Annotated in this window: 152 protein-coding genes and 3 pseudogenes; 61 read left to right on the plus strand and 94 right to left on the minus strand. The window is 65.3% G+C overall.

Translation table 11 applies throughout. The features are described from left to right. Positions 1-13: 13 nt before the first annotated feature. The 3 genes from QZ634_RS12300 to QZ634_RS12310 all read left to right on the plus strand — a co-directional run bounded on the left by QZ634_RS12300 (position 14) and on the right by QZ634_RS12310 (position 3,978). On the plus strand, positions 14-1,489 hold the full coding sequence (locus tag QZ634_RS12300; protein WP_291988751.1) for a SulP family inorganic anion transporter: 1,476 nt from the start codon (positions 14-16) through the stop codon (positions 1,487-1,489). Between the two features lie 13 nt (positions 1,490-1,502). Further along, a complete protein-coding gene (locus QZ634_RS12305; RefSeq protein ID WP_291988753.1) occupies positions 1,503-2,396 on the plus strand; it encodes a universal stress protein in 894 nt (297 codons plus the stop codon). A gap of 232 nt (positions 2,397-2,628) precedes the next feature. Next, positions 2,629-3,978, plus strand: coding sequence for a phospholipase D-like domain-containing protein (locus QZ634_RS12310; RefSeq protein WP_291988755.1), 1,350 nt, complete (start codon positions 2,629-2,631; stop codon positions 3,976-3,978). 137 nt (positions 3,979-4,115) lie between these two features. Here QZ634_RS12310 and QZ634_RS12315 read toward each other — a convergent pair whose 3' ends face one another. Further along, positions 4,116-4,841: an SDR family oxidoreductase gene (locus QZ634_RS12315; protein ID WP_291988757.1), complete on the minus strand. Its 726-nt coding sequence runs from the start codon at positions 4,839-4,841 to the stop codon at positions 4,116-4,118. Positions 4,842-5,010: 169 nt separating this feature from the next. Here QZ634_RS12315 and QZ634_RS12320 point away from each other — a divergent pair, with 169 nt between their 5' ends. Then, a complete protein-coding gene (locus tag QZ634_RS12320) occupies positions 5,011-5,490 on the plus strand; it encodes an OsmC family protein (protein ID WP_043570761.1) in 480 nt (159 codons plus the stop codon). 30 nt (positions 5,491-5,520) lie between these two features. On the opposite strand, the gene QZ634_RS12325 is transcribed toward QZ634_RS12320, so the two are convergent. The 3 genes from QZ634_RS12325 to ccsA form a co-directional block, all read right to left on the minus strand. Next, positions 5,521-6,186, minus strand: a complete 666-nt coding sequence (locus tag QZ634_RS12325; protein WP_291989000.1) for an SGNH/GDSL hydrolase family protein — start codon at positions 6,184-6,186, stop codon at positions 5,521-5,523. 142 nt (positions 6,187-6,328) lie between these two features. Further along, the gene (locus tag QZ634_RS12330; RefSeq protein ID WP_043570673.1) at positions 6,329-6,712 is read right to left on the minus strand and encodes a VOC family protein; all 384 of its coding nucleotides are present in this window, start codon (positions 6,710-6,712) and stop codon (positions 6,329-6,331) included. A gap of 82 nt (positions 6,713-6,794) precedes the next feature. Further along, a complete protein-coding gene (gene ccsA, locus QZ634_RS12335) occupies positions 6,795-7,634 on the minus strand; it encodes a cytochrome c biogenesis protein CcsA (RefSeq protein WP_291988759.1) in 840 nt (279 codons plus the stop codon). Positions 7,635-7,664: 30 nt separating this feature from the next. Here ccsA and ffh point away from each other — a divergent pair, with 30 nt between their 5' ends. Further along, positions 7,665-9,020 (plus strand): signal recognition particle protein, encoded by a 1,356-nt coding sequence (ffh, locus tag QZ634_RS12340; protein ID WP_291988761.1) that lies wholly within the window; start codon positions 7,665-7,667, stop codon positions 9,018-9,020. Positions 9,021-9,056: 36 nt separating this feature from the next. Here ffh and QZ634_RS12345 read toward each other — a convergent pair whose 3' ends face one another. Both QZ634_RS12345 and QZ634_RS12350 read right to left on the minus strand, forming a co-directional pair. Next, a complete protein-coding gene (locus QZ634_RS12345; RefSeq protein ID WP_291989002.1) occupies positions 9,057-9,659 on the minus strand; it encodes a lytic transglycosylase domain-containing protein in 603 nt (200 codons plus the stop codon). A 5-nt stretch (positions 9,660-9,664) separates the two neighbouring features. Next, positions 9,665-11,392, minus strand: coding sequence for a proline--tRNA ligase (locus QZ634_RS12350; protein ID WP_291988763.1), 1,728 nt, complete (start codon positions 11,390-11,392; stop codon positions 9,665-9,667). 330 nt (positions 11,393-11,722) lie between these two features. Here QZ634_RS12350 and QZ634_RS12355 point away from each other — a divergent pair, with 330 nt between their 5' ends. Genes QZ634_RS12355 through coq7 form a run of 3 tightly spaced genes read left to right on the plus strand, consistent with a single transcriptional unit; the run spans position 11,723 to position 13,527 of the window. Next, positions 11,723-12,268, plus strand: coding sequence for an RNA pyrophosphohydrolase (locus tag QZ634_RS12355; protein ID WP_043570685.1), 546 nt, complete (start codon positions 11,723-11,725; stop codon positions 12,266-12,268). After that, complete coding sequence (locus QZ634_RS12360) at positions 12,265-12,849, plus strand: CNP1-like family protein (RefSeq protein ID WP_291988765.1); 585 nt, start codon at positions 12,265-12,267, stop codon at positions 12,847-12,849. Before QZ634_RS12355 ends, QZ634_RS12360 begins: the two co-directional genes overlap by 4 nt. A 57-nt stretch (positions 12,850-12,906) precedes the next feature. Continuing rightward, the gene (gene coq7, locus QZ634_RS12365) at positions 12,907-13,527 is read left to right on the plus strand and encodes a 2-polyprenyl-3-methyl-6-methoxy-1,4-benzoquinone monooxygenase (protein ID WP_291989004.1); all 621 of its coding nucleotides are present in this window, start codon (positions 12,907-12,909) and stop codon (positions 13,525-13,527) included. An 81-nt stretch (positions 13,528-13,608) separates the two neighbouring features. On the opposite strand, the gene QZ634_RS12370 is transcribed toward coq7, so the two are convergent. After that, positions 13,609-14,028: an OsmC family protein gene (locus QZ634_RS12370; RefSeq protein WP_291988767.1), complete on the minus strand. Its 420-nt coding sequence runs from the start codon at positions 14,026-14,028 to the stop codon at positions 13,609-13,611. Between the two features lie 635 nt (positions 14,029-14,663). Here QZ634_RS12370 and rplM point away from each other — a divergent pair. From rplM to erpA, 6 genes are all read left to right on the plus strand, one after another. Then, positions 14,664-15,092, plus strand: coding sequence for a 50S ribosomal protein L13 (rplM, locus tag QZ634_RS12375; RefSeq protein ID WP_042331563.1), 429 nt, complete (start codon positions 14,664-14,666; stop codon positions 15,090-15,092). Between the two features lie 10 nt (positions 15,093-15,102). Further along, complete coding sequence (rpsI, locus tag QZ634_RS12380) at positions 15,103-15,495, plus strand: 30S ribosomal protein S9 (RefSeq protein WP_291988769.1); 393 nt, start codon at positions 15,103-15,105, stop codon at positions 15,493-15,495. 114 nt (positions 15,496-15,609) lie between these two features. Further along, entirely contained in the window at positions 15,610-16,638 is a 1,029-nt protein-coding gene (gene argC, locus QZ634_RS12385; RefSeq protein WP_291988771.1) for an N-acetyl-gamma-glutamyl-phosphate reductase, read from the plus strand. Continuing rightward, positions 16,614-17,378 carry a DUF6776 family protein gene (locus tag QZ634_RS12390; protein WP_291988773.1) on the plus strand — a complete coding sequence of 255 codons (765 nt, stop codon included), beginning with the start codon at positions 16,614-16,616 and terminating at the stop codon, positions 17,376-17,378. Before argC ends, QZ634_RS12390 begins: the two co-directional genes overlap by 25 nt. 11 nt (positions 17,379-17,389) lie before the next feature. Beyond that, entirely contained in the window at positions 17,390-17,791 is a 402-nt protein-coding gene (locus QZ634_RS12395) for a polymer-forming cytoskeletal protein (RefSeq protein WP_291988774.1), read from the plus strand. Positions 17,792-17,836: 45 nt separating this feature from the next. Further along, positions 17,837-18,187, plus strand: a complete 351-nt coding sequence (gene erpA / locus QZ634_RS12400) for an iron-sulfur cluster insertion protein ErpA (protein ID WP_043570698.1) — start codon at positions 17,837-17,839, stop codon at positions 18,185-18,187. 163 nt (positions 18,188-18,350) lie between these two features. On the opposite strand, the gene QZ634_RS12405 is transcribed toward erpA, so the two are convergent. The 4 genes from QZ634_RS12405 to QZ634_RS12420 form a co-directional block, all read right to left on the minus strand. After that, complete coding sequence (locus QZ634_RS12405) at positions 18,351-20,069, minus strand: potassium channel protein (protein ID WP_291988776.1); 1,719 nt, start codon at positions 20,067-20,069, stop codon at positions 18,351-18,353. Positions 20,070-20,082: 13 nt separating this feature from the next. Beyond that, positions 20,083-20,466, minus strand: coding sequence for a DUF6394 family protein (locus tag QZ634_RS12410; RefSeq protein WP_043570771.1), 384 nt, complete (start codon positions 20,464-20,466; stop codon positions 20,083-20,085). 130 nt (positions 20,467-20,596) lie between these two features. Then, positions 20,597-23,683, minus strand: coding sequence for an efflux RND transporter permease subunit (locus QZ634_RS12415; RefSeq protein WP_291988778.1), 3,087 nt, complete (start codon positions 23,681-23,683; stop codon positions 20,597-20,599). Next, on the minus strand, positions 23,680-24,861 hold the full coding sequence (locus tag QZ634_RS12420) for an efflux RND transporter periplasmic adaptor subunit (protein WP_291988780.1): 1,182 nt from the start codon (positions 24,859-24,861) through the stop codon (positions 23,680-23,682). Before QZ634_RS12420 ends, QZ634_RS12415 begins: the two co-directional genes overlap by 4 nt. 290 nt (positions 24,862-25,151) lie before the next feature. Here QZ634_RS12420 and QZ634_RS12425 point away from each other — a divergent pair, with 290 nt between their 5' ends. Then, entirely contained in the window at positions 25,152-25,511 is a 360-nt protein-coding gene (locus tag QZ634_RS12425) for a hypothetical protein (protein WP_291988782.1), read from the plus strand. A gap of 122 nt (positions 25,512-25,633) precedes the next feature. Here the strand turns inward: QZ634_RS12425 and purM are convergent, their stop codons facing one another. Continuing rightward, positions 25,634-26,671, minus strand: a complete 1,038-nt coding sequence (purM, locus tag QZ634_RS12430) for a phosphoribosylformylglycinamidine cyclo-ligase (protein ID WP_291988784.1) — start codon at positions 26,669-26,671, stop codon at positions 25,634-25,636. 48 nt (positions 26,672-26,719) lie between these two features. On the opposite strand from purM, the gene hda reads away from it, so the two are divergent. The 4 genes from hda (at position 26,720) to folK (ending at position 30,225) form a co-directional block, all read left to right on the plus strand. Next, a complete protein-coding gene (hda, locus tag QZ634_RS12435) occupies positions 26,720-27,472 on the plus strand; it encodes a DnaA regulatory inactivator Hda (RefSeq protein ID WP_291988786.1) in 753 nt (250 codons plus the stop codon). 20 nt (positions 27,473-27,492) lie between these two features. Then, on the plus strand, positions 27,493-28,158 hold the full coding sequence (locus QZ634_RS12440) for an HAD family hydrolase (protein ID WP_291988788.1): 666 nt from the start codon (positions 27,493-27,495) through the stop codon (positions 28,156-28,158). A 91-nt stretch (positions 28,159-28,249) separates the two neighbouring features. Further along, positions 28,250-29,617, plus strand: coding sequence for a polynucleotide adenylyltransferase PcnB (gene pcnB / locus QZ634_RS12445; RefSeq protein ID WP_291988790.1), 1,368 nt, complete (start codon positions 28,250-28,252; stop codon positions 29,615-29,617). Continuing rightward, entirely contained in the window at positions 29,614-30,225 is a 612-nt protein-coding gene (folK, locus tag QZ634_RS12450) for a 2-amino-4-hydroxy-6-hydroxymethyldihydropteridine diphosphokinase (RefSeq protein ID WP_291988792.1), read from the plus strand. The genes pcnB and folK overlap by 4 nt, the downstream gene beginning before the upstream one ends. A gap of 63 nt (positions 30,226-30,288) precedes the next feature. On the opposite strand, the gene QZ634_RS12455 is transcribed toward folK, so the two are convergent. The 4 genes from QZ634_RS12455 to QZ634_RS12470 all read right to left on the minus strand — a co-directional run bounded on the left by QZ634_RS12455 (position 30,289) and on the right by QZ634_RS12470 (position 36,374). Next, on the minus strand, positions 30,289-33,639 hold the full coding sequence (locus QZ634_RS12455) for an EAL domain-containing protein (protein ID WP_291988794.1): 3,351 nt from the start codon (positions 33,637-33,639) through the stop codon (positions 30,289-30,291). A gap of 8 nt (positions 33,640-33,647) precedes the next feature. After that, entirely contained in the window at positions 33,648-34,076 is a 429-nt protein-coding gene (locus QZ634_RS12460) for a response regulator (RefSeq protein WP_291988796.1), read from the minus strand. 58 nt (positions 34,077-34,134) lie between these two features. After that, the gene (locus QZ634_RS12465) at positions 34,135-34,713 is read right to left on the minus strand and encodes a peroxidase-related enzyme (protein WP_291989005.1); all 579 of its coding nucleotides are present in this window, start codon (positions 34,711-34,713) and stop codon (positions 34,135-34,137) included. Positions 34,714-34,922: 209 nt separating this feature from the next. Further along, positions 34,923-36,374: an NAD-dependent succinate-semialdehyde dehydrogenase gene (locus QZ634_RS12470; RefSeq protein WP_291988798.1), complete on the minus strand. Its 1,452-nt coding sequence runs from the start codon at positions 36,372-36,374 to the stop codon at positions 34,923-34,925. A 44-nt stretch (positions 36,375-36,418) separates the two neighbouring features. Between QZ634_RS12470 and QZ634_RS12475 the strand changes: the two genes are divergently transcribed. After that, positions 36,419-36,904: a C40 family peptidase gene (locus QZ634_RS12475; protein ID WP_291988800.1), complete on the plus strand. Its 486-nt coding sequence runs from the start codon at positions 36,419-36,421 to the stop codon at positions 36,902-36,904. 44 nt (positions 36,905-36,948) lie between these two features. Here QZ634_RS12475 and QZ634_RS12480 read toward each other — a convergent pair whose 3' ends face one another. Further along, positions 36,949-37,407 (minus strand): hypothetical protein, encoded by a 459-nt coding sequence (locus QZ634_RS12480; RefSeq protein ID WP_291988801.1) that lies wholly within the window; start codon positions 37,405-37,407, stop codon positions 36,949-36,951. A 179-nt stretch (positions 37,408-37,586) separates the two neighbouring features. On the opposite strand from QZ634_RS12480, the gene QZ634_RS12485 reads away from it, so the two are divergent. The 3 genes from QZ634_RS12485 (at position 37,587) to QZ634_RS12495 (ending at position 41,171) form a co-directional block, all read left to right on the plus strand. After that, positions 37,587-39,335 carry a cation:proton antiporter gene (locus QZ634_RS12485; RefSeq protein WP_291988804.1) on the plus strand — a complete coding sequence of 583 codons (1,749 nt, stop codon included), beginning with the start codon at positions 37,587-37,589 and terminating at the stop codon, positions 39,333-39,335. A gap of 99 nt (positions 39,336-39,434) precedes the next feature. Next, positions 39,435-40,334, plus strand: coding sequence for a radical SAM protein (locus QZ634_RS12490; protein WP_291988805.1), 900 nt, complete (start codon positions 39,435-39,437; stop codon positions 40,332-40,334). Next, positions 40,335-41,171, plus strand: a complete 837-nt coding sequence (locus QZ634_RS12495; RefSeq protein ID WP_291988807.1) for a Sir2 family NAD-dependent protein deacetylase — start codon at positions 40,335-40,337, stop codon at positions 41,169-41,171. A gap of 69 nt (positions 41,172-41,240) precedes the next feature. Here the strand turns inward: QZ634_RS12495 and QZ634_RS12500 are convergent, their stop codons facing one another. After that, positions 41,241-42,389, minus strand: coding sequence for a GNAT family N-acetyltransferase (locus tag QZ634_RS12500; protein ID WP_291988809.1), 1,149 nt, complete (start codon positions 42,387-42,389; stop codon positions 41,241-41,243). Positions 42,390-42,900: 511 nt separating this feature from the next. On the opposite strand from QZ634_RS12500, the gene QZ634_RS12505 reads away from it, so the two are divergent. Further along, positions 42,901-44,550: an ATP-binding protein gene (locus QZ634_RS12505; RefSeq protein WP_291988811.1), complete on the plus strand. Its 1,650-nt coding sequence runs from the start codon at positions 42,901-42,903 to the stop codon at positions 44,548-44,550. A 49-nt stretch (positions 44,551-44,599) separates the two neighbouring features. On the opposite strand, the gene acnA is transcribed toward QZ634_RS12505, so the two are convergent. Then, the gene (gene acnA, locus QZ634_RS12510; RefSeq protein WP_291988813.1) at positions 44,600-47,317 is read right to left on the minus strand and encodes an aconitate hydratase AcnA; all 2,718 of its coding nucleotides are present in this window, start codon (positions 47,315-47,317) and stop codon (positions 44,600-44,602) included. A 321-nt stretch (positions 47,318-47,638) separates the two neighbouring features. Here acnA and QZ634_RS12515 point away from each other — a divergent pair, with 321 nt between their 5' ends. Next, entirely contained in the window at positions 47,639-48,220 is a 582-nt protein-coding gene (locus QZ634_RS12515) for a DJ-1/PfpI family protein (RefSeq protein ID WP_043570742.1), read from the plus strand. A gap of 30 nt (positions 48,221-48,250) precedes the next feature. Here QZ634_RS12515 and QZ634_RS12520 read toward each other — a convergent pair whose 3' ends face one another. From QZ634_RS12520 to QZ634_RS12535, 4 genes are all read right to left on the minus strand, one after another. Next, the gene (locus tag QZ634_RS12520; protein ID WP_291988816.1) at positions 48,251-50,221 is read right to left on the minus strand and encodes a TRAFs-binding domain-containing protein; all 1,971 of its coding nucleotides are present in this window, start codon (positions 50,219-50,221) and stop codon (positions 48,251-48,253) included. Between the two features lie 103 nt (positions 50,222-50,324). Continuing rightward, the gene (locus QZ634_RS12525; protein WP_291988818.1) at positions 50,325-50,825 is read right to left on the minus strand and encodes a glycine zipper 2TM domain-containing protein; all 501 of its coding nucleotides are present in this window, start codon (positions 50,823-50,825) and stop codon (positions 50,325-50,327) included. Between the two features lie 2 nt (positions 50,826-50,827). After that, positions 50,828-56,860, minus strand: a complete 6,033-nt coding sequence (locus tag QZ634_RS12530; RefSeq protein WP_291988820.1) for a CHAT domain-containing protein — start codon at positions 56,858-56,860, stop codon at positions 50,828-50,830. A 125-nt stretch (positions 56,861-56,985) separates the two neighbouring features. After that, on the minus strand, positions 56,986-57,828 hold the full coding sequence (locus QZ634_RS12535) for a caspase family protein (protein WP_291988822.1): 843 nt from the start codon (positions 57,826-57,828) through the stop codon (positions 56,986-56,988). A gap of 306 nt (positions 57,829-58,134) precedes the next feature. Here QZ634_RS12535 and QZ634_RS12540 point away from each other — a divergent pair, with 306 nt between their 5' ends. From QZ634_RS12540 to QZ634_RS12560, 5 genes are all read left to right on the plus strand, one after another. Continuing rightward, on the plus strand, positions 58,135-58,686 hold the full coding sequence (locus QZ634_RS12540) for a molybdopterin-dependent oxidoreductase (protein WP_291989007.1): 552 nt from the start codon (positions 58,135-58,137) through the stop codon (positions 58,684-58,686). 229 nt (positions 58,687-58,915) lie between these two features. Further along, complete coding sequence (locus QZ634_RS12545) at positions 58,916-60,031, plus strand: patatin-like phospholipase family protein (RefSeq protein ID WP_291988824.1); 1,116 nt, start codon at positions 58,916-58,918, stop codon at positions 60,029-60,031. Positions 60,032-60,041: 10 nt separating this feature from the next. Then, complete coding sequence (locus QZ634_RS12550; RefSeq protein ID WP_291988826.1) at positions 60,042-63,080, plus strand: hypothetical protein; 3,039 nt, start codon at positions 60,042-60,044, stop codon at positions 63,078-63,080. A 10-nt stretch (positions 63,081-63,090) separates the two neighbouring features. Beyond that, positions 63,091-64,200, plus strand: coding sequence for a hypothetical protein (locus QZ634_RS12555; RefSeq protein WP_291988829.1), 1,110 nt, complete (start codon positions 63,091-63,093; stop codon positions 64,198-64,200). Between the two features lie 982 nt (positions 64,201-65,182). Next, positions 65,183-67,765, plus strand: coding sequence for a CheR family methyltransferase (locus QZ634_RS12560; RefSeq protein ID WP_291988831.1), 2,583 nt, complete (start codon positions 65,183-65,185; stop codon positions 67,763-67,765). Positions 67,766-67,819: 54 nt separating this feature from the next. On the opposite strand, the gene QZ634_RS12565 is transcribed toward QZ634_RS12560, so the two are convergent. From QZ634_RS12565 to QZ634_RS12595, 7 genes are all read right to left on the minus strand, one after another. After that, positions 67,820-69,097, minus strand: coding sequence for an ATP-binding protein (locus QZ634_RS12565; protein WP_291988833.1), 1,278 nt, complete (start codon positions 69,095-69,097; stop codon positions 67,820-67,822). Positions 69,098-69,106: 9 nt separating this feature from the next. Then, the gene (locus QZ634_RS12570; RefSeq protein ID WP_291988835.1) at positions 69,107-70,177 is read right to left on the minus strand and encodes a cobalamin B12-binding domain-containing protein; all 1,071 of its coding nucleotides are present in this window, start codon (positions 70,175-70,177) and stop codon (positions 69,107-69,109) included. A gap of 39 nt (positions 70,178-70,216) precedes the next feature. Further along, entirely contained in the window at positions 70,217-70,516 is a 300-nt protein-coding gene (locus QZ634_RS12575; protein ID WP_291988837.1) for an antibiotic biosynthesis monooxygenase, read from the minus strand. Between the two features lie 136 nt (positions 70,517-70,652). Next, a complete protein-coding gene (locus QZ634_RS12580) occupies positions 70,653-73,127 on the minus strand; it encodes an EAL domain-containing protein (protein ID WP_291988838.1) in 2,475 nt (824 codons plus the stop codon). Then, positions 73,124-74,647 (minus strand): ATP-binding protein, encoded by a 1,524-nt coding sequence (locus QZ634_RS12585; protein WP_291988840.1) that lies wholly within the window; start codon positions 74,645-74,647, stop codon positions 73,124-73,126. Before QZ634_RS12585 ends, QZ634_RS12580 begins: the two co-directional genes overlap by 4 nt. 45 nt (positions 74,648-74,692) lie before the next feature. Next, entirely contained in the window at positions 74,693-78,247 is a 3,555-nt protein-coding gene (locus QZ634_RS12590) for a PAS domain S-box protein (protein ID WP_291988842.1), read from the minus strand. 360 nt (positions 78,248-78,607) lie between these two features. Beyond that, positions 78,608-79,966, minus strand: coding sequence for an IS1182 family transposase (locus QZ634_RS12595; protein ID WP_291986318.1), 1,359 nt, complete (start codon positions 79,964-79,966; stop codon positions 78,608-78,610). A 100-nt stretch (positions 79,967-80,066) separates the two neighbouring features. Between QZ634_RS12595 and QZ634_RS12600 the strand changes: the two genes are divergently transcribed. Next, the gene (locus QZ634_RS12600) at positions 80,067-82,592 is read left to right on the plus strand and encodes a PAS domain S-box protein (protein WP_291988844.1); all 2,526 of its coding nucleotides are present in this window, start codon (positions 80,067-80,069) and stop codon (positions 82,590-82,592) included. A gap of 320 nt (positions 82,593-82,912) precedes the next feature. Here the strand turns inward: QZ634_RS12600 and QZ634_RS12605 are convergent, their stop codons facing one another. Continuing rightward, entirely contained in the window at positions 82,913-84,706 is a 1,794-nt protein-coding gene (locus QZ634_RS12605) for a GspE/PulE family protein (protein WP_291988846.1), read from the minus strand. Between the two features lie 182 nt (positions 84,707-84,888). On the opposite strand from QZ634_RS12605, the gene QZ634_RS12610 reads away from it, so the two are divergent. Beyond that, on the plus strand, positions 84,889-85,437 hold the full coding sequence (locus tag QZ634_RS12610; protein WP_291988848.1) for a hypothetical protein: 549 nt from the start codon (positions 84,889-84,891) through the stop codon (positions 85,435-85,437). 171 nt (positions 85,438-85,608) lie between these two features. Here QZ634_RS12610 and QZ634_RS12615 read toward each other — a convergent pair whose 3' ends face one another. The 4 genes from QZ634_RS12615 to QZ634_RS12630 form a co-directional block, all read right to left on the minus strand. Then, a complete protein-coding gene (locus QZ634_RS12615) occupies positions 85,609-86,079 on the minus strand; it encodes a DNA-deoxyinosine glycosylase (RefSeq protein ID WP_291989009.1) in 471 nt (156 codons plus the stop codon). A 29-nt stretch (positions 86,080-86,108) separates the two neighbouring features. Next, positions 86,109-88,031 (minus strand): molecular chaperone HtpG, encoded by a 1,923-nt coding sequence (gene htpG / locus QZ634_RS12620; RefSeq protein ID WP_291988850.1) that lies wholly within the window; start codon positions 88,029-88,031, stop codon positions 86,109-86,111. A gap of 129 nt (positions 88,032-88,160) precedes the next feature. Next, complete coding sequence (greB, locus tag QZ634_RS12625) at positions 88,161-88,724, minus strand: transcription elongation factor GreB (protein WP_291988852.1); 564 nt, start codon at positions 88,722-88,724, stop codon at positions 88,161-88,163. Positions 88,725-88,835: 111 nt separating this feature from the next. After that, positions 88,836-89,156, minus strand: coding sequence for a hypothetical protein (locus QZ634_RS12630; protein WP_043565851.1), 321 nt, complete (start codon positions 89,154-89,156; stop codon positions 88,836-88,838). Between the two features lie 67 nt (positions 89,157-89,223). Between QZ634_RS12630 and QZ634_RS12635 the strand changes: the two genes are divergently transcribed. The 4 genes from QZ634_RS12635 to QZ634_RS12650 all read left to right on the plus strand — a co-directional run bounded on the left by QZ634_RS12635 (position 89,224) and on the right by QZ634_RS12650 (position 91,475). Beyond that, complete coding sequence (locus tag QZ634_RS12635; RefSeq protein WP_291988854.1) at positions 89,224-89,925, plus strand: AzlC family ABC transporter permease; 702 nt, start codon at positions 89,224-89,226, stop codon at positions 89,923-89,925. Continuing rightward, positions 89,922-90,269 carry an AzlD domain-containing protein gene (locus QZ634_RS12640; protein ID WP_291988856.1) on the plus strand — a complete coding sequence of 116 codons (348 nt, stop codon included), beginning with the start codon at positions 89,922-89,924 and terminating at the stop codon, positions 90,267-90,269. The genes QZ634_RS12635 and QZ634_RS12640 overlap by 4 nt, the downstream gene beginning before the upstream one ends. A gap of 41 nt (positions 90,270-90,310) precedes the next feature. Then, on the plus strand, positions 90,311-90,520 hold the full coding sequence (locus tag QZ634_RS12645) for a DUF465 domain-containing protein (RefSeq protein WP_043565857.1): 210 nt from the start codon (positions 90,311-90,313) through the stop codon (positions 90,518-90,520). An 88-nt stretch (positions 90,521-90,608) separates the two neighbouring features. Continuing rightward, positions 90,609-91,475 (plus strand): alpha/beta hydrolase, encoded by an 867-nt coding sequence (locus tag QZ634_RS12650; protein ID WP_291988858.1) that lies wholly within the window; start codon positions 90,609-90,611, stop codon positions 91,473-91,475. 76 nt (positions 91,476-91,551) lie between these two features. On the opposite strand, the gene QZ634_RS12655 is transcribed toward QZ634_RS12650, so the two are convergent. The 7 genes from QZ634_RS12655 to QZ634_RS12685 form a co-directional block, all read right to left on the minus strand. Then, entirely contained in the window at positions 91,552-92,442 is an 891-nt protein-coding gene (locus QZ634_RS12655; RefSeq protein WP_291988860.1) for a DMT family transporter, read from the minus strand. A gap of 531 nt (positions 92,443-92,973) precedes the next feature. Continuing rightward, positions 92,974-94,215, minus strand: a complete 1,242-nt coding sequence (locus QZ634_RS12660; RefSeq protein ID WP_291988862.1) for a Wadjet anti-phage system protein JetD domain-containing protein — start codon at positions 94,213-94,215, stop codon at positions 92,974-92,976. Further along, entirely contained in the window at positions 94,212-97,598 is a 3,387-nt protein-coding gene (locus QZ634_RS12665) for an ATP-binding protein (protein ID WP_291988864.1), read from the minus strand. Before QZ634_RS12665 ends, QZ634_RS12660 begins: the two co-directional genes overlap by 4 nt. Continuing rightward, the gene (locus tag QZ634_RS12670; protein ID WP_291989012.1) at positions 97,591-98,274 is read right to left on the minus strand and encodes a DUF4194 domain-containing protein; all 684 of its coding nucleotides are present in this window, start codon (positions 98,272-98,274) and stop codon (positions 97,591-97,593) included. The genes QZ634_RS12665 and QZ634_RS12670 overlap by 8 nt, the downstream gene beginning before the upstream one ends. 20 nt (positions 98,275-98,294) lie before the next feature. After that, on the minus strand, positions 98,295-99,752 hold the full coding sequence (locus tag QZ634_RS12675) for a DUF3375 domain-containing protein (protein ID WP_291988866.1): 1,458 nt from the start codon (positions 99,750-99,752) through the stop codon (positions 98,295-98,297). 79 nt (positions 99,753-99,831) lie between these two features. Continuing rightward, on the minus strand, positions 99,832-100,812 hold the full coding sequence (locus QZ634_RS12680) for a class I SAM-dependent methyltransferase (RefSeq protein WP_291988867.1): 981 nt from the start codon (positions 100,810-100,812) through the stop codon (positions 99,832-99,834). 236 nt (positions 100,813-101,048) lie between these two features. Beyond that, positions 101,049-101,711, minus strand: coding sequence for a lipocalin family protein (locus QZ634_RS12685; protein WP_291988869.1), 663 nt, complete (start codon positions 101,709-101,711; stop codon positions 101,049-101,051). An 85-nt stretch (positions 101,712-101,796) separates the two neighbouring features. Between QZ634_RS12685 and QZ634_RS12690 the strand changes: the two genes are divergently transcribed. The 4 genes from QZ634_RS12690 to QZ634_RS12705 all read left to right on the plus strand — a co-directional run bounded on the left by QZ634_RS12690 (position 101,797) and on the right by QZ634_RS12705 (position 104,565). Further along, a complete protein-coding gene (locus QZ634_RS12690; protein WP_291988871.1) occupies positions 101,797-102,297 on the plus strand; it encodes a CIA30 family protein in 501 nt (166 codons plus the stop codon). Between the two features lie 40 nt (positions 102,298-102,337). Continuing rightward, on the plus strand, positions 102,338-103,285 hold the full coding sequence (locus tag QZ634_RS12695) for a hypothetical protein (RefSeq protein ID WP_291988873.1): 948 nt from the start codon (positions 102,338-102,340) through the stop codon (positions 103,283-103,285). A 180-nt stretch (positions 103,286-103,465) separates the two neighbouring features. Then, positions 103,466-103,879 carry an MbcA/ParS/Xre antitoxin family protein gene (locus QZ634_RS12700; protein WP_291988876.1) on the plus strand — a complete coding sequence of 138 codons (414 nt, stop codon included), beginning with the start codon at positions 103,466-103,468 and terminating at the stop codon, positions 103,877-103,879. Beyond that, the gene (locus QZ634_RS12705; RefSeq protein ID WP_291989014.1) at positions 103,870-104,565 is read left to right on the plus strand and encodes an RES family NAD+ phosphorylase; all 696 of its coding nucleotides are present in this window, start codon (positions 103,870-103,872) and stop codon (positions 104,563-104,565) included. The genes QZ634_RS12700 and QZ634_RS12705 overlap by 10 nt, the downstream gene beginning before the upstream one ends. Before the next feature lie 218 nt (positions 104,566-104,783). Here the strand turns inward: QZ634_RS12705 and QZ634_RS12710 are convergent, their stop codons facing one another. The 12 genes from QZ634_RS12710 to QZ634_RS12765 form a co-directional block, all read right to left on the minus strand. After that, on the minus strand, positions 104,784-105,362 hold the full coding sequence (locus tag QZ634_RS12710; RefSeq protein ID WP_291988878.1) for an NnrU family protein: 579 nt from the start codon (positions 105,360-105,362) through the stop codon (positions 104,784-104,786). A gap of 136 nt (positions 105,363-105,498) precedes the next feature. Further along, positions 105,499-106,977, minus strand: a complete 1,479-nt coding sequence (locus QZ634_RS12715; protein ID WP_291988880.1) for a nickel-dependent hydrogenase large subunit — start codon at positions 106,975-106,977, stop codon at positions 105,499-105,501. Then, a complete protein-coding gene (locus QZ634_RS12720; RefSeq protein ID WP_291988882.1) occupies positions 106,974-107,972 on the minus strand; it encodes a HupU protein in 999 nt (332 codons plus the stop codon). Before QZ634_RS12720 ends, QZ634_RS12715 begins: the two co-directional genes overlap by 4 nt. Next, a complete protein-coding gene (locus QZ634_RS12725) occupies positions 107,969-109,429 on the minus strand; it encodes a sigma-54 dependent transcriptional regulator (RefSeq protein WP_291988884.1) in 1,461 nt (486 codons plus the stop codon). The genes QZ634_RS12720 and QZ634_RS12725 overlap by 4 nt, the downstream gene beginning before the upstream one ends. Beyond that, a complete protein-coding gene (locus QZ634_RS12730; protein WP_291988886.1) occupies positions 109,426-111,171 on the minus strand; it encodes a hydrogenase maturation protein in 1,746 nt (581 codons plus the stop codon). The genes QZ634_RS12725 and QZ634_RS12730 overlap by 4 nt, the downstream gene beginning before the upstream one ends. A gap of 11 nt (positions 111,172-111,182) precedes the next feature. Then, positions 111,183-112,232 (minus strand): hydrogenase expression/formation protein HypE, encoded by a 1,050-nt coding sequence (gene hypE, locus QZ634_RS12735; protein ID WP_291988888.1) that lies wholly within the window; start codon positions 112,230-112,232, stop codon positions 111,183-111,185. Continuing rightward, positions 112,229-113,467: a hydrogenase formation protein HypD gene (hypD, locus tag QZ634_RS12740; protein WP_291988890.1), complete on the minus strand. Its 1,239-nt coding sequence runs from the start codon at positions 113,465-113,467 to the stop codon at positions 112,229-112,231. Before hypD ends, hypE begins: the two co-directional genes overlap by 4 nt. An 81-nt stretch (positions 113,468-113,548) precedes the next feature. After that, complete coding sequence (locus QZ634_RS12745; protein WP_291988892.1) at positions 113,549-113,797, minus strand: HypC/HybG/HupF family hydrogenase formation chaperone; 249 nt, start codon at positions 113,795-113,797, stop codon at positions 113,549-113,551. A 12-nt stretch (positions 113,798-113,809) separates the two neighbouring features. Further along, the gene (gene hypF / locus QZ634_RS12750) at positions 113,810-116,113 is read right to left on the minus strand and encodes a carbamoyltransferase HypF (RefSeq protein WP_291988894.1); all 2,304 of its coding nucleotides are present in this window, start codon (positions 116,111-116,113) and stop codon (positions 113,810-113,812) included. 1 nt (position 116,114) lies between these two features. Beyond that, complete coding sequence (gene hypB / locus QZ634_RS12755; protein ID WP_291988897.1) at positions 116,115-117,095, minus strand: hydrogenase nickel incorporation protein HypB; 981 nt, start codon at positions 117,093-117,095, stop codon at positions 116,115-116,117. Between the two features lie 21 nt (positions 117,096-117,116). Next, positions 117,117-117,458: a hydrogenase maturation nickel metallochaperone HypA gene (gene hypA / locus QZ634_RS12760; protein ID WP_291988899.1), complete on the minus strand. Its 342-nt coding sequence runs from the start codon at positions 117,456-117,458 to the stop codon at positions 117,117-117,119. Next, on the minus strand, positions 117,451-118,443 hold the full coding sequence (locus QZ634_RS12765; protein ID WP_291988901.1) for a nickel-dependent hydrogenase large subunit: 993 nt from the start codon (positions 118,441-118,443) through the stop codon (positions 117,451-117,453). The genes hypA and QZ634_RS12765 overlap by 8 nt, the downstream gene beginning before the upstream one ends. Positions 118,444-118,583: 140 nt before the next feature. Between QZ634_RS12765 and ccmA the strand changes: the two genes are divergently transcribed. The 11 genes from ccmA to QZ634_RS12820 all read left to right on the plus strand — a co-directional run bounded on the left by ccmA (position 118,584) and on the right by QZ634_RS12820 (position 127,425). Continuing rightward, entirely contained in the window at positions 118,584-119,231 is a 648-nt protein-coding gene (ccmA, locus tag QZ634_RS12770) for a cytochrome c biogenesis heme-transporting ATPase CcmA (protein ID WP_291988903.1), read from the plus strand. Between the two features lie 4 nt (positions 119,232-119,235). Beyond that, positions 119,236-119,904, plus strand: a complete 669-nt coding sequence (ccmB, locus tag QZ634_RS12775) for a heme exporter protein CcmB (protein WP_043568268.1) — start codon at positions 119,236-119,238, stop codon at positions 119,902-119,904. Beyond that, positions 119,905-120,654, plus strand: a complete 750-nt coding sequence (gene ccmC / locus QZ634_RS12780) for a heme ABC transporter permease CcmC (RefSeq protein WP_291988905.1) — start codon at positions 119,905-119,907, stop codon at positions 120,652-120,654. Positions 120,655-120,658: 4 nt separating this feature from the next. Beyond that, positions 120,659-120,889 carry a heme exporter protein CcmD gene (ccmD, locus tag QZ634_RS12785; RefSeq protein WP_291988907.1) on the plus strand — a complete coding sequence of 77 codons (231 nt, stop codon included), beginning with the start codon at positions 120,659-120,661 and terminating at the stop codon, positions 120,887-120,889. Positions 120,890-120,892: 3 nt separating this feature from the next. After that, positions 120,893-121,372 carry a cytochrome c maturation protein CcmE gene (gene ccmE / locus QZ634_RS12790; RefSeq protein WP_291988909.1) on the plus strand — a complete coding sequence of 160 codons (480 nt, stop codon included), beginning with the start codon at positions 120,893-120,895 and terminating at the stop codon, positions 121,370-121,372. 33 nt (positions 121,373-121,405) lie between these two features. After that, complete coding sequence (locus QZ634_RS12795) at positions 121,406-123,409, plus strand: heme lyase CcmF/NrfE family subunit (protein WP_291988911.1); 2,004 nt, start codon at positions 121,406-121,408, stop codon at positions 123,407-123,409. Between the two features lie 9 nt (positions 123,410-123,418). Further along, positions 123,419-124,003, plus strand: coding sequence for a DsbE family thiol:disulfide interchange protein (locus tag QZ634_RS12800; RefSeq protein WP_043568281.1), 585 nt, complete (start codon positions 123,419-123,421; stop codon positions 124,001-124,003). An 8-nt stretch (positions 124,004-124,011) separates the two neighbouring features. Next, positions 124,012-124,488 carry a cytochrome c-type biogenesis protein gene (locus QZ634_RS12805; protein WP_291988913.1) on the plus strand — a complete coding sequence of 159 codons (477 nt, stop codon included), beginning with the start codon at positions 124,012-124,014 and terminating at the stop codon, positions 124,486-124,488. Then, entirely contained in the window at positions 124,485-125,699 is a 1,215-nt protein-coding gene (gene ccmI / locus QZ634_RS12810) for a c-type cytochrome biogenesis protein CcmI (RefSeq protein WP_291988915.1), read from the plus strand. Before QZ634_RS12805 ends, ccmI begins: the two co-directional genes overlap by 4 nt. Before the next feature lie 168 nt (positions 125,700-125,867). Next, positions 125,868-126,473, plus strand: a complete 606-nt coding sequence (locus QZ634_RS12815) for a NapC/NirT family cytochrome c (protein WP_291988917.1) — start codon at positions 125,868-125,870, stop codon at positions 126,471-126,473. A gap of 112 nt (positions 126,474-126,585) precedes the next feature. After that, on the plus strand, positions 126,586-127,425 hold the full coding sequence (locus QZ634_RS12820) for an ethylbenzene dehydrogenase-related protein (RefSeq protein WP_291988919.1): 840 nt from the start codon (positions 126,586-126,588) through the stop codon (positions 127,423-127,425). A 78-nt stretch (positions 127,426-127,503) separates the two neighbouring features. Here the strand turns inward: QZ634_RS12820 and pssA are convergent, their stop codons facing one another. Beyond that, positions 127,504-128,934, minus strand: a complete 1,431-nt coding sequence (gene pssA, locus QZ634_RS12825; RefSeq protein WP_366145396.1) for a CDP-diacylglycerol--serine O-phosphatidyltransferase — start codon at positions 128,932-128,934, stop codon at positions 127,504-127,506. A 189-nt stretch (positions 128,935-129,123) separates the two neighbouring features. On the opposite strand from pssA, the gene QZ634_RS12830 reads away from it, so the two are divergent. Beyond that, entirely contained in the window at positions 129,124-129,966 is an 843-nt protein-coding gene (locus QZ634_RS12830) for an HDOD domain-containing protein (RefSeq protein ID WP_291988921.1), read from the plus strand. 143 nt (positions 129,967-130,109) lie between these two features. On the opposite strand, the gene QZ634_RS12835 is transcribed toward QZ634_RS12830, so the two are convergent. From QZ634_RS12835 to QZ634_RS12905, 15 genes are all read right to left on the minus strand, one after another. Then, complete coding sequence (locus QZ634_RS12835) at positions 130,110-130,436, minus strand: GGDEF domain-containing protein (protein WP_291988923.1); 327 nt, start codon at positions 130,434-130,436, stop codon at positions 130,110-130,112. A gap of 8 nt (positions 130,437-130,444) precedes the next feature. After that, complete coding sequence (locus QZ634_RS12840; RefSeq protein WP_291988925.1) at positions 130,445-131,983, minus strand: hypothetical protein; 1,539 nt, start codon at positions 131,981-131,983, stop codon at positions 130,445-130,447. A gap of 264 nt (positions 131,984-132,247) precedes the next feature. Further along, positions 132,248-133,210: an efflux RND transporter periplasmic adaptor subunit gene (locus QZ634_RS12845; RefSeq protein WP_291988927.1), complete on the minus strand. Its 963-nt coding sequence runs from the start codon at positions 133,208-133,210 to the stop codon at positions 132,248-132,250. A gap of 31 nt (positions 133,211-133,241) precedes the next feature. Further along, complete coding sequence (locus tag QZ634_RS12850; RefSeq protein WP_291988929.1) at positions 133,242-135,014, minus strand: HlyD family efflux transporter periplasmic adaptor subunit; 1,773 nt, start codon at positions 135,012-135,014, stop codon at positions 133,242-133,244. Between the two features lie 230 nt (positions 135,015-135,244). Beyond that, positions 135,245-137,122 carry an EAL domain-containing protein gene (locus QZ634_RS12855; RefSeq protein WP_291988931.1) on the minus strand — a complete coding sequence of 626 codons (1,878 nt, stop codon included), beginning with the start codon at positions 137,120-137,122 and terminating at the stop codon, positions 135,245-135,247. Positions 137,123-137,303: 181 nt separating this feature from the next. Next, positions 137,304-139,877 carry an ATP-binding protein gene (locus QZ634_RS12860; protein WP_291988933.1) on the minus strand — a complete coding sequence of 858 codons (2,574 nt, stop codon included), beginning with the start codon at positions 139,875-139,877 and terminating at the stop codon, positions 137,304-137,306. Position 139,878: 1 nt separating this feature from the next. Then, on the minus strand, positions 139,879-149,991 hold the full coding sequence (locus QZ634_RS12865; RefSeq protein WP_291988935.1) for an Ig-like domain-containing protein: 10,113 nt from the start codon (positions 149,989-149,991) through the stop codon (positions 139,879-139,881). Between the two features lie 26 nt (positions 149,992-150,017). Beyond that, positions 150,018-150,965 (minus strand): efflux RND transporter periplasmic adaptor subunit, encoded by a 948-nt coding sequence (locus QZ634_RS12870; protein ID WP_291988936.1) that lies wholly within the window; start codon positions 150,963-150,965, stop codon positions 150,018-150,020. A 23-nt stretch (positions 150,966-150,988) separates the two neighbouring features. After that, complete coding sequence (locus QZ634_RS12875) at positions 150,989-152,974, minus strand: hypothetical protein (protein WP_291988938.1); 1,986 nt, start codon at positions 152,972-152,974, stop codon at positions 150,989-150,991. Positions 152,975-152,999: 25 nt separating this feature from the next. Beyond that, the gene (locus tag QZ634_RS12880) at positions 153,000-155,144 is read right to left on the minus strand and encodes a biotin/lipoyl-binding protein (RefSeq protein WP_291988940.1); all 2,145 of its coding nucleotides are present in this window, start codon (positions 155,142-155,144) and stop codon (positions 153,000-153,002) included. A gap of 1 nt (position 155,145) precedes the next feature. Continuing rightward, complete coding sequence (locus QZ634_RS12885) at positions 155,146-156,519, minus strand: HlyD family efflux transporter periplasmic adaptor subunit (RefSeq protein WP_291988942.1); 1,374 nt, start codon at positions 156,517-156,519, stop codon at positions 155,146-155,148. Between the two features lie 245 nt (positions 156,520-156,764). After that, positions 156,765-156,959, minus strand: a complete 195-nt coding sequence (locus QZ634_RS12890) for a DUF5668 domain-containing protein (RefSeq protein ID WP_291988945.1) — start codon at positions 156,957-156,959, stop codon at positions 156,765-156,767. A gap of 46 nt (positions 156,960-157,005) precedes the next feature. Next, a complete protein-coding gene (locus QZ634_RS12895; protein WP_291988947.1) occupies positions 157,006-158,448 on the minus strand; it encodes a bifunctional 2-methylcitrate dehydratase/aconitate hydratase in 1,443 nt (480 codons plus the stop codon). A 466-nt stretch (positions 158,449-158,914) separates the two neighbouring features. Next, positions 158,915-160,087: a 2-methylcitrate synthase gene (gene prpC / locus QZ634_RS12900; RefSeq protein ID WP_291988950.1), complete on the minus strand. Its 1,173-nt coding sequence runs from the start codon at positions 160,085-160,087 to the stop codon at positions 158,915-158,917. Positions 160,088-160,223: 136 nt separating this feature from the next. Further along, positions 160,224-160,763, minus strand: a complete 540-nt coding sequence (locus QZ634_RS12905; protein WP_291988952.1) for a septal ring lytic transglycosylase RlpA family protein — start codon at positions 160,761-160,763, stop codon at positions 160,224-160,226. 309 nt (positions 160,764-161,072) lie between these two features. Here QZ634_RS12905 and QZ634_RS12910 point away from each other — a divergent pair, with 309 nt between their 5' ends. Continuing rightward, entirely contained in the window at positions 161,073-161,591 is a 519-nt protein-coding gene (locus QZ634_RS12910) for a hypothetical protein (protein ID WP_291903961.1), read from the plus strand. A 62-nt stretch (positions 161,592-161,653) separates the two neighbouring features. On the opposite strand, the gene lipA is transcribed toward QZ634_RS12910, so the two are convergent. From lipA to QZ634_RS12935, 5 genes are read right to left on the minus strand one after another with little or no spacing between them, the layout of a single operon-like run. Continuing rightward, the gene (gene lipA / locus QZ634_RS12915) at positions 161,654-162,637 is read right to left on the minus strand and encodes a lipoyl synthase (RefSeq protein WP_291988954.1); all 984 of its coding nucleotides are present in this window, start codon (positions 162,635-162,637) and stop codon (positions 161,654-161,656) included. Then, on the minus strand, positions 162,634-163,305 hold the full coding sequence (lipB, locus tag QZ634_RS12920) for a lipoyl(octanoyl) transferase LipB (protein ID WP_291989018.1): 672 nt from the start codon (positions 163,303-163,305) through the stop codon (positions 162,634-162,636). Before lipB ends, lipA begins: the two co-directional genes overlap by 4 nt. 41 nt (positions 163,306-163,346) lie before the next feature. Then, on the minus strand, positions 163,347-163,616 hold the full coding sequence (locus QZ634_RS12925) for a DUF493 domain-containing protein (protein WP_043565769.1): 270 nt from the start codon (positions 163,614-163,616) through the stop codon (positions 163,347-163,349). Next, entirely contained in the window at positions 163,609-164,475 is an 867-nt protein-coding gene (locus tag QZ634_RS12930; protein ID WP_291988956.1) for a D-amino acid aminotransferase, read from the minus strand. Before QZ634_RS12930 ends, QZ634_RS12925 begins: the two co-directional genes overlap by 8 nt. 31 nt (positions 164,476-164,506) lie before the next feature. Next, complete coding sequence (locus tag QZ634_RS12935) at positions 164,507-165,640, minus strand: D-alanyl-D-alanine carboxypeptidase family protein (RefSeq protein ID WP_291988958.1); 1,134 nt, start codon at positions 165,638-165,640, stop codon at positions 164,507-164,509. Positions 165,641-165,833: 193 nt separating this feature from the next. Here QZ634_RS12935 and QZ634_RS12940 point away from each other — a divergent pair, with 193 nt between their 5' ends. Beyond that, on the plus strand, positions 165,834-166,760 hold the full coding sequence (locus QZ634_RS12940) for a GAF domain-containing protein (RefSeq protein ID WP_291988960.1): 927 nt from the start codon (positions 165,834-165,836) through the stop codon (positions 166,758-166,760). Here QZ634_RS12940 and QZ634_RS12945 read toward each other — a convergent pair whose 3' ends face one another. The 6 genes from QZ634_RS12945 to QZ634_RS12970 form a co-directional block, all read right to left on the minus strand. Beyond that, positions 166,761-167,855 carry a septal ring lytic transglycosylase RlpA family protein gene (locus tag QZ634_RS12945; RefSeq protein WP_291988962.1) on the minus strand — a complete coding sequence of 365 codons (1,095 nt, stop codon included), beginning with the start codon at positions 167,853-167,855 and terminating at the stop codon, positions 166,761-166,763. After that, positions 167,852-168,955: a rod shape-determining protein RodA gene (rodA, locus tag QZ634_RS12950; protein WP_291988965.1), complete on the minus strand. Its 1,104-nt coding sequence runs from the start codon at positions 168,953-168,955 to the stop codon at positions 167,852-167,854. The genes QZ634_RS12945 and rodA overlap by 4 nt, the downstream gene beginning before the upstream one ends. A 3-nt stretch (positions 168,956-168,958) precedes the next feature. Further along, positions 168,959-170,854: a penicillin-binding protein 2 gene (mrdA, locus tag QZ634_RS12955; protein ID WP_291988967.1), complete on the minus strand. Its 1,896-nt coding sequence runs from the start codon at positions 170,852-170,854 to the stop codon at positions 168,959-168,961. A 95-nt stretch (positions 170,855-170,949) separates the two neighbouring features. Then, entirely contained in the window at positions 170,950-171,471 is a 522-nt protein-coding gene (gene mreD, locus QZ634_RS12960; RefSeq protein ID WP_291988969.1) for a rod shape-determining protein MreD, read from the minus strand. 5 nt (positions 171,472-171,476) lie between these two features. Next, complete coding sequence (gene mreC, locus QZ634_RS12965) at positions 171,477-172,409, minus strand: rod shape-determining protein MreC (RefSeq protein WP_291988971.1); 933 nt, start codon at positions 172,407-172,409, stop codon at positions 171,477-171,479. Between the two features lie 48 nt (positions 172,410-172,457). Continuing rightward, a complete protein-coding gene (locus QZ634_RS12970) occupies positions 172,458-173,501 on the minus strand; it encodes a rod shape-determining protein (protein ID WP_043565700.1) in 1,044 nt (347 codons plus the stop codon). Positions 173,502-173,602: 101 nt separating this feature from the next. On the opposite strand from QZ634_RS12970, the gene gatC reads away from it, so the two are divergent. The 3 genes from gatC to gatB all read left to right on the plus strand — a co-directional run bounded on the left by gatC (position 173,603) and on the right by gatB (position 176,907). After that, on the plus strand, positions 173,603-173,899 hold the full coding sequence (gene gatC, locus QZ634_RS12975; protein ID WP_291988973.1) for an Asp-tRNA(Asn)/Glu-tRNA(Gln) amidotransferase subunit GatC: 297 nt from the start codon (positions 173,603-173,605) through the stop codon (positions 173,897-173,899). Continuing rightward, positions 173,896-175,365, plus strand: coding sequence for an Asp-tRNA(Asn)/Glu-tRNA(Gln) amidotransferase subunit GatA (gatA, locus tag QZ634_RS12980; RefSeq protein ID WP_291988975.1), 1,470 nt, complete (start codon positions 173,896-173,898; stop codon positions 175,363-175,365). The genes gatC and gatA overlap by 4 nt, the downstream gene beginning before the upstream one ends. A gap of 90 nt (positions 175,366-175,455) precedes the next feature. Next, positions 175,456-176,907: an Asp-tRNA(Asn)/Glu-tRNA(Gln) amidotransferase subunit GatB gene (gene gatB, locus QZ634_RS12985; RefSeq protein ID WP_291988977.1), complete on the plus strand. Its 1,452-nt coding sequence runs from the start codon at positions 175,456-175,458 to the stop codon at positions 176,905-176,907. Positions 176,908-176,963: 56 nt separating this feature from the next. Here the strand turns inward: gatB and QZ634_RS12990 are convergent, their stop codons facing one another. Next, the gene (locus QZ634_RS12990; RefSeq protein WP_291988979.1) at positions 176,964-177,593 is read right to left on the minus strand and encodes a hypothetical protein; all 630 of its coding nucleotides are present in this window, start codon (positions 177,591-177,593) and stop codon (positions 176,964-176,966) included. Beyond that, entirely contained in the window at positions 177,577-178,224 is a 648-nt protein-coding gene (pyrE, locus tag QZ634_RS12995; protein ID WP_291988980.1) for an orotate phosphoribosyltransferase, read from the minus strand. The genes QZ634_RS12990 and pyrE overlap by 17 nt, the downstream gene beginning before the upstream one ends. 43 nt (positions 178,225-178,267) lie before the next feature. On the opposite strand from pyrE, the gene QZ634_RS13000 reads away from it, so the two are divergent. The 4 genes from QZ634_RS13000 (at position 178,268) to QZ634_RS13015 (ending at position 180,360) form a co-directional block, all read left to right on the plus strand. After that, positions 178,268-179,056: an exodeoxyribonuclease III gene (locus QZ634_RS13000; protein WP_291988982.1), complete on the plus strand. Its 789-nt coding sequence runs from the start codon at positions 178,268-178,270 to the stop codon at positions 179,054-179,056. A gap of 238 nt (positions 179,057-179,294) precedes the next feature. Beyond that, a complete protein-coding gene (locus QZ634_RS13005; RefSeq protein WP_291988984.1) occupies positions 179,295-179,618 on the plus strand; it encodes a DUF883 family protein in 324 nt (107 codons plus the stop codon). Between the two features lie 15 nt (positions 179,619-179,633). Continuing rightward, complete coding sequence (locus QZ634_RS13010; protein ID WP_291988986.1) at positions 179,634-180,053, plus strand: phage holin family protein; 420 nt, start codon at positions 179,634-179,636, stop codon at positions 180,051-180,053. Then, positions 180,034-180,360 carry a YqjK-like family protein gene (locus QZ634_RS13015; RefSeq protein WP_291988989.1) on the plus strand — a complete coding sequence of 109 codons (327 nt, stop codon included), beginning with the start codon at positions 180,034-180,036 and terminating at the stop codon, positions 180,358-180,360. Before QZ634_RS13010 ends, QZ634_RS13015 begins: the two co-directional genes overlap by 20 nt. Positions 180,361-180,442: 82 nt before the next feature. Here the strand turns inward: QZ634_RS13015 and QZ634_RS13020 are convergent, their stop codons facing one another. The 11 genes and pseudogenes from QZ634_RS13020 to QZ634_RS13070 form a co-directional block, all read right to left on the minus strand. After that, the gene (locus QZ634_RS13020; protein ID WP_291988991.1) at positions 180,443-181,174 is read right to left on the minus strand and encodes a uracil-DNA glycosylase family protein; all 732 of its coding nucleotides are present in this window, start codon (positions 181,172-181,174) and stop codon (positions 180,443-180,445) included. Beyond that, positions 181,141-182,364, minus strand: a complete 1,224-nt coding sequence (locus QZ634_RS13025; RefSeq protein ID WP_291989020.1) for an AmpG family muropeptide MFS transporter — start codon at positions 182,362-182,364, stop codon at positions 181,141-181,143. Before QZ634_RS13025 ends, QZ634_RS13020 begins: the two co-directional genes overlap by 34 nt. Before the next feature lie 35 nt (positions 182,365-182,399). Then, complete coding sequence (metW, locus tag QZ634_RS13030; RefSeq protein ID WP_291988993.1) at positions 182,400-183,023, minus strand: methionine biosynthesis protein MetW; 624 nt, start codon at positions 183,021-183,023, stop codon at positions 182,400-182,402. Next, positions 183,020-184,147 carry a homoserine O-acetyltransferase gene (locus QZ634_RS13035; protein WP_291988995.1) on the minus strand — a complete coding sequence of 376 codons (1,128 nt, stop codon included), beginning with the start codon at positions 184,145-184,147 and terminating at the stop codon, positions 183,020-183,022. The genes metW and QZ634_RS13035 overlap by 4 nt, the downstream gene beginning before the upstream one ends. 165 nt (positions 184,148-184,312) lie before the next feature. Further along, positions 184,313-185,320, minus strand: coding sequence for a phosphoenolpyruvate--protein phosphotransferase (ptsP, locus tag QZ634_RS13040; protein ID WP_366145398.1), 1,008 nt, complete (start codon positions 185,318-185,320; stop codon positions 184,313-184,315). A 98-nt stretch (positions 185,321-185,418) separates the two neighbouring features. Next, positions 185,419-186,066 (minus strand): annotated as a pseudogene (locus tag QZ634_RS13045) (phosphoenolpyruvate-utilizing N-terminal domain-containing protein); the annotation flags it as partial. Then, a pseudogene (locus QZ634_RS13050) lies at positions 186,063-186,331 on the minus strand (HPr family phosphocarrier protein). The pseudogenes QZ634_RS13050 and QZ634_RS13045, both read right to left, overlap by 4 nt. A gap of 25 nt (positions 186,332-186,356) precedes the next feature. Next, complete coding sequence (locus QZ634_RS13055) at positions 186,357-186,746, minus strand: PTS fructose transporter subunit IIA (protein WP_291989024.1); 390 nt, start codon at positions 186,744-186,746, stop codon at positions 186,357-186,359. A 30-nt stretch (positions 186,747-186,776) separates the two neighbouring features. Beyond that, positions 186,777-187,868: an FAD:protein FMN transferase gene (locus tag QZ634_RS21555; protein ID WP_366145397.1), complete on the minus strand. Its 1,092-nt coding sequence runs from the start codon at positions 187,866-187,868 to the stop codon at positions 186,777-186,779. Further along, positions 187,846-188,275 (minus strand): annotated as a pseudogene (locus QZ634_RS13065) (glutathione synthase); the annotation flags it as partial. The gene QZ634_RS21555 and the pseudogene QZ634_RS13065, both read right to left, overlap by 23 nt. 5,728 nt (positions 188,276-194,003) lie before the next feature. Then, on the minus strand, positions 194,004-194,519 hold the full coding sequence (locus QZ634_RS13070; RefSeq protein WP_291988997.1) for a hypothetical protein: 516 nt from the start codon (positions 194,517-194,519) through the stop codon (positions 194,004-194,006). Positions 194,520-197,735: the final 3,216 nt, after the last annotated feature.

Below are 197,735 nucleotides of genomic sequence, written 5' to 3' on the forward strand. Positions count from 1 at the left end.
CGACAGGAAAACCATGAAATCCTTACACCAGGACTGGCTTGCCAACGTCCGCAACGATCTGCTCGCCGGCCTGGTGGTCGCGCTGGCGCTGATTCCCGAAGCGATTGCCTTCTCGATCATCGCCGGCGTAGACCCGAGGGTCGGGCTGTACGCGTCGTTCCGCATCGCCACGGTGATGGCCTTCGCCGGCGGTCGCCCGGGAATGATTTCTGCCGCCACCGGCGCCATGGCGCTGCTGATGGTCACGCTGGTCAAGGACTACGGCCTGCAATACCTGCTCGCCGCGACGATACTCACCGGCGTGCTGCAGATCGTCGCCGGCTGGCTCAGGCTCGGTGCGCTGATGCGTTTCGTGTCGCGCTCGGTGATCACCGGTTTTGTGAACGCGCTGGCGATCCTGATCTTCATGGCCCAGTTTCCCGAACTGGTCGGCGTCAGCTGGGTGGTCTATGCGATGGTCGCGGCAGGCCTGGCGATCATCTACCTGTTCCCCTACCTGAGCCGGGCGGTGCCATCGCCGCTGGTGGCGATTGTCGCCCTGACCGCGCTTGCGCTGGGCCTGGGCCTCGACATCCGCACGGTTGGCGACATGGGCGAGTTGCCCGACAGCCTGCCGATCTTCCTCCTGCCGGACGTGCCGCTGAATCTTGAAACCCTGCGCATCATCTTCCCGGTATCGGCGACGCTGGCGGTGGTCGGCCTGCTCGAATCGATGATGACGGCGTCGATTGTAGACGAACTCACCGACACCGGCAGCGACAAGAATCGCGAATGCGTCGGCCAGGGCGTGGCCAACATCACCTGCGGCTTCCTCGGCGGCATGGCCGGCTGCGCGATGATCGGCCAGTCGGTGATCAACGTGAAATCCGGCGGGCGCGGCCGCCTTTCCACCCTGGCGGCGGGCGTCTTCCTGCTGCTGATGGTGGTCTTCGCCGGTGACTGGGTGGCGCGCATTCCGATGGCCGCGCTGGTCGCGGTCATGATCATGGTTTCGATCGGCACCTTCAACTGGGCGTCGGTGCGCGACCTGCGCGCGCACCCGAAAAGCTCCAGCGTGGTCATGCTGGCGACGGTGATCGTGGTCGTCGCCACGCACGACCTGGCCAAGGGGGTGCTGGTGGGCGTGCTGCTCTCCGGCTTCTTCTTCGCGCACAAGGTCGGCAAGATCCTGCACATCGGATCGATGTCCGAGGACGAGGGGCGCGTGCGCACGTACAAGGTGACCGGGCAGGTGTTCTTCGCCTCGGCCGAGCGCTTCGTCAACGCCTTCGACTTCCGGGAAGTGATCGAGAAGGTGCGCATCGACGTCAGCCGCGCCCACTTCTGGGACATCACCGCGATCAGCGCGCTCGACAAGGTGGTCGTCAAATTTCGCCGCGAGGCGACGGAAGTCGAAGTCATCGGCCTCAACGAAGCGAGCAGCACGATGGTCGACCGCTTCGCGGTGCACGACAAACCGGATGCCGTCGAGCAGCTGATGGGCCATTGAGAGGGAATCCGAAATGAACAGCAACCGGCAAGACAAGGTGATGGCCTGCGTCGATCAATCGCACTTTTCCGACCATGTGGCCGACTACGCGGCCTGGGCCGCGCGCCGGCTGGCGGCACCGCTCGAGTTCCTGCACGTCATCGACCATCATCCGGAGATCGGTTCTGGCGACGACCACAGCGGGGCAATCGGCGTCGATGCGCAGGAGAAACTGCTCAGCCGCCTCTCGAGCGAGGACGAACTGCGCACCAAGGCCGCTCGCGAGCAGGGCCGCATCTTCCTCAATCGCCTGCGTGAACGCGCCATCGCCGCCGGTGGCCACTCGGTCGACGTCCGCCAGCGGCATGGCGAACTGGCGGAGACGCTGGCCGAACAGGAAAGCGGCGTGTCCATGATCGTCCTCGGTCGGCGCGGGGAAGCGGCCGAGCACGGCCAGCGCGACAGTGGCCGCGCTATCGGCCGCGCTATCGGCCGCAACGTCGAGCGCGTCGTGCGCGCGCTGCACAAACCGATCCTCACCGTCACCGCCGACTTCCAGGAACCGCGGCGGGTGATGATCGCCTTCGACGGCGGCATCGTCACCCGCCGCGGCGTCGAGATGGTCGCCGCCAGCCCGCTTTTTCGTGATCTTCCGGTGCACCTGCTGATGTCCGGCAAGGAAAGCCGGGAGGCGTGCAAGCAACTCGAATGGGCCGCCACCACCCTGTCCGCGGCCGGCTTTTCCGTGCCGACCAGCTTGATTCCCGGCGACGCGGAAAGCGTCATTGCCAGAACGGTTCGCGAGCAGTCGATCGATCTGCTGATCATGGGCGCCTATTCGCATTCGCCGCTGCGCAGCCTGCTCTTCGGCAGCAAGACCTCTGACCTGCTGCGCTCGGCCACCATCCCGACCCTGTTGCTGCGCTGACCTCCCGCGGCGTTCGACCGAGGCGGCGGCAACGGGGACCTCTGTCGCGGCGTCAAACCTGGCCGCTCGCGATCCCGTCAGGTGACTGCATTGGGGCGCCTGTGCCGAGAGCCGGCGGGCGGGCGACACTAATAGGATTAGAATCAGCCTGACACGGCAAGCCCAGCGACGCTGCACCCCGTCACACTTCATTTCCGGCCACGGCATCACCACTGGCGAAGGCCCGCGCTCCATGCTGCCTGCCGAACTGGCTCGCTGGCGGCGCGGGCCGGCAAGGCTCGCCGTGGCTGCGCCAAGCCAGCCCGCTGGCCCGACCGGCGTCGACGACCACAGGATCCTCGCGATGCACCAGAAGATTTCGCTCATCGTGCAACCCGGTGACAGTTTCTTCCCGATCGTTCGGGCGATCGACCATGCCGATCACACGATCAACCTGACCGTCTTCCGCATGGACGACCCGATCATCCAGCGCGCACTCATCGAGGCCCGCCAGCGGGATGTCCGCATTCGCGTGCTGATCTCCAGCAGCGCCCGCGGCTGGCGAGAGCAGAACCACAAGCTGGTCAAGGAAGCCACCGAGGCGGGTATCGCCACCCGAGAACCCGCTGGCGACAGCAAGCGCGCACGCTACCACTACAAGATGATGACGGTGGACGACAAGGAGGCCTTCGTATTCACCTTCAACCCGACACGCGAAAACCTGCACTACGCGCGCGACTTTGGCATCGAGGTCTTCAGCCCGGCCATCGCCGGCGAGATCAACCGTTTGTTCGACGCCGACTGGCACGACCGGCCTTTCGCCGCCGACCATGAATCGCCCCTGCTGGTCAGTCCGTTCAACAGCCGGCAGAAGATGACCGACCTGCTCGCCGCTGCGACGAGCTCGATTCAGATCACCGACGCCAAGCTGCAGGATCCGGCCATTGTCGCCCTGCTCGTGAAGAAAGCGCGCAGCGGTATCCCGGTTCGCGTCCTCGGCGACGAACGGCACACCAGCAGGCTGCCGGCAGAGATCGCCTTTCGCGCCGTTGCACGCTACCGGCTGCACGCCAAGTGCACGATCATCGACGGCGCCACGGCGGTCATCGGCAGCATGAACCTGCGCACGGAGAGTCTTGATCGCCGCCGCGAACTGTCGATCACGGTTGACGATGGCGAGGTCCTGCAGCGCCTGAACGCGGTCTTCGAAAGCGACTGGGAACGCCGGGCGGCGCCCCGCTCCGACAACGTGACAACGCAGGTACTGCGGGCGTTTCCGCCAGCGCGCCCGGAGCCTGCCCAACCGCCCGCGCCGGGCCTGGTGCTGATCTCGCGCAGCAACACGCTGCTGCGCCACGTCATCAACGACGGGACGACGAGCATCGGACGGGCGGAGGAGAACGATCTGGTGATCAGGGACCCCTCGGTCAGCCGATATCACGCCCGCATGGAGCTGGATGCGGGCATCTGCACGCTGACCGACCTCGACAGCGGCAACGGCACCTTCGTCAACGGTGAGCGGATCGCGGGCGAGAAGTGGCTGCGTCCTGGCGATGTCCTCAGCTTTGCCCGGAGCGAAGAGTTTCGCCTGCTCGAAGTCTAGCTGCGGCGGGCACGCTCGGCGGCCACCGCTTCAAGGCCTGCGTCAGAATGGGCGTGCCCGTCCAGCCATTGGCCAGGGCGTTGACCTCGCTCGCCGCCCCCTGCTCTTCGCATGGCCGACATCCGCTGCGCGCGAAGCTAATCGCGAAGGTCGGTCACCGGCTCGGCGCCAAAGCCGTCGTCCAGCAGATACGCCACCAGACGCCCGGCGCACTCGCCGGCGTCGGCAAGCTGGCCGTTGCGCTGCAGGGCCTCGAACTTGCCGCGCACGGGAAAGCGGGCCAGCGGCGTGGCGCGGATTTCGGCCTGCATCTCGGTATCGATGACCCCGGGCGCGACGCTGGCGATGCGCACGCCCGGCACCCGGTCGAGGGCCACCGAACGCGCGTGCTGGTCGAGAGCCGCCTTGCTCGCACAGTAGACGCTCCAGCCGGGGTAGGGGCTGCGCGCAGCGCCGCTGGAAACGTGCAGGATGCGCTTTTCGGGGACTTCCGCTGCGACCGCGATGACGGCATTGGCCAGGATCAGCGGGGTGGCGACGTTGATGTTCAGGGCACTGGCGATCGCCGCGTTATCCGCGCTGCCGACCGCGCCGACGGGTTGCACCGTGCCGGCGTTGTTGATCAGCAGGATCGACGTGCAGCCGGCAAGAAATAGTCGCAAGTCGTCACCGCCAAGCCAGGATTGCAGCGCTGCGACGTCGCTCAGGTCGATGGCCCGCTCGTGGAACAACTGTGGGCAGGCCGCCGCCAGCCCGGCGTTGCCGTGCCGAGCCAGGCCGAGCACGGCAATGCCGCGTGCCAGCAGGGTTTCCGCAATCGCCGCGCCGAGGCCGCGACTGTGTCCGGTAACGATGGCTTTCATGTCGGTTTCCTCTGCGAATGGTGATTGCACGCCGGCAATTATGGCGGCAGGCACGCTGTGCGAAAAGAGCGGCGGCGCCACCCGCCGCGCCACTCGCGGCTTCCACGCCACGCAGCAGCTGTGCTATTACTTGCCGTTCCCGATCAACCCCGCTCCGGGGAGACTGACCATGGCCGAGTACTGCGCACAGCTTCTCTGGCTTCGTGGCGAGCAGGATTTCCTCGCCAACCGCTACAGCCGCCGCCACCTGCTGCGCTTCGATGGCGGCCTCGAAATTCCTGCTTCGTCGTCGCCGCACGTCGTTCCGGTACCCATGTCCGATCCGGCAGCCGTGGATCCGGAAGAGGCTTTTGTCGCTTCGCTGGCCAGTTGCCACATGCTGTGGTTCCTTTCCATCGCCGCCCGGCGTGGTTTCTGCGTCGACCGCTACGCCGACAGCCCGGTCGGCGTGATGGCGAAAAACAGCGACGGCAAGCTGGCAATCACCGTCGTCACGCTCAAACCGGAGGTGGCGTTCGCGGGCAATCGCGCGCCTGGGCGCGAAGACGTGATGCAGATGCACCAGCAGGCGCACGCGGAGTGCTTCATCGCCAACTCGGTGAAATCCGAAGTGCGTTGCGAACCGGTTTTTGCCACATCACCCGACTGAGCTGCCGGCAGCCCGGCCGTTTCAGGAGCGCTACCCCGGCCGGACGCCGATCAGCGCTTCGGGCAACAGCCCCTCCACCACTTTCGCCAGCGCGGCCCCCAGGCGGGCGTGCTGGTCGGCGTCGAGATGCACGCCGTCGAGTTGACTGACTGCTGCCACCGTGCCGGCGTCGAAGTAGGGACAGCCAAGCGTGTCGGCGACCTCGCGGCAGGCGGCGGCGAGTCCGATGCACTTGCGCTCGCCGCCGACGAACTTCGGCGCGATCGTTCCGCGCGGTTCCTCCTGCGGCGGCGGCGCGACGAGCAGGATCGGCGGCACCGGCATAGCGGGCTCGATCGGCGCCTGACGGATGGCGTTGACCAGGGCAGCGAGGCCCTGCGCCGAGTGCCAGGCGTTGTGCGGGTGAATCAACTGGAAATCGTTGCTGCCCAGCATCAGGATCACCAGCGCCAGCGGCGAGTGGATCTCGATGCGCTGAGCGAGGCCGTCGATGCCCTTGCGACCGGGCTTGAAGGGATCGTCCCAGACGGTCCGACGACCGTTGAGGCAGTCCTCGATGACGCGCACGCGGCGGCCATCCGCGTTGAGCAGGTTTTCCATCACCCCCGGCCAGCGCTCGTCGAAACTCAGCCGACGACGCGTTTCGGGAATGATCCCCCAGGAGAGGGAATCGCCATAGAGAAGAATCTGCAGCATCGCAGGCACCTCGAGGTCTTCATCGAAGGGGAGGAGCTTGCCATCTTCAGCGACGGTCGACAAGCTCTCTGCACGACGACAGCGCTCCGGCAAAACGACCGCTCTGCAGCATCCGGCCGGCGGGAGCGCCAGGGAACCGTGCCTACTGCATCGAGTGCAGGCCGATGATGTTGCCTTCGCTATCCTGGACCAGCGCGATATGGCCGTATTCACCGATCGCCATCTTCGGCTGGATGACCCGGCCCCCCGCCTCGACCGCTCGCTCGGCCTCGTTGGCAGCGTCGTCGCAGTTGAAATAGACCATCGTGCCGCCCTTTCCCGGAGCGTTCATCGGGTGCCGCACCAGCGCACCGGCAGCGCCACCCCCGCCCTCGACCCACGAGAATGCGTACATTTCGCCGCCTTCACCGATTTCGGGCAGGGCGATCAGCTCACGCCCGAATACCGCCGTGTAGAAGTCGCGCGCGCGGGTCATGTCTGAAACGTAGATCTCGAACCATCCAACCGGATTTGCGGGCTTTTCCATGCGGATACTCCTCGGTTTGTCATTCGAAAGGGATGGCGATGCTCTGCCGGTGGAAAACAGGTACGCGAGAATGAGTACGGGCTCAGAAGCGATGGAGCAGGACTTCGGCGACGAAGCGGCTGCCCATGTAGGCCAGCAGCAGAACGAGAAATCCGGCCAGCGTCCAACGCAGCGCGATGCGCCCGCGCCAGCCGTAGATACGCCGGCCGACGAGCAGGGCGGCGAAAATGGCCCACGAAGCGAAGGCGAACAAGGTCTTGTGGTCGAGGACCATGGCCTTGCCAAAAATGGCTTCGGAGAACATGACACCGCTGACCAGCGCCACGGTCAGCAACAGGAAGGCGACAGTGATCATGCGAAAGAGCAGCGCTTCCATGGTCAGGATCGGCGGCAGGCTGGACAAGCTCTTGGTAATCGCCCGCTGATGCAGCTTGCGCTCGGCGAAACCCATGAAGATGGCGTGCAGTGCGGAGAGGGTAAACAGGCTGTAGGCCAGCATCGCGGTCAGGAAATGGAGCTGGAAACCCCAGGCACCGGCATGCGCGATGACGCGCAATTGCGGAAACACGGCCGGCGACAGCGCGCCGAGTGCGGCGAGCGGCAGGACCATCGGCTGCAGACCGTCCATGCGCGAACGGAAGCTCTCCAGCCAGTAGATGAGGACGGCCAGCCAGAGCATCAGCGACATCGCGAAGCTGAACGAGAAGCGCATGCCACCGGCGCTGAACAGCCCCTGGTAAAGCCCGAACCCCTGAATCACGAGGGCGCCGAAGAGGACCCCGCGCTCCCATCCCTGCATCGGCAGGGTGACCAGTGGGCGGTCGCTTTCACGCCAGCGCGTATGCCAGAAATGCGCGCCCATCGCCGCGTAAATCAGCGATGAAACGATGTGCGGGAGAAGCTGCAGTAGAATGTCTGGCATTTTTTGAGTTTACACCAAGCCGGAATCCAAATGCTCGACAACCTGACCCAACGCCTTGCCCGCGTCATGAAGACGCTGCGCGGTGAAGCGCGCCTGACCGAAGCCAATATTGGTGACGCGCTGCGCGAAGTTCGCCTCGCCCTGCTCGAAGCCGACGTCGCCTTGCCGGCCATCAAGGAACTCATCGCCGCGGTCCGCGAGAAAGCGATCGGCGAGGAAGTGATCGGCTCGCTGAGCCCGGGGCAGGCACTGATCGGCGTCGTCCATCGTGAGCTGACCAAGCTGATGGGTGACGCGCACAGCGGCCTGAACATGGCCACCCAACCACCGGCGGTCATGCTCATGGCCGGCCTGCAGGGTGCCGGCAAGACGACCACCGTCGGCAAGCTGGCCAAGATGTTGCGCGAGACGCAGAAGAAGAAGGTGCTGGTGGTTTCCTGCGACGTTTATCGTCCGGCGGCCATCGAGCAGTTGAAGACCGTCGCTGCACAGGCAGGGGTCGACTTTCTGCCCTCGACTCCGAGCGAAAAGCCGGTGGACATCGCCCGCAACGCGCTCGATTGGGCGAAACGGCACTTTCACGACGTGCTGCTCGTCGACACCGCCGGCCGCCTGGCCATCGACGAGGCGATGATGAAGGAGATCGCCGAGCTGCACGCGGCGGTCAAGCCGATCGAAACGCTGTTCGTCGTCGATGCCATGCTCGGTCAGGACGCGATCAATACGGCCAAGGCATTCAGCGAGGCGCTGCCGCTCACCGGCATCATCCTGACCAAGCTCGACGGTGACGCGCGGGGTGGCGCGGCACTGTCGGTGCGCCACGTCACTGGCCGGCCGATCAAGTACGCCGGCGTCGGCGAGAAACTGACCGGCCTGGAAGCGTTCCACCCGGAGCGCATGGCGTCGCGAATCCTCGGCATGGGCGACGTGCTGTCGCTGATCGAAGACGCGAAGAAGGGCATCGACGAGCAGCAGGCGGTGGACTTCGCCAAGAAGCTCAAGTCAGGCCGGGGCTTCGACCTCAACGACTTCAAGGGCCAGATCAGCCAGATGCGCAAGATGGGCGGCCTGTCGTCGATGATGGAGAAACTGCCGGCACAGTTTTCGCAGGCGGCGGGCCAATTGCCGGCAGGCGGCGAGGAAAAGGCGGTGGCCAGAATCGAGGGCATCATCAACTCGATGACCCCGGCCGAGCGGGTCAATCCGGAGCTGCTAAAGGCCGCGCGCAAGCGCCGCATCGCGCTCGGTGCCGGCGTTCAGGTGCAGGAAGTCAATCGCCTGCTGAAGCAGTTCGAACAGACGCAGAAGATGATGAAGCAGTTCTCGAAAGGCGGCATCGGCCAGCTCATGCGTGGCCTGAAAGGGATGATGCCGGGGATGCGCTGAGGACGGTGCAGGCGCCAGGACAATCCGAACGCCGGATCAGCGCAGGGCCAGTGCGCTCGGGGTGAACTTCCACTGGTTTTGCCAGGCTGCGCGCACCATGTTCGGGTAGGCGGCCTGGCCAAGACTGCCGTTGTAACGGCCGAGCGCGCGGTAGAGATCGCCGCGCTCGATGTCCAGGTAGTGGCGAAGGATGGTGCATCCGTAGCGCAGATTGGTGCGCAGATGGAAGAGGTTGTCGTCGCTGCGTCCGACCAGTTTGACCCAGAAGGGCATCACCTGCATGAAGCCGCGCGCGCCGGCGCTGGACACGGCGTATTTCTTGAAGCCACTTTCCACCTGGATCAGACCAAGGACCAGCTGCGGGTCGAGACCCGCCCGCGTCGCTTCGTAATGCACCGAACGCAGGAATTCCTGGCGGGCCACCCGGTCGGGAATGCGTTTGACAAGGCGTCCCGACATCTCGCTGAGCCAGTCGGTGGCGACCGCCGAATCCTCGAACGAGCTGTGCTGCGGCGCGCGATCGGAGACCGATCGCGACAGCGCGCCATGCACGCTGGCCGAAAGCGGTTCGTACTTCTGCGCCCCGGCGAGTGCCGCGGACGGTGCCAGCAGCGGCAGCGCGAGCAGCAGCAGCGGAATGAGCGTCAGGACGCGGCGCACAGCCGGGCTTTCAGGAAGGAGCCGATCTCGGCGAGCGGCAACATCTGCGACTCGGCGTCGCCACGTCCCTTGTACTCGAGCTTGCCTTCGGCGAGACCCCGGTCGCCGACGACGACCCTGTGCGGAATGCCGATCAGTTCCATTTCGGCAAACATCACGCCCGGACGCTCGTTGCGATCGTCGAGCAGAACGTCGATGCCGGCATTGCTCAATTCGGCGTACAAGGTATCGGCCGCGGCCTTGACGGTTGCGCTCTTCGCGTAACCCATGGGGACGATGCACACCTCGAACGGAGCGATCGCCGCGGGGAAACAAATTCCCCGTTGGTCGTGCCCCTGCTCGATGGCCGCCCCGACGATACGCGTAACGCCGATCCCGTAGCAGCCCATTTCCATGATCTTGCTCTGCCCGCCCTCGTCGAGAAAGCTGCACTTGAGTGCCTCGGCATACTTGGTCCGGAGCTGGAAGATATGGCCCACCTCGACGCCACGGCAAAGTTCCAGGTGGCCTTTGCCGTCAGGCGACGGGTCGCCGGCGACGACGTTCCTGAAATCGGCGACCAGCGTCGGCTCGGCGACGTCACGGCCAAAGTTCACGCCGGTGAGGTGGTACCCGGCCTCGTTGGCTCCGCAAACGAAGTCGCCCATCACCGCGACGCTGCGATCAACGTAGATCGGCAGCTCGCCAACGGCAACCGGGCCGAGATAGCCGGGCTGACAGCCCAGCGCGCCGATGATCTCGTCTTCCCGCGCAAAGCGAAACTCGCCAAGCTGCTTGGCCGCCTTCACTTCGTTCAGATTATGGTCGCCACGGAGCAGGATCATGGCCAACGAGCCAGGCTTTTCGGCTGCCGGGTCGACAACAACGGCAATCACCTTGACCGTTCGGATCAGCGGCAGGCCGAGAAACTCGGCGACGTCGGCACAGGTGATGCGGCCCGGCGTGGCAACTTTCTGCATGGACTCGGCAGCAGGCGGGCGCGCGGCTGCCGGGGCAAGGGCTTCGGCGAGCTCGACGTTGGCGGCAAAATCCGAATCCGGACAATAGGCCAGTGCGTCCTCGCCAGAGTCTGCCAGGACGTGGAACTCGTGCGATCCCGTACCGCCGATCGAACCGGTATCCGCCGCGACGGCACGGAACTTCAGTCCCAGGCGGGTGAAGATGCGCGTATAGGTTTCGAACATGTTGCGGTATTCGCGCTGCAGGTCGGCGAAACTGCTGTGGAACGAATAGCCATCCTTCATCAGGAATTCGCGGCCGCGCATGATTCCGAAGCGCGGCCGGATCTCGTCGCGGAACTTTACCTGCACCTGGTAGAAGTGCAGCGGCAGCTGACGGTAGCTCTTCACGTCCTTGCGCACGACGTCGGTTATCACTTCTTCGTGCGTCGGACCGATGACGAAATCGCGCTGGTGACGGTCCTTGCAGCGTAGCAATTCGGGACCGTACTTCTCCCAGCGTCCGGATTCCTGCCACAGCTCGGCCGGCTGCACCGCCGGCATCGACAATTCAATCGCCCCGGCGCGGTCCATCTCCTCGCGCACGATCCGCTCCACCTTGCGCAGCACGCGCAGGCCAAGCGGCATCCACGTGTAGATCCCGCCGGCCAGGCGTTTGATCATTCCGGCGCGCACCATCAGCTGGTGACTGATCACCTCAGCGTCGGAAGGCGCCTCTTTGAGTGTCGCCAGGAAGAAACGGGAAGTGCGCATGAGAATCCGCTGCAAAAGGAAGGAAACGGCGATTTTACTCGACAGAGAGCCGATCGGCGACGCCTATTGCGCGCACAAGCGCACGCCGTTCAGGTCACTGGCAGGGCGGCCAGCGCCCCGCCGGCGCGGAATTCTGCTGGCCAGCGCCTGGCTGACGGGCATGACTTTGATCTAATTGCGCCAACCTCCACCCGAGCGGCTGGTCGCCGGCGGCAGAGGGTCTCTACTTCGCGCTTCGGTGAGCGTGCGCTGCCGAGCGTATGCGCTCCTTTGCAAGGGCATGGAAGTGTGAAAAAATGCGCTCAATCAATAGAATTGCAGGTTCCATAAATGCTTGATCGTGAAGGCTATCGCCCGAACGTCGGCATCATTCTTTGTAATACCAAGAACGAGGTGTTCTGGGGCAAGCGTATCAGAGAGCATTCATGGCAGTTTCCGCAAGGCGGCATCAAGCGGGGCGAAACGCCGGAACAGGCGATGTACCGTGAATTGCACGAAGAGGTAGGCCTGTTGCCGGAACATGTGTTCATCCTTGGTCGCACCAAAGACTGGTTGCGCTACGACGTTCCGACGCACTGGGTAAGACGCGAATGGCGTGGCAGTTACCGAGGCCAGAAGCAAATTTGGTTTCTGCTGCGGCTGATCGGGCGCGACAGCGACGTTTCCTTGCGCGCCTGCGACCATCCCGAGTTCGATGCCTGGCGCTGGAATCATTACTGGGTGTCACTCGACGCGGTAATCGAGTTCAAGCGCAGGGTCTACGAAGAGGCATTGAACGAACTCGCCCGCTTCCTGAACGCCGACCACCGGCGGGCACGCCGTTCCACGACGCCTGAGGCGATGGGTTTGGCGATCGAGGCGACAGGAAAGAAATGAAATCCACCGTCCCTGAACTGCAGCAACGCACGCGCCCCAGCCGTGCCGTATCCCTCTCGTGCCTGGCCTGCTGCTTCTTGCCGCTGGCCGCTCTATTGTCGCCGCCGGCCTCTTCGGCCAGCGACGATAGCGATGGTGGCGGCTCTGCAAAGCAAGGCACAGAAGCGATCGAAGTGCAGTTCCCAGCGTTTCCGCAGGCCGAGAACCTGATCCCGTTCACGGTCAGCGCGACCGCGGAGAGCAAATTCATGATCGACAGCGAGTCGCTATCGGTCAGCCCAGAGCGCGTCGTTTACTACACGCTGGTCATCGTGAGCTCCGCCGGCGCGCGCAACGTCAGCTATGAAGCGATACGCTGTGCCACCGGCGAGCGCCGCGTCTATGGCTTTGGTCGCTCCGACGACACCTGGTCCAAAGCACGCAGCGAGCAGTGGCTACGGATCCAGGAAAGCACGGTCAACCGGCAGCACGCAGCATTGTTTGGCGAGTATTTCTGCACCGTCGGCACCAGCCTGCGCGATGCCGACGACGCGCGCCGCATTCTCCGCTCCGGCGGCCATCGAGCCAACCTTCGCCCGTAGGGTCGCTGGTCTCTTGAGCTCGCCGCACAACCACCGGAACAGCAAGGGCCGCGCATGATCACCGATCGCATCGTCATCGAGTTCGACAAGGCCCTGCGGACGCTTTTTGCGCCCGCGCCGACCACTCGCCAGGTTCCCGGCAGCGAGCAGCCGGAAGCGGAGTTGTCGGACAAGGAGCGGGCGCACGCCGCGGCCCTGATGCGAATCAACCATGTCGGCGAGGTCTGCGCGCAGGCACTCTACCAGGGGCAGGCGTTGAGTTGCAGCGATCCGCAAGTCAGGCAGGCGCTGCAGCAAGCCGCGCATGAAGAAACAGAACACCTGGCCTGGACCGAGCGCCGCCTCGCTGAACTGCGTGGGCGGACCAGCCTGTTGAACCCACTCTGGTACCTCGGCGCCCTGTCCATCGGACTTGGAGCGGGCAAACTGGGCGATACGTGGAGCCTGGGTTTTCTTGCCGAGACCGAGAGACAGGTCGAGGCACACCTCGACCAACATCTCGGCGATCTACCATGGCAGGACCTCAAGTCACGCGCGATTGTCGAGCAAATGCGCCTGGACGAGATTTCACACGCCGCGACCGCCGTGCGCCTGGGCGCTCGCGAATTGCCGGCCGGCGCCAGGCTGGCGATGCGCCTGGTATCGCGCACGATGACGGGCACCGCCTACTACGTCTAGGCTGGACGCCGCGGCGCACGCCAATCGAGGCGCGCAGGCCGGCAGCCACTGCTGATTTCCGGACGCAGCCTCCACCCCACTTCACTCGTCGACGATTTCGAAATCGTGCGTGATCTCCGCGGTCTTGCTGAGCATGCTGGTCGCCGAGCAGTACTTGTCCTTCGACAACTCGATGGCACGCGCCACCGCCTCCGGCTTGAGCTGCTTCCCGGTGACGCGAAAGTGGAAATGAATGCGTGTAAATACCCGCGGCTCGACGACTGCGCGCTCTGCCTGCAAGCTGACCTCGACGCCTTTAACCGCATGCCGCCCTTTCTTGAGAATCAGGACGACATCGAAGGCCGCGCAACCACCGGCGCCAGCAAGCATCAGCTCCATCGGACGTGGCGCCAGGTTGCGGCCCCCAGCCTCGATCGCCCCGTCCATGACGACCGTGTGATTGGTCCCCGTTTCTGCGATGAACGACATCCCGTCGCCGGTCCACTTCACCTTACAGTCCATGCCCTTCCCTCCCCTCTTTTCCCCGGCGGGCATGACAAGGTGTCAGACCCCGACCGCAAAGACCTGCGCCCGCCCCCTATTGTAGCCGCAAGGCCCGTAGAGCCGGCAGCCCGCACCAATGCTGCGTCGCAGCATTCCCGCCAAAAACCATCGTTAAAAAAAGGTTTAATTGAATTGCACATTGTGTAACGCATGCACCCAAAACATCCTAGCACATTGTATTAATGTCTATTGTAGTAGCCTACTCGCCTTTCGTTCTAGATTTGCGGAAAAACATGGCGCAGCGCACAAATAATACTTGACCTTTACACTCGGGCGAGCCATAATGCTTTCAACGTAAGCAGTAAGCACCTTGCTGATCGGCCTTTTTTGTTTTTTCGGTTGTCTCCTCCACCCTCCTCCTTTGGTGTGGATTTAGCGCGGCTCCAACGAGCCGCGCTTTTTTTTGTCTGCGATTGACCGTCAATGATGGCAACGAGCAGTGGCCGGGCTCACTGCCCGCACAACGCGTGCGCAGCCGCCCGCGGCAAACGCATTTATTGTCTGCTGCGACCAAAGATCGATTGACACCCACTGTACAGTTACCCTAAGATGCTGGGCTTTCCGTGATCAGGCAAATAAGGACGGCGTTTTTGATGAAGACTTTCTCCGCCAAGTCGCATGAAGTGACACGCGAGTGGCTTGTGGTTGATGCCACGGACAAGGTGTTGGGTCGCCTTGCAACCGAAATTGCTCGTCGCCTGCGCGGCAAGCACAAGCCCGAGTTCACCCCGCACGTCGACACCGGCGACTACATCGTCGTCACCAATGTCGAGAAGCTGCGCGTGACCGGCAACAAGGCCGAAGACAAGAAGTACTATCGCCACTCGGGCTACCCTGGCGGTCTCTACGAGACGAACTTCAGCAAGATGCAGCAGCGCTTCCCGGGCCGCGTCCTTGAACAGGCTGTCAAGGGCATGCTCCCCAAGGGGCCGCTCGGCTACGCCATGCTCAAGAAAATGAAGTGCTACGCCGGCACAACCCATCCGCACGCTGCCCAGCAGCCCAAGGTTCTGGAACTCTAAGGGGTCACAAATGGCTGATAACTATTTCTATGGCACCGGTCGCCGAAAAAGCGCCGTAGCGCGCGTATTCATGAAGCGCGGCAGCGGGAGCTTCGTTGTCAACGGCAAGCCGGTCGATGAGTTCTTCACGCGCGTTACTGGCCGAATGATTGTTCGCCAGCCGCTGCAGCTCATCGAGCAACTGCCGGACTTCGACATTCTGGTCAACGTCGGCGGCGGTGGCGAATCCGGACAGGCTGGGGCGGTGCGGCACGGAATCACCCGCGCCCTGATCGCCTACGACAGCGAGCTCAAGCCGGCACTTTCCAAGGCTGGCTTCGTCACTCGCGATGCACGTGAAGTCGAGCGCAAGAAAGTCGGCTTCCACAAGGCCCGTCGGCGCAAGCAGTTCTCGAAACGATAAGGCGCCAGGTCACGAATCGGCTGCGAACTATTGCCCAGCCAAAAGCCGCCTCAGGGCGGCTTTTGTGTTTTGGGGAGCTCGGGACTATGATGGCAGGCTATCCGGGAGTCTTTAATGATCAAGGTTGGAATCGTCGGCGGCACTGGCTACACCGGTGTCGAACTGCTGCGCTTGCTGGCGCAACACCCACAGGTGCAGCTTGTCGCCATCACCTCGCGTGGCGAGGCCGGCACGGCCGTCTCGGACATGTTTCCCAGCTTGCGGCGACGGCTGGATCTCAAGTTCGAGGATCCGGCCAGCGCTGATCTGCGCAGCTGCGATCTCGTTTTCTTCGCCACTCCCAACGGCGTCGCCATGGCCCAGGCGCCGGCACTGCTCGACGCCGGTGTACGGGTAATCGACCTGGCTGCCGATTTCCGCATCAAGGACGTCGCCGAGTGGGAACGCTGGTATGGAATGTCGCATGCCAGCCCCGACTGGGTGGAAAAAGCAGTCTACGGACTCCCCGAGCACGACCGTTCCGGGATCAGCAAGGCTCGCCTGGTGGCCAACCCGGGGTGCTATCCGACAGCCGTCCAACTCGGCTTCATGCCCTTGGTTGAAGCGGGGGTGGTGGACCTTGACCAATTGATTGCCGACACCAAGTCGGGCGTCTCGGGAGCCGGTCGCAAGGCCGAGATTCCCACACTGTTCGCGGAGGCCTCGGACAATTTCAAGGCCTACGCCGTCCCCGGGCATCGCCATCTGCCCGAAATCCAGCAAGGCTTGACGACCATGGCCGCACAGCCGGTTGGCCTGACCTTCGTCCCGCATTTGACGCCGATGATCCGTGGTATCCATGCGACTCTCTACGCGCGTATCAAGAACGACGCCGACTTTCAGCAGCTTTTCGAAGAACGCTACCGTGGCGAAGCGTTCGTCGACGTCCTGCCCCCCGGATCGCACCCCGACACACGGTCGGTCCGCGCCGCCAATGTCTGCCGCATCGCCCTGCATCGGCCGCAGCAAGGCAAGGTCCTGGTCGTGCTTTCGGTCATCGACAACCTCGTCAAGGGCGCTGCGGGACAAGCGGTGCAGAACATGAACATCATGTTCGGCCGACCGGAAACTGAAGGCCTATGGCAACTGGCGGTGCTTCCCTAAAGCTCAAACGCCTGCGCCAGCGCTTCGGCATCAACGCACCGAAGCTGGCCGTCCGCACGCACTTTCCCTGGTATCTGCGCGCCTTGGCGGTCGTCTCCATGCTGGCCATCATGCTCGCCCTGGCGGCGTGGATTTTCGAAGCCGGTCGGCGCACCGCAAGCTTTCAGGGCAGCGAACTTGTCAGCGAGAATCAGGAGCTGCAAGAACGTATTGCCGAACTCACCTCCGAACTGCACGCGCTACGTGACCACAAGTGGTCCGGCGAGAGCAGCCTGCAGATCGAACGTGCCACGCAACAGCAACTTAGCGCGCAGATCAAGGCTCTCGAAGAAAAGAATACCGCCTTGATGCAGGAACTGGCGTTCTTCGAAGGTTTGATCTCCTCTTCACAGTCACCTGACAAGGCGGGCCTGCGCATCGAGCGCCTGCGCGTCGACCCGCAGGCCTCCCCCGGTCAGTACATGTTTAGCATCCTGCTCGTCAACAGCGCCGGGCAAACGTCAACGGAAGCCAGGGGAACACTTGAGCTGCTGCTCACCGTCCGCCAGGAAGGCAAAAATGTTATCATCCGCCTGCCGTCGAAGGCGGCCCAGGAATCATCGGAGTATCGTCTTGAAATCAAGCACTATCAGCGCATTGAAGGGTTTTTTTCAGTGCCCGTTGGCGCCACGCTGAAAACCGTCGAAGCTCGCGTCTTGCAGGACGGCCAGCTTCGCGCCCGGCAGATGCTGACGCTCTAGAAGGGGCTCGCATGTTTGGTCAAAGCAAGAGCGGCGCGCCGCAGAATCGCATCGACAGTCTGATCGGCGCTGGTACGCGCCTCGACGGTAATCTGACTTTCAGCGGCGGCTTGCGGGTCGACGGCGAAGTGTGCGGCAGCATCAGCAGTGACCAAGCGCAGGCTGGCACTCTCGTGGTCAGCGAACAAGCGAGAGTCGAGGGCAGGATCTCGGTATCGCATGCGGTAATCAATGGCACCGTCGTTGGTCCGATTGTGGCCAGCGACTCACTGGAACTCCTCCCCAACGCACGTGTCACAGGTGACGTTGAATACCGTCAAATCGAAATTCAGCTCGGAGCCATTGTCGAGGGCCGTCTGGTGCATCAGGCAGATACCGGGACACAGGCCCTCAAACTGGCTTCAAGTGGCTGACTTTCTCGTCAGCAGTCTCAGATAACAGCTTCAGGAGGATCACCAATGAACGCAGCAACTGAAATCCCCATGCCTTTCGTCTTTACCGACAACGCGGCCGGAAAAGTGAAGGAATTGATCGAGGACGAAGGCAATCCCGATTTGAAACTTCGCGTTTTCGTCACCGGCGGAGGATGCTCCGGCTTCCAGTACGGTTTCACCTTTGACGAAGTCGCCAACGACGACGACACGGCACTGCAGAAAAACGGCGTAACGCTGCTCGTCGACCCGATGAGCTATCAGTACCTGGTGGGCGCCGAAATCGACTACACGGAAGGCCTCGAAGGCTCGCAATTCGTCATCAAGAACCCGAACGCGTCGACAACCTGCGGTTGCGGTTCCTCGTTCTCGGTCTAGCTGAAGGCAAGCAGGAAAGCCTCTCGTTGGCATCGCTGTCCTGTCTCACTCCGCAGGACAGCCGCACCCCACCCCACTCTCGCCGCTTGCCTCGCCGGGCCAGGTCAGCCAACCCGGTCATAGACTCCCGGCCGGCGCAAACCCGAGCGCGTGTGGAGCGCCGCTAGCCACTGCCAGGATCGCCGGCGCGCTTCGTTGGGTTGAACCAGCGCCACAGCAAGCCCTGTGCATCATGCCCGGTGAGCACGTATTCGAGGGCATTGCGATTGTCGAGCGCGAGGTTCTGCGCTGCCTTGGCGCCCCGCGTGCCGGCAAACAGCAGCTCGTCACCCGGCTTGAGGACCGTTTCATCGTCGGGCAGCTCCTGGTCGCGTCCGTCGCGCACCAGCAACAGCGGCAGCAAGGGCAGGAAGTCCTGGCGTGCGGCCGGGTCGCGCCGCAATATCCCCATACGGATGGTCGCCTGCTCCATCATGAGAAGCTTGTGCGCTGCCGGCGCGTCTGCCGCATTCAGTCGCACGCTCCAGACCAGGGGTACGCGGTGGACACAGAGCTCCTCAAGTTGCCTGGCTACGCTTGCCGCGCGCGTGTCGGGCCAGGCGCGGACATGGCGCAGGAAACGGGTCAGCAGTGGCGAGGTAATCAGCGCCATGCACTCGCGCGCGACGATCCGTGACGGAACCATGGTGAAGTCGGCATCATAGGCGTCGAAGAGGACTTCGTTGGCCACCCGGTTCTGGCGCACCACGACGAATAGCGCCGGGTTGATCTCCTTGGCAGTCATCGCGATCGACAGGTTGTTGGTGTCATTGTCGCCACCGGCGACGATGCCCACCGCGGTTTCTATTCCTGCCAGCCGCAGGGGCTCCGCTTCCATCCCGTGGCCGACGATGTGGCGAACCGTGGCGGGCAGGTTCTGTTCCGGCGCGATGACCGTCAGGCTGACGCCCTGCCGCTCCAGATTACGTACCACCGCCTGCCCGAACAGACCATAGCCACAAACGACCCAGTCGCCAACCGGCGGATCGTGCCGCTCGGGTACTTGCTGTCCGGGCAGCCCGGTGAGCAGGTCTACCAGACGGAACCAACTCGGTGAATGAATCGCCTGCGCCAGATAGTCGGCAAACTTCTCGAAGTGATTGACCACGTAGTGCGTCCCGAAGGACATCATGTTGCGCTCCACCGACGGGCTGGCGACGCGCGCCACGACCATCAGGCGCGGATTGACCAGCCGGCTGGCAATGGCCACCGCAAGATTGGCCGAATCGTCGTCGGTGATCGCCAGCACGCCGCGACAACTACGGTGCTTCAAGCCGGCGAGAATCAGGTTTTGCGGTTGCGCCGCATCGGCACACAGGACGAGAATGTCCGCCGCGAAATCCTCGAGCTCCACTTCCTGGATGCGCTGGTCATTACGCTCGAGCGCCACCACCCGGATGCCGCTGCGATCGAGCGCGCGCGCAATCAGCATCCCTGTTTCGCCACAGCCGCAGACGATGTAGAAAGGCTCGCCGAGATGCCGTACCCGGCGCGCAAACTGGCCGCTCTGCAGGACCTGCTGAAAACCCTTGTCCTGGACCAGCGCGAGCAGGCTGATGATCGAGTATGACCAGCCGATCACCGAGAGGAAAATGCACACCGTGACCCACATCCGCTGGGCGTCGGAAAAGGGCACCGGAATCTCGCCAAAGCCGATCGTACTGGCCGTGTAGCTGACGAAATAGAAGGCGTGAAAGAAACTCATCGGCGGCGCTGGTCGGCCTTGCGCATCGATGCCGGGAACCAGCGTCAGGCCGAGGGCGGACACCGCATACAGGACAATCAGCACGATCAGCGGCACGCGCATCCGCCGCAGGGCGAGAAAGAAGATGCTGGTGTTCATTCCGGCGTCGCCATCAGCGCCGCAACATCACCGTCTCGGCAATCAACAACACCAGCGAAACGAAGTTGGCCAGCAAGGCCCCGCCACTGAGCGAAACGACACTGGTGGTGACGTCGGCCGACATGCCCTCGCCGGTGACATGCACCGCGATGGCCCACACGCAGGCCGCCGCAACCAGTTGCAGGTCGGCCACCAGGCTGGTCGACAGGTGCACCGCGCCGATCTGCGTGCGGTCGCCGAACTTCAGGACAGTGGCAATCAGGTTGACGACGATCGCGGCAAACAGCTCGTAGATGTGGTGGTGCGTCGGATTGTCGATATCGCCGATGAAGAAGCCGAAGTTCAGCGTTGCCGCAAGAACGATGAAGAAACCGAAAATCACCTTCTCGAGATTCATGAGCACCCTCTCCACGGCAGACAAAGCCAGCGCACGATCGCCCAGCACTTAGCTCGACAGCATACTCGCCTGAGCTAGGAAAGAAAACCGGCCAGCAGCCTCGCCGGTGAGCGGTGATGCAGAAGGCCGCTCAAGGCACCGCGATGCTCACCGCGGCTGCGGCAGCGTCACCGCCAGCGGCGCTCTTGCGCCGTGCCAGCAGGCTGTAGACGGTAGGCACAACGAAGAGTGTGAAGAAGGTGCCGAGGAGCAGGCCGCCAACGATCACCCAGCCGATCTGCTGGCGACTCTCGGCGCCGGCGCCACTGGCCAGGGCCAGTGGAATCGTCCCCAGCACCATCGCACCAGTGGTCATCAGAATCGGCCGCAGGCGCATTTCCGCGGCGTCGATCACCGCCTCAACGACCGCCTGCCCCTGCTCCAGCAACTGGTTGGCGAACTCGACAATCAGGATGCCATGCTTGGTGATCAGGCCAACCAGGGTCACCAGCCCGATCTGGCTATAGACGTTGAGCGTACCGCCGCTGAGCAGCAGCGCCAGCAGCGCACCGGTCATCGACAGCGGCACCGTAAGCATGATGATGAAGGGATCACGAAAACTCTCGAACTGGGCAGCAAGCACCAGATAGATGAAAGCCAGCGCGAGAACGAAAGTCAGCGCCAGCGACGACGACGAAAGCTTGAACTCACGCGACTGGCCAGCGTAATCCACCGCATAGCCGGCCGGCAGAACGCGCCCGGCCGCCTCGTCGAGAAAGTGCAGGGCATCCCCCATGCTGTAGCCCGGCGCGAGATTGGCGGTGATGGTCACCGCCCGACGCTGACCGAAATGGTTCAGCTCACGGGGACTGACGGTTTCGCTGACGGTAAGCAGATTGGCCAGAGGAATCATGCTGCCGTCCTTGGCGCGGACAAAGATGTCTCGGATGTCGGAAGGCGTCGCACGATCGCTGTCCGCCACCTGCACAATCACGTCGTACTGCTCGCCCGCGCGCTTGAAGCGCGTCACCTGGCGACCGCCAAGCATCGTTTCCAGCGTGCGCCCGACGGTCTCGATGTGCACGCCGGTATCCGAGGACTTGTCACGATTGACCAGCACCGAGAGCTCGGGTTTGTTGAGTTTGAGATCGGTATCGACGTTGGTGAAGCCCGGATTCGTGGCCACCTCGGCGAGAATCTTGCCGGTCATCTGCTCCAGCTCGGCGTACGACGCCGAGGTCAGGATGACGAAGTTGACCGGCCGCTCGCGCGGATTCTGACCCAGCGAAGGCGGCTGCACCGGAAACGCCAGCACGCCGGGAATGCCCATGAACTTCGGAAACAGCTCCTTGACCACCGCACCCGAATTGCGCGGACGCTCGTCCCAGTCGCTCAGGCCGACGAAGGAAATGCCCTGACTGACCGTGGGGTTGCCAGCGACGACGAAGTAGCGCTCGACGTCCTTGGTATTGGCGTAGATGTCTTCGAGTTGGCGCGCGTACCTGTCGGTATAGTCCAGCGTCGCGCCTTCCGGCGCCAGAAAGACGCCGAGAATGATGCCCCGGTCTTCAACCGGCGCCAGCTCGGACTTCAGCGCCTTGAGCAGGAAGACATTCGACCCGGCGACGACGGCGAAAACCAGCATCACCAGCCAGCGCCGCTGCAGGGCCATGGTCAGCGCCCGGCGATAGCCTCGCGTCAGCCCGTTGAGGACGTTCTCGACCCAGACGTAGGCCTTCCCGTGGCGCGTCTCGTGTTTCAACAGCAGCGAACACATCATCGGCGACAGGGTCAAGGCAACGAAACCCGAAACCAGCACCGCGCCGGCCAGGGTCAGCGCAAACTCGACGAACAGCTTGCCGGTGCGACCGGTCATGAAGGCCACCGGCGCATACACGGCAGCCAGGGTAATGGTCATCGCCACGACCGCGAAACCGATCTCCTGCGCTCCCTGCCGGGCTGCCTGCTGCCTCGGCATGCCCGCTTCGATGTGCCGGTAGATGTTCTCGAGGACAACGATCGCGTCATCGACGACCAGGCCAATGGCCAGCACCAGCGCCAGCAGGGTCAGCGTGTTGATGCTGAAGCCGAGCATCAGCATGAGCGCAAAAGCGCCGATCAGCGACACCGGAATGGTCACCAGTGGAATCAGCGTCGCGCGGAAGTTGCGCAGGAACAGGAAGATGATCAGCAGGACCAGCAACATCGCTTCGCCAATGGTCTCGAAAACCGCGTCGATCGAGCGCGCGATGAACACCGACGAGTCGTAGGCGATATTCACCGTCATTCCCTCTGGCAGCTCGTCGATCACTTTGGGAAGTTCGCCGCGCAGCGCCTTTGACAGCTCGAGGGGGTTGGCGGTCGCCTGCTTGATTACCCCGAGAGCGACGGCCGAGCGACCCTTGAAACGAACGCTGCTGCGCTCGGATGCGGCGCCGACTTCGACCCGCCCGAGGTCAGCGATACGCACCGGGTAGCTGCCTTTGCCGTCGCTGGCCTGCTTGACGATGATCGCGGCGAACTGTTCCGGCTCGGTCAGATCGGTCCTGGCGACCACCGAGAACTCACGGCTCCGGCTTTCGATGCGCCCGGCCGGCACTTCCACGTTCTGCCGGCGCAGCGCATCCTCGACATCCTGCGGCGTGAGATTGAAGGCCGCCAGGCGATCGCGGTCGAGCCAGATGCGCATGGCGTACCGGCGTTCGCCGAAGACGCGCACGTCGGCGGCTCCCGGCAGCGTCTGCAGGCGCGGCTTGACAATGCGGTTGGCGACGTCAGTGACTTCCAGCGCCGAATGGTGGTCGGACGAGAACGCCAACCAGATGATCGGATTGGCATCGGCTTCGACCTTGGCGATCACCGGCTCGTCGATGGCCGTCGGCAATTTGTTGCGCACCCGTGAGACACGGTCGCGGACGTCCGCCGCCGCCGAATCGGGATTGCGCTCCAGCTTGAAGCGCACTGAAATCTGGCTGTTTTCCTGGCGCGAAATCGAGGTGATCACGTCCACCCCCTCGATACCGGCCAGCGAGTCCTCGAGCGGTTTGCTGATCTGCGATTCGACGATCTCGGCAGAGGCGCCACGATAGGTGGTATCGACGGTGACCACCGGTTCGTCGATCTTGGGATACTCGCGCACCGGCAGGCGGGTATACGAGACCAGCCCGACGAGCATGATGGCCAGCGAGAGCACCGTCGCGAACACCGGCCGACGGATGCACAGATCGGAGATTTTCATTTTCCGCTACCCGCCGCACTGGCCGCCTTGCCGTCGCTCGCCGGCGCTCCACCCGGCGCGCCCACGCCCAGCGAGCGTACCGCAGCACCCTCCCGCAACTTCAGCTGGCCGGCGGTGACGATCTCGTCGCCGGCGCTCAAGCCCTCGACAACCTCGACCTGGGCATTGCGGCGCAGGCCGGTCTTGATCGGCGCGCGTTGCGCCTGGCCATCGACGACGCGATAGACGTAAGGCGCTGTGCGGTCGGGAACCAGCGCCTGCTCGGGAATCAAGAGCACCTTGTCGCGCCGTTCGAAGATCAGGCGGACGCGGACGAACATCCCCGGGCGCAACTTCCGCTCGCTGTTGGACAGCTGCGCGCGCAGAGAAATGGCACGACCGCTGGCCTCGACCAGCGGATTGATCGCCTCGAGCACCGCGGCGAAGACCTGCCCCGGCAGCGCGTCGCTGGAAACCTCCAGTTGCTGCCCAGGACTGAGTTGCGCCAGATACGATTCGGGCAGGCGGAAGTCGACTTTCAGCGTCCCGATGTCCTCGATATTGATCAGTTCCTGGCCTTCCTTGACATAGTCGCCGACGCTGACATTGCGAATGCCGAGCACACCGGAGAACGGCGCCCGGATACGCGTCTTGTCGAGCCTGGCCTGCGCCAGGGCCAGCGCCGCTTCCTGCACCTTCAGCGCCGCCTGGGTATTGTCCAGCGCCTGCCCGCTGACGAATTTCCTGGCGAACAGGTCCTGCGTGCGCTGCTGGTTGGCCTGGGCCAGCGCCAGAGCCGCCTTCGCCTGATTGAGTTCGGCTGCCTGCGTCGCGTCATCGAGCGCCACCAGCAGCGCGCCCTTGCTGACCGCGACGCCATCCTTGAAGTTGATCGATGCGATACGGCCGGCAATCTCGGGGCGCAGGACGACCGACTCGTTCGAGCGCAAGGAGCCGACTGCAGTGGCATCGACCGCGAGTTCGGACGCTTGCACGCGTGCTGTCTCGACCGCCATCGGGAAAGCACCCGGCGGCGCGGCGCGGGCGCTGACGGCTTCCTTGCCGGCGCCAGCGGCTGGCGCCGGCGGCAGCGTCGGCGCACTGGGCAGACGAAAACCCGTATAGGCAAAGTAGCCAACGGCGACAAGTCCGACCATTGCGACAGCCAGAAACAGGGATCGATTATTTCCGCGCGACATGGCTATCCAAATCCGCCGCCGCAGCGGCCAAGTAAAGGGTCTGCAAATCTGCCACCAGCACGCTGGCCGGCAGCGGGCGAAGTGTACCCAAGCCCGCTCGAATCGCCAACCCGGCCGCAGCCGGGGTGCGCAAGCTGCGGCGCCCGCCGGCCGCCAGTGCTAAAGTTCGACCTGAGACCTGCCGTTAACCATTTGTCTGCCGAGTGTCCGAAGGCCACTCGGATGTCTTGTGCAGCGGTCCTGCAAATCGAGAGACCGCCGCTGGCGAGGAATGAGGAGAGAGCCGGACAATGAGAATTCCCGCTGAAGTTGTACCGCCCGCCACCAGCGTCGGCAGAGAACCCGACGATGTCAGCAAGCCGGAACCCGTCACCGGCGCAAAAGGAATCGACAGCGGCCTCTCGACAGCGCTGCCCAACCACCCCTGGCCTGCCCGTGAGCGGCGGCCGCGAGAGCAGGCGCGGCGCGCGCAGCAAGAAGCCCCCGAACCCACGCCGGCAGAGGCGACCGAGGCCGCAACTCCGCCCGGAGCGGTCGAGCGCCGGCAGAAGGAACGCCGCTCCAGCACGCAGGCGGTGATTCTCGACACCCGTTCAGAACGCGGGCGCCGAAAAGCCGGCGGCGACGTCAAGATCAACATCAAGGTCTGACCGCCAGGCGCTCGCCGCGGCTCGCCCTCGACACGGCGGCGAACAGCGAATGCCGGCAAAGGCGCAGTGCCACCGTCCTGGCCTTGCCGCAAAGAATCCTCTGCCGCCATGGCGCACGCCCTTCACACCAGCGTGGTCTGTGCCTCGCCCTCGTTGCGCGCCTTGATGCTGCCGATGACCAGTGCCGGCTCGCCAGCGTCGTTCAGAATCCTGACCGCCTGTGACGCGTTCTCGCGAGCGACGACGACGACCATGCCGATCCCGCAGTTGAAGACGCGGTGCATCTCGTCATCGCTGACGCCGCCTTCGTGCTGTAGCCAGTCGAACAATTTCGGTCGCTGCCACGCCGCCTGGGCGATCTCGGCACGAACATTGTCGGGCAGGATGCGCGGAACGTTGCCGGTCAGCCCACCGCCGGTAATGTGCGCCATCCCCTTGACCGGCAGAGCCTGCATCAGCGCCAGGAGCGGCTTGACGTAGATCCGTGTTGGCGCCATCGCCGCGTCGGCCAGGGTCTGCTCGCCGTCGAATGGCGCGGCCAGGTCAGCACCGGAACGGGCAACGATCTTGCGCAGCAGCGAATAGCCGTTGGAATGTGCACCCGACGACGGCAGCCCGAGCAGCACATCGCCCGGGACGATCGTTGCGCCATCGATGACTGCCGACTTTTCGACGACGCCGACCGCGAAACCGGCCAGATCGTATTCGCCTTCGGGATACATTCCCGGCATTTCGGCGGTCTCGCCGCCGATCAGGGCGCATCCGGCCAACTCACAGCCCTCGGCAATGCCCTTGATGACGCGCGCAGCGGTCCCGACATCGAGCTTGCCGCAGGCCAGGTAATCGAGGAAGAAGAGCGGTTCGGCACCTTGCACGAGAATGTCGTTCACGCTCATCGCCACCAGGTCGATACCGATCGTGTCATGCCGCCGGAGCTGAAATGCGAGCTTCAATTTGGTGCCGACGCCATCGGTACCGGAGACCAGAACCGGCTCACGATAGCGCTTCGGGACCTCGAACAGGGCGCCAAAGCCGCCGATGCCGCCGAGAACGCCTTCGCGCAGCGTCTTCCTGGCAAAGGGCTTGATACGTTCGACGAGTTCATCGCCGGCGTCAATGTCGACACCGGCATCGCGATAGGAGAGAGATTCCAGAGTCATCTTGTAGCGCGTCCCGAGCAAGGCAGGCAGATGCCGCGTAGTGGTAGAATGGACCACTCTGCTCTGCCCGATCCCGAATCTTATCCGAAATGGCCCTCCCGCGTGCTGATCGCACCGCAAACCGACAAGCCTGAACCCCCCCAGATGCGCCAGTTGATTCTCGACCTGCTGCCCGAAGAGCGGCCCAGCTTCGAGAATTTTGTCGCCGGCGGCAACGCTGAAGCGCTGACCGGACTGGCCGCCTGGCTGGCGCCGGTCAACCGCGAGCCGCTGTTCTTTCTCTGGGGCGAGGCGGGTGCCGGGAAATCGCACCTGCTGCAAGCCAGCGAAGCCGCGTACAGCGACGCGCGCATGGACCCCGATCTCTCGGAAATCGCGCCGGATGGCTGCACGCACGCCGTCGATAACGTCGAAGCGCTCAGCGCCCGTGGGCAAATCAGCCTGTTCAACCTGATCAATCGCCTCTGCACCAGCGGCGGGCGATTACTCGCCGCGGCCAGTGTGCCGCCGCGACAACTTCGCTTGCGCGAGGACCTGCGTACGCGCCTGGGCAGCAGCCTGGTGTACCGGCTGCAGCCCCTGAGCGACGGCGAAAAACTGGCCGCGCTCGGCGAGCAGGCGCGGGCGCGCGGTTTGCTCCTGCCGGCGGAGGCTTTCACCTATCTTTTCCTGCGCGCGCCACGCGACATGCGCAGCCTGACGGCCTTGTTGATGGCCATCGACCGTTACTCGCTCGAGCACCAGCGCCCGGTCACCCTGAGCTTGCTGCGCGAAGTTCTGCAGGCGCCACTGGAGCGCTGAGCTGCGCGAAAGGCATAGCCATGGATCTTGTTCTTTTTGACATCGACAATACCCTCATCGCCGGCGACAGCGACTTTGAATGGGCGCAGTTCCTGATCGCCAAAGGCGTTCTCGACCGCGCCTTGTACGAAGCCCGAAACCTCGAGTTCTACGAACAATACAAGGCCGGAACGCTCGATATCGAGATCTTTCTCGACTTTCAGCTGCAGCCCCTGGCGCGCTACCCGCGCGCGCAACTCGACACCTGGCTCGGCGAATTCATGCGTCGACACATCCTGCCGATTGTCGGCCGCAAGGCACGCGCGCTGGTTCACCGGCATCTCGACAGCGGCGCCCTGTGCGCCATCGTCACCGCCACCAACAGCTTCGTCACCGCGCCGCTGGCCCGCAATCTCGGCATCGCGCATCTGATCGCCACCATTCCGGCGCACGAGAACGGGCAATTCACCGGCCAGCCGCGCGGCACGCCCTCGTTCCGCGAAGGCAAGATCATCCGCGTCGAGGACTGGCTCGAAGCGATGGGCCTGTGGTGGGGCAGTTTCGAACGCAGCTGGTTCTACAGCGACTCGCAGAACGACCTGCCGTTGTTGTCGAAGGTCAGCAATCCGGTCGCGGTCGACCCGGACCCGACGCTGCGCGCGCACGCCGAAACCGCCGGCTGGCCGGTCATCAGCCTCCTCGGCTGAAGCGAACAGCTGATCGAGCGCTGATCGCGCGGGCAATATCGGCTATCATGCCGCGCCTATAGGGCCACAACACAGGAACAAGAAGCAAGCGATGATCCGCAAGTTCATATCCCGCGTTCTCGGAAGAAAAAACGCTGGCAACCGTAACCAGCCGGCGATCATCGCGGCCGGCCAGCACGGTCTGCAGCGTGACCAGATCAGCCGTGGCTGCCGGCAGACCGTCGAGGCCTTGCAGGAGAATGGCTACCAGGCCTACATCGTCGGCGGTGCGGTTCGCGACCTGCTCGCCGGACTGACGCCGAAGGACTTCGACGTGGCCACCAACGCCACGCCAGAACAGGTCCGGCGCTGTTTCCGCCGCTCGCGGATCATCGGCCGCCGCTTCCAGATCGTGCACGTGAATATGGGTGCGGAGACCATCGAAGTCACCACCTTCCGCGGCCATCACGGCGAGCAAGGAGAGCACGGCGGCAACAAGGCGCAAACCGACGCGCAGGGCCGCCTGCTGCGCGACAACGTCTTCGGCAGCCAGTCGGACGACGCCGCGCGCCGGGATTTCACGGTCAACGCGCTGTACTACGACCCGAGCTCGGAAACGATCATCGATTACCACCACGGTGTCGCCGACCTGCAGCAGAAGACCCTGCGCATGATCGGGGACCCGAAGACACGCTACCGCGAAGACCCGGTGCGCATGCTGCGCGCCGTGCGTCTGGCGGCCAAGATCGGCCTGTCCATCGACCCCGAGGCGCGGCGGCCGATCCGCGAAATGGCCGATCTGCTCGACAACGTGCCGCCGTCGCGACTCTTCGACGAGATGCTCAAGCTGCTCACCTCCGGGCATGCCCTGCGTTGCGTCACGCGCCTGCGTGAAGAGGGACTGCACGACGGCGTCCTGCCGCTGCTCGACGTGATTCTCGAGCAGCCGCTTGGCGAGCGCTTCGTCGTCCTCGCGCTCGAAGCCACCGACCGGCGCGTCCAAGAAGGCAAGCCGATCTCGCCGGGCTTCCTTTTCGCCACCCTGCTCTGGCATCAGGTCCTGGCCACCTGGGAGCCGCTCAAAAGCCGCGGCGAACCGCCGATCCCGTCGCTTTTCGTGGCCATGGACGAGGTCCTGCACGTGCAGGCGGAAAAGCTCGCCATCACCCGGCGCATTGCCGGCGACATCAAGGATATCTGGGGTCTGCAGCCGCGCTTCGAACAACGCTCCGGAAAGCGACCCTACGGCGTCCTGCAGCAACCACGTTTCAAGGCCGGCTACGACTTCCTGCTGCTGCGCGCCGAGTCCGGCGAAATCGATCCGGCGATCGGCGACTGGTGGAGCGAATTTCTGCATGCCAGCGACGAGGCGCGTGCGGCGATGCTGCTGCCGGCGGCGCCGGGCAGCGTCAAGAAACGCCGTCGTCGTCGCCGTCGCCCAGCCGAGGGCAGCGAGCAGAATCCCGACGCTGCAGAATGAGTGACGGCGACAAGACATCGACGCACCCCGAGCAACCCGAGCAACCCGAGCAACCCGAGCAACCCGAGCAACCCGAGCAACCCGAGCACTCCCACTCCGCTCCCGCCACCCCCACCGAGCACCTGGCCTACGTCGCGCTGGGCGCCAACCTGGCCGACCCACAGGCGCAGGTCCGCGCCGCCGCGCGCGCGCTGGCCGGCGTCGCCGAATGCCGACTGCAGCGCCTCTCGTCGCTGTATCGGACGGCACCGGTGGGAGGCCGCATTATCCGCAGCCAAGCCGATTTCATCAACGCCGTTGCTGCACTGCACACGCGCCTGACACCGGCGCAGTTACTCGACGCCCTGCTGGCCATCGAACGGGTGTTCGGACGCCGCCGCGAGTATCATCACGCCCCGCGCACACTCGACCTCGACCTCCTGCTCTACGACGACCTGGTCGTCGATAGCCAGCGCCTGAGCCTACCGCACCCGCGCATGCACCTGCGCGCCTTTGTCATCGCACCGCTGCTCGAAATCGCACCGCAGGCGCTGATCCCCGGCCGCGGCCGCGCTGCCGCGTGGTTGCCGGCAGTCAGCAGGCAAGCCGTCGAGAGGCTTGCCGACTAGCCGCGCCAGGGCTGCGCGGCGGGCCCGCGCGGGAACTGCGGACGACGCCAGACTCCCGGCGCCTCAGTCGAGCAAGCCGTCGCGGCGGCTGCGCGGTTTGACGATCGCCTCGTAGTAGGCGAATGCATCGCGCAGATGCTCGCGCAGTTGCTCCTCTTCCCAGGGCTTGGTCAGGAACTTGTAGATCGACCCCTGATTGACGGCGTCGATCACCGAGTCGAGCTGGGTGTAGCCCGAAATAACCAGGCGCACGGTGTCCGGGTGCAGCAGCTTGACCCGGGCCAGGAACTCGGTACCGCTCATCTGCGGCATGCGCTGGTCGGATAGAATTACCTGCACCTCGTCGCGGGCCAGGATTTCCAGCCCCTCGAGGGCACTGTTCGCGGTCAGCACGCGGTAGCCCTGGCCCCGCAGGACGCGGCGAATCGACGAAAGGATGCTCGGCTCGTCGTCGACGACCAGCAGGCTGTGCCGCTCGCTCGGCGTCCCGCCGACCGGCAGCGACCGGCCCGTGCTGAGCAGGGTGGCGAAGTCGTCCGCCGGCACCGGCTTGCTGAACAGATAGCCCTGCATCTGGTCACAGCCGTTCTTTTTCAGGTAGCCGAGTTGAGCCTCGGTTTCGACCCCTTCGGCGACCACCTTGAGGTGCATGCGGTGCGCCAGGGCGATCACCGAAGTGGCGATATTGGCGTCCTTGGGATCGCTAACGATATTGGTGACGAATGAGCGGTCGATCTTCAGCTCGTCGACCGGGAAGCGACTCAGGTAGGCGAGGCTCGAATAGCCGGTACCGAAATCGTCCAGCGAAAGGCCGACCCCGATCTCGCGCAGCCGTTCGAGTCGCTTGATGGCCTGGTCCGGCGCGGCCATGAGCATGCTTTCGGTCAACTCCAGCGCCAGCATCTTCGGGGCGACGGAATGGCGGCTCAAGGCCGCGGCGAGCACCGACTCCAGCTCCGGGCTGGCAAACTGGCGCGCCGAAACATTGACCGCCACCTTGACCACCGGCAGGCCGGCGTCGCTCCAGGCGCGGATCTGCCGGCAGGCCTCGTCGATGACCCAGGCGCCGATGGGCACGATCAAGCCGGTTTTCTCGGCCAGGGGAATGAAACTGTCAGGAGGTATCAGGCCGACACCGGGTCGCTGCCAGCGCAGCAACGCCTCGCCGCCGACGATCACGCCACTGGCCAGATCAAGCTTCGGCTGGTAGTGAAGGAGCAGTTCGCCATTGCTCAGCACCCGCCGCAGCGCGCTCTCCATTTCCAGGCGCTCGAGTGCACCCTGGCCAAGTTCATCGGTGTACAAGGCGTACTGATTGCCGCCGCGCTCCTTGGCCCTCGACATGGCTGCGGTGGCCGTGCGCAACAGCTCGTTCGCCGTCGTGCCGTCTTGCGGAAAGACGCTGATCCCGACACTGGCGCGGGCGTAGGCTTCATGTCCATCGGCCAGCATGAACGGCGTGGCGAGTGCTGCCAGAAGATCACGTACGGTGCTCTCCGCGTGCTCGGCGTCCTGCCGACCCTCGATCACCGCGGCGAATTCGTCGGCCGCCAGGCGCCCGAGCGTGTCTTCCTTGCGCAGGCGGGCCTTCAGGCGAGCGGCCACGGCCAGAAGCAGTTCATCGCCGAGTGTGTGCCCGAGGCTTTCATTGACGTTCTTGAACTGATCCAGGTTGATGATCAGCACCGCCGACTTGCCGCCTTGACGCTGTGCGCGGTCGAGACCGTGCTGCAGGAGCGAGCGCAACAACAAACGGTTCGGCAGGTCGGTCAGCGGATCGTAATGGGCCAGACGCTCGACCTGTTCCTCGCTGCGTTTGAGCTTGGTCAGATCGGTGAACACGCCGACGTAATGCGACGCCTGACCCTGCTCGTCATTGACCACGCTCAAGGTTGCCCACTGCGGATAAATCTCGCCATCCGCCCGGCGATTCCAGATCTCGCCCTGCCAATGGCCGGTCTGCGTCAGGCTGGCCCACATCGCCTGATAAAAGGCCCGGTCATGGCGTCCGGACTGCAGGAAGCGCGGATTCCTGCCGACCACGTCAGCCGCCGCGTAGCCGGTAATCTCGCAAAAGGCCGGGTTGACGGTGATGATCTCGCCGCCCAGGGCAATCATCATCACCCCGTCGCGAGTGCTTTCCAGAGCCGTTGCATAGAGGCGCTGGCGTTCCTTGAACTCGTGCTCGGCGCTGAGATCATTCCAGCTGCCGATGACTTCGAGCGCTTGCCCCCTGGCGTCGCGAATCAGGCGCATGTCGTCACGCAGCCAGCGGACGCCGCCCCTGGCATCGAGAAAGCGATATTCGTGCGTCAGTTCGCCGTCGTCGAGCAGGCGCGTTTGCGCGCTGCCAAGAACACGATCGCGATCGTCGGCGTGCAGGTGCGCCGACCACCAGTCCGGCGCCATGCAGTCAGCGGGCGCATAACCCATCACCCGCGTGATGTTCTCGCTGACCCACACCGGCAGAAAGCGTTCCCTGCGTTCGCCGCGTTCGCCGTCCACGCGTAGCGCGTAGAGAATCGTCGGACTCGCCGCAAGCAAGTGTGCCAGACGGCTGCTCGTCTGGCGCAGACTCGACTGCTCACGCCGCAGTTGCGCGTGGCGCAGCGCGTTTTCCAGAATCGTCGGCAATCCGGAAAGATAGCCGCTCTTCTTGATCACGTAGTCTTCGAGGCCGAGCCGCAAGGCGGCGGCGACCACATCCTCGTTGCCCTGGCCGGTGACCAGCACGATCGGCAGGTCGAGGCTGCGCTGATCGCGCACCGTCTTGGCGACGTCGAGCGCGTTCAGCGCCGGCAGTTGATAGTCGAGCAACAACAAGTCGTAGCCGAGAGCTTCGTCGGCGTGCTCGGGCAGATGCGCCAGGGCCTCCTCGCCACTGTCCACGACGTCGAAGCGGAAAAGCGGCGCGTGCTCGGCAAAATGGCGCTGGGTGAGGTCGATATCGAAACGGTTGTGCTCGGCGTAGAGGATGCGCATGAGCCGCCCCTGGCGCGCGGAGCGGGTGCGAAAACGATCGAGCGCCGCCGACAGAACGCGCGTCAGTCGCTCGCCATAGTTGCCGTGCTTGCTCAGGTAATCGTCTGCCCCGGCCTTCAGCGCAGTCAGCGCCGAGGCCTCGTCACCGGATCCGGTGAGCACGACAAAGGCCAGCGGCAGCCCTTGCCCGCGCACACGCGCGAGCAGATCGAGGCCGCTGCCGTCGGGAAGGTTGAGGTCGGCAAGAACCATGTCGAAGTCGGCGGCGCCGACTTGCAGACGTTCGCACGCCGCCGCAACGCTGCTGACGACTTCGACCGCCGTGTCGGGTGCGTTGCGGGCGAGCGCACGCAGGCCGAGGTCGGCGTCGCTCGCGTTGTCTTCGAGATAGAGAACGCGGCGCGGAGCGCCATGCTGCGTGGGCGCCTTCATTCGACGGCCTAGCGCGGCGGCGTGTTGAGCAAGCACCAGTACATCTCGACCTGCGCCGCAACGTCCATGAACTTGACGAAATCGACCGGCTTGAGGATGTACGAATTGGCGCCCATGCTGTACGCAGCCTCGATGTCCTTGTCCTCTTCCGAGGTGGTCAGCACGACCACCGGCAGCATGCGGCTGACCGCATGCGCCTTCAACCGGGAGAGCACCTCGAGGCCGTCGATGCGCGGCAGCTTGAGATCGAGCAGGATCAGCAGCGGCGGCGTCTCGCCAGCTTCCCAGCGAGGAATCCAGGCCAGCGCCTCCTCGCCGTCGCGGGCGACGTGCACCGGGTTGACCAGGTGCCGCTTGGCAAAGGCGCGCAAGGTCAGATCGACGTCGGCAGGATTGTCTTCGACGAGCAGGATCGGCCGATTCAAGCGCTCCATCATCACGCGGTCATCTCCAGAAAAAATCGCGGCGCGAGTCTCGCCAGTGGCGGCAAGGCGATCAGGCCTTCCCCAGCCGGCCCATCAGGAAGAACTCGTCGTTCGGCCGCATGGACGTCATGTTCGCCAGGCGATTGGACATCGCGAAGAAGGCCGCCACGGCGCCAATGTCCCAGATGTCCGGTTCGGAGAAGCCGTGCTCGCGCAAGGCAGCAAAATCAGCCTCGCCGACTTCCGCGGCGTGCAACGAAACCTTGAGCGCGAAGGCGAGCATCGCGCCCTGCCGTGGCGTGATATCCGCCTTGCGGTAATTGACCGCCACCTGATCGGCGAGTTGCGGGTTCCTGGCGCGCACGCGCAGGATCGCGCCGTGCGCGACGACGCAGTACTGGCAGTCGTTGGCGCCACTGGTGGCGACGACGATCATCTCGCGCTCGGCCTTGCTCAGACCGCTCTCCTTTTCCATCAGCGCGTCGTGATAGGCGAAGAAAGCGCGGAACTCGTCGGGTCGATGGGCAAGGGTGAGAAAGACGTTGGGGACGAAACCGGCTTTCTCCTGCACCGCAAGGATGCGACTGCGCACGTCCTCGGGCATTTCGTCGAGCGACGGCACCGGAAAGCGGCTTATCGGCTTGTCCATGGCTCGGTCCTCCCCGGCAATGCCGACTGGCAGATCTTCGCGCTTGTGGGTGGGAAGCGAATTCATCTCTCTCTCCGTGGTCACCAATCATTTATCCCCTGCATGATACACAAATCTGCAAAAACCCCGCTCCAAGAAGGGCGGTTCGACGCTCGCCAGAGCCGCCCGGACGCCAGGCCGCCGAGGCAGTCGGCATTTGCCGGCGTGCATCAAACAGTGCTGAAGCAGAGATACTTGATCTCGAGGTACTCGTCGAGCCCGTGCTTCGAGCCCTCGCGGCCCAGCCCGGACTGCTTGACGCCGCCGAAAGGCGCCACCTCGTTGGAAATCAGGCCGGTATTGATGCCGATCATGCCGTATTCGAGCGCTTCGCCGACGCGCAGGCAACGCGCGACGTCACGCGAATAGAAGTAGGCGGCGAGACCGAACTCGGTGTCGTTGGCCATGCGTAGCGCTTCCTCTTCGTCGGCAAATCTGAACACCGGCGCCAGCGGGCCGAAGGTTTCTTCGCGCGCGACGCGCATCTCGCTGGTCACGTCGGCGAGCACCGTCGGCTCGAAGAAAGTGCCGCCACGCTGATGCCGGCTGCCGCCGGTGACCACCCGCGCGCCCTTGCGCAGCGCGTCTTCGATGTGCGCCTCGACCTTCTTCAACGCCGCTTCGTCGATCAACGGCCCCTGCGTGACGCCTTCGTCATTGCCCGGACCAACGCGCAGCGACTGCACGCGCCTGGCCAGCCGGGCCACAAAAGCGTCATAAACGCCGTCCTGAACCAGCAGCCGGTTGGCGCAGACGCAGGTCTGGCCGGTGTTGCGATACTTGGCAACCAGCGCCCCTTCGACCGCCGCATCGACGTCGGCGTCGTCGAAAACGATGAATGGCGCGTTGCCGCCCAACTCGAGCGAAAGCTTCTTGATCGTCGGCGCGCTCTGCGCCATGAGCAGGCGGCCGACCTCGGTCGAACCGGTAAACGACAGCTTGCGCACCAGCGGGCTGGCGGTCAGCGTCGCGCCGATGGTCTGCGGGTCGCCGGTGAGTACGTTGAAGACGCCGGCCGGCAGTTCCGCGTCGTGCGCCAGCCGGGCCAGCGCCAGCGCCGTCAATGGTGTCTGTTCGGCCGGTTTGACGACCACCGTGCAACCGGCGGCAAGCGCCGGCGCCACCTTGCGGGTAATCATCGCCAGCGGGAAGTTCCACGGCGTTATCGCCGCGCAAACGCCGATCGGCTGGCGAATGGTCAGCAGCCGCCGGTCGGCGGCCGGACTGGGAATGCTTTCGCCATAGGCACGCTTGCCCTCTTCGGCAAACCACTCGACAAACGACGCCCCGTAGGCGACCTCCCCGCGCGCCTCGACGATCGGCTTGCCGCATTCGGCAGTCATCAACTGCGCCAGGTCCTCGGTGTTTTCGACGATCAGATCGAACCAGCGGCGCAACAGCGCGGCGCGTTCCTTGGCCGTCTTCGCCTGCCATGCCGGCAGCGCCACGGCAGCAGCTTCGATCGCCCGCCCCGTCTCGGCGGCGGTCATCAGCGGCACATCGGCAATCGCCACGCCGCTCGCCGGGTCGATGACGGCCAGCGTACGGCCATCGTCGGCGGCTTCCCAGCGACCATCGATGTAGCAATCGGAGCGCAACAGGCGCGGATCGTTCAGGTGCATGACAATCTCCGGATTTCTGAAAACCGCAGTTTATACTGTGCGCCATGCGTGCACTACAGATCCTCGTCGCTATCGTCATGGCGCTGCTGCTTGCCGCGTGCAGCGCCACGCCCGAGCGCAGGGCGAGCCCTTCGGCGGCCAGACCGGTGGCCAGTGAAAAAGGCATGGACGTGGTGATCTTCGCGCTTGGCCTGGTCGATACGCATTACCGCTTCGGCGGCAAGAACCCCGAAGCCGGCTTCGACTGCAGCGGCATGGTCGCCTACATCTACGGACAGGCGGCCGGGGTCAAGGTCGGCGGCAGCGCGGCAGACATCGCGCGGCGCGGCCGTCCGGTCGACCGCGATGAGCTGCGTCCCGGCGACCTGGTCTTCTTCAACACCCGCAACGCCTCCTTGTCACACGTCGGCATCTACATCGGCGACGATCGTTTCGTACACGCGCCGTCGACGCAAGGCCAGGTGCGCATCGACAAGCTGGCCGCCAACTACTACGCGCAGCGCTTCGAAACGGCGCGCGCGTATTTTTAGCAACAGGGGCGCGACCCGCTGCCAGGCAGCAGGTCCCTGCGCCATCAATCGTTGCGCAACTCGACACGGCCGTCGACGACGCGTACCCGATCACCCTCGCGCACCACAGGCTCGTCGACCTGTTCAAAGGCCGCGAAGCTGCCGTCTTCGTAGCGCACGGTGACGATGTGGATCGACATCGGCGCGGCCGCCTGGCGGGCGTCCTTGACCGTACTCCCGGAGCCAAAGATCGGCGTGGTCACCATGTGCCCGTCGGGTGAATCGAAATCACGTCCCGCAGCATTGCCAGGATCGCGCCGACCCGGCCCCTGGCGATTCTCCGTGCGCGTCCGGTAGACCACACCGCAACGGTCGCAAGGCCCGCTACGCTGCTCCTGCTGCTGCATCTCGCGATAGGTATCTTCGGCACTCGGCAACTGCAACTGCAGTTTGCTCTGCGCCAGCGCCGGGGGCGGCAAGGCAAGGGCCAGCAACACGCCAGCGGCGACAATCCGGTGTTTCATGACAGGCAACTCCTTCTCTGCACAGTGGGTGGCGACGGCCGGGCCCGGTGCAGGGCTACGGGCAGGCCAGGCGGCCGATCTTAGCACCACAGTGCGCCCCTGGCGCAGACGCCAAGAGAGCGAAAGCAAGTTAGTATTGGCCTGTCGGCCCACCCGGGCGAGCTCTCGGATACCGTCCCATGGACCCCAAGTCCTTCGTTGACTCCGCAGTGCTGTTGCTGGTCGTCGCCTCGATCGCCGTGGCCGTGTTCCGGCACTTCGGCCTCGGTTCGGTCCTCGGCCTGCTGGTCACGGGCATCATCGTCGGCCCGCATACGGCGGGGCCTTTCGTCACCGCCAACGTCGAAGACGTGCGCCAGTTCACCGAGCTCGGGGTGGTGCTGCTGTTGTTCCTGATCGGCCTGGAAATGAAGCCACGCCACCTCTGGGATCTACGGCGCACGCTCTTCGGCCTCGGTTCTCTGCAGATTCTTGTTTCCGCGCTGCTGATCGCCGCCTATTTCAGGCTCTTCGAGCATGGCTGGGCTACGGCCCTGTTGATTGGCAGCAGCTTTGCCCTCTCGTCCACCGCTTTCGTCGTGCAGATGCTCAGGGACCAGGGCGATATCGCCAGCCATCACGGACAGACCGCCTTCGCCGTGCTGCTCATGCAGGATCTGGCGGTGGTGCCACTGCTGGCACTGGTGCCTGTCCTCGCCGACGTCGGGCCCCTGCCCAAGGACATGCCGCTGTGGGAGCAGATTGGACTGGCCGCGGCGATGGTCGCGCTGGTCGTCGTCGGTGGTCGCTACCTGGTACCGCGCATCCTCGACCATCTGGCACGGCAGAACAATCGCGAAGCCTTTCTGCTCGCGGCCATGGGCGCCGTGTTCATCGCTGCCTGGGCGATGCACCACGCCGGCATGTCGATGGCCCTGGGCGCTTTCCTGATGGGAATGATGCTGTCCACCTCGCGCTACAGCCTGCAGATCGAGGCCGGCATGGAGCCGCACAAGGGGCTGCTGATGAGCCTCTTCTTCGTCGCTGTCGGCATGTCGCTGGACATCGGCGTCCTCGCCCAGCACCCCTTCGAGTTTGGCGGCCACGTACTGGCGATCATCGCCATCAAGGTTCTCGTTCTCTACCTCCTCTGCCTGGGCTTCGGAACCGGGCGCAGTATTGCCCTGAAGGTGTCCTTCCTGCTTGCCCAGGGCGGTGAGTTCGGCTTCGTTCTCTTCGGCGCCGCCAAGGCGCTGGGCATCATCGACGATCGCCTCTTCGTCATGGGCGCGGCGGTCATCTCGATCACCATGTTGCTCACCCCGATGCTGGTGAAGCTCGGCAACGCGCTCGCCGAACGTGCTGCCGAAGCACCCGCCGACGTTCACCAGAGCTTCCACTACGCCGGGCAAGGCGACGAATCGGCCGTGCGCGTGGTCATTGGCGGCTACGGCCGCGTCGGCCACACGGTCGGCACCATCCTGGCCAGTACCGGCATCTCCTACGTGGCCTTCGACACCGACGCCGCACTGGTTGCCAAATGGCGCGCCGAAGGTCATCCGGTCTTCTACGGCGACCTCGGCGACCCGCAGTTGCTGATCGCCGCCTCGCTGCAAAACGTCGACCTGGTCGTGCTGACCATCGACAAGCGGCATACGGCGGTGCGTGCCGCATCGCTGATTCGCTCCCAGCTGCCGCAAGTGAACATCGTCGCCCGTGCGCGCGACCTGTCCAGCTGCGAAGCCCTGCTGCGCGCCGGCGTCAGCAAGGCCTATCCGGAAACGCTCGAGGCAAGCCTGCGCCTGGCCGCCGAAACCCTGGAGTCGCTGGGTATCAGCAATGCCGAAACCGACCTGCTGTTGCGCGAAGTGCGCAGCGCCGACTACGCACTGGTGCGCTCCGGCCCCGAAGGTCAGCCATCGCCAGCCCACCATGACAAGAAGTCCTGAGCGCGGCACGCCGCGCTGCAGGCCAGCGCCAAGGCCCAAAAGCAGGCTACCATTGCACTCCCCAGATCGCCTGCCCAAGCTGTCGCCGTCACCAAGCCCATGTCATCCGTCATCCCGATCCGTTACATCGAACCCGTCTACCGGCCACCCAGCGAAGCACAGTCGCTGGTCCTGCCGATCACCGACGGCTGTTCGTGGAATCACTGCACCTTCTGTGAGATGTACACCGCGCCGCAGAAACGCTTTCGTGCCCGCGACGAGGCCGAGGTGCTGGACAGCATCGCCCGCACTGGCGAACGCTTCGGCAACGAAATCCGCCGCGTTTTCCTGGCCGACGGCGACGCCCTGGTCCTGCCGACGCGCCGTCTGCTCGCCGTCCTCGACGCCATCCGCCAGCACCTGCCCGCCGTGCGCCGTGTTTCGAGCTACTGCCTGCCGCGCAATCTGCGCCGCAAGTCGGTCGACGAACTCAGCGAACTGGCTGCCGCGGGCCTGTCGATCGCCTGCGTCGGCGCCGAGTCCGGCGACGATGAAGTCCTCGCACGGGTCGGCAAGGGCGAGACCTTCGCTTCGACGCGGGCCGCGCTCGACAAGCTCGGCGCCGCCGGCATCACCCGCTCGGTGATGATTCTCAACGGCCTCGGCGGCCCGGCGCTGTCCTTGCGCCACGCCGAAAACTCGGCGCGCCTGGTCAACGCCACACAACCCGAATACCTGGCGACGCTGGTCGTCAGCTTCCCGCTTGGCGAGGAGCGCTTCCGCGCCGGTTTTCCCGACTGGCGAGCGCTGAGCCAACGCGAGTTGTTCGTCGAAATGGACGCCTTTCTCGACCAGCTGCAACTGACGCGCACGGTCTTTCGCAGTGATCACGCGTCGAACTGGCTGGTCCTCAAGGGCACGCTGGGCGCGGACAAGCAGCGCCTCCTGAAGCAGGTACGCCAGGCGATCGCCGATCCGCAAGGCGCGGCGCTGCGCCCGGACTGGGCGCGGGGGCTGTAAGTGGCCACCGACTACGCACGCTGCGCCGAACTGATCGCCCAGGCCGACGGCCTGCTGGTCACCGCCGGCGCCGGTATCGGCGTCGATTCAGGACTGCCCGATTTTCGCGGCACGCAGGGCTTCTGGGGCGCTTACCCGGCGCTCGGTCGCGCACGCATCGCCTTCGAGCAGATCGCCAACCCGGCCGCCTTCGCGCGCCAACCCCGCCTCGCCTGGGGCTTCTACGGGCATCGCCTCAAGCTCTACCGGCGGACCGTTCCCCACCCCGGCTTTGCCATCCTGCGCCGCATCGGCGCAATGCTGCCGCAAGGCGCTTTCGTGTTCACCAGCAACGTCGACGGGCAATTCCAGAAAGCCGGTTTCGCCGACCATCGCATCAGCGAATGCCACGGGTCCATCCATCACCTGCAGTGCAGCGCCGGCTGCACGGGTGATCCGGGCGACATCTGGCCCGCCGACGACTTCGACCCGGAGATCGACGAAAGCGAATGTCTGCTTACCGGCGAGTGGCCGCTCTGCCCCCGCTGCCGGAAAATCGCCCGCCCGAATATCCTCATGTTCGGCGACTGGGGATGGCTGGCGCAGCGCAGCGACGCCCAGGAAGCTCGCCTGCAAGCCTGGCTGCGCGGCGTCGAACGCCTGCTGGTCATCGAAGTCGGCGCGGGCACCCGCATTCCCACCGTGCGTCTGCTCGGTGAGCGCCTCAAGGGGCATCTGATTCGCATCAACCCCGGCGAGCCGCAACTGCCCGACGGAAAAGGAAGCACCGGCGTGGCGATCGCTGGCGGAGGACTGGAAACCCTGCGCGCCATCGCTGCGCGTCTCGACCAGAAATAGCGCGCTCGCCCGTCGGCAGCAATCGCGCCAGGCTCGCCTTGACCCGCCCCAGTCTGGCGGCGACGGCCATCAATCACGCCGGAACGGCAGGTGCTCTGCCGCCTGGTCGCGATAGTCGGCCAGCGCCTGCCCCTGCTGCGCCAGATGACGGGCAAGCAAGGCGCGCATTTCCGGATCGGCAATCCAGTGTGCGGAATGTACGACGGTCGGCGTGAAGCCGCGCGACAGCTTGTGTTCGCCGCCGGCGCCGGGCTCGAAGCGCGCCAGTCCGTGCTGCAGACAATAGGCGATGCCCTGGTAGAAGCAGAGTTCGAAGTGCAGGCTGTGGTAGTGGCCGCTGCTCCCCCAGTAGCGCCCGTAGAGCGCTTCGTCGCTGCGAAAACAGATCGCCACGGCCACCGGCAGCCCGCGATCACGGGCGACAAAGACGACCATGCGGCCGCCCAGCGCCGTCGCCAGGTCGGCAAAACAGGCGGCCGAGAAAACGGCGTGATTGTTGAATTTCTCGAAAGTGTCGGCGTAGAGGGCGTGCAGCAGAGGCCATTCGGCAGCATCGATCTGATCCCCGTGGCGCGTTTCTATCGCCAGGCCGCTCTCCTGCACCCGCCGCCTTTCGGCTTTCACCTTGCGCCGCTTGGCGGCGCTGAAGGTCGCCAGATAGCCGTCGAAATCGCCGCAGCCGGGGTTCAGCCAGTGGAACTGCACGTCGTGGCTGATCAACAGGCCCGCGTTGTGCAGCCGTTGCACCTCGTCGTCGTCGGGCAGGGCGACGTGCCATGAAGACAGTCCGGCGCTGGCGAGCAGCTTCCGCGCGCCATCGACCAGCGCCTGGCGAACGCTGGCCGCCTGCGGCCCGGCGGCGACGAGAAAGCGGGGCCCGGCCACCGGCGTGTGCGGCAGGCAGCTCATCAGCTTCGGGTAGTACTCCCGGCCGAGCTGCCGGTAAGCCGCCGCCCACGACCAGTCGTAGATGAAATCGCCATGTGAATGGGTCTTCACGTAGAGCGGCAGAAGACCGACGACGGCGCCGCTTTCGTCGCTCGCCAGCAGATGGCGGGCCGCCCATCCCCACTCACGCGCCGCAGCCCCGTGCTGCTCGATGATGGTCAGAAAATCGGCGTTCAGAAACGGATGCCCGGCCGGACAGAGGCGCTCCCACGCCGAGCGCGGAAGCGCACTCGCCGACGCGGCGACAGTGATCGAAATGCAGGACTGCAAAAGGTTCTCCCGGAGGATGGCGGTAGCTTGGCGGATGAAGCAGCAGGGTCAATGGTACGTCAGGCGTGCCCGTCGCGACCGTCACCCGGCGCTGGCTGGGCGCACGCCGGAAGTCGGGCACGACAAGACCCGGGAGGCTAGTGTAGTGCTGCCCTGGCCGCCACATCCGGCCAGGCATTCCCCAGCCACTGTCATTGCGAGGAGGCGTAGCCGACGCGGCAATCCAGTTCCATTCTCTGACTCCTTGTGCGCCACATCAGCCAGGCGGAAGACAAAACCTCTGGATTGCCGCGTCGGCTGCGCCTCCTCGCAATGACGTGCAGGGCGCTCTGGCGCCGCATCTCCGACGCGACTTTCAGCGCGCCGGGCAGCCGCTTGAAACCCTGTCGGCGCTGGCATTCCTAGGTTCCACACTGCGCGCACCACGACACCTGCCCTTTCCCTTGATAGGAGTGCAGCTTTGGTGCATCATCGCCCGCCAACGACGCCCTTCGGCGCAGGTGGTTGCGAAATGAACGTGAGCAGGCAAGCGCATGGCGCCGACGAGCTGCGCGAATACCGGGCGATCTTCGACAACGCGGCGGTGGGAATCGTCTTCACGCGCGATCGGACGATCTATCGCTGCAATCGGCGCAGCGTCGAATTGCTCGGCTACCGTCCGGGGGAACTCGAAGGGCTGCCCGGCCGGGACATGTATCCGTCGCAGGAAAGCTACGAGGAAATCGGCCGACAGGCAGGTCCCCTGCTCGCTGCCGGCCTGGCTTTCGAAAGCGACTGGCAATACAAGCGCCGCGACGGGCAGCTCGTCTGGTTTCACGTCTACGGGCGCGCGGTCGATCCGCAGCGCACCGATCAGGGAACGGTCTGGATTCTCGAAGACGTCAGCGAAGCACGCCGTGTCCATGAAGCGCACAGGCAGGCGCTGGCTGAAATGCAGGCGATCATGGACAACGCCTCGGTGGCCATTCTTTTTACCCACGACCGCAAACTCGCGCGCTACAACCCGAGATTCGCCGAGCTCTTCGGCTACCCTGGCGAGAGCGCCATCGGCCTGCCCGGCCGGGCGCTCTATCCCAGCGACGAGGACTATGCCGAAATCGGTCGCCTGGCGTCCCCGCTGCTCTCGCAGGGCAGGTCATTCCAGCACGAACAGTTCCTGCAGCGGGCCGACGGCAGTCAATTCTGGGCCAACATGATCGCCTATCTGATCGATCCGCAGGATCCGGGCAAGGGAACCATCTGGCTGATCGAAGACCGTAGCCAGTTCAAGCGCGCCGAGGAGGCGCTGCACGAGAATCTGCTGCAGCTCAAGGAAACCAACCGCCGTCTGGAAGACACGCAGAGCCAGCTGCTGCAATCGGAAAAACTGGCCTCGATCGGCCAGCTGGCCGCCGGGGTGGCGCACGAGATCAACAACCCGGTGGGCTTTGTCAGCTCGAACATGCGCACGCTGGCCACCTACACCGACGGCCTGCTCGAGTTGATCGACGCCTACGCGGCGGTGACCGAGAAAGTGCAACTGCCGCCCGACGCCGCCGCCACTCTGCAGGCGCTGCGCGCAGCGATCGATCTCGACTATCTGCGCGAGGATCTCAAGGACCTCCTGCACGAATCGGACGATGGTCTGCAGCGCGTTCGCCAGATCGTCCAGGACCTGAAGGACTTCTCGCACATCGATTCCGGCGAGTGGAAAGCGGTCGACCTCAACGCGTGCATCAAGGGCACGCTGAACGTGGTCTGGAACGAGCTCAAATACAAGGCGAAGATCGATTTCGTGCCGGGTGACCTGCCGGAGGTGCGGTGCAATGCGCCGCAGGTCAATCAGGTGATCATGAACCTGCTGGTGAATGCGGCGCAGGCCATCGAAAGCAGCGGCACGATCAGCATCCGCAGCAGCCATGACGGAACCATGGCCTGGTTCGAAATCGAAGACACCGGCAGCGGCATGAGCGAGCAGGTTCGCAAGCGCATTTTCGAACCATTCTTCACCACCAAGGCGGTCGGAACGGGAACCGGACTCGGGCTTTCCGTTTCGTATGGCATCGTCAACAAGCACGGCGGGCGAGTGGAGGTCTTCAGCACCCCCGGCGTCGGGACGCGCTTTCGCGTTTCACTGCCTATCGCCGGCCGTCCCGATGGCGGTCCGGCAACGCTCGAATAGACCCTGCCGCGGGCGCCGCCGGGAAGGCGCCGCCGGCAGCAGCCGGCACTCAGTGACCTGCCGCCCCTTCGGCCATCAGTTCGCTGAGCACGTACGGCAGAATGCCGCCCGACCAGTAGTACTGAACCTCGATCGGGGTGTCTATGCGGCACAGCAGCGGGCGCTCCAGGCGCTCGCCGTCGGCTCGCGTGATGCCCAGCGTAAGGTTCTGCATGGGTACCAGCTCCGGCCCCAGACCGAGGATTTCGAAGCTCTCGTCACCGCGCAGCCGCAGTGCCGTCGCCGAGTCGTCGGCCATGAACTGCAAGGGCAGCACGCCCATGCCGACCAGATTGGCACGGTGGATACGCTCGAAGCTGCGCGCGATCACGGCGCGCACGCCAAGCAGCCGCGTTCCCTTGGCCGCCCAGTCGCGCGACGAGCCGGTGCCGTACTCTTCGCCGGCGACGACGATGGTCGGTATGCCACGTTCGAGGTAGGCCATCGCCGCGTCGTAAACCGTCATCTGCTGGCCATCGAACAGGGTGTAGCCGCCTTCCGGTCGACGCCCTGCGGCGTCTGCCGGCAACATCAGGTTGCGAATGCGGACGTTGGCGAAGGTACCGCGCATCATGACTTCGTGGTGCCCGCGCCGTGCGCCATAGGAATTGAAGTCGGCGCGCTCGACGCCCTGCTCCCTGAGCCAGGAGCCCGCCGGCGTCGCCTCGCCGAAGGAACCGGCCGGCGAAATATGATCGGTGGTCACCGAGTCCCCGAGCAGCAGCAACGCGCGTGCGCCGGTGATATCGCCCGCTGGCAGGGCAGGCAATTCGAAGAACGGAGGGCGCGCGATGTAGCTCGACGACGGCCAGTCGTAGAGCGCGCCGCTACGCGCCTCGATGGCCTTCCACAGATCCTGGTCGGCGCTGACGTCGGCGTAGCGACGGCGGAAGGTCTCCGCATCGAGCGCAAAGGGGAGCACCGAGTCGATTTCCTCCGACGTTGGCCAGAGGTCGCGCAGAAAGACCGGCTGGCCGTCGGCACCGGCACCCAGCGCTTCGCTGTCGAGGTCGATATTGACCCGCCCGGCGATGGCAAAAGCCACGACCAGCGGCGGCGAAGCCAGGTAATTGGCGCGCAGGCTGGGATGGATGCGCGCCTCGAAGTTGCGGTTGCCGGAAAGAACGGCTGCGGCAACCAACTGGTTTTCGCTGATCGCCTTGTTGAACGCCGGATCGAGGTCGCCGGCATTCCCGATACAGGTCGTGCAGCCGTAGCCGGCGAGCGCGAAGCCGAGTTCGGCGAGCGGCGCGAGCAGGCCTGCCTTCTCCAGGTAATCGGTAACCACGCGTGAGCCAGGCGCCAGGGAAGTCTTGATGTGCGGCTGCACGTGCAGCCCGCGGGCCACCGCTTTTTTGGCCAGCAGGCCGGCAGCGATCATCACCGCCGGGTTGCTGGTGTTGGTGCACGAGGTGATCGCCGCGATCAGCACGTCGCCGTTGCCGAGAGCAACCCCTGTCCTTTCGGTCGGGTAGCGTTGCATCAGCGTCTCGGGCGGCCGGGCAAAGCCGTCTTCCGCTTCCGGTGCGCTGAACAGGGCATTGAACTTGCTCGCCATATCGGGCAATGCAATGCGGTCCTGCGGCCGCTTCGGGCCGGCCAGCGAGGGAACGATGCTGCACAGGTCGAGGCGCACGGTGCGCGAGTAGTCGATCTGGCCGGCACGGGGGATGCCGAACAGCCCCTGGGCGCGGAAATAGGCCTCGAACAACTCGCAGTCGGCTTCGCTGTGGCCGGTGGTGCGCAGGTAGTTGACCGTCTTCTGGTCGACCGGGAAAAATCCCATCGTCGCGCCGTACTCGGGCGCCATGTTGGCCAGCGTTGCGCGGTCGGTGACGGTCAGCGTACTGGCCCCGTCGCCGAAATACTCGACGAAGGTGCCCACCACCTTCTGGCGGCGCAGCAGCTCTGTCACCGTCAGCACCAGGTCGGTTGCCGTCACCCCCTCGCGCAAGCGCCCGACAAGTTCGACGCCGACCACGTCCGGGGTCAGAAAATAGACCGGCTGCCCGAGCATCGCCGCCTCGGCCTCGATGCCACCGACGCCCCAGCCGACGACGCCGACGGCGTTGATCATCGTCGTGTGCGAGTCGGTACCGACCAGCGTGTCGGGAAAACACAGGGTGCCGCCGGCAGTCTCGTGCCTGCGCACGCCGGCAAAGAGGTGTTCGAGATTGACCTGGTGCACGATGCCGACGCCGGGAGGAATGACGCGGAAGGTGTTGAACGCCTGCATGCCCCATTTCATGAACTGGTAGCGCTCGTGGTTGCGCGCGAACTCCTGGCGCATGTTCTGCTCCAGCGCCTGTGGCGTACCGTAGTGGTCAACCTGCACCGAATGGTCGACGACCAGATCGACCGGCACCAAAGGTTCGATGCTGCGCGGGTCACGACCGCTGGCCTGCGCCGCGTGGCGCATCGCCGCCAGGTCGCAGAGCAGCGGCACGCCGGTGAAGTCCTGCAGCACGACGCGCGCGACGACGAAGGGGATCTCCTCGCTGCGCGGCGCACGTGGCTGCCACTGGGCGAGCTCGAGGATGTTCCGCTCGCTGACCCGGTGACCGTCGCAATGGCGCAGCAACGATTCCAGCACGATGCGCAGCGACACCGGCAGGCGAGCAATGTTGCCGACCTCGGCCGCGGCCAGCGCCGGCAGCGAGTAGAACAGCGCCTCGGGCTGAGCGGGCGGATTGAAACGGGAGAGCGTATTGAACGGCGAGTGCGACATGAAGGACCTCCTGACGGAATTGCGCGAGCTACGGGAAACAGGCAGATAGCTGGCAGTGCGACTCGTTCCCCGGTTGGACAAACAGCCAGCGCGGCCTGCGTCGCGGCAGCGGTGAGCGAGTTCTGACAGGCGACTGCCTAATAATAGACCCTAATCCTCCGCCACCACATTGTCGAGGAAACGGCACGCCGCCCGGCACTGCCCCGGCCCCCGCCACCGACCCGCGCCTGCGCGCTGGACACGCTTTGTATACAATCGACGCGTGTCAACCTCGTGACGCTCCTTTCAAGCGCTCACCACCCTCACGCCAAGGAGACCCAAATGGCCGCAAAAATGATTCTCTTGCTGACCGGTGATTTCACCGAAGACTACGAAACGATGGTCCCTTTCCAGGCCTTGCAGATGGTCGGCCACACGGTGCACGCCGTCTGCCCGGGCAAGACCGGCGGCGAACAGGTGCGCACCGCCATCCACGATTTCGAAGGCGACCAGACGTACAGCGAAAAACCGGGACACCGATTCACGCTCAACGCCGAGTTCGCGACGGTGAATGCCGAAGACTACGACGCGCTGGTCATTCCGGGTGGCCGTGCCCCCGAATACCTGCGTCTCGACCCGGCGGTGATCGCCATGGTGCAGCATTTCGCCAGCAGCGGAAAACCGATCGCCGCCATCTGCCACGGTGCGCAACTGCTGGCCGCCGCCGGTGTTCTGGGCGGACGCTCGTGCAGCGCCTATCCGGCCTGCGCACCAGAGGTGCGCGCGGCCGGCGGCAACTTCGCGGACATCCCGATCGATGAAGCGGTGGTCGATGGCAACCTGATCACCGCGCCCGCCTGGCCCGCACATGCCGACTGGCTGGCCAAGTTCCTCAAGGTCCTGGGAACGCGCATCGAGCCCTGAGGCGCTGAGCAGCGGCGGGGGAGCGGCGGCTCACCACAGCTTGCGCGTATCGAGCCAGCTCACCCGCCCGGTGCGCCGCTTGACTTCGTGGTACATGTGCGCGGTGCCGCCGCGGCCGTCGCCGCCACCGCCATTCCACAGGCAGATGAAACGCACCTTGTCGACCCCCCAGGCCAGGGCGGTATACAGCAGCCAGAGGTTGCAGCGCTCGTAAGCATTCGCCGCTTCGCCGCGCACGTCTGTCGGCAGCGTACCGAGTTCCGCCGGCATGATGCGCGGCTCGTCGGCAAGCATGCCGGTCAGCGCGAAGTAGCGCTGCCGCCAGTGCTCGCCGTTGCTCGCCGGCAGAACCGAGCGCTCGATGAACTCGGGCTCCTCGAAAGGCAGCATCGGTTGCAGGCGGACGCCGCGCGCCTGACACGCTTCCAGAAACAGCAGGTCGCCACCGCTGGCGGCCTGTGACAGAGCCATGTCACCGGCGCCCGCGCCGAGCTGGTCGAGCGCCTCGGCGATCCTCGCCGCCGCCAGCGCCTCCCTGTCGGCCGGAAAGCGCGCCGGTTCGCGGCCGGCAGCGTCGATCATGTGACCGCTGAAGAGCAGCACCTGGCGGGGCTCGAAGGGCGGGCTGCTGCGCTCGATCTCGCGTTCGACGATAGCCAGCGCGGCAGCCGTCTCGGCTGGCCGGAAGTCGATATCGCGCAGCAGGTACAGCGTCTGGCGACTCGAATCGAGCGCGAACCAGTCGCGGTTGGCCGCCGCCACCATGTTCGCGTATTCCTTGCCAACGCTGGCCAGCGGATTGACCAGCAGACAGAGTTCGGCGTAGCTGGCGCGCGCCCAGTAGTCCTTGCGGTCGCGCTCCTGGGCGGTCAGGCTGGACCACAGGACACCACCGATGAGGTTGTCGATCACCGTCTGGCTGGTCTCGCCGCCACAATGCCGGCGCAACAGTTGCAGGGTCAGCGCGTTGATCCCCGAGTAATGGTGCGCCGGGTCGGCGATGAAGGCCTGGTAGTAGGGGTCGATGGCCTCGCCAAGCGCCGCATTCTCATCGCTGGCGGCCGCGCGCATCTCTCCTGGCGTACGCCCCGGCTGGCGCCAGCGCGCCAGCCAGCTCTCCTTTTCGACGCGCCCGAGCAGTGCCCAGCATTCGGCATCGCGAGGATAGTCGCGGGTCAGCTGCCGCACCCACTCGCGCGCCTCCTCGAAGCGGCCCAGGCGACCCAGGCAAACCGCCTTTTTCTCCCGGCTGGCCTTGTCGTCGGCGTCGATGGCCAGCGCCAGATCAAATTGCTCGAGTGCCAGCTGATACTGCTTGAGCTTGAGCAGAGCGTTGCCGGCAGTGCGTTTGGCTTCGCGGTGCAGGGCGCGGATCGGCGTCTCGTCGGCGAGCACGAGAATGTCGCCGGGACGGTTTTTCTGCCGCGCAATCTCCATTCGTCGATCCCAGCTGGCATGGGCGTCGGAAAACTCGTTGCGCTGCTCGAGCAGCAACTGCCGCCACTGCGGCTGTTCGAGATTGGGAATCAGCTGAAAGACCGGGCTCACCTTGCGCCGCGTCGAGCTGGCCATGCTGGCGCGCACCATCGCCGTCAACGCCGCACAGTCCGCCGCCAGAGTCGCCGGGTCGGGGGCACCGTCCTTCAGCGTGTAGCGCAGCTTGCGATCGGTATAGATGTCGAAGGGCTGGCTGGGCCTCGGCCCCTGCACCAGCACGACGCCGCGCGCGCGCAGCGCGTGGCGGACGCCCAGCTCGTACCAGACGTTCGGATTGTCGAGCGTCAGGTCGGCGACGACCAGGTCGGCGAGCAGCAACTCCTGGAACATGTCGGCGCGGATGTCGCCGGGACGCTCCTCTTCGTCGGCCCGGAAGACCTCCATCCCGGCCGCCTCCAGCGCCGGCCGGATGTACTCGGCGTACACGCGATTGAAGTCGATCAGCTGCCCATCGTGCCCCGGCTTGCTGCCGAAAGGCATGGCGACAAAGGCGTGTGCTTTCATTCCCGTCTCCGAGCAAGGACAAGCGACCGATACTGACCGCTCGTGGAGTGCTGGTCACCGTCCCACCGTCATTGCGAGGAGGCGCAGCCGACGCGACTTGCAGTCAGCGGGCAACGACGCGAGCGCCGTCGCCATGCCCCTCGACATAGACCACCTGCCCCTTGCGCAGGCCCGCGACGCCGGGCTGGGTGACCGAAATCAGGATGCCGCTGCCGGTACGAACGACGATCTGCTGCCCGGGAACGGGCTGCGCATGGGTTTTCTCGACTTCGTTGCCGGCGACCGCTCCGCCAACCGCTCCCAGCACCATCGCCACGTCACGGCCACTACCCGCACCGATCAGGCTGCCCACACTCAACCCCGCCAGACCGCCGACCACCGCGCCGACACCGGCGTGATGGGTCGTCGGCAACGGGACGTCGACGATCTGCTCGACAACGCCGGTACGAACCCCCATTTCCCCCGCCGGCTGGCCGGCACCCGCGCAGGCGGCGAGGAAGCCGACGAGGGCAAGTACCGACCGGCAGGACGGGAATCCCTGCACCAGGGCCATCGCCGGGGAACGAGCGCGGCTCGGCACGCCTGCAGCCGCCGCAGAATCCACCACTAGCGTTTCCTGGGCGCGCGCTGGCGCCGGGGGGGCGCGCCCGCCGCGGCCGCGGCGAGCGGTGCTGCCCCCGCCGGTCGATCGTCGCGCCGGCATCCGCCAGGGCTGATGCGCTCGCCGAGAGCGATCAGTCGCTCGGCGGCCAACCGCCAGCCGGGCTCGCCGCGACTCACCTGGAGAACGTCGCAGAATCGCGACAGCAGGCAAAGGTGGGCAACCACCGAGTCGAGCTGCTTCGGCTTGAGGCTGAGATTGGCCAGCGTCTCGTCGTAGGCGCGCGCCACCTCGGCGAACGCCTCCTGGCCTGCCTCGCCCGAGTGCAGAAATCCACCATCGAGCAGGCGCTCGACGAGCAGTGACTCGGGCTCGCGCATCGCGTCCCAGAAATCGGCGCTGCGTGCGTACGCTTCGCGCGCCGCAAAGCGGCAGTAGGACGCCAGATCGATCGCCTGCTGCCGGTCAGCATCCGGCGCTGCGAGCAGCGCCTCGATGGCCAGGCGGTTGAGCGCGTTGTACGCCCGGAAAGCGGCATCGCCCGGCCTTCCCTCGCCTTGCCCGTAAAAGACGGCACTCGCGCGCAACGCCTCCTCCATGTGCGCGAACGCCGCTGCGCCGGCCGCCTGCCCTTCCGGCGTCGTGCCACTGGCGGCGAGCACTCGCCGCGCAAAGACGTTGGCCTTGCGCTTGGCGGCACTGCCGCGCAGCGCACAGCGTTCGCTATTGACCGTCGCGCTGGCCGACGGGCCGCCAGCCAGGGGCGAGAGCAGAGCGTCGAGACTGCGCAGACGTTCGAGCGCGCTGTCGATCAGCGTCAGCGCGGCGTCGTCACCGTCATCCCCCTCGTCCTTTTCGTCCTTTGCGTGCCTTTCGTCTTTTTCCCCCAGGCGCGCCTCGATATTGGCCAGCTGCTCGATATCGCGTACCGGCACCTGCCCGCTGCCGTCGTCGGACTGCAGTGCGTCGAGATAAGCGTCGCGCGCCTTGCCGAACTCGCCGAGGTCAGCCCACACGCTGGCCAGCGCCGACTGGACCGCAGGCAGCCGCAACCAGCCTGCCGGGCAGCGGTCGTTGAGCAGGGCGTCGATGCTGCTCAGTTGCGCGTCGAGCTCGTGCCGGGTCTGCCGCTCGCTGCCTCGCGACAGCGCTGCACGGCGACTGGACAGCTCGTCGAGCAATTCGTCGGGCGAGGCAAAGTTCGCTGGCCTGCCGGCGCTGCGCTGCAGGCGCGGCTCGGCCAGCCAACCCGGCTCGCCGTAGGCCTGGTAAGCGCCCCAGGTAATGTCTTCGCGACGGGCCTGCCAGACCGCTTTGCGCGCTTCGAAAACCGCCTGCCCGAAGGGCATTCCGTCGAGCAGCAGGCGCTCGTAGAACGCCTTGCCGAAGATCATCGCGCCCTTGTCATCGACTGCCCAGCCGGCGACGACCACGCAGCGCACGCCGATGTTGATCAGCTCACGCGCGACGCTGGCCGCCAGCAGGTTGCCGTCTTGCACGGTGCGCTCGGCGTCCTGCTGGTGGCCGCCCTCACCGCCGCTGCCCGAATCCACCTTGCCCAGGTGGCAGCAACTCAGGAAAACGAGTTCGGGCACGCTTTCCATGGCCCGTATTTCGGCGGCGGTAATCAACAGACCATCGGAGAGGACGACCCCCGAGCGACGGCGGCCATCGACGTGCTGCTGGTCGAAGATGCCGTGCGCCGAGATATGCAGCAGCCGGTACGGTTGCTGGTAGAGCCGGGTCAGGACGTCGGACGCGCGGCGGTCGCTGCCGATCTCGGCGACCACCTGGTAGGCCAGCCCCTGCAGGATGGCCGCCACCTGGTAAGCCTCCTCCTCGGCGCCGGGCAGCGGTGGCGGGTCGGCCGCGTCGGGCCGCTGCGGATCGGGAAAAGCGGCGACGAAGCCCTCGACCGACGGATTGCCGACGACGAAGGCCTTGCGCTCGAGTCCCTGGCGCACCTGGCGGCGAAACTGCATGGCCGCGAGCTGCCGCACGACCGGAGTGCGCAGGGCCAGCGGCAGCTTTTCGCCGGCGCCGCGCTGATCGTCGGCGAACATCAACTCCCACGGCAGGTTGGCGGTGTAGTCGTCGACCACCAGGACGATGCATTCGAGCTGTCGAGCAGCGTCCTTGAAGTCGTGCGGCACCATCAACTGGAACAACACGCGACCGAAGTCCTCGCGCCACACCGGCGCCTGGATCTGCTGGCGCACGAGTTTCTCGACCAGGCCTGGCTGGCGCTGGTGGACCACCGACTCGGCGCGCGCCCGCTGGCCGACGTAGAGAAAGCGCAGGCGTTCGGCGATCGCCGTGCGCGGCCGCTGCGCGCGCGCTGACCCTCCTGCCGGAGCAGCGTCGGTGGACGCGGGCAGGCTGGCGGGCAGACCCCCCTGCTCGTGACGATCGGCGTCGGTGACGATCAGCCGCGGCCAGTAACTCGGGTTGCCGCTGTCGAACAGACGTCGGCGCAGCCCTTCGCCCTGTTCGAGTTGCGGCCGACAGACGAGCGCCACATCGTAGCGCCGGGTCAGCTCGGCGAGCCGCTCGGGCATTCGCCGCAGCGCGTAGACGGCGGTGATCGCCGTGTCCTGATAGAGCTCGACGATGTCGAGACGGGTGACGCGAATGTCGAGCCGGGTCGTCTCGTAAAAGCGCGCATTGGCCTCCATGACGCCGCGCAGCAGCGCCTCGACCGACGCCGCCACCGACAGGTTGGCAGACGAGTTGTAGCCGAGGAGCAGCGCAGCCAGCGGCAGTTCGCGTTCATCCTTGCCGAGCACGTCGATCACCTGCAGCAGATAGCGCAGGACGCCGGCACGCACCGCCTCGGTCAGATCGCCGACGCTGAGGTTGCCATCGTAGGCACCGAGGCCGGTGACGATCGCCCCGGTGAGGCTGCCACGGTGGCGTTCCTGTTCGTTGGGAACGCGCAGGACGACGCTCGCCGCACCGCGCGGGCCGGCGTACAGGCCGAGGTTGTAGCGCTGGGTGAGCTCGCCGTCGAGCAGTTCGCGGTCGATCAGCGCCTCGGCACCGGCGATCGGATCCTGCTCGTAGTGGCCGAGCAGAACCGGTTGGGTCAGGAAACGCAGGTCCATGGCCTTGACGGCGACCTCCAGGCGGCGCTTCGGTCGCGCCGCAACGCGACTGCGCGGCGAACCGCCGAGCAGACCGCGCGCCACCGCCTCGCCGCCGTCGAGCGTTGGCGGCCCCGCGTCGTAGACCACCGGCAGCGGCTTTTCCTCGCCGCGCACCGCCGGCGGGTTGCTCAACAGGCCGCTGGTCATGCCGTTGCTGAGCAGCTCGCCGAGGGCCGGGAAATACTCGCGCGTCGACGGCAGGTCGCCATGCTTGGCGGGCAGGTAGTAGTAGCGGCCAACGTTTTCGATACGTCCCGAAGCCCAGCTGACGGTGCCGTCCCCGTGGCTGGTGCCGACCATTTTCAGGCGCCCATTGACCTCGCGAATTCCGCACGGCGTATTGCGCGCGACGCCAAAGACATAGACGGCTTTCTTGGCGTAGGCCTCGGGCAGGGCCGGCGTCGCCTTGCCGTCCTGTGCCCACAGCCAGTTCGCCGCGTCGAGCTGCTGCTGGTCCGGCGTCGCCGAATTGCCGTTGCCGAACCACAGGTCGAAGACCTTCTTCCGGTAATCGATCCAGGTTTTCGCCAGCCAGAAATCCTGCCTGTCGTCACCACCGTCTGGCTGCCCCTGGAAGATATCGACGAAACCCGGCTTGGGAAGCAGCTGCAGGGCGCCGCGGAATCCGGCGACGATCTGCAGCACCTGGCGCATGTCGTGCCGGAGATCGAGGCGCACCAGCGAGCGCAGCGTATCGCCCTTGCCGAGCAGGTTCTCGACCATCGAGTAGGCCCCCTGATTGGGCGTCCCGAGCATCACCAGGCGCGCGCCGTCACGCGCCATCAGCGCGTCGATCACCGCGCGGCGCCGGTGGATGCTGGCGCGCACCACCAGGCCGCCCATGCTGTGCGCGAGCAGGCGCACCGGCTGCGTGGTTTCGCGCAGCAGGCGGTCGAGGAATTCGGCAAAGCGTTCGGCGAGCACATCCAGCGGCTGCCGCCAGTCGTAGGCGAAGCGCTCGACACGATGGCTGGTCGATAGATACTCGCAAATGTCGCCGTAGAACATGTCGAAGAGCTTCTCGGCCTCGACGCCCGACTGCTCCCAGGCGATCCTGCTCAGGCCACCCTTGGCAATGTCCAGCGGGTCGAACCAGACGCGGTCATTGCCATTCACCGAGAGGTGCGAACCCATCACCCCGGGCAGCACGACGACCACCGGCAGGTCGGCACGGCGCACCTGCGGCGCGCGCGACACGGCGCCCACGCTCGCTTCGCCGTCCGAGAACGGACCCGGCAAGGCCTGGAAAGCGGTCAGCGGCAGGACCTCGTCGGCGACCAGCCAGTCGCGCAGCGCAAGGCGGGTATCGATGTTCGTGAAGTAGCGGAAATGCGAGACTTCGGCGCCGCGGTCGAACAGCGCACGGGCCCGCGCCTGCGGCGCGATTCCGGCGAACATCGAGTCGCTATCGACGACCAGATCGTTGTCGACGTTGTCGAAAAACAGATAGTCGGTGAGCAGGACGCCGAGGCGCTTGAGCAGATTGCCGCCTTCGATGTCGCCGGCTATCACCGCCATCTCGATGCCCGCGCGCACCGGTGCGTCGCGCAGCAGGCGGGCCATCGGCGAGTCCGGCAACATCGCTTCGATGCCGGGCACCAGATGCGCATTGGTGCGCTTGTGGGCGATTTCCAGAACCACGCGCTTGAAAGCCGAATAGAACGGGTTGCCGAAGAAGAACGGCACCTGCCCGATCAGCGTCAGCATCCCGGACAGGAAGAGGTCCAGGTTGCCGCTGGCCAGCCGCGTCCCCTGCGCCGGGCTGGCGACGCGCACGTAGCGCTGCACGTGCAGGTCCCTGGCCGCCAGCGCCCTGGCCAGCTGGCGCAGTTGCCTGCGCTGCTCGGCGTGCGCCGAGTCGAGTTCGCGGCGCACGCCTTGCGCTTCGGCTTCGCTCTCGTAGGCGTCGCCGCTACCCGGCAGATCGGCCTTGTATTGCTCGATCAGCCGATCGAAGTCGTGCACGCAGAGCAGATCGGCAACCAGGCCGCCGCGCGAGTGCGAGACCAGGCTGAGCTGAAGGCCGTCGGGCAGCGCCGCCAGCAGCTCGAGGGCGTTTTCGATCGGGCTCTCGGAGAGCGTGCGGTGCTCGTAAGTGTAGATTCCGCCGCTGAAGTGGCGCTGCAGGACGCTCCACAGATCACGCTCGTCGACCTGCAGGTCGCCAAAACTGCCGAGCGTATTCGACCCGGTGCCATGCACGAAAAGCAGGACCGGCCGTTTCTCCGCCGCCGCCCGCTGCAGCGCGCTCTGCGCGCGCGCCAGGGCCTTGCTGTCCTGCGCTTCGGCGGCGCGGCGCCCGCCGTCCCAGCAGTAAACGCCGGTCGGCCGACCGAGCCGCGCCTCGATCGCCCACATCAGCGCCCGCGTCCCCAGCCCGCTGACGCCCAGTTCGGCGACGTCGCCAGCGCCCTTGCGCAACTCGCCGAGCTTCGTCCTGGCCGCGTCGATGATGTCGTCGCCGGCGCGCCCCACCGCCAACGCAAAGACCTTGCTGACCAGGCCGCCAATGGCGTCGCCGAGCAAGCCGCGCGTCGCCGCCGCGTCGCTGCGCAGCTGATCGAAGAGAATCTCGCCGTCGTTGCCGATCAGCTCGGGCCGGCTGCGCTGCAGCGAAGCCTTGAGCTTGCTCGCCGAAGTGATCAGCACGCCGCCGTCGGCGAGCTCGATGACCAGCACCTCGTCGTCCTGCGCCGGGTACTGCTGGGGGCTGGCGCCGGCACCGCGCACCGCGGCGCCGACCTCGAAGCTGGCGCGCGCCTGCAGGTAAGCGGCGGGCAGGAAAGGATCCTCGGCCTCGCCGGCCGAACGACGGACGCTGTGCAGCAACGCCGGCAATTGCGGCTGGTCGCTCTGGCGACCAGTGAAGTTGAGAGTAGTGGGATCAGCCATCTTCGCCTCCTTCGAGTTCGTGCCACGCCCGGTACCGCGGCGTCCTGCCGTGAGAGTCGCCACCGCGCCGCCATCCCTCGCCACCGCTCACGGCAGCCTGGCTGCCGCCGGCGACTGCCCTGCCGTCAGGTGAAAATCTGGCGTTTGCGAGCGTCGTCACTGCCAAAAATCTGCGGGCTCTGCGGATACGACGCCGACGGCAGGAAGCCCGGAGTGATCGCCGCATGCCACTGCGCGTAGGTGGCATTGGCCGGCAGCAGTTTGAGCGTTTTCAGCGCGTAATAGGTGAACGCCCCGCAGGGACGGCCGCTGATGCGCGCGTCGTAGCTGAAGTTGTTCGGTCCTTCCTTGCAGCCGGCGAGCAGCAGATCGCCCATCATTCGCGACAGCGCGCCGGCAAAGGGCGAGCTGCCCGAGGTCACCGGCACGGTCGTCAGCGGCTGGCCGCTGATCCCGTGTGGCAACTTGTCGGCCGCCATCCAGTTGCCCATCGGCATGAAGCGTGGGCGCAGCGCGTCGTCGGCGTCGGGATCGGCGGCCGCCGCGCGGGTGACGGTACCCGAGTGGCAGCTGTCGGAAATCAGCAGCAAGCGCACGCCCGCCTTGCGCGCCGAGAACAGGGTGTTGATCTCGTCGTCGATCAGCGGCCCGCCACCGGTCTGAATGTCGTAGGGGCACAGCGCCTCGTCGAGACCGTCGATCTCGTCGCCGTTGGTGTCCGGGACATAGGTCCCGTGTCCGGAATACGTGATCACCAGCACGTCGCCGCTGACGCCACCGGCGATCAGCGATTGAATGTCGTGGAACATGGCCGCCTTGGTCGCCTGCTGGTCAAGCAGCTTGCTGACCGCAAAGCCACGCCCGGCCAGTTCGGCAGCCCAGTCGTTGGCGTCGTTCACGCAACCATTCAGATCCATGTGCGTACCGGGGTAGTTGTTGATCCCCATACAAAGCGCGCGCTTGCTCATGACTGCCTCCTGTCGATTGATCGTTGCTGATTGATGGCGAACTGTGAACTGCGAACTGCGGCCCTCAGTCTAGCAAGCGCGAAGGCAATAACAAACCTCGCCATCGCTCCGCCGCAGTCCTTCGGTCGACCCTTCCGCCGTCGCCGGCAAGGCGTCGATCGAGCCGGCGCCCCCGCTGCTGTCCAGGACCTTGTTCCCCGCTGCCACCGAGCCTGGTCTATGCTGTGCATGGCCGGAACCTTCCCGGCCGGCATTCGTCGAGGAGGAAACAGCTTGAAGAGAAGAAATCTGCTTGCCGGTTTCGCGCTGTGCGGTGCGGCCTTGCCCCTGCTGGCACAACCGTCGAGGGACCTGGTCAGCTCGCGAGGCCCGGCGCTGCTCACCGTGACCGGCAATATCGGTGCCGGCAACCGGGGGCCTCTTGACCCTGCGCTGGATCAGCTGATGAAGAAACAGGGCGTCGAATTCACGCGCGCCTACAGCTTCGACTTTGCCGCGCTGAGCGCGCTGCCAGCAACGGCCATCGCGCCCACCCTTGAATACGACAATCGCCAGCACCGGCTCACGGGCCCCTTGCTGACCAAGGTACTTCGCGCGGCCGCTGCGCAGACGAACGAAACGACCCGGCTGCTCCTGCGCGCGATCGACGGCTATACGGCGCTCGTGCCCCTTGCCGAGGTCGACCGCTTCGGCTTCATTGTCGCCACCCATCTCGATGGACAGCCCATCCCCCTGGGCGGGCTCGGGCCGCTGTGGGCTGTGTACGAGCCCGACGCCTTTCCGGAAATGGCGTCGAAACCCGCCAGCGAGCGCTTTGCGCTCTGCCCCTGGGGCCTGTACCACGTCGCGGCTCAGTAGGCGGGAATCCGCCCCGGGCAAGGCGCCGCCCCGAATCACCGCCCGCGCTCCATCGCACTGCCCAAGTTTGACCACACTTGCCGGAAGCGGGGATACTCTCCCCATATAACAGGAAATTTCCTATCCTTCAGTGGGAGCGGCACGCTGCCGGGCGCCACTGAAACAGGCCGACAAACGCTGCTCCGAAGCACCTCGACCGGCGCTTGCGGCACTCTCCAGGAGGACTCCGATGAACACCGAGCAACAGCCGAGTATCGGTCTGGCCTTGTCCGGCGGCGGATTCCGGGCGACGCTTTTCGGTCTGGGCAGCCTCTGGCGGCTCAACGAGGGCGGGCTGCTGCGCCGCCTGACGCGCATTACCAGCGTTTCCGGCGGCTCGATTCTGGCCGGCGTGCTGGCCCACCGCTGGCGGCAGCTCAACTTCGTCGACGGTCAGGCGAGCAACTTCGAGGAAGTCGTCGCGCAACCGGTGCGCGAGTTCTGCAATCAGACCATCGACGTGCGCACCGCCCTGCTCGGCCACCTGACGCCGTTCGTGACTTCCGGCGACTTTCTCGCCCGGCGCTACGCCAGCGACCTGTTCGGCGAAACCCTGCTGCGCCAGATCGCCACGCCCGCGGACGATCACGCGCCGCGCTTCATCTTCTACGCCACGAACATGCAGACCGGGCGCAGCTTCCGTTTCCGTCAGGACTACATCGCCGACTACGTCCTGGGCATTTCGTACACCTCCGACGTCCCTCTCGCCGAGGCGGTCGCCGCGTCCAGCGCTTTCCCGCCAATTTTCTCGCCGCTGGTACTGAAGACCGAACCCGGCGCCTGGGAGAGGCCCCAGCGCGAGCTGGCGAACCTCTACAGCCTGCGCCGCCGGATCGTCCTCGCCGACGGCGGCATCTACGACAACATGGGGCTCGAAGCCCTGCTCGACAATGTCGATATCGTTCTCGTCAGCGACGCCGGGGCACCCTTCGCGATCGACGAATCGCCGTTCGAGGACGACCTCCTGCAGCTCGGCCGGGTACGCGACATCCTCATCGACCAGACCCGCGCGCTGCGCAAGCGCGCGCTGATCGGCGATTTCGAAAGCGGGCGCCGGCAAGGCGCGTACTGGGGAATCGGCACGGCGATCGACGACTACGAGGATGACGACCCACTGACCAGCGACAACGCGGTCAGCGCCGCGCTGCAGGACATCCCGACCCGCCTCAAGGCGTTCACCGCGCAGGAGCAGGGCCAATTGATCAACTGGGGCTACGCGCTGGCCGACAGTGCCCTGCGCACGCGCACCGACCTGCCGCTCGACGCGCCGCAGGGCTGGCCGGTCGGCGCCTGGCCGCTCTGCTGAGGAAGCGACGATGATCGATCGCCAGTATCTCGCCGCCTGGAGTCTCGACCTCGACGACGCCGGCTTCGCGCAAGCGCTGGCCGCCGTCGGTGTCTGGAGCGCGGCCCGCCCGGGAGAGCCGCTTGACGTCCGCGCCAGCAGCGAGCGCTCGCCTGCAGCCAGCGCCGCAAGCATCGTCGATCTCCTTGCCGCTGCCGGCGAGCAGCAGGCGCACGACGACGACGCGCGTGGCCGGCAGCGAAGCCGCGCGCCGCTGGCCTGGCAGGCGCCGCCCTCCGAGGCGCTCGCCACCCTGCCGACGGCGAGCGTGCTTGCCGCCGCCTGGTCGACATTTGTGGACAAAAGGTCCGCCGGGCCGCGTCTCGCCGTACGCAGCCGGGCACAGGGCTGGAAGACGCTGCTGCCGATGGTGCACGCCCTGCAGCACCCGGCGGTCACCGCCGCGAGCGTCTTCGTCGCCGACGCCTTCGCTGCCGACGGACGCGTCGATTGGCAACTTCCCTTCCGCATCGCCGTTCTGCCCGACGATCGCCTGGCCGGCTCGTTTGCCGAGTATCCGGCGCCGCCGCAGCCGGGCTGGCCTTATCGCTTCAGCGTTGCCGGACGCGCCACGCCGCGTCTGGAAGTGCTCGTCTTCAGCGGCTCGCTGCGGCAGACCGCCGCCCGCCTGCTGAGCCGCCGTTCGCCGAGCCGGGCGGCGCTGGTGCTCGTCCTCGGGGGAATCGACGCCGTCGGCGACGCGCTCGAAGCGCTGCTGCGCGTCGTCGCCGCAGAGCTGTCGGCCGAAGGCGTGGTCTGCATTGCGCCGCGCGCCGACGCCAACAGCGACGCCAACAGCGACGCCGCCCTGCCGACGCTGCAGGGCTTCGCCGACGGGCTGAGCCACAACACACCGCTGGACGTCGCCCTGGCGCACTCCTTCGGCCAGCGCGTGACCGCGTTCCTCGGCGGCGACCTGCTGCGCATTAGCGCCCTGTCGCATTCGGTCGCCACGCTGACCGCCCGCCTGCGCGCCTTGCCGGACGACGCCGAACTGGCGCTCAGCGAACGCTCGCTGTGGCGGCTGGTCGGCGATCCCGATCAGGTCGCCACGCCGCCGACGCGCGGCGCCACCCGCGCGGCTGGAGGTGATCGGGGCGGTGAACGCGGTCAACGCAGCGGGCGCGTGGAGGGCGTGCTGCCGTCCGCGCGCAGCGTCTCCCCGGCCCTGCTGGCCAGGCGCATGGACGAGGCGAGCCGCGACTACGGCTACGACCATGAGTCCGACGAAGCGTCGTCGCTGACCGAAGTGGCCAGCGAGTTGCGCGGGCGGGAGGGCGAAGACGCCGTCGAACAGCCCGAGCTGCGCTTCATCCAGCACCGCTTCTGGCGCCGGCACGAAGCGCAGCTGGTCGAGGAACGGCAACGCCTGCAGGTCGGCGTACCGATCATGCTGCGACTGCGCATCGGGCCGCCGGACGAAGCGTGGCAATCGGCGCCGGAAGCGTTTCCGGCGCACGAGCTGCCGCGCAGCGAGCAGCCGCACCGACTGCAGGTGGTCTTTCACGAACCGACGCAACTCGACACGCCGCTGCTCGGAGAGCTCATCCTGCCGCGCGTCGGGCCGAGCAGCGCCGCCGAGTTCGTGTTCACCCCGCGCAGGCGCGCCGCTTTCGCAGGGCGGGTCAGCGTCCTGCACCGCGGCCGCGTGCTGCAGACGGTGCTCATCCACGCCCGCGTCGCCGCCGCCGACGAGACCATCGACGCCGGTAACGCCGGGGAAGCGATCAGCCAGCAGGTCGAAGCGCGTGTGCGCCAGCATTGGGGCGAACTCGGCGCGCGCCGGCGTTTCGACGCCGCTTTCATCCTCAACCACAGCAATCAGCAACGGCCGCTGCTCACCGGCATCGCCGGCAAGCGTGCCTGGGCCAAGGATCTGAGGGGTATCGAAGAGCCGATCGCGAGCATCAACCAGCTGCTCTCCGACGTCGCGCACAGCGTCGCCGACTACAGCGCGGGGCTGACCAGTGGCGACAACCGCAAGCTCTTCGTCAAGCTCGCTCGCCTCGGCGCCGACCTCTACTCGAGCCTGGTGATCGACAACCTGCAGCCGCTGCAGCGCGAAGGCATGGACGTCGACGAAGCGACGCACATCCAGCTGGTCAGCACGCGCGCCGACGCCGTCGTTCCCTTCGAGTTCATTTACCAGTACCTGCCGCCCGACGACGATGCGGGCGTCGACTTCTGTCCGAACGCCCTGCAGGCGCTCGCCGACGGCGCCTGTACGCAGGGCTGCGCCGGCCAGCAGGAGCCGCGTCGGCACGTTTGCCCGATGGGTTTCTGGGGCTTGCGCAAGGTCATCGAACGACACGTCTACAACCCGGCGATCGACCTCCCCAACCAGGCCGAAGTGATCGTCCAGGCCGAACCGGTCGGCGCGCGCGTGCGCTTGCAGCTCGACCAGGGGGCGCTGGTCGCCTACAGCCAGGAGGTCAAGGCGAGCGACGTGGCGCCGCTGCTCGCCGCCTTGCGCGAGCAGCTGCCGGAAACGGTGCACGTCGCCGGCAACTGGAACGAATGGAAACAGGCGGTCAGCGGCAGCCACCCGAGCCTGCTCGTCGCCTTCCCGCACAACACCGGCGAACGCCAGGACATCGCGCTGGAAATCGGCGGGGTGGCCTTCAAGACGCTGCGCCTGCCGCGCGAATACGTGCATGTCGAGGGCGCCTACCCCTTGCTGCTGCTGCTCGGCTGCGACACCGCCAGCAGCGCGCAGCAGTACGCCAACCACATCCGCTATTTCCGTCAGGCGGGCGCCGCGGTGATCGTCTCGACCATCGCCACGGTGTTCGGTCCGCACGCCGTGCGGGTCGGCGAGAAGCTGCTCGAAGTGCTGCTCGCCATCCACCGCCAATCGACTGCCGACGAGCAATCCGGCGCGCCGCGCCAGCCGGACGCCGTTCCCTGCCTCGGCGAAGCGCTGCGCGAAGCGAAACGGCAGGCACTGCGCGAAAGCCTGCCGATGGCCCTGTGCGTCGTCGCTTTCGGCGACGCCGACTGGCGCCTTTGACTGGAGATCGATGATGATGACCCCGACCAGCAACGACGGCGCCTTCCTGCGCATCGAAATGTTGCCCGCGCTGCACGGCGACTGCCTGTTCGTCGAATACGGCGACAGCACCCGCACGCGCCGCCTGCTCATCGACGGTGGCCCGATTGCCACCTACAGGCATCTCGCGGCACGCCTGGACGCGCTCCCCGCCGGCGACCGGCGTTTCGAGCTGGTGGTCATGAGCCACGTCGATACCGATCACGTCGAGGGCATCGTTCGCCTGCTCGCCAACCAGCCGCTACCCATGCGGGTCATCGACCTGTGGTTCAACGGCTGGAGCCATCTCACCTCCGGCGGACGCGTGCTGGGTGGCAAGCAGGGCGAGTTTCTCAGCGCGCTGATCGTCCGCCGCTTCGAGGAAGGGCAATGGAACGGCGCGTTTTCCGGGCAGGCGGTGGTCGTCCCCGACGCCGGAGCGCTTCCCGAACGCACGCTGGCGGGAGGCATGAAGCTGACGCTGCTGTCGCCGACACCGGCAACGCTGGCCGAGATGCGCAAGGCGTGGGAAAAGGACCTCGGCGCCAACGTCACCCCCGGCGACCTCGACGCCGCCTGGCAACGCCTCGCGCAGCGCAAGGCCTACCTGCCCGGGCAGGGCCTGCTCGGGACCACCCCCGAACTCGACACGCTGCTCGAACGCCAGCTGAAGGTCGACAGCTCGGCGGCCAACGGCAGTTCGATCGCCTTCCTGGCCGAGTTCGCCGGCAAGTCCTGCCTCTTTCTCGCCGACGCCTACCACCAGGTGATCACCGCCTCGCTCAAACGCCTGCTGCAACAGCGTGGCCAGGCGATCCTCAAGGTCGACGCCGTGAAAGTCGCCCACCACGGCAGCGCCGGCAACGTCAGCGACGAACTGCTGGCGCTGATCGACAGCCCGCGCTTTCTGGTCAGCACCAACGGCAGCCGCTTCCGGCACCCCGACGCCGAAGCGATGCAACGGATCATCGCCCGCTCGCCGCATCAACCGCCGACGCTGTGCTTCAACTACGCCAGCAAGACGACTCGCCGCTGGGCGTCGCCGCAACGGCAGGCCGTGGGCTGTCTTATACGCCGGAGCTGCGAATCCAACTGCGGTTAACGCTCCCAACTAAACGTGCATAGAAACTTTCAGATAGGCCTCTCTGGGAACACAAGTCGTGACGACCAAAATCCACGAGCCGCAGAACGTAGCCAAACATATGAATATCGTATGGATAGAACAAGGGCCGGGGAGAGGTGGAGACAAGCAAGCTAACAAGGCTAAAGAAGTGCTGAGTTAGTGGGACATCACGCTCACGTCAGGTACCGCCATAAGCCGCACCTGCCCGTACACTGAGGGAAGCCAATCACGCGTGTCGCCAGGCGCGTGTGACCATAACGAGTGGACGGTGTGCACATCGTCACGCGGATCCGCCGCGAGGGGCGCTCGTGAAGCCGGCTAACATGAGTATCATTCTGAATCGTGTGATTGAAATACGACCAACGCACATCCAGTAGAGGTCGCGGTGAGTCGCGAACAATCCGCGGCGTACACATCTGCCCCAGGTGTGTAGCCGTCCACTAACGAAAATTGCAATCACTGACGAATAGCTGCCTGGCTAGCTCCTGATGAAGACATCTGGGTGAGTTGGTCCGGAAACGAGGCCAACGAACAGACTGACTGTCCGTCCGCGGCCGAAGTCCGTCGGAGGGTGAATTGCATCAAGTGCCCCTCTGATAGTGTGTCATCCTTGCGTTGTTTGACACGTAATGAAAAGTGGTATCAATAAAAAGAGGTAGAATAAAAAGTGTGAGAAATCCACGTCGTACCACTCGAAGACGTAAAATGATCAACGTGAAATCAGTCAGCCGAAACTGTAGGTCATCTGTCGCAGTACTTCGGAGTGACCTTCGCGACTTGTGTTCACTGAGTGGGTCACAACTCGCGACGAGAAACCACACGAAGCCCGAGTCTTCACCGTAGTATGTACACAACACATACCTCGCGCGATACATACAGCTGCCTACATCAAAAAGCGTGATACAGCGAGCAACGGATCTAGGTCATAGTGCGTCGGGGACGCCGCGACTGGTCCAGGCGGATGCCGATCGACAGCTTCCTGCGCAGCCTCGCCGAGGCGTGTAAGCACAACGCGGTGGGCATCGTCCTTTCCGGCACCGGCAGCGATGGCACGCTGGGGCTGCGCGCCATCCACGGCGCGGGAGGCATCACCCTGGTCCAGGAGCCCGCCTCGGCCAAGTATTCCGGAATGCCGGAAAGCGCGCTGCGCAGCGGCTACGCCGGCCATGTCGTGGCCATCGAAGACATGCCGACGCTGCTCCTCGCGGGGACACACGCGCTCGCCGAGCACGGCGTGGCAGCAGCGCCAACGGCGGCGGGCGCAGCCGACTACAGCGAGGTGCTGCGCGTGCTGCGCAATGCCACCGGTCACGATTTCTCGCTGTACAAGAAGGGCACCATCGGCCGGCGCATCGCGCGCCGGATGGTCCGCAACGCGCTTGGCGACATCGACGCCTACAGCGTCTACCTCGCCGCGCATCCGGCCGAGGTCCAGGCCCTGTTCAGGGACCTGCTGATCAATGTCACCAGCTTCTTTCGCGACCCCGAGGCCTTCGCTGCGCTGGGCAACGAGATCGTTCCCAAGCTGCTCGCCGGCAAGCCCGACGGTTATGTGTTTCGCGTCTGGATCGCCGGCTGCTCGACCGGTGAAGAGGCCTACTCGGTCGCCATTCTGCTGCGCGAAGTCATGGACCGCCTGCAGCAGACGTTCCGGGTCCAGATCTACAGCACCGACCTGGACCAGGAAGCCATTACCGTCGCCCGCAGCGGCTTCTATCCGCCGAACATCGCCGCCGACCTCAGCCCGGAACGTCTGCAACGCTTTTTCGTCCACGAAGACGCCGCCTACCGGGTCAGGAAGGAGATTCGCGAGATGCTGGTGTTCGCCGTCCAGAACGTGATCAAGGATCCGCCCTTCACCCGACTCGACCTGATCTGCTGCCGCAATGTGATGATCTACCTCGAACCCGAGTTGCAGAACCGGCTCATCCCGACGCTGCACTACGCGCTCAAGCCGGGTGGCGTTCTCTTCCTGTCGCCGGCCGAGACCATCGCCGATCACGCCGAGCTGTTCCAGCCGCTGAACCACAAGTGGAAACTCTACCGGGCGATGGCCAGCGCCGCGTCGACCCGCGCCTTGATGGTCAGCGGCCTCGCCTGGCCAGGAGCGAATGCCGACAGAAACCGCGAAGCCACGCCGATGACCGCGGCGGCGACCAATATCGAGCAGATCGCGCGGCGGGCGCTGCTCAGCGCCTTCGCCCCACCGTCGGTGGTCACCGACGGCGCGGGCAACATCCTCTTCGTCCATGGCGAGACCGGCAGGTATCTGCGCCCGGCACCGGGCGAAGGAACGCTCAACGTCGTCGACATGGCGGTCGACGGCCTGCAACTCGAACTGCGCGCGGCGCTGCTCAATGCGGCCGAGAGAGGTGCCCAGACCAGCGGGCGCGAAGTATTGCTGCGCGTGGACGGCGAGTTCCAGACCGTCGCCCTGAGCGTACGCTCCCTGCCCAGCCCGGACAGCAATCAACAGCGGCTGCTGGTCAGTTTTCAGGACGTCGCCAGGGCGCTGCCGCTCGCCACGCCGGCGGTCGGCAGCGACGCCGGCGAGACCGGCGAAGTCAGGGAAGCGGGCGCCGCGCAGCGCGTCGTCGAACTCGAACGCGACCTGGCGGATACCTGGGAGAGCCTGCAATCGACGATCGAGAAGCAGCAGATTTCCAACGAGGAGCTGATGTCGACCAACGAGGAGCTGCAGTCGACCAACGAGGAGTTGCAGTCGACCGTCGAGGAACTCGAGACCTCCAAGGAAGAACTGCAGTCGGTCAATGAAGAGCTGGTGACGCTCAATACCGAATTGCAGGCCAATATCGACCAACTCGGCGATACGCAAGCCGACCTCAGGAACCTGCTCGACAACGTCAGCGGCGGCATCATCTTTCTCGACGCGCAGTTGCTCATCCGCCGCTTCACCCCTGCGGCTGCGGTTCTCTATCGCCTGATCGGCAGCGATGTCGGCCGACCGCTGGCCGACATCCGCGCCAACATCGTCGACGACGACCTGCTCGCCGACGCGCGGGCGGTGCTCGACACCGGCCAGGCGCGCGAGCGCGAGGTGCGCACGCGCAGCGGCCTCTGCTATCAGGCGCGCCTGAAGCAGTACCGCCGACTCGACGGCCAGCTGGATGGCGTGGTGATCACCTTTACCGACATCAGCGCCCTCGTCGCCGCCCAATCGGCAAGCCAGGCTGCACGACATTTCGCCGAAAGCATCGTCGACGCGGTACGCGAACCCCTGCTCGTCCTCGATGGCCACTTGCAGGTGATCTCCGCCAGCCGCTCGTTCTACCAGCGCTTCCAGGTAAGCCCGGAGGAGACGGTCGGGCGGCAGCTATACGATCTCGGCAACGGGCAGTGGGACATCGCCGCCCTGCGCGAACTGCTCGAAAGCATCCTCCCACGCGACCAGTCCGTCGACGGATTTGCCGTGGACTGCGAGCTGCCAAACGTTGGCCGCCGCAAGATGATGCTCAATGCCCGCCGCATCGCGGGCGAATCAGCGCTGATCCTGCTGGCCATGGAAGAAGTGCGCGGCGGCTGAAGTGACGGGCGGGCAGCCCGCCGGACGCCGTCATTGCAGCCACCGCCAGCCCCGCTACTCGTTCGTCGTCCGCGCGAGCGGCAGCCAGATGCGGAAGGCACTGCCCTTGCCGAGCTCACTGCGCACGTCGATGCGTCCGCCGTGCATGCGGACGATTCCCCACGCCGACGACAGGCCGAGCCCGGTGCCGCGGCCGATCGCGCGGGTGGTGTAGAACGGCTCGAAAATGCGCGCCAGGTTTTCCGGCGCGATACCGCGGCCATTGTCCTCGATTTCGATCCAGCCTTGATCCCCCTGCCGGCCAGTGCGCAGGAAGATCCGCCCCGCTCCGCTCCCGGTGTCGTCCAGCGACTGGATGGCATTGACCAGCAGGTTCATGAACGCCTGGTTGAGCTGACCGGGACAGCAATGGAGCGCCGGCAGGTCGCCGTACTGGCGAACGGCTTCAGCGCTTTGACGCAGTTCGTGGCTGGCGACATTGAGCGTGCTTTCGAGGCAGGTGTGCAGATCGGCGACCTGCCATTCCGACTCGTCGATGCGCGCAAAATTCTTCAGGTCGCTGACGATGCGCGCGACACGCGCGATGCCTGCGGCGGATTCGGCCACCACGGCCGGGGCATCGTCGCGCACGAAGTCAAGATCGCAACGCTCGCGCAGCGCGTGGATGCTCGCCAGCAGCGAGGAATCCTGGGCGAGCAGGGCTTCGCCTGCCGCGTAGGCATCGATGATCGCCAGCAGGTCCTGCACATAGTCTCCGAGAGTCGCCAGGTTGGCGCGCACAAAGCTGATCGGATTGTTGATTTCGTGCGCGACACCGGCGGCGAGCTGGCCGACGGAAGCCAGCTGCGCCGACTGAACGAGATGCGCCTGCGCCGCCGCCAACTCCTGCAGCAGGCGCTGCTGCTCGGCCTTTTCGGCGGCCAGCTGGCGATTCGCCCGCGCCAGCGCGCGCTGCTGCTCGGCCAGCTCGTCGTTGAGGTCCATCACCGCCGCGAGCAGGTTTTCGTTCTCGCGCACGTCGTGCTCGGCGATCATGGCCAGATGATCGCCGAGCCGACAGACCTTCGCCAGCAGCGAGCGCGACTCGCCGAGTTCGCCAAGAAAGGTGATCAGGCCCTGATGAACCACTTGCCCGGGCGTTGCCCGCTGCGCGCCTGCGGCCAGTTCCGCAAAGCTCGGGTTACTGATGTACGGGGCCACATTGTCGACGACGCTGCCGGGCGCGAGCTGCAGCACGGCGTAGAAACCGTCGTTGGCAGAGATCACCTGTCCCGCCAGACTGATGTCGGCAAAGGCGACGGATTGCAGTGACTGTAGCAAAGACTGCTGCATGAACCTGCGCTAGCAGTTCAAGGACGCACTGGCGGCCGCCGCAGCACTCACCGCGTCGGCGCCCAGGAGTTCGGCAGCAAAGCTCTGCGCAAGCAGTGGAAACTGGTTGAAAACCAGCCCACCGACGACGATCCGCGGACGACGGTCGGCAAGACTCGCGCGCAGCACGGCGAGCGTTTCGCGCAGGCTGCGCAGTTGCTGCGGCAGCGACGCCGAAAGCCCGATCAGATCGGGTCGCAGCTGCTTTACCTGGTCGATCAGGGCCGCTTGCGGAACGTCGGCGCCGAGATAATGCACCGTCCACCCGGCCAGCTCGAAGGCGTCGGCCACCATCCGCAGGCCGACGCTGTGGTGGTTGCCCGCCGGACACGCCAGGAGGGCCTTGCGACCGTTGTCGGCTGCCGCCTCGGCGCGCCCGAAACCCTGCGCCATCAGGCTTTGCGCCATTGCCGTGGCAAGGTGCTCCTGGGCCACGGAAACGCCGTTCTGCTGCCAGCGCCGACCGACCTCGTAGAGCGCCGGCTGGACAACATGAACTTCAGCACCGGCCAGCGAACCTTCACGGTCGAGCGCCTGATTGAACAGCGCCGACGCCTCGCGTCGCTGGCCTGCGAGCATGGCATTTCCGAAGGCCTCGGCTTCTTCCCACGGCACGGGGCAGGGGCGATCGTAGGAGGGCGGCGGAAGGCCGCCGGCCAGAGCCTCCCGGCCAGCAGTCAGCGCCGCAAGCACCGGCCTTGCGGCAGCTCCCAGCCGCTTGGCGAAGAACTCGCCGAGGTCGTCGAGCGAGCGCGGCAGCGAATCGCACGGCACACCGCGCGACGAGAGCACCTGCGCCAGCCAGCCGAGATAGGCCAAGAACGGCGACAGATCGCCGCTGGCCAGCGACGGATGCAGGAAGTCAAGGTGATACGCGATGTCCTCGGCGCAAGCTGCCAAGGCCTGCGGCCCCCGCCTGGCAAACAACTCCGGCCAGGCCGCCTGGCTGGCGGCAGTCGCATGCGCGATCGCTTCGCCGCGCAGGGCGAGGAAGCGCTCGATCGTTTCTTCGTCGGTCTGATAGAAACTGGTGGTAGTCATCTCACGCTCCCGGTCTGCACTGCTTGGCGCATGGCCAACTCACTCGGCGATCCGCTCCAGGCGGCGGATCTCGGTCGAACCGGGAACCAGCTTCAATCCCTTGGGCATGCCAGCGTGCGAATCGTGATAGGCATGGCTTCGATGCCAGGCGTCGAAACAGGTTTCGTCGCTCCACCAGGTCATCAACCAGAACTCCTCGGGACAGCCCTGCGGTCGCAGCACCTCCATGCGCACGAAACCCGGCACGCGGTCCACCAGGTGTGGACGCGCGAGAAAAGCTTCGCGCACGGCGTCGTGCATGCCGTTGGCAACGGTGAAGCGGCTCAGGGCGACGAACATCACGGTTTCCTTATCGGGAGCGCATTAGAGCAGCTGCGTTCGGCGCTGGCAAGCCTTGCTGCGCGTCGGCTGAAGGGCAGCAAACGACGCGCGCCGTCGGACAAGGCGTGCAGGACGTCGGGTGGCGCATCGACGATCAGTCGTGCTCCTTGCCAAAGCGTTCCTTCCAGGTGCGGAAAGCGTCGCGAATCTCGCTCTTCAGGTGCTCGTCGTCCCACGGTTTGCTGAGGTACTTGTGGATCGAGCCCTTGTTGATGGCGTCGGTCACGGCGGTGATTTCGGAGTAACCGGATAGGACCAGGCGCACGGTACGGGGATAAAGCGTCTTGACGCGGGCGAGAAGCTCGGTACCGGTCATCACCGGCATGCGCTGGTCGGAGACGATCACCGCGACGGGCTCGCGCGCCAGGACGGCGAAGGCGGTGCTGGCACTGTCGGCAAGCAGCACCCGGTAGCCCTCGCGGCGGAGCAGGCGATTGAGCGCCGAAAGGATGCTCGGCTCGTCGTCGACCAGCAGCACGGTCGGCGGCGCATCGTCCCTGCCACTCGCGAGACGCAGGTGCTTGCCGGCGCTACGCAGCGCGGCGAGCTGATCGGCGGGCAGCGGTCGCGAGAAGAAATAGCCCTGCATCTCGTCGCAATCGTTGCGCCGCAGATACTGCATCTGCTCCTCGCTTTCGACGCCTTCGGCCAGCGTGACCTTGCCCAGCTTGTGCGACATGGCGATGATCGCCTGGGTGATCGCGGCGTTGGCCGGATTGCTGATGATGTCGCTGACGAAAGACTGATCGATCTTGACGACGTCGATCGGAAAACGTGACAGGTAGGCGAGCGACGAATAGCCGGTGCCAAAGTCGTCGAGCGACAGGCGCACGCCGATTTCCTTGAGCCGCTCGCTGGTCCGCGCCGACATCACCACGTCGTGCATCATCGCCCCCTCGGTGATCTCGAGTTCGAGCGTGCGCGGGTCGATGTGGTGCTCGGCGAGCGCGTCGCCGACGCTCTGGCAGAGATTGGCCATGCGGAAATGGCGCGCCGAGAGATTGACCGCCACCTTGAGCGGCGGGAAGCCGGCGTCGAGCCAGGCGCGCATCTGGCGGCAGGCCTCGCCGAGAACCCATTCGCCGATGGCGATGATCAGGCCGCTCTCTTCGGCCCAGGGAATGAACACGCCAGGCGGAATCATTCCCTTCTCGGGATGCTGCCAGCGCAGCAGCGCCTCGACGCCGACCAGCGCACCGGTGTGCAGGCTCAGCTGCGGCTGATAATGCAGCAGCAGTTGGCGGTTTTCGACGACGCGGCGCAGCTCGCCGAGCAATTCACGGCGTTGCCCATCCTCCGCATGCAGCAGGCGATCGAAGCGCGCCACGCCGTCGCCGCCATCGCGCTTGGCTTTTTGCGTTGCACTGCTGGCGCGGGCCAGCAAGTCGCCCGGCTCTTCGCCGTCGACCGGAAAACAGGCGAAGCCAATTGACGGGGTGACGTCTACGGTGCGCTCGCCACTGTTGAAAGTGGGTCGCAGCGCCGCCTGCAGGCGGCGCGAGATCTCCTCGTAGTCGTCCCCCGAGGCGATGTCCGGAACGGTCAGCAAGACGCCAAACTCGTCGCTGCCCAGGCGGGCGACGACGTCGGCCTCGCGCACGGCATCGGCGAGCCGCTGCCCGATATCGACCAGCAGGCGGTCGCCCTGTTCGTGGCCGAGCAGGCGGTTGACGCTGTCGAAGTTGTCGATGTCGATATGCACGACGGCGATTCCCGTATTGTCGTCGGCAATATGCGTCACCAGCCGGGTCAGTTCGGCAAGAAAGCCGACGCGGTTGCGCAGCCCGGTCAGGGCGTCGGTACTGGTGAACGCCTCCAGCCGCTTTTCCAGCGCGCGCTGCTGCGTGGAGTCCTCACCGATGGCGAAGTAGAAGCTGACCTGCCCTTCCTGATCGGTAATCGGCGAGATCGTTATCCGCTCGGCAAACACCTCGCCGTCCTTGCGCTGATTGATCAACTCGCCGCTCCAGCTGCTGCCGCCGCCGAGGGTTGCCCACATTTCCTTGTACGTGGACTCCGGCGTCAGCCCGGAGCGAAACATCTGCGGCTTGCGCCCAATGACCTCCTCAGCGGCGTAGCCGGTCATCGCCAGCGCCGCCGCATTGGCGAAAAGGATGGTCCGCGCGGCGTCGGTGATGATCACCGACAGCGGCGTGTTCTGGGCGATATCGCGAAAGAGCAGCGCCGACTCCAGGCTCGCGTGCACCCGCGTGACGTCGGTTCCGATGAGAAAGATCGGCGCCAGGACGGTGTCGGTACCGGCGCGTTGCTCGATCGACCACGAGATCCACAGGCGCCGCCCGTCGCCGGCCGTCAGCGGCGTCTCCAGCTGGCGAACGCCACTGTGCGCAGCGAGGTCACGAAGCTCGGCCAGCAGCTCCGGCGCGCGCAGCGAATCGGCGCCGAGGAGTTCGCCCAACGGCCGCCGGAAAACCTGCCCCAGGCGGCTGTAACCGAGCAGACGCAGGCCAAAGGTGTTGACGTACCAGACGCGAAGTTGCGTGTCGACGCGGATGACGATCAAACCGAGCGCATCGTAGATCGACTCCTGCGGCGCGGCGCCAATCAAGACGTCGCCTCCGCGCCGGGCTGCGCTCCGGCCACCGGCAGGCGGATGCGAAAGCAGGTACCCCGCCCCGGCTCGCTGTCGACGCTGATCGTTCCCTCGTGGCGCTGGATGATCTCCCGGGAGATCGGCAAACCGAGTCCGGTCCCCTGGCCAATCGGCTTGGTGGTGAAGAAGGGCTCGAAGATCCTTTTCTGGACCTCGGGCGGCATGCCGCCACCGCTGTCCTCGACCTCGACCCAGACGTGCTGGTCCTCGTAGCCGCTGCGCAGGGTGATCGTGCCGGCGCTTTCGATCGCCTGCCCGGCATTGACCAGCAGGTTCATGAACACCTGGTTGAGCTGCGCCGGGATACAGCGCACTGCCGGCAGATCGCCCAGGTCACGCACCACCTTGGCCTTGTACTTGAGCTCGTTCCAGATTACGTTCAAGGTGCTCTCCAGACCGCCGTTGATGTCGGCATCCTGCCACACGCCTTCATCGACGTGCGAGAAATCCTTCAGGTCGGCGACGATCTTGCGCACCCGTGCCAGCCCTTCCGCCGACTCGCCGATCAGCGCCGGAATGTCCTCGCGCATGAAGTCGACTTCCGCCGCCTGCCAGGCCTCTTCGACAGCCAGCCTTGCCGGATCATCGGCAGGCAGCTTGGCAACCGCCGGTGCGGCCAGGTCGACGACTTCGAGCAGACGATCGACGTAAACCCGCAAGGAAGCAAGATTGGAACTGACGAAACCGATCGGGTTGTTGATCTCGTGCGCGACACCGGCAGCAAGCTGGCCGACGGCGGCCATTTTCTCGGACTGCAGCAACTGGCTCTGCGTACGCTCGATGGCTTCCATCGCCTGATGCAGTTCGGCCTGCTCGCGCAGCAGCTCGGCGTTGGTTTGCGAGAGTTCCCGCGTTCGCTCTTCGATCTGCTCTTCGAGACGGGTGTTGACCTCGGCCAGCGTGTTGCGTGCGGTCTGCAGCTGCTCGTTGCTCTGCAGCAGCGCGCGGTTGCGCGCCGAGACGACGCCGTAGAGGTCGATCAGCGCGTCGGCGAGCACTGCCTGCGCCGTATCTTCCTTCGCTTCCCGGACCTGCGTCGCCGCTTCCGCGGGCGTATGACCGCTGGCGATCAGCGCCAGTTGCCTGGCCATCAGCTGGTCGTCGGCGAGCATGTGAAAGCTCAGCCAGTTGGCCAGGAAACGCAGCAACAGGCGCCCGTCGAGTTGTCCATTGGCGCCGATCTCGCGGCGCATCGCGGCCAGCTCGTCGACGTAGGCGCGATGGGCGTGCACCTGATGTTCGATCCCATTGGCGTCCATTCCGGCCTCGCTCATCAGCCGTTCCTCGTCGCGAAAATGTGTCCGCGCGTACCTGTCGAGATCGTCGAGCAGGGTTTCGACGTCTTCGCCTGACACCGGCTCGCTCCTGGCGAGCAGCGGGGCAACGCCGTTGATCAGGTCGACCAGGCCCCGGTGCTCGCGGTCGACGATCTCGATGCCGGTCACGAAGTGCCTGCTCCAGTTCATGAATACCATGGTTTTTCTCTCGTCTGCATAGTGTGGCGCGCCCTCCTCCGTCGATCACTCGTTCGCCGAGTCGGCTTGACTGGCGTCGATCGGCAGGGTGATGCGGAAAGTCGTACCGCGACCGACTTCCGAGCGGAATTCGATGCGGCCATGATGCCGGGCAACGATGGCGAATGAAATCGACAGGCCAAGCCCGGTCCCCTTGCCGACCGGCTTGGTGGTGTAGAAGGGCTCGAACAGGCGCTTCTGCACCTCCGGTGCCATGCCGCGCCCGCTGTCCTCGATCTCCACCCAGACCGCAGCGCCAGCGTCGGCAGTGTCCCCGGAGGCGGCGTCAGTGCCGGTACGGATGACGATCCGACCACTCGTTTCGATCGCCTGTGCGGCGTTGACCAGCAGGTTCATGAATACCTGGTTGAGCTGCGAGGCGAGGCAGCGGATCGGTGGCAGCGGCGTGTACTGGCGCTCGACGTCGGCCTTGTACTTGAGCTCGTTCCAGACGATGTTGAGCGTGCTTTCGAGGCCTTTTTGAATATCGGTCCACTGCCACTCGCTTTCGCCGACGCGCGAGAAGTCGCGCAGGTCGAGGACGATCTTGTGCACCCGTTCGAGGCCTTCCTTGCTTTCGTGAATCAATTTAGGCAGGTCTTCGACGAGATACGCATGATCGCTCGCCGCTTTCAGCCGGCGGACTTCGTCGAGCGCGCTGCTGCCCGCCAGCGCTGGCAGTTCCTCGACACGACGATAGGCGGCATCGATGGCCAGCAGCTCTTCGACGTATTCGCCGAGGGTGCCGAGGTTGGAGTGGACAAAACCGATCGGGTTGTTCAGTTCGTGCGCGACGCCTGCCGCGAGCTGGCCGATCGCCGACATCTTTTCCGACTGCAGGAGTTGCAGATGAGCGTCTTCGAGCTTGCCGTTGAGCGCGGTCACTTCGGCGAGGCGACGCGCCAGCGCTGCCTCTGCCCGTGCCCGCTGGACGACGCTCCATACTGCGTTGGCGATGAGTTGCACCGTCTCGACGTCGAAGTCGTCGTAGGCGGCGATCTTGTTACCGACGCCGACGACCATGCGCACTGCGCCCTGCTCGACCACCGGCACCGAGATCAGCCGCTGCAGCGGCGCGTGCCCGTCGGGCAGGCCGCGCCTGGCCGCGTACTCGCCGTAATCGTTGAAGCACACCGCGCGTCCCTCGCGGCAGCAATCGGCCCAGATTCCGGCCTCGCTGAGCGGATAGTGGCTGTCGAACATTGCCGCACAGCCCCTGAGCGCGCCGGCGGTCCACGTCGACAACTCGATGGTCTCCTGATCGTCGTTCACGAAATGCAGGAAACCGACGTCGCTGGCGGTCAGTTTTTCGGCGACCTCGAGTCCGTGAGCGAGAAATTCCTTCTCCGCCAGCGTGCCGGCGCGTTCGTTGATCTCGAGCAATGCCCGCATCCGCTGTTCGAGCCGGTGGCGCCGCGTGACGTCGAGTGCAATGGCGCCGAGCACCGCTGGCCCGTCGTCCTGCCCGATAATGAACCTTGTCGTCTGGTAGACTCGTCCAGCGTAGGCCAGCTCCGTGACTTCGGTCTCACCGGCAGCGAGGACGCGCCGATCGAGGGCGTCGAGCGTCTCGCCAAGTTCGCCGGGAAACAGCTCGCCGTTGCCACGGCCGAGGATCCCGGCGTCGTCCAGCCTCAGTGCCGCCTGCAGGCCGCGGTTGGCGAACACGACGCGCCGCTGCTGATCCTTGATCGCTGCCAGGCCGGGCAGGTGATCGAGGAAACCCTGCAACAAGCCACGCACGCGGCGGGAGTCCTGCTCGGCGTTCTTGCGCGCGTCGATGTCCTCGACAATCGAAACGAAGTGCTTTGGCGTCCCATCGTCATCGCGAATCAGCGAGACAGCCAGGTTGATCCAGAGGCAACGGCCGTCCTTGCGGATGTAGCGCTTTTCCAGCGTGTACCTGTCGATTTCCCGGCGCAGCGTCCGCTCGAGCTGGGCCAGGTCGCGCGCGAGGTCATCCGGGTGAGTGATGTCCTGGAAGCGCATGGCGAGCAGTTCCGACTGCGGGTAGCCGACCAGCTCGCACAGGCGCTCGTTGACCCGCAGCCAGCGACCGTCGCACGCCACGAAGGCAATACCGACCGCCGCCTGGTCGACGGCAGCCTGCAGATCCGCTTCGCTGGCGCGCAGCAGTTGCTCGCTCTTGCGCAGCGCATCCTCGTCGTGCTTCTGGACGGTGATATCGCGGACAACGCCGGTGATCGTCGGCTTGACGCCGTCCGCCGCCGCGACCAGATGGGCGACACTTCTCAGCCAGCGCAGCTCGCCGTCGCCACGCCGGACGATCCGGTATTCGAGCGCGGGACCATCGACCTCACCGCGCGCGACGCCGCGAAAAGCGAGATCGAGCGCCTGGCGGTCGTCCGCGTGCACCAGCGCCAGCCAGCCTGGCCAGGTATGCGGGTAGTCGCCGTCGGTTCCGGTAATGGCGTACAGGGCATCGCTGACCGCGAAGCGCTGGCTGGAAAGATCGTAGGAAAAAAGCGCCAGGCCGCCAACCCGCTGCGCCTGGCGGACCCACTCGTCACGTTCGAGCAGACTCAAGGTCATCGCCGACTGCTGCTTCCAGCTGCGCACGAGCAGCCAGCCGAGGAACATCGTCAGCAGGGCAAACACGGCCATCGCCACGCCACCGGCGACGACCTTCCGCCACCATTCGACAAGCGGGACCTCCGCCGACCGACCGACGAGCACGGTGAAACCATAGGTCGAATTTCGCGCGTACGCGACAAGCTGCTCGCTGCCGTCGTCGCTCTTGACGACGACAGCGCCCACAGGCAACCCCGCCAGGGCCTCGCGCAAGGCGCCGCTGGCCAGCGGGGTTCCGGCCTGTACCCCAGCCGGCAGGGCGGGAGCCGCCGCGGTCCAGCGCAGTTGCGAGTCCAGCAGCCCGACGTAGCTCGCCGGTTCGGAATACAGCCCGGAAAGCATGCTCTTGAGGTGGTCGACGGGAACCGACGCCACGGCGACACCGCTGAACGGCTGCTCCCTTGCGCCCAGTCGCCGCGCCATCGCCACCACGGTCTTGCCGGAGATGCGCCCGGTCAGCGGTGGCGCGATCGCCATCCCGAGCTGCGGATCGTCCCGCAAGCGAATGAAATACTCGCGATCCGCGATATTGACGCCGCTCGAGGCATTGCCCCCAGGTGCGTCAACGATCCGGCCGGCGGCGTCACTGATCACGATGAAGTTCAGGGCCGGATGGCGTTGGCTGACGCGCTCCAGCCAGCGCTCTAACGGCTGCCGGCCATGCGCCAGCTGCCTGCCATACTCGTCGGCGACAACGCGCAGGCTGAGGTCGATTCTGCCGTACTGGCTCTCGACATCCTTGCCGATCAGCCGAACGATGGTCGTCGCTTCGGCGCGGAACTCCTGCTCCTCGCTGCGCCGCGACTCGGCGAAGACAAACGCCAGTGCAACAGCGACGAGAATATTGATGCCCAGTATGCCGACGCAGAGGTAGCGGATGAAACGCGCCTCCGGCAGCCAGCCACGCTGCCGCGCACCAGGATCTGGTCCGGGACGAGGTGCCGCGGGGGACGGGCTCGGCTCGCTCATGGTTCTGCCGTTGCTTCCCGGTCGGGACATTCGCGCCGGCGGAACAGGGCACCGCCGGGGACGATGGCCTGAACGTCTCTCGGGACGCGCGGGTGTTTGCCGCAACGGCGTAGGATAAGGCCAGCGCGTAAAAAAAACCATCCCGAAATGCGGGGATACGGCCCTGCTGCCGACGGCCCTTCCGCACGTGCCGCAGCCGGGTCATGGCGCCGGAACGATCGGCGATGACCGCAGGAAGGCTCTCTGCTAGCAGCCTGTCGGACTGACCGCCGGCCTGGCCGGCGCGTTTCACCATACGCGACAGAAAAGCCGGATTTCGTCGGTTTTCAGGCTTTTCCGAGGGTTTTCCCCTCATTTTCCCTACTGCAGGCGCAATACGGCCAGGCGCTTCAAATTCCACGCCATGCAAACCAACGTCCACTCGCCGGTGACCTTGTTCAAACCGCGCAGCGAGAAGCGGCGAAAGCCCATCACCGACTTGATGATCCCGAACACCGGTTCGATGGTCTGCTTGCGTAACGCATAGCGCGCCCGTCCTGCCTGGGTCTTCAGGCGATGAGACATGGCCTGCACGGGGGTGGCATTGTCGGGCAAGGCTGCCGGCTCACTGTGGCGCTGCCGCCAGCCCGGGTGGTGCTCGTCACGAGCGACGGCGATCAGGGGATCGATGCCGGCCGCCTCACACGCCTTGATGTTCTTCTCGCTGCAGTAGCCGCTGTCAGCGATCAGACATTCCACGGCGCCGAGCACCACCGCCTGCGCCTTGAGGGTCGCCAGCATCGGCTCGACTTGCTGTTTGTCGTTGGGCGCTTGCGTGACCCCGGTGGCGACGATCAGCATCGTTGCCGCATCGGCCGCCGCCTGGGCGTTGTACGCCTGTTCGAAGCCGCCACCGGCCACCGGCAGGATGCGTGACTCTTCGTCAGTCAGATTGAGCTGATCTTTGTCCCGCGGTCCAGGCTCGGGCGCCCTGGGCGGCTTGCCGCCCGGCTTCTTGCCGGTGGCCTTTTCCTTGGCGGCGCGGCAGGCCATCTTCTCGTCGTATTCGGCCTTCTCACGCTGATCGCGCTCCTTGGCCCGGGCGACTATCGTGGCCTTGGCGGCGGCCATGGCCGCCAGCCGATCTTCGCGACGCTTGAGTTCCTCGGGCAGGCTGACGCCATTCGGGATATCGGCTCGATCCGCTTGTTCCGCCAGCGCCAGCAGTTCCTGAATTTCGGCCTTGAGCTGCACTTCCAGCTTTTCGATGTACCCGTGCGACAACGCACTGTGCCGCGAGGCGTTGGCTTCGATCTTCGTGCCGTCAAGGCAGATGTTCCCCACCTTGAGCACCTTCATTTCCTTGGCCATTTCCAGGACCTGCAGAAACAGGTCGCTCAGTTCGTCAAGGAAACGTCGGCGGAAGGCCGCCAGGCTGTCGTGATCGGGATGCCGGTTGGCGGCAAGAAAGCGGAAGGCGACCGAATCGTAGGTGGCCTGCTCCAGCCTGCGGCTCGAGAAGACACCGGTGGCGTAGCCATAGACCAGAATCGCCAGCAGCGTCGCCGGGTGGTAGGCCTTCGATCCGCGCCCCGCGTACTGACGCGTCAGCTTCGACAGATCCAGCTGGTCGATCACCTCAACAATGAAGCGCGCCAGATGGTCCTGGTTCAGCCAATCGTCCACCGACGGCGGCAGCAGATAGTCGGTCTGGCGGTCAGCGACGATAAAGTTGGACATGCGATGACTCGGTTGCTCGAAGAAGTATGATTATAGCATGTTCGGTTCTGGCGCCGGGAAAGTCCGACAGGCTGCTAGAGTGCAGGCCACGACGGCAACGATGGCGAAAGGACAGGAATATGGCGAAGCGAGGCAGGGCGAAAGTGCGGCAGCAGTGAATCTCAGCATCCGCCAGACCCTGCTGCTGTTGATCGTGCTCGCCAGCGTGACGCTGGCCAGCGTCGCCGTCGTCGGCATGTGGGGCAGCTGGCAAGGCCAGGAGGGCTTGCGCCGGGTCCTCGAAGAAGAAGTCGAGCCGATAGCTCTCCTGATTCAGATCGACAAACAGCTCAGCAGCGTGCCGGTGCGCATGTATGGCGTGCTCAACGACGATTTTGGCGTCCCTGGCGCACAGCTCTACGTGCTCGACACCCAGGAAAAGGTTCCGCTTGCCTGGCAGGCGTATCTGCACGCGATGGCCGGATCGGTCGACGCCCCTAAAAAAGACCTGATCGCTACCATCGCCGCGGGAATGACCGAACTGCCGGCGGTACTGGACAAGCTTGACCGCCTTCTCGCCGCAGATGACAGGCCAGCAATTGCCGTGCTCCTGAAAGAAGACTGGTGGGCCATACACCTGCAGATCGTCACCCCGGCCCGCCAACTGATCGCTCTGCAGCAGGCGCACGTCGCCGTGTCCTACACCGCGGCGCAAGGCGTCTTCCGGCAAACGCTGCTCGGGACCGCGCTGCTGCTGCTCGTCGGCCTGGCCAGCTTCCTTCTCGTCTCGCACCGACTTTTCCGCGATGTGATCAACAGGCTCGACGTCATCGAAGGCGCGCTGGCGCGCGTCGCCGAGGGGGACCTCGAAACCCGTGTCGGCGGCAGTCATCGTGGCGAGTTCGGGCGCATCATTGTGGCGCTGGATCGCACCGCCGACAAGCTGCGCGCGGATCGCCAGGCAATCGACTTGCTGCAGCAGCGCCAGTCGTCGATCCTCCAGTCAATGGCCGAGGGCCTTTACGGCACCGACACCAGTGGCCGCATCACCTACGTCAACAAAGCCGCCGAACGCCTGCTCGGCTGGAACGCCGCCGAGATGCTCGACCAGCCAGCGCATCGCCTGCTGCACCACACGCGGGCCGACGGAACGCACTATCCCGCCGCCGAGTGCCCGCTCTACGCCGCACTCGCCCGCCAGGAGGTTTGCACCTCGGCCGACGAACTGTTCTGGCGCAAGGACGGCAGCAGTTTTCCGGTCGAGTTTGCCGGCGCGCCGATCGTTGCCGACGGTCAGACTGTCGGCGCGGTGGTCATTTTTCGCGACATCGGCGAGCGCAAACACGCTGACGCAGCGCTGCGCGACGCCCTCGAACAGGCCCAGGAATATCTTGACGTGGCGCTGGCGGTGATCGTCGTCATCGACTGCGACCTGCGCGTTCGCCTGATCAACCGCGAAGGCTGCGCTCTGCTCGGCCTCGGCGAGGCCGAAATCGTCGGCAGCAACTGGTTCGATCGCTTCGTGCCGGAAGCCGAACGCGAATCGCTGCGCAGCAGTTTCCGGGACTGGCTGGCCAGCACCCCAACGGGCGTAATCGCCGCCCACAATCACAACAACGTCCTCACCGCCGACGGCCGCATACGACTCGTGGCGTGGAGCAACGCCCTGCTGCGCGACGCTTCCGGAGCGGTGACCGGCACCCTCAGTTCCGGCGTCGACGTCACCGACAAGCACGCCAGCGAACGGCAGCTGCACGCGACCATCGAGCGCCTGACGGAGCTGAACCACAAACTCGAGGAAACGCAGAACCAGTTGCTGCAATCCGAGAAAATGGCCTCCATCGGCCAACTCGCCGCCGGCGTGGCGCACGAGATCAACAACCCGGTCGGTTTCGTCAACTCCAACCTCGGCAGCCTGAGGAACGAGGTCAATGACCTGCTGCGCGTCATCGACGCCTACGCGGCAGCCGACCCGATTCTCGCCGAGCACCCGGCGCTGATGGACGCCATCAGCGCGGCCAGGGACGCCGCCGACCTCGCCTACCTGCGCGAGGATGTCGGCACGCTGATCGACGAATCGCTCGACGGCCTGCAGCGCGTGCGCCGGATCGTCCAGGATCTCAAGGATTTCTCGCGCGTGGACAGCAGCGAATGGGGGTTCGCCAGCCTCGAGGCCGGGCTGGACAGCACGTTGAACATTGTCCGCAATGAAATCAAGTACAAGGCCGAGGTGCGCAAGGAATACGCCGGCATCCCCGAAGTCGAGTGCATCGCGGCGCAGGTCAATCAGGTCTTTCTCAACCTGCTGGTCAACGCCGCGCACGCCATCGACGAGCGGGGAACGATCACCCTGCGCACCGGCTGCGACGCGCAGGAGGTATGGGTCGAGGTCGAGGACAGCGGCAAGGGAATCGCGCCGGAAATCCTGCAGCGGATCTTCGAGCCCTTCTTCACCACCAAGCCGATCGGCCAGGGCACCGGCCTCGGCCTGTCGCTGGCCTACAGCATCGCCCAGCGCCACGGCGGGAGGATCGAAGCGAGCAGCCAGGTCGGCAGCGGATCGAAGTTTCGCCTGCTGCTGCCAAGGGAGCGGGAGCGGGAGCGGGGTGACGCGCCAGCCCCCGCAGACACCGCACCGCCTGGGTAGGTCGCAAGCTGAGACCGATGGCGGACGAGGAGACGGCCATGCCCGCGGTGGTCGCGGTCGTGCATACCCTGCGCCAGGTGGTCTGCGTCAAGGGTTGAGCGAGCAGCGAGGGCGGCACGGGTGTCACATCGCGTTCGCGTCTGCGCTGCTGAAGCTTGCGTGTAAACACAGCAGCCCCACGCCAACCGACTCGTCATTGCGAGGAGGCGCAGCCGACGTGGCAATCCAGTTCCACCCGCGCACGACTTTTCCGCCGCATCGACAACGCGAAGAGCTTGCTGAACGTCAGGTGAAGAAAGCGACGCGCTGCCAGCACCATTTCAGGCGTGCTCGATCGGCGGCGCAACCTTGAAGATTTCGCCCAGCGTGGTCACCCCGGCGGCGACTTTCATCGCTCCCGCGATGCGCAGGGGCTTCATGCCTTCACGGAAAGCGAGCTCGCGAATCTTGGCAATATCCTTGTTTTCGCTGATCGCCAGCTTGACGTCGGACGAGAGCATGAGAATCTCGTACAGGCCGACGCGCCCGAGGAAGCCGGTCATACGGCATTCGAGGCAGCCGACCGAGCGGTAGAAACGCTCCGGACGGTTGGCTTTCCAGGGGGCGACCAGCTGGTCCCACATGCTCTCCTCGACGGCATTCGCCGCGTGCTCCTGCTTGCAATGCGGACAGAGGATGCGCACCAGGCGCTGCGCCATGACCCCGAGCACGGTGGCGCTGAGCAGGTACGAGGGGATGCCGAGGTCGAGCATGCGGGTGATCGCCGCCGGCGCGTCGTTGGTGTGCAGGGTGGAGAGCACGAGGTGGCCGGTCAGCGCCGCCTGAATCGCCACTTCGGCGGTTTCCAGATCGCGGATTTCGCCGATCATGATGATGTCCGGGTCCTGGCGCATCAGCGCCCTGACGCCCTGCGCGAAACCGAGGTCGATGACGTTCTGCACCTGCAGCTGGTTGAACGCCGGCTCGACCATCTCGATCGGGTCTTCGATGGTGCACACATTGACCGCCGGCGTCGCCAGTTGCTTGAGCGTCGAGTAGAGCGTCGTCGTTTTTCCCGAACCGGTCGGGCCGGTGACGAGGATGATTCCGTTGGGCCGCTCGGACATCGTTTTCCAGCGCGCCTGATCGTCGTCGGTGAAGCCGAGTTCGGTGAAGTCGCGAACCAGCACTTCCGGGTCGAAGATGCGCATCACCAGCTTTTCGCCGAAAGCGGTGGGCAGCGTCGACAGGCGCAGTTCGGCTTCCTGGCCTTCGGCGGTGCGCGTCTTGATGCGGCCGTCCTGCGGCCGGCGCTTCTCGACGACGTCCATGCGCCCGAGGATCTTGACGCGGTTGATCATCGCCGCCATGACGCTCATCGGGATCTGGTACACCTGATGCAGCATGCCGTCGATACGGAAGCGAACGATGCCGACTTCACGCCGCGGCTCGATGTGGATGTCGCTCGCCCGCTGTTCGAACGCGTACTGCCAGAGCCAATCGACGATATTGACGATGTGCTGGTCGTTGGCGTCGAACTGGCGATTGGTACGGCCGAGTTCGACGAGCTGCTCGAACGACGACAGATTGCCGCCCTGGCCGCCAATCTGGGCGGCTTTCTTGACCGAGCGCGCGAGATTGTAGAACTCGATCAGATAGCGCGCGACGTCGACCGGATTGGCGAGAACGCGGCGAATGTCCTTCTTGACGATGGCGCGGATCTCTTTTTCCCAGTCGCGCAGGAACGGCTGCGTCGTCGCCACCAGCACTTCGCGCGTCGTCACCTTGATCGGCAGGATGCCGAAACGCGTCGCGTAGGCACTCGACATGACTTCGGTCACCGCCGTGAAATCGACCTTCAGGGGATCGATATGGTGGTATTCGAGGCCCACCCTGGCGGCCAGCCACTCACCCAGCACTTCCAGGTTCAAGGCGCGCGGCGGCTCTTGCAACGACTTCCATTTCTGGTCGGCGACGATCACCAGCGGGTGCGCGGAAAGGCGATTGAGACGACTGTCCCTGAGCAGGACATCGGCTTCCGCGCGTTTGACCAGGCCATCGTCGACCAGCCAGCCGAGGATCTCCGCGAGCGTCAGGCGATGATCGTAGACGGTACTGACGGTGGCTTCGGGCATGACGAACGTTCCAGGGCGGCGATCGGCAACTATACCGGACAAGCCCGGCAGCGACCAATTCCGGCGGCAAGAGCGTGTAAGATACCAGCGCTCCGCCGGCCGCCCCTCGCGCTGCTCGCGAAGCCCATTTCCATGCCGGCCGGCAGAGCAGACGGTACGGCGCCAACCCCCAGGAGACCGCCATGCAGATGCGTTCATTGATCGTCGCAGCACTCGCCGCCAGCCTCATCGCCATGCCGGCCATCGCCCAGTCGGGCGCCGCCGCGGATACCACGACGACCACGGACGGAACGAGCGCCGCCATGCAGGGCGCGGGCTATCGCCGGGGAATGCTCGGCACACGCGGACCCTCCGACTGCGGCAGGAGCAAAGACCCGCAACAGTGCGCCGCGCGCCGGGCCGCGCACCGCAAGGTTTACGAAGCCTGCCGGGAGAGGCAGGGTCCCGCGCGCGCCGAGTGCATGCAGCAGCAGGCAGCGCAGACCGATTGCGCGCAGGCGCGCGTCCCCGAGCAATGCGCGCAGCGCAAGACCGCCTACGCGCTATGCAATGGCCAGACCGGACCGCAGTTCAGGAACTGCGTGCTGCAGAAGACCTTGCCCGCGGACTGCAGCAAGGCCAGCGACGTGGCGGCCTGCCAACGACAGGACAAGGCCCGCAAGCTGTGCGCGGCGAAGAGCGGTGCGCAACACACGCAGTGCGTGCTCGAGGTTCTCAACGCCGGGCAATGAGGCCTGGCTTTCGCGCCCGACACGGGGGGACAGCGGCGGTGGACGCCCCACCCCGTTGCCCCGCGTCGCTGCGCTCCTCGCAATGACGGCGGGTGCCGGATGGGTGACGGCTTGGCCGTCGCCTCGACGCTTTCCGGAAGTCTCGTCACGACCCTGACACGGCACTCGGCGCTAAAGGAGCGCCGCGCGCCAGCGTTCGAGCTTGCTGGTGAAAGCCAGGGTATGGGCCGGGCTGCTCGAGGGCAGGATTCGCGTCTCGTAACCGAGGCCCTGAAAGCGGGCGGCGAGCCTGCCGGCGGTCTGGCCGTTGAAACAGACGCGCCGCAACTGCGGCGCGGCGACGGACAGGCGTGAGAAATCGTTGCTCTCGGGCGAGCGGATCGCCGAGTCGAGCGCGCCCTGGCGCCGGCAGCAGCGGTAGACGTCCCAGACGCCGATACGATGGCGCAGCAGGCAGCGCTGCCGATCAGGGTAGTCGAGTTCGCCAAGCGGCTCGTCGAAGAGCGCCCCGAGCAGCCGCCAGAACTGGTTCTGGCGATGCCCGTAGTAGCGCTGCGCGGCCAGCGACGCCGGCGAAGGAAAGCTGCCGAGGATCAGCATCCTGACCCCGCTGTCGAGAATCGGCGGCAGGCCGTGCAGGATGCTCTCTGCGGGCGGCCCGCCGGCGGCGCTCACTTGCCGGCGCTACCCAGCGACAGGGCGAGCATCAGGTCGTTGATGCGCTTGACGAAACCGGCCGGATCTTCGAGCGCACCGCCTTCGGCCAGGATCGCCTGCTCGAGGAGCAGGTTGGCCCAGTCGTCGAAGCGCGTTTCCTCGTACTTGAGGCGCTGCACCGCCGGGTGCTGCGGATTGACTTCGAGGATCGGCTTGCTCGCCGGCGCCTGCTGGCCGGCGGCCTTGAGGATGCGCTGCAGATTGCCGCCGAGATCGTACTCGTCGGCGACCAGGCACGACGGCGAATCGGTCAGGCGATGCGTGACGCGAACGTCCTTGACCTTCTCGCCGAGCGTCGTCTTGACCTTTTCGATCAGCTCCTTGTACTCGTCGGCCGCTTTCTCGGCCTCTTCCTTCTCGGCCGCGTCCTCGAGCGTGCCCAGGTCGAGCCCGCCCTTGGCCACCGACTGCAGCTGCTTGCCGTCGAACTCGGTGAGATGGCTGGTCACCCATTCGTCCACGCGGTCGGAGAGGAGCAGCACTTCGAGGCCCTTCTTGCGGAAGATTTCGAGGTGCGGGCTGTTCTTGGCGGCGGTGAAGGTCTCGGCGGTGACGTAGTAGATCTTCTCCTGCCCCTCTTTCATGCGCGCCACGTAATCGGCCAGCGAAACGCTTTCCTCGGGGGTGTCGGCCTGCGTCGAGGCGAAGCGCAGCAGCTTGCCGATGCGCTCCTTGTTGGCGAAGTCCTCGCCGACGCCTTCCTTGAGCACGCGGCCGAATTCCTTCCAGAAGGTCTTGTACTTCTCCTTTTCGGCGTCGTCGTCGCTATCGGCGAGTCCTTCGAGCAGACCGAGAATGCGTTTCACGCAACCGCCGCGGATGGCTTCGATATCGCGCGACTGCTGCAGGATCTCGCGCGAGACGTTGAGCGGCAGGTCGTTGGAATCGACCACCCCGCGCACGAAGCGCAGGTAGAGCGGCATCAGCTGCTCGGCGTCGTCCATGATGAAGACGCGGCGAACGTAGAGCTTGATGCCGTGACGGGCGCCGCGATCGAGCAGATCGAAAGGCGCTTTCGAGGGGATGTAGAGCAGCTGCGTGTATTCCTGCTTGCCCTCGACGCGGGCATGCACGTGCGCCAGCGGGTTCTCGAAGTCATGCGCGACGTGCTTGTAGAATTCGTTGTACTGCTCGTCGGAGACCTCCGACTTCGGACGCGACCACAGCGCCGACGCCTGGTTGACCGTCTCGTCCTCGTCGGTGACCACCTGTTCCTTCTTCTCCTCGTCCCAGGTCTCCTTCTTCATCAGGATCGGCAGGGTGATGTGGTCGGAGTACTTGCGGATGATCTCGCGCACTTTCCAGGTGGACAGGAACTCGTCCTCGCCGGCGCGCAGATGCAGGACGACCTCGGTGCCGCGCTGCGCACGCTCGACCATCTCGACGGTGAACTCACCCTCGCCGCCGGATTCCCAGCGCACCGCCTGGTTGGCTTCGAGACCGGCCCGCCGCGAGGTGACGGTGACCTTGTCGGCGACGATGTACGAGGAGTAGAAACCGACGCCGAACTGGCCGATGAGATGCGCATCCTTGGCCTGATCACCGGTCAGCGCCGAGAAGAACTCGCGCGTGCCGGACTTGGCGATCGTTCCCAGGTGTTCGACGGCCTCGTCGCGCGACAGGCCGATGCCGTTGTCGGCGATGCTGATGGTGCGCGCCTCCTTGTCGAAGGAAACGCGGATCTTCAGTTCGCTGTCGTCGCCGTAGAGGCTGGCGTTGTTGAGGGCCTCGAAACGCAATCGGTCGCAGGCGTCAGAGGCGTTGGAGATCAACTCGCGCAGGAAGATTTCCTTGTTGCTGTACAGCGAGTGGATCATCAAATTCAGCAGCTGTTTGACTTCTGCCTGAAAACCAAGTGTTTCCTTCTGTTCACCCATTGAAAACTCCGTGAAAGGTGTTGATTGAAAACGCCGCAGCGAATGACGCAGAGCCGTGCAAGCGCGCAATGGACCAACACGTGGGGGCGGTCGCAGCGATTTCAAGCCCCGCCAGCGACGCGGGCCGACTCAGTCCTCGATAGCCACGTAAGCCACCGCCAGGACCTCGACCGCGCGGGCGCCGGCCGGACTCTGGAAACGTACCGTATCCCCCGCTCGTGATTTGAGCAGCGCGCGCGCCAGAGGCGAGACCCAGCTGATCCGCCCGCGCGCGAAATCGGTTTCGTCGACGCCGACGATGTGGTAGGTCTGCTCGCCTCCCTCTTCGTCGGCGATGGTCACCGTGGCGCCGAAGAAGACCTGCTCGGTGCCCTGCCGCCCGGCCGGATCGACGACCTCGGCCAGATCCAGGCGTTTGGTCAGGAAGCGAATCCGCCGGTCGATCTCGCGCAGCCGCCGTTTGCCGTAGATGTAGTCGGCATTCTCCGAGCGATCGCCGTTCGACGCCGCCCACTGCACGACGCCGACCAGCTGCGGCCGCTCGACGCGCAGCAGATGATCGACCTCGGCGAGGAGGCGTGCGTGCCCGCCGGGCGTGATGTAGTTGCGCGTCCCCGCCGGCAAGCGGAACGAGGGATCGAGATCCGCGTCGTCTTCGTCGCCGTCGGTTTCCTTGCTGAATGCCTTGCTCATCGTCTGCTGCTCATCGCTTTGCGGTTGATCGCTTTTCTCGCCGACCCGCCGCCAGAAAACACAACGGCGCAGGTCCGCAAACCTGCGCCGCAAGGTCTGGCCGCTGCGCGCTCAGTAACCGATATTGAACGCCACCACATCGATGCGCACGGTGTCGCGGCCAAGCGCCAGAGCCGTGTACCGCGCGAAGCGCGTCGCCCACTCCCGCCGGTCGATGAAGCGCTGCTCGCCGCCGTAACGGGCGACGTTGAGAATCTTGTCGATGATCAGAACCTTGCCCATTGGATTGCTGGGTTCGCATTCGAGATCGGCGAACTCCTTGTCAAACCAGCGGCGCGCTTCTTCGGGAGACCCAGTAGCGAGTTCGGTGTGAGGGAACTTGAATTCGTAATCCCTCTCCCGCCCAAACGAAACGATTATGTGATAGACCATCTGCCTCCTCCCGGGGGTACACCAAGGTTACAATTTGACCCTCTATTCTATTCGTAAAAAGCAGCCCATGCCGCAAGTCGCCAGCGCGCGCGCCGAGTTTCTCGTCGGCATGCGCGCCTTTGCTCCGCTGAGCATGAGCATCATTCCCTTCGGTGTCGTTTGCGGCGCTGCGGCCAGTACGGCAGGCTTGACGCCGTTGCAGGCATCGGCGATGAGCTGGGTGATCTTCGCCGGGTCGGCACAGATTGCCGCCACGCAGCTCTTCGCCAGCGGCGCGCCACTGCTGGTGATCCTGGCGACGGCGGCGATCGTCAACCTGCGCTTCCTGATGTACGCGGCTTCGCTGGCCACGCACTTCCGTGGCCAGAACCGGCGCTGGCAGGCGCTGATCGCCTATCTGCTCACCGACCAGGCCTTCGGGCTGACCATCGTGCACCGCACGCAGCACCCCGAGCGGCAAGCCGACCTGCGCTGGTTCTATCTCGGTGTCGCCGGCACCACCTGGCTGGCGTGGCAGCTGGCGACGATCGCCGGCATCCTCCTCGGCAGCCTGGTGCCGCCGAGCTGGTCGCTGGACTTCATCGTCCCACTGACCTTCATCGCCATGGTCGTACCGCTGCTCAGCGACCGCGCGATGTGCCTGGCTGCCGCCGCCGGGGCCCTGGCATCGGTGCTGCTCGTCCTGCCGCTGAAGCTCAACCTGATCGGGGCCGCGCTGATCGGCGTCGTGGTCGGCGTCGTCGCCGAGAAGCTGTGGAGCAGGGCGTGAACGTCAGCGGCGAACTCGCCGGCGAACTGTTCGTCTGGTCGATGATCGTCGGCATCGGCGTCGCCACCTTCCTCATCCGCTTTGCGCCAATCACCCTCCTCGCGCGCCTCGAACTTCCCGCATGGCTCACCCAGGCCCTGCGCTACGTGCCGCCGGCAGTGATGGCGGCAATCATCGCCCCGCCGTTGTTTTTTGCCGACGGCGCGCCTACCATTCACCCGGACCTGGCACGCATCGCCGCCGCCACGCTGGCCGCTGCGGTCGCCTGGCGAACGCGCAGCACCCTGTGGACCGTCGTTCTTGGCATGCTCGCCCTGTGGGGACTGCAGGCCCTGACCGGCTAGCGAAGCAAAACCCTCTCACCTCCAAGCACAGAAAGCCACCCATGCTCAGCGAAGAACAGACGATAGCCGCACGCGCCGCCCTCGACGAACTGCACATCGAGCATCGCGACCTCGACCTGGTGATCGATCACCTGCTGCTCAGCCCGCCACCCGACGAGTTGCTGGTGCGCCGCCTCAAGAAACGCAAGCTGCTGCTCAAGGATCGCATCAGCCAGCTGGAGAGCGCGCTGGAGCCGGACGTTCAGGCCTGAGCGCCTGCAAAAAGCAAACGTCGCGTGGCAAGAGAGGGCGCCGGGAAGGAATGAGGCAATGAGGCAATGAGGCAATGAGGGGCACAGCATGCAATTGAACGTCGCCGGGAAACGCTGCCACGTCGGCACCGGTGGCAAACCCTTCGACCCTGCCGGCTCGCCGTACCCGCCGCTGCTCCTCGTCCACGGCGCAGCCAACGACCGTGACTGCTGGCGCAGGGTCGCCGGCGGCCTGAGCGCCGCCGGCTGCGCGCTGCTGGTTCCCGATCTGCCCGGACACGGCCTGTCGGCCGGACCGGCCCTGCACAGCGTCGAGGAACTCGCCGACTGGCTGCCGGCGCTGCTGGACGCCGTGGGCGTCGAGCGGGCGGTGCTGGTCGGACACTCGATGGGCTCGCTGGTCACGCTCGAGTGCGCCGCCCGCCATCCGCAACGCGTCAGCCAGCTGGCGCTGCTCGGCACGTCGGCGCCGATGCCGGTCGCCGACGCGCTGCTCAGCCGCGCCACGACGCATCCCGACAGCGTCGTGCGCATGATGACCGAATACTCGCACACGCTGCAGTTCCTGCTCACCGGCGGCGGCGGCCACGGCGTCTGGGGACCGGGCGCAACGCTGGCCATCATGCGCCGCAGCCCGCCTGGCGTCCTGGCCATCGACCTCGCCAACTGCAACGACTATGCACACGGCCTGGAAGCAGCGGCGCAGGTCGCCTGCCCAACGCTGCTGCTGGTCGGCCGACGCGACCGCATGACGCCGCGCCGCAACCTGCCACCGCTGCTCTCGGCGCTGCGCCAGGTGGTGCGCGCCGAGATTGCAGACTGCGGGCACGCGATGATGAACGAGCAGCCGCAGGCAATCGTCGACCAGCTGCTGAAATTTCTCGGCAGCACAACGCCCCCCACGGCCACGCTGGCGGAAAACGACCCAGAGCGCGAGCACAAGATCGCCCGATAAAGCAGCCGACAAACCCGTGTCCCGCGAGGCGTTTTTCTGTAGGAGCCCGATTCATCGGGCGATGCAGCGTCTCCAGCTAGCCTCTCGCATCCCCAGAACGCGCCAGCAGGATCACCGCGCCAAGAACGATCGCCCCGCCGACGACCTGCCATCGCCCCAGCGCCTCGTCGAGAAACATCGCCGCGAGCACGATGCTGACCACCGGTTCGAGCGTCGACAGCGTCGCCGCGTCGGCGGCACCGAGGCGCGCCATGCCGGCAAAGAAGGCAATCACCGCCACCGCCGTCGACAGGGTCGCGATGCTGCCCGCCGCTGCCCAGCCCACGGCGGAGGTCGGGAACGCCGGGCCGCGGACGAGAACGGCCAACCCGCAGACCAGGGCCGCGGCGAGCATGATCACCGTCGCCGACGCCATCGCGCCGCTCACCGGCGTCACCCGCTCACCGACCAGGATGTACACCGAGTAGATCAGCGCCGCGCTGACGCCGAGCAGGATTCCGGGCGTGCTGCCGGCCAGGCTGCCGCCGACCGCCAGACCGGTGCCGAACAACGTCGCGACCACCGCCAGCATGCGCAGCGGCGACAGCCGTCGCCGCGCCAGCAGCCCCGACAGGACGGTGACGATCGCCGGATAGAGGTAGAGCAGGAGCGCCGTCAGCCCGGCACTCGCGTACTGCAGGGCGGCGAAATAGCAGAACGCCTGGCCGACGTAGCCCAGCCCGCCCATCGCCACCAGCAGCCACAGATTGCGCCCGCGCGGCCAGGCCATTCCGCGCACGCGCATGACCACGACCATCAGCGCGCCGGCCAGTCCGAAGCGCAGAAACAGCAGGCTCGGCACATCGACGCCGTCGGCGTAGGCGAGCTTGCCGAAGATCGGCATCGCCCCGAATGCCGTCGCCGAAACAACGATGCAGGCAACGCCCGCCAGGCGGACGCCTGGCGCGGGGGCAACAGTGGCGGTCAAGAGCGGCGACTCGGAGAGGGCGCGGATCGCGCCGGTGGCGGCATAAAAACCGGCGAACGGGCTTGCAGGCTCGCCAGCGCGGCGGGAGTTTTTGCGACCCGTCGATTATAGGACGCTTCGCAGCAACGCCGTGATAGCACTGCCTTGTCCACCGTGTTACGAGCCTGTACAGCGCTCGCGTTTCCACGGGGGTACGAGCCGAAAGTGAAGGAGCATGCCGAGTTCAGCTTCCCGTCTCGCGGATCTCGCGTTGCGTGCGCGTTGGAAGATACGAATTTCGATAGCCGCATGAGTAGTGCGCTGGCTCCAGGCCTGGTACAAGGCTCGTCAGGAATGCAACAGCCCGACCCGCACCCGCGCGTCATTGCGAGGAGGCGCAGCCGACGTGGCAATCCAGAGTTTTGGCTCTGCGCGTTGCCGACGCGGCGGAATAGTAGCGAGAGGATGGAACTGGATTGCCGCGTCGGCTGCGCCTCCTCGCAATGACGGGGTGCCGCGGTGTAGCGGACTTGGACGTTTTCCCCTGCGCGCTCACGGCAGCGTCGCGATCGTCGCGATCGTCGCGATCGCCCCGATCCCCCCGATCCCCCCGATCGCCCCGATCGCCTCCTCCACCCAGCCAAACCCTATCCTCTCCTGCTCCAGGCGCAGATTCCTGCGCAGGCGGTTGTCGCGCAAGTCGTCGTAGAGCGCGCGCTCTTCCTCGTTCAGACGCGGCAGGTCGCGCAGGGTCTGCCTGTCTTCCTCGCCCCACTGCGTTTGAAAAGCGAGCAGCGTCGCGCGATCCATGAGGAAGGAATCGACGTGCGCGAAGTGCGCGCGCAGCTGGTCGAGGATGGCGAAGCCGTGCGTGTCGATATCGCCCCAGTAGTGGATGCGGCAGCGCGCGAGCCATTGCGCCTGCGCCAGCATCTCGAAGCCGTAACCGGCGCCGAAGACGATCAGGCTGTCGCGCACTGCCGGGAAGGCGAGGAAGTTGATCTCGTTCTCGGTGATGAAGACGCGCGCGACGCCGGGGTCGAGGCGGGCGAAGCTGGCGGCGTCGAGGGTGATGTCGTCGCCGAAGTCGGCCGGCAGGCGCGAGTGCGCCGGGTCGAGAATGCGCAGACGGATGCGCACCGGCTTGTCGCGGAAACCGTAGCGCCGGGCGAAGCCGCTCACGCCCGTGGCCGACGTGTGGATCGCCGCCGCCGGCAGGACGAGATCCAGCCACTCGGCGAGAACGCCGCGATGCGCTTCGATGAACTTGCTATGCACGCCAGCGATGTCCACCTGGCGCAGATAGACGCCGGGCCTGGGCGCGTGTTGCGAACGCTCCGCGACCCAGGCGACGATGGCCAGCAGGCGGTTCCATTCGCCGGCCAGTTCGAGCGCCCGCAGCGGCCGCTTGACGAGCCACGCCAGCAGTTGCGGCTGGCGCTGCCGCGTGAGTTCGAGCAGGGCATTGAAACGGACGACGTCGCGACGCTTGCCGATCAGGGCCAGCGCGTCGTCCAGGCTGTCGATCCACGCCTCGTGCGGAACGGCGTTGGCGCCGAAGACGCGATGGCGGAATTCGCGCATCTCGATACGGCAGTTTGGCATGGCGCGCAGCTCGGCGACCCAGGCACGCACGGCGTCGAAGCGCTCGGCCATTTCCGCCGAAGTCGGGCCCTTGAGAACCAGCCGGCGTGGAAACAGCGGCTCGCCGCTGACCCGGCTGGCGAGCACTTCGCCGCGGTCCCACAGTTTCTGCACCTGCGCGCGCAGCCCGGCCGGCCGCGTCCAGCTCACCCGGCCGCCCTCGCCTTTTCGGCGCGGTATTCCTCGATCGACAGGTTGCGCAGTTTCGAGCTGCGGCCTTCCTCGTTATGCACGAAGCCGACGCTGGCGACGAAGGGCTCGATGATGTGGATTTTCTGTAGCGGGGTGACGATCAGCAGTTGCAGGTTGAGCTGCGCGAAGAGGCGCAGTCCGTATTGCGCCGACTCGTCCGAACCGCGCCCGAAGGCCTCGTCGATGACCACGAAGCGGAAGGTACGCGAGCGCACGGCGCCCCATTCGAGGCCGAACTGGTAGGCCAGGCTGGCCGCGAGGATGGTGTAGGCGAGCTTCTCCTTCTGGCCGCCCGACTTGCCGCCCGAGTCCGAGTAGTGCTCGTGCTCGCTGTCGTCCTCGCGCCAGCGCTCGCTGGCGGCGAAGACGAACCAGGTGCGGACGTCGGTGACCTTGGCGCTCCAGCGGCGATCCTGCTCGGAAAGGCCCTCGCGACCGCGCAGGCGCTCGATGATGTGCTTGACCTGCAGGAACTTGGCTTCCGAGTACTGGGCATCGTCCGAGCCGGTGATGCTGCCTTCGGTGCACGCGCGCAGCTCGCTCTGGAAGTCGCGGATGTCGGCGTCGGGCGTGGCTTGCGCTTCGAGGGCGATGTAGCGGCCGGTGTTGTAGTCGATCTGCGTCAGCGAGCCGTTGATGCGTGCGATGCGCTCCCTGATCGTCTCGCGCCACATTGCCAGTTGCGCGTTGAAGTTGGCGACTTCGCGAATGGTGTTCTCGTTGAGCAGCTCCTTGAAGCGCAGCTCGAAGCGCGGCAGGTCGTCGGCCTGCAGCTTGTCGAGCATGGTCCGGTATTCGCCGACGGCGTCGATGGCGACGTCGACTTCCTGGGTGTCGAGCGGAAAGGCGCTGCAGTAGGCGCGCATGGCGTCGATGATCTTGTCGCGCAGCCCCCTCAGCTTCTTATCCACGGCGTCGATGCGGTCCTGCAGCCAGTCGCGCGTTTCGCGCTCGCGGTTTTCGCAGGATTCGACGCTCAACTGGTGCTCGCCGAGCGCTTCGCTGCGTATCGCGTCGAGACGCTCGAAGTAGGTACCCGCCTGCGGCAGCGCCGCCGCGTAGTCGGCAATCAGACCCAAGGTATCGCTACGCAAGGTCTCGGCGGCGTCGCGTTTGGCCTGCGTCGCGCCCAGTTCGCGCATTTTGCTAGCCAGCGCGGCCTCGCTTTCGGTGAGCTCGCCCTGCAGCCGCTTCAGGCGTGCGCTCAGGTCCTGCAGGACGTCCGACGTCGTTTCCAGTAGCCGCTTCTCGTCTTGCAGGCGTGCCATCTCGGTGGCCGACGACTGCCAGTCGAGTTCGCTGAAGTCGCCGTACTCGCCGAGTTTCGACAGCGCGCTCAGGCGCTCCTTGAGTGCCTTCTGTTCGCCCATGATCTTGCCGATGCGGCTGCCGAGCTCGGCGAGCCGCGTTTCGAGTTGCCGGGCCTTGGCTTCGAGGGCGCTGATCTTGGCGGCATTGCTCCAGCCGAGGATGTAGCGGCTGCGGTCGTCGAGGCGGTGGCGGTCGTCCTTCTCGTGGCGCTCGCCGGGCGCCTTGATCTGGCCGGCACGGGTGATCGCCTTCGTCTCGCGGCGAAACTGCTCGTGGGTGGCGCAACAGGCGACGTCGAAACGGTTGGCCAGCTCGCGTTCGAGCCAGTCGTAGTACGGCGAGTCGGGCTTCACCGCCAGCTTGCGGACCAGCGAGTCGCGGTGCAGGCCGGGCAGGTCGCCGGGCGCAGTCCGGGTCTTGCGCACGCGGAAATAGACCAGCCGCCCGCGCAGCTGCGTGCGATCCACCCACTCGGCGACGGGCGCGTAGTCGTCGTCGGGAACCAACAGCGACAGGCCGAAGTTGTGCAGCAGGCGTTCGCCGGCGCCTTCCCAGTCGCGCTCGTCGTCGCGCACCTGCAGCAGTTCGCCGGCAAAGGGCATCGTCTCTTCCGCGAAGCCAAGCGCCTGACAGAGCGCGCTGCGCATCGCCACCTGCGCGGCCGGGACGTTGCTGCGCCGGGCCTTGAGACTGTTGATTTCGGCCGCCAGCTCGTCGTGCTCCTGCTTGCCCTGGCGCAAGCTGACGCTCCACTCGGTGACGTCGTTCTGCAGGCTGGCGTCGCACTCGCCGGCGGCTTCGGCGAGGACCGCGAAGCGCTGGCGTTGAGCGAGAAAAGAGGCTTCGTCAGGCGCCGCCTTTTCGCCAATCGCGCCCAGCAGCTCAGCATAGCGCTGCGCCTTGCGCAGCCGCGCCTGCCGCTCGATCTCCAGCCGTTGGATGTCGGCCGCCAGGCGTTCGAGCCGATCGCCGCCGTTCTCGGCGATGCTGCGCTTGAGCTCGCCCTCCTCGGCGCGTTGCGCCAGGCGTTGCTCGTCGATGCGCCTGAGCTGCGCGTCCTGCCGCCGCCAGTCTTCGGCAAGACCGGCGAGCCGCTTGTCGAGCAGTCCGAGCTTGAGACCGGCGAAGTACGCCTTGAGCGCCTCGCGACACGCGCGCAGCTCGTCGATCTGTGCCGCGAGCAGCGCATGGCGCTCGCCGTCGGTGACCAGCGGCGAGAGCAGCGCCACCTGTCGCTTGGCCTTGAGGACGGCCTCGTGCGCGCGGTTGAGGTCGTCGAAGTGGCCGATCAGGGCGGTGATTCGTGGCGCGACGTCGAAGGGCTCGAGCATGTGGCTGCGCACGAAGTCGGTCAGGTTGCCGACCGATTTCATCGACACCGTCTGGTGGAAGAGGTCGAGCGCCTGTTCGTTGTCGATGCCGAAGCGGCGCCGGAACCAGGCGCCGTAGGGCGGAAAGCTGTCGAAGACTTCGGTCAGCGGCCGCCGCAGCCGCTTGCGCAGCGTGGCGATGTCCGTGCCGAAGTGGGCGAAATCGCCGGCGATCGACAGCTCGCGTTCGGCGGCGACGAAGAAGCGCGCCGGCTGCCCCTGCGCGTCCCTGATCCAGAACACCTGCGCCAGCGTCACCGTCTGGTCGTAGCCGGCGTTGTGAAAAACGCCGAGGATCACCGAGTAGTTGTTGTGGTCGCGCAAGGCAACCGGCCGCGCCGTTCCGCTGACCTCGTTGCGCTCCGACTTGTAGTGCCCGAGGACGTAGGAGCGCAGCGTCCGCTCGCGGCTGTCGGCGCCGGCAGCCTTGTTGTAGGCGATGCGCTGCGCCGGCACCAGCAAGGTGGTCACCGCATCGACCAGCGTCGACTTCCCCGACCCGATGTCGCCGGTGAGCAGCGAGTTCTGGCCGCCCGGGTTGAGCGTCCACACGCGAGCGTCGAAAGTACCCCAGTTGAAGACTTCCAGGCGTTGCAGGCGAAAACCGGAAAGCGTGTCGTCGGCGACGAAATCGAGCCCCAGGCTCTGCGGGTCATTCATCGGACACTGCCCTGCGCTGGCCACTCTTTCCCGCTGCACCGCTCTCGCCCGCGAGCAACGAGCGGTACGCCGCCAGGCGCTGGTCGAACTCGGCCAGCCACTGCGCATCGACGAAGGACTTGAGGATTCGCCGCACCTCGAAAGTCGCCGCCTGGCCACTTTGCACTTTCAGGCGGCGCACGAAACCGAGGTCGACGACCTTGCCGAGATAGAAGTCGATCTGATCGATCAGGCGTGCTTCGTTGCTGCCCTCGTGCAGAAAGACGCGCAGCAGCTCGACGACTTCGTCGCGCGCCAGCACCAGCCGCGTATCGCCGCCGCCGGCGTCGAACTCGGCCAGCTTCTTGCGCAGCAGCGCCAGCAGCAGGCTAACCGGGAACGACAATGGACGCCGCGCGACCAGCCGCGGCAGTCGCGGCCCCTCGCCCTCCTCGGGCTGCGGGCGCGAACGCAGGAAGGCATAGCCCTCGGCCTCGTCGAGCACCAGTTCGAGGTCGAGTACCGCCACATAGTCGCGCACCCGCGCCTGCAGATTGAGCAGCACGTTCCACAGCGCCGCGTCGCTCTCCTGGTAGAACACGCCCTTGAGCAGGGGAATGACCAGGGCGGAGAGGTCGGGGCTCTCGGGCGCCGATGTCGCTGCGGCCGACCCGTCAAGGTCGAGCTGTGCTTCCAGATCGTCTGCCACCACGTTTCCTACCTCACAAATATCAATCGCGACAGCCGCGCCTGTTTCACGCACTGCTTGCCGTCCGGCCCGGCCCCTCGCCAGACGATCCGCTCGGTCACATCCTCATCGATCACCGTCTTGAAACCGTCACCCGCGAGCTGCAGGTAGGCGACCAGTTCGGCGAGACCGTGTTCGAGCGGACGCGTTTCGCAGAGCTCGCGTAGAGTAACCTGAGTGCGCTCCTGCAAGGCCTGGCGGATGTGCCGGGCGAGCTGCGCGCGGTCGACGACCACTTGCGAGAACAGCACCGCGGCGTCGACGTCTTCGTCGCCCGATTCGAGCGCCAGATCGGCGATCGACGGCTTGATCGGCGGCGTGTACAGCGGGCGCTCCATGGGCAGCTCGATGGCCGCGGCGGTGTCGGCGATGCTCATCACCTCGTTGCCCGGCGGCGGCGTCTCGCGCACGGCGAGCGCCTTGGCTTCAATGCCGTGCAGGATGTCCATGATGCGGCGGTTTTCCAGCCACGCCTGGTCGTCGAGAAAACGGCGCAACTGCTGCGAGAGCTGGGCGACCGTGCGCTGCGTGTGCTCGCCGGCTTCGAGCCAGTCGTAGTGCACTCGCCGCGTGCGCGCATCGGGCCGCAGTTCGGCGACTGCGGGCAGCGTCAGCACACGTTCGAGCAGCGCGGAAAGCTCGTCCTGGCGGCTGCTCGACATCAGAAAATCCCAGAAGGCGCGGAAGCTGCGTCCCTGGTCGGAGTCGGAAATGGCGTCGCGCTCGCCCATGATTTCTTCGAGCAGGGCGCCCTTGGCGCCCTCCCAGAGGGCGATGCGCTCGCGTACGCGGCGGTCGAGGCCGCGGAAATTATGCTCGACCTCGCGAAAGTCGGTGAGCAGCTCGCGGGCCATGGCGACGAACTGCTGGAAGCGGTCGCGCAGCGCGCTGTCGTCGAGCAGCGGCATGTCGCCCGCGAGAACGCGCTCGATTTCGGCGTCGATGTCGTCGCGGCGGCGCTGCAATTCGGCAACGCGCGTCTGCGGGTCGGTCTCGCTGCCTTCGCTCATCTGCTTGAGCAGCTCGAAGAGCGTCAGCAGGCGCGACTCGGTTCCGACGAAGCTGCGCGCGGCGAGCGTACCCAGCCAGGCGATGGCCTTCTCGGTCGCCGGCGTGAGGTCAAAATGCGGCTCGTCCGAGCCCGGCGCGTAGAACTTGCGCAGCCAGCCCTTGTCGTTGGCTGCCCAGTCGTTGAGGTAATCGAGCGCCGCTTTCGGGAACAGCTCGGCGGCGAAGCGATCACGCAGCGCGAAGAGCTCGTCTTCGAGCGCTTCGGCCAGGTCCGCCTGCGCCATCACCCGTACGTTCGGCGCGATGAACACGCGCTGCAGAAAGCTGGCCACCAGCGGGGCGTGATCCGAACGCAGCAGCCGCCACGCCGGATGGTTCTGGCGCAGCAGGTCGAGGGTGGCGTAGTCGAGAGTCAAGAGGGAACAGGTGTGATGAGAAGCCGGCCCGGCTTGTCGAGCATTGCCGCTGGAGAGAAAGTACGGGCGCCGGAGACGACTAGGCCGGCGACAGGTACATCATTATGCGCCCGGCACGTCCCAGAGGCTTCAGGGTTGCACGCAGCGCCTCGAACCCGGCCAGCTCCTCGGCGCTGAAGCACTGCTCGCGTCCCTTGATCATGAACGACTCGGGCGAACGCAGCGGGATGTCGCGGCGGTACTGCTCGCTGCCCAGCAGTTCGAGAATCGAAGGGTCAGGGACGATGCTGCGGCACACCAGGCCGGCGTCGGCGGCAACCCTTTTCAGACTGCGCAGCGAGTGCAGATAGAAGTGCCGCGGGGCATCGAGGTCAACCCAGTCGGTACCGTAGTGCTCCCAGGCATACGACTCGACGACCGGCAGCGAAACCATCATCATGCCGTCGGCGCGCAGGAGCCTGGCCGCGGCAGCCAGCGTGCCGCGCTGATCGGCGACATGTTCGAGCGAATGCTGGAAGGTGATCAGCCGGAAGAACCCCGGTTTGTCGACGTCGCTGACGTCGGTGTTGAAAATCGTCACGCCATCACGGACGATCTTTTCGGCAACGAAGGGATCCGCGCCATACAGGCAGGTGAAACCCATGGCCCGCAGGCTGAACAGGAAGTCGCCGCTGCCACAGCCGACGTCGAGCACCGGATCGTCGAACGAACGCAGCCCCGCGTCGCGCGTCAAGGGCATGAGCTGCACCGGATAGGCGTCGGGGCGCAGGCGCCTGACCAGCGACGAAACGACGGTATTGAGGAGACCCGCGTCGAGGAACAGCAGTTGATCGACAAGGCGGCGGACGCCTGTGTGCTGGGCGGGCACCTGCTGGTGCGACTCCATCGAATAGTAGTCGGCGGGGTAGTAGCGGGACATGTCCGGCGGGAATTCCGCGATCTGCAGACAGCCGCATTGCGCGCAGAGAAAGTAATCGAACGATTCGCGCAAGCCGATGAGCATCTCGCGTACGCGATAAGTGGTCAGGCGATCGGTCTCGCCGCAAATCCGACAGTGCATTGTTCCCCCTCGTGCCAGCGACGTCCCCGCAAGCCTTGCTCACCCCTGCCGGCAACACCGCCGATAGTGACCAGACCGCAGGCTGAAGAACGTCCCAGACCCTGATTGTTAAAGGGCTAGCTTAACCCGGATCATGCCGGTCGTGGGCGAGCCGATGCCGGCGGCCGCCGGCTATCCTTTCCTGACCGCGCGGCGCGGGCGATTGTCGCGCTGCGGGAATCGCTGGCACGACGCCGCTAGCCATCCTGGCGCGCCTGATCGACCCAGATCAACTTGTCGACCTCCAGTCCAAGCCGGCGGGCCTGGCTGAGCAGGCGATCACGAACGTTCGCCGCGATCCGCTTGTCTCTCGCCAGTATCCAGAGATAGTCACGATTCGGCCCGACGACCATCGCCCAGCGGTAGTTCTGCTGGTCCAGAGCCACGACATGATAGCCACCGTAGAACGGCCCGAAGAACGCCACCTTGAGCGAGCCACGATTCGGATCATCAACGAACAAGGCTTTCCCAGTGGCCTCCTGCCAGCCCTTGCGTTCGCTATCGTAGCCGCGGTTGACCACTTCGATACTCCCATCCGGCTGCGCGCGGTAGGTGGCGCTGACGTCACTCAGCCCACGTTCGAACGAATGATCAAGCCGCGCCAGCTCGTACCACTTACCTTCATAGCGCGTCAGATCGAAGGGAGTCACCGGGTCCATGCCGGCGGGCGGTGCCGTTGAACAGCCACTGAGTGCAAACAGGAAAAGTAGCAAAGGGCCGGCCCACCGATGGCGAGCGCTGGCTGGAAGCGGGAAGTGGAACATCGGCAAAACCCTCACCTTAGAAAGATTATTGTCCTGGACAATAATACACGACATGTCGTTAGAACGGCCAATAATGGGTATAATATGGTTATACATATATTTTTTGTCCTGGTCACTAGAGCTCCATCGGTCAATCCATTGACTCTTCGGAGACTCTCGGCGAAGGCCTCCGTCCGCCATCATGAACATTTCTGTTTCCCGCTTCGATACGCCCGACTCGGTCGCTCACTGGTATGCCATCGGTGATGCGGTGATGGGCGGTGTTTCCGCGAGCCAGATGGCCTACGACCCGGACGGATATGCCGTCTTTTCCGGAGCGGTCTCTCTGGCCAATAACGGCGGCTTTGCTTCGGTCCGATCGCCGGTCAAGATCTCGGCCAGTGATGGCGTCTCGGCCTACCTGCTGACGGTTCGCGGCGACGGCAAGCGCTACAAGTTTAGTGTTCGGACAGGCTCCGACTTCGACGGTATCGGCTACCAGGCAGAATTCGAAGCACCGTCCGGCGATTGGACCCGCGTTCGCCTGGCCCTGGCCGACTTCGTGCCGACCTGGCGCGGGCGAGTCCTTGCGCAGGCGCCGCTGCTTGCGTCAGCGCGCGTACGGCAAGTCGGCCTGGTGATTGCCGACCGACAGGTGGGCGCTTTCCGCCTGGCACTGCGCGCCATCGAGTTGGCAGCCTGACTGCCGCGGGTTTATCTTTTTCATCATCGGAGTCACCGAAATGCTTTCTCGCCCCACCACCCCCATCGTCGGCCTGGCCGCACCCATCGCACCCATCGCACCCATCGCACTCATCGCAGCTGCACTCCTTGCCACCCCGGCCTTCGCCCAGGGCCTGAAGCCTGGCGACGTGGCAAGTTCGGGATCGATCACCGGGATCAATCAGTACGACACCGATCTCGATAACGGGGGCGGTTTTCACTGGGCCGGCGTGCAGATCGGCGGCAACGTCACGCGCCAGTTCACACCGCAGGTCTCTGCCGGCTTCAGCCTGCGCTACGACTATCAGGACTGGAACTGGGACAAGCCAGCGGCCTTCGGCGGCCACGCACCGTGGTCGCGACTGAACGCGCCGCTGGTCGGCCTGAACCTCTCCTACGCCATCGCACCCGACTGGCGGCTGGGCTTCAGCCCGAGTGTCGAATGGAGCGGCGAATCCGGAGCCAAGGCCAGCGACTCGCTGAACTATGGCGCGCTGCTTACGGCCACGCGGACCTTCTCTCCGGATCTCGTTCTCGGCTTCGGCCTGGGCGTCTTTCGCCAGATCGACGAGAACAGGGTTTTCCCCTTCGTGGTCGTCAACTGGAAGCTCAGCGACCGCCTTCGCCTGGGCAACCCGTTACAAGCAGGACCCGCGGGCGGCGCCGGCCTGGAACTTGCCTACGCGCTTTCCGAGCGCTGGGAAGTGGCCGGCGGCGGCTCATACCGCTCGTATCGCTTCCGCCTGCAGGACGACGGACCGGTGCCCGGCGGGATTGGCGAAAACCGCTTCATTCCGCTCTTCGCGCGGCTCTCCTACAGCTTCGACAAAGCCACGCGCGCCGACTTCTATGCTGCGGGATTCGTCAACGGCAAGCTGACGGTCAGCAACTCCGCTGGCCACGACGTCTACAGCGACGAGTACAAGAGCGCCCCGGCGATCGGCCTCACCGTCTCCCACCGCTTCTGAGCTTTCGGCAAGCGAGCCGACCATGGCGCGCTTGCCCGATCACGGCAAGCGGCACACCGGGTCAAGCGCAAAGGACCCGCGCCAGGCGCCGCCGAGTGACCGCCGGCGGCCTGCAGCAGCGCTTGCGCACAGTCCACATGTGGACTACAATTCCCATGAACTCTTAATTTGGAGATTACCATGGGCAACGCCGCGCGAGTCCTGTCAGCCGCCAATCCGGGAACCAGGGAAATGTCCGCGGCGGGCTTGCGGGCTTTTTTCAACATCGCCCGCGACTGGCAGCTGGACGTCGACCAGCAACTGGTGCTGCTCGGTGCGCCGGGCCGGTCGACCTTCTTCAAGTGGAAAGCGGCGCCGGCCGAAGCGCGCCTGGGCAGGGATACGCTGGAACGGCTTTCCTACCTGCTCGGCATCTACAAGGCGCTGCAGATTTTGCTGCCCGAGCAGTCGGCGGCCGACGCCTGGGTGCGCAAGCCGAATCAGGCACCGCTCTTCGGCGGCCGCAGCGCGCTCGAACGGATGCTCGGCGGCAACGTTGGCGACCTCTTCGCGGTGCGCCAGTATCTCGACGCCATGCGCGGGACCTGGGCTTGACCGGGTCTGCCTATGCGACCGTTCGCCTGAACTGGAACCCCGCTTACAGGGTGATTCCGACGCGCTATCCGGCGATCAGCGTTTTCGACCGGATCGCCTCGGCCGACGACTTCGACGCGCTCTTCGCACTCGAAGCATTGACCAACGACCGTGTGCGTGACGAACTTGGCCAGATCGAGCTGGTGCCGCGGACGGAGCGGCGCTTCGGTCCGGGCAGCGGCCCGATCATGGCCGCTTTCACGCACCTCAATCCGCTCGGCAGCCGCTTCAGCGACGGCAGCTATGGCGTCTTCTACTGCGCTCGCGATGCCGATACGGCGATCGCAGAAACCGTCCACCACTCGGCGCGCTTCCTGGCGGCGACCGCCGAGCCGGCGATGAATCTGCAGATGCGTCTTTACACGGTCAAGGCGGCCGGCCAGGTGATCGACCTGCGCAAGCTGGGCATCGACGCGGCGGCCGTGTTCGACCGCAGCGACTACAGCCATTCGCAGGCGCTCGCCCGGCGCCTGCGCGGCGTCGGCGCGACCGGGGCGGTTTATCCGTCGGTGCGGCGAGCGAAAGGACAGTGCCTGGCGGCATTCACGCCAAAACTGCTCAACAACTGCGCCCACGCCGCGTATCTGCAGTATTCGTGGAACGGCCACGAAATCGACGCCGTCTTCGAGTTTTCGCGGCGCGCCTGAGCGGCAGCGAACGGTCTCGGGACGCGGAAGCGCCGATCGGCGCAGGCTAAGACCGCGACCGAAAGCGTAGTGTTGCACTCTTGACGAGCCCTTCAGCAAGCAAAGCCAGGTCAGAACGACGCGCTGTGGTCGCTGAAATGGGCATCTGCCAAAGCGCTTGTGGCCGCCTTCAAGGAAAAGCGTGCCGCTCGGCGAGAGTCGCCGCGCGGCGCGCGTCGTCAGCCGAACGGCCGCACGCCAAACAGCCAGCCGTGCGCCCAGAACGCGAACACCGCCCAGGCCACCGCGCCCACCGCCACCGTCGCAACCGTGCCGCTCAGGGTCCCCGCCGGATAAACGGTGTTCGCCGCGCGATCGCGCTGCCTTGACGAGCGGAAATCGAGCACCGCCCAGAGCAGCAGGCTGCCGAAAAGGACCAGGTCGGCCAGCGTGTGATTGGCCAGCAGGTGCGCCAGCGCCCAGACCTTCACGGCGAGCACCATCGGATGGTGGACGCGCGCCTTGATGCCGTTCTGCGGCACGTAGGCGGCGGCCAGCAGGATGAACGACGGCAGCATCAGGAGCGCCGCGAGGTGGCGCGTCCCGACCATCGGCGACCACAGCAGCACGGGATCGAGCCGCGCCTGTCCGTAACCCCAGACCAGCAGCCCGAAGCCAAGCAGGGAGAGCAGCGAGTAGCCGCCCTTCCAGGCGTTCGCGCCGATGCGCGTACGCACCTGGCTGCGCCAGCCGTCGGCAAAAATACGCAGCGAATGGACGCCGAGAAAGATCAGGAGGCCGAGGATCAGAGTGGTCATGGTGTGAGATAGGTCAAGGAGTGGTGGTGAAGGTAACAGGCGCATGGTCGTCGGTGCAAGCGCCACGCCGTAGCGCCTGGTCCCTGGCCGCGAACGGCCCGCGGCTCAGCGCGAGAAAACGGGCCGGGCCCGGATTTCAATGCACGGTGCACACCATGCACGGATCGAACGACCTCACGACGTGCTGCACGACGAGCGGGACGTTATCGCCGTCACCCACCGGCAGGCCGACCAGCGCCTGTTCGAGGGCGCCGGGAACGCCGCCTGCGTCGCGCGGCGAGAAGTTCCAGGTGGTCGGGGCTATGATCTGGTAGCGGGCGATCCTGCCGCGTTCGATGTGCAGCCAGTGCCCGAGGGCCCCGCGTGCGGCTTCGACGAGGCCGACGGCGCTGGCCTGATCGGGGAGCCGCCACTGATTGCAGAACGGCTCGCCGGGGGTCAGCGCGCGCGCCCAGCCCTCCATCGCCGGGACGACCAGGGCGATTTCGAACAGGCGGGCGACGACTCGCGCCAGGACGCTGCCGCCGTTGGCGGCGACCAGCGCGCGCAGCAGTGGGTGGCCATCGACCATCTGCCGGGCCAACGCACCGGTTTCGGCGACGCGCGAATCGTAGCGCGGCGCCTTGCACCAGGTATAGGCGTCCGGCTGGTCGGCGAACTCGGCGATCAGCGGGCGTGTCTCGCCTTGCCGCGGGTGCAGTGGCTGCTCGCCGAACAGCCAGGCGTGGGCGACGTCTTCGCTGATCAGGGCTGCGTCGAAAGGCAGCACGCCGTCGCGCCAGACGCCGCGGGTGAAGAGGTGCTCGCGATTGTCGTCCTGGCGGCCTACTCCCCCTTGCTGCGCATAGGCGCCGTAGCTGAGAAAGGTGTCGCTGCCGCGTCCGATGCGCTCCAGGCCGAGATCGGCGGCGATTTCGAGGAAGCGCGGGAAGTCGCCTGCCCTCCCCTGCGCCCAGGCGGAGAGCTGGTCGGCACTGTGCAGCGCGCCGACGTTCTCGAGGGTATCGCCGAAAACGCGGCTGCTCAGGAACGCCCGGAACTCGCGCAGCACGGTCAGCAGGCGGACTTTCTCGGTGGCGGTAATCGCGCGCGTCGTTCCGCCCGGCTGCAGCGCCAGGCTGTGCGGCCACTTTCCGGCCAGGTAACCCATCAGGCGCAGCCAGTCGGCACGTGCCGGCAGCACCTCGCGCAAGGCTTCGCCGACGTCGGCCTGGAAACGCCTTTCGGCCAGCGCGTGCCAGGCGCGACCGCGATACGCGGCGCGCGCGAAGTCGGGCATGAAGAAAAGGTAGAAGTGGGTCAGGTGGTCGGCCAGGTTCTCGCAAGCGAGGATCAGCCGGCTCGCCAGTTCGCCGTTGGCCGGCATCGGCAGTCCGCTGGCGTCGGCGAGTGCTGCGGCAGCCGCGGCCGATTGCGACACCGAGCAGATGCCGCAGATGCGAGGCACGATGACCAGGGCGTCGAGCGGATGCTTGGCGATCAGAATCTGCTCGAAGCCACGGTAGAGCGACGAGCAGACCTGCGCCGATGCGACGCGGCCGTCGGCAATGTCGAGGGTCACTTCGAGGTCGCCTTCGACGCGATTGAACGGGCCGATGGTCAGGCGCCGGCTCACTTCGGACCGCCCTTTCTGGTTCCCGGCAGGATCAGCGGATGATCGGAGCGCGCGTTCTCGCGCACCCGCCGCGGCGTCGCCGACTTGGACAGGGCGGCGAGCGCGACGAACCAGGCCTTGGGCATGTCGATCGGCAAACCCGTCGGGATGCCGGCGATCTTGGCGGTTTCCATGAACGGATGGCCGGGTTCCTCGAAACCGGGTTCGGTACACGAGATGCAGGCAAAGCCGCCACGCACGCACGAACCGACGCCGTTCCACGGCCGCAGGTTGCAGTCGGCGTTGGCCTGGGTGCCCTTGCAGCCCATGTTCTCCATCAGGCAGCCAAGATCGGAGAGCTTCTGGGCGCTGGCCTTGAATTCGTAGTACTCGTTGCGCGGACAGCCGTGGTGCACCAGTTGCTCGGTATAGGAACGCGGCCGCTGCCAGGCGTCGAGGTTGCTCTCTGCGAAGGCGCCGAGCGCCAGGGCCAGCAGCGTGTCGACGACCCAGCCCGGATGCACCGGACAACCGGCGACGTTGATCACCGGCAGGCCGGCAGCGGCGCGAAAATCCGGGCCGAGCAGGCCGCCTGCCTGGTCGCCGTCGAACTGCAGACCACAGGCGTCGGTGAGGTTTTCGCCGGAAGCGATGATGCCGCCGAAAGCGGTGCAGCTGCCGATGGCGATCACCTGGCGCGCGCGCGCCGCGAGTTCGCGCACCCAGTCGATCACCGGCCGGCCGCTGCCGGAAAGGATCTGAAAGCGGCCGCTGCCGTTCGGCCCACGCAGCAGCGCGCCTTCGACGCAGAGGATGTCGAAGGGCAGTGCGCCACTGGCGGCGGCGTGCAGGAGATCGAGCGCATCCTTGCCGCTGGCTTCCGACAGAGCGGGATGGAGAAGCAGGTCGACACCGGCATCGGCAAGCTGCGCCAGCACGCCGGCGCGGTTCTCGGCGCCGAGCAGCGACTGCGTACAGCCGCCGCAACCCGCGGCCTGCAGCCAGAGCACTTTCATCCGCGTTCGAGTCCGTAGCGCAGCAGTTTGTGGCGCAGGCCGACACGCGACAGACCGAGTTCGCTGGCGGCGCGCGACTTGTTCCAGCGATGGCGGATCAGTGTCTCCCTGAGCACCCGCGCTTCGAGCGCTTCGAGACGTTCCTTGAGCCCGCCATCGACGGCGATCAGATCGAGCAGATCGTCGGGCTGCTGATCGAACGCCGGCGTGCGCAGGATGCGTGGCGCGAGCAGTTCGGCACCGACGCGCGGCGTTTCGCAGAGCGCCAGCATGCGCAGGATTTCGTTCTGCAGCTCGCGCACGTTGCCCGGCCAGGGGTAGGCGGCGAGGCAGGCGAGTGCCTCGGTGGTGAAACCCTCGACGCTCTTGCCGAGCACCCTCTGGCTGGCGTCGAGCAGGCGACCGGCGAGCAGAGGAATGTCCATCGCCCGCTCGCGCAGCGCCGGCACGTGCAGCGGCACCGTCGCCAGGCGGTAGTAGAGGTCCTCGCGGAAGCTGCCGGCGCGCACGTCGGCCTCGATGTCGTGGTGGGTGGCGGCGACGACGCGCACATCGACCGAATGCGGGCGGGTGGCGCCCAGGGGGCGGAACTCGCCTTCCTGCAGGACGCGCAGCAGCTTGACCTGGAACGCCGGGCTGGTGTCGCCGATTTCGTCGAGGAAGAGCGTGCCGCCATCGGCCTGCTGGAAGCGGCCGCTGCGGTCCTCGTAGGCGCCGGTGAACGCGCCGCGCTTGTAGCCGAAGAGCTCGGCCTCGAGCAACTGGTCGGGCAGCGCGCCGCAGTTCTCGGTGACGAAAGCCTTGTCGGCACGCCGGCTGCAGTAATGGATGGAGCGGGCGAGCATCTCCTTGCCGGTACCCGATTCACCGCTGATCAGCACCGAGAGGTCGAACGGAGCGATCTTCTCGATCAGCGCGCAGACGCCGTTGAGCGGGCTGTCCGGCGTGCGGATCAGCGCGTCGAGGCCGAATTCGCGTTTGGCGCGCTCGCTCTTCGCCTCGACACGGCGCGCCAGCACCGGCTCGGCGGTGCGCAGATCGACCGACAGGCGCTGGCTCTGCTGCTGCAGGCGATGGACGTTGGCGGCTGTCTGCAGGGTCAGCAACAGCTGCTCGGGATGCCAGGGCTTCATCAGGTACTGGTAGATGCCGGCCTCGTTGACCCCGGCGATGATGTCCTCGGCGTCGGTGTAGCCGGAAAGGATGATGCGCAGGGTATCCGGCCACTGGCTGCGCACGCCCTTGAGAAACTCGACGCCGCTCATCTGCGGCATGCGCTGATCGCAGACGACGATCTGTACCCACTCGCTTTCCATGATCCGCTGCGCCTGCTCGGCGCTCGCCGCGGTGAAGACCTCGAAGTCGTCTTCGAGTGTCCGCCGCAAGGCTTCCTGCGAGCGCACTTCGTCGTCGACCACGAGCACCGTCGGCAGCTTCGCCCGCGGCCTGCTGCTCATCGCGGCACGCTCCAGCCGAGATCGCGATGAATCGCCAGGTGCCGCGGCGTCCATGACGACGGCGTCTTGTGCACGAAATGGTAGCGGGCGACGTGGTAGCTCGGATCGAAGCCGTAGAAGTTGCGCTGCAGCTCGGCGAGTTCCGCGGCGCGATAGCTGGCCAGCGGCTGCAGCGCTTCGTCGGCCTGGCGCTGCACGCGCTTGGCGTGCAGGCGTGCGGCAAGATCGGGCGCGGCCGCCAGTTCGGCGGCACGCCGCGCGACGTCAACGCGGAAAGCGTCGGGGTCGCCGGCCAGGCGGGCGTCGACAAAACCGGCCGTCACGCCGGCGGCGGCGCTCATCGGCAGGCGGTTGTGCATGATCGCCTGCGCGCCTTCGACGCCGACCCGTGCCGGCAGCAGGTAGGTCCAGTACTCCGAACCGTAGAGGTTGCCCATGTTGCGGTAGTGCGGATTGAGCAGCACGCCGGCACGCGCCCAGAGCAGGTCGGCGGCACGCGCCAGGAAGCAGCCGCCGGCGCCGCAGTTGCCCTGCAGCGCGGCGATGCTCAGCTGCCGTTCATTGCCAATGATCGCCGCGGCGAGGTCGTCGATGGCGTTGATGTTGGCCCACGATTCATCGGCCGGCGATTCGGCGGCTTCGATGCTGTGCAGGTGGATGCCGTTCGACCAGTAGTCGCGGCCACCCATCAGGACGATGACGCTGATCGGCCGCTGCTGCGCCCACTGCCACGCCACCAGCAGGCGCTGGCACTGACGGGTGCTCATCGCGCCGTTGTAGAAATCGAAGTGCAGGAAACCGACCGGCCCGGCTTCCTCGTAGCGAATGTCCTGCCAGGTCCTGCCGGCAGCGGCGAAGTTGTTGCCTGCGCCGGCCAGTGGCGCTTCCGGGACGCCCGCCAGCTGCGCGGCAAAGACCTGCGTTGCCGGCAGTTTGAAGGCCTTGGCGTTGGCGTTCGCCCCCTCCTCGCGACGCACATGCCCGATCCACAGCGCGCCGTCCACCGTCGCGCGCAGGATCGCGCTTTCCCGCCAGGCGATCACCTCGCCCGGCGGGCCGCCGCACAGCGTGTCTTCCGGCCAGGCGTCGAAGAGGCGACACGGCTCGCCGAACAAGCGATCGGCGACGCCCGGGAAACCATCGGCGGCGTTGAGCCGGGCGAGGATCGTCGCACTGTCGTCGCGCTGCCAGTCGATGGCCCGATCGGACTGGCGCAGCAAGGGCCGTGCCCGGCCGCGCACGCCCGTGTTGAAGGCGGCAGCAGCGAGCGGCGTCGGCACGAAGCCTCCGCCGGCAAAGCGCTCGACCGCGCGCAGCACGGCGCAGGTCGCGGCCTCGGTCACCTCGTGGCGGTAGAGGCTGGACTTCCTGGCCACGCGCATCGGGAAGTCTTCGCTGGCCCAGATCGGGCCGCCGTCGAGTTCGCCGGTGGCCTGCAGGACGGTGACGCCCCAGCTCTGTTCGCCCTCCTGGATCGCCCAGTCGAGCGCCGACGGGCCGCGGTCGCCGACGATCCCGGGATGGACGATCAGGCAGGTGTGCTGGCGCCAGATCGACGCCGGGATCGCCCGCCGCAGATACGGCGCGACGATCAGCTCGGGCCGGAACAGGGCGACGGCTTCCTCGCCAACCGAATCGGCGATATCGAACTCGACCGACAGCTGGTGGCCGCGCGCGCCGAGTTCGCTGTACAGACGCTGGCTGAGGCTGTTGAAGGCGTGGCAAAGGATCAGGATACGCATCCTTGCCCCGCTCAGCAGATGCGCGGCAACTGCTCGCCGGTCAGCCAGTCGACGATGCGCCGCCCACCGAAGGTGGTGGTCATCTGCACGAAATGGTGGTCGTCGGCATGGACGCTGCCGATCAGCGCCGCGCGCCGGGCGAGTGGATGGGCGCGCATCGCGGCGAGCAGTCGAGCGGCGTCTTCGGGCGCGACGATCACCAGCAACTTGCCTTCGTTGGCCACGTAGAGCGGATCGAGGCCGAGAAACTCGCACGCGGCGGCGACCTCGGTCTGCACCGGCAGGGCGCTTTCCTGGAGCATCATGCCGACGCCGGACTGGCGGGCGATTTCGTTCAGTGTCGTCGCCACGCCACCGCGAGTCGGGTCGCGCAGCGCGCGGATCGCCGCACCACTGGCGCGCATGGCGGCGATCAGGCCGTGCAGCGCGGCGGTGTCGGAAACGATCGGTGCGGTAAAGCCCAGGCTCTCGCGCTGCGCCATGATCGCCATGCCGTGCTCGCCGATACTGCCGGAGACGATGACCTGGTCGCCAGGTCGGGCGCGGTCGCCCGAGAAATCGTCACCGTCGGCAACGACGCCGACGCCGGTGGTGGTGATGTACACGCCGTCGCCGGCCCCTCTCTGAACGACCTTGGTGTCGCCGGTGACCACCGGCACCCCGGCGGCGCTGGCGGCGCGCGCCATCGACTCGACGATGCGCGCCAGGTCGGCAAGCGGCAAGCCCTCTTCGAGGATGAAGCCGGCGGCAAGATAGAGCGGCGTGGCGCCGAGAACGGCGACGTCGTTGATCGTGCCGTTGATCGACAGGCAACCGATATCGCCGCCGGGGAAAAAGAGCGGCGAAACGACGTGCCCGTCGGTGGACATCACCAGCCGACCGGGCGGCATGGGCATCACCGCGCCGTCGTTGCCCTGCCCGAGAAAGCGGTTGCCGAGATGCCTGGCAAAGAGCTCCTCGATCAGCTGCGCCATCGCCCGGCCACCACTGCCATGGGTCATGTCGACGCTCCCGTGGCACAGGTCGAGCGGCCGCACGTAGCCCTTGCGTACGCCGTTCATGGCGCCACCGCGCGCTGGTCGGCGGTGCTGGCCGTGCTCGCCGTACTCGTCGTACGCACCGCCGCAACGTCGGCAAAGCGGCCAAACGAGTAGTGTGCGGCGCAGGCGCCTTCGGACGACACCATGCACGAGCCGACCGGGTTTTCCGGGGTGCACACGCTGGCGAAGATGCGACAGTCCTGCGGCCGCTTGACGCCGCGCAGGACGGCGCCACATTCGCACGCCGGGTGGTCGGCGACGGCGTGGTAGCCGACGCCGAAACGGCGCTCGGCGTCGAAGTCGGCGAACTCCTTGCGAATGCGCAGCGCGCTGTAGGGCAGCTCACCGAGTCCGCGCCAGGCAAACGAGCGACGCAGCTCGAAAACGTCGGCGACCAGCTGCTGTGCCTTGCGGTTGCCGTCGCGGCTGACGGCGCGCAAAAACTCGTTCTCGACCAGCGCCTGTCCGGCGTTGACCTGCTTGATCAGCATCAGGATCGCCTGCATCACGTCGAGCGGCTCGAAGCCGGCGATGACCACCGGTTTGCGATACTCCTCGGCGAAGAATTCGTAGGGGCGCGTGCCGATGATCGTCGACACGTGCGCCGGGCCGATGAAGCCGTCGAGCGGCAGCGTTCCCCAGCGGCGAACTTCCGGCGATTCGAGAATGCTGGCCATCGCCGACGGCGTCAGCACATGGCAGCAGAGGACCGAGAAATTCCTCAGGCCGAACGCCTGTGCCTGTTTGATGAGCAGCGCCGTCGGCGGCGTCGTGGTCTCGAAACCGATGGCCAGGAAGACCACCTGCCGCTCGGGATGTCGCTGTGCCAGCGCCAGGGCGTCGGCCGGCGAATAGATCATGCGAATCTCGCCGCACGCAGGCGCAGACCCGGCCGTTCCCCTCGTGTCCTTTTCCCTGCCCAGCTTCGCTTTGGCCTTGATCAGCGACAGGACCGCGGAAGCCGGCACGCGCATCGGGTCGCCGTAACTGCACAGGGTGACACCAGCGTCGAGAGCAAGGCGAATCGCCATGTCGATGCGCCCGATCGGCAGCACGCAGACCGGACAGCCGGGGCCGTGAATCAGACGCACCGCAGGCGGCAGCAGATCGCTGACCCCGTAGCGCGCGATGGCGTGCGTGTGCCCGCCGCAGAACTCCATGAACGAGTAGTGGCGATCTGCGTGCGCCGCCTGCCTGATCGCCGCAGCCAGGCCGCGCGCCAGCTGACCGTCGCGGAACTCGTCGATGAACCTCATTGGCCGGCGCTTTTCCCGTCATAGCGCCGTTTGTGCGACAACCCCATGCGCAACCCCCTCCTCACCCGCCGCCTGGCCACCTCAGGCGATCGCCCGTGTCGCCTCCTGAAGCGCAGCCGCACCCAGTTCGGCAAACAGGGCCAGGGTCTTTTCGGCTTCTTCGGGATCGAGCCGCGTCAGCGCGTAGCCGACGTGCACGATGACGTAATCGCCGACGGCGACGCCTTCGACCAGCGCCAGCGAGATTTCCTTGCCCACCCCGGCAACGTCGATCAGCGCCTGGTCAGCGCCCCGTAATTCGACGATCCGACACGGCAAGGCCAGACACATCTCGCCGCTCCCCTAGCGACCAACCAGGTGCTGCAGGGCAACCCATGCCTGACCGACGCTCAGCCCGCCGTCGTTGGGCGGCACCTGGCGCGCCTCGATGAGACGCATCCCCTGCGCACTCAGTCGAGTCCGCAAGCCGCTGACCAGCACCTGGTTGAGGAAGCAGCCGCCACTGCCGACCACCGCCTCTTCATCCGGCACCAGCGTGCGCAGCCAGTCGGCGAGCGCGGCGATCAGCGTCGCATGAAACAGCGCCGCACCGCGCTCGGGGTTCTTTTCGTCGGCCAGCACCGCCAACAGCGGCAGAAGATCGAGCCGGCCCTGGGAAATCTTCCAGCCCAGGTCCAGGGGCAGGACGTCGCCGTAGCGCTGCGCCATGCCCTCGAGCAGCATCGCCGCCTGGCCTTCGTAAGCCATCACCGCCTTGATCCCGAGCAGACCGGCGGCGGCGTCGAAGAGCCGCCCCATGCTCGACGTCGGTGGACAGTTGACATTGCCGGCAAGCATCTGCGCGACGGCCGGTGCCGCCTGCTGCGCCGCGTAGCGCTCGACGATCTCCTTGTTACGGCCGAGTCGATGCAGCACCGCTGCCGCCATCCGCCAGGGTTCGCTGGCCGCGCGGTCGCCGCCGGGAAGCGCCAGCGGCGCCAGGGAACCGAGGCGCCTGAAGCTGTCGCCATCGACGCGCAGCAGTTCCCCCCCCCAGGCCGCGCCATCGCTGCCGACACCGACACCGTCCAGCGACAGGGCCAGCGCTTTGCCCTGCATGCCGTGTTCAGCGAGAACCGCCGCGGCGTGCGCATGATGGTGCTGTACGCCGAGCAAGGGCAGTCGCCACTGCTCGGCGAATTCAGCCGCGAAGCGGGTCGAGTGGAAATCCGGGTGCAGGTCGTGCGCGACGATGGCCGGTTCGACGCCGAGCAGTTTCACCATCTGGGCAACGTTCTCCTCGAGAAAATCGCAGACAGCGGCGTTGTCGAGGTCGCCAATATGCTGTGACACGAAAGCCTCGTCACCGCGCGTGACGCAGATCGTGTTCTTGAACCAGCCGCCGACGGCGAGCACCGACGGGCCCGAGATCGGCAACTTGATCGCCCGCGGCGTATAGCCACGCGCCCGCCGGATGAACTGCAGGCCACCGCTGGTGATGCGTGCGACGCTGTCGTCGCAGCGGGTGACGATGTCGCGGTCGTGGGTCAGAAAGGCGTCGGCAATCCCGTAGAGGCGCAGCAGGGCTTCATTGTTGCCGACCACCAGCGGCTCGCCGCCGGGGTTGGCGCTGGTCATCACCAGCGCCAGATCCTGCGCCCTTTCGAGCCATCCCAGGCCCGGTGGGCGATTCGCCGCTTCGTGAAAGAGCAGGAACTGCAGCGGCGTGTAAGGCAGCATCACCCCCAGCCAGCTCAGCCCGGGCGCCACGCCGGGCAAGGCCGCGTCGCAGTTGCCGCGCTTCTTGATCAGGATCGCCGGCCGCGTCGGCAGCGTCAGCAGTCCCGGCTCGCCGATCCCCATCTGCACGAACATCGCCGCCGAGGCGGCATTGGCGAGCATGACCACGAAGGGCTTCTCGTCACGCTGCTTGCGCTCGCGCAGGAGCGCGACGGCGACCGCATTGCGGGCGTCGCAGGCCAGATGAAAGCCCCCCAGTCCCTTTATGGCGACGATCTTCCCGGCGCGCAGCAGGGCCAGCGTCGCGGCCAGCGGGTCGCCAGGCAGGGGCTGCCCCTCGGCATCGACGAGGCGCAACTGCGGACCGCATTTGGGACAGCAGTTGGCCTCGGCGTGAAAACGACGATCCTCGGGCTTGCGATATTCGTGCTGGCACTTCGGGCACATGACGAAGGGCTTGAGGCTGGTGCGCACGCGGTCGTAGGGCAGGCCGCGGCTGATCGTGTAGCGCGGCCCGCAATTGGTACAGTTGGAAAAAGCGTAGCGCCAGCGCCGATTGCTGGGTTCGAAGGTCTCGGCCAGGCAGTCACGGCAGACCGCCGTATCGTGCCCGATCATCGTCCCCGCCCGACCACTGCGGCTGTCGATGATCACGAACTCGCGGCCATCGTGCGCTGCCGGCGCCGCAGCACGGGCGACCACGCCACTGACGCGAGCCAGCGGCGGCGCTTCCTGCTCGAGTCGGTCGATGAGGCTCTTGACCTGCTCGGCCGCCCCGCAGACCTCGATCTCGACGCCACGCGAGTCGTTGCGGACCCAGCCGCCGAGCCCCAGTTCGCGGGCCAGGCGCCAGACGAAGGGGCGAAAACCAACGCCCTGAACGACGCCGCTGACGCGGATGTTCTGGCAAACCACGCTCTCCGCCATGTCAGCCTCCCGAAGCCGCAGAGAGCTGCGTTTCAAGCTCGACGATGCGCCGTCGCAGCGTCGCCATCGCCCCCTTTTTCTTCTCTTGTCGCGCCTTGCAACCAGCGCTCAGCCAGGCCAGCCAATGCTCGAAACCCTCACCCGTGGTCGCCGAGACCTCGATCACCTGCAGCGCCGGATTGATCTGCCTGGCGTAAGCGATCGCCCGCTCGCTGTCGAAGGAGACGTAGGGCAGCAGGTCTATCTTGTTGACCAGCATCAGCGAGGCGGCGGCGAACATGGTGGAGTATTTCAGCGGTTTGTCGTCGCCCTCGGTCACCGAAAGGATCACCACCTTGTGCGCCTCGCCAAGGTCGAAGGCCGCCGGACAAACGAGATTGCCGACGTTTTCGATCAGCAGCAGCGAATCGTCGGCCGGCGCCAGCTCGTCGACCGCATGACCGACCATGTGCGCATCCAGATGACAACCCTTGCCGGTGTTGATCTGCACTGCCGGCGCGCCGCTGGCGCGGATGCGTTCGGCGTCGTGGCTGGTTTGCTGATCGCCCTCGATGACGGCGATGGCAAGCTTCCCGTTCAACGCCTCAATCGTGCGGCAGAGCAGGCTGGTCTTTCCCGAACCGGGACTGGAAACGAGATTGACGGCGAAGATGCCCTGCTCCTCGAAACGACGCCGGTTCTGTGCTGCGTAGGCGTTGTTCTTGGCCAGAATGTCGCGTTCGATGCGCAGCATCCGCGATGGCGTCCCGGCCTCTGCCGCAGCCGCTTCGCCGGCGTGGGGGTGAGCATGGTGATGCGCGTTCCGGCCGCCGTCTGCAGCAAGCGCAACGTAGCTCATGCGGCGACGAGCCGAGCCGGCACCCTCGTCGATGGAGCGTGGCGGCGCATGGCCGCGCGCGAACTGCTGAATGTCTTCCTGCCCGGAGACTGCCTTACCGGCAACCCGAGTCTCCCCGGCACCGCAACCGCAAGTGGTACACATCTACTGTCTCCTTCTTCATTATTATTCGACCTCCAGCTCCTTGACCCGCATCTCGGTACCACCGGTTGCTTGAACCGGGAAACCTCCGCAGGCTGGGCAGGGGTCGTAACGGGCCGCAAGCCGCACCGTCTGATTGCAATTAAAGCATAAACCTTCGCCAGCCACTTCAATCACCTTCAGAAGAGCGCCATCGGCCAGCGTGCCGCTCATCACGGCGTCGAAACAGAAGCGCATTGCTTCCGGCTCCACGGCAGCGAGTTCGCCGATTTCCAGGAACACGGTTTTCACTCGCTGGAAGCGTTGCTCACGCGCCGCGTCCTCGACAAGCTGCAGCACGCCCATGGCCAGCGACATCTCATGCATCGTCAACCGTCACCGCGAAGGCGACGCAGGGGTCGAGCGACAAGGCTAGGCGGCGAGCCGCCAGCGCCGCTTCGGCACGCGTTTGGGCCGGGCAGCCGGCCATTTCGCGGACGAAGGCGCCCTGCGGGTGAAAATTCCATTCGGTCGGCGCGACGATGGCGTAACGCGCCACCCGGTCGCCGTCGAGTTCGACGCGGTGCAACAGGGTGCCGCGGGCCGTTTCGACCCGTGCCAGCCCGCAACGTTCGGCAACCGCCGCCGCATCGAGCCAGGTCGACCGCTGCGCGGGCTCGGCCAATCCCCGCGCAAGCCCGCGCAGATCGGCATAGCGGGCCTGCAGCCGTGCCTGCAGCCGCTGCCCGTCAGCGAGCAGCGCGGACACCTCGGGATCGTCGGCGTGTCGGGCGAGCGCTCCCGTCTCGGCCGGCTGGCCGGCAAAAGTGGGCCGTTCGGAAAAACGATCGCCGCGGAAATGCGACTCCCACTCGGCTGCCGACAGGCGCGGCAGCAAGGCCACCGGGGCGGAGCGCAGACGATCGTCGAAGCACGGCGGCGCTTCTGCGTCCAGCCAGGCAAGCAGCCGGGCGCCGAAGGCCGCCGCGCCAAGGCCATCAGCGACGCCCAGCAAGTGCTTGCGCCAGAGCAGGAATTCACCGTGCCGCGACGGCTCTCCGCGCAACTGCGGCCAGTCGAGCAACAGCCGCCACAGGTGTTCGCCGATGGCTTCCAGGGTCACGGCCAGCGTCTGCGCAGGCGTCGCAGAAATGTCGGAGCGCTGACCACGCGCGGCCAGCAGGGACAGACGCGCCGCCGAATCCTGAGCGTGGCGACAAAGGCCGAACAAGCGGGGAACGAATTCAAGGACGCGGGCAAACGGCAGTCCGCGCAGTGCACGCGCGGCCATCGGTCGCGTCGAAGCAACCCCGGCGGCAACGATTTGCCGGCCATCCCACGCGAGTGCCAGCTGCAGAACACCCTGTTCCACCGTCACGCTCCCGGAAAGTGTCTTCAGACGATAGCAAAAGCCTTTGAATCGATTTTGATTTCGGTCAATCCGCGGCTAAACTGCCGCCTTCACAATACGGCCTCGCCGGCCCCTGCCTTTTTCCCGGGATTTCCCTCTGCATGCTTGAAGCTTCGAATCTGGAATGCGTACGCGGTGAGCGCAGTCTCTTCGCCGACGTCAGCTTTCGGCTTGATGGCGGCGAGATGCTTTACCTGCAGGGAACCAACGGCTCGGGCAAGACCAGCCTGCTGCGCATGCTCTGTGCCCTGACCCCGGCCGTCAGTGGCGAGATTCGCTGGCGGGGCACCCCGATCGGCAAACTCGGCGAGGAGTTTCGCAGCCAGCTGTGCTACCTCGGCCACCAGAACGCCATCAAGGAAGAACTGACGCCGCTGGAAAACCTGCTCTCTGCGGCCCGACTGGCGCAGGAAGCTCTCGACGAGGACGCAGCGCTCGACGCGCTGGCCCTGGTCGGGCTTCGCGGGCGCGAGGATCTCGCCTGCCGCTACCTTTCGCAGGGTCAGAAGCGGCGCGCGGCGCTGGCCCGCCTGGTCAACGAGAAACGTCCGCTCTGGGTTCTCGACGAGCCCTACGTGGCGCTCGACCCGGCTGCCGTCGAACTGGTCGCCGGACTGATCGGCGCCCATTTGCAGGCCGGCGGGCTGGCGGTGCTGACCACTCACCAGACGGTCGCCGTGCCGGCGGGTGCCGTGCGCGGATTGTGGCTTGGCGATAGCGATGCCCCACGCAGCGGTCGCGGTAGTTAACAAGATGCTAATATTGCTCCGCGCCGTGATCGGCCGCGACCTGCGCCTGGCCATGCGCCGACAGGCCGACATCGTCGCAGCAGCGTTCTTTTTCATCATCGTGGTCAGCCTTTTCCCGCTCGGCGTCGGACCCGAACCCGACCAGTTGCGGCGCATGGCGCCCGGGGTCTTGTGGGTCGCCGCGTTGCTGGCGACGATGCTTTCGCTGCCGCGGCTGTTTGCCGACGACCATCGCGACGGGACGCTCGAACAACTGGCCCTGGCGCCGCAGCCGTTGGCTTTGATCGTGCTCGGCAAGGTCATTGCCCACTGGCTGGTTGCCGGACTGCCGCTGGTCGTGCTCGCACCGGTCCTCGGCATCCAGTTCGACCTGAGCCAGGACGCGCTGGCGGTGCTCACCGTTTCGCTGCTCATCGGCACGCCCGCGCTGTCCGGGATCGGCGCCATCGGTGCGGCGCTGACCTTGGGCGTGCGCGGTGGCGGTGTGCTACTGTCACTGCTGGTCCTGCCGCTGTACATTCCGGTGCTGATTTTCGGTGCCGGCGCGGTCGATGCGACGGTCAGCGGACTCGGACCGCAAGCCCATTTGTCGCTGCTCGGCGCACTCGCGCTGGGCGGCGTGTTTTTTGCGCCGTGGCCAACTGCCGCGGCCCTCAGAGTTGCGCTGGAATAAATGACTGACAGAGTAATCAACTGGTTCAAGTACGCCAGTCCGCAGACTTTCTACCCGCTCGCCGGCAAGCTGATTCCGTGGTTCTGGGCACTCGCTGCGCTGTTCGGTATCGCCGGGCTGGTGATCGGCTTCCTGATCGCGCCGACCGACGCGCAGCAGGGCGAAGGCTATCGGATCATCTTCCTGCATGTGCCGGCGTCGTGGATGTCGATGTTCATCTACCTGGTCATGGCTTTCTGGGCCGGCATCGGGCTGGCTTTCAACATCCGCCTGTCGGGAATGATGGCCTCGGCGCTGGCGCCGACCGGCGCGCTTTTCGCTTTCCTGTCGCTATGGACCGGCGCCCTGTGGGGCAAACCGATGTGGGGCACCTGGTGGGTGTGGGACGCGCGCCTGACTTCGGAACTGATCCTGCTCTTCCTGTACATCGGCTTCATCGCCCTGCAGGCGGCGATCGACGATCCGCGCCGCGCCGACAAGGCAGGCGCGATCCTGGCGCTGGTCGGAGTGGTGAATATTCCGATCATCTATTTTTCCGTCAAGTGGTGGAACACCCTGCATCAGGGCGCCTCGGTGAGTCTGACCAAGGCCCCGAGCATGGCCGCCATGATGCTCTGGGGAATGCTGCTCTGCGCGCTGGGCTGCTGGATGTACAGCATCGCCGTCGGGCTGATGCGCGTGCGGGCGATCATGCTCGAACGCGAACGACACACCGACTGGGTGCGCGAGTTGCTCGCCGGCAAGGAGTAGGAATATGCACTGGAACAGTTTTGCCGAGTTCCTGGCCATGGGCAACCACGCCCTCTACGTCTGGGGCTCGGTGGTAATGATGGCCCTGCTGATGCTTGCGGAACCGATGCTGCTGATGCGCGGTCGGAAGACCCTGGTGGCGCGCCTCAAACGCCAGCTCCGCGCCGAGCAGGCGGAAACTCTGGCCAATCGCTCGGCAAGCAGGCAATCGCGTCGCAACACCCCACAGGAGTAAAGCTTGAAACCTCGTCACAAGCGTATTGCCTTGATCGCCGGCGGCCTGGCCATTCTCGGTATCGCCGCCATGCTGGTGCTGAATGCCTTCCAGAGCAATCTGGTGTTCTTCTTTTCGCCGACCCAGGTCGCCGCCGGCGAAGCACCGACCGGCAAGAGCTTCCGCATCGGCGGCATGGTCAAGGAAGGCTCCCTGGAGCGTCAGCCCGATGGCATCACCATGCGCTTCGTGGTCACCGACACCGACAAGGAAATGACGGTTGCCTACCAGGGAATCCTCCCCGATCTCTTCCGCGAAGGGAAAGGCGTCGTCGCGCAGGGCAAGCTCGGCGACGGAGGCGTGTTCACTGCTTCCGAAGTGCTCGCCAAGCACGACGAGAACTACATGCCGCCGGAAGCGGCCAAGGCCGTCGGTGACGCCCACGAGCGGGCGGCGGCCAACAAGGCGGCGGCGGAAGCCGCCAGCCAGACCATCAAGCAATAGCATGCCCACACGCATCATTCGGACGATAGGCTCATGATCCCTGAACTCGGCAACTTCGCACTGATCGTCGCGCTTTGCGTGGCCCTGGCGCAAGGCACGCTGCCGCTGATCGGCGCGCACACCGGCCGGCAGCAATGGATAGCCCTGGCGCGGCCGGCAGCGGTCGCCCAGGCGCTGCTCCTGGCGATCGCCTTCGGCTGCCTGACCACGGCCTTCGTGCAGAACGACTTCTCGGTGGTCTATGTCGCCCAGCATTCGAACACCCTGCTCCCCATGCAGTACCGCGTCGCCGCGGTCTGGGGCGGGCACGAAGGCTCGCTGCTGCTGTGGGTGATGATGCTCGTGCTGTGGGCACTGGCCGTTGCCATGCGCTCGCAACAACTTCCCGATCACATGGTCGCGCGCGTGCTCGGCGTTCTCGGCCTGGTGACCGCCGGCTTCCTGCTCTTCATCCTGCTCACCTCGAACCCCTTCGACCGCCTGCTGCCGGGCGCCGAAGAAGGACGCGACCTCAACCCGCTATTGCAGGACCCGGGCCTGATCATTCATCCGCCGATGCTGTACATGGGCTACGTCGGCTTCTCGGTGGCCTTCGCCTTCGCCATCGCCGCACTGCTCTCGGGCCAGCTCGACGCCGCCTGGGCGCGCTGGTCGCGGCCGTGGACCACGGCGGCATGGATTTTCCTGACCCTGGGCATCGCGCTCGGTTCGTGGTGGGCCTACTACGAACTCGGCTGGGGCGGCTGGTGGTTCTGGGATCCGGTCGAGAACGCCTCGTTCATGCCCTGGCTGGTCGGCACGGCGCTGCTGCACTCGCTGGCGGTGACCGAAAAACGCGGCAGCTTCAAGAACTGGACGGTGCTGCTGGCGATCTCGGCTTTTTCGCTCTCGCTGCTCGGCACCTTTCTCGTCCGCTCCGGCGTCCTGACGTCGGTACATGCCTTCGCCACCGACCCGGGGCGCGGTGTCTTCATTCTCGCTTTCCTGGTGGTGGTCATCGGCGGTTCGCTGGCACTGTTTGCCTGGCGGGCACCGAAGGTCGGTCTCGGCGGTCGTTTCGGCCTGTTCTCGCGCGAATCGCTGCTGCTCACCAACAATGTGCTGCTCGTCGTCGCCTGTGCTTCGGTGCTCCTCGGTACGCTCTATCCGCTGCTCATCGACGCTCTCGGCGCCGGCAAGCTATCGGTCGGCCCCCCCTACTTCGACGCCGTTTTCGTGCCGCTGATGTTGCCGGCGGCGTTCCTGATGGGCGTCGCGCCTTTTGCGCGCTGGAAGCACGCCAGCGTCGGCGAACTCACGCACACCCTGCGCTGGGCTTTTCTGGCCGCGGCCCTGGTCGGCATCGCAGCGCCCTTCCTGCACGGCGAGTGGAAGCCGCTGGTCGCACTGAGCCTCCTGCTGGCCACCTGGATCGTTTTCAGCGCCCTGCTCAGCATTGTCGAACGTGTCCAGTCGACGCGCGCCGGGCAATCCTTCCTGAGCACTGCCAGCAAGCAGCCGCGCAGTTTCTTCGGCATGCATCTGGCGCACATCGGGATCTCGGTGTTCATCGTCGGGGTGACCATGGTCAGCGCCTATCAGGAAGAGAAAGACGTCAAGATGGAAATCGGTGACACGGTCAGCGTCGGCGGCTACAGCTTCGTGTTCAACGGCGTGCACGAGAAGAAGGGGCCGAACTATCGCGCGCTGGTCGGCGACATCGATCTGCGCAAGAACGACCGCGTGCTGCGGAAAATCTTCCCGGAGAAACGCTTCTACGTCGCCTCATCGATGCCGATGACCGAAGCGGCGATCGATAGCGGCTTCCTGCGCGACGTCTACGTCTCGCTCGGCGAGCCGATCGACAAGGCCAGACCGGAAGCGGCGTGGGCCGTTCGCGTTTACTACAAGCCCTTCGTCGACTGGATATGGGGCGGCTGTGTGCTGATGGCCATCGGTGGGCTGCTGGCGATGAGCGACCGCCGTTATCGGATCAAGGCGCGTGCGGCAGCAGCCAGTTCGGCGACTGTCGCCACAACACTGGCGCAAAACGCCTGAGGACACGTCATGAACCGATTTCTCTGGCCGCTTATCGGCTTCGTCGTTCTCGTCGTCCTGCTCGGCGTCGGGCTGACGCTCAACCCGCGCGACGTGCCTTCGCCGCTGGTCGGAAAACCGGCACCAGCCTTCTCGCTGCCGCGCCTGCACGCACCGGACGAGCAGTTCTCGCCCAGGGACATGCTCGGCAAGGTCTGGCTACTGAACGTCTGGGCGTCGTGGTGCGTCTCGTGCCGGCAGGAGCATCCCCTGCTCGTCGAACTGGCCAAGCGCCATAGCGCGCCGCTGGTCGGGCTGAACTACAAGGAAGTTCGCGGAGACGGCGCGATCGACATGGACAAAGTGCCTGCGGACCAGGAAAAGGGCATGGTCATCGAGCGCGCTGGCGCCTGGCTCAGCCAACACGGGGACCCCTACACGCTCTCGGCACTGGACATCGACGGCCGTGTCGGCATCGACTACGGCGTCTATGGTGTGCCCGAAACCTACATCATCGACAAGGCCGGCATCATCCGCATGAAGCACACCGGGCCGATCACGCCCGACGCCCTGTCGAGCACGATTCTGCCACTGATCACCGAGCTCTCGAAATGAGGCCACTGATGAGGATGGTGCTGCTGCTTGCGCTGCTCGCCGGCAGCGGTAGCGCTCTGTATGCTGGCGAAGCGCAGCCTCTCGCCGAGAACCCGGCGACCGAGAAACGCCTGCTCGCGATTTCCACGGAGCTACGTTGTCTGGTCTGCCAGAACGAATCGCTGGCGGGATCACATGCCGAACTGGCCAACGACCTGCGCCGCGAGATCCGCGCACTGATCGAAGACGGCAGGAGCGACGACGAGATCATGGAGTTCATGGTCAGCCGTTACGGCGATTTCGTCCGTTACCGACCGCCCTTGAAAGGAACGACGCTCGTGCTGTGGTTTGGCCCGGGCCTGCTCTTCATCCTTGGCCTCGCCGGACTGCTGCGTTACCTGCGCCGCCGTGACAGGGCCATCACCGACGCGCCACTGAGCGCCGAAGAGCACCGCCAGGCCGAGGCGCTGCTGCACGACAACGACTCCCGTCAAGGACGTTCATGACCAGCTTCATTCTCTTCGCGGCGCTGCTTGTCGTCGCCGTTGCCGCCATTCTGTTGCCACCGCTGCTGCGCGCGCCAAGATCGTCCGGAGGAGCTGACCAGCGTGAAGCGAATCTGGCCATCTTCCGCGATCAACTCGCGGAACTCGAACGAGAGTGCGCCAACGGCTCGCTCGCCGAAGCCGATTTCGAGCAGGCACAGAGCGAGTTGCAGCGTCGCCTGCTCGACGACATTCAACCGCGTTCAAGCGGCCAGAGTGACGCACGCCCTGGACGCAAGACGGCTTTGGCTCTGCTCATCGTCCTGCCGCTCGCCTCGGCAGGTGGCTACGCCCTGCTCGGCAACCAGGCAGCCCTCGACCCGCTGCAGCGACAGGCGCGGGTCACGCCGCAGCAGATCGAGGGCATGGTCGCGGGGCTGGTCGAGAAACTCAGGGAGAACCCCGACGACAGCAAGGGATGGCTGATGCTGGCGCGTTCCTACAAGGTCCTGGAACGTTTCCCCGAGGCCGCCGACGCCTACAGCCGGGCCGGTGCACTGGTCGACCAGGATCCGGAACTGCTCGCCGATTATGCCGAAGTCCTCAGCCGCACCCAGGGGGGTGACCTGCAGGGCAAACCAACCGAGCTGGTCGAACGGGCGCTGAAGATCGACCCCAACGAACCGCAGGCCTTGCTGCTGGCAGGCGCCGCCGCCAGCGACCGACGGCAGTTCGCCCTTGCCGCCGACTACTGGGCACGCTTGCTCGCGCAAGTCGAGCCCGGCTCGGAGGAAGCCAGGGCGCTCGCCGCAGCGGTCGAACGAGCGCGCGAAATCGCCGCGCAGACGGCGGCCGGCAAGCCAGCCGGCCAGACCGCCGTTGCCGGCGGCAGCGCCGTCAGCGGCGAAGTGACGTTGAGCGGCGAGATCGCCGGCCAGGCCGGTCCGGACGACGTGCTGTTCGTCTTTGCCCGCCCCGACGAAGGTCCGCGCATGCCGCTCGCCGCGACACGGGCAAGAGTCGGCGACCTGCCGCTGCGCTTCCGCTTCGACGACTCGATGGCGCTTCCCGGTGGCAAGAAACTCTCCGATTTCAAGACCGTCAGCATCGAGGCGCGGATCGCCAGGGCTGGCAAGGCACAGAGCTCGAGCGGCGACCTCTACGGCACGCTCAGCGGCGTCAAACCCGGCAGCCAGGGTCTGCGCCTGCTGATCGACCAGGTGCAACCCTGAGCCTTCAAGCCGTCGTCAGAGGCCCATCCGGAGGCCCGCCGGAGGCGCGATTTCCCCGTTTGTTAACCTAGATCAAACCGTCCGCGCGCCCACCTCCGCTAGACTCTCGGCAGCCTCGGCGCTGGCCAGAAGGCGTTTCGCAGCAAAGTCCACGGGGAGGGAAATATCGTGTCAGATAACGGCTCAGGATTCTGGGCAAAACTCAAACGTCCAAGCATCAAGTACTCGCTACTGACGCTGCTATCGGTCGGCTTCGTCTCCGGCGTTTTCTTCTGGGGGGGTTTCAACACCGCCATGGAAGCGACCAACACTCTCGAGTTCTGCATCGGCTGTCACGAGATGAAGGACAACGTCTATCAGGAATACAAGAAAACGATTCACTACAGCAACCGCACCGGCGTGCGTGCGTATTGTTCGGACTGCCACGTACCGAAGGACTGGACGCACAAGATGATGCGCAAGATCCAGGCAAGCCGCGAACTCTATGGTAAGGTCATGGGGACGATCGACACTCGGGAGAAGTTCGAAGCCAAACGTCTCGAACTGGCGACCAGCGAGTGGGCGCGCATGAAAGCCAGCGACTCGCGCGAGTGCCGTAACTGCCACTCGTTCACGGCGATGGACATCGAAAAACAGAAGGCACGCGCGTCCAAGATGCACAAGATCGGCCAGGAAGACAAACAGACGTGCATCGATTGCCACAAGGGCATCGCGCACAGCAAGCCGCAGAACATGCCGGAAGATGAAGAAGAGGAAGGGGACGCCACCTTCTAGTCGCGGTAGCCGAAGCCGGCAACAGCCGATCTTATCTGCGAGCGGGGCAGGCAGGAATCCTCTGCCTGCCTTGCGCAGTGATAACCCGTATCAATCCTGAATGGAGTGTGAAATGAAAAAAACGACCGTTTCCCTGGCCCTGTTCGGCGCTTTGCTGGCCTTCGGTTCGCAACTCGCGCACGCGGCTGCCCCTGACTGGAACAAGGTTCCCAAACGCACCGTTCAGGTCTTCCATGCCGGCGTGACGCCGGTCGAGTGGGTGATGAAGAAGTCCGATCACAGCGGCCGTACCGGCATCAACAAGGGCGAAAGCTGCGTCGGCTGCCATGAAGAGAAGGGCGGCCTCAACTTCGACATGAAGCGCCTGGCGAGCAAGGACCTCGAGCCTGCAGGCACACCGAAGACAATGAGCTTCCCGGTCACCATCCAGTCTGCCTACGACAAGGAAAATGCCTACGTCCGTCTGACCTTCAAGGCGCCGGCCGGTGCTTTCGACCCGGTCGACAAGGAAAATGACGTCAAGGTGGCGGTGATGTTCGCCAACGCCGAGGTTCCCAAGGGCGACCAGGTGGGCTGCTGGGCCACCTGCCACGGCGACGCGCGGACGATGCCCGGAGCAGACGACAAGAAAACCAAGTACACCCGGACCGGCGCCTACGAGTTGATGCAGTGGAAGAGCGCTGCGGGCGCCAAGGCCGTCGATGGCTCGGTGACCGACAAGCGCAACATGGAAGGCGGCACCGCCAGCGTGCAGGCTGAAGGCGGCAAGTCGGGCGACACCTACACGGTGACGTTCACCCGCAAGCTGTCGGGGGCTCTCGCCGAAGGCAAGGCCGTACCCTTCGGAGTCGCCGTCCACGCCGACCATGCCACCGGTCGTTTCCATCACGTGTCGATGGGCTACACCATGGGCTTCGGTGTCGATGGCGACGTGAAGTCCGCCAAGCAGTAAGCGATCCACAGAGCGGTACGAAAAGCAGGGCTACGGCCCTGCTTTTTTTGGCCTCGAAGCAGGCGGGCGGACGCTCGATCAGAGCAGTTGATTGACCAGGTGGTCGGCATGCGTACGAGCCAGGCGCTTGAGCAGGCGCTGGACCGGCGCCGGGTAGCTATCGACAGCGTCGAGTGCGTGATGGTGCTCCAGCCGCTGCGCGTGCGCCAGCACACGCTCGAGCTCAATCCGGTGCTGCTCGCCCAGGCCGTGCTGCGGGTCGTGAATCAGCAGCCCGTTCTCGAGGTCAAGGCGCCACGCCCGCGGATTGATGTTGCTTCCGGTGAGCAGCGCGTAATCGTCGTCGACCAGTAGCCCCTTCAGGTGAAAGCTGTTCTTCTCGTGCCGCCAGAGGTAGAGGTCGAGTAGGCCCTGGTCCACGGCGTCCTGGTGCGCCTTGCAGAAGCGGCGAAGATTGGCCTCGTAGAGGTACGGCAGGGCGCCAATCGTCGAGAACGGTTCGCCGAGCGGTATGTAGTAGTCGTTGGCCGTCTTGTCGCCGACGACGATGGTCACCTGGCAGCGCTGCCTGATCTTCTCGTCGATTGCCCGGCGGACCGGGCGCGGAAGATTGAAATACGGCGTAAACAGCACCAGGCGTCGCTCGGCGCGCTCGATCAACTGCAGCAGCAAGGCGTTCACCGCGTTGCCACGCGCGCCCAGGCCAAGCAGCGGTGTGACGCCCACCTGGCCGTCTCCGATCGACGCGGAAGTGGGGGCGCCAGAGGAAGCAACCAGGTAGCTGCTCGTCGCCAGGGTCCTCCGCAAGCCGGCAATGGCACCACGTAGCGACGAGGTTTTTGGTCGGTGCGCGGTATCCAGCGCGCACACGGCGGGATCCGGCTGCAGCACGTCGATCATCAATCCGGCAAGGCTGTCGGCGAGTTGGCGACTGATGATCAGATGGTAACGATCGAGCCGATAACGCTGCTGGCGATGCAGGTAGATATCGTTGATGCTGGCACCGCTGTATAGAACGGCATCGTCAAAGACGAAACCCTTCAGGTGCATCACGCCCAGCAGTTCACGCTTCTGCACCGGCACGCCGTAAATCGGCACGCCCGGCCCGAGACGGTCCGCCATTTCCGTGTACAGGGCTGCATTGCCGGCACTCTTCGCGCTACCGATCAGACCACGTTGGGCGCGGTGCCAATCGACAAAAACCGCGATCTGCAGCGCCGGTCGTTCGGCCTTGGCGGCGTACAAGGCGGCAAGAACCTCGCCGCCCGCGTCATCATCCTGGAGATAGAGCGCGCACATCAGAATCCGCTCGCGGGCGGCGGCGATCAGCGCCAGTAGCGTCTCGCGGAACTCATCCGGGCCAGACAGGGTCACGATGCGCTCCGTCGGCACGGGAATGCACGGCAAGGCGTCGAGCACGCTTGCAGGCCTGTGCGGACGGCCGCGCAGGCGTTGCACTGCCGCAAGGAAGGTGGCGGTCCTGGAACGAGGTTCGAGATTCTTTTTCACCGCCCGAAATTATACGCTCAGGCCAGGCCGCGCCGATTGGCCGCGACATGCGAGGCCCTCCCGAGTTCGCCGGAGGAAGGGTCCGGACTATCAAGTTTTCCCGTGCGCCGGCCGTTAACGTCGAATAGAGAGTGCCATTGACCTGCACCATGCCGAACCAGGCGCTCGCCGAGAAACGGAGAAGACACCATGCTCAGCGCAGTCGAAATCGTCGAGCAAACCGATCGCCTGCCATCGCTGCCGGCGGCCTATATGAAAGTGAAGCGGGTGATCGACGACCCCCACGGCTCCATCCGGCAATTGGCTGCGGCAATGAGCAGCGATCCGGCGATGACTGCACGTGTCCTGCGCGTCGTCAACTCGCCGTTCTACGGCTACCCTGGACGTATCGAGACCGTCACGCGCGCACTCAACATCCTCGGCATGCAGCAGGTGCACGATGTCGTCCTGGCATGGGCGATCAGTTCCGCATTTGCGGATGTGCGCACGGCGGTAATCCCGATGAAATCGTTCTGGCGCCAGAGCGTTGCTCGCGCCATCGCCGCGCGGCAGCTGGCGCGACGAGCCGGGTTCGTCGACGCCGAGAGACTGTTTGTGGAAGGACTACTCAGCGACATCGGACACCTGATCATGTATACAGTGGTGCCCGATCTGGCGATCGCGGCAATGACGGCCAGTCGCCAGACGGAGCACCCGCTGCATGAGCTTGAACTTGAGTTGATTGGCTGCGACTACGCCGAAGTGGGTGCCGCCCTGGTTCTGGCCTGGGAGCTGCCGGAGTCCTTCTACGAGCCGATCAAGTGCCAGATTGCCCCGAGCACAGCGACCATCCACCGGCTGGAGGCAGCGATCCTGCACATCGCCGGAACGCTGGAGGCATCAGCCGCGAAATCGCCGAGCGTACAACCCGATCCTGACGCCCTGGCCGTTCTTGAACTGGACGAGGCCTCGCTGATCAGTTTGTACAGCGAGGTAACCGGGGAACTCGACAGCGCTTTCGCCACCTTCTTTCCCAATCTGGCAGCCGCGTAGCTGCACACCGCGAAGGAAGCGGCAAACGACCCGCGGGAAGCCCCGCAAACCTTCCTGGCACTGGTGCAGGCGCCCGGCCACTGCGTGTGCAACGCGTTCGACAAGCCTTGCGGGGCCCTTGTGAACAGCAGGCGGTTTCCGGGTCAATCGCCTGGCGGCTCCCAGACAGTGACGCGGTTGCGGCCGCTTTCCTTGGACTTGTACAAGGCGTTATCGGCCTGATCAATCAGTTCCTCGAGGCGCGAAGCGCCGTAATCAACCGAGGCCACGCCAAAACTTGATGTAATTCGTTCGACCCGCGTCGAACGGCCCCCCTCCACCGCCGAGCTCTCGATCGAGACACGTATCCGCTCGGCAATCGCCCTCGCCTGCTCGGTGCTTGCATCAGGCAGCAGGAGGCAGAACTCCTCGCCACCGTAACGACAGAGGACGTCACCGGTGCGCGTGTTGCGTGCCAGAGTTCGCGCCACGACCTGAATCACCTGATCGCCGACGGAATGACCGTAGACGTCGTTGAAGTACCAGCGCCGGCGGCGCGCCGTTGTAGTCGCCCACCGGTACAAAGCGGATCAGCGTTGAGGTGTTGAGCGCCAGCGCCGTGGCACCGTCGGCCACGGAGCCGATCGAACCAGTTGCTACCGCCGTTGCTTGAGTACTGCCAAGTGCCCTGCGTGCCGGCGTTGGCCGTATTGCCGACCACGGCGATGCCGTCGAAGCTGGCACCGGCATCCGGGTCAGAGAACTGGCCACTGAAAATCGCACTGACCGCCTCGCCGGCCGGACTGGACGTACCTTCGGCAACCGCGGCCAGCGTGCCGGCCCGCAGGGTCGGGGCGGTGTTGGACATCGTCGCAATGACGTTCTGTGCGAACTCCGACGTCTCAATCGGGGAGTCCCCGAGGTCGAGCCGCGAAACGCTCGCGCTAATGGCGCTGCCGGCTGAAACCGCGACGTAAAACGTCGGAGAGAACGACGCGTTGCCAGACCCGTCGATGGGCACGTCAGAGATGCCGATCAAGGTCTGGCCTTCGCCATAGCCGGTGCCGTCTCCGACCGCATTCGCATAGAACTCGATGCGATAGTCCGTTAATGCAGTGCTGTTAAGGGTTCCCGTGATAGTGATCAGTGCGCCATTCGTCACCGCGCGGGTCAGCACCGGGAAGTTCTGCAGGTTGTTGGCGCCGGTATCGCCATCCCCGTCGTGGTTCGCTGCCACGCCGGCCGCGCCCAGGCTAATTCCCAGCAAGGTGTTGGAATGTATCGAGTTGCGAACGATCGCGTTGCTCGTGCCATTGACCACGTCCACCCCGTTGTGGGCATTGAAGGCGATCAGGTTGCCGGCGCCGTCGGCTTCGCCGCCGATGATATTTCCGGTCGATCCATCGGGGGCGAGCCCGATGATGTTGCCCTGGATCAGGTGCCCGGTCACTCCCGATCCGACGATGGTGATGCCCTCATCGTGGTTGTTGGTGATCACGTTGCGGGCAATGGTGGCGTTCGAGCCCGCGATATCTATGCCGTCATCGCCGTTGCCGACACCGTTGTTGCCGTAGCCGGTCCTGCCGGTGCCGGCGGTACCGATCCAGTTGTCGCTGATCGTGACGTTGTTGGCGCCGGATGCGACGTTGATGCCATCGATCGTGAAACCGGTGATCATCAAGCCCTTGATCGTGCTGCCACCGCCCCCGGCACCGATCTTGATGCCGCTGAAGCCGGGTGCCGCACCGTCGATTCGCACCACTGGGGTGCCGGCATAGTCGGGCTCGCTGGTGCCATCGATGGTCACGGCATCAGTGATCGTCGGCAGCGCCGAGAGGACGTTGATCGTGTGGACGCCTGCACCGGCGATCTCGAAGTTGATCGTGTCCGCGACGAGAGCGTTGGCGTTGGCCTGCGTCATCGCCCATCGCAAAGTGCCCGGATCGACCGTGTCAGCGGTCCTGTTGACCGTGTAGGTCGCCAGCAAACCTGCCCATTTCTGCCGTGAACCGTCGTTCTGGCCGACGAGGTCGTCCACCAGCGCCTGGTAGTCGGGAACGCGCCGATCGATGAACGCCAGCTCATGGCTGCGCGCCTGCTCGGCGTTCGACTGCGCGGCTTGCGTCGCCGCCGCTGGCGATGCGTCCAGAGACCGCACCTCGGCCCGGTCGTCGAAATGATCGGCAGCCAGCAGCCCTGCCGCCGCATCGGCGGAGAACAGGATACGCGGCGCCAGCTCCTCCAGTGTGGGGCGCTGGCGGGCGGCGGTGAATGCGGATGGCGACGACTCTCCTGGCGCCACTCAGTAGCTGCGCGCGAGCGCCCTGCCGGGAGCGCCGCTCTTGCTCTCTTCCGACCCGAAGCTCGTCGGGCGGATCGGCCGGGCCGGGCTGCTCGGCGTGACGCCCTGCTTGCCGGCGAGCACCGGTAGATCCAGCCCGAAGTCGGCCTGGCAGCGCAGCCCGGCGGGCAGGCGCAGGTCAGGGTTCGGTAGCGTCAGCAGCACACGAAAGGTATTGCTCGGCGCATCGATCAACTGGTCGACGAGCGTGACCTGCGCTTGCACGGCAGCGGTCTCGGGTAGCTGCGGCTGCACGCTGGCGAACGCCCCGGATTCGATCTTGCCGTAGAGCGCTGCCGGCACCACCACCTGCACGCGCAGCGGATCGACCTTGGCCACCCGGAACAGCGGCTTTTCTTCGACCCGCTCGCCGACCGACAGATAACGCTCGGCGACGACGCCGTCAAACGGGCTGCGAATGCTGCGCTGCGCGAGTTGCGCCTCGGCCAGGCCAAGCTCGCGCTGCGCCACCCGTTTCTGCTCGCGGGCCTGCACCAGGCGCTGCTCGGCCACCTCGTATTCGGTGCGTACCTGGTCAAGCGCCTGCTCCGAAATGAATTTCTTCTCGAGAAGGCCTTGGGTACGCTCAAGTTTCTGGCGCGCAAAGGCGACGTTGGAACGTGCCGCTTGCTCGTCGGCCTCGGCCCTGGCACGAGTACCGGCAACGCCGACGGCGGCACGCTCGACGTCGCCACGCAGCAGAGCCAGCACCTGCCCCTTGCTCACCCGGTCGCCGCGTTCGACCCGGATCGCCTCGATCACCCCGATCACCGGCGAACCCACCTCGGCGACCTGCTCGGGCTCGATCAGGCACCCCAGCGGCGGGGCGGCGAGCACCTCGCCGCTACCGACGGCGACGGCGGCAAGCGAGATCGCCAGGCCGCCGAGCACACGGGGTAGAACAACGCCAACTTCGATCTTCATTGTTTTCATCTCCTGTTCCATCACCACGAGATCACCGGCCGAGGCCGGTCCACCCCCAAAACGTCAATCCCAGCCACTCGCTCAGCCGATGCGTCGCGATCCAGCCCAGGCGCCGCGTTCCGGCGTCGATCTTGGCGACCCCCTGCAGACCGGGGCGCAGTCCGGCGGGCGGCTTGTCGAAGGACGCTTCGACTTCGAAGACGTTGCGCCCTTCACGGGTCTGCGCGACTGGCGTGATGCGGCTGACGATGAATCCAAGGCGCTCACCCGGCAGCGCCGAGAGCGCCAACTGGCCGCGCTGAGCGAGGGCGACAGCGCCGATATCGCGCTCGTCCACTTCGATGATCAGCCGGAAAGCCGCGCGCGGAGCGAGCGTCAACAGCACTTCGCCGCGCTGCACCGGCGCGCCGAGCGATTGCGAAAGGTCACCCTTGACGACCAGGCCGTCGATCGGTGCGGTGAGCCGGGTACGCGCGAGCTGCTCGCGTGCCAGTTCGAGTTGGGCAGCGGTTTCGGTGGCGCGCGCTTGCGCCAACGCATACTGGGTGCGATCGCCACGGGCCAGGGCGCCGGCGGCGCTGTTCTGGTGCTGATTGAGCTCGGCCTCCCACTTGCGGTTCTCCAGCTGGAGGTCTTGCTGCGCGAGTTCGACGAGCAGCTGTCCCGCCTTGACCGTGTCGCCCGGGCGCACGTGGGCGGCGTGCAGGTAGCCGTCAGTGGGGGCGACGACGACGCGCTCGACTTCGCCTTCCAGACGTGCCGGCGCGCCAATGCGGTAGTCGTAGGGCATCATCGCGAGAAGAACGACGGCGGCGAGCGCGGCGAACCCCGCCAGACGCCGACTGCGCTGGCTTAGCCCGCCCCACCAGGCGTGCAAACGGTCGCCCGCGCGCGCCGACCAGGGGTGCTCGGCGCGTTGCTTGAGGGCAATCAGCGGGGCCAGCCGGCTGGTCAGCTCTTCGATGACACCCAGCTCGTCGGCGGCCACCGGCCGCTCACGCTCGAAACACAGGCTACCGATGGCTTCGCCGGCGCCGATCAGCGGCACGCTGAGCACGCTGCCCGGGCCTTGGGCGGCGAGCGTGGCGTGCGCCTGGACGATACGCGGGGGAATCTCGGCGGCCAGCGGGTAGGCGATCGATACGCCCTGGTCGATGCCTTCCTGCATGGCAGCGGCCAGCGCCTGGCTGAGACCCTGGCGGCGACCGAACTCGGCGCCATGCGACAGAGCGATGAGCTTCAGACCAGTGCGCTGGCTCAATCCGAGGCTGACGCGGTCGAAGCCGAGACTGCTGGCGATCTCGCTGCACAGCGCGCTGCCGGCCTGATCGAGAGACTGCTTTCCGAGCAGCGGCAGCTGCAGTTGCAGCAAGAGGTTTCCGGCGCTCGGGGTGGCCACGCTACTGGCCTCCTGCAAGGCCATAACCAAGGCCGTAGCCGTCCCTTCGAGTTCGCCGAGCAGGGCCTGATCGGTGTCTGCCAACCCGGGCTGGACGGCGACAGCGAGGACGCCGAGTACGTTCTGAGCGTGGACCAGCGGCAGCGCAACGATGCACCCGGGTTCGCCACCGGCGCCGCCGCCGACCGGTGGGGTGAGCACGAGCGGTTGGGCGCGCCGGATGGCCACCCGCGCCGCCGCCAGCAACGAAACGCTGGCCGCATCGCCGACCGGCCAACGCGCAGCTTCCTGCTGCGCCCCACTGGTAGCAAGCAGAACGAGCGCCGATTGGACGCGCGGGTCACTCTCGCAGTAGCTGTGCAGCCAACGTTGCGCCGGCTTGGATTGGGTTGTGGTTTCGCTCATTCTGGTGGCATCTGCAACTACACCATGGATCGCAAGGAAGGGCTTTCGCCCGGGACTGCGCAGCGCAGAAAACCACCAGGCCGGAGAGGCATAGGCCTGTATCGGCACAAAGTACCCGCTTCTTTAGGGTGGAGTTCGTTGCGTGGTGACTTCGGTCTGGCAAGTGAATGCTGCCGAACCGGGCTCGCTCGGGACAACCCTGGCCGCGGCCCCGGCAGCGAGCCAGGACCTCAGGCGCCGGCTGCGGGCGCAGGCTCCAGGAGCGGTAGTTGATCGACGAGCAGCAGCGCAGCGAAGTCCCTGGCGGGGAGTGGCCGGCTGTAGAGGTAGCCCTGGCACTCGTCGCAACCGAGATTGCGCAGGAACGCGAGTTCCGGGGTTCTTTCGACACCTTCGGCAACGACACGCAGACCCAGACTGTGAGCCATGGCGATGATCGCGGTGACAATCGCGGCGTTGTCCTTGTCACCATCGACCTTGGCAATCAGGGAACGATCGATCTTCATCTCGTCGATCGGGAAGCGCTTGAGGTAGCTTAACGATGAATAGCCGGTGCCAAAGTCATCGACGGACAGCGCCACACCACCACTCTTGATCTCGTCGAGGGTACTGATGTTCTCCTGCGCGTTGTCCATGATCGCGCTCTCGGTAATCTCCACGCAGAGATGGCGGGCGTCCAGCTGCGCGCCCGATAGTGCGTCACGTATTCCTTGCACCAAGCCGCGCTGCCGGAATTGATGGCTGGAAACGTTGATCGAGACCCGCGGCAGTTTGCGCCCGGCGGCTTGCCAGATCTGCAGCTGCCGGCAAGCGGTATTCAGCACCCATGCGCCAAGCGGCATGATCAGCCCGGTGTCCTCGGCCAGTGGAATAAAGCTGGCCGGACCGACGATACCGTGCTGCGGGTGGCGCCAGCGCAACAAGGCTTCGGCGCCGACCATGCGATGCGTTTTCAGGTCCACCTTGGGCTGATAGAAAAGCGCCAGCTCATCGCGCTCGATAGCCCTGCGCAGATCGGTTTCAAGGCTCAGCCGCTCGCGGGAGCGGGCGTTCAACTGCCGCGAGAAGAAGCGATAGCTGCCACGGCGACCCACTTTCGCGTGCCGCATGGCAACCCCCGCAGCCTTCAACACCGTATCGCGCGCGGTGCCATCCGCCGGAAACAGAGCGACGCCGATGCAACAGGTGACAAACAGCTCCTGCCCACCGATCGACAAGGGTGTCGCGACGACGTCGAGAATTCGCTGCGCGACGGCGCTCGCGACTTCGCTTTTCACAACGCCGGGCAGCAACACGGTGAATTCGTCGCCCCCCATCCGCGAAAGCAAGGGCTGCTGGCCTTCGGCCGCCGTGCGCGCAACGATGTCGCTGTCTCGCAAGGATTCATCAAGCCGCTGTGCGATAGCGCGCAAGACCCGGTCGCCGACGCCCGGCCCAAGCGCTTCGTTGATGTGCTTGAAACGGTCCAGGCCGATCTGCAACACGGCACCGGCGGTACCGTAGCGTCGCGAAAACCGGATCGTCCAATCCAGGCGATCGAGGAAGCGCTCGCGGTTCGACAAGCCGGTCAGAACATCGTAGTACGCGAGCTGGTCCTGGTAGGCCTTGGCGGCCAGCGTATTGCGCAGGCGCAACACGAGTTCGCTCGGGTCGACCGGCTTGGCAAGAAAGTCGGTTGCGCCCAGCTTCAAGGCCTCGAGTTTGGTCGCGGCGTCGGCCGCGGCGGTGAGCATGATCACAGGAATGCGCTTGAGGGTGGGGTCGGCCTGCATCCGCGAGAGGATTTCGAAGCCATTTACCTCCGGCATGTGGAGGTCGAGCAGCAACACATCGGGCCGCTCGTTATGCAGCAGGTCCAAAGCTTCTGGAGATCTGGTGGTCGAGACGAAACTCTGGTAGCCGACATCCTCGAGGAAAGCCTGCAGCATCTCGATGCTGATGTCCTCATCATCCACGAGCATGATCTTGGATGCCTTGCTCGACGCGCCACCTTCATTGGCATCAAGCGGCGCCGGCTCCGCATCTGGCGGAAAGCTCATTACCACACTCTCGCTGGCGGCAGCGTCCCAATCCACCTGCTGTGCCAAGTCGTTCGGAAGCTTGTTCATTTACGACAATCCTGGTTCAGATGTATGCGCGCTCACCGCGGCGATCGCGACACTTGGCGCGTTTCAGCGACAGCGACCAGCATACCATCAACCCTGTACGCGTTGCCGTCGGAGAGAGGAGCAGGAACTTGGCGCCCGGGCGCAGCCCCGGCCGCTCGATCGTCATCTCCCGCCCCTGCGCTCATCGCGGCACAGCCTCGGGCGAACGCTCGTCGGGTATCTCCATGCGCCGTACGAGAGCGCGCAAGTGCTCGACAACCGGGACGGCCTGCTCGAAATCGCCACTCTTGGCATGCTGCTCAAGCAGCGTCGCCGGTTCGGTGAACACATCGTAACCGACCGTACCGCCCGCGCCTTTCAGCCAGTGCGCGAAACGCGCCAGTTCAGCGCCGTCACGCACGCTCCAGGCCTGCTCCATGATCGCCATTTGCTCGCCGATGCGCTGGCTGAACTTGATGACCGTCGCGCGAAAACGCGGATGCGTCGCGTAACGCGAAAGCACGGGAAGGCCCTCGTCGTCGTGCCTGGCGGGGTCTTCCGGCGCACGGCTTGCCGAAGCCGCCGGCAGCGGTCGCTCTGCTGCTGGCGCGACGACGCCGCGCGAGTCGCCGACAGCCGCTTCGACGTGAGGAATCGCGATGGCGGCCAGCGGCTGAACGCCGAGGACGCCGGCCGTCGTTTCAACCAGCCGATCGATATCGATGGGTTTCGTCAGGTAAGCCGAACAACCGGCAGCCAGAACGTCGCGCTCGAAACCCTTCATGGCGTTGGCGGTCAGCGCAACGATCGGCACGAGCAGACCGGCAGCGCGCAGTTTTCGGGTTGCTTCGAAACCGTCCATCACCGGCATCTGCATGTCCATCAGGATGACGTCGAAGCGCTGCGCGAGTGCCTTGTCGACGGCCACGGCGCCATTCTCCGCCTCGGCGATGAGCAGTCCATGCTCCTGCAGCACCAGCCTGACGAGTTCGCGGTTCTCCGGCCCATCGTCGACCACCAGCACATTGGCCGCCGGGAACGCCCAGCGCACGTCACCCGTACGGGTGGAAAGTGGCTCGAGCCTTGGCATCTCGGCGGGCGACAGCAGCGCCACCCCGGCCAGCGAACCGGTCTCCAGAGTGACGGCAAAAACGCTGCCCTCGCCCGGCGCACTACGGACGACAATGTCGCCACCGAGCGCACGCGCGAAGCGGCGGCTGATGGCCAGCCCGAGACCCGTGCCGCCGAAGCGCCGGTTGATCGTTTCGTCGGCCTGAATGAAGGCTTCGAAAAGGCGGTCGACCTGCGCTGGCGCAATACCGATGCCGCTGTCGATCACCTCGATGACCAGCTGCGGCGCTGGTCCCTGTTGATCAAGCCTGATCAAGACGCGCACGCCACCGCGTTCGGTGAACTTGATCGCGTTGCCGACCAGGTTGGTGACGATCTGCCGCAAGCGTGCCGGATCGCTGTGAATGCATGCCGGAATCGGCCCGCCCGCCTCGACGGTCAGCGACAGATTCTTCTCCCTCGCCTTGACGGCCAGCACATGCACGACTTCCTCACAGATGGTGTACGGCGCGCAGGCGATGCGTTCGACGTCGACGCGGCCGGCCTCGATCTTCGACAGGTCGAGGATGTCGTTGATCAGCCCGAGCAGGAACTGGCCGCTGCTGTGAATGGTATTCAGGTGGCTGCGCTCTTCCTCGGCGTTCTTGACGTAGCCGCGCTTGAGCAGGTCGGTAAAGCCGAGGATGGCATTCATCGGCGTGCGGATTTCATGACTCATGTTGGCCAGGAAGTCGCTCTTCGCGCGGTTGGCCGCCTCCGCCTGCGCCTGCGCCTGGCGCAGCTCGATTTCATTCTGCTGCAACTGGGTGACGTCGTCGAGACTGACCAGCACGCCGCCGGGTTTGCCGTTGCTGCCGAGCACCGGCGAACAATTGGCCATGAAGGTGCGGATCTTCGCGGAGGCATCGCTGATGCGCAGCAGGACGTTGCGCTGCACGGACGCGTCGCGCAACGAGGTCACCCACGGCAGGCTAGCCTCCGCCAAGACGGCACCGCCGGCACCGAGCCAGGGCAGGCTTGACGCCTGGCGCCCGACCAGCGCTTCCGGCGACTTACCCAGCATGGTCGAGAAGGCGTGGTTGGCGAGGACGATCTGCTGCTTGCGGTCGATCACCAGCAGTCCCTCGGCGAGGGTATCGAGCGCCTCGCGAACGCGCGCCGGCACGGCACGCGACGGGTCCAGATAGCGCAGGACCTTCGACAGATACAGGTAGAAGGCGATAAAGCCGGAAACGGCGAGGAAGCCGATGAGCAGCAACAAGGGGCTCTCGATCACTCCGCGCAGACCCGGCGCAGCGAGCGGGCGATAGCTCAGTTCCAGTTGCCCCCAACGCTTGCTGTCGGCCCGGATCGGAACCTTGAGCTGGCTGTCGGTCGAAAGCTCGCTATCCGGCAGGGTCCACGATCGGGCGTGATCGCCGACGCTCATCACCAACGTTCCATCGTCGCGACGCAGGCCTCCCGACAGCATCTCCGGGTTGCGCGTGACCATCAGCCCAAGCATGCTCTCGATCTGATCCGGCTGGTCAATGGCGATCAAGGTCATGGTGCTGGCGGCAATGCTCTCGGCCAGAGCGACGCGGCCATCACGCAAGGCACCGACCCGATCCGGGATAAGGCCCAGTACTGCGGCGACCAGCAGGATACTGGCGACCAGCGCCGCGAGTCCGAAAGAGACGTGGGTCTTGGTATTCAGAAAGCGCATCTTAGCTCCCAGGTGCCAGCGGGCTGGCAGCGTTGCCGGATGGCGCGGATTCGTCGGGCGCGACGAGATCGGCAACCGCAAACGGACCTTCGCCACCCTCGCCATCGCCATCGCCAACTAGCGATTCAAGCGAATCGTCGTCTTCATCGTCGTCATAGCCGTCGCCACCCACCCCACCCTGCTGCCGGGCAAGCACCGGGAAGGGGTCGAGGACACGCCACGCGGGCATCGACGAGAGCATGGCAGTGACCAGCACGCCGCCGCGAATCAGCCAGGCCACGTAGCCGACCGACAGACCGGAACTGACCGCCACTGCCGAGTTCAGCGCATATTTCTCGAAGGAAAGCCCTTCTTTGACGCTCTCGCGCAAGTCGTCGAGGTCGCGAGCGAAGGCTTCGGCCTTGCCGGCAGCACCTGAACCCGACTGAGCGAGCCCGGACAAGCCGAGCGACGAGCTGGCCTGATGGGCACCGAAATCGAAGAACTGAGGAAATTCGGCACTCATCCAGTCGGGTACGACGGCTATCCGATAGTTGGCCGCGAGCGCCGATTGGCGCGTACTCTCGACGACGACGGCGGCAGTTGCCGGGGCGTCCGTTGCCGACCCGGACGAACGGTTGGTCGCCAGACTCGTCGACAGGGAATAGCCAACCGTCAGGATCTGGTCGAGAGTAAGCGTGCCGGCAGGCGCAGCGCCGCCGTCAACGCTGCCCGCGGACGCTTCGGGCCCGGCCGCCTGGGCGGACGGCGCAGCCACGGCCGACGCCGGCACCTGATAGTCGCCGCGGGCTCCAACCGTATTCGCGTCGCCGGTGCCGGCGATGCTGCTGATCGGCGTGCGCCGGGCGCTGATCGTCTGGGTCCCGCTAACCGGCGGTGCTTCACCGTCGTCGACGGTGGCGGCAAGCGTCAGGTCGCCGCTGTAACTCGCATTCGGAACAAAGCGGACGCCTGCCAGGAGGCCATTGACGTCGGCGATCGGCCCGCTGGCGAACCAGGTACCGGTCGCCGCGTCGTAGCTCGCGCGCAGGCTTCCGGATTCGCTGCTGCTCAACGTCCCGGTTGCCGGGTCAGACAGGGTGAGCGTCACCGAGACGCGGCTGCTATCCACGTCGCTGACCACCATGCCGCCCACATCGAGCGCGTTGTTCGGCAGGTAAGTATGCGACCTGGTCAAGCCGATCACCCGCGGCGAGTCGGCAACCGGCGCAAGCGCGAGACGAACCGTCACCGGCGCGCTGACCGCATTCTGCGCGTCGATTGCCTGATAGGCGAACGCGGTAACCCCATTCCAGTCGGCCGCTGGCCGAAAATGCAGGGTCAGCGCGTTAGCGGTGGCGAGGTAGGGCACGCCAGTCAGGGCAGGCACGCTTGCCGCGGCGTCCAGATACAGGTTGCCGCCAGGCACCGGCAGCGACAGCAGGCGGAAGCTGGCGACAAGCCCATCGACATCGGCAGCGCTGAGCGCAATCACCAGCGGCTGGTCTTCGCTGCCGTTGGCGTTCACCGCGAACGCGGTCGGTACGTCGTTGCTGCCGACGATCACGATGCTGATCGACAGGCTGGTACCGTCGATACTGCTGACCACGAAGCTGTCGGCCAGGAGCTGCCCGCCGGCCAGCGTCTGCACTGCCGCCTGTTCGTTGTCCAGCGTATAGGTCCAGTCGCCGGCCGCACTTAGCGAGAAGACACCGTGGCCATTCGCCGAACCCCCGCTGGCGGCCACAAAGACAGCCTCGCCGACATCGGCGTCGCTGATCGACAGCCGGCCGCCAGTGACGAGGACGCCGTCCTCGCTCACCGTACTGCTGGTGACGCCGGAAATCAGCGCCGCATCGTTGATGTTGGCCACCGCCGCGGTCTGAGCGCTGCTCAGCGGACCTTCCAGCGTACCCTGGCCATCGAGGTAACTGACCTGCACGCTGATCCGGGTGCCCACGTCGGCGTCGCCCAGGGTGTAGCTCGAAGCACTGGCACCGGCGATCTCAACGCCGTCGCGCAGCCAGCGATAGCTGAAGCTGCCGAGGCCGTCGGCGTCGCTGATGGCGGAAACGTCGACGGTCAGCGTCTGGTCTTCGGTCGGCGTGCCGGTGATGCCCGGTATCCCGGCCGGGGGGTCATTGACCGCCGTGACGTCGACGGTCAGCGTGTTCGGCGTCGGGTCGAGGTCGACGCCGCCATTGGCCGTGCCGCCGTCGTCCTGCACCTGGAAGGCGAACGAGGCGTAGCCTGTTCCGTTGGCGTTGGCCGCCGGGGTGAACTTCAGCTTGCCGGCGATCAGGTCGGCGACGGCAATGCTCTGCCCGATGCCCACCGTCCCGCCATCGTTGCTCAGCGTGCCGGCCACGGGCAGGCTGCTGATGCGCAGCGCGGTGAGGACGTTGGCCGGGCTGTCGCTGCTATCGCTAAAACCGAAGTCGGCGGCGCTGAAGGTGTAGGTCGTATCCTCGAGCGTGGTGACGGTCCTGTCGGTGCCGGCCGGGGGGTCATTGACCGCCGTGACGTCGATGCTCAGCGTCCGCGGCGTCGGGTCGAGGTCGACACCGCCATTGTCGGTGCCGCCGGAGTCGCGCACCTGGAAGCCGAACGAGGCGTAGCCACTGCCGTTGGCGTTGCCCGCCGGGGTGAACTTCAGCTTGCCGTTGCTGATGTCGGCGACGACGATCGTCTGCCCGGAGCTCACCGCCACGCCATCGTTGCTCAAGGTGCCGACGACGGGCAGGCTGCTGATGCGCAGCGCGGCGAGGACATTGGCCGGGTTGTCGTTGGCGTCGCTGAAACCGAAGTCGGCGACGCTGAAAGTGTAGGCGGTATCCTCGAGCGTGGTGACGGTCCTGTCGGTCCCGGACGGCGCGTCGTTGACCGAGGTGACGCTGATGCCGGCGCTGGCGGTCGTCGTCGAGAAGGCGCTGCTGCCGCCGTTGCTGCTCGTGTCGGCGGTGGCCCCGGCCGTGCCGCTGCTCTGGTCCCAGGCGCGGAAGGTGAGGCCGCCGGCCACGCTTCCGTTCCAGTTGGCGTCGGGAACGAAACGCACCGAGGTGCTGGCATTCGCCGCCAGCAAGCGCGCGGCGCCAACACTCGGCGCGCTCGGCGTGCCGAAGTCGATCCACAACCCGCCGCCGTTGGTCGTGTACTGCCAGCGCCCGTTGCTGTCGTCGACCGCGACAACGGCGATGCCGGAGAACGCGCCGCTGTCTACATCGCTGACCCGGCCGGCGATCAGCGCCGACACCAGCGTGCCGTCGTTGCTCGCCGGGTCTTCGTCGATCGCGTTGAGATCGTTCGAACCGGTGAGGAGCGTGAGGATAGGGGCGTCGTTCACCGCGCTGACATTGACGGTCAGCGTGTTCGGCGTCGGGTCGAGGTCGATGCCGCCATTGGCCGTGCCGCCGTCGTCCTGCACCTGGAAGGCGAACGAGGCGTAGCCTGTTCCGTTGGCGTTGGCCGCCGGGGTGAACTTCAGCTTGCCGGCGATCAGGTCGGCGACGGCAATGCTCTGCCCGATGCCCACCGTCCCGACATCGTTGCTCAGCGTGCCGGCGACGGGCAGGCTGCTGATGCGCAGCGCGGTGAGGACGTTGGCCGGGCTGTCGCTGCTATCGCTGAAACCGAAGTCGGCAGCGCTGAAGGTGTAGGTCGTATCCTCGAGCGTGGTGACCGTCCTGTCGGTGCCGGCCGGGGGGTCATTGACCGCCGTGACGTCGATGCTCAGCGTCCGCGGCGTCGGGTCGAGGTCGACACCGCCATTGTCGGTGCCGCCGGAGTCGCGCACCTGGAAGCCGAACGAGGCGTAGCCACTGCCGTTGGCGTTGGCCGCCGGGGTGAACTTCAGCTTGCCGTTGCTGATGTCGGCGACGACGATCGTCTGCCCGGAACTCACCGCCACGCCATCGTTGCTCAAGGTGCCGGCGACGGGCAGGCTGCTGATGCGCAGCGCGGCGAGGACGTTGGCCGGGTTGTCGTTGGCGTCGCTGAAACCGAAGTCGGCGACGCTGAAGGTGTAGGCGGTATCCTCGAGCGTGGTGACGGTCCTGTCGGTCCCGGCCGGCGCGTCGTTGACCGAGGTGACGCTGATGCCGGCGCTGGCGGTCGTCGTCGAGAAGGCGCTGCTGCCGCCGTTGCTGCTCGTGTCGGCGGTGGCCCCGGCCGTGCCGCTGCTCTGGTCCCAGGCGCGGAAGGTGAGGCCGCCGGCCACGCTTCCGTTCCAGTTGGCGTCGGGAACGAAACGCACCGAGGTGCTGGCATTCGCCGCCAGCAAGCGCGCGGCGCCGACACTCGGCGCGCTCGGCGTGCTGAAGTCGATCCACAACCCGCCGCCGTTGGTCGTGTACTGCCAGCGCCCGTTGCTGTCGTCGACCGCGACAACGGCGATGCCGGAGAACGCGCCGCTGTCTACATCGCTGACCCGGCCGGCGATCAGCGCCGACACCAGCGTGCCGTCGTTGCTCGCCGGGTCTTCGTCGATCGCGTTGAGGTCGTTCGAACCCGTAAGGCTAGGAGCGTCGTTCTCGCCGCTGATGGTGATGATTACCGTGCCCGTTCCGCTGCCCCCCGAGCCGTTGCTCACGTCATAGGTGAAGCTGTCGCTGGCGCTACTACCCTGGGCAAGAGAATTGAAAGCGCCATTCGGGTCATAGACAAACGTCCCGTCGTCACTCATGTTCAGCGAAGCGCCCGAGGGCAAGGCGATGGTCGCGCCCACTGCGGCAGGACTACCGTTCACCGCCTCCACCAACATCGTTCCGGAAGGTGGATTGATGCCGTTGGCGAGTACGCTGGCGGCATTGAACGTCACTTCCTCGCCCGTGGCATAAAAATCATTGTCCACGCTCAAGGCGATGGGCCCATTCACCGTCACCAGCAGCGTGTCGGAGTCGAGAAGCGCCCCGGGCAGACCGCTATTGCCCTGGTCGCTGGTCTGGAGGGTCAGTCCCGCGGCGCCAGCGAAGTTGGTCGTCGGCGTGAATGTCATCCCGTCCAGCGCCGTGTTGATCGCGCCGATCGTCCCGGTGAAGGACATCGACGCCGTCCCATTGGCGCCTCCCGTGAAGTTCAGCCCGTCATCTCCGGAAAGCGCCAGGGTACCGCCGCTAGCGCTAAGCGTGACCTCGAGATCTGCATTTCCGGCATCGACGTCGGTGACGGAGATTCGATTGCCGTTCGTTGCCGAGAAGACCAGCGGCGTGTTGTAGGCCGTCGCCTGCGCCAAGGGCATGCCGTTTTGCGGAGCATCGTTCGTCGCGGTGACGTCGATGGTCATCGTTCGCGGCGTTGGATCCAGCCTGACACCACCGTTGGCCGTGCCGCCGTCGTCTCTTACCCGGAAGGTGAACGAGGCGTACCCGGCCCCGTTGGCATCGGCCGCTGGCGTGAACTTCAGTTTTCCGTTGGTGATGTCGGCGACGACAATGACTTGCCCCGAGCTCACCGCTACGCCGTTGTTGGTGAGCGTGCCGGCGACGGGCAGGCTGCTGATGCGCACCGCGTTGAAGTTATTGGCCGGGCTGTCGCTGGCGTCGCTGAAACCGAAGTCGGCGACGCTGAAGGTGTAGGCGGTATCCTCGAGCGTGGTGACGGTCCTGTCGGTCCCGGACGGCGCGTCGTTGACCGAGGTGACGCTGATGCCGGCGCTGGCGGTCGTCGTCGAGAAGGCGCTGCTGCCGCCGTTGCTGCTCGTGTCGGCGGTGGCCCCGGCCGTGCCGCTGCTCTGGTCCCAGGCGCGGAAGGTGAGGCCGCCGGCCACGCTTCCGTTCCAGTTGGCGTCGGGAACGAAACGCACCGAGGTGCTGGCATTCGCCGCCAGCAAGCGCGCGGCGCCGACGCTCGGCGCGCTCGGCGTGCTGAAGTCGATCCACAACCCGCCGCCGTTGGTCGTGTACTGCCAGCGCCCGTTGCTGTTGTCGACCGCGATGACGGCGATGCCGGAGAAGGCGCCGCTGTCCACATCGCTGACGTGACTGGCGATCAGCGCCGACACCAGCGTGCCGTCGTTGCTCGCCGGGTCTTCGTCGATCGCGTTGAGGTCGTTCGGACCGGTGAGGAGCGTGAGGATAGGGGCGTCGTTCACCGCGCTGACATTGACGGTCAGCGTGTTCGGCGTCGGGTCGAGGTCGACGCCGCCATTGGCCGTGCCACCGTCGTCCTGCACCTGGAAGGCGAACGAGGCGTAGCCTGTTCCGTTGGCGTTGGCCGCCGGGGTGAACTTCAGCTTGCCGGCGATCAGGTCGGCGACGGCAATGCTCTGCCCGATGCCCACCGTCCCGCCATCGTTGCTCAGCGTGCCGGCCACGGGCAGGCTGCTGATGCGCACCGCGGTGAGGACGTTGGCCGGGCTGTCGCTGCTATCGCTGAAACCGAAGTCGGCAGCGCTGAAGGTGTAGGTCGTATCCTCGAGCGTGGTGACGGTCCTGTCGGTGCCGGCCGGGGGGTCATTGACCGCCGTGACGTCGATGCTCAGCGTCCGCGGCGTCGGGTCGAGGTCGACACCGCCATTGTCGGTGCCGCCGGAGTCGCGCACCTGGAAGCCGAACGAGGCGTAGCCACTGCCGTTGGCGTTGGCCGCCGGGGTGAACTTCAGCTTGCCGTTGCTGATGTCGGCGACGACGATCGTCTGCCCGGAACTCACCGCCACGCCATCGTTGCTCAAGGTGCCGGCGACGGGCAGGCTGCTGATGCGCAGCGCGGTGAGGACGTTGGCCGGGTTGTCGTTGGCGTCGCTGAAACCGAAGTCGGCGACGCTGAAGGTGTAGGCGGTATCCTCGAGCGTGGTGACGGTCCTGTCGGTCCCGGCCGGCGCGTCGTTGACCGAGGTGACGCTGATGCCGGCGCTGGCGGTCGTCGTCGAGAAGGCGCTGCTGCCGCCGTTGCTGCTCGTGTCGGCGGTGGCCCCGGCCGTGCCGCTGCTCTGGTCCCAGGCGCGGAAGGTGAGGCCGCCGGCCACGCTTCCGTTCCAGTTGGCGTCGGGAACGAAACGCACCGAGGTGCTGGCATTCGCCGCCAGCAAGCGCGCGGCGCCGACACTCGGCGCGCTCGGCGTGCTGAAGTCGATCCACAACCCGCCGCCGTTGGTCGTGTACTGCCAGCGCCCGTTGCTGTCGTCGACCGCGACAACGGCGATGCCGGAGAACGCGCCGCTGTCTACATCGCTGACCCGGCCGGCGATCAGCGCCGACACCAGCGTGCCGTCGTTGCTCGCCGGGTCTTCGCCGATCGCGTTGAGATCGTTCGAACCGGTGAGGAGCGTGAGGATAGGGGCGTCGTTCACCGCGCTGACATTGACGGTCAGCGTGTTCGGCGTCGGGTCGAGGTCGACGCCGCCATTGGCCGTGCCGCCGTCGTCCTGCACCTGGAAGGCGAACGAGGCGTAGCCTGTTCCGTTGGCGTTGGCCGCCGGGGTGAACTTCAGCTTGCCGGCGATCAGGTCGGCGACGGCAATGCTCTGCCCAATGCCCACCGCCCCGCCATCGTTGCTCAGCGTGCCGGCCACGGGCAGGCTGCTGATGCGCAGCGCGGTGAGGACGTTGGCCGGGCTGTCGTTGCTATCGCTGAAACCGAAGTCGGCAGCGCTGAAGGTGTAGGTCGTATCCTCGAGCGTGGTGACCGTCCTGTCGGTGCCGGCCGGGGCATGGTTGACGACCGATGACGGACTCGTCGGCGCCACGTCGAGGTAGCTGCCGGCGATGCGTACTTCGTCGAGTGCGGCGTTGTTGCCTCCGAAGAGCGTACCGCCGGCAAGCGCAATGCGCGTGAAGGTGCCGAGGTCGAAGTCGCTCTTGGTGACGCTGCACACCGACGCCGCGGCATTGCTTCCCGGAGTCGGATTGACGTACAGCGTCATGCTGTCGGCGCCAGCGGCGAAGTCGATTCTTACCGTCAGCAGATAGGTCTGTCCGGCCTGCGGCGTGATTCCGGCGACCGTCACAGTACCGGTGCCGCCAGCCTTCTCGAGGATGAACTGGCTGCCTTTGTAGCCGGCAAAGGCGGGCGTGCCCACCCCGCTGCCGAATTCCAGCCCGATGTAGTCGGTGGGATTTGTCGCCCCCGGCCTGACCAGGAAACTCAACCAGGCGGTCGTCCCGTTAATGGCGATATTGCTGGCCAGGTCGCGCGTCTGCGTGACGAAGAACTGGAAGGCCGACAGTGATAACTCGGCGCTTCCGCCGCTGACCGGCATGGCGACGACCGGGTCCTGGAGCCCGGTCGCGGCGATGGTGGTCTTGCTTCCGACGCTGCTCCAGCCCGCCGCCCAGCCGCTGCCGCCGTTGGCAGCGTTGAAACTGCCCGGCGCGTAGGCGAACGGCTCGTAGGCGATCAGCGTGTATTCGTAGGCGCCGATGTCGGTCTGGCCAAGGCGGGCAGCGCCGCGCGGATCGGTCGACGGCGCCGCCGTGGCGTTCCCGGCATTGATTGCCGGGCTACCGGTGAGCAGGGCGTGGGTCCTGACCGTCCCGCCGTTGTACTGCAGCGGCCCCAACAGCGGATCGGTGTTGATCTCGTCACCCGTACCGGCGAGCCCGGCGGTGTTGGCGGTGTCGATGTTGTAGCCGAGCGAGGTCAAACTGCCGTTCGAGTTGCCACCGACGTTGTTGGCCAGGATGCTATTTTTCAGTGTGGCGCCGCCCGAGCCTTGCTTGTGGATCCCCCCGGCGCCGCCCGCTGAACTGTTGTTGGCAATCGTTGAGTTGGTGACCGTGATCACTGTATTCGTGTAGATGCCGCCGCCTTTCAGGATGGCCGCGTTGCCGCTCACCGTGACGTTGGTCAGCGACACGGAACCGCCGGAGTTGTAGATGCCCCCGCCGTCCTTGCTCGTGCTGTTGCCGCTGATCGTGACCCGATCGAGCACCACACCGCCGCCGTCGTTGTACAGGCCCCCACCCCACAACGACGCCGCGTTGTTGCTGATCGTGGTGTCGGTGGCGTTGAGTGTCCCGCTGTTGTACAGCCCCGCGGCGTCCTTGGTGGTCGTGTTTTCGGTGATCACGACGCGGAACAGGTTCAGGGTTGCGCCAGCCTGCACCCGCACACCGGCGCCGACACTGCTGGTGAGCGAGCCGCCGCGAATGGTGACATCGCTCAACGTTGCCGTGACGCCGGCCTGGATATCGAACACGCGATCGAGCGCGTTGCCGTCGATGACCGTCGATCCGCTGCCCGCGCCGGTGATCGTCACGTTGCCGCGCACGTCGAGGTCACCGCTGGCATTGAGATCTTCACCGGTACCCGGAAGGTTCAGCGTGTAGGTGCCGGGCAGCAACTGCACGGTGTCTGCACCGGGGTTGGCGTTGGCCTGGGTGATCGCCCAGCGCAAGGAGCCGACGGCGCCGTCGGCCTTGGTCGGGTCGGCGTTGTAGGTGGCGAGCAGCCCGGCCCAGTTGCTTTGCTCCGAGGGCGTCAAGGCCACGCGGGCTTCTATCGACCCGGACTCATACTCGAGCGTCCAGTTACCGCCGAGCACGGCGGCACCGGTCAGATCGGTGCTGGCCGCCACGTCGGCGCCGGTCAGCGCCGCCAACTCCTGCACCAGCTCTTGCCCGACGGCGCTTTGCGCGAGGTCGCACCCGTAGAGCAGCAGATCGGCGTCGGCGGTCAGCGCGGCGCCCCAACCGGCCACCTGATCGGCACGCGCCAGCAGGGTCTGCGCGTCAAGGCTCGTGGTTCCCAGTTGGAGCTGCCCGTCGCTGCCGTGTGACAACAGGTGAACGGCCGTCACGGCCTCGCGCTGAGCGAGCGTGTCGCTGATCACCGCGATGCCGTCAGCACCCACTTCGATACGCACGATTTCGATCACGCGGCCGGCGTCTCGCTCGGCCGAGAGGCCGGCTAGCAGCGACTCGGCGTTCGCCACCGACATGTCGACGAAGGCAATTTCGCGCGCGCCTACCGCTGACTCCCCGGCCGCCTGCGGCGCACGAGACAGCGCCGAAGCGTCCGCCTGCATGGCGCCGGAGGCCGCTGCCATAGCGGGCGCTTCGAGTTGGCGCACCTCGGCCTCACCGTCCCGATGATGCGCATCGAGCAGCCCGGCAGCGGCGTCTGCGGAATACAGGATGCGCGGCTCCAGCTCCTCGAGGAGCGGGCGCTGGCGTGCGGGCGGGTGGCGACGCAGAAACATGTGAGGGTGGGCGCTCTGTTTGTCGGTCAGTAAGAGCGCGACGGCTCGGCAGGCGAGACGCTGGCCTGGTTCGCGGCCAGCGGCAGGCTCGCCGGCCGGATCGACTTCGCCGGCACTACCGGGGACGTCCGAGCAGTCGGGGCGGCGGCTTGTGTGCCGCCCGACGACGGCAGGGCCAAACCGAAGTCGGCGAGACAGCGCAAGCCGGCGGGCAAGCTCAACTCCGGGTTGGGCAACTCCAGCTGGACGCGAAAGGTGTTACTCGGCGCATCGATCAGCTGGTCGACCAGCGTCACCTCGGCGCTCAGCGCGGCAACCTCGGGCAGCTGCGGCTGCACGCTGGCCAGCGCGCCGCGCTTGATCTTGCCGTACAGCGAAGCCGGAACGACCACCTGTACTTTCAGCGGATCGACCTTGGCCACCCGGAACAGCGGTTTCTCCTCGACGCGCTCGCCGACCGACAGGTAGCGCTCGGCGACGACACCGTCGAAGGGGCTGCGGATGCTGCGTTGCGCGAGTTGCGCCGCCGCCAGGCCGAGCTCGCGCTGCGCGACACGCTTCTGCTCCCCGGCCTGCACCAGTTTCTGTTCGGCCACCTCGTATTCGGTACGCACCTGATCGAGAGCCTGCTGCGAGATGAACTTCCTGCTCAACAGATCCTCGGTGCGCGCCAGTTTCTGGCGCGCAAAGCCGACATTGGCGCGCGCTGCCTGTTCGTCGGCGGCCGCCTGGGCGCGACTGCGGGCGACACCGACTGCGGCCCGCTCGACGTCGCCGCGCAGCAAGGCCAGGACCTGGCCCTTGCTCACCCGGTCGCCACGTTCGACGTGGATTTCGTCGATCACGCCGATCACCGGCGAGCCGACCTCGGCCACGCGCTCGGGCTCGATCAGGCAACCCATGGGCTGCGCGGCGGCCAGCGATCCGCTGACGCCGATCAGGCACAACATCCCCCAGTTGCGTGTTCTGCTCATGACTTCTTCTCCCTTGACGGATTTCATTCGAGCGGGCCGCCGAACGACAGGCGGCGATCCATGCTCTGGTCGTGTTGCAGCAGGCGCTTGCGTTCGAGCACGTGGCGACGCTCGATACGCCGCTGCACCAGCGCGGCGAGCGCCTGCACCGCCCGACTTGGCAGCGCTGCGGCCTGGGCGGCAAGCAGACGACGCGTGCCGCCTCCCAGTGCGGCCACGAACAGCGACGCATCGGCCGCCAACCAGGTTTCGACACTTCCCGGATCGCCCTGGCGTGCGCAGCGCCCCGCCAGCTGGCGATCGATGCGCCGGGCGGCGTTGAACTGACAACAGATGACGTGCAGGCCGCCGAGGTCGCTGACCCCTTTGCCGAGGGTGATATCGACCCCGCGGCCGGCCATGTTGGTGGCCACGGTTATTGCTCCGCGCTCGCCGGCGCGGGCAACGATTTCCGCTTCGGCGAGGTCGTTGCGCGCGTTGAGAATGGCGTGTGCGACGCCGCGCTGCTCCAGCAGCTGCGACAGCGCCTCGGAGTCGGCGACCGAGTCGGTACCGATCAGCACCGGCCGTCCGCTGTGCTGGAGCTCGACGACGCGGCAGGCAATGGCTTCCTGCAGCAGCTGGCGACTCGCAAACAGCCGACTGGGGAGAACCGTGCGCCGATTCGGGCGGCGCAAAGGCACGCACGACACCGCCAGGTCGTAGTGCGCGCGCAGTTCGCCGGCGGATTCGCTGAGCGTGCCGCTCAAGCCTGCAAGGCGCAGATAACGCGGAAAAAAGCGCTGATAGGTGATTTGCGCAGCGGTGACCTGGGCAGCAGTGGGCAGGCATTGTTCCTTGAGTTCGATCAGCTGATGCAAGCCGCGCGACCAGGCGCGGCCGGGCGCGACCCGCCCGGTGGTGTCGTCGATGATCAGCACCTTCCCGTCACGGACCAGGTAGTGGCGGTCGCGACGGTAAATATGCAGCGCTGCCAGGGCGCTGCGAATGGTCTCTTCACGATGCAGGCGGTTGCGCCAGACCGACGCCAGGGGCTGTACCAGCGCTTCGACCCGCTCTTTCCCCGACACCGTGAGCCGCGCTGTGCGCGCTGCCGGGTCCAGTCTGAAGTCGGGGCTGTCGGCAGCGCTGCCGAGCTGGCGCGCGATCTCCAGGGACTGCTTGAGATAGCCGGTCTCCTGTTCGTTGCCGACCGCCTGCGCGAGGATGAACGGCACCCGTGCCTCATCGATCAGGATGCTGTCGGCTTCATCGACGATGGCCATGCACAAGCCGCGCAGCAGCGGTGGCGAGGTTCCTTCGCCGCTCAGCTGGTCCACCCGCCGACGCAGCGGGTCGCGTGTCCGGCCGAGCCCATCACGGAGGTAGTCGAATACCAGTTCCCGAGCCGTACAGCAGGTAATGTCGCAGGCGTAGGCAGCGCGGCGTTCGCCGGCCTGCTGTCCCTGGATCACCGCGCCGACCGCCAGGCCGAGTGCGGCGTAGACCGGTCGCAGCAGGTCGGCGTCACGGGCGACCAGGTAATCGTTGGCGGTGACCACGTGCACCGGAATGCCGGCCAGCGCGGCAGTGGCGGCCGCCAGTGCCACGGCATAGGTCTTGCCCTCGCCGGTGGCCATCTCGGCCAGACGATTGCCGAGCACGATGTAGGCGGCGATGACCTGGGTGTCGAAAATTCGAATCTGGTGCTCGCGCTCGCAAGCAACACCGACCAGCGCAAAGGCGCTGGCGAGATGGGTATCGCGCATGCCGTCCGTCTGCAGCTGCAGCCGCAGCGTGCGTACAGCCTCCCTGAACTGCGCCTGGCCGAGTCGGCGAAACGCTCTGCGCTGGCCTGAAAATGCGCTCAGCAGGAGTGGCGGCGAATTCGACAGCAGCCCCTGCGCGCGATCGCCGAGCACCTTCAGCGCAGCCGGGAAGCGGCGCGTCTGCGGTTCGGCGGCAGCAGGCTGGCGTTCCGGGTAGTCGCCCCAGAACAACCCGGGGATCGGCAGGTCGGCGCATCTCATGGCAGATAGTCAGGGAGCCGGGCGTTCATTCGCCGGGATCGAAATGTTTCAGGAAGAGTTGGCTCGCGCGCCGGAAGACTTGCCCGGCCAGAGGTTCGAAACCGTGATCGAAACGGACCCAGGCCCGGCCGCCGACACGCTCCAGCGGCGCGCCCTTGAGCGTCAGGTCGATCAGGAAAACCGGCGCGATGCTGCGGCGGCCGTCCGGGTCGCCTGGATCGGTGGCGTAGGGCCCGCCCGCCCGCTCGCCAAGTGCCGGGCTGGGCAAGAGGTGCGAGGCGGCAGGCTCATCCTGGCTGAGACTCGCCGAGAGTACCCTGCCCGGCGCCTCGGCGAGGCGCACTTCGGCGTGACGGGTACGATTGCGCACCAGATGCGCGTCCTCGTCGGCAAGCGCGGCGCGGACGCGCAACTCGCTCGCTTCAAGGACGTAACCGAGGTTCGTGCCCTGACGGCTGAAGGTCCCCGGCAGGTCGTCCTGGCGCGGCATGACCAGGGTGCCGGCGACCTTGGCGCGCACTTCGAGCTGGCCGATGCGCTGCTCGGCACGCGCGAGTTCGGCCTCGGTACGGGCGATCTGTTCGGCGAGGTTCTGCGCGCCGGTCGGGTCGCGCAGGAGAAGCTGGTACTGGTCGGCCTGCAGCCCGCCGAGACGACCGGTCAACTGCTCGCGGGCGGCCAGGAGGTCGATATTCTCGAGGACCACGAGCAGGTCGCCAGGCTGTACCGACTGTCCGTCGCGAACCGGCAGCTGGCTGATGAAACCGTCGACCTCGGGACGCACCTGCGCTTGCTCGGGCAACCACACGACCGCCGGGGCGACGGTCGATAAGGGCAACGGCAAAACGAAAAGCAGGACACCGGGAATCGCCAGCAGCAGCGCAATGCCGGTACGCACACGGGTCAGTTCCGACCCCGGCGCGGCGGCGGCAAGCGCGTGCCTGACCCAGTTGCCGATCGGTCGCACGAGCATCGAAGCCGTCAGATAGATCGCCGCGACGACGCCGAGGAGAAACCACTTGGCGCCGAACCAGAGAATGATCGCCACTGAAATCAGCAGCCGGTAGGCGAAGGAGAGCGGCGCGTAGAGCAGCAGCCACTTCAATTCACCGGCAACGTACTGCGGTGCCTCACCCGGCGCATGCAGCAGGTGGCGGCGCACCAGATAACTCCACCAGGCGCTGCTGCGAGTCGCCAGATTCGGCAGGTCAAGCAGATCGCAGAGGACGTAGTAAGCATCGAAGCGGAGCAGCGGATTGCCGTTGAACAACAGCGTCGAGACGCCGCCGATGAACATCACCACCAGCGCGACGTCGCGCACCAGCCCCGGCTGAACGTTCAACCACAGCAGCAGCGCGAGCGCGGCAAGCGTCGTTTCGACCATGATTCCGGCCGCGGCGACGGCTGCCCGCTGGCTGCGCCGCGCAAAGCCGGAGGACGCCGATGCGTCGACGTACGGTGCCGGCACCAGCACCAGCAGGGCAACGCCGATCTCGTGCACTTCGCCTCCCCAGCGCCTGATCGCCAGAGCGTGTCCGAGCTCGTGCAGGGCCTTGACGAGCGGGAAAATGAGCCAGGCGAGCGCCAGATAAGTGGGCGTCAGCATCTGCGTTCGGACTTCGGCCTGCAGCTCGCTCCAGTTGGCCCCGGCCGCCAGCAAGGCGACGGCGACGAGCGCCAGCCAAACCCACAACAGCGCCGGACGAAAGAGCAGCGAGGCCAGAGGATCGAGGCGCGGCAACCACGACGAGGGGTCGCCCAGGGGCAGGCGGAAGGCAAAGGGATTGACCATCGCCCGGCGCCGGCGGCGACGACGCTCGGTGCGCCTCTGGAAGAGCACTGCGGTATCCGGCGTGTGCTCGCACTGCAGCAGCTCGTGCTCGTTGAGCTGCGCCAGCAGCGCAATCACCTCGTCCTGGGTCGGCGCCGCATCGCCGAGCGTCGCCAGGACGCTGTCCCAGACCCCCTGCACGTCGTGGCGTCCATCGCAACGACCAATGAACTGGTAGGCCGGATCGTTGATCAGGTGCTGGCGCCCGGTCGCCGTATCGGAAAGCAGGTACCAGGGCTGGCCGCGCCGGTTCTGGCGTTGCGTCCGTACCTGTGGGCGCAGGCGGGGATGAAGTTGAGCGACTCGATACCACTGCGTGCTGAACAGCGATTGCGTCATTTCAAAGCCCCCATGTCCACGTCGCCATGCGCAGCCAGTCGCCGATGCGATGCGTCGCCACCCAAGCCAGCGATCGGGTCCCGGCATCGATCTTGGCGACGCCTCTCAGCCCTGGGCGCAACCCGGCGGGCGGCTGCCCGAAAGCGGCCTCGATTTCGAAGGCATTGCGCCCCTCCAGGGTGAGTGCCATCGGGCTGATACGGGTCACCGCGAAGTCGAGCCGCTCACCGGGCAGAGCCGACAGCGCCAACTGGCCACGCTGACCGAGAATGACGCCGCCGATGCTGCGCTCATCGACTTCGATGATCAGCCGGAAAGCGTCTCGCGGGGCCAGAGTGAGCAAGACGTCGCCGCGCTGCACCGGCGCGCCAAGCGCTTGCGACAGGTCGCCCTGGATGACCAGACCGTCGATCGGGGCAGTGACCTGGCTGCGCACCAGTTGCGCTTGTGCCAGCTCGAGTTGCGCACCGGCCTCGGCAGCTCGCCCCTGGGCGATGGCGTACTGGCTGCGGTCGGCGCGAGCCAGGGCCGCTGCAGCGCTGTTCTGGTGCTGGGTGAGTTCGGCTTCCCATTTGCGGTTCTGCAGCAGCAGATCCTGCTGCGCGAGTTCGACCAGCACCTGCCCGACCGCGACGACGTCGCCGGGGTGCACGTGCGCGGCGCGCAAATAGCCATCGCTGGGGGCTGCCAGCACGCGCTGGGTTGCGCCTTCGAGCCGCGCCGGTGCACCGATACGGTGGCTGACCGGGAACATGACCAGGGCAATGATCGCCACCAGCCCACCTAGCCAGGCCAGCCGCCGCGTGTGCCGCCCGGATCCGCCCCAGTAGCCGCGCAGCGCTTCACTGGCGCGCGCCGACCAGCCCAGTTCAGCCCGCTGTTTGAGTGCCAGCAATGGCGAAAGCATGCAGACGAGAGGCTCGATAACGCGCAACTCGTCGGCGGTGACGGCACGCTGACGCTCGAAGCACAGGCAACCGATCGTTTGACCGGCGTCGATCAACGGGACGCTGAGCAGCGTGCCCGAACCCTGCGCGGCCAGTCGGGCGTGTGCCTGGACAACGCGCGGTGCTGCCTCGGGAGGCAGCGGATAGACAATCGAGACATTCTGGTCGATGGCTTCCAGCATGGCCAGGGTCAGCGCCTGCGAAAGTTCCTCGCCGTGACCAGAGCCGGCGGTAGGCGACACGGCAACGAGCGTCACGCCCGCACGCGTAGAGAGCCCGACGCTGACGCGATCGAAACCGAGGGTGCAGGCCAGTTCGCTGCACAGCGCGCTGGCTGCCTGGGCGAGCGGCTGCGGAGCAAGGAGTGGCGTCTGCAGCTGCAGCAGCCGGCGCTGCGCCGCGTCGGATGGCCTTGCGATTTCGCTCATCGTCTTCCTTCCTGCCTCCCCGATCGGGCATGCGGCCGAGCCTTTCCGGAACCCGCACGGATGGCGAAGCCGGGTTGCTGGCTTTTTCCAGGCCACAGGCTTCTAACGGCTTAAACAGAAGGGTCTTTAGGGGCAGTTCAGGAGAAATTGCGGATATTGCTTCAGCCGCCGTCGTCAGCAGGGGACGAACGGCAAGCGCAGTTGGGCGGGCAGCGATAGTTCGCTGCGCTCAGAAACCCCGTCGCTTAGTGCTGTTCCGGCCTCTTTCGTGGCTCGTCGGTTCCCGGCGCAAGAAACATCCCGACGCCGAGAAGGATCAGCAGGACAGGCCACCAGGTACGCAGCAATTGCCCCAGATCGGCGTCAAACAGGCCCAGGTTGCTGGCCAGCGCCAGGCCACCGACCACGATCAGCGCGATGGCGCCAAGATTCCCTCTCATCCTTCTTCCTCCCCGGTGCGCCGCGCTGATCGCCACGGCGAATGGCTCACGGCACAAAGAGATCGACGTAATCGTTCACCGCCAGCGTCCCCAGGCCACGTACGTCGAGAGACGACTTGAGGATGACGGCCTGCTGCGCGGAGTTGAATTGCCGGGCCAGGTGTTTCCTGAACTTCTCGAGCAGAACCGGGATCCCTTCCGCGCGTCGGCGACGGTGGCCCAGCGGGTATTCGCAGATCAACTCGTCTGTCGCACTGCCGTCGGTGAAGAAGACCTGTAGCGCGTTGGCGATCGAACGCTTCTCGGGATTCAGGTAGTCCGCCGAGAAACGTGCTTCCTCGACCACTTCGATTTTCGCGCGCAAGGCGTCAATGCGCGGATCCGCCGCTGCTTCGTCCTCGTAGGCGTCAGCGCTGAGGGCGCCGTTGATGAGGGCAAAAGCAACCATGTACTGCAGGCAATGATCGCGATCCGCGGGATTGTGCAGCGGCCCGTGCTTGTCGATGATACGCAGCGCGGATTCGTGCGTACGGATGACGACTCTTTCGATGCTCGCCAACCGCTGCCACACCTGCGAATGCAGTTCAACGGCCGACTCGACCGCCGTCTGGGCGTGAAACTCGGCCGGAAAACTGATCTTGAAGAGGATGTTCTCGATCACGTAGCTGCCGAACGGTCGTGCCACGCGCAAGGCTTGCCCCCTGAACAGCGCGTCCTGGAAGCCCCACGTGCGGGCAGTCAGCGCGCTTGGATAACCCATCTCGCCCTTGAGCGAAAACAGGGCCAGCATGACCCCGCGCGCGGTCGCATCGCCGGCGGCCCAGGACTTGCGCGAACCGGTGTTCGGCGCGTGCCGATAGGTGCGCAGCGGATGGCCATCGACGAAAGCCTGTGAAACGGCGTTGATGACCTGCTCGCGCTGGCCACCCATCAGCCAGGTGCACACGGCCGCCGTCGCCACCTTGACCAGCAGGACGTGATCCAGGCCGACGCGATTGAAGCTGTTCTCCAGCGCCAGCACGCCCTGTATCTCGTAGGCCTTGATCATCGCTTCAAGAACCTGGCGCATCTGCAGCGGCGCCTGGCCACTGGCAAGACGGGTTTGCGACAGCCAGTCGGCGGTGGCCAGAATGCCGCCCAGATTGTCCGAGGGGTGACCCCATTCAGCCGCCAGCCAGGTGTCATTGAAGTCCAGCCAGCGGATCAGGGTGCCGATGTTGAAGGCCGCCTGAATCGGGTCCAGCTGATAGCGGGTACCGGGAACGCGGGCGCCGTGGGGCACCACGGTACCGGGAACGACCGGCCCGAGCAGTTTGGTACATGCCGGGTAGGCGAGCGCTTCGAGGCCACAACCGAGGGCGTCGATCAGGCAATAGCGTGCGGTATTGAAGGCCGCACTCGACTCGACCTTGAAATCCAGAACGTAACTGGCGATATCGACCAGCAACTGATCGGGTTCGGGGCGAGACTCGGCAATTCGTGATGACATGGTGCGACTCCTGCTGCTCTGCCGGGCCGCCCGGCGATGGCCAGGCAGCGACCTGCGCTGCGCTGGCCCGCTCAGAAAATCGGCACGAGACGGAATTCTAGTGTACTGCCGCGTTCTTGATGAGGCCTTCAGCGACCCTGACAGCAGCGTGAAACCGTAGGGTGGCTGGAGTTCGCCCGGCCCATACCGCTGCCCGCGTCGCCAAATCCGGGCAACCATTCCCCAGCCACCGTCATTGCGAGGAGGCGTAGCCGACGCGGCAATCCAGTTCCATTCTCTGACGACTGGTGCGCCACGTCAGCCAGGCGAAAAACAAAACCTCTGGATGGCCACGTCGGCTACGCCTCCTCGCAATGACCTGCGGGCGGCTGTGGCGCCACATTTCCGACGCCACTTTCAGCAAGACGGAGAGCCGCTTGAAACCATCTCGTCGCCGGTATTCCCAGGTTTCATTCTGCGTGCAACACTAGCTTCGTTCGGTCAGCGAGACGAATTCCTGCACCTCCGGCCCGACGTAGTTGGCCGAAGGACGAATCAGCTTGCCGTCGATGCGTTGCTCGATGATGTGTGCGGCCCAGCCGCTGGTGCGGGCGATCACGAACAGCGGCGTGAACATCGGCGTCGGCACGGCCAGCATGTGATAGGCCACTCCCGAGAACCAATCGACATTGGGGAACATCCGCTTCTGCTCCCACATCACCTGCTCGATTCGACTGGCAATGTCGAACAGCGCCTGATTGTCGCCATTGCTGCACAACTGCTGCGCGACGGCGCGGATCACCTTGTTGCGCGGATCGGCGATGGTGTACAGGGGGTGACCGAAGCCAATGATGATCTCCCGCCTGGCCAGCCGGCTGCAGATGTCGCTCTCGGCGTGCTGCGCATCGTTGTAACGGCTCTGGATCTCGAATGCCGCCTCATTGGCGCCGCCGTGTCGGGGACCGCTGAGCGCGCCAATGGCGCCACTGACCGCGGCGTACAGGTCGGCACCGGTTCCGGCGATGGTTCGCGCCGTAAAGGTTGAGGCGTTGAACTCGTGCTCGGCATAGAGCACCAGCGATTTGTCCAGGCTGCTGGCGTGCAGCGCCGACGGCGCCTTGCCGCAGAGCAGGTGCAGAAAGTGCGCGGCGATCGAGTCGTCGTCGGTCTCCGTTTCGATGCGCCGACCATTGTGCGACCAGTGATACCAGTACAGCAGCATGGACCCGAAACTGGCAATCAGCCGGTCGGCAATCTCGCGCGCGCCACCGGGGTTGTGATCCTGCGCCTCAGGCAGGATGGTTCCCAGCGCCGAGCACCCGCTGCGCAGCACATCGGTCGGGTGCGCCGACGCCGGCAGGTTTTCGAGGACCGGCCGCAGACGCACCGGCAGGCCGCGCAGCGTCTTCAGCTTCTTGCGGTACTGGCTGAGCTGGTTAACGCTCGGCAAGCGCCCGTAGAGGAGCAAATAGGCCACTTCTTCGTAAGTGGCGTGCTCGGCAAGGGCGATGACATCGTAGCCGCGGTAGTGGAGGTCATTGCCGTTGCGGCCGACCGCACAGATGGCCGTGTCGCCGGCCACCACGCCGGAGAGCGCCACCGATTTCTTGCCTTTTGGCGCCTCGCTCGTCGCCACTTCGTTGCCGAGCACCTCGTCCATCAACGCTCCCCTGGCCACCAGGCCTGCACGCTGTGGATGAGTATTCCCGAGCTTGCCTAGCGCGGTCAACCATGGCGGCGTTCAAGCAGGGCAGTGCCTGGTCGGCAACCGGCAGCCGCTCGCCGCCCCTGGGTCCTCAATCCCGCGAATTGTCGGACGCCTGTCCTCCAGCGAGCCGGTCGTCGGCGGCGCGATCGGACAGCCGTCCTTCGGCAGAGGGCAGCCGGACCGGCGGCATGAAGGCCAGGGTGCAGGCCCTTTCGTGCCCGATCAAGGGCTTCGGCAAGGGGACGATTTCCACGTCGGTGACCCCCACTTCAATCATTCCGAGGAGTTCGGCCGCCGCTCGCGAAAGGTCGATGACGCGACCACGGTGCCCCATGCGGTCGTTGATCCTGACCACCACGCAATAGGTGGATAACGGGCGGCGCACGGCGACCATCGTCCCGAGTGGGAAGCGATTACTCGCCGCCGAGAGCTTCTCGTGTTGAAAGGACTTGCCGGAGGCGGTCTTCCGGCCGCTGAATCTCTTCCCGTAGAAACTCGCCCGACCAGCCATGATTGGCGGTATTTCGGGCCACTCGCCGGCCCTTTTCAGGGCGGTTGAAGGTTCGCCCAAGGCAAGTTCGGGCAATGCCGACACGGCCAGGGCGACCAGCGCAAACAGCAGCTTCACCGAACTGCGGTCCTGGCCAGCGGCGACCCGGCCGGCCGTCGTACGGCCAATGCGGGCCGCCTGGCAGCGGGCCCCACCGCTCCCTGCGACCTAGCTGCCACGGGCTGCGAACGCCAAAGTCTGCGCGCGGCTCGGCAAAGCGCTTACAATTCCCGCCATCTGTACACAACCGCGCATGCAACGTCCCTCCGTCGTGGGCTGTGGTCACCCGTGGTGGCCCGAGCGCGTAAGAATAGCCTGCTCGCAGGCGCCCACACAAGCCACTGCCACACGGCGCTTTCCCCGGCATTACCCTGAAATGCGGCAAGAATGAAAACTCACCTGCTTCCGGACTGGTTGCGCGCGCTACTCATGCGCAGCGTCGGCTATCGCCACTATTCGCTGGTCGTCGCGGCCATCGCCTTTGTGACCACCATCACCTTCAGCTTCCCGTTCGTCGCCGTCCTCATCCCGGCGGTGCTCCTGGCACCACGACGCTGGCGCACGCTCGGCCTGCTCTGCGGCCTGGCGAGCGGCTGTGGAGCAGCCGTGCTGGTCGAGATATTCCAGTACCTGGGTTGGGAGTTCGTCGTCGCACGCTACCCGGAGCTGGTCAGCATGGAGGTCTGGCAGCGGGCCAGCGAATGGCTGCAGGACTGGGGGCTGCTGGCAGTACTGATCATCGCCGGCTCACCGATGCCGCAAACCCCGGCGCTGCTCTTCTGCGCCCTGGCCGACGTTTCGTCGCTCGGCATCCTGGCCGCGGTGGCCATCGGCAAGACCGCCAAGTATCTGTTCATGGCCTGGGCGACGGCCCACTACCCGACGCGCTTCATGCGCTATAACTGAGAGCCGCCGAGCCAGCGGCCGACCAGCCAGAGCGCGAGCGGCGAAGAACGAAGCGCCGACGCTCAGGCCACGCCAGCGCTTTCCGCCTGGACGTCGGCCCAGTAACTCGAACGTACCATCGGCCCGCAGGCGGCGCCGGTAAAGCCCATCGCCAGAGCCTGCTCCTCGTACATCTTGAACACGTCCGGATGGACGTAGCGAGCGACCGGCAGATGATGGCTGGACGGCGCGAGGTATTGACCGATGGTGAGCATTTCGACTTCGTTGGCGCGCAGGTCGCGCAACACTTCGACGATCTCGTCGTCGGTTTCGCCGAGGCCGACCATCAGTCCGGATTTGGTCGGAATCTGCGGGTAGCGCGCCTTGAAACCTTTCATGAACGCCAGCGAATGCGCGTAGTCGGCGCCCGGGCGCGCCTGTCGGTAAAGCCGCGGCACGGTTTCCATGTTGTGATTGAGCACATCGGGCAATGACCTGCCGAGCAGCTCGAGCGCAATTTCCATGCGCCCGCGGAAATCGGGGACCAGCGTTTCGATCGTCGTCGCCGGCGAACTGCGGCGCACCGCGCTGATCACGTCGACGAAATGCTGTGCGCCGCCGTCGCGCAGGTCGTCGCGATCGACGCTGGTGATCACCACGTAGCGCAGTTGCAGCCGCGCGACGCTGTCGGCGAGATGCGCAGGCTCGTCAACATCGGGCGGCAGCGGCTTGCCGTGGCCGACGTCGCAGAATGGACAGCGCCGCGTACAGACGTCGCCCAGGATCATGAAGGTGGCCGTGCCGCGGCCGAAGCATTCGCCGATATTCGGGCACGCCGCCTCTTCGCAGACGGTATGCAGCTTCTGCTCGCGGAGCATCTTCTTGATCTCGCCGAAGCGACCCGAGGCGTTGCCGGCCTTGACGCGAATCCAGTCCGGCTTGCGTTGCGGCGCTTGCGGAACGATCTTGATGGGAATGCGCGCGGTCTTCAGCTCGCCCCTCTCCTTGACACCGGCGACCCGTGCCGCTGGCCTGGCCACGTCGCGATCCTGCTCCTGATTGCTCATCGTTGCCTGCGCTCCAGTTGTACTGCCAAGTGTTCTGCCAGCGCCGTCGCCGCTTGCGACGGAGTCAGCGAAATGCCGAGGTCCCGGGTCTGGGTGACCGGCAGACCAGGGTAGCCGCAAGGGTTGATCGCCGCAAAAGGCGACAAATCCATGTCCACGTTCAGGCTGACGCCGTGATAGCTGTAGCTCCTGCGCAGCCGCAGACCCAGTGCGGCGACCTTGGCCGGGCCCACATAGACCCCCGGCGCGCCAGCATGCCTTTCGGCCAGCACACCGTGCGCGGCGAGAAGATCGATGACCGCCTGCTCGATCGCGGTGACCAGTTCGCGAACTTTCAGCTTGCGCCGGCCCAGGTCGAGCAACACGTAAACCACCACCTGGCCAGGACCGTGATAGGTGATCTGGCCGCCACGATCGGTCTTCACCAGCGGCAGGCCAAGATCGGCCAGCAGGTGCTCTGCTCTGCCCGCCTGCCCGAGGGTGAGCACCGGTGGGTGCTCGCAACACCACAGTTCGTCGGCGGTCTCGTCACTGCGCGCGGCGGTGAAATCGATCATCGCCTGCCAGGTCTTCTGGTAGTCGCTTTGGCCGAGATGGCGGACCCGCAACGGTGACTGCGCAGCGGCGCGCAGTGGCGCATCACTGCCGGCCTCCGCCCTCGCTGCCATGGCCGCCACAGGCGCCGACTCCGGGCGTCGCACTTCGTCGCTCATAGGACGATCTTGACTAGCGGATGGCTGCTTAGTTCCCGGTAAAGGGTGTCGAGCTGCGCTCGACTGGTCGCGTTGATGGTGCAGGTCAGACTGACGTACTTGCCGCCACTCGAAGCGCGCATGCACATCGTCGCCGCGTCGAAATCCGCTGCGTGCCGCAACACGACGGCGAGCACCTCCTGCGCCAGGGCGGTATCGGCCAGGCCCATGATCTTGAGCGGAAACGCACAGGGGAAGTCGAACAGGCTGTCACGCTCTTCAGACATCGCCGGCATTGCCCTGTCCCGCCAGCTGCTGACGGAAGGCGGTGTACCAGGCCTGCATCTGGCGTACCGCCGGGCCGGGTTTGCCGCTGCCCACCGGCTGCCCGTCGAGACCGGTGATCGGCAGCACTTCGCGCGTCGATGAGGTCAGCCACAACTCGTCGGCGACGCGCAGTTCGGCGTCGGCAATGTCACGCAATTGGCATGGCATGCCGTGCGCTGCGGCCAGTTCGAGAACGAGATCGCAGGTAACTCCGGAAAGCATGCGGTGGTCCTGACACGGCGCCAGCAGCTCGCCGTCCTTGACCATGAAGATGTTCGACGTGGCCCCCTCGCTGAGCATGCCGTCGCGCAGCAGGATCGTTTCTGCACAACCGGCATCGATTGCCTGCTGGCGCAGCAGCACGTTGGGCAGCAGCGAGACCGTTTTCAGGTTGCAGCGCAACCAGCGATTGTCGACCGCACTGAGCACGGCAACACCGTTCTCGCGTTGCGCGGCCAGCGACGGCAAGGCAGTGGCAAAAATGAAGACCGTCGGCGGCAGCGCTCTCGGAAAGCTCTGGTCGCGCTTGCTGTCGGCGCCGCGAGTGACCTGCAGGTAGAGCGACTGATCGGCGAATTCATTTTCGCTGATTACCCGCTGCAGGCGTTCGCGCCACTCGGCGAAAGTATGCGGATTGGCCAGGGCAATGCCGTCGAGGGTGCGCTGCAGGCGGGCCAGGTGTTGTTCGAGCCGAAACGCACGACGTGCATAGACGGGGATCACTTCGTAGGCGCCGTCACCGAACAGGAAGCCGCGATCGAGCGGCGAGATCCTGGCCTCGTCAAGCGGCATGAACTGCCCGTTGAGATAGGCGGTCATCGGCAGCCTCCCTTCACCTCGGACGCCGCGCCTAGTTGAACCACATCCGGACGGTGTCCATGATCCGGCCAACGATTCCGGCGACCGGCACCGCTTCGAGCGCGACCACCGGATAGTCGCCGTAGGGCTTGCCATCGACGCTGACTTTCAGCGTCGCCAAGGGCTGCCCCAAGGTCACCGGCGCCAGCAAGGGCTGTTGGGAAACCAGTTCGGTCTTGATCTTCGGTCCGTAGCCCTTGGGCACGACAATCACCAGGTCGTCGGCAAAACCGATATTCACCGTCGCTTCCTTGCCCTTCCAGACTTTCAGATTGGAGACCGGGGCGTTCTTGGCGTACAACTGCACCCCGTCATAGAACTGGAAGCCGTAGTTGAGCAGCTTGAGCGACTCCTGGATGCGCACGCTCGACGACGACGCACCGAGAACCACCGACAGCAGGCGACGCGGACCGCGTTTTGCCGACGACACCAGACAGTAGCCGGCAGCCGCGGTGTAGCCGGTTTTCAGACCATCGACCGTCGGATCGATCCACAGCAGACGGTTACGATTCGGCTGCGTGATGTCGTTGTAGGTGTATTCCTTCATCGAGTAGTACTTGGCGTAGTCCTCGGGGAAATCGCGAATCAGCGCGCTGGCCAAAGTCGCCAGGTCGCGCGCCGTGGTGTAGTGCTCGGGGTCCGGCAAGCCGTTCGAGTTGCGGAAATTGGAACCCTTCATGCCCAGTCGATGCGCCTCGCGATTCATCATCTGGGCGAAGTTTTCCTCGTCGCCGGCAATGGCCTCGGACAAGGCCACGCAGGCGTCATTTCCCGATTGCACGATCATGCCCTTGAGCAAATCCTCGACCTTGACCTCGGTACCTACCTGGATGAACATCCGGGAACCGCCGGTCTTCCAGGCCTTGCGCGAAATGAGCACTTCCTGGTCAAGCTTGAGCGTTCCCTGCTTGAGAGCCGAGAACGCCAGATAAGCAGTCATCAGTTTGGTCAACGACGCCGGCTCGAGGCGCTCATCGGGCGCCTGGGCGGCCAGCTCCTGACCTGAAGTCATTTCGATCAGGAGCCATGACTTGGCGGCCAGCGCCGGCGGAATCGGCAACTGTTGGGCGATCGCCAGGATGGGAAGACAGAGCAGAACGGAAAGCAGGGATCGTAGCTTGAGCATGGCTGGGTTCACGGCAAAAGGGCGGATTATAGCAAGCCCTCTGGCGCGGGCCTGTAGCCATTTTGTGACCAGGGCACAACGCAGAATCCCGTCTTCCGTGATTTTGCGCACACTCGCCGCGGCCTGCCGGCACGTACGATGACGGCAGTTCCCTGCCCGCCTGCCCACTTGAAAGTGGCTTTCCCTGGACCGTATGCTGCCACCCTTTCGACCACTCTCAAGCTCTCTTGACCTGCAAGGTGCCTTTGCGCAACTGTCAAGACGCAGCTTCTCCAGCGACAGCCTGGACGACGCCTTGCGGCAACTCACCGCCGCAAGCGGGCGCATGCTGAACATCGAGCGGGTCAGCCTGTGGGGGCTGACTGCTCAGCGTGCAAGTCTGGAGTGCATTGATCTCTATGAGCTTTCCCGTAACCGGCACAGTATCGGCCTGACCCTGCATGCCGCTCGCCACCCCGAGTATTTCCAGGCACTGATCCGCGGCGAGCCGATCGTTGCCGATGACGCGATGACGCATCCCAGCACCCAGGCACTCACCGAGGACTACCTGCTGATGAACGGCATCAGCGCGCTCATCAACTCGCCGATTCATGTCAATGGAGAACTCCAGGGGGTGCTGTGTATCGAACGCGTCGGCCCGCACTCGGCGTGGACTTCGGTACAGCGGCTGTTCGCACACGCGGTGGCCAACCTGGTCAGCCTGGCGCTGGTCCAGCACCAGGTGCTGCAAATTGAGGAGGAACTGCGCGACGCGAACAGTCTGCGCCTGGCGCTCTTTACCGGGGCTCGTGACGCAATTCTCATTTCCGACGCCAGGACCGGGCATATTCTCGACGCCAACCCGCAGGCCGAGAAGCTGTTCGGACGGCAACTGCAGCAGCTCCTCGGTCTTCTGCAAAGCGAGCTGCATGCCGGTGGTGGCGGACTGGACATATGCCAACTGCTCACCCTGGGCCAGGTCAATGGCGTCGAGGCAGTGCGCAGCACGGTGGTCAACCGTGACGGCACGGTCATTCCGGTGGAGATCATCGGCCACGAAGTACAGCTCGAACAAGGCCGCAAGATCGTGCAGGGCGTTTTCCGTCCCCTGTCAACCGGGCAAGACCACGGCGAGAGCTGATCAGCGGTTGATGAAGGTCGGCTTGTAACCCAGCGCCAGGCGAATCCGCTCGGCAACTTTTTCGGCGTCGGCGCGGCTCCGATACGGTCCCATGTGCACGCGGTGCATGCCACCGCCGGCGTTGATCTGGATTCCCTCGTTCAGCCAATCGAGCTCACGCTGCAGATGCAGGCGCAGACTTTCGGCGTTTTCAGCGCTGGCGAAAGCACCGAGCTGCAGGAAGACGCCCGGCAGCGCCGCGGTCATGGCGGGCATCGCGGCCGGTACGGCCGCGGACGGCAGCGGCGACGGGCGCTCGGGAACGACCGCCGGCGACGACGAGGGCACCGACACCGCCTCGACACCAAGCTTGGCCGCCAGCAGTGCAATCTGGTCGCGCTCGCCGGGGAGCGGCGCTTGGTGCGGAAACGGTGCCGGCGCCGGGGCTGGTGCCGGCATCACCTGCGCGTAGGTCATGGTCGTCGCGCCATCCGGCAGAATCGAATCGACCTGCACCATGGTGCTGCCGCTGTCTACGTAGTCCAGCCGGTAAGCGGCGGCGTAGGAAAGGTCGATGACGCGGTCAGCATGGAAAGGACCACGATCGATGACCCGAACGACCACCGACCTGCCATTGCTGACGTTGGTCACCCGGACATACGAGGGAATCGCCAGGGTGGGATGCGCAGCGGTCATCGAGAACATGTCGTAGCGCTCGCCAATCGATGTCTTCTGGCCATGAAACTTCTTGCCGTACCAGCTGGCAATGCCGCGTTCCTGATACGCTGCAAGGCTGGTTTTTGGCTGGTAGGCCTTGCCGAGAACGACGTACGGACGATTGGCAAAACGATGCAGTGGCTCGAGCCTGGGTTGTGCGTCCGGAATGTCGTCGAGATTGTCGGGAATTTCATCGCCCGGCCCATCGTCCTTGTAATAGCCACCTCCGCGCTTCTGCACCACGCCCGACTTGCGGGCCAGCTTGCTGCGCTCGGCCGTCGCCTCGGATGAACGCGACGGCGAACCGCCGCAGGCGGTGAGCAATACTGGCAGGGCGAGCAGCGCGAGCGCCGCGCAGCAGCGCCGAGCAGTGGTCCATTCCGTTGTTTCTCGCCTCATGACCTGACCAACATCCTGTGCGTGTTGATACTCATCAGGATACCAATACCGACCGAAAGCGTCACCAGTGCGGTGCCGCCGTAACTCATGAACGGCAATGGCACGCCGACCACCGGCAAGATCCCGCTGACCATGCCCATATTGACGAAGACATAGGTAAACAGGCTCAGCGTCACCGAACCCGCCATCACCCGCCCGAAAAGCGTCGACGCCCTGGCCGCAATCATCAGCCCCCGGCCAATCATCAGCAGGTAGAGCACGAGCAGAATGCCGTTGCCGAGCAAACCGCGCTCCTCCGAAAATACGGCCAGGATGAAGTCCGTGTGGCGCTCGGGAATGAACTCCAGGTGAGTCTGCGTGCCGGCCAGCCAACCCTTGCCGAAATTGCCACCGGAGCCGATGGCGATGGTCGACTGGATGATGTGATAGCCCGACCCAAGCGGATCGGTCGTCGGGTCGACCAGGGTCAGGATGCGTTTTCGCTGGTAGTCATGCAGCATGCCCCAGGCAAAAGGTGTGGCAGCGCTGGCGAGCGCCAACAGGCCGCCGATCACCCGCCAGGGAAGACCCGCGAAGAAGATCACGTAGAAACCGGCAGCGCCAACGAGAATCGCCGTTCCCAGGTCGGGTTGTTTGGCGATCAGCGCGAAAGGCACCAGTAGCAGCAGGCTGGCGACGACGTAGTGGCGAAACTTGAGCACCGCTTCGTTCTTGTGGAAGTACCAGGCGAGCATCAGTGGCACGGCTATCTTGAGGACTTCGGAGGGCTGTATGCGGGTGAATCCGAGCGACAACCAGCGCCGGGCACCATTGACCTTGATCCCGAAAAAAAACACCAGAATCAGAAGCACGACGCCAACAAGGTACAGTGGCACGCCGAAACGCATCAGCTTCTGCGGGGGAACCTGCGCCACCGCCCACATCGCAAACAACCCGATCGCCATATTGAGCATCTGCGCCAGGAGATGGCTGTTGGCATCATAGGTCGCGCTATAGACGGTCGTCAGCCCGACTGCCATCAGCGTGAGGGTAATCAGCAGAAGTGGCGCGTCGACATGCGCGACGAGGCCGCGCCAGACACGCGCCAGGAATTCGTGCATCAGCTAGTCCTCCTTGACATCATCTTCCGCTGCCGCGCCCTTGGGGAGCTTGCCGAGCAGATAATAATCGATCACCATGCGCGCGATCGGCGCCGCCGACTGGGCACCAAAGCCGCCATTCTCGACGATCACGGCCAAGGCGATCTTCGGCTCGTCAGCGGGCGCAAAGGCGATGAACAGAGCATGGTCACGCAGTTCCTTCCGTATTGCCGACTCCTTGTAGGTGCTGCCTTTCAGACTGTACACCTGCGCCGTACCCGTCTTCCCTCCCGACGTGTAGCCGGCACCGGCGAAGGCGCGCGCGCCCGTGCCCTGGGTGTTAACGCCAATCATCGCGTTCTTGATGGTCTCGACATGCTGCGGCTTCCACGGCAGCCGGCGCATGGGCTCCGGCTCGATCATCGTCTTTTCGCCACTGCGGCTGTCGGTAATGTACTTGACGAGATGGGGGCGGAACATGACGCCCTTGTTGGCAACGGTGGCCGTCGCCTGCGCCAGCTGAATCGGCGTGTAGGAATTGTAACCCTGGCCGATGCCGATCGAGACCGTCTCGCCGGCATACCATTTCTGCTGCTCGGGCCTGCGGAAGCGGCGCTTCTTCCACTCGGGAGACGGCAGCACGCCTTCCGATTCACCCTCGATGTCGACGCCGGTGCGCTGACCGAATCCCAGCTGACCCATGAAGCGGGCAATGGCATCGATACCCATGTCAGTGGCGAGCTGATAGTAGTAGGTGTCGCACGACTGAACGATCGACTTGTACATATCTACCGTTCCGTGCCCACCCACCTTGTCGTCCCGGAAATGGTGCCCGCCAAAGTTGAAGAATCCCGGGTCGGAAATGCTCTGGCCCGCCGTGCGCCTGCCCGTTTCGAGTCCTGCCAGGGCCATGAACGGCTTGAACGTCGAACCGGGCGGATAGGTTCCATTCAGCGCGCGGTTAAGCATCGGCCTGTCACGTGATTTGTTGAGCACATCCCAGTCCTCGTTGCGAATACCATCGATGAACAGATTCGGATCGAAAGTGGGACTGGAGACCAGCGCCAGAATGCCGCCGGTCGACGGCTCGATGGCAACCAGGGCACCGCGGCGGTCGCCAAAGGCTTCTTCGGCCACCTCCTGCAACTTGACATCCAGCGTCAGGGTCAGGTGGCTGCCCTGGACCGGAGGGGTGCGCGACAGACTGCGGATGGCTCTGCCGCCGGCGTCGATCTCGACCTGCTCGTAGCCCGTCTCGCCGTGTAACGCGAACTCGTACTTCTGTTCGAGGCCGGTCTTGCCGATATGGTCGGTCCCCTTGTAATTGGCCGCCTCCTCGCTCTCGGCTATCTTCTCGAGATCACGCTTGTTGATGCGATTGATGTAGCCGATGGCGTGCGACGCGGTCGACCCGAGGGGATACTGACGGAACAGACGAGCCTTGACTTCGACACCCGGGAAGAGATAGCGGTTGGCCGCAAAGCGTGCGACCTCTTCTTCGGTCAAGCGCGTCCGAATGGGCAGGCTTTCAAAGGTCTTGCCCTCGTCCAGCAACTTGCGAAAACGCCGCCGATCCTTGGACTCGATTTCAATCAGCTTACCCAGACCGTCGATCGTCGCTTCCAGGTCGTCGACCTTCGACGGTGTGATTTCCAGGGTGAAGGCGGAGTAATTACGCGCCAGGACGATTCCGGCGCGATCGACAATGACCCCCCGGTTGGGAACGATCGGCACGACCGATATGCGGTTGTCTTCGGCGCGCGTGCTGTAGTAATCGTGCTGAACGACCTGCAGATAGAAAAAGCGGGCGCCCAACAAGGACAACGCCGCGAGTACCGCGACCGCCGCCAGAACGACACGAAAATGGAAGCGGGAAAGTTCTCGATCCGAGGCATGAAGTGACGACTGACGAGCTAGCACGGCAGACTCCTCAGCGTCCGGGAAGCGGCTGCGCGCGGCAGCCCGAAGGCCAGAGCGCGCCTAGATATGCGTGCGTCGAACCGGTTCCCAGCCATTCACAGCGGTCGGTTTTCATCGCGATCAACCGGCTGATGCTGCGGCAGCAGGAGGATGAGCGTCAGCAGCGGCCACAAGAAAGTCGCCAGAAAAGGCCCGAGAAAGTACGCCATCCCCGGCAGGTCGGCACCCACCATCGCCCACACCGCGAACTGCACCAACTGGACCAGCAGCAATAGCGGAAACACCTGCAGCGCTTGCTGCCCGAGAGGAAACCACAGAATTCGCCGTGACAGCGCCGTGCCGCCGTAGGCGGCCAGCACGTAGGCCAGTGCATGCTGGCCCAACAAGCTGGCATCGGCAACGTCCATCGCCAAACCAAGCAGAAAGGCCAGACCCATACCGACCAGGCGAGGCTCGCGAACACTCCAGAAAACAATCACCAGCGCCAGCCAATCCGGCACGCCAGGCCAGACCGACGTCGGCAGGAAGTTGAGCAGCAAGGCCAGCAACAGGCTGCAGCCAATGAACCACGGGCGAACCGGCAGCAGAATACGCGATGAGGAGTAGCTGGTCTGCATCTCGTTCAGTCCTTCTTCGGGCGCTTCTTCTTCGTGCGCGTGCTTTTTGACGAAGCCGCTGCATTCTTGCCGGCGACTTCTTCGGCCAGCTCCTCGGGCAAAGCCACCGGTGGACGCGGATCGAGGATCATCACTTCGCTGAAGTGCTCGACACCGGCCACGGGAGAGCAGCGGATCTGGGCAAAGGTGTAGGTGGTATCACTGGCGATGTGCACCACCGTGGCAACCGGAAAACCGGGCGGAAAAATCCCGTCCAGCCCCGACGTTACCAGCACATCGCCGCTCCGAATATCGGCGTTGAGGGGCATGAAACGCAGCTCGAGCTCACCGTTGCCAAGCCCGAAAACCACCGAGCGCATGCCGGTGCGCAGGACCTGCACCGGCACCGCCTGCTCCTTGTCGGTGATCAAAGTGACTTCGGCGACGAAGGGGAAAACGCGCGTGACCTGCCCGACGATGCCAATGTCGTCGACCACGGGTTGCCCGGCGATCACCCTGTCCTGCTGGCCCTTATCGACGATCACGCGGCGGGCGTAGGGATCGCGTGCCGAATAGAGAATACGCGCGACCTGGCCGCTGACCTGCTGCCGCTCCTTGACACCGAGCAGCTTTCGCAAGCGCTCGTTCTCGGCCTCGACGTGCTGGCTGCGCTGCAGCATCGCCGCGTGCTCCAGTCGCCCGCGCTGCAACTCTGCGCTCTCCGTCTGCAAGCGAGCGGCGCTGGCGAAATAGCTTCTGGCATTGTCCAGGAACTGCGCCGGCAGATGCGCCAGACTCTGCACCGGACGGGTGAACATCGACAGCCCCTGGCGCAGCACCTCGAGCGTCTGGAAGCGAGCATCGACGACCAGCAGGGCCAGCGACAGCGCCACGTAAAACGACAGCAGCGCGAGCGGGGCCGGCCCGCGCTTGAAAAAAGGCGGCGGCTGATCGTCCATCAATCGATCATCGAGGCGAGCAAGCTACGGCGCGCAGGCCGTTGCACCTCAATCGGAAGCGAAAATGCTGCCGAGATTGTCCATCTTCTCGAGCGCCAGCCCACAACCCCTGGCCACGCAGGTCAGCGGCTCCTCGGCAACGATCACCGGCAAGCCTGTCTCCTCCATCAGCAGACGATCGAGGTCGCGCAGCAGGGCGCCACCACCGGTCAGCACCATCCCCTTGTCGGCAATGTCCGCACCGAGTTCCGGCGGCGTCTTCTCGAGCGCCGACTTGACAGCCGACACGACGCTGTTCAACGGTTCGGTAAGCGCTTCGAGAATTTCATTCGACGAGATGGTGAACTTGCGCGGAATACCTTCGGCCTTGTTGATTCCCGAAACCTCCATCTCGCGCACTTCGGCACCGGGGAAAGCCGAACCGATATGCTTCTTGATGTTCTCGGCGGTGTTCTCGCCGATCAGCATGCCGTAGTTGCGGCTGATGTAATTCATGATCGCTTCGTCGAGCTTGTCGCCACCGACACGAACCGAACCGGCATAGACCATGCCACCGAGCGAGATGACGCCGACTTCGGTCGTTCCCCCACCGATATCGACGACCATCGAACCGGTCGGCTCGGCAACCGGCAGACCGGCGCCGATCGCTGCCGCCATCGGCTCCTCGATCAGAAAGACCTGACTCGCACCAGCGCCGATTGCCGACTCGCGGATGGCGCGGCGCTCGACCTGCGTCGAACCCGAGGGCACGCAGATGATGATCCGCGGCGAGGGCGACAGCAGTCTCGAGTCGTGCACTTTCTTGATGAATTGCTTGAGCATCTGCTCGGTCACCGTGAAGTCGGCAATCACGCCATCCTTCATCGGCCGAATGACGGTAATGGCGCCAGGCGCCTTGCCAAGCATTTCCTTGGCGGCCTTGCCGACGGCCTGAATGGTTTTTTTGGAACTCGGTCCGCCTTCGGTCCTGATGGCGACCACTGACGGCTCGTCGAGAACGATCCCCTTCGAGCGAACATAGATCAGCGTGTTGGCCGTGCCTAGGTCGATGGCGAGATCGTTCGAGAAATAACTACGCAGAAAACTGAACATGCTGGCGAAATCCGTGATAGCCCCGCAGGGGCTGCGGTGGGAAAAACTTTTATGATACCTTATATGGCTACCTCGTTTAACACCTTAGTGATTTCCCAGCCATGTCGCTCACCCTAGAACAGGTCCACCGCGTTGCCCACCTTGCCCGAATTGAAATCAGCGACGGCGAAGCGCAGAGCACTCTCGGCCAGCTCAACGAAATTTTTTCCCTCATCGAAGAGATGCAGGCCGTCGACACAAGGGGCGTCGAGCCGATGGCCCACGCTCAGGACGTCGCCCAGCGCCTGCGCGCTGACCGCGTCAGCGAGACGGGCAAGATCGAACAACGCGCTGCATTTCAGGAAGTTGCGCCGGAAACCGAGGCCGGCCTGTACCTGGTCCCGAAAGTCATCGAATGATCGCCGCTAGTCTGCAGGTGCTTGCCAGGGCACTGGCCAAAAGAGAAGTGTCGAGCGTCGAGTTGACTCACCTCTACCTCGAACGCATTGCCCGTCACAACCCGCAGCTCAACGCTTTCATCAGCGTCGACGAAGCCTGCAGCGTGGCCCAGGCGCGCGCCGCCGACGAGCGCCTGGCGAAAGGCGAAGGCGGTCCGCTGACCGGCATCCCGATCGCCCACAAGGACATCTTCTGCGCCCAGGGCTGGCTGACCACCTGCGGGTCAAGGATGCTGAACAATTTTGTCAGCCCCTACGACGCGGCGGTGATCACCCGTTTCAAGGCGGCGGGCGCAGTGCTGCTCGGCAAGACCAACATGGATGAGTTCGCGATGGGTTCGTCGAACGAGACCTCGTTCTACGGCCCGGTGAGGAACCCCTGGAATGCTGACTGCGTTCCCGGTGGATCTTCCGGAGGCTCGGCCGCGGCCGTCGCCGCCGGCCTCGCTCCGGCAGCCACCGGCACCGACACCGGCGGTTCGATCCGCCAGCCCGCCGCGCTATGCAACCTGACCGGGATGAAGCCAACCTATGGCGTCGTCTCACGCTACGGCATGATCGCTTTCGCCTCCTCCCTCGACCAGGCCGGCCCGCTGGCTCGTTCGGCCGCCGACTGCGCGCTGTTGCTCAACGCCATGGCCGGCTTCGACGAGCGCGACTCGACCAGCGTCGACCGTCCAAGCGAGGATTACGGCCGAGAAATCAATGCCGCCGCTGGCGACAGACCCCTGGCCGGACTGAAAATCGGCCTGCCGGTAGAATTCTTCGGCGAAGGCTGCAGCCCGGAAGTGATGCACCTGGTCGAAGCGGCGATTGCCGAGTACCGGAAGCTCGGCGCCGAAACGGTCGCCGTCAGCCTGCCGAGCATGCAGCTCTCGGTTGCCGCCTATTACGTGATCGCGCCGGCCGAAGCCAGCTCGAATCTGGCGCGCTTCGACGGCGTGCGCTACGGCTACCGTGCCCCCGAGTACCAGGACCTCAACGACATGTACAGCAAGAGCCGCGCACAGGGTTTCGGCGCCGAGGTCAAACGGCGCATCCTGATCGGCACCTACGTCCTCTCGCACGGCTACTACGACGCCTACTACCTGCAGGCCCAGCGCATTCGCCGGCTGATCGCCAACGATTTCGCCAAGGCTTTTGGGCAGTGCGACGTGATCGTCGGGCCGACCAGCCCGAGTACGGCCTTCAAGCTCGGCGAGAAGGCCGCTGACCCGGTGCAGATGTACCTCTCGGACATCTATACCATCGCCGTCAACCTGGCCGGCCTGCCGGCCATTTCGATTCCCTGCGGCTTCGCTGGCGGCCTGCCGGCGGGCCTGCAACTGATCGGCAACTATTTCGCCGAGACGCAGCTGCTGAATGTCGCCCACCGCTATCAACAGGCGAGCGACTGGCACGTGCAGCGGCCAGCCGGCTTTGACTGATGCGCGAGCCCGCGCGCCGAGCCGGCTCTCCCCCTATCGCGCGTTGGCAGCCTGCCGTGGGCGTCGTTCTTGAAGAGTGAGTAAGCAGTGATGAAAGCATGGGAAGTGGTCATCGGCATCGAGACGCACGCGCAGCTGTCGACGCAAGCGAAGATCTTCTCGGGTAGCTCGACGGCCTTCGGCGCCGAGCCCAACGTCCAGGCCAATGCCGTCGACATTGCCCTGCCCGGCGTGCTGCCGGTGCTCAACAGGGGTGCCGTCGAATGCGCGATTCGCTTCGGCCTGGCGGTCGGCGCAAAAATCGCGCCGCGATCGGTTTTCGCGCGCAAGAACTACTTCTACCCCGACCTCCCCAAGGGTTACCAGATCAGTCAGTACGAATTGCCGGTCGTTGTTGGTGGCCAGCTGGCGATCGTGGTGGGCGAGAGCGAGCGAGTGGTCAACCTGACCCGCGCCCACCTCGAGGAAGACGCCGGCAAATCCCTGCATGAATGCCCGGGGGCGAATTTCCATGGGCGCACGGGAATCGATCTCAACCGCGCCGGAACGCCACTGCTGGAGATAGTCACCGAGCCCGACATGCGCTCGTCGGCCGAGGCCGTCGCCTACGCCCGTGCACTGCACGCGCTGGTGCGCTGGATCGGCATCTGCGACGGCAACATGCAGGAGGGCTCGTTCCGCTGCGACGCCAACGTTTCCGTTCGCCCGATCGGCCAGACGGAATTCGGAACGCGGCGCGAAATCAAGAACCTGAACTCCTTTCGCTTCATGCAGCAGGCGATCGACTACGAAGTGCAATGGCAGATCGCCACCCTAGAGGATGGTGGCACGATCGAACAGGCAACGGTCCTCTTCGATCCGCAAAGCGGCGAAACACGCGCCATGCGCTCCAAGGAAGACGCCCACGATTACCGCTACTTTCCCGACCCCGATCTGCTGCCGCTGGTCATCGATCGCCAGTGGGTCGACGAGATTGCCCGGCAGATGCCCGAACTGCCGGTGGCGCGGCGCGATCGCCTGGCCACGGACTATGGGCTCTCGGCCTACGACGCAAAACTCCTGACCGCCTCGCTCGAACTTGCCACGTACTACGAAACGGCCGTTGCCGCCGCCGGTAGCTCGGGCGCCAAGGCTTGCGCCAACTGGGTAATGGTCGACCTGACCGCCCGTCTCAACAAGGAGGAACGCGACATCGGCCAGTCGCCGGTCAGCGCGGAACAGCTCGGCGGCATGGTCGCGCGCATCGTCGATGGCACGATCTCGACCAATATTGCCCGCAGAGTGTTCGACGCCCTGTGCAACGGCGAAGGCCGTTCCGCCGACGAGATCATCGCCAGCCAGGGCCTGCAGCAGATCACCGATGGCGATGCGCTGGAAACGCTGATTGACGAACTACTGGCGACCAATGCGGCGATGGTCGCAGAATTCAGGTCGGGCAAGGAGAAAGCCTTCAACGCGCTGGTCGGCCAGGCGATGAAGGCGACACGAGGCAAGGCCAACCCACAACAGGTCAACGCGCTGCTGCGCAAGAAGCTCGGCTGACCGGTTCGCTGCACGCGGGCGCCGGCAGCACCAGCCGTGTTCCTTGCGCCGCGCGCTCAGCGCCGTTGGGCAGCCCGCTTGGAGATATCGCGAAAACGGCGCAAGTCCTCGTCGTACTTGAGACGAACGGCTTCCTGATCTTTTCTCTTGGACTCGATCACCGACTCCTGCGCCCGGATCTCGTAGTCCGCGTCGCGCAAGCCCTTGGCAACGTCCGCCGGCAGACGCCGATTCCTGTAGAACTCCGCCTCGTTTTCGAACGTCTTGCGGCGCTTGCGAATTTCGACGATCCGCTCCTCGGCCGCCTTGATCGCCGTATCGAGATCACCCAGCGTGCGGCTGCGCATGACTTCGATATCTTTCTCGCTACCGTAGGTATTGAGCAGCGCCTGATCCTTGCGTCTCTGCTCGTTCTCGAGACGCTCGCGCTCCTGCTGCTGCCGTTCTTCGACCGCTTTCGCTGCGCGCTCCTCGGCGGTCAGCGGCGCATCGACGAGTCTCGATGTCCTGCCGGATTGGCCAAGTTCGCGATAGGCGCGCCCGTAACACGCCGACGGCAGAATGTCACCGCAGACCTGCTTGCCCGTTTCGTCGTGGCAACAGAAGATCCGCGCTGCGGCGATACTGGAACCAGTACCCCCCACCGCCAGCGACATCAGCAAGGCGAAGCTAGCTGCTGCGCGCAACGCCGTATTCCTGTCGATAGCGCTCGACGGCCACCTCGCTCTGCGTGAAATCCGGACGGCCATGAAGAAAGCTCAGCAAGTCGTCCACACTGGCAACAGCGATGACTGGAATATCGTAGTCGCGCTTGACTTCCTGCACCGCAGACAAGGCGCCGCGACCCCGTTCCATACGATCAAGCGCAATCACCACCCCGCAGGGCGTAGCGCCTGCGGCAGCGATCAGGTCGACCGATTCGCGAACCGAGGTGCCGGCCGAAATGACGTCATCGACGATCAGCACTCGCCCCGCCAACGGCGCGCCAACAATGTTGCCGCCTTCGCCATGATCCTTGGCTTCCTTGCGGTTGAACGAGAAAGGCAGGTTGCGGCCGGCGCGCGCCAAGGCGACGGCAATCACCGCAACCAGCGGAATGCCCTTGTAGGCCGGCCCGAACAAGCAATCGAAGCGGATACCGCTGACGCCGATCGCCTTGGCGTAGAATTCCGCCAGCCGGCCGAGCGCCGCACCGTCGTTGAACAGGCCAGCGTTGAAGAAGTACGGAGAAAGCCGCCCCGCCTTGGTCTTGAACTCACCAAAGCGCAACACGTCTCGCCCGACAGCAAACTCGATGAATTCCTGACGAAAGTCCATACCGCCTTTTTCTGAAGCAGGGCCGTTCCCGGCCCGGTGCCCTATGTTACGCATCATTACCCTGAATCTCAACGGCATTCGCTCGGCCTGGCGCAAGGGAGTTCTTCCCTGGGCCAGCGCGCAGAATGCTGACATCATCTGCCTGCAGGAACTCAAGGCTCAACACGCAGACCTCAGCGACGAAATGCAGGCCCCCGACGGTTTCCATGCCTACTACCGCTGCGCGGAGAAGAAAGGCTACAGCGGCGTCGGCCTGTGGTGCCGCAAGAAGCCCGAACGGATCAGCGACATGCTCGGCAGCAGCGAGTTCGACGCCGAGGGACGCTATCTGCGTGCCGATTTTGGCAGGCTGTCGATTGTCTCGCTGTATCAGCCCTCCGGCTCCAGTTCCGAGTTACGACAGGAAGCAAAATACCGCTTCATGGCCTTGATCGACCCGCATCTGCGCGCGCTCGCCCGTAGCGGGCAGGAGGTCATCGTTTGCGCGGACTGGAACATCGCCCACCAGGAAATCGACCTGCGGAACTGGCGGAGCAACCGCAAGAACTCGGGATTTCTGCCCGCCGAGCGCGCCTGGGTAAGCCGCTTAATGGATGACGGAGGCTGGTGCGACGTGTACCGGCGATTGCACCCGACCATTGGCGAGGAAGGGTACACCTGGTGGTCGAACCGCGGCCAGGCATGGGCCAACAACGTCGGCTGGCGACTCGACTACCAGCTCGCCACCGCGGCCATCGCCGCAACGGCCACGAGCGCCGCGGTCTATAAGCAGCAGCGCTTCAGTGATCATGCGCCGCTGACCATCGACTACAATTTCGACCTTCACGGGTAAAGCCCCTGCAGACCCCAGGAGCGCCGGGCACATGCCCTTGGCGCTCAGGGCAGGAGACTATGTCTTTTGCGAGCGTGCATTGATCTTGAGTGCGTAGTTCTATAATCTGAAACATCCATGATGAATCGTTTGCCGGGCCACGACTCCTCTTCGCTCTTCGCTCTTCGCACTTTCCTATTCCTGCATCGCCATTGCCCTGCCCCTCTTTTCCTGATCACTTTCTACTGCGAGGTCTACCATGCCCGACGTCAACAGCGAACTTTCCACCGCCAGCAAACAGAAGCTGGTCTCCGACATGAAGATCGTGGTTTCCGACGCAGAGGAAATTCTGCGCGCCACCGCCGGCGTTGCCGGCGAGAAGATGGGCGACCTGCGCGAACGTATTGGCGAGAGCCTGCGCGACGCCAAGCTTCGCCTGGCCGATGCTGAAGTGGCGGTCGTCGATAGAACCAAGGCAGCGGCACGTGCCACCGACGACTTCGTGCACGAGAATCCGTGGCGAGCCGTCGGCGTCGCGGCCTTCGTCGGCCTGCTGCTCGGTGCGCTCATCAGTCGCCGCTAGGCATAGCCCAGCGCCATGAGCGACACAGGGGTCAGCGCTGGGAACGGCCGCAGCGGCCTGCTCGCCGGTGCCAGGAATGCTGCGCTTGCACTGCTCGGCACCGGACGGACGCGGCTCGAACTCCTGGGCAATGAGCTCAAGGAGGAAAAGCTGCGCGCCGTCCGTCTGCTCCTCCTCTCGCAGATGCTGGCCTTCTGCCTGGCACTGGGCACGATTCTGCTGGTGGGTTTGCTGGTCATCGTGTACTGGGACCAGCGCGTCGTCATCCTGGCCTCGGGCAGCGTGCTGTTCATTGCTGGCAGTGGCCTTGCCTACCTGGCCCTGCAGCGGGCCATGCGCCGACCCGATCATCTTTTCGCAGCCAGCCTGGCCCAACTCGAAGAGGATCTTCGCCAACTGAAACGCACGGCCGGCGATGAATCAAGAGCTGATTGACATCGCCGTCGAGCGCGGCCGACTGATCGAGCGCATCAGCAACCAGCGACAAATACTGGCTCGCGACCTGCAGCCCGTTGCTGGAACCCTGCACACCGCCGATCGCGCAATCACTAGCGTTCGCCAGGGCACCGCTTACCTCAAACAACACCCCGAAATCGTCGCCGTCGGCGTCGCTCTGCTGATCGTCGTCAAACCCGGCCGCGTGTGGCGCTGGAGCAAACGTGGCTACTTCGCCTGGCGCGCCCTGAGCGCGCTGCGCCGACAGTTGACCGATCTTGGCGTACTCGCTCGCCAGCGACCGTAGCTAGCGGCACCCAGGGCGGCCGCCAAGGCCGTCAGCGTGGTCGTCAGCCCGGCCGGCAGCGCCGCGCCACACCGCGGTGCCTTCACGGCCAGACGCCAAGCGCAACAAGCTGCCGGTTGGCGGCTTCCGCCCAGCCACGGTTGGCCGCCGGGCTGGCCGGACTCGGATGCAGCACTCGCCCGATCTTGACGCCTGTCCCGGCCAGTGCCGCCAGCGCCCGCGCCTCGGCAAAAGCGCCGACGCCAATCACCCATTCCGGCTGCAGAGCGGCGACCACGGTCCGCAGGTGGCTATCGCAGGCGGCACGCAAGGCCGCTCCCTCTTCGGCGGGCAACTTGTCCGGGGTGAGATTGCGAGCACGCTCAAAGAAGGCCAGGGGACAGTAATTGGCGACAAAATGATCGGCAAAGAAGCGCTCGGCGCAGCCAAAACGGTCGCGGAACAATCCCCACAGGCGCCGCCCGCTGACCTCTGAACGCGTGCAGGCGAATCCTTCGATCGGCCGCCAGGGATTCTCCAGCGCCGGCTTCTCAACGGTCGCCACGATTCCCAGCCAATCGCGCACCATCGCAATCTCGCCGAAAGGCACACCGCACTGGACCATCCCGAAAGGGCCGGGATTCATGCCGAGAAACAGCACCCGGCGACGGCCGACAGCATAGCGCCGCAGGTACATCTCATGCGCCGCCCAGGCGTAAGTCAGCGGGTCGTAGGTATGGCTGACCGGCGGAGAAAAGCGCAACGCGGCGAGCCCTGCCGACAGCTGTCGGGCGGCAGCGATCAGTGTTTCGGCGACGCCGGTGTCTCGTTCCATGGAGCGACTTTCAAGAGCAACAGCATGCCCGGGAGCGCCAGCCCGAAACACAGGAAGAAGAAGCTCACCCAGCCCAGCGACTCGACCAGTGCGCCAGCCGTGGCGTTGATGAAGGTGCGCGGAACGGCCGCCAGGCTGGTGAACAAGGCGAACTGGGTGGCGGTAAACGCCGGGTTCGTGGCCCGCGCGATGAACGCCGTAAACGCTGCCGTACCAAGCCCGACCCCCAGGTACTCGGCGGCGATGACGCTCGCCAGCGCCACTCGATCAATGCCCTCGATGCTCGGCTGCACGCCGCGCCAGGCCAACCAGGCGAAACCGAGAATGGTCGCCATCTGCACCACGCCGAACAGCCAAAGTGCGCGGTTGATACCCAGGCGCACCATCCACAGACCGCCAAGCAGGCCGCCAAATACCGCCGGCCACAGGCCAGCGTGCTTGGCGATCACACCGATGTCGGTCATGCTGTAGCCGAGGTCGAGGTAGAACGGCGTCGACAGGCTGGTGGCCAGCGAATCGCCAAGCTTGTAGAGAAAGATGAAGCCAAGAACCAGCGCGGCTCCCAGCCAGCCTTTGCGGCCAATGAATTCGTGAAAGGGCTCGATGACCGCTGCGCGCAGGGTCTTGGGGGACGCTGCCGCGAGCGGTTCGTCGACCAGCAACACCATCACCATCCCGGGAACCATGAAGGCGGCGGTAATCCAGAAGACCTGCGCCCAGGGAATCAGGTCGGCCAGGATCAGCGACAGCGATCCCGGCACCAGTCCCGCGATCCGGTAGGCATTGACATGCACGGCGTTGCCAAGCCCGAGTTCTTCGTCATGTAGAATTTCGCGGCGAAAGGCATCCAGGGCGACATCCTGCGTCGCCGAAAGGAAGGCCAGCGCGACCGAGAGCCAGATCACCGGCGTCAGATTGGTCGCCGGCGAGAAGCCGCCAAGCAGACCGATCGACAAGAGCAGGCCAATCTGCGAAACCAGCATCCAGCCCCGTCGGCGACCGAGCGGCAGGCGATAGCGATCGAGCAGCGGCGCCCAGAGAAATTTCCAGGTATAGGGAAACTGGATCAGGGCGAAGAAACCGATGATCTTGAGGTCGACGCCGTCACTGCGCAGCCAGGCCGGAAGCAGGTTCAGCAAGAGGTACAGTGGCAAACCTGAACTGAACCCGGTGAACACACAGATGAGCATCCGCCGCGTCAGCAGCAGGCGCAACCAGTCAGGCGTCAAGATTTTCGTCCGAGCCGATAGAAAGCCAGGCTGCCGTTCAGGTTCGGGTCGTCGGCCACCTCCCGGCCAGCCTCGTCGAAGGCCAGACGCTCACGAATCTCGATACCGAGCCGGCCACACAGGTCTTCGAAATCGACGATCGTGAAAAAGCGCACGTTCGGAGTGTCGAACCAGTCGTAGGGCAGATCCTCGGAGACCGGCATGTGCCCGGCGGCAATCGCCGCGCGGTTGCTGCGGTAAGCGAAGTTCGGGAAGCTGACCACCGCTTCGTGAGCGACGCGCAACATCTCGCTGAGAATGCGCTCGGTGGTATGCATGGTCTGCAAGGCCTGCGAAATGATCGCGCGATCGAAAGAGTGGTCCTCGAAGCCCTGCAGGCCGGATTCGATGTTCATCTGGATCACGTCGACGCCGTTGCGAATACAGCCGAGAACGCTTTCCTGGTCGATTTCGACGCCATAGCCGGTCACATCGCGCGTCTCGTCGAGGTAACGCAACAACCTGCCGTCGCCACAACCAAGGTCGAGAACGCGCTCGCCGGGTTGCAGCCAGTTCGCGATCACCGCGAAATCGAAGCGCTCGCGCTGCTCGGCCTTGACTCTCCTCTCGTGCTCGGTCATACGGCGATGTTCTCCAGATAGGCGCGCAGCAGGGCGTGATAATGCTGATCGTCGAGGAGGAAGGAATCGTGGCCGGCGTCGCAGTCGATCTCCGCATACACGACGCGCAGGCGGTTCTGCAGCAGCGCGAAGACGATTTCCCGTGAACGCGCCGGTGCAAAACGCCAGTCGGTCGAAAAGCTGGCGACGAAGAACCTCGCCTTGGCACGTGCCAGGGCGCTCGGCAGGTGCCCGGCGTAGGCGTAGGCGGGGTCGAAGTAGTCGAGCGCCTTGGTCATCATCAAATAGGTATTGGCGTCGAAGAAAGCGGCGAACTTGTTGCCCTGATAGCGCAGGTAGGACTCGATTTCGAAGTCCACGTCGTAGCTGAACTTGTGCTCGCCATGGCGCAGCTGCCGACCAAACTTCTCGGCCATCTGACTATCCGAGAGATAGGTGATATGGCCAACCATTCGCGCCAGCCGCAAGCCACGCGTCGGCAACACCCCGTGTTCGGCGTAGTGCCCGCCATGGAAATCCGGATCGGAGATGATCGCCTGCCGCGCCACCTCGTTGAAGGCGATGTTCTGCGCCGAAAGCTTGGGTGCCGAAGCGATGACCATCGCGTGCCGGATGCGGTCGGGGAACTGCAACGACCATTCGAGCGCCTGCATGCCACCGAGGCTGCCGCCAAGCACTGCCGCCCAGGTGTCGATGCCCAGATGGTCGGCCAGCCTGGCTTGCGCTGCGACCCAGTCCTCGACGGTGACCAGGGGAAAATCAGCGCCGTAGCGCTTGCCGGTCTCCGGCTTGATCGACAGCGGGCCGGTCGAACCGTAGCAACCGCCCAGATTGTTGACCCCGATGACAAAGAACTTGTTGGTATCGAGTGGCTTGCCGGGTCCGACCAGGTTGTCCCACCAGCCGATGTTCTCGCGATCGTCGGCATAGAAGCCGGCGACGTGGTGACTGCCGGCCAGCGCATGGCAGACCAGCACGGCGTTGGAATGGTCCGCGTTGAGCGTGCCATAGCTTTCGTAGGCGAGCTCGAAACCGGGCAGCACTGCACCGCTCTTCAGTGTCAGCGGCGTGTCGAAGCGCACGCGCTGCGGCGTAACGAGTCCGACAGAGTTCTCTGGTGACATCGCGATCGTTTGAGTAACCGAGGCAGGAGAAAAAAAAACCCAGTCAGCTGGCAAGGCGGACCGGGCGTGCCGCGCTTTAGCCGTATTTATAGGGCGCCCGCAAGCTGATCGTTCAAATCGGCGCCAAGGCCGCGAAAGTTACCCGCAGCCTGCGAAAAAGTCAATTCAGGCGTTGAGTTTGTCGAGCTGCTCGCGTATCTTCCCGGGCTCCTCGTGGCGCAGCAAACGGCGAACGATCGGCGCCAGCTCCGCACAGTTGCTCTGCATGATGCGCTGCTTGACCGACAGGATCTGCGCCGGATGCATCGAAAACTGGCGCAGGCCCATCCCCAGCAGCAGGCGCGTCAGCTGGGGGTCGCCGGCCAGTTCGCCACAGATGGAAACCGGGATGTGCACCTTTTCGGCACTGGCGATGGTGTGCGCCAGGAGCATCAGGACGGCCGGATGCAACGGATCGTAGAGGTGTGCCACCTGCTCGTCGCTGCGATCGATGGCCAGCGTGTACTGAATCAGGTCGTTGGTACCGATCGACAGGAAGTGAAGGCGGCGCAGAAAGAGTCCGACCGCCAGCGCTGCAGCCGGGATCTCGATCATCGCCCCGACTTCGATCGCCTCGTCGAACGGGCAGTTCTCGCCGCGCAGGGTCGCCTTCGCGCGCTCGATGGCCGCCAGCGTCTGGTCGATCTCGTGCGCCTGCGAAAGCATCGGAATCAGCAACTTGATCTTGCCGAAGTGCGATGCGCGCAGGATGGCGCGCAACTGCGTCTGGAACATCTTCGATTCGGCGAGCGACAGCCGGATCGCGCGCAGGCCGAGCGCCGGATTGCTTTGCATGCGCTCCCCGGCGACTTTCTCCGGATGCAGGTCCTTGTCGTAACCGAGATCGAAAGTACGGATGGTGACCGGGCGGCCGATCATGCCCTTGACCACCGTTCGGTAGGCCTCGAACTGTTCGTTTTCGGTCGGCATGTCGCCGCGGTCGAGAAACAGGAACTCGCTGCGAAACAGGCCGACCCCTTCGGCGCCACCATCGAGCGCATTGGCAACGTCTCCGGGCAGCTCGATATTGGCATGCAGCGCGATATCGACACCGTCGAGCGTCGACGACTTTGCCGTCTTGAGACGCCTGAGCTTGGTGCGTTCGAGCTCGATCTGACTTTTCTGAGTCGGTATTCGTCGAGGATGCGCGGATCGGGATTGACGATCAGCACGCCGCGCGTGCCATCGACAATCAGGTTTTCCTTGTCGCGGATCAGTTGCCGGGCATTGTGCAGGCCAAGCACCGCCGGGATGCGCAGGCTGCGCGCAAGAATCGCCGTGTGCGAGGTCGAGCCGCCAACGTCGGTGACGAAGGCCGCGAAATGGTGCTCCTTGTAGGCGATGACGTCCGCTGGCGAGAGATCGTGCGCCACGACGATCAGATCCTCTTCCTTGACTCCCTTGCCGGTGCGCATCGCCATTCGCCCGGGCTGCCCGACGAGCTCCTTGATCACCCGTTCGACGACCTGGCGCACGTCGTAGCTGCGCTCGCGCAGGTACTGGTCTTCAAAGCTCTCGAACTGCCCCACCAGCACTTCCATCTGCTGCACCAGCGCCCATTCGGCGTTGCAGCGACGTTCGCGAATCAGTTGCTTGGGCGTCTCGGCAAGCTCCGGATCGGCGAGAATCATCGTATGCAGGTCGATGAACGCGCCGAACTCGCCAGGCGCATGCTGCATGCGCTCCTTCAGGCTGGCAAACTCCTCGCGGACGCGCTCCAGCGCGACCTCGAAGCGTGCGACCTCCCGGTCTACAGGCGCGGCGAGATGACCAGGTGCGAGACCTCGAGTGTCGCGTGCGACATCAGATGCGCCCTGACCGATCGCTATGCCGCCGGAAACCGGCAGGCCATGCAGCGTAAAACTCATGTTGGAACTCATTCCGCCTCGCCAAATCTTTCGGCAACCAGAGCCAGAATGGCCTCGCTGGCCGCCTGCTCGTCGTTGCCCGTCGTCTCGACAATGACCGTCGATCCCTTGCCCGCAGCGAGCATCATCACCCCCATGATGCTTTTGGCGTTGATGCGACGGGCGCCCTTCTCCATCCACACGTCGCTGTCAAAGCTGCTGGCCAGCTGGGTCAGCTTCGCCGAGGCACGCGCGTGCAGGCCCGCTTGTTGAGAATGACTGTTTCAGCACGTACCATTCGCGGCTCCGATCGTCGTCAGCGGCTAGGGTGTGGGCAGCTTCATCACGCCATCGTGAGCACCACTGACGGCCTTCTGAAGAATGGTTTCCATGCCCTTGTCGCGATAGGTCAGCGCGCGCAGCAGCATCGGCAGGCTCAGACCGGAAACACCTTCGATGTGGCCGGGCCGAAGCAGTTTGAGCGCCAGATTGGCCGGCGTCGCGCCAAAGATGTCGGTCATCACCACCACCCCTTCGCCGCCGTCGACTTCCTCGAGCAGCAGGCGCGCCCGCGGCAGGATGTCGAGCGGGTCGTCCTGTGGTGCGACGCCAAATTGTGCGATTAGTGGCGGACGTTTGTTGAGGACATGACAAACGTTCTGAATCAGGCTTTCGCCAAAACAGCCGTGCGTTATCAGAAGAATGCCGATCATTGCGCCCACCCGTCAAAACAGGCCGCCATTCTAAGCGATTCCGCGCCCCTGGGCACTCTCCACAGGATCGGTGAACGGCTCATGGCAGGACTTCGAGCGCCTGCGGCTCGCCGCCGACGTAATCGAGGCGAGCGTGCAGCGCGCGACTGACCTGCACCCGGCCTTCGGCATCGACCCTGAGAACCTGCTGCAGCTGCAGCCGACGCGCCAGACGCGGCCAGTCGGCGCCGGCAATGAACAGCGGCTTGGAGGCGACGTCGGAGAGCGTTCCAGCGTCGGCACGTCGGCTGACCAGTACGGTCGCGCCTGCGTGTGCCTCACCGGCTCGGCGCTGCGCGGATCGAGCAGGTGGCAGTAGCGCCGGCCGTCGATCTCGAAATAGCGCTGGTAATCGCCAAGAAGTGCCAATCGCCTCGCCATCGTCGAGTTCGACCGTCGCCAGCGGACCCGGCTGGCAGCGGGTGCGGGATACCCACCCGCCAGCGCTCGCCATTCTTGCTGCCGAGCGCCAGCACATTGCCGCCAATATTGATCAATGCATTGGTGCACGCCCTGCGCCTTGAGGATGCTCGCTGCGCGGTCCAGCGCCACGCCCTTGAGGTAGCCCCGAAAATCAAAGCGCCAGCCGGGTGTTGCGGCTACTGACCTGGAGCTCGTCGAGTTGCAGGTCAGCGACACCCGCTGGCGCCGCTCGCCAGCAGCCGCGTATCGGCGTCCGGCAAGCTCGCCGGCAAATCGTCGGACTGAAAACCCCACAGCGCGATCAAGGCGCCGATCCCGGGGTCGAAAAGCCCTTCGCTGAGCAGCGAGAAACGGCTGCGCGTGGGCCAGCAGGCCGGCCATTTCCGGCGTCACCGACGCCGTCCGGCCGGCGGCCAGGGCCTGATTCAGGCCGCTCAGCTCGGAAGGCTGCCAGGCGTGATAGCGACGGTGCAGACGGTCGAACTCGCGCAGCACGGCGGCCGCCGCCGGACGTGCCGCGGCCTCGGGAAGACCGGCATCAAAATCTCGACACGGGTACCGAAAACGAAAGCCTGCTGCTGGTGCAGCGGCGCCCGCGCGCAGGCAGCAAGAAGGCAAGCCAGCGCGAAAAGGAGAACTAGGCGGCAGCTGCGCACTCACGTTCCAGCGCCGCCACGAACAATTCGGCCGCGTCAAAGCCGGTCTGCTCGGCGATTTCGACGATGCACGTCGGGCTGGTGATGTTGATCTCGGTCAGCCAGTCGCCGATGACGTCGAGGACCGACGAAAACAAACCGCGCGCCGCCAGCACTGGCGCCAGCGTGGTCGGATTTCGCGGGTCGCGCGCACTCAGTTCGCGCGCCACGCCACGGCCGCCGACGGCCAGATTGCCGCGCGTCTCGCCGGGCTTGGGAATGCGCGCCAGGCAATAGGGAACGAACTTCGCCACCGACGATCAGGATGCGCTTGTCACCGTCGCTGATCTCCGGAATATAGCGCTGCGCCATGATCGTACGCGCACCATGGTGGGTCAGGGTCTCGATGATCACGTTTGCGATCGGGTCATCGGTGACCGCACCCGAAACCCAACTCGCTTCCGGCGCCATTCGCCACCGAGGGCTTTATTGATCGTATCCCGCTCGAGGGTCGCAACGCCGGATTCACGCCTTCAGAACGCGCCACCCCGCCGTGTACCGCAAACTGCGAACAACTCTCACCTACAACGTCTCGGAATGATCGGCTCAGCGCGCGCGGCCGATTGAAAACGCGCTCACCCCCCTCTGCCTCGTCCGCTCTCCAGCAACCAGGTACTGGGTCACGTAATCGGCGTCGGGAAGGGCGTAGTCTTGTGTCTCATCATGCCTCGGACACTGAAATCGCGCAGCCAACGACATGGCGATCAACCACCCCCCCCCCCCTCGACGAACACAGTCGTCAGTCGCGAGCATTTCCAATGCACCGCCTCGGCACATCCCCCTTTCACGCCGACCAGTTGATCGATTGACTGCTGACTTGCCACATAGACGGCGACTTTAGGGGTCTCCCGCTTGTCCGGCCCTGCGCTGGCACTCATCAATGCGTGCTGGATGTCTTTGGTACTCCTCCGCCGAGGGCTACAAGGGATCGACACGAATGCTTATACGCATAGAGGTTCTCCTCCAGGGTGCCGTTTGTTCGAACTCGAACACAGCGGCCGATTTTTGCATCCGGGGCGACGCCCCGTCGGCGTGACACATTCGGCGCGCCTGCCGCAAGCACGCATATGCTTCGATCCGCGATCTTACACCGCAGCCACTCAGGAAGGTACGAAGACTCGGGAAGCGGCGTCCTGTTCGGGCTGCGCTCGGGTAACAAAGCGACCGTCGCAGACATGCCGTCGGCCCATCGACGCTTGTTCAGGCCGCCGCCAGCGCCACCCCGTCGAACGCCGCTGATGACGTGGGGAAATCTCCCAGTAACCTGAGCCAATCGTATTGCATTTGCAGCGATGCTACATGAACGGCTGCGGACGACGCTTCTTGGTTTGTTTACCATAGACCCCGTTCCGTACTATCGCGGCGACTGATGATTAGGCCCACGCCCCACGGCAACCACCGAGTTGGACCATCGAAGGACCTTGATTCGGCGTGCGAGATCAAGACTCTCCTTTTTCGCCATCAGCGCCGCGGGCGGCGGCGCACCGGGTTGGTCACCACAGCCTCCCGCCGGTGGCCCAGTGGCCACCGTCGCGCGAGCAGACAAAGCTTCGGTTACGTACGCCTCGCTGTGCGTCCAGATCGTCGGCAGCAGGACACCGGCACCAACCTTGACCGAATGCGATTCGCCTCAGGTGCAAAGCGGAAGTCCAACCGGCGCGATAACAGCAGTGTGCCCTCCGCTTTCGACGAAGTGACGCTCGCTCCCACTGCATTCTTTCCCAGGCCGTGCCATTCCTTCGCCGCACACCCTGCCGGCGTAGCGCGTACTGCGCGAAAAATTGTCGGGTTCAACGCCAGATCGCGCAGTTTGGGTGTGACCTCGGCAAAAGAGCGCGAGTCCGCCCAGGTCGACGAAGTCGGTGATGCGTTCCGGTCCGCATGCATCAAGCTATTTAGCGGCACCGCCGAGTCGCCTGAGCGATCACGTCTGCGTGAATGGATACCACTTCACCGACCTGCGCCAGAATGCGCACTGGCACTTCGCTCGATGAAGAACAGATAAAAGATTGGCCGCGCCCTCGAGCCCTCCTCTGTCTAGTTCAAAAATCCGGCGTCCGGCACAATTTCCTGATAGCGGCCACGTAGGGTGGGTTTGCCGATGATGGTGGCGCAAACGCCGCGTTCTCCGGCAGCGCAAGAATTCCATACCCGTTGCTCCCCGTGGGGCGCATCCGTTCATCGATCTCGAGCCCACCCGGCCAAGGAAAATGCTGCAGGAGCACCGTCCCCAGGCCGGATCGAGCCGTCCTGCCAGCGGTTGCGGACTCAGCGCCAGCATCGCCTCTACTAATCGCCTGCGGAGTGAATCCCTGCCCCAGCAGCGCTGACATACATCGTAGTCGGGCTGCGCAGGCGACAATCACTTTACTGCCACCAGCCACCCCCCGGTCGCCAGCACGACCCTCATCAACTGTCGCCCCAGCGCATTACCGAACGGTCGCAATGCTGTTCGCCGGGCGCCCTGTCGTCACTTGCGCTGATCGCCAGGTACACCATTTTATTGTTGGGCCGCGCCCACATTCTGATGACGCGCGGTCATTACTCAGATCGAGTATCTTTCGATAACACCACCATGCTGATTCGGCCGTTTGGCCGGCAGCGTGATCGGGCCGGTCGGCCGGCCAGGCAGAAGCGAAACTGCGACGGGAACCTCCTGCTCCAGACCAAAGCTGCCGCCTGCACCACCGTTTTCTGGCCTACTTACGTTGGCATTGTGGGGGGCGGCCTCCTCCGGCACCTGCCCGCGTCGGAAAGCTATCGCCACAATCTGTGAATTGCGCCCGATCATCTTCCACTCAGGTGGTCCTCCAGCAAGTCTCTTCGGCAAGCACCAAAGTGACCTCCGACACGAGCCATACGCCAAGCACGCTCCGCCCTGGTCAAGACTGCTGTTCGCTTCATCATTCTGTCTCCTTGGCCATCATCACTCCGGATAGGCCTCCCAGCGTCACTTTAGTGGATCTGCCCCCCGCCTAACCCGGCGGGCGCGCTGGCTGATTGGCATCTTGTCGTAAAAGTCACGTCTTTCGGCCCGCTGCGCGCCGTTCCCACTGATCGTCACCCGAACTCCCAGGGTGAGCACCACCGCGCGCAGCGATGTCGTTCGCCGTGCAGGCCTAAATGATGCCTTGACTCCTTGCCGCTGCTCAGGCGCTTCATCTGTTCGAGCGAGTAAATTTTCAGACATGCGGCCTTCTGCCGAAAGTTTCCGCCAATATCCTGGCTACCTGACCCAGCAGCGGCAATCGTCGCCCGTCTTCGACGGGCGAGGAAAGCCTTGCCGGCTTTCTGGCGCGAGAGCAGATGCGCCATATTTGTTGCTTGCAGATTTTAAGCATAGCCGCGACCGTCTTCTTGGCGCTCTATGCCCATTGCTTCGTCGTGCGGCAGTGAATCACTTGATGCGCATCCCTGCCGCTACCCCAGCTCGCGTACAGACGACCAGCTGGCTCCCCCATGCCACGGCCATCGGGCAGCTGGCCCGGCAACAGGTGAGGCGCGGCCCTCGGTGGAGAGATCACCAGCGATTCGCCGAACGAACCTCCTGCGGCCGAACCGTCACTGCGGTCTCCGTCTTGAACAGAACCCCGGAGGTCAAGGCCTTGCCCTGCGACCCCGGCCCATCCTTTCTCGAAATGATCAACCGTCACCGGCTCGTCGGCTCCGGGCCGCCTCTTCCTCTGCGCGCGAAGCGGTGAACCGCGGTTTGATGAATCGCCCTCCGCGCGTGCGCGTTCTCCCCGTCATACCGTCCTTGATTTCCCTGATCACCTTCCGGCGCAGCAGCGTGTCCTTCTAGCCTCTTCAGCAAGCCCTCGCGCTTCACCGGGGGGGGGGGGGCGGGGGCCGCTTGCCGCTCCTGCTCGGGCGGATTCCCCTCTAGTCGCTGCCACTGGCGCGGCGCATTTTCGCGGATAATCCTCGTCCTTCCGATCCGAGAGGATGACGCGCGCGCATCAGCGCTGCCTTCCGGGGTCGTCGGGTGATTCGCGGATGATGCGGATCACTTCGTCTATGTTCGGAGACGAGTCCGTCCTCGTAGAATATGGCTCGGTCGTCGGCTTTACTGCAAGCGGACTCGGTTGCGCCGGTAGACCGTCCGCAGACTGAAAGGTCACACCACTCACCGCTCAGAGTCGACCACCGATTTCTGGCACGGCCCGCCTATCGAGCCGGGACCTCCCCAGTTCTGATTTTGTCGCCGAGGTTTTCGAGGCTGGTATGCGCAGAGCAGCATGCCACGAATTCCTTGTTCTGTCGATGCGCGAACATGCTCGGTTTCAAAACCAGCCGATGTCCGTATACCTTGCCCGACGCTTCTGTCGCGCGGTCGAGCTGCGAGCCATCAGGTCTTAGCGCGCCACGCTCTTCGACGGCCTTCTTTCCCTGCCTAAGCGGCTGCGGGTTGAGCAGAACGTGCCGATTCGGCGAGCACCTTGGCCGATGAGACGCCGGTGGCAGCTCGGTGAACACCCATTTGCCAGGCGCGCCGCGCGCCATTTCTTCGGATCCGAGCGCGCCCGCCTCTGCGCAGTGCTGGGCCGCGGCCCACTGCGTAAGCGCCGGCAATATCGGCGGTTCCTGAGTGAATGATCTGGCCCTGTCCACACCCGATCAATCGTGTTCTCCGGCACCCGTCCGGAGTTCCTCTCTCGACGACCCCCGCCCGGAATGCTCGATCTCTTGTAGACTTGGGCCGCCGCGCGACCCTCGCGGTTCTGTGCGCCGGCATTCGTGGCATTCCGCGGCGATTCCCGACGCATCGCATCAGCCCCCACCCGTGAGCCACAGAAGGCAGGGCCCGCGCCTGGCCAATGAATGCCGGTTCTTTCTAAAGAGCCGTCCGTAGTTTGGGCAGGGAGGACTTTTCGCACCGTGCCTTTCGCCCCAGTTCGGCCGAAGCAGCGGCCCTCGCGATCCGCTTCAGGCGCGCTTCGCGTGGTGAGCTCAATCGACTGCCCAGCGTTGCTCGCCATCGGCGCGAAGCCGAAATTTGCCCTGAGCCCCCGTCGACCATCGGGGGCGCATGCATGCAGCGGCTGCGCGGACGCGCACCCATCGCGTCTTATGTGCCCTAGTATAACCAATGCCGGGTGTACTTGCCGATGACGGCTCCTACGACACCGCCCGACTTGAGTCGCGTGCTTGCGGTTCGCCGACAGTCCCGAAGTTCGCGCATCGCACCAGCACCCCTGGATCTGCCCGCACCGGCTTCAGCACGTCCTTACGGTCCGGCAGCGCACGGCCGCTGACAACGGACAATCGCGTACTTCGAGGTCGTCGCGCGCCAGCCGGAGCTGGCCTTGTCTTCCCCATCCATCCGATGCAGCATGATGCTGGGTCGTCACCAATCGCCAGCCATCGTCGCATCAACTGCCGGCCGGCGGTGCGCCCACACCCTGGCGGCAACGGCGGCAGACGCTTGCGTCCGCGGTGTTTGGCAAACAGGTCTGGAGTCGACTTCGTCCTTTTATCACGTTCGGCTCTACCCGCCAAATTTACTGCACCGATCAGCGCGCCATTGTCTTCCACCCGCCCGCCGACCCGCGACTCGCTCTTGCCAATCAACATGTCTCACCAACAACCTCGGCTGCGCCCCGCGACTGCCCCGCATGCGGATGCGCTCAGGGCCGCGTGTCGTGGCGACATGGTGGTCTCCCAGCAGTTAGCTCGGAATTCATTTCGCCCAGGCCCTTGAAGCGCGTAACAACCGCATCCTACGGCTTGATGCCTTCTAGTCGCAGCCGATTCGAGGGTCCGCCGCGCAGTTCGTCGCTATCGAGTGCGTACAACTTTGCGTGGCGCGCGGGCTATTCTTGCCCTGGCCGGGAACGTCCGAGTCGAAACAGCGGCGGCGGTTGCAGCAAGTACAAATGTCCCGCTGGCATTCAGCTTCGTATCGGTAAATGACGGTACGAAAAGCGTGCCGCAGGACGCGGTATGCTGCGTAGCATCGACCGTCGGCATCGTCATGATCACCACCTTTCCGTAACTCAGATTTGTTCATACCGCGCTGGCGCGCTCGCCGATGCGATCCGATGCCCATGGCAACCCGCAACTGTCAATGCACCTCGGCCGGTGCGAATAACAGCTGCCGCTACGACCTCCCAAAAAGGTATTTCAGCACCTTTGCCGCGCAGCGGCAGGCTCGCCTGCAGCTCCTTGTCCGCGCCCATTCGCCGAACCGGGCCTCGGAATCGCCTTCGACGAGAAATATTCTCGTTGCGGCGCGTGTCCATCGCTCTGGCATTAGCCATGCTTGCCCTGCAGAATGGCCACTCCCGATCTGCTGGCGTTTTCTCGACTTTCTGTCCGGGCCGCGAACGCGCCTTCGCGGCACGGATGGCCATATTTCGGTGATCTTCTTGCGCGCATCCTGATTGTTCGTTTGATCCACAATTCCAAGGGTGATCCACAGCAGCACTGCGCTTCCCACCCGCGCCACCGCGTCGCGGAATTCAGGCGCTCCTTGGTCTGTCCCTGAAACGAGGATCGCAGCATGCTCACCGGCGGCACGAACATTGCGCGTGAAAAAGACGTCTTCGGGCGGCCGTCCAGTTTTGACCGCTTGGGCACATCGCATGTGATCGGAAAAACTCTTCACCGCGTCCACGTCGCCTGCCGCGACCGGCCTCTTGCGTACCGCGGAGGGTGGTCCCGGATCCGGTGACGTAGGTATTCGCGCCCAGGCTGCGTCGGCTGTTCCAGCAGATCGCCCACCGCGCCCGAACCGACCGGAAGTTCTTCGTCGCCCTTGGCGGCATACTTCTCCTCGCCGCTGAAAACGCGCGACCTTTCGCCGTCTATCTGCTCGCTCAGTTACTGCACATGCCATCGCGAACCACATCAAGTACTCGCGCCGCCCTGACGCTCCGTGCAAACCTGCAGACCCGGCATCAGCAGCGCCTTGCTGCGCACAGTCGTTCGAGTTGCGGCAGCTGTATCAGCGGCGAATCGAGGAAACTCGCGTCCCGGTCCAAGGCGCGCAGACGCGTGCCGCTGGTTCTTTTTGGGCGCATCGGGGCCGCCCCGCTGCAGCGGCTCGATCCAGTTACCACCGCAGCGAAAGCCATGCTTTGCCGCCCGCCGTCGCGCCCACTCGACTTCGAGCGCGTGGTCGACCGCGCGTTTGGTCCCGAAACGCCCATCCCCGGCAAGAGCCACCCTAGAAGCGCTCGCCAGATTCGCGCTCATCCTTGTTGAACTTGCCGCCCGCGTGCAGCCGTTGACAGCAACGACCGTCGTCACCTGTTCGAGCGGATGATCTCGACCGGAATACCAGCGCCCGTCGTCCCGCGACACGGACCGATTGGTCGCCTGTGCAGGGTCACCGGTGATTCGTTTGCAGAAGCCCTCCCCGCGCCTCGTCGGCGGACATTGTCCGTATCGCTTCCTGGATGAATGTGCAGGGGGCAATCGTGCGCGTATACATCCCGGGACGATGGCGCAACCGGCTCCATTCCCCTTGAAACGGCGATCTATTCGGCGGTGTAGCTCATTACAGTGAGTTTCTCCAGCAGCCGCCCGCGCGTTGGGCCGCGGGCGGTCAGGGACTTTTTTCGTAGTGGCAAGCCTGCTTCGCAGCAGGTTCTGTGGCCGGCGCGGCGGCAGCCTTGCAGCTCCCGCCTCGGGGCAAAAAAAGAACCCGAGAAAGCCTGCCGCCCTAGCGTATCGATGCTGCGTATGTGTCTACCGAATCGGCGAAGCAATCGGGGGGGATCTGCCCGGGGAGCGCTCTTTTCCTCGCCGCTCTGGTGTACGCTGGCCCTGCCGCCTTCCGCCGGCTCCTGCCAGCCGCAATGCGCGCGATCGTCAGTCCCCGGGAAAATCACGAACGCAGATGGTGGCCGGATTCATCAGTCCGACGCCCCCTTGCGCCAGCCGGTAGTTCATCACCGACGGTCGAGTGAAGCTGGTCATATCATCATCGCTCGGCGAGCGCTGCCTTGCGCACGCCCTTCGGCAATCGTATCAGGACGGTGCCACCGGGAAGGACACATCGATGCGTACCTTGACTCGCTCACGCTCGACCACCATAATTTCTCCGCGAGTTGCTCGGGTGTCAACACGGTGAGCTGCAGTTTGATCGGACCGCCACGTAGGCGCTCAGGTCTTTCGCTCTGCAAATATCAAGGCAGGCGATCGACTGGCCCGCGCTGAGACCTCGGTCTTGCGTCTTCCGATGCCGGTGACGCTCGCGGTTTCCCGTGAACCTCTGGCTGCTCGCGTCTGAGGCTATCGAGAGTCGCTCGATGAGCGGCCTTCGATCAGCTGCAAAGCGCCGCGCACTGTTTTGGCCGTTGTGAGGACTTACTCGCCGATCGCCATGTCGCCCTCCCCCTCGATAGTGATGCCGGCGTTCAGGGATCGCCGCTGCGATTCCCATGCCCTGCAGCATCCCCCATCACGTCGCTGCTAACCGGCGCCTTGTCAGCGCACGGCCCAGGGACTAACATCAGATCTGACAGGCGATTCAATCTTGCGCGCAAGTCGAGACCTGCCTGTGGCCGCCCGATTAACATCTGCTCTCGGCGCGACGACAGGACGGTGCGCGCCAGATGCGCGAATGCAGGCGGCCCGTGTCCACCTGCATGATTTAAGTCCTTGAGCTCGAGAGATCATCTGTTGAAAGACTGCCTCGACACTCGGTGCTTCGAGTCGAGTGATCTGCGCCTCGCCGATCATGCTCCCCAGTCCCGGAATCACAATTTCGCCGCCGAGATCGAAAGGTCGTGCTGGATGCCGGGTCCAGGCCTCCGGATGGCGTCCGGCATATTTCGGTCATAGCAGCCGATGACCGAGTTGAGCTCGTCGCCTGGCACATGTTCTCGATCGCAAAGCTGTCCTTGGCTACCCGCTCCCGTCGCCGAGACCGGTGGTGCCGGCGTCGCCGTTGCGGTACGATTTTTGAGAGCGATTGCCCATGCGGGCTTTCCTGATCCAAAATAGGGCGATTATAGCTGAAGGGATTTCGGACCGCCTATCGCTGCGTTGAGCGTTGAAGCAGCTCACCCTGGTATTCGAGGAAAGCTGAGCGACTTTGTCGCGCACAGCTCCAAGGGGAGCCTAAAAACGCATGACAACATCGCCCCAAACCCATGATCGGCCCTGAAGGTCATCGAACTCTGCAGCCTGATCGCCGGTCCCTTCGCGGCCGGATCATGGCCGATTCGGCGCCGAGGTGATCAAGATCGCATCGCCCGCCTTGCGGCGACCCCTTGCTCAATTGCGCAAGCCTCACGAAGGCACCTCGCTGTGGTGTACTTGCAGTCGCGCACAAGAAATCGGTGAGCATCAATCTCACATGCCCGCTGGCCGCGAAATCGTTCATAACTGGTCGCCGAGGCCGATATCGCCGCCGAGAACTTCCCCCCGGCTTCCTCGAAAACTCGCCTGGGCTGGGAAAGCTCTCGCATCACCCCGGGCCTGGTCATGCTAGCGTCTCTCGGGCTTTGGCCCAGAAGCGGACCTCGTGGCGCAACGCCCGGCTTCGGCGGCCATCGGCGAGTCGATGGGGTGGCTTGCGCTCGTCACGCGGCTTCCTGATGCGTCCCCGGTCAAGACGGGCATTTCCTATGGGCCTACTCGATCGCCGCGCGTGGGGCTTTTATCGGGACCTGCATGGCCCTGCTCACAATGAAACGAGTGGCAGGGCAGGTCGTCGATGGTCGCCGCTCTATGTAGGCGGTTCTTCGCGATGATGGAGTCGCTGCTGCCCCGAGTTCGAGTCTTCGTTTCGTCCGCGAACGGCTGGCACAGCATTCCCGTCATCAACGCCGTCGCACACACTCACTCAAGGACGGCAACACGTCGCCATCGGCGCATGGTG

Source organism: Candidatus Accumulibacter sp. ACC007, assembly GCF_907163205.1.
Classification (GTDB): Bacteria; Pseudomonadota; Gammaproteobacteria; order Burkholderiales; family Rhodocyclaceae; genus Accumulibacter; species Accumulibacter regalis.

Excerpts from the sequence above, each read along its gene's own strand:
- QZ634_RS12300 (WP_291988751.1), top strand. The coding sequence starts at position 14 with ATGAAATCCTTACACCAGGACTGGCTTGCCAACGTCCGCAACGATCTG.
- QZ634_RS12305 (WP_291988753.1), top strand. The coding sequence starts at position 1,503 with ATGAACAGCAACCGGCAAGACAAGGTGATGGCCTGCGTCGATCAATCG.
- QZ634_RS12310 (WP_291988755.1), top strand. The coding sequence starts at position 2,629 with ATGCTGCCTGCCGAACTGGCTCGCTGGCGGCGCGGGCCGGCAAGGCTC.
- QZ634_RS12315 (WP_291988757.1), bottom strand. The coding sequence starts at position 4,841 with ATGAAAGCCATCGTTACCGGACACAGTCGCGGCCTCGGCGCGGCGATT.
- QZ634_RS12320 (WP_043570761.1), top strand. The coding sequence starts at position 5,011 with ATGGCCGAGTACTGCGCACAGCTTCTCTGGCTTCGTGGCGAGCAGGAT.
- QZ634_RS12325 (WP_291989000.1), bottom strand. The coding sequence starts at position 6,186 with ATGCTGCAGATTCTTCTCTATGGCGATTCCCTCTCCTGGGGGATCATT.
- QZ634_RS12330 (WP_043570673.1), bottom strand. The coding sequence starts at position 6,712 with ATGGAAAAGCCCGCAAATCCGGTTGGATGGTTCGAGATCTACGTTTCA.
- ccsA (WP_291988759.1), bottom strand. The coding sequence starts at position 7,634 with ATGCCAGACATTCTACTGCAGCTTCTCCCGCACATCGTTTCATCGCTG.
- ffh (WP_291988761.1), top strand. The coding sequence starts at position 7,665 with ATGCTCGACAACCTGACCCAACGCCTTGCCCGCGTCATGAAGACGCTG.
- QZ634_RS12350 (WP_291988763.1), bottom strand. The coding sequence starts at position 11,392 with ATGCGCACTTCCCGTTTCTTCCTGGCGACACTCAAAGAGGCGCCTTCC.
- QZ634_RS12355 (WP_043570685.1), top strand. The coding sequence starts at position 11,723 with ATGCTTGATCGTGAAGGCTATCGCCCGAACGTCGGCATCATTCTTTGT.
- QZ634_RS12360 (WP_291988765.1), top strand. The coding sequence starts at position 12,265 with ATGAAATCCACCGTCCCTGAACTGCAGCAACGCACGCGCCCCAGCCGT.
- QZ634_RS12370 (WP_291988767.1), bottom strand. The coding sequence starts at position 14,028 with ATGGACTGTAAGGTGAAGTGGACCGGCGACGGGATGTCGTTCATCGCA.
- rplM (WP_042331563.1), top strand. The coding sequence starts at position 14,664 with ATGAAGACTTTCTCCGCCAAGTCGCATGAAGTGACACGCGAGTGGCTT.
- rpsI (WP_291988769.1), top strand. The coding sequence starts at position 15,103 with ATGGCTGATAACTATTTCTATGGCACCGGTCGCCGAAAAAGCGCCGTA.
- argC (WP_291988771.1), top strand. The coding sequence starts at position 15,610 with ATGATCAAGGTTGGAATCGTCGGCGGCACTGGCTACACCGGTGTCGAA.
- QZ634_RS12390 (WP_291988773.1), top strand. The coding sequence starts at position 16,614 with ATGGCAACTGGCGGTGCTTCCCTAAAGCTCAAACGCCTGCGCCAGCGC.
- QZ634_RS12395 (WP_291988774.1), top strand. The coding sequence starts at position 17,390 with ATGTTTGGTCAAAGCAAGAGCGGCGCGCCGCAGAATCGCATCGACAGT.
- erpA (WP_043570698.1), top strand. The coding sequence starts at position 17,837 with ATGAACGCAGCAACTGAAATCCCCATGCCTTTCGTCTTTACCGACAAC.
- QZ634_RS12405 (WP_291988776.1), bottom strand. The coding sequence starts at position 20,069 with ATGAACACCAGCATCTTCTTTCTCGCCCTGCGGCGGATGCGCGTGCCG.
- QZ634_RS12410 (WP_043570771.1), bottom strand. The coding sequence starts at position 20,466 with ATGAATCTCGAGAAGGTGATTTTCGGTTTCTTCATCGTTCTTGCGGCA.
- QZ634_RS12415 (WP_291988778.1), bottom strand. The coding sequence starts at position 23,683 with ATGAAAATCTCCGATCTGTGCATCCGTCGGCCGGTGTTCGCGACGGTG.
- QZ634_RS12420 (WP_291988780.1), bottom strand. The coding sequence starts at position 24,861 with ATGTCGCGCGGAAATAATCGATCCCTGTTTCTGGCTGTCGCAATGGTC.
- QZ634_RS12425 (WP_291988782.1), top strand. The coding sequence starts at position 25,152 with ATGAGAATTCCCGCTGAAGTTGTACCGCCCGCCACCAGCGTCGGCAGA.
- purM (WP_291988784.1), bottom strand. The coding sequence starts at position 26,671 with ATGACTCTGGAATCTCTCTCCTATCGCGATGCCGGTGTCGACATTGAC.
- hda (WP_291988786.1), top strand. The coding sequence starts at position 26,720 with ATGGACCACTCTGCTCTGCCCGATCCCGAATCTTATCCGAAATGGCCC.
- QZ634_RS12440 (WP_291988788.1), top strand. The coding sequence starts at position 27,493 with ATGGATCTTGTTCTTTTTGACATCGACAATACCCTCATCGCCGGCGAC.
- pcnB (WP_291988790.1), top strand. The coding sequence starts at position 28,250 with ATGATCCGCAAGTTCATATCCCGCGTTCTCGGAAGAAAAAACGCTGGC.
- folK (WP_291988792.1), top strand. The coding sequence starts at position 29,614 with ATGAGTGACGGCGACAAGACATCGACGCACCCCGAGCAACCCGAGCAA.
- QZ634_RS12455 (WP_291988794.1), bottom strand. The coding sequence starts at position 33,639 with ATGAAGGCGCCCACGCAGCATGGCGCTCCGCGCCGCGTTCTCTATCTC.
- QZ634_RS12460 (WP_291988796.1), bottom strand. The coding sequence starts at position 34,076 with ATGATGGAGCGCTTGAATCGGCCGATCCTGCTCGTCGAAGACAATCCT.
- QZ634_RS12465 (WP_291989005.1), bottom strand. The coding sequence starts at position 34,713 with ATGGACAAGCCGATAAGCCGCTTTCCGGTGCCGTCGCTCGACGAAATG.
- QZ634_RS12470 (WP_291988798.1), bottom strand. The coding sequence starts at position 36,374 with ATGCACCTGAACGATCCGCGCCTGTTGCGCTCCGATTGCTACATCGAT.
- QZ634_RS12475 (WP_291988800.1), top strand. The coding sequence starts at position 36,419 with ATGCGTGCACTACAGATCCTCGTCGCTATCGTCATGGCGCTGCTGCTT.
- QZ634_RS12480 (WP_291988801.1), bottom strand. The coding sequence starts at position 37,407 with ATGAAACACCGGATTGTCGCCGCTGGCGTGTTGCTGGCCCTTGCCTTG.
- QZ634_RS12485 (WP_291988804.1), top strand. The coding sequence starts at position 37,587 with ATGGACCCCAAGTCCTTCGTTGACTCCGCAGTGCTGTTGCTGGTCGTC.
- QZ634_RS12490 (WP_291988805.1), top strand. The coding sequence starts at position 39,435 with ATGTCATCCGTCATCCCGATCCGTTACATCGAACCCGTCTACCGGCCA.
- QZ634_RS12505 (WP_291988811.1), top strand. The coding sequence starts at position 42,901 with ATGAACGTGAGCAGGCAAGCGCATGGCGCCGACGAGCTGCGCGAATAC.
- acnA (WP_291988813.1), bottom strand. The coding sequence starts at position 47,317 with ATGTCGCACTCGCCGTTCAATACGCTCTCCCGTTTCAATCCGCCCGCT.
- QZ634_RS12515 (WP_043570742.1), top strand. The coding sequence starts at position 47,639 with ATGGCCGCAAAAATGATTCTCTTGCTGACCGGTGATTTCACCGAAGAC.
- QZ634_RS12520 (WP_291988816.1), bottom strand. The coding sequence starts at position 50,221 with ATGAAAGCACACGCCTTTGTCGCCATGCCTTTCGGCAGCAAGCCGGGG.
- QZ634_RS12530 (WP_291988820.1), bottom strand. The coding sequence starts at position 56,860 with ATGGCTGATCCCACTACTCTCAACTTCACTGGTCGCCAGAGCGACCAG.
- QZ634_RS12535 (WP_291988822.1), bottom strand. The coding sequence starts at position 57,828 with ATGAGCAAGCGCGCGCTTTGTATGGGGATCAACAACTACCCCGGTACG.
- QZ634_RS12545 (WP_291988824.1), top strand. The coding sequence starts at position 58,916 with ATGAACACCGAGCAACAGCCGAGTATCGGTCTGGCCTTGTCCGGCGGC.
- QZ634_RS12550 (WP_291988826.1), top strand. The coding sequence starts at position 60,042 with ATGATCGATCGCCAGTATCTCGCCGCCTGGAGTCTCGACCTCGACGAC.
- QZ634_RS12555 (WP_291988829.1), top strand. The coding sequence starts at position 63,091 with ATGATGATGACCCCGACCAGCAACGACGGCGCCTTCCTGCGCATCGAA.
- QZ634_RS12560 (WP_291988831.1), top strand. The coding sequence starts at position 65,183 with ATGCCGATCGACAGCTTCCTGCGCAGCCTCGCCGAGGCGTGTAAGCAC.
- QZ634_RS12565 (WP_291988833.1), bottom strand. The coding sequence starts at position 69,097 with ATGCAGCAGTCTTTGCTACAGTCACTGCAATCCGTCGCCTTTGCCGAC.
- QZ634_RS12570 (WP_291988835.1), bottom strand. The coding sequence starts at position 70,177 with ATGACTACCACCAGTTTCTATCAGACCGACGAAGAAACGATCGAGCGC.
- QZ634_RS12575 (WP_291988837.1), bottom strand. The coding sequence starts at position 70,516 with ATGTTCGTCGCCCTGAGCCGCTTCACCGTTGCCAACGGCATGCACGAC.
- QZ634_RS12585 (WP_291988840.1), bottom strand. The coding sequence starts at position 74,647 with ATGGTATTCATGAACTGGAGCAGGCACTTCGTGACCGGCATCGAGATC.
- QZ634_RS12590 (WP_291988842.1), bottom strand. The coding sequence starts at position 78,247 with ATGAGCGAGCCGAGCCCGTCCCCCGCGGCACCTCGTCCCGGACCAGAT.
- QZ634_RS12595 (WP_291986318.1), bottom strand. The coding sequence starts at position 79,966 with ATGTCCAACTTTATCGTCGCTGACCGCCAGACCGACTATCTGCTGCCG.
- QZ634_RS12600 (WP_291988844.1), top strand. The coding sequence starts at position 80,067 with ATGGCGAAAGGACAGGAATATGGCGAAGCGAGGCAGGGCGAAAGTGCG.
- QZ634_RS12605 (WP_291988846.1), bottom strand. The coding sequence starts at position 84,706 with ATGCCCGAAGCCACCGTCAGTACCGTCTACGATCATCGCCTGACGCTC.
- QZ634_RS12610 (WP_291988848.1), top strand. The coding sequence starts at position 84,889 with ATGCAGATGCGTTCATTGATCGTCGCAGCACTCGCCGCCAGCCTCATC.
- htpG (WP_291988850.1), bottom strand. The coding sequence starts at position 88,031 with ATGGGTGAACAGAAGGAAACACTTGGTTTTCAGGCAGAAGTCAAACAG.
- greB (WP_291988852.1), bottom strand. The coding sequence starts at position 88,724 with ATGAGCAAGGCATTCAGCAAGGAAACCGACGGCGACGAAGACGACGCG.
- QZ634_RS12630 (WP_043565851.1), bottom strand. The coding sequence starts at position 89,156 with ATGGTCTATCACATAATCGTTTCGTTTGGGCGGGAGAGGGATTACGAA.
- QZ634_RS12635 (WP_291988854.1), top strand. The coding sequence starts at position 89,224 with ATGCCGCAAGTCGCCAGCGCGCGCGCCGAGTTTCTCGTCGGCATGCGC.
- QZ634_RS12645 (WP_043565857.1), top strand. The coding sequence starts at position 90,311 with ATGCTCAGCGAAGAACAGACGATAGCCGCACGCGCCGCCCTCGACGAA.
- QZ634_RS12650 (WP_291988858.1), top strand. The coding sequence starts at position 90,609 with ATGCAATTGAACGTCGCCGGGAAACGCTGCCACGTCGGCACCGGTGGC.
- QZ634_RS12665 (WP_291988864.1), bottom strand. The coding sequence starts at position 97,598 with ATGAATGACCCGCAGAGCCTGGGGCTCGATTTCGTCGCCGACGACACG.
- QZ634_RS12680 (WP_291988867.1), bottom strand. The coding sequence starts at position 100,812 with ATGCACTGTCGGATTTGCGGCGAGACCGATCGCCTGACCACTTATCGC.
- QZ634_RS12685 (WP_291988869.1), bottom strand. The coding sequence starts at position 101,711 with ATGTATAACCATATTATACCCATTATTGGCCGTTCTAACGACATGTCG.
- QZ634_RS12690 (WP_291988871.1), top strand. The coding sequence starts at position 101,797 with ATGAACATTTCTGTTTCCCGCTTCGATACGCCCGACTCGGTCGCTCAC.
- QZ634_RS12695 (WP_291988873.1), top strand. The coding sequence starts at position 102,338 with ATGCTTTCTCGCCCCACCACCCCCATCGTCGGCCTGGCCGCACCCATC.
- QZ634_RS12700 (WP_291988876.1), top strand. The coding sequence starts at position 103,466 with ATGGGCAACGCCGCGCGAGTCCTGTCAGCCGCCAATCCGGGAACCAGG.
- QZ634_RS12710 (WP_291988878.1), bottom strand. The coding sequence starts at position 105,362 with ATGACCACTCTGATCCTCGGCCTCCTGATCTTTCTCGGCGTCCATTCG.
- QZ634_RS12720 (WP_291988882.1), bottom strand. The coding sequence starts at position 107,972 with ATGAAAGTGCTCTGGCTGCAGGCCGCGGGTTGCGGCGGCTGTACGCAG.
- QZ634_RS12725 (WP_291988884.1), bottom strand. The coding sequence starts at position 109,429 with ATGAGCAGCAGGCCGCGGGCGAAGCTGCCGACGGTGCTCGTGGTCGAC.
- QZ634_RS12730 (WP_291988886.1), bottom strand. The coding sequence starts at position 111,171 with ATGCGTATCCTGATCCTTTGCCACGCCTTCAACAGCCTCAGCCAGCGT.
- hypE (WP_291988888.1), bottom strand. The coding sequence starts at position 112,232 with ATGAACGGCGTACGCAAGGGCTACGTGCGGCCGCTCGACCTGTGCCAC.
- hypD (WP_291988890.1), bottom strand. The coding sequence starts at position 113,467 with ATGAGGTTCATCGACGAGTTCCGCGACGGTCAGCTGGCGCGCGGCCTG.
- QZ634_RS12745 (WP_291988892.1), bottom strand. The coding sequence starts at position 113,797 with ATGTGTCTGGCCTTGCCGTGTCGGATCGTCGAATTACGGGGCGCTGAC.
- hypF (WP_291988894.1), bottom strand. The coding sequence starts at position 116,113 with ATGGCGGAGAGCGTGGTTTGCCAGAACATCCGCGTCAGCGGCGTCGTT.
- hypB (WP_291988897.1), bottom strand. The coding sequence starts at position 117,095 with ATGTGTACCACTTGCGGTTGCGGTGCCGGGGAGACTCGGGTTGCCGGT.
- hypA (WP_291988899.1), bottom strand. The coding sequence starts at position 117,458 with ATGCATGAGATGTCGCTGGCCATGGGCGTGCTGCAGCTTGTCGAGGAC.
- ccmA (WP_291988903.1), top strand. The coding sequence starts at position 118,584 with ATGCTTGAAGCTTCGAATCTGGAATGCGTACGCGGTGAGCGCAGTCTC.
- ccmB (WP_043568268.1), top strand. The coding sequence starts at position 119,236 with ATGCTAATATTGCTCCGCGCCGTGATCGGCCGCGACCTGCGCCTGGCC.
- ccmC (WP_291988905.1), top strand. The coding sequence starts at position 119,905 with ATGACTGACAGAGTAATCAACTGGTTCAAGTACGCCAGTCCGCAGACT.
- ccmD (WP_291988907.1), top strand. The coding sequence starts at position 120,659 with ATGCACTGGAACAGTTTTGCCGAGTTCCTGGCCATGGGCAACCACGCC.
- QZ634_RS12795 (WP_291988911.1), top strand. The coding sequence starts at position 121,406 with ATGATCCCTGAACTCGGCAACTTCGCACTGATCGTCGCGCTTTGCGTG.
- QZ634_RS12800 (WP_043568281.1), top strand. The coding sequence starts at position 123,419 with ATGAACCGATTTCTCTGGCCGCTTATCGGCTTCGTCGTTCTCGTCGTC.
- QZ634_RS12805 (WP_291988913.1), top strand. The coding sequence starts at position 124,012 with ATGAGGATGGTGCTGCTGCTTGCGCTGCTCGCCGGCAGCGGTAGCGCT.
- ccmI (WP_291988915.1), top strand. The coding sequence starts at position 124,485 with ATGACCAGCTTCATTCTCTTCGCGGCGCTGCTTGTCGTCGCCGTTGCC.
- QZ634_RS12820 (WP_291988919.1), top strand. The coding sequence starts at position 126,586 with ATGAAAAAAACGACCGTTTCCCTGGCCCTGTTCGGCGCTTTGCTGGCC.
- QZ634_RS12830 (WP_291988921.1), top strand. The coding sequence starts at position 129,124 with ATGCTCAGCGCAGTCGAAATCGTCGAGCAAACCGATCGCCTGCCATCG.
- QZ634_RS12845 (WP_291988927.1), bottom strand. The coding sequence starts at position 133,210 with ATGAAGATCGAAGTTGGCGTTGTTCTACCCCGTGTGCTCGGCGGCCTG.
- QZ634_RS12850 (WP_291988929.1), bottom strand. The coding sequence starts at position 135,014 with ATGAGCGAAACCACAACCCAATCCAAGCCGGCGCAACGTTGGCTGCAC.
- QZ634_RS12855 (WP_291988931.1), bottom strand. The coding sequence starts at position 137,122 with ATGAACAAGCTTCCGAACGACTTGGCACAGCAGGTGGATTGGGACGCT.
- QZ634_RS12860 (WP_291988933.1), bottom strand. The coding sequence starts at position 139,877 with ATGCGCTTTCTGAATACCAAGACCCACGTCTCTTTCGGACTCGCGGCG.
- QZ634_RS12865 (WP_291988935.1), bottom strand. The coding sequence starts at position 149,991 with ATGTTTCTGCGTCGCCACCCGCCCGCACGCCAGCGCCCGCTCCTCGAG.
- QZ634_RS12870 (WP_291988936.1), bottom strand. The coding sequence starts at position 150,965 with ATGAGCAGAACACGCAACTGGGGGATGTTGTGCCTGATCGGCGTCAGC.
- QZ634_RS12875 (WP_291988938.1), bottom strand. The coding sequence starts at position 152,974 with ATGAGATGCGCCGACCTGCCGATCCCCGGGTTGTTCTGGGGCGACTAC.
- QZ634_RS12880 (WP_291988940.1), bottom strand. The coding sequence starts at position 155,144 with ATGACGCAATCGCTGTTCAGCACGCAGTGGTATCGAGTCGCTCAACTT.
- QZ634_RS12885 (WP_291988942.1), bottom strand. The coding sequence starts at position 156,519 with ATGAGCGAAATCGCAAGGCCATCCGACGCGGCGCAGCGCCGGCTGCTG.
- QZ634_RS12890 (WP_291988945.1), bottom strand. The coding sequence starts at position 156,959 with ATGAGAGGGAATCTTGGCGCCATCGCGCTGATCGTGGTCGGTGGCCTG.
- QZ634_RS12895 (WP_291988947.1), bottom strand. The coding sequence starts at position 158,448 with ATGTCATCACGAATTGCCGAGTCTCGCCCCGAACCCGATCAGTTGCTG.
- prpC (WP_291988950.1), bottom strand. The coding sequence starts at position 160,087 with ATGGACGAGGTGCTCGGCAACGAAGTGGCGACGAGCGAGGCGCCAAAA.
- QZ634_RS12910 (WP_291903961.1), top strand. The coding sequence starts at position 161,073 with ATGAAAACTCACCTGCTTCCGGACTGGTTGCGCGCGCTACTCATGCGC.
- lipA (WP_291988954.1), bottom strand. The coding sequence starts at position 162,637 with ATGAGCAATCAGGAGCAGGATCGCGACGTGGCCAGGCCAGCGGCACGG.
- lipB (WP_291989018.1), bottom strand. The coding sequence starts at position 163,305 with ATGGCAGCGAGGGCGGAGGCCGGCAGTGATGCGCCACTGCGCGCCGCT.
- QZ634_RS12925 (WP_043565769.1), bottom strand. The coding sequence starts at position 163,616 with ATGTCTGAAGAGCGTGACAGCCTGTTCGACTTCCCCTGTGCGTTTCCG.
- QZ634_RS12930 (WP_291988956.1), bottom strand. The coding sequence starts at position 164,475 with ATGACCGCCTATCTCAACGGGCAGTTCATGCCGCTTGACGAGGCCAGG.
- QZ634_RS12935 (WP_291988958.1), bottom strand. The coding sequence starts at position 165,640 with ATGCTCAAGCTACGATCCCTGCTTTCCGTTCTGCTCTGTCTTCCCATC.
- QZ634_RS12940 (WP_291988960.1), top strand. The coding sequence starts at position 165,834 with ATGCTGCCACCCTTTCGACCACTCTCAAGCTCTCTTGACCTGCAAGGT.
- QZ634_RS12945 (WP_291988962.1), bottom strand. The coding sequence starts at position 167,855 with ATGAGGCGAGAAACAACGGAATGGACCACTGCTCGGCGCTGCTGCGCG.
- rodA (WP_291988965.1), bottom strand. The coding sequence starts at position 168,955 with ATGCACGAATTCCTGGCGCGTGTCTGGCGCGGCCTCGTCGCGCATGTC.
- mreD (WP_291988969.1), bottom strand. The coding sequence starts at position 171,471 with ATGCAGACCAGCTACTCCTCATCGCGTATTCTGCTGCCGGTTCGCCCG.
- mreC (WP_291988971.1), bottom strand. The coding sequence starts at position 172,409 with ATGGACGATCAGCCGCCGCCTTTTTTCAAGCGCGGGCCGGCCCCGCTC.
- QZ634_RS12970 (WP_043565700.1), bottom strand. The coding sequence starts at position 173,501 with ATGTTCAGTTTTCTGCGTAGTTATTTCTCGAACGATCTCGCCATCGAC.
- gatC (WP_291988973.1), top strand. The coding sequence starts at position 173,603 with ATGTCGCTCACCCTAGAACAGGTCCACCGCGTTGCCCACCTTGCCCGA.
- gatA (WP_291988975.1), top strand. The coding sequence starts at position 173,896 with ATGATCGCCGCTAGTCTGCAGGTGCTTGCCAGGGCACTGGCCAAAAGA.
- gatB (WP_291988977.1), top strand. The coding sequence starts at position 175,456 with ATGAAAGCATGGGAAGTGGTCATCGGCATCGAGACGCACGCGCAGCTG.
- pyrE (WP_291988980.1), bottom strand. The coding sequence starts at position 178,224 with ATGGACTTTCGTCAGGAATTCATCGAGTTTGCTGTCGGGCGAGACGTG.
- QZ634_RS13000 (WP_291988982.1), top strand. The coding sequence starts at position 178,268 with ATGTTACGCATCATTACCCTGAATCTCAACGGCATTCGCTCGGCCTGG.
- QZ634_RS13005 (WP_291988984.1), top strand. The coding sequence starts at position 179,295 with ATGCCCGACGTCAACAGCGAACTTTCCACCGCCAGCAAACAGAAGCTG.
- QZ634_RS13010 (WP_291988986.1), top strand. The coding sequence starts at position 179,634 with ATGAGCGACACAGGGGTCAGCGCTGGGAACGGCCGCAGCGGCCTGCTC.
- QZ634_RS13015 (WP_291988989.1), top strand. The coding sequence starts at position 180,034 with ATGAATCAAGAGCTGATTGACATCGCCGTCGAGCGCGGCCGACTGATC.
- QZ634_RS13020 (WP_291988991.1), bottom strand. The coding sequence starts at position 181,174 with ATGGAACGAGACACCGGCGTCGCCGAAACACTGATCGCTGCCGCCCGA.
- QZ634_RS13025 (WP_291989020.1), bottom strand. The coding sequence starts at position 182,364 with ATGCTCATCTGTGTGTTCACCGGGTTCAGTTCAGGTTTGCCACTGTAC.
- metW (WP_291988993.1), bottom strand. The coding sequence starts at position 183,023 with ATGACCGAGCACGAGAGGAGAGTCAAGGCCGAGCAGCGCGAGCGCTTC.
- QZ634_RS13035 (WP_291988995.1), bottom strand. The coding sequence starts at position 184,147 with ATGTCACCAGAGAACTCTGTCGGACTCGTTACGCCGCAGCGCGTGCGC.
- QZ634_RS13055 (WP_291989024.1), bottom strand. The coding sequence starts at position 186,746 with ATGATCGGCATTCTTCTGATAACGCACGGCTGTTTTGGCGAAAGCCTG.